General features: G+C 30.5%; 164 protein-coding genes, 3 tRNA genes and 2 riboswitches (2 of these 169 cut by a window edge). Of the genes, 65 read left to right on the top strand and 102 right to left on the bottom strand.

The genetic code is table 11. The features are described from left to right. The 5 genes in view from ilvC to ilvE are tightly spaced (at most 33 nt apart) and all read right to left on the bottom strand, a layout consistent with a single transcriptional unit that may run on beyond the window. Positions 1 to 1127: the 5' portion of a ketol-acid reductoisomerase gene (gene ilvC / locus AC2GW8_RS13140; RefSeq protein WP_440880331.1), read on the bottom strand. The gene continues 370 nt to the left of window position 1, outside the view; only the first 1127 of its 1497 coding nucleotides appear in the window; the start codon lies at positions 1125 to 1127; its stop codon lies beyond the left edge, outside the window. Positions 1128 to 1153: 26 nt separating this feature from the next. Next, positions 1154 to 1678 (bottom strand): acetolactate synthase small subunit, encoded by a 525-nt coding sequence (gene ilvN / locus AC2GW8_RS13135; RefSeq protein ID WP_440880330.1) that lies wholly within the window; start codon positions 1676 to 1678, stop codon positions 1154 to 1156. A gap of 2 nt (positions 1679 to 1680) precedes the next feature. Further along, positions 1681 to 3414, bottom strand: coding sequence for a biosynthetic-type acetolactate synthase large subunit (gene ilvB / locus AC2GW8_RS13130; RefSeq protein ID WP_440880329.1), 1734 nt, complete (start codon positions 3412 to 3414; stop codon positions 1681 to 1683). A 33-nt stretch (positions 3415 to 3447) separates the two neighbouring features. After that, on the bottom strand, positions 3448 to 5124 hold the full coding sequence (gene ilvD, locus AC2GW8_RS13125) for a dihydroxy-acid dehydratase (protein ID WP_440880328.1): 1677 nt from the start codon (positions 5122 to 5124) through the stop codon (positions 3448 to 3450). Positions 5125 to 5127: 3 nt separating this feature from the next. After that, complete coding sequence (gene ilvE / locus AC2GW8_RS13120; protein ID WP_440880327.1) at positions 5128 to 6015, bottom strand: branched-chain-amino-acid transaminase; 888 nt, start codon at positions 6013 to 6015, stop codon at positions 5128 to 5130. Between the two features lie 891 nt (positions 6016 to 6906). On the opposite strand from ilvE, the gene AC2GW8_RS13115 reads away from it, so the two are divergent. The 9 genes from AC2GW8_RS13115 (at position 6907) to argH (ending at position 15850) form a co-directional block, all read left to right on the top strand. Continuing rightward, positions 6907 to 7473: a GNAT family N-acetyltransferase gene (locus AC2GW8_RS13115; protein ID WP_440880326.1), complete on the top strand. Its 567-nt coding sequence runs from the start codon at positions 6907 to 6909 to the stop codon at positions 7471 to 7473. Positions 7474 to 7497: 24 nt separating this feature from the next. Then, positions 7498 to 8682 carry an argininosuccinate synthase gene (locus AC2GW8_RS13110; protein WP_440880325.1) on the top strand — a complete coding sequence of 395 codons (1185 nt, stop codon included), beginning with the start codon at positions 7498 to 7500 and terminating at the stop codon, positions 8680 to 8682. 23 nt (positions 8683 to 8705) lie between these two features. Then, complete coding sequence (gene argC, locus AC2GW8_RS13105) at positions 8706 to 9683, top strand: N-acetyl-gamma-glutamyl-phosphate reductase (RefSeq protein WP_440880324.1); 978 nt, start codon at positions 8706 to 8708, stop codon at positions 9681 to 9683. A gap of 41 nt (positions 9684 to 9724) precedes the next feature. Beyond that, positions 9725 to 10525, top strand: a complete 801-nt coding sequence (proC, locus tag AC2GW8_RS13100) for a pyrroline-5-carboxylate reductase (protein WP_440880323.1) — start codon at positions 9725 to 9727, stop codon at positions 10523 to 10525. Then, positions 10522 to 11667, top strand: a complete 1146-nt coding sequence (locus tag AC2GW8_RS13095; protein WP_440880322.1) for an aspartate aminotransferase family protein — start codon at positions 10522 to 10524, stop codon at positions 11665 to 11667. Before proC ends, AC2GW8_RS13095 begins: the two co-directional genes overlap by 4 nt. Before the next feature lie 2 nt (positions 11668 to 11669). Beyond that, positions 11670 to 12617 (top strand): Rossmann-fold NAD(P)-binding domain-containing protein, encoded by a 948-nt coding sequence (locus AC2GW8_RS13090; RefSeq protein ID WP_440880321.1) that lies wholly within the window; start codon positions 11670 to 11672, stop codon positions 12615 to 12617. Then, entirely contained in the window at positions 12614 to 13393 is a 780-nt protein-coding gene (gene argB, locus AC2GW8_RS13085) for an acetylglutamate kinase (protein WP_440880320.1), read from the top strand. Before AC2GW8_RS13090 ends, argB begins: the two co-directional genes overlap by 4 nt. Next, positions 13390 to 14454, top strand: coding sequence for a M20/M25/M40 family metallo-hydrolase (locus tag AC2GW8_RS13080; protein ID WP_440880319.1), 1065 nt, complete (start codon positions 13390 to 13392; stop codon positions 14452 to 14454). The genes argB and AC2GW8_RS13080 overlap by 4 nt, the downstream gene beginning before the upstream one ends. Before the next feature lie 118 nt (positions 14455 to 14572). Then, positions 14573 to 15850 (top strand): argininosuccinate lyase, encoded by a 1278-nt coding sequence (gene argH / locus AC2GW8_RS13075; protein ID WP_440880318.1) that lies wholly within the window; start codon positions 14573 to 14575, stop codon positions 15848 to 15850. 252 nt (positions 15851 to 16102) lie between these two features. Here argH and AC2GW8_RS13070 read toward each other — a convergent pair whose 3' ends face one another. The 5 genes from AC2GW8_RS13070 to AC2GW8_RS13050 all read right to left on the bottom strand — a co-directional run bounded on the left by AC2GW8_RS13070 (position 16103) and on the right by AC2GW8_RS13050 (position 21557). After that, on the bottom strand, positions 16103 to 16969 hold the full coding sequence (locus AC2GW8_RS13070) for a M57 family metalloprotease (protein WP_440880317.1): 867 nt from the start codon (positions 16967 to 16969) through the stop codon (positions 16103 to 16105). Between the two features lie 292 nt (positions 16970 to 17261). Next, positions 17262 to 18377: a 3-isopropylmalate dehydrogenase gene (gene leuB / locus AC2GW8_RS13065; protein WP_440880316.1), complete on the bottom strand. Its 1116-nt coding sequence runs from the start codon at positions 18375 to 18377 to the stop codon at positions 17262 to 17264. 21 nt (positions 18378 to 18398) lie between these two features. Continuing rightward, entirely contained in the window at positions 18399 to 18998 is a 600-nt protein-coding gene (gene leuD, locus AC2GW8_RS13060) for a 3-isopropylmalate dehydratase small subunit (RefSeq protein ID WP_440880315.1), read from the bottom strand. Further along, on the bottom strand, positions 18999 to 20381 hold the full coding sequence (gene leuC / locus AC2GW8_RS13055) for a 3-isopropylmalate dehydratase large subunit (protein ID WP_440880314.1): 1383 nt from the start codon (positions 20379 to 20381) through the stop codon (positions 18999 to 19001). Next, positions 20382 to 21557, bottom strand: a complete 1176-nt coding sequence (locus tag AC2GW8_RS13050; RefSeq protein ID WP_440880313.1) for a 2-isopropylmalate synthase — start codon at positions 21555 to 21557, stop codon at positions 20382 to 20384. Between the two features lie 132 nt (positions 21558 to 21689). On the opposite strand from AC2GW8_RS13050, the gene AC2GW8_RS13045 reads away from it, so the two are divergent. The 4 genes from AC2GW8_RS13045 to thrC all read left to right on the top strand — a co-directional run bounded on the left by AC2GW8_RS13045 (position 21690) and on the right by thrC (position 28218). Continuing rightward, positions 21690 to 23252, top strand: a complete 1563-nt coding sequence (locus tag AC2GW8_RS13045; RefSeq protein ID WP_440880312.1) for a hypothetical protein — start codon at positions 21690 to 21692, stop codon at positions 23250 to 23252. Between the two features lie 234 nt (positions 23253 to 23486). Continuing rightward, the gene (gene thrA, locus AC2GW8_RS13040; protein ID WP_440880311.1) at positions 23487 to 25928 is read left to right on the top strand and encodes a bifunctional aspartate kinase/homoserine dehydrogenase I; all 2442 of its coding nucleotides are present in this window, start codon (positions 23487 to 23489) and stop codon (positions 25926 to 25928) included. A gap of 27 nt (positions 25929 to 25955) precedes the next feature. Then, complete coding sequence (locus AC2GW8_RS13035; RefSeq protein WP_440880310.1) at positions 25956 to 26888, top strand: homoserine kinase; 933 nt, start codon at positions 25956 to 25958, stop codon at positions 26886 to 26888. 28 nt (positions 26889 to 26916) lie between these two features. Next, on the top strand, positions 26917 to 28218 hold the full coding sequence (gene thrC / locus AC2GW8_RS13030; protein WP_440880309.1) for a threonine synthase: 1302 nt from the start codon (positions 26917 to 26919) through the stop codon (positions 28216 to 28218). Between the two features lie 120 nt (positions 28219 to 28338). Here thrC and AC2GW8_RS13025 read toward each other — a convergent pair whose 3' ends face one another. The 10 genes from AC2GW8_RS13025 to AC2GW8_RS12980 all read right to left on the bottom strand — a co-directional run bounded on the left by AC2GW8_RS13025 (position 28339) and on the right by AC2GW8_RS12980 (position 48789). Continuing rightward, positions 28339 to 28770 carry a hypothetical protein gene (locus tag AC2GW8_RS13025; protein WP_440880308.1) on the bottom strand — a complete coding sequence of 144 codons (432 nt, stop codon included), beginning with the start codon at positions 28768 to 28770 and terminating at the stop codon, positions 28339 to 28341. Between the two features lie 470 nt (positions 28771 to 29240). Further along, on the bottom strand, positions 29241 to 29543 hold the full coding sequence (locus AC2GW8_RS13020) for a hypothetical protein (RefSeq protein WP_440880307.1): 303 nt from the start codon (positions 29541 to 29543) through the stop codon (positions 29241 to 29243). A gap of 794 nt (positions 29544 to 30337) precedes the next feature. Continuing rightward, positions 30338 to 32734, bottom strand: coding sequence for an AAA family ATPase (locus tag AC2GW8_RS13015; RefSeq protein ID WP_440880306.1), 2397 nt, complete (start codon positions 32732 to 32734; stop codon positions 30338 to 30340). A 340-nt stretch (positions 32735 to 33074) separates the two neighbouring features. Then, complete coding sequence (locus tag AC2GW8_RS13010; protein WP_440880305.1) at positions 33075 to 33431, bottom strand: hypothetical protein; 357 nt, start codon at positions 33429 to 33431, stop codon at positions 33075 to 33077. Positions 33432 to 33846: 415 nt separating this feature from the next. Continuing rightward, positions 33847 to 34317, bottom strand: a complete 471-nt coding sequence (locus tag AC2GW8_RS13005) for a hypothetical protein (protein ID WP_440880304.1) — start codon at positions 34315 to 34317, stop codon at positions 33847 to 33849. Then, positions 34317 to 38648, bottom strand: coding sequence for a DUF6443 domain-containing protein (locus AC2GW8_RS13000; protein ID WP_440880303.1), 4332 nt, complete (start codon positions 38646 to 38648; stop codon positions 34317 to 34319). The genes AC2GW8_RS13005 and AC2GW8_RS13000 overlap by 1 nt, the downstream gene beginning before the upstream one ends. Positions 38649 to 38653: 5 nt before the next feature. Beyond that, the gene (locus tag AC2GW8_RS12995) at positions 38654 to 42721 is read right to left on the bottom strand and encodes a hypothetical protein (RefSeq protein WP_440880302.1); all 4068 of its coding nucleotides are present in this window, start codon (positions 42719 to 42721) and stop codon (positions 38654 to 38656) included. A 100-nt stretch (positions 42722 to 42821) separates the two neighbouring features. Continuing rightward, complete coding sequence (locus AC2GW8_RS12990) at positions 42822 to 43982, bottom strand: hypothetical protein (protein ID WP_440880301.1); 1161 nt, start codon at positions 43980 to 43982, stop codon at positions 42822 to 42824. A gap of 650 nt (positions 43983 to 44632) precedes the next feature. Then, the gene (locus tag AC2GW8_RS12985) at positions 44633 to 45814 is read right to left on the bottom strand and encodes an AIR synthase related protein (protein ID WP_440880300.1); all 1182 of its coding nucleotides are present in this window, start codon (positions 45812 to 45814) and stop codon (positions 44633 to 44635) included. 791 nt (positions 45815 to 46605) lie between these two features. After that, a complete protein-coding gene (locus AC2GW8_RS12980; protein WP_440880299.1) occupies positions 46606 to 48789 on the bottom strand; it encodes a glutamine synthetase III family protein in 2184 nt (727 codons plus the stop codon). A 191-nt stretch (positions 48790 to 48980) separates the two neighbouring features. Here AC2GW8_RS12980 and AC2GW8_RS12975 point away from each other — a divergent pair, with 191 nt between their 5' ends. Continuing rightward, positions 48981 to 50003 (top strand): glutamine synthetase beta-grasp domain-containing protein, encoded by a 1023-nt coding sequence (locus AC2GW8_RS12975; protein ID WP_440880298.1) that lies wholly within the window; start codon positions 48981 to 48983, stop codon positions 50001 to 50003. Between the two features lie 77 nt (positions 50004 to 50080). Here the strand turns inward: AC2GW8_RS12975 and AC2GW8_RS12970 are convergent, their stop codons facing one another. Further along, positions 50081 to 51022, bottom strand: a complete 942-nt coding sequence (locus tag AC2GW8_RS12970) for a calcium/sodium antiporter (protein WP_440880297.1) — start codon at positions 51020 to 51022, stop codon at positions 50081 to 50083. Between the two features lie 788 nt (positions 51023 to 51810). On the opposite strand from AC2GW8_RS12970, the gene AC2GW8_RS12965 reads away from it, so the two are divergent. From AC2GW8_RS12965 to AC2GW8_RS12955, 3 genes are all read left to right on the top strand, one after another. Further along, a complete protein-coding gene (locus AC2GW8_RS12965) occupies positions 51811 to 51963 on the top strand; it encodes an SsrA-binding protein (RefSeq protein WP_440880296.1) in 153 nt (50 codons plus the stop codon). Positions 51964 to 51973: 10 nt separating this feature from the next. After that, complete coding sequence (locus AC2GW8_RS12960) at positions 51974 to 52201, top strand: putative signal transducing protein (protein WP_440880295.1); 228 nt, start codon at positions 51974 to 51976, stop codon at positions 52199 to 52201. 44 nt (positions 52202 to 52245) lie between these two features. Then, a tRNA-Arg gene (locus tag AC2GW8_RS12955) sits at positions 52246 to 52319 on the top strand. 849 nt (positions 52320 to 53168) lie between these two features. Here AC2GW8_RS12955 and AC2GW8_RS12950 read toward each other — a convergent pair. The 18 genes from AC2GW8_RS12950 to AC2GW8_RS12865 form a co-directional block, all read right to left on the bottom strand. Continuing rightward, the gene (locus tag AC2GW8_RS12950; RefSeq protein WP_440880294.1) at positions 53169 to 53828 is read right to left on the bottom strand and encodes a DinB family protein; all 660 of its coding nucleotides are present in this window, start codon (positions 53826 to 53828) and stop codon (positions 53169 to 53171) included. A gap of 585 nt (positions 53829 to 54413) precedes the next feature. Then, positions 54414 to 55331 carry an alpha/beta hydrolase gene (locus AC2GW8_RS12945; protein WP_440880293.1) on the bottom strand — a complete coding sequence of 306 codons (918 nt, stop codon included), beginning with the start codon at positions 55329 to 55331 and terminating at the stop codon, positions 54414 to 54416. A gap of 415 nt (positions 55332 to 55746) precedes the next feature. Continuing rightward, positions 55747 to 57678 carry a DUF3732 domain-containing protein gene (locus AC2GW8_RS12940; RefSeq protein WP_440880292.1) on the bottom strand — a complete coding sequence of 644 codons (1932 nt, stop codon included), beginning with the start codon at positions 57676 to 57678 and terminating at the stop codon, positions 55747 to 55749. Further along, positions 57675 to 58151, bottom strand: coding sequence for a three component ABC system middle component (locus AC2GW8_RS12935; protein ID WP_440880291.1), 477 nt, complete (start codon positions 58149 to 58151; stop codon positions 57675 to 57677). The genes AC2GW8_RS12940 and AC2GW8_RS12935 overlap by 4 nt, the downstream gene beginning before the upstream one ends. Continuing rightward, positions 58138 to 59250, bottom strand: coding sequence for a hypothetical protein (locus tag AC2GW8_RS12930; RefSeq protein ID WP_440880290.1), 1113 nt, complete (start codon positions 59248 to 59250; stop codon positions 58138 to 58140). The genes AC2GW8_RS12935 and AC2GW8_RS12930 overlap by 14 nt, the downstream gene beginning before the upstream one ends. A gap of 287 nt (positions 59251 to 59537) precedes the next feature. Then, complete coding sequence (locus AC2GW8_RS12925) at positions 59538 to 60257, bottom strand: thioesterase II family protein (protein WP_440880289.1); 720 nt, start codon at positions 60255 to 60257, stop codon at positions 59538 to 59540. An 8-nt stretch (positions 60258 to 60265) separates the two neighbouring features. Further along, complete coding sequence (locus tag AC2GW8_RS12920; RefSeq protein ID WP_440880288.1) at positions 60266 to 61009, bottom strand: outer membrane lipoprotein-sorting protein; 744 nt, start codon at positions 61007 to 61009, stop codon at positions 60266 to 60268. Positions 61010 to 61101: 92 nt separating this feature from the next. Then, positions 61102 to 62376 carry an ABC transporter permease gene (locus AC2GW8_RS12915; RefSeq protein ID WP_440880287.1) on the bottom strand — a complete coding sequence of 425 codons (1275 nt, stop codon included), beginning with the start codon at positions 62374 to 62376 and terminating at the stop codon, positions 61102 to 61104. After that, positions 62373 to 63536, bottom strand: a complete 1164-nt coding sequence (locus AC2GW8_RS12910) for an ABC transporter permease (RefSeq protein WP_440880286.1) — start codon at positions 63534 to 63536, stop codon at positions 62373 to 62375. Before AC2GW8_RS12910 ends, AC2GW8_RS12915 begins: the two co-directional genes overlap by 4 nt. Next, positions 63508 to 64212, bottom strand: a complete 705-nt coding sequence (locus AC2GW8_RS12905; protein ID WP_440880285.1) for an ABC transporter ATP-binding protein — start codon at positions 64210 to 64212, stop codon at positions 63508 to 63510. Before AC2GW8_RS12905 ends, AC2GW8_RS12910 begins: the two co-directional genes overlap by 29 nt. A gap of 69 nt (positions 64213 to 64281) precedes the next feature. Then, positions 64282 to 65427, bottom strand: coding sequence for a hypothetical protein (locus tag AC2GW8_RS12900; protein ID WP_440880284.1), 1146 nt, complete (start codon positions 65425 to 65427; stop codon positions 64282 to 64284). 64 nt (positions 65428 to 65491) lie between these two features. After that, positions 65492 to 73633 (bottom strand): non-ribosomal peptide synthetase, encoded by an 8142-nt coding sequence (locus AC2GW8_RS12895; RefSeq protein WP_440880283.1) that lies wholly within the window; start codon positions 73631 to 73633, stop codon positions 65492 to 65494. A 108-nt stretch (positions 73634 to 73741) separates the two neighbouring features. Next, complete coding sequence (locus AC2GW8_RS12890; protein WP_440880282.1) at positions 73742 to 83665, bottom strand: non-ribosomal peptide synthetase; 9924 nt, start codon at positions 83663 to 83665, stop codon at positions 73742 to 73744. A 1630-nt stretch (positions 83666 to 85295) separates the two neighbouring features. Continuing rightward, entirely contained in the window at positions 85296 to 85658 is a 363-nt protein-coding gene (locus AC2GW8_RS12885) for a hypothetical protein (RefSeq protein ID WP_440880281.1), read from the bottom strand. A 685-nt stretch (positions 85659 to 86343) separates the two neighbouring features. Then, positions 86344 to 87114 (bottom strand): hypothetical protein, encoded by a 771-nt coding sequence (locus tag AC2GW8_RS12880; RefSeq protein WP_440880280.1) that lies wholly within the window; start codon positions 87112 to 87114, stop codon positions 86344 to 86346. Positions 87115 to 87492: 378 nt separating this feature from the next. Further along, positions 87493 to 88650: a hypothetical protein gene (locus AC2GW8_RS12875; RefSeq protein ID WP_440880279.1), complete on the bottom strand. Its 1158-nt coding sequence runs from the start codon at positions 88648 to 88650 to the stop codon at positions 87493 to 87495. Between the two features lie 389 nt (positions 88651 to 89039). Beyond that, a complete protein-coding gene (locus AC2GW8_RS12870; protein WP_440880278.1) occupies positions 89040 to 89648 on the bottom strand; it encodes a hypothetical protein in 609 nt (202 codons plus the stop codon). Positions 89649 to 90980: 1332 nt separating this feature from the next. After that, on the bottom strand, positions 90981 to 91322 hold the full coding sequence (locus AC2GW8_RS12865) for a cupin domain-containing protein (RefSeq protein WP_440880277.1): 342 nt from the start codon (positions 91320 to 91322) through the stop codon (positions 90981 to 90983). A gap of 465 nt (positions 91323 to 91787) precedes the next feature. Between AC2GW8_RS12865 and AC2GW8_RS12860 the strand changes: the two genes are divergently transcribed. Further along, positions 91788 to 94073 carry a S9 family peptidase gene (locus tag AC2GW8_RS12860; protein WP_440880276.1) on the top strand — a complete coding sequence of 762 codons (2286 nt, stop codon included), beginning with the start codon at positions 91788 to 91790 and terminating at the stop codon, positions 94071 to 94073. Between the two features lie 112 nt (positions 94074 to 94185). Here the strand turns inward: AC2GW8_RS12860 and AC2GW8_RS12855 are convergent, their stop codons facing one another. The 14 genes from AC2GW8_RS12855 to AC2GW8_RS12790 all read right to left on the bottom strand — a co-directional run bounded on the left by AC2GW8_RS12855 (position 94186) and on the right by AC2GW8_RS12790 (position 121825). After that, positions 94186 to 95268 carry a carbon-nitrogen hydrolase family protein gene (locus tag AC2GW8_RS12855; protein ID WP_440880275.1) on the bottom strand — a complete coding sequence of 361 codons (1083 nt, stop codon included), beginning with the start codon at positions 95266 to 95268 and terminating at the stop codon, positions 94186 to 94188. A gap of 1905 nt (positions 95269 to 97173) precedes the next feature. Then, a complete protein-coding gene (locus AC2GW8_RS12850) occupies positions 97174 to 97665 on the bottom strand; it encodes a hypothetical protein (protein WP_440880274.1) in 492 nt (163 codons plus the stop codon). A gap of 615 nt (positions 97666 to 98280) precedes the next feature. Continuing rightward, entirely contained in the window at positions 98281 to 100476 is a 2196-nt protein-coding gene (locus tag AC2GW8_RS12845) for a TonB-dependent receptor (RefSeq protein WP_440880273.1), read from the bottom strand. Positions 100477 to 100970: 494 nt separating this feature from the next. After that, positions 100971 to 102104, bottom strand: coding sequence for a diaminopropionate ammonia-lyase (locus AC2GW8_RS12840; RefSeq protein WP_440880272.1), 1134 nt, complete (start codon positions 102102 to 102104; stop codon positions 100971 to 100973). Between the two features lie 238 nt (positions 102105 to 102342). Then, entirely contained in the window at positions 102343 to 103872 is a 1530-nt protein-coding gene (locus AC2GW8_RS12835) for a gluzincin family metallopeptidase (protein WP_440880271.1), read from the bottom strand. An 894-nt stretch (positions 103873 to 104766) separates the two neighbouring features. Next, positions 104767 to 105927, bottom strand: a complete 1161-nt coding sequence (locus tag AC2GW8_RS12830; protein WP_440880270.1) for an iron-containing alcohol dehydrogenase — start codon at positions 105925 to 105927, stop codon at positions 104767 to 104769. A 1304-nt stretch (positions 105928 to 107231) separates the two neighbouring features. After that, the gene (locus tag AC2GW8_RS12825) at positions 107232 to 107387 is read right to left on the bottom strand and encodes a hypothetical protein (RefSeq protein WP_440880269.1); all 156 of its coding nucleotides are present in this window, start codon (positions 107385 to 107387) and stop codon (positions 107232 to 107234) included. A 130-nt stretch (positions 107388 to 107517) separates the two neighbouring features. Further along, positions 107518 to 107805, bottom strand: a complete 288-nt coding sequence (locus AC2GW8_RS12820) for a hypothetical protein (RefSeq protein ID WP_440880268.1) — start codon at positions 107803 to 107805, stop codon at positions 107518 to 107520. A 20-nt stretch (positions 107806 to 107825) separates the two neighbouring features. Then, positions 107826 to 109913 (bottom strand): hypothetical protein, encoded by a 2088-nt coding sequence (locus AC2GW8_RS12815; RefSeq protein WP_440880267.1) that lies wholly within the window; start codon positions 109911 to 109913, stop codon positions 107826 to 107828. 1227 nt (positions 109914 to 111140) lie between these two features. Then, on the bottom strand, positions 111141 to 113870 hold the full coding sequence (locus AC2GW8_RS12810; RefSeq protein WP_440880266.1) for a zinc-dependent metalloprotease: 2730 nt from the start codon (positions 113868 to 113870) through the stop codon (positions 111141 to 111143). 423 nt (positions 113871 to 114293) lie between these two features. Next, on the bottom strand, positions 114294 to 117020 hold the full coding sequence (locus tag AC2GW8_RS12805) for a reprolysin-like metallopeptidase (protein WP_440880265.1): 2727 nt from the start codon (positions 117018 to 117020) through the stop codon (positions 114294 to 114296). A gap of 1621 nt (positions 117021 to 118641) precedes the next feature. Beyond that, entirely contained in the window at positions 118642 to 119139 is a 498-nt protein-coding gene (locus AC2GW8_RS12800; protein WP_440880264.1) for a hypothetical protein, read from the bottom strand. A 458-nt stretch (positions 119140 to 119597) separates the two neighbouring features. Beyond that, entirely contained in the window at positions 119598 to 120419 is an 822-nt protein-coding gene (locus AC2GW8_RS12795) for an oxidoreductase (protein ID WP_440880263.1), read from the bottom strand. Between the two features lie 116 nt (positions 120420 to 120535). After that, on the bottom strand, positions 120536 to 121825 hold the full coding sequence (locus AC2GW8_RS12790) for a sulfatase-like hydrolase/transferase (protein WP_440880262.1): 1290 nt from the start codon (positions 121823 to 121825) through the stop codon (positions 120536 to 120538). Between the two features lie 539 nt (positions 121826 to 122364). Between AC2GW8_RS12790 and AC2GW8_RS12785 the strand changes: the two genes are divergently transcribed. The 3 genes from AC2GW8_RS12785 to AC2GW8_RS12775 all read left to right on the top strand — a co-directional run bounded on the left by AC2GW8_RS12785 (position 122365) and on the right by AC2GW8_RS12775 (position 124971). Continuing rightward, complete coding sequence (locus AC2GW8_RS12785; RefSeq protein ID WP_440880261.1) at positions 122365 to 123201, top strand: helix-turn-helix domain-containing protein; 837 nt, start codon at positions 122365 to 122367, stop codon at positions 123199 to 123201. A 77-nt stretch (positions 123202 to 123278) separates the two neighbouring features. Continuing rightward, positions 123279 to 124466 carry a formaldehyde dehydrogenase, glutathione-independent gene (fdhA, locus tag AC2GW8_RS12780; RefSeq protein ID WP_440880260.1) on the top strand — a complete coding sequence of 396 codons (1188 nt, stop codon included), beginning with the start codon at positions 123279 to 123281 and terminating at the stop codon, positions 124464 to 124466. A 106-nt stretch (positions 124467 to 124572) separates the two neighbouring features. Further along, positions 124573 to 124971, top strand: coding sequence for a GlcG/HbpS family heme-binding protein (locus AC2GW8_RS12775; RefSeq protein ID WP_440880259.1), 399 nt, complete (start codon positions 124573 to 124575; stop codon positions 124969 to 124971). Between the two features lie 322 nt (positions 124972 to 125293). Here the strand turns inward: AC2GW8_RS12775 and AC2GW8_RS12770 are convergent, their stop codons facing one another. Together AC2GW8_RS12770 and AC2GW8_RS12765 are read right to left on the bottom strand one after the other, a co-directional pair. After that, a complete protein-coding gene (locus tag AC2GW8_RS12770; RefSeq protein WP_440880258.1) occupies positions 125294 to 125566 on the bottom strand; it encodes an HU family DNA-binding protein in 273 nt (90 codons plus the stop codon). Between the two features lie 60 nt (positions 125567 to 125626). After that, positions 125627 to 126241 carry a class I SAM-dependent methyltransferase gene (locus AC2GW8_RS12765; protein WP_440880257.1) on the bottom strand — a complete coding sequence of 205 codons (615 nt, stop codon included), beginning with the start codon at positions 126239 to 126241 and terminating at the stop codon, positions 125627 to 125629. 463 nt (positions 126242 to 126704) lie between these two features. Between AC2GW8_RS12765 and AC2GW8_RS12760 the strand changes: the two genes are divergently transcribed. Continuing rightward, positions 126705 to 127064 carry a winged helix-turn-helix transcriptional regulator gene (locus AC2GW8_RS12760; RefSeq protein WP_440880256.1) on the top strand — a complete coding sequence of 120 codons (360 nt, stop codon included), beginning with the start codon at positions 126705 to 126707 and terminating at the stop codon, positions 127062 to 127064. Positions 127065 to 127185: 121 nt separating this feature from the next. Here AC2GW8_RS12760 and AC2GW8_RS12755 read toward each other — a convergent pair whose 3' ends face one another. Beyond that, a complete protein-coding gene (locus AC2GW8_RS12755) occupies positions 127186 to 127890 on the bottom strand; it encodes a hypothetical protein (RefSeq protein ID WP_440880255.1) in 705 nt (234 codons plus the stop codon). A gap of 946 nt (positions 127891 to 128836) precedes the next feature. After that, a complete protein-coding gene (locus AC2GW8_RS12750; protein ID WP_440880254.1) occupies positions 128837 to 129868 on the bottom strand; it encodes a S66 family peptidase in 1032 nt (343 codons plus the stop codon). A gap of 537 nt (positions 129869 to 130405) precedes the next feature. Between AC2GW8_RS12750 and AC2GW8_RS12745 the strand changes: the two genes are divergently transcribed. The 4 genes from AC2GW8_RS12745 to AC2GW8_RS12730 all read left to right on the top strand — a co-directional run bounded on the left by AC2GW8_RS12745 (position 130406) and on the right by AC2GW8_RS12730 (position 135157). Then, complete coding sequence (locus tag AC2GW8_RS12745; RefSeq protein WP_440880253.1) at positions 130406 to 131455, top strand: zinc metalloprotease; 1050 nt, start codon at positions 130406 to 130408, stop codon at positions 131453 to 131455. 539 nt (positions 131456 to 131994) lie between these two features. Further along, on the top strand, positions 131995 to 133041 hold the full coding sequence (locus AC2GW8_RS12740) for a M43 family zinc metalloprotease (protein ID WP_440880252.1): 1047 nt from the start codon (positions 131995 to 131997) through the stop codon (positions 133039 to 133041). 93 nt (positions 133042 to 133134) lie between these two features. Then, positions 133135 to 133755: a hypothetical protein gene (locus AC2GW8_RS12735; protein WP_440880251.1), complete on the top strand. Its 621-nt coding sequence runs from the start codon at positions 133135 to 133137 to the stop codon at positions 133753 to 133755. Positions 133756 to 134926: 1171 nt separating this feature from the next. Continuing rightward, positions 134927 to 135157, top strand: a complete 231-nt coding sequence (locus tag AC2GW8_RS12730; RefSeq protein WP_440880250.1) for a hypothetical protein — start codon at positions 134927 to 134929, stop codon at positions 135155 to 135157. 396 nt (positions 135158 to 135553) lie between these two features. On the opposite strand, the gene AC2GW8_RS12725 is transcribed toward AC2GW8_RS12730, so the two are convergent. From AC2GW8_RS12725 to AC2GW8_RS12580, 30 genes are all read right to left on the bottom strand, one after another. After that, positions 135554 to 136045, bottom strand: a complete 492-nt coding sequence (locus tag AC2GW8_RS12725) for a hypothetical protein (protein WP_440880249.1) — start codon at positions 136043 to 136045, stop codon at positions 135554 to 135556. Positions 136046 to 136863: 818 nt separating this feature from the next. Beyond that, on the bottom strand, positions 136864 to 137820 hold the full coding sequence (metF, locus tag AC2GW8_RS12720; RefSeq protein WP_440880248.1) for a methylenetetrahydrofolate reductase [NAD(P)H]: 957 nt from the start codon (positions 137818 to 137820) through the stop codon (positions 136864 to 136866). Between the two features lie 128 nt (positions 137821 to 137948). Further along, on the bottom strand, positions 137949 to 140627 hold the full coding sequence (gene metH / locus AC2GW8_RS12715) for a methionine synthase (RefSeq protein ID WP_440880247.1): 2679 nt from the start codon (positions 140625 to 140627) through the stop codon (positions 137949 to 137951). A 142-nt stretch (positions 140628 to 140769) separates the two neighbouring features. Next, positions 140770 to 141768, bottom strand: a complete 999-nt coding sequence (locus AC2GW8_RS12710) for a homocysteine S-methyltransferase family protein (RefSeq protein ID WP_440880246.1) — start codon at positions 141766 to 141768, stop codon at positions 140770 to 140772. 51 nt (positions 141769 to 141819) lie between these two features. After that, positions 141820 to 141923, bottom strand: a riboswitch (SAM riboswitch). Positions 141924 to 142122: 199 nt separating this feature from the next. Beyond that, positions 142123 to 143019, bottom strand: coding sequence for a cysteine synthase CysM (gene cysM, locus AC2GW8_RS12705; RefSeq protein WP_440880245.1), 897 nt, complete (start codon positions 143017 to 143019; stop codon positions 142123 to 142125). A gap of 24 nt (positions 143020 to 143043) precedes the next feature. Beyond that, the gene (gene epsC / locus AC2GW8_RS12700; RefSeq protein ID WP_440880244.1) at positions 143044 to 143787 is read right to left on the bottom strand and encodes a serine O-acetyltransferase EpsC; all 744 of its coding nucleotides are present in this window, start codon (positions 143785 to 143787) and stop codon (positions 143044 to 143046) included. A 31-nt stretch (positions 143788 to 143818) separates the two neighbouring features. Next, positions 143819 to 144151, bottom strand: a complete 333-nt coding sequence (locus tag AC2GW8_RS12695; RefSeq protein ID WP_440880243.1) for a 2Fe-2S iron-sulfur cluster-binding family protein — start codon at positions 144149 to 144151, stop codon at positions 143819 to 143821. Next, entirely contained in the window at positions 144151 to 145206 is a 1056-nt protein-coding gene (locus tag AC2GW8_RS12690) for an NAD(P)/FAD-dependent oxidoreductase (protein WP_440880242.1), read from the bottom strand. The genes AC2GW8_RS12695 and AC2GW8_RS12690 overlap by 1 nt, the downstream gene beginning before the upstream one ends. Before the next feature lie 40 nt (positions 145207 to 145246). Continuing rightward, positions 145247 to 145861: a precorrin-2 dehydrogenase/sirohydrochlorin ferrochelatase family protein gene (locus AC2GW8_RS12685; RefSeq protein ID WP_440880241.1), complete on the bottom strand. Its 615-nt coding sequence runs from the start codon at positions 145859 to 145861 to the stop codon at positions 145247 to 145249. After that, positions 145861 to 146628: a uroporphyrinogen-III C-methyltransferase gene (gene cobA, locus AC2GW8_RS12680; RefSeq protein ID WP_440880240.1), complete on the bottom strand. Its 768-nt coding sequence runs from the start codon at positions 146626 to 146628 to the stop codon at positions 145861 to 145863. Before cobA ends, AC2GW8_RS12685 begins: the two co-directional genes overlap by 1 nt. Positions 146629 to 146708: 80 nt before the next feature. Continuing rightward, positions 146709 to 148817: a ferredoxin-like domain-containing protein gene (locus tag AC2GW8_RS12675; RefSeq protein WP_440880239.1), complete on the bottom strand. Its 2109-nt coding sequence runs from the start codon at positions 148815 to 148817 to the stop codon at positions 146709 to 146711. A 126-nt stretch (positions 148818 to 148943) separates the two neighbouring features. Next, positions 148944 to 149291 (bottom strand): 4Fe-4S binding protein, encoded by a 348-nt coding sequence (locus AC2GW8_RS12670; protein ID WP_440880238.1) that lies wholly within the window; start codon positions 149289 to 149291, stop codon positions 148944 to 148946. Between the two features lie 11 nt (positions 149292 to 149302). Continuing rightward, positions 149303 to 150550 carry a sulfate adenylyltransferase subunit CysN gene (cysN, locus tag AC2GW8_RS12665; protein ID WP_440880237.1) on the bottom strand — a complete coding sequence of 416 codons (1248 nt, stop codon included), beginning with the start codon at positions 150548 to 150550 and terminating at the stop codon, positions 149303 to 149305. A gap of 36 nt (positions 150551 to 150586) precedes the next feature. Continuing rightward, the gene (cysD, locus tag AC2GW8_RS12660; protein ID WP_440880236.1) at positions 150587 to 151492 is read right to left on the bottom strand and encodes a sulfate adenylyltransferase subunit CysD; all 906 of its coding nucleotides are present in this window, start codon (positions 151490 to 151492) and stop codon (positions 150587 to 150589) included. Positions 151493 to 151508: 16 nt separating this feature from the next. Further along, a complete protein-coding gene (locus AC2GW8_RS12655) occupies positions 151509 to 152132 on the bottom strand; it encodes a phosphoadenosine phosphosulfate reductase domain-containing protein (protein WP_440880235.1) in 624 nt (207 codons plus the stop codon). After that, positions 152129 to 152383, bottom strand: coding sequence for a DUF2061 domain-containing protein (locus tag AC2GW8_RS12650; protein ID WP_440880234.1), 255 nt, complete (start codon positions 152381 to 152383; stop codon positions 152129 to 152131). The genes AC2GW8_RS12655 and AC2GW8_RS12650 overlap by 4 nt, the downstream gene beginning before the upstream one ends. Before the next feature lie 119 nt (positions 152384 to 152502). Beyond that, positions 152503 to 152910: an RrF2 family transcriptional regulator gene (locus AC2GW8_RS12645; protein ID WP_440880233.1), complete on the bottom strand. Its 408-nt coding sequence runs from the start codon at positions 152908 to 152910 to the stop codon at positions 152503 to 152505. A gap of 492 nt (positions 152911 to 153402) precedes the next feature. Beyond that, positions 153403 to 153597: a hypothetical protein gene (locus tag AC2GW8_RS12640; RefSeq protein ID WP_440880232.1), complete on the bottom strand. Its 195-nt coding sequence runs from the start codon at positions 153595 to 153597 to the stop codon at positions 153403 to 153405. Between the two features lie 9 nt (positions 153598 to 153606). Continuing rightward, a complete protein-coding gene (locus AC2GW8_RS12635; RefSeq protein WP_440880231.1) occupies positions 153607 to 153978 on the bottom strand; it encodes a hypothetical protein in 372 nt (123 codons plus the stop codon). A 34-nt stretch (positions 153979 to 154012) separates the two neighbouring features. Then, the gene (locus tag AC2GW8_RS12630) at positions 154013 to 154351 is read right to left on the bottom strand and encodes a hypothetical protein (protein ID WP_440880230.1); all 339 of its coding nucleotides are present in this window, start codon (positions 154349 to 154351) and stop codon (positions 154013 to 154015) included. Between the two features lie 759 nt (positions 154352 to 155110). Further along, on the bottom strand, positions 155111 to 156277 hold the full coding sequence (locus AC2GW8_RS12625; RefSeq protein ID WP_440880229.1) for a trans-sulfuration enzyme family protein: 1167 nt from the start codon (positions 156275 to 156277) through the stop codon (positions 155111 to 155113). A gap of 131 nt (positions 156278 to 156408) precedes the next feature. Continuing rightward, positions 156409 to 159813 (bottom strand): bifunctional aspartate kinase/homoserine dehydrogenase I, encoded by a 3405-nt coding sequence (gene thrA / locus AC2GW8_RS12620; protein WP_440880228.1) that lies wholly within the window; start codon positions 159811 to 159813, stop codon positions 156409 to 156411. 24 nt (positions 159814 to 159837) lie between these two features. Further along, complete coding sequence (locus tag AC2GW8_RS12615) at positions 159838 to 161130, bottom strand: O-acetylhomoserine aminocarboxypropyltransferase/cysteine synthase family protein (RefSeq protein WP_440880227.1); 1293 nt, start codon at positions 161128 to 161130, stop codon at positions 159838 to 159840. A 130-nt stretch (positions 161131 to 161260) separates the two neighbouring features. Continuing rightward, a riboswitch (SAM riboswitch) is annotated at positions 161261 to 161374 on the bottom strand. A 96-nt stretch (positions 161375 to 161470) separates the two neighbouring features. Then, entirely contained in the window at positions 161471 to 162457 is a 987-nt protein-coding gene (locus AC2GW8_RS12610; protein WP_440880226.1) for an endonuclease/exonuclease/phosphatase family protein, read from the bottom strand. Between the two features lie 588 nt (positions 162458 to 163045). Then, positions 163046 to 164311, bottom strand: coding sequence for a hypothetical protein (locus tag AC2GW8_RS12605; protein WP_440880225.1), 1266 nt, complete (start codon positions 164309 to 164311; stop codon positions 163046 to 163048). Beyond that, on the bottom strand, positions 164312 to 165709 hold the full coding sequence (locus AC2GW8_RS12600; protein WP_440880224.1) for a glutamate-cysteine ligase family protein: 1398 nt from the start codon (positions 165707 to 165709) through the stop codon (positions 164312 to 164314). Positions 165710 to 165732: 23 nt separating this feature from the next. After that, positions 165733 to 166248 carry a gamma carbonic anhydrase family protein gene (locus AC2GW8_RS12595; protein WP_440880223.1) on the bottom strand — a complete coding sequence of 172 codons (516 nt, stop codon included), beginning with the start codon at positions 166246 to 166248 and terminating at the stop codon, positions 165733 to 165735. A 1291-nt stretch (positions 166249 to 167539) separates the two neighbouring features. Further along, on the bottom strand, positions 167540 to 168319 hold the full coding sequence (locus AC2GW8_RS12590; RefSeq protein WP_440880222.1) for a glucosaminidase domain-containing protein: 780 nt from the start codon (positions 168317 to 168319) through the stop codon (positions 167540 to 167542). A gap of 57 nt (positions 168320 to 168376) precedes the next feature. Continuing rightward, entirely contained in the window at positions 168377 to 169309 is a 933-nt protein-coding gene (locus AC2GW8_RS12585) for a 1-aminocyclopropane-1-carboxylate deaminase/D-cysteine desulfhydrase (protein WP_440880221.1), read from the bottom strand. A gap of 3 nt (positions 169310 to 169312) precedes the next feature. Next, positions 169313 to 171232 carry an ABC-F family ATP-binding cassette domain-containing protein gene (locus AC2GW8_RS12580; protein WP_440880220.1) on the bottom strand — a complete coding sequence of 640 codons (1920 nt, stop codon included), beginning with the start codon at positions 171230 to 171232 and terminating at the stop codon, positions 169313 to 169315. 121 nt (positions 171233 to 171353) lie between these two features. Here AC2GW8_RS12580 and AC2GW8_RS12575 point away from each other — a divergent pair, with 121 nt between their 5' ends. Next, positions 171354 to 171758, top strand: coding sequence for a DUF983 domain-containing protein (locus AC2GW8_RS12575; RefSeq protein ID WP_440880219.1), 405 nt, complete (start codon positions 171354 to 171356; stop codon positions 171756 to 171758). On the opposite strand, the gene AC2GW8_RS12570 is transcribed toward AC2GW8_RS12575, so the two are convergent. The 7 genes from AC2GW8_RS12570 to topA all read right to left on the bottom strand — a co-directional run bounded on the left by AC2GW8_RS12570 (position 171755) and on the right by topA (position 181171). Continuing rightward, positions 171755 to 172798: an NAD(P)/FAD-dependent oxidoreductase gene (locus tag AC2GW8_RS12570; protein ID WP_440880218.1), complete on the bottom strand. Its 1044-nt coding sequence runs from the start codon at positions 172796 to 172798 to the stop codon at positions 171755 to 171757. The genes AC2GW8_RS12575 and AC2GW8_RS12570 overlap by 4 nt on opposite strands. Before the next feature lie 74 nt (positions 172799 to 172872). After that, positions 172873 to 173736: a type IX secretion system ring subunit PorN/GldN gene (gene porN / locus AC2GW8_RS12565; RefSeq protein WP_440882219.1), complete on the bottom strand. Its 864-nt coding sequence runs from the start codon at positions 173734 to 173736 to the stop codon at positions 172873 to 172875. Positions 173737 to 173753: 17 nt separating this feature from the next. Beyond that, positions 173754 to 175298 carry a type IX secretion system motor protein PorM/GldM gene (porM, locus tag AC2GW8_RS12560; protein WP_440880217.1) on the bottom strand — a complete coding sequence of 515 codons (1545 nt, stop codon included), beginning with the start codon at positions 175296 to 175298 and terminating at the stop codon, positions 173754 to 173756. A 44-nt stretch (positions 175299 to 175342) separates the two neighbouring features. Continuing rightward, on the bottom strand, positions 175343 to 175987 hold the full coding sequence (gene porL / locus AC2GW8_RS12555; protein ID WP_440880216.1) for a type IX secretion system motor protein PorL/GldL: 645 nt from the start codon (positions 175985 to 175987) through the stop codon (positions 175343 to 175345). A gap of 49 nt (positions 175988 to 176036) precedes the next feature. Next, complete coding sequence (porK, locus tag AC2GW8_RS12550) at positions 176037 to 177401, bottom strand: T9SS ring complex lipoprotein PorK/GldK (RefSeq protein ID WP_440880215.1); 1365 nt, start codon at positions 177399 to 177401, stop codon at positions 176037 to 176039. Between the two features lie 83 nt (positions 177402 to 177484). Then, positions 177485 to 178639: a formimidoylglutamase gene (locus AC2GW8_RS12545; RefSeq protein WP_440882218.1), complete on the bottom strand. Its 1155-nt coding sequence runs from the start codon at positions 178637 to 178639 to the stop codon at positions 177485 to 177487. A gap of 57 nt (positions 178640 to 178696) precedes the next feature. Continuing rightward, positions 178697 to 181171 carry a type I DNA topoisomerase gene (gene topA, locus AC2GW8_RS12540; RefSeq protein WP_440880214.1) on the bottom strand — a complete coding sequence of 825 codons (2475 nt, stop codon included), beginning with the start codon at positions 181169 to 181171 and terminating at the stop codon, positions 178697 to 178699. Between the two features lie 208 nt (positions 181172 to 181379). On the opposite strand from topA, the gene miaB reads away from it, so the two are divergent. From miaB to groL, 8 genes are all read left to right on the top strand, one after another. Next, on the top strand, positions 181380 to 182834 hold the full coding sequence (gene miaB / locus AC2GW8_RS12535; protein WP_440880213.1) for a tRNA (N6-isopentenyl adenosine(37)-C2)-methylthiotransferase MiaB: 1455 nt from the start codon (positions 181380 to 181382) through the stop codon (positions 182832 to 182834). Positions 182835 to 182858: 24 nt separating this feature from the next. After that, a complete protein-coding gene (locus AC2GW8_RS12530; protein WP_440880212.1) occupies positions 182859 to 183713 on the top strand; it encodes a hypothetical protein in 855 nt (284 codons plus the stop codon). A 77-nt stretch (positions 183714 to 183790) separates the two neighbouring features. Then, the gene (locus AC2GW8_RS12525; protein ID WP_440880211.1) at positions 183791 to 185017 is read left to right on the top strand and encodes a sigma-54 interaction domain-containing protein; all 1227 of its coding nucleotides are present in this window, start codon (positions 183791 to 183793) and stop codon (positions 185015 to 185017) included. Between the two features lie 25 nt (positions 185018 to 185042). Then, on the top strand, positions 185043 to 185549 hold the full coding sequence (lptE, locus tag AC2GW8_RS12520) for an LptE family protein (RefSeq protein WP_440880210.1): 507 nt from the start codon (positions 185043 to 185045) through the stop codon (positions 185547 to 185549). A 12-nt stretch (positions 185550 to 185561) separates the two neighbouring features. Further along, positions 185562 to 186302, top strand: coding sequence for a tetratricopeptide repeat protein (locus AC2GW8_RS12515; RefSeq protein WP_440880209.1), 741 nt, complete (start codon positions 185562 to 185564; stop codon positions 186300 to 186302). Next, entirely contained in the window at positions 186302 to 186652 is a 351-nt protein-coding gene (secG, locus tag AC2GW8_RS12510; protein ID WP_440880208.1) for a preprotein translocase subunit SecG, read from the top strand. Before AC2GW8_RS12515 ends, secG begins: the two co-directional genes overlap by 1 nt. A 162-nt stretch (positions 186653 to 186814) precedes the next feature. Then, on the top strand, positions 186815 to 187090 hold the full coding sequence (locus AC2GW8_RS12505; protein WP_440880207.1) for a co-chaperone GroES: 276 nt from the start codon (positions 186815 to 186817) through the stop codon (positions 187088 to 187090). Positions 187091 to 187172: 82 nt separating this feature from the next. Then, positions 187173 to 188807, top strand: a complete 1635-nt coding sequence (groL, locus tag AC2GW8_RS12500; protein WP_440880206.1) for a chaperonin GroEL — start codon at positions 187173 to 187175, stop codon at positions 188805 to 188807. A gap of 1103 nt (positions 188808 to 189910) precedes the next feature. Here groL and sppA read toward each other — a convergent pair. After that, the gene (sppA, locus tag AC2GW8_RS12495) at positions 189911 to 191656 is read right to left on the bottom strand and encodes a signal peptide peptidase SppA (RefSeq protein WP_440880205.1); all 1746 of its coding nucleotides are present in this window, start codon (positions 191654 to 191656) and stop codon (positions 189911 to 189913) included. A 47-nt stretch (positions 191657 to 191703) separates the two neighbouring features. Further along, positions 191704 to 192108 carry a DUF6146 family protein gene (locus AC2GW8_RS12490; protein WP_440880204.1) on the bottom strand — a complete coding sequence of 135 codons (405 nt, stop codon included), beginning with the start codon at positions 192106 to 192108 and terminating at the stop codon, positions 191704 to 191706. A 75-nt stretch (positions 192109 to 192183) separates the two neighbouring features. Between AC2GW8_RS12490 and AC2GW8_RS12485 the strand changes: the two genes are divergently transcribed. The 5 genes from AC2GW8_RS12485 (at position 192184) to AC2GW8_RS12465 (ending at position 197234) form a co-directional block, all read left to right on the top strand. After that, positions 192184 to 192753 carry a DNA-3-methyladenine glycosylase I gene (locus AC2GW8_RS12485; RefSeq protein WP_440880203.1) on the top strand — a complete coding sequence of 190 codons (570 nt, stop codon included), beginning with the start codon at positions 192184 to 192186 and terminating at the stop codon, positions 192751 to 192753. A 40-nt stretch (positions 192754 to 192793) separates the two neighbouring features. After that, positions 192794 to 194824: a dipeptidyl-peptidase 3 family protein gene (locus AC2GW8_RS12480; protein WP_440880202.1), complete on the top strand. Its 2031-nt coding sequence runs from the start codon at positions 192794 to 192796 to the stop codon at positions 194822 to 194824. A 71-nt stretch (positions 194825 to 194895) separates the two neighbouring features. Beyond that, positions 194896 to 195816, top strand: coding sequence for an ion channel (locus AC2GW8_RS12475; protein WP_440880201.1), 921 nt, complete (start codon positions 194896 to 194898; stop codon positions 195814 to 195816). 332 nt (positions 195817 to 196148) lie between these two features. Continuing rightward, a complete protein-coding gene (locus tag AC2GW8_RS12470; protein WP_440880200.1) occupies positions 196149 to 196829 on the top strand; it encodes an HAD family hydrolase in 681 nt (226 codons plus the stop codon). A gap of 18 nt (positions 196830 to 196847) precedes the next feature. Beyond that, entirely contained in the window at positions 196848 to 197234 is a 387-nt protein-coding gene (locus tag AC2GW8_RS12465) for a pyrophosphohydrolase domain-containing protein (RefSeq protein ID WP_440880199.1), read from the top strand. Positions 197235 to 197238: 4 nt separating this feature from the next. Here AC2GW8_RS12465 and AC2GW8_RS12460 read toward each other — a convergent pair whose 3' ends face one another. Together AC2GW8_RS12460 and AC2GW8_RS12455 are read right to left on the bottom strand one after the other, a co-directional pair. Next, a complete protein-coding gene (locus AC2GW8_RS12460) occupies positions 197239 to 198072 on the bottom strand; it encodes a TlpA family protein disulfide reductase (RefSeq protein ID WP_440880198.1) in 834 nt (277 codons plus the stop codon). Between the two features lie 61 nt (positions 198073 to 198133). Continuing rightward, positions 198134 to 199183 (bottom strand): branched-chain amino acid aminotransferase, encoded by a 1050-nt coding sequence (locus AC2GW8_RS12455; RefSeq protein ID WP_440880197.1) that lies wholly within the window; start codon positions 199181 to 199183, stop codon positions 198134 to 198136. A 120-nt stretch (positions 199184 to 199303) separates the two neighbouring features. On the opposite strand from AC2GW8_RS12455, the gene AC2GW8_RS12450 reads away from it, so the two are divergent. The 3 genes from AC2GW8_RS12450 (at position 199304) to AC2GW8_RS12440 (ending at position 201586) form a co-directional block, all read left to right on the top strand. Further along, a complete protein-coding gene (locus AC2GW8_RS12450; RefSeq protein WP_440880196.1) occupies positions 199304 to 199813 on the top strand; it encodes a DUF4920 domain-containing protein in 510 nt (169 codons plus the stop codon). 93 nt (positions 199814 to 199906) lie between these two features. Beyond that, positions 199907 to 200569 carry a tRNA (5-methylaminomethyl-2-thiouridine)(34)-methyltransferase MnmC2 gene (gene mnmC2 / locus AC2GW8_RS12445; protein ID WP_440880195.1) on the top strand — a complete coding sequence of 221 codons (663 nt, stop codon included), beginning with the start codon at positions 199907 to 199909 and terminating at the stop codon, positions 200567 to 200569. Between the two features lie 297 nt (positions 200570 to 200866). Continuing rightward, entirely contained in the window at positions 200867 to 201586 is a 720-nt protein-coding gene (locus tag AC2GW8_RS12440) for a tRNA1(Val) (adenine(37)-N6)-methyltransferase (protein WP_440880194.1), read from the top strand. 21 nt (positions 201587 to 201607) lie between these two features. On the opposite strand, the gene AC2GW8_RS12435 is transcribed toward AC2GW8_RS12440, so the two are convergent. Then, positions 201608 to 202978 (bottom strand): saccharopine dehydrogenase family protein, encoded by a 1371-nt coding sequence (locus tag AC2GW8_RS12435; RefSeq protein WP_440880193.1) that lies wholly within the window; start codon positions 202976 to 202978, stop codon positions 201608 to 201610. Between the two features lie 78 nt (positions 202979 to 203056). On the opposite strand from AC2GW8_RS12435, the gene AC2GW8_RS12430 reads away from it, so the two are divergent. Then, the gene (locus AC2GW8_RS12430) at positions 203057 to 203434 is read left to right on the top strand and encodes a DUF423 domain-containing protein (protein WP_440880192.1); all 378 of its coding nucleotides are present in this window, start codon (positions 203057 to 203059) and stop codon (positions 203432 to 203434) included. Between the two features lie 304 nt (positions 203435 to 203738). Here the strand turns inward: AC2GW8_RS12430 and AC2GW8_RS12425 are convergent, their stop codons facing one another. Continuing rightward, on the bottom strand, positions 203739 to 204752 hold the full coding sequence (locus AC2GW8_RS12425; protein ID WP_440880191.1) for a M12 family metallopeptidase: 1014 nt from the start codon (positions 204750 to 204752) through the stop codon (positions 203739 to 203741). A gap of 614 nt (positions 204753 to 205366) precedes the next feature. Here AC2GW8_RS12425 and pckA point away from each other — a divergent pair. The 15 genes from pckA (at position 205367) to AC2GW8_RS12350 (ending at position 220056) form a co-directional block, all read left to right on the top strand. Continuing rightward, the gene (gene pckA, locus AC2GW8_RS12420) at positions 205367 to 206980 is read left to right on the top strand and encodes a phosphoenolpyruvate carboxykinase (ATP) (protein WP_440880190.1); all 1614 of its coding nucleotides are present in this window, start codon (positions 205367 to 205369) and stop codon (positions 206978 to 206980) included. Between the two features lie 140 nt (positions 206981 to 207120). Continuing rightward, entirely contained in the window at positions 207121 to 208743 is a 1623-nt protein-coding gene (gene ade, locus AC2GW8_RS12415) for an adenine deaminase (RefSeq protein ID WP_440880189.1), read from the top strand. A 129-nt stretch (positions 208744 to 208872) separates the two neighbouring features. Continuing rightward, positions 208873 to 209424 (top strand): crossover junction endodeoxyribonuclease RuvC, encoded by a 552-nt coding sequence (ruvC, locus tag AC2GW8_RS12410; protein ID WP_440880188.1) that lies wholly within the window; start codon positions 208873 to 208875, stop codon positions 209422 to 209424. 70 nt (positions 209425 to 209494) lie between these two features. After that, positions 209495 to 210658 (top strand): radical SAM family heme chaperone HemW, encoded by a 1164-nt coding sequence (gene hemW / locus AC2GW8_RS12405; protein ID WP_440880187.1) that lies wholly within the window; start codon positions 209495 to 209497, stop codon positions 210656 to 210658. A 16-nt stretch (positions 210659 to 210674) separates the two neighbouring features. Continuing rightward, positions 210675 to 211433, top strand: coding sequence for a cyclase family protein (locus tag AC2GW8_RS12400; protein ID WP_440880186.1), 759 nt, complete (start codon positions 210675 to 210677; stop codon positions 211431 to 211433). A 961-nt stretch (positions 211434 to 212394) separates the two neighbouring features. Beyond that, the gene (locus AC2GW8_RS12395; protein ID WP_440880185.1) at positions 212395 to 212670 is read left to right on the top strand and encodes an MFS transporter; all 276 of its coding nucleotides are present in this window, start codon (positions 212395 to 212397) and stop codon (positions 212668 to 212670) included. Continuing rightward, on the top strand, positions 212667 to 212978 hold the full coding sequence (locus AC2GW8_RS12390; protein ID WP_440880184.1) for an MFS transporter: 312 nt from the start codon (positions 212667 to 212669) through the stop codon (positions 212976 to 212978). Before AC2GW8_RS12395 ends, AC2GW8_RS12390 begins: the two co-directional genes overlap by 4 nt. A 291-nt stretch (positions 212979 to 213269) precedes the next feature. Then, the gene (locus tag AC2GW8_RS12385) at positions 213270 to 213488 is read left to right on the top strand and encodes a hypothetical protein (protein WP_440880183.1); all 219 of its coding nucleotides are present in this window, start codon (positions 213270 to 213272) and stop codon (positions 213486 to 213488) included. A gap of 194 nt (positions 213489 to 213682) precedes the next feature. Then, on the top strand, positions 213683 to 214009 hold the full coding sequence (locus AC2GW8_RS12380; RefSeq protein WP_440880182.1) for a nucleotide pyrophosphohydrolase: 327 nt from the start codon (positions 213683 to 213685) through the stop codon (positions 214007 to 214009). Beyond that, positions 214010 to 214258: a hypothetical protein gene (locus AC2GW8_RS12375; protein WP_440880181.1), complete on the top strand. Its 249-nt coding sequence runs from the start codon at positions 214010 to 214012 to the stop codon at positions 214256 to 214258. 5 nt (positions 214259 to 214263) lie between these two features. Beyond that, positions 214264 to 215490 carry a 3-phosphoshikimate 1-carboxyvinyltransferase gene (locus AC2GW8_RS12370; protein ID WP_440880180.1) on the top strand — a complete coding sequence of 409 codons (1227 nt, stop codon included), beginning with the start codon at positions 214264 to 214266 and terminating at the stop codon, positions 215488 to 215490. Positions 215491 to 215605: 115 nt separating this feature from the next. Continuing rightward, positions 215606 to 216655 (top strand): tRNA preQ1(34) S-adenosylmethionine ribosyltransferase-isomerase QueA, encoded by a 1050-nt coding sequence (queA, locus tag AC2GW8_RS12365; RefSeq protein WP_440880179.1) that lies wholly within the window; start codon positions 215606 to 215608, stop codon positions 216653 to 216655. Positions 216656 to 216754: 99 nt separating this feature from the next. After that, positions 216755 to 217792, top strand: a complete 1038-nt coding sequence (gene rlmN, locus AC2GW8_RS12360; RefSeq protein ID WP_440880178.1) for a dual-specificity RNA methyltransferase RlmN — start codon at positions 216755 to 216757, stop codon at positions 217790 to 217792. Positions 217793 to 218013: 221 nt separating this feature from the next. Beyond that, on the top strand, positions 218014 to 218991 hold the full coding sequence (locus tag AC2GW8_RS12355) for a polyprenyl synthetase family protein (RefSeq protein WP_440880177.1): 978 nt from the start codon (positions 218014 to 218016) through the stop codon (positions 218989 to 218991). Between the two features lie 891 nt (positions 218992 to 219882). After that, positions 219883 to 220056: a hypothetical protein gene (locus AC2GW8_RS12350; protein WP_440880176.1), complete on the top strand. Its 174-nt coding sequence runs from the start codon at positions 219883 to 219885 to the stop codon at positions 220054 to 220056. A 549-nt stretch (positions 220057 to 220605) separates the two neighbouring features. Here the strand turns inward: AC2GW8_RS12350 and metK are convergent. Beyond that, positions 220606 to 221859: a methionine adenosyltransferase gene (metK, locus tag AC2GW8_RS12345; RefSeq protein ID WP_440880175.1), complete on the bottom strand. Its 1254-nt coding sequence runs from the start codon at positions 221857 to 221859 to the stop codon at positions 220606 to 220608. 285 nt (positions 221860 to 222144) lie between these two features. On the opposite strand from metK, the gene trxA reads away from it, so the two are divergent. Both trxA and AC2GW8_RS12335 read left to right on the top strand, forming a co-directional pair. Then, entirely contained in the window at positions 222145 to 222462 is a 318-nt protein-coding gene (gene trxA / locus AC2GW8_RS12340; protein WP_440880174.1) for a thioredoxin, read from the top strand. Between the two features lie 92 nt (positions 222463 to 222554). Beyond that, positions 222555 to 225095, top strand: a complete 2541-nt coding sequence (locus AC2GW8_RS12335) for a M1 family aminopeptidase (RefSeq protein ID WP_440880173.1) — start codon at positions 222555 to 222557, stop codon at positions 225093 to 225095. A 307-nt stretch (positions 225096 to 225402) separates the two neighbouring features. On the opposite strand, the gene AC2GW8_RS12330 is transcribed toward AC2GW8_RS12335, so the two are convergent. Then, complete coding sequence (locus AC2GW8_RS12330) at positions 225403 to 226710, bottom strand: T9SS type A sorting domain-containing protein (protein ID WP_440880172.1); 1308 nt, start codon at positions 226708 to 226710, stop codon at positions 225403 to 225405. Between the two features lie 199 nt (positions 226711 to 226909). Between AC2GW8_RS12330 and AC2GW8_RS12325 the strand changes: the two genes are divergently transcribed. The 4 genes from AC2GW8_RS12325 to AC2GW8_RS12310 all read left to right on the top strand — a co-directional run. Next, a complete protein-coding gene (locus AC2GW8_RS12325; RefSeq protein ID WP_440880171.1) occupies positions 226910 to 227833 on the top strand; it encodes a DUF58 domain-containing protein in 924 nt (307 codons plus the stop codon). A 54-nt stretch (positions 227834 to 227887) separates the two neighbouring features. Further along, positions 227888 to 227961, top strand: a tRNA-Asp gene (locus AC2GW8_RS12320). An 89-nt stretch (positions 227962 to 228050) separates the two neighbouring features. Next, positions 228051 to 228124, top strand: a tRNA-Asp gene (locus tag AC2GW8_RS12315). Positions 228125 to 229568: 1444 nt separating this feature from the next. Next, on the top strand, positions 229569 to 230686 hold the 5' end (the start) of the coding sequence (locus tag AC2GW8_RS12310) for a GEVED domain-containing protein (RefSeq protein ID WP_440880170.1). The gene runs 1597 nt beyond the window's last position; only the first 1118 of its 2715 coding nucleotides appear in the window; its start codon is at positions 229569 to 229571; its stop codon lies off the right edge, out of view.

Genomic DNA, 230686 nt, shown 5'->3' with positions numbered 1-230686 from the left:
ATCGTTTCAAAAGCTAATTCAACACCCGCTCTAACGAAAGCTACCAATAACACACCATGGTCAAAATATTCTTGCTCAGAAATTTCTTTACTTATTGGAGCCGTTTTTTCAAAAGCTGTTTCACCCGTTTCTGCCCTCCAATTCAACAAATTTTTATCTTCATTTGCCCAATCCTCCATCATTGTTTTAGAAAAATGACCAGACATAATATCATCCATATGTTTTTGAAACAATGGACGCATAATAACTTTTAATTCTTCTGACAAATCAAACGCTTTAATTTTTGCAGGATTTGATAACCTATCCATCATATTGGTAATACCACCATGTTTTAAAGCTTCTGTTATAGTTTCCCACCCATACTGTATCAATTTTGATGCATATGAAGGCTCTATTCCTTCTTCTACCATTTTATTGAAAGATAATATAGAACCTGTTTGCAAAACACCACAAAGAATTGTTTGTTCTCCCATTAAATCTGATTTTACCTCAGCAACAAAAGAAGACTCTAAAACCCCAGCTCTATGCCCTCCAGTTGCATAGGCATAAGCCTTGGCCTCTTCTAAACCTTTACTCTTCGGATCATTTTCTGGGTGTACAGCTATTAGTGTAGGCACACCAAAACCTCTCTTATATTCTTCTCTAACTTCTGAGCCTGGGCATTTAGGAGCCACCATTATTACCGTTATATCTTTTCTTACCTGCATCCCTTCCTCAACCACATTAAAGCCATGAGAATAAGCTAGTGTTGAACCTTCTTTCATTAAAGGCATCACTTCATTTACAACTTTTGTATGTTGTTTATCTGGGGTTAAATTACACACCAAATCTGCTGTTGGAATTAGCTCATCATAAGTTCCGACTTCAAACCCATTATCAATTGCATTTTTATAAGATTGACGTTTTTCTTTAATAGCCGATTCACGCAACGAGTAAGAAACATTAAGACCAGAATCCCTCATGTTTAGCCCTTGATTCAGACCTTGCGCCCCACATCCAACAATCACCACTTTTGCCCCTTTCAAAGCATTTATTCCACCTTCAAATTCAGAAGACTTCATGAATCTGCACTTTCCTAGTTGAGCCAGTTGCTCTCTTAATGACAATTGATTAAAATAATTTTTCATTTTTTATATATAGTTAATGTTGGTTATTATTGCCATGTTTTTAACATTTTAGAAACTGGCATTGCTGTTTTTGTTATTGCTATTCTTCCCGATCTAACAAATTGCATTATTCCATGCTTATCTAATATATGATAGAGTTCTTCTACCTCCTCTTTAGATCCTGATTTTTCGAGAACAAAAAACTCTTTATTTATATTAATTACTTTTGATTTGCTTCCGTTAATAACTTTTTGAATTTCATCGTTACTTGTTAACAAATCTGTACGTAATTTAAAAAGGCAAGATTCTTGATAAATGGTTTCATCATCATTATGATAATAAGCCTTTATGACCTCTACTTGCTTTTCAATTTGACCGATTATCTTCTTTACTTGATCTTCAGTTAGCTTTACCAGTAAAGTAAACCTTGAAACACTTTTAATCTCTGACTTAGAAACATTTACACTCTCAATGTTAATATGTCTTCTTTGAAATATTGAAGAAATTCTATTTAACAACCCTACATTATTTTCTGTATAGATTGATATAGTATACGTTTGCTTATTTTCCATAATTATTCTAATCTTATTTCTGAAACAGATGAACCTGTTGGTATCATTGGAAATACATTATCTTCTTTTTCGACACAGACCTCTAAAAAGTATGCTTCTTTTGATTGCATCATCTCCTTAACTGCTGCTTTCAAATTTTCTCTTTTAGTAACCTTGGTAGCCTCTATTTGATATCCTTTCGCTATAGTTATAAAATCAGGATTAACCATTTCTGTTGACGCATACCGTTTATCAAAAAATAATTGTTGCCATTGACGTACCATTCCTAAAAACTCATTATTTAGCACTACAATTTTCACTGCCGCTCTTGTCTGTAAGATAGTACCTAACTCTTGTATCGTCATTTGATACCCTCCATCACCTATAACAGCAACAACTTCTCTTTCTGGCGCTCCCATTTTTGCTCCTATTGCTGCCGGTAAAGCAAACCCCATCGTTCCTAAACCTCCTGATGTAATATTACTCTTAGATTGATTAAACTCAGCATATCTACAAGCAAACATTTGATGTTGCCCGACATCAGATACGATAATCGCATTGCCCCCAGAAGCGTTATTTATCTCTTTCATAACCTCTCCCATGGTTAAACCGTCTTTTTCTGGGTATAAAACATCTTTGATAACCTTGTCAAACTCGACCTTATCATGATTCCTAAACTCTTTCAACCATTCCTCATGAGAATTTGAATTAATAAATGGCATAATTTGCAACAAACTTTCCTTTGCATCTCCTAGAACAGCAACGTCAGTTTTCACATTTTTATCAATTTCAGCAGGATCTATCTCAAAATGAATTATTTTAGCTTGTTTAGCGTATCTACTTAAATCCCCCGTTACACGATCATCAAAACGCATTCCTACAGCTATTAAGACATCGCATTCATTCGTTAATACATTTGGTCCATAATTACCATGCATTCCAACCATACCCACATTTAATTTATGAGAGGTAGGTAAAGCAGACAACCCTAAAATTGTCCAAGCAGATGGCAAACCTGCCTTTTCAATGAAATCTTTAAACTCTTCCTCAGCTTCACCTAAAATAACCCCTTGCCCAAATACAACCATTGGTTTTTTTGCTGTATTAATTAAAGATGCCGCTTCCTTTAGTGACTCTTCTACAACAACTGTCTTAGGCACATAACTTCTAACAGAAGTACATAATTTGTAATCGAATTCAAATTCTTCAAATTGCGCATTTTTTGTAATATCAACTAATACAGGACCTGGTCTCCCAGATTTGGCAATATAAAATGCTTTTGCCATTATTTCCGGAATTTCAGAAGCTTTTGTTATTTGATAATTCCATTTTGTTACTGGCGTAGAAATACCAACGATATCAGTTTCCTGAAAAGCATCAGTTCCCAATAAATGTTCAGCCACTTGACCAGTTATGCAAACCATTGGTGTTGAATCAATTTGAGCATCTGCTATTCCCGTAATCAAATTTGTTGCTCCTGGTCCTGATGTAGCAATAGCTACTCCGACCTTACCTGAAGCTCGTGCATAACCTTGAGCAGCATGTGTAGCGCCTTGCTCATGACGAGTTAAGACGTGATGTATTTTATCTTGATACTTATAAAACTCATCATAAACAGGCATAATTGCTCCACCCGGATAACCATAAAGAACTTCCACTCCTTCTGCCAACAAAGATTTTATAACTGCCTCAGCTCCGGTAATAGTCTCTTTTACCTTTGTAGTGTCTTGCATCTTTTCTTGTGTTTTTGTTGCCATCTTAATTTATTTTTTCACTAACATTCTCCTTATCTAAAATTCATCCGTTACACATCCTTTTGATGCAGATGAAACTGTTTTTGCATATTTATACAAGACTCCTCGATTCACTTTCAAAGGAGGAACTTCCCATCTACTTTTTCTCTCCTTTAACTCCTCTTCTGAAACCTCTAAATTAATCGTATTATCCTCTGCATTAAGAGAGATAATATCACCATCTTTAACCAAAGCAATAACACCGCCTTCTTGAGCCTCTGGTGTAATATGTCCAACAACAAAACCATGAGTTCCTCCCGAAAAACGACCATCAGTAATCAATGCAACGTCCTTTCCTAAGCCTGCTCCCATAATAGCTGCCGTGGGCTTTAACATTTCTGGCATACCTGGTCCTCCCTTTGGTCCCTCATAACGGATTACCACAACATCACCTTTCTCAACCAAACCATCTCTAATACCATCATTAGCATCATACTCCCCCTCAAACACCTTAGCTTTTCCTCTAAAAAACAATCCTTCTTTCCCTGTAATCTTTGCTACAGACCCTTCTTTGGCTAAATTCCCATATAACATTCTTAAATGCCCAGTCTTTTTTATTGGAGACTCGACAGCTTTTATAACTTCTTGTCCTTTTAATAAACTTGGAACACTCTTTAAATTCTCTGCCAATGTTTTTCCTGTAACAGTCAAACAATCACCATGAAGTAAATCTTTCTCTAATAAGTACTTAAGTACAGCAGGAATTCCTCCAACACGATGAACATCTTCCATTAAGAACTTACCGCTAGGCTTTAAATCTGCTAAAAAAGGGGTTGTATCTGAAATTCTTTGAAAATCCTCTAGTGTAAATTTCACATTTGCTGCTTTTGCTATCGCTAAAAAATGTAATACCGCATTAGTAGAACCTCCCATTACAGTAACCAATCGTACTGCATTTTCAAGAGATTTTTTAGTAACAATGTCAGATGGTTTAATATCTTTTTCTAATAAAATCCGTAGCGCTTCACCTGCCCTTACACTTTCTGATTTCTTATCCTCGCTTATTGCCGGATTTGAGGAATTATAAGGTAAACTCATCCCTAATGCTTCAATTGCTGACGCCATGGTATTTGCTGTATACATACCTCCGCATGCTCCTGCTCCTGGACAAGCTTTTTCAATAACATTTTGATATTGTTTATTATCAATTTTACCTGCAACTTTTTCTCCCCATGCCTCAAATGCAGAAACTACATCTAGCTTTTTACCGTCATGACACCCCGATTCGATAGTTCCTCCATACACTAAAACAGAAGGCCTATTTAAACGCAGCATAGCCATCAATGCACCTGGCATATTTTTATCACAGCCTACCACTGTTACTAAGCCATCATAAGACATCGCCTGAACAACAGTTTCCATTGAATCTGCAATTACATCTCTTGATGGTAAAGAAAAACGCATTCCTGGTGTCCCCATTGATATTCCATCTGAAACTCCAATTGTATTGAATATTAACCCTACTAAATCTTCGTTATTCGTTCCCTTCTTTACTAATTTTGCCAAATCATTTAAATGCATATTACAAGGGTTTCCTTCATACCCTGTACTTGCGATTCCAATGAATGGCTTTTTTAAATCTTCATTATTTAACCCAATTGCGTGTAACATTGCCTGTGCTGCTGGTTGGGTATCATCTTGAGTTACTCTTTTGCTAAATTTATTTAACTCCATTTGTTAGTTTGTTAAGCATTTTTCACGAAGTCCTAACACTTCTTGTTTATATAGTTTCATTAATTTATATCCATAAGACTCTTCCCATTTAACAGGAAATTCATATTCATCTATTGATTTCAGACCTACAACTTCAGCAGCTGTCCCTGTAAAAAAAGCATTATCCGCCTGCTTTAACTCATCAAGAGTAAAGTGCCTTTCGTGCACAGGAATCCCTTCCTCCTTGCATATATCAATAATAGTAGATCTTGTTATTCCTGCCATTATATGCCCTTTGGGCGGTGTATAAATCACTCCAGTTCTTTCCATAAAGATATTAGCACCCGAGCACTCAGCTACATTATTATTCATATCTAAGAGTAAAGCCTCGTCAAAACCTGCTTTTTTTACTTCATTACTTGCTAAAATAGAATTGATATAGTGACCTGTAACTTTAGCCTCTACAAAGCATGATTTTGGATTTGGTCTCTGAAACCTTGAGGTTTTAACCCTTAAAAGACTGTCTCCCATTAACTTTTCCCACTCCCAACATTGAATAATCAAATCAGATCCTTTTGCTGAAAAAACTCCCATATTTTCACCTGCTAATACAATAGGCCTTATATAGGCATCCGACAGATTATTTAATTTTAATAATTTATAGGTAATATCCGTAAGTTCTTGAATAGAATAATCAAAATCAATATCCATGACCTTAACACCAAATTTTAATCTTTCGTAATGTTGATCTGATTTATAAATTTTTGTTCCCATTGAGGTACTGTAAGATCGAATACCCTCAAAAACACCATTACCATAATGTAATGTTTGACCATAGGTACTAGTAGAAACCTCTTTCGCCTTAACGAACTTTCCATTGTAAAAGATTATAGATTCATCTGTGTAATACATACCTTGCTTTTTGAATTTTTCGAAATTATTTTAATATTCCATTACTTTAATTCTTTCATATATAATTTAAATGATTTTCAGCCATACAGAAAAACACCTAAAAGACTAAAAAACAACAATTTAACTCAAAAACATAAATGATGGTCATATATCAAAAAAAAGCCTGAATCATTTTAATTGACACAGGCTTTTGAAATATCATAAGTTATCTGTATCAACCCATCTGCAAGTTAATATTGACGATAATTATGATATTTATAATGTTAAAATATTGACTCATTTTAGCTTTAATTAAAAAAGGCCTCCAAAATTTGGAAGCCTTTCAATATATTTTTTATAAACAAACGCCTCCTTATCAACAAAGTGAAATAATCACAATGATAATGACAATTGAAACTATATTTATTATATTTTTACTCATTATGTTGCAAATATCTCTTTTTTTTTCAAACAACACAAATTATTTTTAACTTAATAAAAATTTTTTATTTTATTTCTTAAAAATTACAATTGAATCTTATTTTTCACTTCCTTATTTTAATTATTAAAATATTTTTTCTAAATTTGCAATCTTATGCAAGAAAACAAATTATATAATATCATACCCAGTTTGTTAGTGCGGTGTTTTTCACTACGCTAACCACTTCTTTTTATCACTGAGTATTTATATAATTTAATTTTCAAATTTTGAAATCAACTTTTTATCTTTTTATCATAGTCAATCAAGTTGTCATACTAGATAACTTCATTACTTATTCTTCTTTATCAATGCGACCTCGCCCGTAAGGGTGATACTCAATTTATTGAGCTAAGGTGTGTCCGGCTCTTCTCTCAACAAAATCAATTTAATAAACAAGTAAGAATCAATAATTTTCAATTATAAATACACCAATGAAAATTGTTATTGCAAATTCATCGCATAGCCCATATGCTTCGATTATTTGTAGCACTATTGAAAAGGCTGCTCAAAAAAGAGGGACAGGAATTGCTAAGCGCGATCATAATTACATAATTTCTAAAATAAAACAAAGTAATGCTGTAATTGCTTTAGACAACGAAAAGTTTGCAGGCTTTTGTTACATAGAATCTTGGGAACATGGAAAATTTGTGGCAAACTCAGGACTTATTGTACATCCTTCCTACAGAGGCATTGGATTGGCTAAGCAAATTAAAAAACAAATTTTTGAACTATCAAGAACCAAGTTTCCAAAAGCAAAAATTTTCAGTATTACTACCGGTTTACCAGTTATCAAAATGAATAGCGAACTAGGCTATCAACCTGTTACATTTAGTGAGCTAACCGATGATAATTCTTTCTGGAAAGGCTGTAAAACCTGTGTAAATTATGATATCTTACAAAGAACCAATAGAACAATGTGCTTATGTACAGGAATGCTCTACGATCCTAAAACTACACAGTTGAAAAATAAGGAAGAAAAAGAAATGGAAATAACCTAATAAAATTAGAAAAAACAGTTACAAATGGAAAAATTAGTTATTGCATATAGTGGAGGGTTAGACACCTCATACTGTGCTGTTAGCCTTGCAAAACAAGGATATGAAATTCACGCTGTAAGCGTAAATACTGGCGGATTTTCTCAAGAAGAAATTAAGAAAATTGAGAAAAACGCCTACACTATGGGTGTTTCCACTTACAAAAACATTAATGCTATTAATAATTTCTACGAAAAAGTAGTTAAGTATTTGGTCTTTGGAAATGTATTAAAAAATAACACCTATCCTCTTTCTGTAAGTGCCGAAAGAATTATTCAAGCCATTGAAATTATTACCTATGCAAAAAAGATCGGCGCCAAATATATCGCTCATGGTAGCACAGGTGCAGGTAATGATCAGGTACGATTTGATATGATTTTTCAAACCATTGCTCCTGAAATTAACATTATTACTCCAATTAGAGATTTAAAACTTTCTAGACAAGAAGAAATTGATTATTTAAGAACTAATGGTATTAATCTATCTTGGGAAAAGGCAAAATATTCAGTAAATAAAGGCCTTTGGGGAACTAGTATAGGTGGTGATGAAACTTTAACATCAAAAAAGCCTTTACCCGAACATGCCTATCCTTCTCAAATTACGAAAACTGAACATCAAAATATAAAAATAAGCTTTGCAAAGGGTGAAGTAACCGCAATTAATGGTATTAAAAATCAACCTATCATCAACATCGAAAAACTTAATTCAATTGCCTCCAAATATGGTATTGGAAGAGATATTCATGTAGGAGATACTATTATTGGAATGAAAGGAAGAGTTGGATTTGAAGCTGCTGCTGCAATAATAATAATAAAAGCACACCACCTACTTGAAAAACACACGCTTACAAAGTGGCAGTTGCAACACAAAGAATATCTAGCTAATTTTTACGGAATGCATCTGCATGAGGGACTATATTTAGATCCAGTAATGAGAGATATTGAATCCTTTTTCGAGAGCAGTCAGTCTAAAGTAACGGGAGATGTTTATATTTCTCTAATGCCCTACCATTTCTCTTTAAATGGTATTGAATCTCCTCATGACCTGATGGACGTAAGATTTGGAAGTTACGGAGAGGTAAATAAGGATTGGACAGCTGAAGAAGCTAAAGGTTTTATTAAACTTTTTGGAAATCAAAATAAAATATACCAACAAGTAAATCAACTGTCATAAAACCTTTAAAAAATATTAAAAACATGATACAGGTAGGAATCATAGGGGGGGCTGGATATACAGCTGGAGAGTTAATTAGATTGTTATTACAACATCCTGAAGCAGTTATTAATTTCGTTTACAGTACATCAAACGCAGGAAACAAAATATCACATATCCATCAAGATCTAGAAGGAAGTACTGAAATTCGATTCACGAAAGAGATCAATCAAAACGTTGATCTATTGTTTTTGTGTTTAGGTCATGGAAACTCAAACAAGTTTTTAACTAAAACTTGTTTTTCCTCAAATACTAAAATCATTGATTTAAGCAATGATTTTAGATTGGAAAAAGATCATATATACAAAGACAAAACATTTGTTTATGGATTACCTGAATTTCAAAAAGAAGTTATTAAAAACAGTAAGTATATAGCAAACCCTGGTTGCTTTGCTACAGCTATTCAGTTAGCATTATTACCTATAGCAAATGCAAAAAAAATAAAAAATGATATTCATATTAACGCAGTTACCGGTGCTACAGGAGCAGGGACCTCATTGTCATCAACTACCCATTTTACTTGGAGAGATAATAATTTTTCTTATTACAAGCCTTTCACACATCAGCATATAGGAGAAATAAGGCAAACCATAGAAAACTTACAATCTAACATTAAAGCTGATATTCTGTTTTTACCTAACAGAGGGAATTTTTCAAGAGGAATTTTCGTTTCATTATACACTGATTTTGACGGGAGTTTCGAGGAAGCTAAAAAACTTTATACTTCGTTTTATAAAAATACTCCTTTTACACACGTATCTGAAACGCCAGTTCATTTAAAACAAGTTATAAACACAAATAAATGTCTGATACATATTCACAAACACGATAACAAGATTTTAATAACAAGTGTGATTGATAATCTTTTAAAAGGAGCTTCCGGTCAAGCCATCCAAAATATGAATCTACTTTTTAATCTACCAGAAGAAACTGGACTAAAGTTAAAAGCAAGTTATTTCTAAACAAAAAAACAATAAACCAAAATCAAACTAAACATATACCAATGAAAATAGCCATTATAGGAACAGGAAACTTAGGCAAGTCAATAGCTAAAGGATTAATACAAAATAACGCATTCACAAGTCTTTATTTAACGAAAAGAAATTTAGACGAATTAGATATATTTAATAAGAATAAAAATGTTTTTTTAAGTACTAGCAATGCAGAAGCCGTAAAACAATCAGAAGTACTCATCTTTGCTGTTCAACCAAGGCATCTAGAAAAAATACTTCTAGATATCAAACCAATACTCACTGATAAACATATTATAATTTCAACCATTACTGGCTTTTCAATAGCGAAAATTGAAGCTACCATTGGTAAAAACAATAATATTCTTCGAGCTATGCCCAATACAGCTATTGCTGTAGGAAAATCCATGACCTCCATTTGCAGCAATGCTTATGCCAACGGACATGTAAAAATAGCTACTTCAATTTTCAATGTATTAGGAAACACTTTAGTGATCCCTGAAAATCAAATGCAAGCAGCAACCGTAGTATGCGCTAGTGGAATTGCTTTTTGGATGCGTTTAATACGAGCCACAACACAAGCAGCTATACAACTTGGTTTTGATGCTAAAGAAGCCCAAGAATTAGCCATGTTTACCTGCGAAGGAGCCGCCAATCTTTTAATAACAACTAAAAATCATCCAGAAGAAGAAATAGATAAAGTTACCACTCCAAAGGGCTGTACTATTGAGGGACTAAATGAAATGGAACATAAAGGCTTAAGCGCAGCTTTAATTCAAGGAATGGTAGCCTCATTCAATAAAATTAATACGATAAAAAAAGAACAAATATGAGTTTGTTTAATGTATACCCCCTGTTTAATGTGACTCCTGTTAAAGGGAAAGACGTTTTTATTTACGATATTAATGATACAAAATATTTAGATTTGTATGGAGGGCATGCTGTAATTTCAATTGGTCATGCACATCCAACCTATACAAGGGCAATTTCCAATCAAGTAAATACTATTGGTTTTTACAGCAACTCTATTCAAAATCCTTTACAATCAAAACTTGCTAAGGAAATCACAACAATTTCTAACTGTAAAGACTATCAACTATTTTTATGCAATTCAGGAGCAGAAGCTAATGAAAATGCCTTGAAATTAGCTTCTTTTTATACTGGAAAAAAGAAAGTTATTGCTTTTAAAAACTCCTTTCACGGAAGAACTTCAGCAGCGGTAGTTGCAACAGACAATCCAAAGATAATTGCCCCTATAAATAGGCAACAAGAAGTTATCTTTTTAGAATTTGAGGACTTAGATGGTGTAGAAAAAGCCTTACAGAATAATGACGTATGCGCTATCATCATTGAAACCATTCAAGGTGTTGGTGGTTTAAATGAAGCTTCAACTTCATTTTATAAGGGCTTGGAGAAATTAAGTAAAAAATACAATACTTTACTAATTATGGATGAAATTCAATCAGGGTTTGGAAGAACAGGAGATTTTTTTGCCTATCAAAAGCATAATGTTTCGCCTGATATTATTTCTATGGCGAAAGGAATGGGAAACGGGTTTCCTATCGGTGGTATTTTAATTCATCCAAAAATCGAAGCCTCTTTTGGCCTTCTTGGAACTACTTTTGGAGGCAATCACCTCGCCTGCGCAGCATCACTAGCTGTTATTAATGTTTTACAAAAAGAAGATTTAATGACTAATGTTAAAACAGCATCAAAATACTTTATCAAAAAATTGAATGAAATTCCTGAGGTAAATTCCATAAAAGGTAGAGGTCTCATGCTAGGAATAGAGTTTTCATTCCCTGTAAATTCTATCAGAAAATCTTTGATATTGAACGAACATATTTTCACTGGAAATTCAAAAAACCCAAACCTTTTAAGATTACTTCCTTCACTAACAATACAAAAAAAACATATTGATGTTTTTATTAATGCTCTAAAAAGAACCATAAGTACAAAACAAAAAATTAATTAACGATGCAACATTACACTAACTTAAATGACATTCAAAATCTTGATGTTATAATTAATAAGGCTATCCAGCTTAAAAGAAATCCTTTTCAATACAAAGAATTAGGAAAAAACAAAACCTTAATCATGTTGTTTTTTAATGCCAGTTTACGTACACGATTAAGTACTGAAAAAGCTGCAAAGAACTTAGGCATGGAAGTTAGTATTTTAAATATAGCAAACACCTGGAATATCGAGTTTGAAGACGGTACTAAAATGAATCTGAATACTTCTGAACACATCAAAGAAGCTGCTAGAGTTATATCTCAATACGCAGATATTATTGCTGTCAGGGCTTTTCCTACCTTAACTGATAAAACTAAAGACCTTTCAGAAATCATTATTAATAGCTTTAAAAAATATGCTACAGTACCAATTATAAATATGGAAAGCGCTACAGATCACCCTTTACAGGCATTAGCTGATGGCATTACATTAGAAGAGCAAAAAACTAAAAAAAGACCGAAAGTAGTGTTGTCATGGGCTCCACACCCAAAAGCGCTACCACATTCTGTCGCAAATAGCTTTATTCATTTAGCAAAAAAAATAAATATTGATTTTATGATCACGCACCCTCCTGGATATGAACTAGACCCTAATATAACAGGGGATATACCTATCTTATACAACCAAAAAAAAGCTCTTAAAGATGCTGACTTTGTATACGCAAAAAATTGGAGTTCTTTTTCAAATTACGGTAGAGTTCTGCATAGCAATAGTAGCTGGATGATAACTAATAAAACTTTAGGTAACGCCAAATTCATGCACTGTCTACCTATTCGCAGAAATATTGTAGCAGAAGACGCTGTACTTGATGGAATGAACTCTCTAGTAACAGAACAAGCAAATAATAGAGTTTATGCTGCACAAGTAGTTTTAAAAAAACTTTTAACACAAAAAAATGAAATAAAGTGAAAACTATAAAAATCATAAAAATAGGCGGTAACATTGTAAATAATAAAAAAACTCTCGATATCTTTTTAAAAAACTTTTCAGAAATAAAGACCCCTAAAATTTTAGTTCATGGTGGAGGAAAACTAGCATCTGAACTATCTAAAAAAATCGGAATTCCTGTGAAAATGATTGATGGTAGAAGAGTAACTGATGCCAACACACTTGATGTCGCAACGATGGTTTATGCCGGCAAAATCAATAAAAATATTGTAGCTCAACTTCAATCAAACAAGTTAAACGCCATAGGTTTAAGTGGAACTGATGCTAATACCATTACCTCAATTCAAAGACCTTCAACACCTATTGATTTTGGCTTTGTTGGTGACGTTATTAAAGTAAATACATCAATAATAGAATTATTATTAAAAAACAACATTACACCTGTATTCTGTGCAATTACACATGATAATAATGGCAATTTATTAAATACTAATGCTGACACAATTGCTTCTGAAGTAGCTATTGCTTTAGCACAGAACTATGTTACGGAGCTATATTACTGTTTCGAAAAAAATGGAGTTCTAAGAAACGTTGATCAATCTGATTCTATAATTGAAAAAATTAACTTAAAAACTTATCTAAAACTCAAAAAAGAACAAATTATATCTGACGGTATGATTCCTAAACTGGACAACTGTTTTCACGCACTTAAAAATAAAGTACTTAAAGTAAATATTGGAACTATCGATATGATTACAAATAGCCAAAAAAAGCATACATCATTGCATTTATCATGATACAAGAACTTACCCAAAAAGCTATAGACTTATTAAAAAGCCTAATAGAAGTCTCTTCTTTTTCATCAGAGGAAGAAAAAAGCGCCTTGCTACTAGAAGTTTGGTTTAAATACCATAACATTCCATGTACAAGAACAAAAAATAATGTATGGTCTATTCATAAAGACTTCGATTCATCAAAACCAACATTATTACTAAATTCTCATCACGATACAGTTAAACCAAATAACGGATACACTAAAGACCCCTTTACACCTATTATAGAAGAGGGCAAATTATATGGTTTGGGTAGCAATGATGCAGGAGGCTGTTTAGTATCATTATTAGCTACATACACCTATTTTTATCAACAACATAATCTATCTTATAATCTTATATTCGCTGGAACTGCCGAAGAAGAAAACAGCGGTCCAAATGGATTGAATAGCTTGCTAAAAACACTACCTCATATCGATGTAGCAATAGTAGGAGAACCTACACAAATGCAACTAGCTATTGCTGAAAAAGGATTAGTCGTTTTTGACGCTGAAATTACTGGAACACCTAGTCATGCAGCACATCCCAACAATAACAATGCTATTTATAATACTATCAATACTCTAAAATGGTTTCAAAACATAAGTTTTGAAAAAACTTCCAAAACCTTAGGTGATGTTAAATTGACAGTAACACAAATTAATGCTGGAAAACAACATAATGCCATTCCTGCAAATGTTTCATTAGTAATCGATGTCCGAGTTAATGACAAATATACCAACCAAGAAATCAGTGATTTTTTGCAAAAAAATGCGCCATGTGATAAAATCACTCCTAGGAGTTTGAATTTAAATTCTTCTTCAATACAAAAAGACCATCCGTTGGTTCAGGCTGGCATTAATTTAGGAAGAAAAACATATGGTTCTCCCACATTATCTGATCAATCAGTATTGAATTGCCCTTCTTTAAAACTTGGACCTGGAGATAGCAAACGTTCTCACAGCGCTAACGAATATATTTTCTTGGATGAAATCAAAGAGGGAATTGAATTGTATATAAAATTACTTGAAAAAGTACTAATATAGATTGATTACAAAAAGTAAAAACAAATCAATAATAAGGTTATCATTGAGTAATCGCTTAAATTATTTCTATTCAACATTTACTAAAATAACATAATATTAACCACAAACAATTAAACAAATGAAACTTTGGGATAAAGGCATAAAAATGGATAAAAAAATAGAAAATTTCACTATTGGAAATGATAGAGAAATAGATATGTTTATCGCACCATATGACATACAAGCATCTATAGCTCACGCTAAAATGCTAGCAAAAACTGATATTATCTCAGAGCGAGAGCAATTTAAGCTCTTAGAAGGATTAAAAAACTTATCTGATCAAATTGAAAACGGAACCTTTTGTATTGATAATACATTTGAAGATATACATTCAAAGATAGAACATGAACTTATTAAATATTGTGGTGAAATTGGCAAGAAAATCCACACAGCTCGATCAAGAAACGATCAAGTATTAGTTGCCCTACACCTATATTACAAAGATAATTTTAAGATTATAATACAAAAAACAAAAATACTTTTCGAAACCTTATTAACGCTTTCAAAAGATCATGAAAATCAACTATTACCAGGCTATACTCATTTACAAATTGCCATGCCTTCTTCTTTTGGGCTCTGGTTTTCTGCCTATGCAGAATTATTGGTTGATGATTTACATCTTATTAAGGCTGCTTTGAAAATAGTAGACCAAAATCCTTTAGGTTCTGCTGCTGGTTATGGTAGTTCATTTCCGATTGATAGAGAATTTACCACAAAAGAACTTAACTTCCATACGTTAAAATACAATGTTGTTGCCGCACAATTGAGCAGAGGAAAAAGTGAACGTACAGCTGCAATGGCATTGGGAAGCCTAGCAAATACATTAGCTCGTTTTTCGATGGATATATGTCTTTATATTAGTCAAAACTTTAACTTTATTTCTTTTCCAGATGAGCTTACCACTGGCAGCAGTATAATGCCTCATAAAAAAAATCCTGATGTTTTCGAATTGATAAGAGCAAAGTGCAATAAAATTCAGGCGCTTTACAGTGAAACACTCCTATTAACTAATAATTTACCGAGTGGTTACCACAGAGACTATCAATTACTAAAAGAAAATATGATACGTACTTTTGAGGATTTTAAAGACATTCTAGATATTTTTAATTTTAGTATTAAGAAAATCATTGTTAAAGACATTGATCTAAATGATGAAAAATACAAGTATCTATTTACTGTTGACAACATAAACAATTTAGTAGAACAAGGGATGAGCTTCAGAGAAGCCTACAGAAAAATAGGTAATGAAATATCTGAAGGATCTTATATTCCCGATACATCAAAAAAACACATTCATACAGGAAGCATACATAATCTTAGCCTAGATCAAATACATAGAAAGCTAAATGATGTTTAATCTTTTTATGGTTAGGTAATAGAATGAATTTTAATTTCGAAACAAAAATCAACAAAAAAAAACACCCATTATTAATTAATTCATATTTTTTTTACTTTTTTTCTAAATATTTATGTGACTTATTTTTTTTTATGTGTCAAAAAGGTAATTTAAGTAATAAAGCTGGGGGGCTTTTATATTTAAGGTTAAATAAAAAGGAGCTCTTTTTAAGAGCTCCTTTTTTTAAAATTTTTATAACAATCTATTTAAAAACTAGTATAATCTTTCTAGTGCATTTACATCATTACTATTAAATTCACCATCTGCACTTGTACTAAAACATGCAACCATTATAGAAGTTGCGTCATAACCTGTTGGAGTACCTGCGATATGATTTGCCCCTACACCAGCAGATCCTTCATTTGAATTTTGACCACAACTTTGACGGCTAAACCAATCCGTATGTCTAAATCCAATTGCATGACCAATTTCATGAGTAATTACATGCTCATTAACATTGGTTGAATAATTCTGTAAACCATAAATTTGAATCCACTTATAAGGACGGCCTCCGCTAGGAAAACCAGCTTGACCTCCAGAACCTCCATTATTCGGGTTGTGATAAACTACCATATCTTTTGAATTATAATTTGTGCCAAAAGTTAATGTAAATCTTATTGAAAGCCCTAACCTATTATAGTTGTTAACAGCCCACTGTAGACCTTCTCTTTCTTTTGAAGAAAGACCATACCCACCACCACCGGTGTAACCTATAATCGAAATATTTCTTCCTTGAGAGACTAAATTATTGGTCGAATATTGACGTGTTTTGTCTTCTTTTTTGGATGCTGCAAGTGTTAAAATTTCTTGCTCCGTCATAGCAATGTCTTCCTCAACATACAATCGATCTTCAGAAGTCCCATCAGGGAAATAGAAAGTGTCATATCGTAAATGGTTGACGTTTAATTCTAGTTTTGCCGCCGCATCAACAACTTTTTGTGGTACGGTCTTGGTCCAAGGGTGTTCGACTGCCTGATTATCAGTATTAGAATCATTTACTTGTTCATTTTCACTAGAACACGACGCAAGGATTCCCCCTGCCATCAGCCCCAAGTATAGGGCCATTTTAGCTTTGCTCATAATATTAGCGTTTAAATTGTTTAGAATGGGTTTTAAATCGAAACCAAACTACACAATTCTTAACTAAAAAATAAACCTTAACATAACTTTAACTTAAAAAAACACAAAAATTAAACATAAAAGTAACTTAAATGTAAAAAAAACAACGTTATGTTAATATATTAACAAACAAAACAATAAAAAAATATAAATTAAACACATTTACTTCATAAAAGTAATTAAAAAAAGAAAACTTACTCATTGAAAATAATTTTAATGAATAAGCTTTTGTGTTAAATATCTTTAAAAGAATCTAAATTATAGTACTCTGTCCCATATGGATATTTTGAAAATTAATATCCGTATCTTCTTGATTATTAACATAATCAGCAATAAAATCTCCAACTTTACTTGTTGAAAACGGTTTTTCAAAATTTATATCCTCAGTAGTTATCCCTAATTCTAGTGATTTTTGAACTGCTTTATCAATAGCTCCTGCCTCTTCGTGTAATCCGAGATGCTCCAATAACATTGCTGCTGATAATATGGATGCTAAGGGATTTGCAATATCTTTTCCTTTAGCTTGGGGAAATGATCCATGGATTGGCTCAAATAAAGCATTATTCTTACCAATAGATGCTGATGCTAATAAACCAATCGACCCACCAATAACACTAGCCTCATCAGAGAGTATATCTCCAAATAAATTTTCAGTTAAAATGACATCAAATTGTTTTGGATTTAATATTAACTGCATAGCTGCATTATCAACAAATAAATAATCTAGTCGAACATCAGGATACTGGACTGCTAATGAAGTAACTGTTTTTCTCCACAATCTTGATGTTTCTAGTACATTTGCTTTATCAACTAAAGTTAATTTTTTTTGCCTTGATTGGGCTGCTTGAAATGCCAAATGTGCAATTCTCTCAATCTCTTCAACAGAATATGTACAACCATCCTTTGCGATGGTTCCATCTTTACTTAATTCTTTTGTACCAAAGTAAATTCCACCAGTCAGCTCTCTGTATATACTAATATCCGTTCCTTTAATACGTTCTTCTTTTAATGGCGAATTATGAATTAAAGTCTCGTATGCTTTCACAGGTCTTATATTACAAAAAAGTCCCAATTCTTTTCTTAATTTTAGCAACCCTTGTTCAGGACGAACCTTTAATGTTGGATCTTCATCATATTTAGGATCACCTATTGCCCCAAAAAGCACTGCATCTGATTCTTTGCATAAATTCAATGTTTTATCTGGCAAGGGAGTCCCTGTTTCATCAATAGCGCAAGCCCCCATTAACCCTTCTTTAAACAAAAATGTGTGATCAAAAACATTAGCTATAGCATTTAAAGCTTTTTTAGCTTGCTCAGTTACTTCTGGTCCTATTCCATCACCCGGAATTATGGCTATATTTACTTTCATTTATTTTTTAATTTTTATCAATCAACTTAAAACTGTTTGTTTTAAGTTTTCCTCTTCAAACTTCTTTATAATATCTTTTTTACTTATTAGAAAATCAATATCATCATATCCATTGAGTAAACAAACTTTCTTATAAGAATCGATTTCAAATTTAGTTTTTCCGATTGGTGTTTTTAATGTTTGCTCTTCAAGATCTACTATAATTCTCGCTGTGGGATCAATTGTAACTATATCCATAAGCCTAGACAAAAAATCTTTCGATACTTGAATAGGTAAAATCCCATTATTTAAAGCATTTCCTTTAAAGATATCGGCAAAAAAACTACTTACAACAACTTTAAAACCATATCCACTTAATGCCCAAGCAGCATGCTCTCTGCTAGATCCACAACCAAAATTATCTCCTGCTATTAGAATACTTCCTCTATACATTGGATTGTTTAAAATAAAATCAGTATTCAAATCTCCATCCTTGCGATAACGCCAATCTCTAAAAACATTATCTCCAAACCCATTTTTGTCGGTAGCTTTTAAAAAACGTGCAGGAATGATTTGATCCGTATCTATATTTTCAATGGACAAAGGTACTCCTGTATCAACTAACTTAACAAACTTATCCATTTAATTTAATTTTTTGGTGAAATTTATAATTTTACCCTCTACTGCAGTTGCTGCTGCCATAAGAGGACTTGCTAAAATAGTTCGTGCTCCTTGGCCTTGACGACCTTCAAAATTTCTATTTGATGTTGATACACAATACTCTCCTTCAGGAATTTTATCATTATTCATCGCTAAACAAGCTGAACATCCAGGCTGACGCAATCTAAAACCAGCTTCTTCAAATATTTCTTGAAGCCCTTCCTCTTTAATTTGTTTTGCTACCTGTTGCGAGCCTGGAACAAGCCAAGCATTTACATTGGAAGCTCTTTGCTTTCCTTTTACATAACTCGCAGCAACTCTAAAATCTTCTATTCTTGAATTTGTACAACTTCCAATAAAAACATAGTTCACAGGAGTATTAATCAAGCTTTTTCCCTTCTTAAAATTCATATACATCAATGCCTTTTCAAAGGAAGCATCATTTTCTTCTGGAATTACCTCCGAAATTTTAAGTCCCATACCAGGATTTGTTCCATAGGTAAGCATTGGCTCAATATCTTCTGCCTTAAAGAAATATTCCTGATCAAAACAAGCATCTTCATCTGTTTTAAGTGTTTTCCAATAAGCTAATTTAGCTTCATATTCATCATCTTTAGGAGCAAATTCTCTTCCTCTTACATACTCAAATGTGGTTTCATCAGGAGCAATCATACCTCCTCTTGCACCCATTTCAATACTCATGTTACATACTGTCATTCTCCCCTCCATAGACATTTCTTCAAAAACATTACCAGCATATTCACAAAAATATCCTGTCCCTGAGTTGGTTCCTAATTTTGCAATGATATATAAAATAACATCTTTTGGAAGTACCCCTTTTTTTAATTTACCATTTACGTTAACACGCAAACTTTTAGGTTTTTCTAATATTAAGCATTGGCTTGCAAAAACTTGTGCTACCTGACTTGTTCCTATTCCAAAAGCAATGGTTCCAAACGCCCCATGAGTCGAAGTATGGCTATCACCACAAACCATGGTCATACCTGGCTGGGTAATTCCTAATTCTGGCGCCATAACATGTACAATTCCATTGTATTTGTGCCCAAGTCCGAAAAGTTTAATATTATTTTTTTTACAATTGTTTGTAAGCTGCTCTAACTGATTTCTAGAAAGTGCATCTTTTACAGGCAAATGCTGATCTACCGTAGGAGTGTTATGGTCTGCTGTGGCAACAATCTTATCTGGACGCGCTATTGAAATACCTCTATCTTCCAACTCTTTGAATGCCTGAGGACTTGTTACCTCATGGATTAAATGCTTATCTATATATAAAACTTGAGGTCCATTTGGTATTGTTTCAACTACATGTTCATCCCACACCTTATCAAATAATGTCTTTCCCATTTAAGCTATTGCTATTTTTGAAATTTTATTAACCTGTTGCATAATTAAATGAATATCTTCATCAATTACTTCTTTTTGTTTATCAGCAAAATTTAAAAAAGTTTCATAAGCACTATCTAGTTGTACTTTTGTTAATTCATAACCTATTTTCTTTGCTCTGTATGCTAAGGCTGCCCTTCCACTTCTTGCAGTTAAAACAATAGCACTTTCAGTAACACCAACATCCGCGGGATTAATAATTTCATACGTTTCTCTATTTTTTATAACCCCGTCTTGATGAATCCCTGAACTATGCGCAAAAGCGTTTGCGCCTACTATTGCTTTGTTGGGTTGCACAACCATGCCCATTTTTTCACGAACCATCAAACTGGTATCATATAACAGCTTAGAATTAATATTAGTGTCTAAATTTAGAAACGGATGCTGTCTAAGAATCATCACAACTTCTTCCAAAGCTGTATTTCCTGCACGTTCTCCTATTCCATTAATAGTACACTCTATTTGTCGAGCCCCATTCATAACACCTGCTATAGAATTGGCTGTAGCCAAACCTAAATCGTTATGACAATGGCATGAAATTGTTACATTTTCTATTCCCTTAACATGATCTTTTAAATATTTTATTTTTGCTCCATATTCATCAGGCAAACAATACCCTGTAGTATCAGGAATATTTAACACTGTTGCCCCTGCCTTAATTACTTCTTCACATATTTTAGCCAAAAATGAATTTTCTGTTCTTCCTGCATCTTCGGCAAAAAATTCAACATCATCAACAAAATTCTTAGCATAAGCTACTGCTTCTTTTGCTCTAAAAATAGCCTCTTCCTTCGTAATGTTAAATTTATATTTAATGTGCGACTCACTAGTTCCTATTCCTGTATGTATGCGCGGTTTTTGAGCTATTTTTAAGGCTTGTCCAGCCACTTCAATATCTTTTTTAACAGCTCTTGTTAACCCACAAACAGATGCGTTTTTAACAATTTTTGCTATTTCCCTTACTGAAATAAAATCACCTGGGCTAGATATTGGAAAACCTGCCTCTATAACATCTACCCCTAAACTATCGAGTCTTTCTGCTATGACAAGTTTTTGTTTTGTATCTAACTTACAACCTGGCACTTGTTCTCCATCTCTTAAAGTGGTATCAAAAATTTGTACTTTATCCTTTGACATATTGTAAATCTTTTGATCTGTTTCTAAAATCAAATGTATATATTGGATTTTGTAACAGCACCCTAAATAAAGGGATAGTTACGAAACTTAATTAATTAAAAAAAAACTTAAATAACTGTAATACAGTTTATTATGAATAAAACAATTACATCAACCAACCAGCAAACGGATTCTCTTTTTGTACTAATAAAGTCTTTATCTAAATCAGAAAAAAGACAATTCAATCTATATATAGGAAGACTTGGTGGAAATATTGATGCTAAATTTTTTGCTTTATTCAAAGTTTTAGAAAAGCAAAAAACATACGACGAAAAAACGATCATTAAAACTGGCATTGTAAGCAAGCAACAATTATCAAATCTGAAAGCACATTTATACAAACAAATATTAACAAGTTTACGGCTTAATCCTGTTCATAAAAATATTAGAATTCAAATTAGAGAGCAATTAGACTTTGCTACTGTTTTGTACTTAAAAGGACTTTATAAACAAAGCTTAAAGTTACTTGATAAAGCAAAAAATATGGCTTTAGATAGTGAAGAAAAAAACATGGCTTATGAAATTATTGAATTCGAAAAACTTATTGAAAGCCAATACATTACAAGAAGCATCAATACTAGAGCCGATGAATTAACCATACAAGCTAAGGGAATCAGTCAACAAAATGTTATAACAAGTAAACTTTCTAACTTATCATTACAGTTATATGGAATCCTATTAAAAAAAGGGTATGTAAGAAATGATGATGAACTAAAAAAGGTAAATGAATATTTTAATGCACGATTGCCTAAATACGCCTTTGACAAACTTGGTTTTAGGGAAAAACTTTGGCTCTACAAAGCTAATTTATGGCATAGCTTTTTAATTCAAGACTTTTTACAAAGCTATAAATATGCTAATAAATGGATTAACTTATTTAAAGAGGCTCCCAAAAACATAACCTTACATCCAGTATTCTATCTTAAAGGTGTTAATTATTTATTAGAAAGTTTATTTTTTATAAAACACTATAAGAAACTGAAAGAAGAATTTTCGTTCCTAGAAAAAGGAATCGAAAATAATGTAATCCCTAAGAATAGTAATACTGAAATTTTAATGTTTCAGTACTATTATACAAATAAACTTCATCTGCATTTTTTTGAGGGTAGTTTTATTGAAGGAGAATATTTAGTAGCTATTATAAATGAAAAGATAGAACTCTATAGAAATTTACTAGACAACCACCATATTGTTGTTTTTTATTATAAGATTGCTTGTCTGTATTTTGGAATGGGAAAAAATACAGAGTGCATTTTTTACTTGAATAAAATTATAAACTCTAAAAATTTACATGTAGCAGAAGACCTACAATGTTTTGCCAGAGTCTTAAGCCTAATTGCTCATTATGAATCAGGATTAGATTATCATTTAGAAATGCAATTTAAAGACACTTACCGCTTTCTTATAAAAATGGAAAATTTACAAGAAGTGCAAAAAGAGTTTATTTCTTCCATAAAAGCTTTAGGAGATGTTTACCCACATCAAATCAAAAATGAATTTAAAAAAATATATGACCGGTTAAAAGTTTTTGAAAATCACCCATATGAAAAACGAGCCTTCTTGTACCTTGACATACTTTCATGGCTTGAAAGTAAAATACAAAACAAGACCGTATCACAAATAATTCAAGAAAAATTTAAAGAATATGCTAAATAATTAAAAAAGCATTTGTATTTTTGCAGTCATGATAATTAACAAAAGACATATTCAAGCTGTTGTAAGCGCTTCTATGCGAGTGTCTTTTGTTGGCACAATTATTATTTCTACTGGGATTACCCTTTAGGGGGTTGCATTAATACATATCATTTTACGTACTATTTATTTTTTTAACAAAAAATAAAAAAAAAACAAGCATTCTTTAATAATAAATCAATTTTATCACTTTTTAAAATGAAAATTTTAAAATTCGGAGGCTCATCAGTAGCAAATAGTCAAAATATAAGCAAAGTAGTTCAAATCATACATAACGCTGCATCAGAAACAAAGGTTGCTGTAGTCGTTTCAGCTTTTGGAAAAACTACGAATAAACTAATTAGTTCAGCCAATAATGCAGCAAATAATAAACCTAATTACCTAGAACTTTATGAGGAAGTTAAGCAACATCATTTTCAAGTTATTCAAGAGTTAGTTCCTGAAAATAAACAAACTAGCGTCAGAAATACCGTTGAAAATATGTTTAGCCAGCTAAAAACCTTATTAGAAGGGTGTTATTTATTAAAAGATATCACACCTAAAACAATGGCTACGGTAAGTGGCTTTGGAGAACTTCTTTCCTCATATATTATTTCTGAAGTTGTTAAACAAAACGTAAACACCGCCTATAAGGATAGTCGAGAAATTATTACCACCTCTAACTTATTTGATAAAGCTCAAGTTAATTTTGAAATAACAAATAAAAATTGTCGCGATTTTTTTGAGAACAATACACACCAAGTTACGCTATTACCTGGTTTTATTGCAAGATCAGAAAGTGGGCTTTCAACAACGTTAGGAAGAGGGGGGTCTGATTATACAGCGGCTATTTATGCGGCTGCTTTAAATGCAGATGAGCTTCAAATTTGGACTGATGTGAGTGGTATGTTTACTGCCAATCCGAGTATTGTAAAACAGGCTTTTTCCATACCTCAAATTTCATATCAGGAAGCGATGGAATTATCGCATTTTGGCGCCAAGGTAATTTATCCACCAACAATTCAACCAGTTTTAGAGAAAAACATTCCTATTGTAATCAAAAATACATTTGATCCTCAAAACGTAGGTACCCTAATCACTAAAAACTCTGTTAATGCAAAGCCAGTTAAAGGAATCACGCATATTGAAAATATCACTTTACTAACAGTTGAAGGCAGTGGCATGGTTGGCGTATCAGGCACTTCAAAAAGACTTTTTGAAACCTTATCAAATCACCAAATTAATGTGGTGCTTATTACGCAAGCATCATCCGAACATTCTATTTGTGTTGGTATTTATGACGAAGATGCAACAAAAGCCATTCATGCTGTTAATAAAGCATTTGAAATTGAAATTGAAAGACATAAAATTAACCCTGCAACCATAGAGCAAGGTTTGGCAATTATAGCATTGGTTGGTGATAATATGAAAAACCACCAAGGACTAAGTGGTCAAATGTTTAGTACTTTGGGTAAAAATAATGTTAATATTAGAGCTATCGCACAGGGAGCTTCTCAAAAAAATATTTCTGCTGTTATTGACAGTCATGATGCTAAAAAGGCTTTAAATACGCTTCATGAACAATTTTTTGAAGATAAAATAAAACAGCTCAACTTATTTGTTACTGGTGTTGGTAATGTAGGTGAACGATTTTTAGCACAAATACATCAACAAAATGATTATTTGAAAGCGCAGTTAAAAATGAATATTAGAGTCGTTGGTTTATCTAATTCGAAAAAAATGGTATTTGATCCAAATGGTATTGACCTGAACAATTGGAACGATACATTGGAAAATGGAGAATCTGCTTCGTTGGAACAATTTTTTGAACGAACCAAAGCATTGAACTTAAGAAATGCTGTTTTTGTTGATAATACTGCCAATAAGGCGGTATCGGAAGTATATGAAAACTATTTACGAAATAATATTGCTGTAGTTACTTGTAATAAAATCGCCTGTGCTTCAAAACTTGAAAACTACCAAAGCTTAAAGAGAATATCAAGAAAGTATAACGCCCCTTTTCTATTTGAAACAAATGTTGGAGCTGGACTTCCTATAATTGATACTTTAAAGAATTTAATAGCTTCTGGAGATCGAGTTTCAAAGATACAAGCCGTTCTATCTGGTAGCTTAAATTTTGTATTTAATAATTTTAATCCAACTACAAGTTTTCACGATGTTGTTAAAGATGCTCAAAAGCAAGGGTATACTGAACCCGATCCTACAATTGATTTAAGCGGTATTGATGTTGCCAGAAAAATATTGATTTTAGCGCGTGAAAGCGGGTACGAATTAGAGTTAACTGATATTGAGAATAAAGCTTTTTTACCTCAAGAATCACTTGAAACTACTAATAATGACGATTTTTATAAAAGTCTACTAAAGTATGAAGCACATTTTCAAAAGCTTTATCAAGAGGCTTCCGATAATAACAGTCGTTTAAAGTATGTCGCTGAATTCGCAAATGGTAAAGCAAGTGTTGGATTACAAGAAATACCAAGTGACCATCCTTTTTACAATTTAGAGGGTAGTGACAATATTGTTCTTTTTTATACAGATCGTTACCCTGTTCAACCTTTACAAATTAAAGGGGCAGGTGCTGGAGCCGATGTAACTGCTTCAGGAATTTTTGCAGATGTTATTAGAACAGGTAGAAACTAGGGTATGTCCTTTTGAAATTTTAAAGAAATGAATTTTATTAAAATATTTGCTCCGGCTACTGTTGCCAATGTTTCTTGCGGTTTTGACTCTATGGGGTTTGCTGTAGAGAATGTTGGTGACGAAATGACTTTTCGAAAAACCTCGCAGAAAGGCATCGAAATTACCGAAATTTCAGGAACAAAAGGCCTTAGCTTAGATCCAACTCAAAATGTAGCTGGTGTGGTAGCACTTGCAATGCTAGAGAAACATCCTGCTGATTTTGGTATTGAAATCACAATGCATAAAGGGTTTTCTCCTGGAAGTGGTTTAGGAAGTAGCGCTGCCAGTGCAAGTGGGGCTGCTTATGGTGTTAATCAATTATTAGGAGCTCCTTTTTCTAATTTAGAATTAACAAAGTTTGCCATGTTAGGCGAAAAAGCAGCTTGTGGTACTGCTATTGCTGACAATGTTGCTGCTGCCGTATTTGGTGGCTTTGTGCTGATACGAAGTTATCAGCCTTTGGATATTGTAAAACTTCCAGTTCCTGATCAATTACGATTGGTAGCAATACACCCTCAAATTGAGGTAAAAACGAAAGACGCAAGAGATGTTTTACCTACTGAAGTGTCTTTAAAAAAAGCCGTAACGCAATGGGCTAATGTTGGAGGGCTGGTCAGCGGACTGTATTCTAACAATTACGATTTAATTAGCAATTCGCTTACAGATGTAATTGTTGAGCCTGCTAGAAAGCATTTAATTCCTCATTTTGATCTTGTAAAATCAGCAGCGATTAAAGCGGGAGCGTTGGGAGCTGGCATCTCAGGATCTGGTCCTACTATTTTTGCAATCTGTAAAGGTGATGTTGTTGCTCAAAAAGTGGCCAACGCAATTGACGCAACTTACAGCAATACAAATATCGATTTTAACGTATTTACGTCTAAAATAAATACAGAAGGTGTCAAAACACTCATCGCTAGTTAAACTAACTTTATTACATAAACAAAGCAAAATGAATTATTATAGTTTACATAAAAAATCACCTAATGTTAGCTTTCAAGAAGCAGTAGTTAACGGTTTAGCTCCCGATAGAGGCTTGTATTTTCCTGAAAAAATTACACCTTTAGCAAAAGAGTTCATCGCTAATCTGGATAAATACTCTAATGAAGAAATTGCTTTTAAAGCGATTCAACAATTTGTAGGAGATGCTATTCCTAAAGAAACGCTTCAAGAAATTGTTAAGGATACACTATCTTTTGATTTTCCTGTTGTTCCAATTGATGAAAATACAGCTACGTTAGAATTATTTCATGGCCCTACTATGGCGTTTAAAGATGTAGGAGCACGCTTTATGGCGCGGTGCTTGGGGTATTTCAATAAAAATAATAATGCTAAAGTAACGGTTCTTGTAGCAACTTCTGGAGATACTGGTGGTGCTGTAGCCCATGGCTTTTTGGGGGTGAAGGGTGTAGAAGTTGTTATTTTATACCCCAGTGGTAAAGTCAGTGATATTCAAGAAAAACAATTGACAACACTTGGGCAAAATATTACTGCTCTTGAGGTAGAAGGTGTTTTTGATGACTGTCAGGAAATGGTTAAAACAGCCTTTTTAGATACTGAAATTAACCGGGTGTTGACATCGGCAAATTCTATTAATATAGCACGCTGGTTACCCCAAATGTTTTACTTTTTCTTTGCCTACAAACAGGTTTATAAGCAACATAAAGAGGTTGTTTTCTCTGTACCAAGTGGTAACTTTGGGAATATTTGTGCAGGGATTATGGCGCAAAAATTAGGACTTCCTATCAAACATTTTGTTGCTTCAACTAATATCAACGATACCGTTCCTAATTACTTAGTCAAAGGAGTTTATGAACCAAAACCTTCTAAAATGACCATTTCAAATGCCATGGATGTAGGAAACCCAAGTAACTTTATTCGTATCCAAGAGTTGTACGGTAATGATATTTCTTCGTTAAGAAAAACCTTTTCTTCTTATGCTTTTAATGATCATGAAACTCGTGAAGCAATGAAAAAAATACATCAAAAAGAGGGGTATATACCTGATCCTCATGGAGCTGTTGGTTATTTAGGAGCTAAAGAATATCAGAAAAATGATGCCGATAGTTTATGTATTTTTTTAGAAACCGCTCATCCTGTAAAATTTTTGGATGTTGTAGAACCAACCCTTTCTGTTAATATAGAGATTCCGAAACAAATTGAAGAAATTCTACATAAAGAAAAAGAGGCTAAATTCATCAATACTTATAGTGATTTAAAAGCTTTTTTAAACTCAGAAAAAATACGTGCTTAAACAGTATTTCATTATCATAAAAAATGCCGGTATAAATTTTATACGGCATTTTTTATTTTTATCAATACTTCGATAAAGTATTCTTACTCAAGATATCATTTTTTAAAATAATATTTCTTTTTAGCTTTTTATCGCTACGGTCTTTTCTGTTCTTTTAATAAATGCATATTTATTTTTACGTAAAAACTGTAAAAATAATACAGCAAAAATAAGATCTACTACCCCTGTAAACATCAATAGTAAGTTTCCTTGTTGGATAAACAAGGCTATAAGGCAATTACAAAAAAAGAGGACTTTCCCAATCATACCTGTAAATATAATTGCGTGGTTTTGGGTTACATTTTCACTAACCATGAGGTAGCCTATTCCAAAAACAATGATCAAACTAAACATTGCATTAAACGGGAAGAGAGATGTGGCTATCGGCATTCCAAAATACGGAAATAAAATATCTGGTATCAATAGCATTCCGATCCAACTAGGTATGGCTGCTCCGAAATTCCATAAACTGGCTATTATAAAAAGATTTTTATCGTAGTTGGTTGTTTTCATTTTGGTAAGTTATGGTTTGATTACTTTGTTTACTTTACCATCAGCTAGTATTTCTATCTCTTTTGATGGAATACCATAAAATAAAGGATTTATTTACTTTCTAAACTATGGAAAAGCATAAAAACAACGTTTTTCTACACACATATTCTTAAGTATATTTCTGAAAAATCTTCTAAAAAAATAAAGATAGCACTTGCAAAACTAATGCTCTCTTATTCTAAAGTAAGATGACTAATTCAAAGGCTCTTCAAAAAAAAGTCATCATAAACCAAAACCATAGGATTTTGAACTTGACAAAAAATTACTCATTTGCTTTGTTAAATATCTTTTTTACGCGATGTTAAAACCAGAAAAATCTACTCCTAAAAACCAACAAAACCACAACATTACTGTTGTGGTTTTGTTGGTTTTTATTACTCTTAAATTAATCGCTAATTATTAACTCATTACTATTAAAAGCGGATTTCAAATTACGAAAACAACTCCATATTAGCCTTTAATAATTCAATTTGAGTTTCAATTACTTTCTTAAATATTTTTTTTCTTTCCTCAGTTTCTTTGTTTTTACGCATCTTCAATAATGTACTCTGAACAAGCTGATTAGTCACTTGAAAAGATCTACACATAGCACTTGAAACACCGTCGCCACCTTCAAAACTTATCAGTTTATCAATAGTCTCTTCGGCAAACTTATTTAATTTAATAACTTCTGATGGAGATACTTTTGCATCAGCATATATCTCGTTAATCATTTGTTCTAAAAATTTATCCATTTTTGTATTATTTTATATTTAAGACAAATCTATATTGTTCTATTTTGATCAAAAACCCAAGTTTATTCAATCATCGTATACTTCTATTAAAACGTGCATATTTTCTTTTTAATTGATTTTTACGAATTACTGCTGTAACTCTATTCTTATAATTTTAAAACGATACTATTCCTAATTATAAATGGCTTTTATAGTACCGTTATCTATTTAAATTTCCTGTAACTAAATTGCCATTACGCTATTGCTAAATGTCAATCAACAGGGTTAAAACCCAAAAAGCCTACTCCTAAAAAACAATAAAACCACAACATCCCTGCTCTGGCTTTATCTTTAGTATTTTTAATTTTAATTTCTGTATTGCTTACTCATAACATCCACACGAAAGGATTTTCCGTATAACGGAACTGGCAGTGCGGGAGCGGGAGTAAATACAGTGATATAGTTTTAATTTAGTTCCGTTCTTTTAAATAGTTTTGTCCATTTAATTCCAAATTTAAATAGTAAGAAAATAATAAAAAGATATACTCCGTAAAACACCAATGTAACTATCGTAAATGTTTCAAAATTATCACTAAAAAGTTTTTTACTACCTAACCATAAATGAGTAGGTTTGATTAGTATTTTTAAGAGGGCGTATATTGTAAGATAAGATGCTATTAATAAAGAGACAATTCCTGCATTTTTTTAATCATCTATTTTTGATTCTAAGTGTGTTCCTATATGAATGGCAACGGCTTGTGTATGGTGCGTATCCCGCGAGGTATGCACTATAAATTTTGTTGTGGGTAGTTTTTTTATACTGCGTTTTCCATTTCAATTCCAACACTTAGTAATAAAGCGTCATATTGTTCTTCATCCTTTTCTTTGATTTTATCTAAAATGAATTTTGCTGTTTTTTTCATTTCAGGAATATCTATAGGTGTCATACTTCTTTCAAACAGCCCTTCCAAATGCGAGAATTCATTATTGATTCTATCTGTCATCGTTGATGCTTGTCTATTGTTTCCAAAAAACTTTGTGAGTTTTTCGATATCGCTATTAGTATTTGGATATTTGTAATATAGAAAAGCTTCTAAAAATTTTCGTGTGTTATTTCCGAAGTTATAATATAAATTGTGTTGATTTTCATCTTCAGCATCTACAATCGAACATCTGTAAATTTGATGGAAAAGAAAGTTAAACTCTGTTACATAATCTTTTAAGTATCTCGGCATTATATTGATCTTGCTAATTTCATTTGCCCTCGAGATTAAAAAATAGCTACACTGATTTTTATTTAAGGCACTTGGTAGTCTTTTCAAGTATTTTAGAAAATCAAGACTGTGCGTAGAAATAAATATTTGTTCAAATTCTTGTTTTGAAATGATCTCAGCGTTAATTAAACTATAAACGAAAAATATATGATTACTATCCAAACTTGAAATTGGGTCATCAATCCAAATAATTGGTTTACTGCCTTTCGTCTCGACATCTTCAAGCTTTGCCATAAAATAACAAAAAGCGATTAGACTGCTTTCACCCTCACTCAAATGATGAGCTTTGATTCCATTTCGAACAATTTCAAATTTTATTTTTTTACCCCCAAAATCATCAGTTTCCTCTAAAGCTTTTAATGATAGAAAGTCATGACCGAAAAAATTATTGAGATACTCATTTACTTTTAGTGCTCCTTTTTCTTCATCCTGTATCAAACGTTCTTTATCTTCAATTTGAGCAATTTGCTGTTTGATTTTTTCTTCTACAGCTTGTTTATTTTGTGTTTCACTATGAAAAGTTTCTTTCAAAGATTGAATGTCTGCTATTGTATTATCATAATGAATGTTTGTTTTAAAGTCACTGACTTCTCTTAATCGTAATAATCTTTTCGCCTCTACCTTTTCTGTACCTATAGAATTACTGTATTCGTTTGCTTCCGTTCTGAGAGTTTCAAACATTGTCCAACAATCTTCTAATTGTTTACTGTAATCTGTGATATCATTATATATTTTCGGATTAAGTAAATCATCTTTACGTTCTTGAAGTTTTTCTTTTACAATTTTTAATTCATTTTTTATGTAATTAATAGTTTGTTGCCTATTTATAATCAGAGTGTCCAAATCTGAATGAAACTTTGAATAAAACACATTTTTGTTTATTTGAAGCTCTGAGTCAATATTTTGAATTGAATGTTCCGTCTTAGTAATTAATGAGTCAATTTCCTTTTCTAATTTTTCAGATTCTTCATCAAAATGACTGTCTAGCTCTTTCCAACGTTCCTGAGATATATCGTTACCGCAAAATGAACATTGTTCAAGTTTTTCTTTGTGCAGTTGACGTCCTTCTTTAACCCAACGATTGAGAATAGCATCTTTTAGAAGCTGATCTATTTTATTAGAACTACTTATTGACTTTGTTACAAGTTCTTTTGCCTTTAAATTTAGTGTAGATAATTCTAAATTTGGTTTTGAAATTTCTGGAACATCTCGATTTGTTCTCTCCCGAAGCAAATTAAGTTTTTGGGCTACTTCATCATCAGTTAAAGGCTGAAAAGAGGCTTTTACAACAGTTTCAATATCTTTTTTTAATTTGTTAATATTATAGTTTTGGTCACCATACTTATCAGACTTATACTTTATTCCATTAGGATTGTTAGTTGCTTTATAACTTAATTGGTCGTTTAAAGATTTACTTGCTTTTTCCAATGCTAGCTGCGCATTTCTAGCCGTTGCAGAAACATTTTTTAATTCAAGGTAAAATCCTGTTGCTTCGATTTCTTCCTCAATGTTTTCATTTTTACCTAGTTTGCTTTTTAGTTCCTTAATTTCAGATTCTATTGTAGCATTACCACCAATTATAGCAAATGGAGCAATGCTTTCATCTGGGTTTACTATAAAACGAAGATTAGCTTTTACAAAATCGTCGTTAAAAACTCTGATTTTTTTTCCGTGTCCAGTTAAATTGTTAGGTGTGCTATCTGCAACATCTGTGATACTAACTTCAAATTGAGGGTTCTCATACTTTTCGGATAAATTTCCAGTTTCTAATGCTCTAACAATACGAGAAAGGGTAGTTTTCCCCGAATAATTTCGACCATAAATAATGTTGATTGGTTTAAAGAGAACAATGTTGTTGCCTTTATCTCGAATGGTTGAATTCCAATCAAAATCTTGAAATACGGCAAGATTATTTATCGTTTTAAACTTTGTAATCATTTACTTCTTATTACTCTTGTTACATTACCCACAACTAGTGGATATACACAATTGTGTATATTTCTTCTTTATCGTGAAATTATTAATAAACCTTGAAAAAACCAACAATTTAAACAGTTTAAAGACTTCTTTTATCCGAATACAAACGTTTACAACCATTTACAAAAGACTATAAACGTTTATTATATTTACTACCATGATCTCAAATAACTTTATCATTTTTTTAAGTATAGAATCTACTTTTTATTTATGATTCGGTTGCTAAATCTTGAACATAAAAAAACACCTTAATTAAAGTGTTTTTGAGTGTGTTTTTGATGTCTTTTTCAATTTAACTTCATCACTTTAAACCTTCAATCATTTTCGAATCATCCGAACTTACAAACGATCCTATTAATAAGTGTAATGATAAAATAAGAGCATCTTGTTCGGCTTCCAAATTACTATAACTACCTTTACCAATATCTGCAATATCATAGTTTATTATTTCAATACAACTTTCTTTTCCTTTGTAATTTATCATTTCTCTTCCATCAAAATGAACAAAAGTTTTTGGAATAACTACTTTTGATAGATCAATTGCCTTTTGCCCTAAGCTAATAATTTCTTCTCTTGAGTCTGATTTCCAAATCTCTTTTTTTATCTTAATCAAATCTTTTACTAATTGAACCTGATGTTCTGTAGGCTGTATTTGCATCTAATTCTTTTTTCTTAAAAATAGATCAAAAATATAATATGTTCATGTTACTTACCGCAATTATATAATAAGGTTTTCTTCATTTTTAAAGTATGGAACCAACTTTTTATTTATAATTCGGTTGCTAAGTCTTGGATATTAAAAAACATCTTTACTAAGATTCTTTAAGCGTTGGTGTCGCAATAATTAATGTTGTAAAAAATATATTGAAGAGCAAAAAACCACGCTATAATCTCTTATAACGTGGCTTTATCTTTATTATTTTAATATAGTACTTGCCATTGCACCCGAACAAAGTGAATTGATGAACTCCGATTTTAAAAATAGAATTCTCGTGAATAAATGGCTTTTATACTACCGTTTTCTATTTAAACTTCCTTTAACTAATTGCCATTACGCTTTCGCTAAATGTCAATCAGCGGGGTATATAATACTTGATGGTCAAATAAAAACCTCCTTCTTCGTTACTAACGGTACAAACAAAAAGTTTATTAGTCTTAAAATTTATAGCAAGTACCTGATAAGCCTCATCATTAAAATACCCAGATGGCCCTAGTAAATGAACATCATATTTAAGTAGAAAATTTCCAATATCTATTCGGTCATTAGAGTTAAGTTTTACTTTCCATATTTTGGAATTTAAACATTTAAGGTCAAAATTTACTTCAAGTTTAATGATAGTATCTTTATTTTTCTTGCTAAGAATAGAGATGTTACCCTTCTCAGGAATAAAACCTTGATTATCTAAATCGTAAACAGAATTTATCTTTATTTTAAGGTTGTCCGTATTAAACAAATCACTTGATATATTTTTATTCTCTTTACAAGAATAACTCACTACTAAAAAAAATAAACAAATAGTAAATCTAAACATCCTGTTCTCCATTATCTTCTATTTTTTAATTCTTCTAATTTTTTTCTATCACGTTTTATCCCATAATTACTTTTTACTCTAACTCCGTGATGTTCTTTTCCTTTTTTTAGATTAAAATATTTTCTCATACTATTTACAGAATTATCGATATCTCCTTCTGGGTGTATATGTCTTAACAATTCATGTAATGCTACACCTCCTACTGAATGACTAGAGTTACCTGAATAAATTTTTAAAAGATCAGATAAAATAACTAATTGATGTGATTCTGTATGACCTCCATAATAATCAACCATTAACCCATGTCCTGTAGCTCCATCATAATCTGATTTATCAGGAACAATATCAACTACTATATCTGAATGAGCATCAATGATATCCTTCAACATTCTTACGTAATAATGCTGATCCCAATCAAACCCCATACTTCCAACAATTTTATAAGTTTCTACTTTTATATATTCTGGATCTCCTCCTAAGAAATAATGTGAAAAAGTCCATTTATATTCTAGTCTTGTAGATTTTTCAATAGAGAAAGGTGTTTGTCCAAACTTATCCTTAAATATTCTATTAAGATCATTTGCTATTGCTTGGGCTTCTTCTTTATTATCATTAGCAATACTATCAGGTTTATTATTATTACTCCCATCAGCATTTCCTCCATTTTTAGCGTAGGCAAGAGCTTCATCAAATGTAACAACTTTCCCATTTATTACATATTGTCCTGTATCAGAATTATAAATAGAATCTGCCCCACTTGGGTCAGCAAAATAAACAGGATTATTATCAAAAGCAACACTTGTTCCTTGTGAATGATGTGTAACAGGATCAATACCGTTAAAACGTCCAATAGCAGGATCATAGCTTCTTAAATCCATTTCATACAAATTCAGCCCTAACGATTCTTCTAACTCAATACCATTGTATTTGAACTTCTGCGCAGTACTATTCCCAAGGGATGAGACGTTGTTATTGTATCCTTTGTGTTTAAGTCCAAAAGGATAGTAATTACTTTCCTCAACGATTTCCGTATTAGCTGAAATTACGCCGTCTCCGTTATTATCAGTATAAGACAATCGAACGTTTCCTAAATGGTCTTTGTATTGATACACATACTTAAAGCCTGTATTGTCTTTGGTTACATAACCTTCAGGATGGTTAAAGAACTCTAAAGTATTGTTTTTATACACATAATTACCAGCGTAATCTGTGGTGGTATTTTCTACTTTTTTTCTAAGCTTAACACCACTGGCATCATACACATAATCAATGTGCTTGCCGTTAATGGTAACCCTTGTTGGTAAGTTTAAGTGATTGTAAGTAATATTGGATATCCCTTTGTTTAAATCTTTAATCATGTTACCATTGTCATCATAAACAAAATCATTTCCTGAATTACTACCTTCTTTGAAACCAAAAGTTTTATTTCCACCAGAAAGTTCTTCTACTTTAATAAGTTTATTTCCTGTATTATTTTCATTGTAGGTATATTTTAATCGGTCCATATTAGCAAAACTTTCTTTATTTTGCCAACCATTTCTATTAAGTGTTAAAATATTTCCGTTTTTATCATACGTAATCCCTGAAACATTGTAATTTGAGGTGTTGCTTCCTAAAGCTGTGGTAATTCTGTTTAAAGCATCATAGCTATAGGTATAAGAATTGCTAACGGGGCTCTGCGTGTCATTTACACTTGCAGTAGCCCAGTTTGTTTGTGCAATATTTCCGTTATATAAACGCTTGTTCACCTGATCAATATCATTATACTTAATGGTAAAGTTAAATAAATCATTGTCATTATGAGTATCTGCATTGATCTTTTTTAGCCATCCTCTAACATTATAAGCATAGTCTACTTTTTGCAATCCACCCCCAACTTCTTTCGTTTTTAACTGCCCTAATTCATCGTAAGTATTATTAATAATGCTATTAGCACTCCCTTTGGCTATTACAAAACTAACCGATTTACCTATAGCTGCTTTTACACTAAATCCTTGTTTCAATGTTATGGAGTTTTTATCTGATATAACTCGGTGATTCGTTAGTACCATAGGTGCTTGGAAAACACTATTTGATGCCTTCGCATCAGCAGTACAATCGGTTAAACTAGCATTCCCTAAACACTGGCTTTGAGACAACAACCTACCTACATGATCATAAGTAAATTTATCAATAGTTACTAGCGCCTCTTTTCCTTTTTTGATATGCGTTGTTCTGGTTTTTACTATTTTACCTACAAAATCCAATTGGCTTTCAACAATATCAGTAGTTTCAAGATAATCATTATAACTGTAAACATATATAGGCCTTGCTTTTTCATCGTAATAAGAAACAGTGGTAATCCATTTATCAGTACCTAATACCTTTACTTTTGAACCAGTAGCTAAACTTCTAACATTTTGTGTATTGGCTATTCCGAAAGCAGTAATACTTGATAGTGCCTCTACTTTATCAAAAGAATAGTTATCATAATAATTTACCGTTAGCACTTCAATATTTACATTTGGAAAGTTTGTATTTGTATAGTGTAAAGCTTCAGTCGAACTTTCTTTTTCATACATTTTACTATCATCAGCGGTGCTATTTTGTAAATTTTCTTCGTTAAAATAATGCTGCATTTTTTGTTGACTCAATACACTTGCATGGGTATAAATTCCAGTATAAATAGCTCTTCCCAACACATCATATTTGGTAAACATCCATTGCCTTAACGATCGTTGCATAGCATCCTGAGTTAACACAGGTCTGTCTAAGGCATCATAAACGATATATTCCTTCCCTTTACCAGGAATTTTCTTTTCTATCAAGCGATTTCTATGGTCGTAAATATATTGATAACATAACTCAGACAGTTGATCCATTGAAATAGTACTAGAGGTATTTACTTTAGGAGGTAAAACGTATGTTAGGTTACCATAATCATCATAAACATAGTACGTATCGTGAGCCACTTCGGCTCCATCTATTTTTGCATAGGTGCGCTTTAAAACTACCTGACCTTGTTTATTCTTAAACTCTTCAGTGGTATGTAACTTATTAGCTGTTCCATTGTGATTTTCATCTTTGGTGATCACTTTATACAATTGGCCTTCAGTGAACTTTATAATTTCTTGATTTAAAACAGGTTTACCATTACTATTTATACTTACTGAAAACTCCCTAACCTGATCTTCTTCCTTGTTAGGTTGGTACTCGAAATCAATTTCATGACCTCCCCCCATACGCCAATCATAACCAGGAGCAGCTTGCTGCAACACTCTATTTAAAGGCGATTTTTCATACCTTTTTTCTGAGAATGGATTTGGGTTACTTTTTTTAATATCTTCCGAAAATTTAGCTGTATACGTTTCAATAATCGATTTTTCTGGATCGTTATTATAAGCTCCATTATCTTGAGTAGATGTATAAGGTAAGTATTCCTTTACCTGCCTTCCCATTGCATCATATGTTATATGCGAAACTATATCTTTACCCTTTGGACTTTGTCCTACACCTACAATCTGTTTAGCCCTACCCAATGCATCAAAGTAAGTAATACTTTCTACCTTTTCATTAGTTGAATTAGTCAGCTCTTCTTCTTGATACCCTCTCTGATAATCTATCTTATGAATATAATTTTCATCATCAGAAGTATATTTTTCGCAACCAGTTAATAAAATATCAACAGAACTTGATTCTTCACTAAATACGCCATTACTTCTCATCGCTCTTAAATAATAAGTTCCTGAAACTTTTGCTTCAAAAGTTGTGCTCGAATTAGAGGTATCAGTACCCAAAGGATTCATTCCCTGCCAATACCATTTTATATCATTGGGTTCTGCTAGCTTTTGAATAATGGCTTTATCACAAGATTGAGCTTTAATAAAAGGTTTTTTAGGCTTTTCAACAGGTACATAATCTTCATCAAATTTTACACGAAGATGCTTATATGGAAAAGGCATTTGGAGACTATTAGGGGTGGGTGAAGATACCTTAATTGAACATTCCACATAGGCTAAATTTGAAGTACCAAATACCGAGGGATTCCCTGTTACTGGATCAATAATATACTCAATGCCTGTCCATTTAACTGTTATCTCATCCTTTGTTTCTTTAATAATGTCTCCTCCAAAAACAGCCCATTCAACCGAATCAACATTTTTAATACTCGTTACTAGTTTATAAGTAGCAATTTTAGATGCATATACCGTAATTGGTCCTTCTATATCAAACCTGTAAGCAACATCTAAACCTACTGATTCTAAAGGCTTAACAGGTATCGCTTGAGGTAAACTATTAAATTGTGCTAAAATTGAAAAACTATTAATCAATGCAATAGCTATTAATAAAATTACTTTTTTCATAGTTTTTAGTTATTTTTTTGAAGTTCTTCTATTGGTATGTTAAAACGACACCAATTGTTATTATCATTCTTTCTAAAACCTGATTTAAATAATATTTCATGTGATACAATAGTCTGATATGGACTTGATGTGCTTATATCATCTCTATAAATTTCACAGACAACTTTTCCTAATTTATTATCCAAACATGCTGGCACAAAAAACACTGTTTTAATAACCAGGGTTTTTGCCAAAGAATAACGTTTTCCTTCTGAAATAATGTACCAATTGTATTTCAAATTTTCTTCAGAATTATTTTGATTGGGCAAAGAGTTACATTTTCTTATTTTTTCATTTACGTAATAACAATCAGGTATATTTTTTAAATTTTCTATATTGTTCAAGGCAAAAGAATAACCTTTTCTTAGAATTTGAAAATAACCTTTTTGAAAATAATCATTTAATGTATAAAAATTTCGATTGAGATCATCTATAGAACCGGGTATGATATCACCTTCATGACGTGATATCATTGTTGGTGTGTAAAATAGATTATTATAGCTTATTAATTGATCTTTTACAATATCAAAAGCTAATACGCTCGACATATCTTCAGGTTTCCAAAAGTATTTTGGCGCATATCTGTTTGCAGGGTAAGGAATCATGTATTCTTTAAGGTTTCCTATACTTACAGACACCTCATCTGTTGTATTCTTAGGATCGCTATTCACTTCATTTCCTGAACTATTATTTTCCTTATTACATTCCTTTTTCTCTCCTTTGTAATTGTAACAATATTGTGTTAATACCTCTCCTTCTTGATTTTTAACATATTGTAATCGATTAAATGTATCATAATCATAATAAGTAGTACGTTTTCTAGTATCTGTAGTACTTGTTATACCAATTAACGGGTCATAAGTGTAAACTGTTATTACTGCTTTTGCCAAAGAGCTTAAGCTATACAATTTATTCAATGCTTTTCTTAATTGTCCTTCATAGCCTACGTAAGAGGTTACAACTCCTTGCTTATTTTTCGTATCCAACGTTCTATCGTAATCTCTATTAGATGCATTTTTTATTTCAGTTATATACGTTTCTGGAATATCTTCCAATCTAGCCCCTTCTACCTTAGCTACAGGAAAACTGTTATTATAACCATAAATATAGCATACGGGAACTCCTTTGTTTTTTGCAATTTCAACCAAGTTTCCATTGGTATCAAATGTTTGCTTTACGCCTGTCTCTAAAGCATTATTTTCCTTAGATATCTTTACATTTCTTGGCGCTATAATTCCACTACCCCAGTTTTTGAAATTTATCCGTTGAGTGCTTAGTAAATGATCGTCTCTATAGCTTTCCGTTTGTACAGCGGTACCTAAACGTCTTTTTTGTTTTAAAAGATTTATAGCATTCAATGCTTCATTACTAAGTAATTCATGTCCAATTGAACCACTATTTATTACATCATTTGGATAGTAATTTTTAACAACCAACGTTTCTTCTTTCGCTATTTGTGTTTTACGCTTCTTTACAAAAGGATACAAAGGATCATAAACCATCTCTGTTTTACTATCTATTACTCCATCTGTATAATGCGTTTTACTTTCACTTACCGTTTTTAAGTTTCTATGGGAAAATATTTTCGGAAAAAATTTCAATTTAAAATCACGAGGGCCCGACACAGGAACAATTTGCGACTTGGACATTTCTACTGTTTGGTTCATCGCATCAAACAATTGATAGGTATAATTATGTGTTTCTTTTTTAACTATTTTACCCTCAGCATCTCTTATTGTTTTTTTGGTTAATTTTCCTAATTTCACATCATTATTATTTAAAAAAGAAAAATGAGCTCCATTTTCAAAAGAACGTTTTATTTCTTTATCAAATATCTCTCCTCCAAAATAATCCTGTAATTCGGGCTCTTCAACAGGAAACTCATTAGCCGTTGAAAACTCTTTTTCAGTGACTCCATTATTGATGCCATTTTTCACTATTACTCTTGAATAAATTATATTATTTCCATCAGCTAATTTTACTTGATTTTTAGAAGAAGAGTAAACCCGAATATCTAACTTACCCTGTTTAATACCATTTTGTACATCAAATCTGGAATTATTTGCAAAATCATGGGTCACCCTTATGTCTCCAAAAAGCGGTAAATTATTGATAACACCTGAAGAGTACCCTTTTTCATCTTCGTAAAAATACTCTTCCAATAGTTTAACATGCTTTTTTTCGTCTTCAATACGTTGTTTTTTCAAACGCAAACCAGCAGCTGAAATATTTTTAACTGTAGGTGTTGAAAAAGTATTTAATTCATACGTAAAATATTGATTTGCTCCTGTAGGTTTTTTAATTCTCACTAAAGTACCTGCTTTTGTATATTTTAGGTTGGAAGAAATATCTCTTCCTTTGGTTTTATATGAATCATCAAATATTTTAAAAGGAGAAAAACTAAATCTTTTTTTATTGTAACTAAAGTATAAAGTGGGTGGCTCCATATAAACTGAAGGGTGTTTGTCATTTTCATAAGAATCTTTAATGCCATTTGCATACCCTAAATAATCTACTGTAGTCGCCCCAAATTCAGGCAGTCTTGTTTCATCGTAAAAGAATTGATAAGGAGGTAACGTTTCTCCAAAAATATTTTCCTCTTGTACAGTTTTAAGTTTTAATCGTAAACATTCTGGTTTATTACAATTATTTGTATTTGCAACAAAATAGTCATAATTCAATGTATACTTTTTAATTAATCTTCTTGAGTTATTTTTAACAATAACATTTGTTAATGCTCTATCTCCAATTACATCTTTTCGTTTGTGTGAGTATATAAAATCAACCACCCCATTTTTAAATTTAATTTTAGTTAAACGATGTAACTGCGGATAAAACACCTCTGTTATATTAGGTAAACCTAACGGATAAAATTTTTCATTCGTTGTAATCTCATAATTTTGAGACTTACTATACATTCTTGGCGCCGTTTGATATGCTTGGTATTTAAATTCTATTTTATCGCCATTGTTATCTTTTATATAACTTAAATGATATGTTGTAATTTCTTGAGAACTTACATGAGCGTCACCATCAGATAATTCTTGTCGTGAAGCTCCTCTTGTAACATATTGATTAGCATCTAACACACTAAAACCATATTTAATTCCGTTATTGCTGGTAATCTCGATATTATTAATACATGTAATAGCTCTGGGCTTACTTCCATGAAATTTTTGAATTATAGCAGGCATATTCGTATTTTCAAAAACATCTAAAAAAGGAATTACATTACTTTTTCCTATAGAAGTAACTATTTGATTTCCCTGATAATCTATTTCAAATGGTGTTTTATCTTTTTTATGTGTAAACTTTGTGTTTAGACCAGGTGCATTGACAAGAAACAAATCTGGATATGGGTCTTGTTTTGTAACCAAACGTTTAAATAAATCTTTTGTAACAATGGTATCTTTACTATTCTTTTCATAACCAAAAAAATCTTGTATTGACTGATCCTTCCCCCCTACTAACCAACCTATTGACTTTATAGTTGAGCCACGCAAAGTTTCTTTTGCTCTATCAAAATCGTCATATTTTAATTTTCTTTCAAACTGACATAATTGCGTATCGCCACATTCATTTGTAATTGCTGGTTCATCTGGAAACTTATCTCGAAAAGCATCTGCAAAAACCATAGAAAAATCTTCAAATCCTTTTATTACCTTTGTAATTGAACCGCCTGCATCCAATGACCAATTTAAACCTACATTTGAAGCCAAAGAATTGACCTTAACTCCTGAACTAATATAATTTAACTGAATTGGAATTGTTACCCCTCCTTGATTAATTTGATATAAAGGTACATTAATACTAGCTCTACCGCTAGCGCCATTTAAAGAACTTATTTTTGATTCATGAAATGCACTTGCATCTGGTGAAGTTATTTTTTGTACCGCATTATCGTAAAAATGATCAGAAGAAAATTTTGATAATTTACTTTGCGAAAAAGCATTCTTAAAAAAGAAAATCATCCAAATAAATTGAATTATACACTTTATTTTAAACACCTTAATATTGCACTTTGATTTTTTCATATAGTTTGAATATGTTTATTTAGCAATTAATTTTCATTTATCTATTATTTTACACAAACTCTTTTTTAATAAAGGTTGTACTTTGTTTAAGCTTAAACGCTTAGTTTTTCTCTTTTAATAATTTCTGAACTAACGCTTTTAATTCATCAATCTCTTTTTTCTGAGCATTGATCTCTTTTTGTTGTTTATCAATCTTTGAATTTCCTTTTTTTAACTCTTTAATTTCTCTCTCTTGCGCAATGGTATATAATGTCAACTCCTCAATTTTTTGCAACAATTGAATTTGAAAGTCCCCAACATTAACGCCTGTTTTCTCCATTTCCTTTGCGGATGCAATATCTGGTAAATGCTTTTTTTCTTTTATATGCTTTTCGATTGATTTTAAAGTTGGTAATTTATAGTCCTCTTCAAAAACGAAATCGGCAGTTGGCGAAGTTGTTACCTTTATTTCTTTTGCCTCAAACTTACCGTTTAAAGCAGCGTTACCATTACTTTTGACCGTTAATAATCTTGATCCATTGTACTCGCCTTTAGATATAATCCATTGTTCTGAATGTAAATTACCAAAATAAAAGTTTGGAGTTCCATCTTTAAACTGAGTTTGTATTCCTTGAATAAATCCGCCAGTATCTGTATTTCTTCTAAGTTTCAATAAAGGCGAGTAATTTTGGAAAATTCCATTACCATCGACATGTAATTGTTCATGAGGTTCTACTATGCCAACACCTACTTTTCCTAAAACACTCATTTGATTTTTTAAAGTTATATAATCTCTTTTTTCAGAATTATTTATTGTAGTAGGGTCTGTAATTTTGACCTGTTCTGTATTAAAACTTGAAGTAGAAACACCTTTAATATTAATGGTTATTTTATTACCAGTACTTACCAAATGGTAAATAGGTATTACCAAGTGATTATGATCATTTAATACAGCTTCTCCTAATTTCCATTGACTGGAAACTAGGCCAAAAGAGGTGGGAACCTCGCTTGTAGCTCGATATAGTCTACCGACATTCTTACCAATTTCATATCTCTTAGTGTATTTACCAATAGTATTTTGATGATTCCATGAGCCTGTAAGAGTTACTTCCATATATCCCCAAAATTGAACGTCTCCAAAATCTATATATGCCACTTGATTTGGTGAATCATTCTGAAAGTATGACGATCTTTTTGTTATTTCGAAATGATGACTTTGAGCATTTAAATTTAAAAATATTCCCATCATAGCAATGGCAGCAATTTTCATTGTTGTTTTCATCTATTTTATTTTTGATATTTTTACCCCCTAGTAAAACCATTTTAGGGAAACAGTGTTCATAACGATTTTAACTATGGTATGGTGATTTATATTTTTATGGCAAACATCCATCTATATCCGAGCGCAAATATAAAAATATTTTTAACACACTAAATACCAATTATTTGTTTAAAACAACTAAACTGTTTTTTTGAGAGCTTTGTAATTACCCTATATATATTAACACAAACTAAGCAAACAACTCTACAAAAAATTCACCTATAAAAATTCTTAAACCATGATTTATTTTTCATCTTTTAGAAACGATAAATCAGCACAATGTTTTTTATATAGTTAACACAGAAAAACATATAAAAATAAGAGAACTTCTGTTTTTATTTAAGTGCAAAAAAATTGCTTTTTTTATTATTTATTTTGGTGTTGAAATAGTAAAAAAAGAACAATCTGTTTCGATAATTTCAAATTGCAAATGGTATTCTTAGTACTCACTAACATTTTTTCTTTTCCACAACACCCACCCCTTCACTTTTTCATTCTTTTCAACAATCCTTTTTCAAATTTCATTCAGTTACTTCATTCAGTTATTTCATATATAAAAGAAGAGATCCTTTCTAAAGGATCTCTTCTTTTATATATGAAATTCATTTCTTTTACGAATACTCGAAAGTACCGTAATTGCTTTTGATAGTTAACTTTTTGGTGTCAGATGCTTCCACTCTTCCTATAATTTGAGCTTCTACGTTAAAAGATTTAGAAATAGCCACAATATCTTCCGCTATTTCAGGCGATACGTACAACTCCATTCTATGCCCACAGTTAAAAACTTGATACATTTCTTTCCAATCTGTTTTTGATTGTTCTTGGATCAATTTAAAAAGTGGCGGAACATCAAACATATTGTCTTTAATCACATGGTTCTTTTCTGTAAAATGTAAAACTTTTGTTTGTGCTCCTCCCGAACAGTGAATCATTCCATGAATCTTATCCGATGTGTAACTTGCTAAAATCTTTTTAATAATTGGCGCATACGTTCTTGTCGGAGATAACACCAATTTTCCTGCATCAATGGGTGCATTTGCAACCGCATCTGTAAGTTTTATATTTCCTGCGTATACTAAATCCGAAGGCACCGATGCATCATAACTTTCTGGGTATTTTTCTGCTAAGTATTTATGAAAAACATCATGACGTGCAGAAGTTAAACCATTACTTCCCATACCCCCATTATATGTTTTTTCATAAGCTGCCTGTCCAAAAGAAGCCAATCCTACAATAACATCTCCTGGCTGTATATTCGCATTATCAATCACCTTTTCCCTCTTCATTCGAGCAGTAACCGTTGAATCTACAATGATTGTTCTTACCAAATCACCCACATCTGCCGTTTCACCTCCAGTTGAATGAATAGTTACTCCGAACTCCTTTAGCTCTTCTATCAACTCTTCTGTGCCATTAATAATAGCAGCAATCACCTCTCCAGGTATTAAGTTTTTATTTCTACCAATGGTAGAAGATAGCATAATGTTATCAGTGGCTCCTACACACAATAGATCATCTATATTCATTATCAATGCATCCTGAGCAATACCTTTCCATACTGAAATATCTCCAGTCTCCTTCCAATACATGTACGCCAATGAACTTTTGGTACCCGCACCATCAGCATGCATAATTAAACAGTACTCTTCATCATTGGAAAGATAATCAGGAACAATTTTACAGAATGCTTTTGGGAATAATCCTTTATCGATATTCTGAATTGCTTTATGCACATCTTCTTTTGACGCAGAAACGCCACGTTGTGCATATCTTTTCGATACTTCTTGACTCATGTGTTGTTGTTTTGTTTGCGCGAAATTAATTTAAAACATGAAACTTTCAAAGAGAATACTCTTTATTATTTAAGAGAAAAATCGCACCCACCATAAAAAAACCACTGACTTTAAATAACTTAACAAAAGACACCCCTCAATTACCCTAACCTAAACCAGCTTTACACTGAGCATCAATTAGTAATTCTACCTATTGTTTGACTTCTTCTTCTTCTTGATATTTGCACTCGTCTTAAGAGACGTCTTAAGACTTTCTTTTTCATAGCAATTTTCCCACTCATTTTTTTGAGTGGGTTTCATTTTTTTAACTAAGTGTTTACCCTTGCTAAAACCTAGCAAAAACACCTAGTTACTTTTACCTGTTTTTACTAGTTTCTTTTGTGTATTTTTTGATTTAAATTTAAGTAATATTTGTTACGGGAATCTCAAATATTTATACATTCCAAAAATGTATATAACACGCTATTTTAAAATAGAAATAAACTCCTTCATCGGAGTTTTTTTTAACTCAACTAATCAATTATTCTTGTCTTATTTTTTTAAATAATTTAACCGTTTAAAAAAAGCAACTACTTGTCGTTTTTAAGAAACTCTTTAATAAAAACTGAAACAAATTGACGAAAATCAAAACAACGCTTCCATTCATGCAACCTACATTTGAAATAATAAAAGCAAATGGATTACATTTGGCTGGTTTTCACTCAAACTTATCAAGAATTAAAACTTGATAAGTTTTTTTTATGTTTTTTACCTTGTAAACTACGTAAACATAAAAACTTGCCCTAAATTAACTAGCGCATAAATAAAAGCTCACGGTATTTGGTTAAAGGCCATAGATTATCATCAACCAACAACTCTAATTTATCAGCATGGTATCTTATTATCTCAAAGTAAGGTTTTACCTTCTGCGTATAGGTATCTGCACTTTTTTGACCTTTTAACTTATTTGCTTTTTTTCTTTCTTCTGTCATCAATTCAATGGTAGAATTAATTTCAGCAATGTGATTGGATATTTTTTTTATTAATGTAATTTGCTCTTTAGCAAACGACTCGTACTCGTTTTCAAAAATTTCCTTTAGCCCTCTAACATTTTTAATTAGCGTATTTTGGTACTGAATTGCTGTTGGAATTACATGATTACGAGCTACATCTGCTAACACACGACTCTCAATTTGAATTCGTTTTACATACTCTTCCAACTCAATTTCGTGTCTTGCCTGTACTTCTACCTTATTCATAACTTTCATTTCTTCAAACAATGAAATCGCTTTTTTAGAAACCTGAGCCTTTAAAGCATCTGGAGTTGTTTTATTATTGCTTAACCCCCGCTTGTTGGCTTCCTTCTCCCATGCTTCCCCATAACCATCTCCTTCAAATCTAATTTTTTTAGAAGCCTTGATATACTCTCTTAAAACATTAAATATTGCCTCGTCCTTTTTTAACTTCTTACCATCAACCAATTCATCAACCTCATTTTTAAAGTCTTTAAGTTGTTTCGCAATTATAGTATTTAACACGGTCATAGGCCCCGCACAATTAGATCGTGATCCAACCGCTCTCAATTCAAATTTATTTCCCGTAAAAGCAAAAGCAGAAGTTCTATTTCTGTCCGTATTATCTAGTAGAATTTCAGGAATTTTACCAACGATATTAAGCTTTAGGTCCGTTTTTTCCTGAGGAGACAACTTTCCTTTCGTTACATTTTCCAGCTCATCTAATACACTGGATAATTGAGACCCAATAAATACGGATACAATTGCTGGAGGCGCTTCATTTGCACCAAGCCTATGATCATTACTTGCACTGGCCACAGAAGCTCTTATTAATTCCTCGTATTCGCAAACCGCTTTAATTGTATTTACAAAAAAGGTTAAAAATTGTAAATTTTTCATAGGGGTTTTTCCTGGACTTAATAAATTAACTCCTGTATTGGTTGACAAACTCCAATTATTATGCTTCCCTGAGCCATTTATTCCTGCAAACGGCTTCTCATGAAACAACACTTTAAAATTATGGCGTTGTGAAACCTTTTCCATTACATCCATTAATAACGAATTATGGTCTACCGCTAAATTTGCTTCTTCATGAATAGGAGCCAATTCAAACTGATTCGGAGCTACTTCATTATGACGTGTTTTTACCGGTATTCCAAGTAACATACACTCTTGCTCTAAGTCACGCATAAAGTTCATGATCCTTGAAGGAATGGTTCCAAAATAATGATCATCTAACTGTTGTCCCTTCGCAGAAGCATGCCCCAAAAGCGTTCTACCAGTCATCATAATATCAGGTCTTGTAGCCGCCAACGCTTTATCAATCAAAAAATACTCTTGCTCCCATCCCAGGGTGGCATTTACCTTGGTAACATTCTTATCAAAGTACTTACAAACAGCCGTTGCCGCCTCATCAACTGCCTGAAGAGCCCTTAGCAAAGGCGCTTTATTATCTAATGCTTCACCTGTATACGCTACAAAAACAGTAGGTATGCATAATGTGGTACCGTATATAAATGCAGGAGAGGTAGGATCCCAGGCCGTATACCCTCTCGCTTCAAAAGTATTTCGTATTCCTCCATGAGGAAATGAAGAAGCATCGGGCTCTTGTTGCACCAATTGACTTCCATCAAAACGCTCCATTGCTCCTCCCCCTTCAATAGTTTCAAAAAACGCGTCGTGCTTTTCGGCTGTAGCCCCTGTTAAAGGCTGAAACCAATGTGTATAGTGGGTTGCTCCTTTTGCAAGCGCCCATTCTTTCATACTAACGGCAATTTGATCTGCTATCTTTCTATCGATTTTAATACCATATTCAATAGCATCCATTACACTTTGATAAGCTTCTTTTGTCATGTGTTGACGCATGGCCCTTTCATTAAAAACATTCTCACCAAACAACTCTGATCTTCTCTTTTTATCTTCAACCGGGATAACTTTTCTATTTAAAACCTCTTTCAGAGCACTAAAACGACTTACCGACATAACAAAATCTTAATATTAAGACATCAAAAATAACAAATATTAAATTACACCCCCAAAAAAACAAGGGTCAATTAAAAAATTTACTTATTTTTAAAAATCAACCCCTAAAAATTTGGGGGTATTACAAAAAATACTGATTTTTGCACTTAACAACACAACAACAATATTTTATAGTACAAAAAGTAAAATCAATGAGTAGATCAAAATTAGAGTACATTTGGCTAGACGGTTACTATCCAACTCAAAACATGAGAAGTAAAACTAAAGTTGTCGCAGATTTTAGTGGGAAATTAGAAGACTGCCCTGTTTGGTCTTTTGACGGCTCTTCAACAAAACAAGCAGAAGGTGGTGACTCAGACTGTTTATTGAAGCCAGTTGCTATTTATCCTGACCCAGCTCGTGAAAATGGTTTTTTGGTAATGACCGAAGTTTTGAAGGCTGACGGAACTCCGCATCCAACAAATGCCCGTGCAAAGATTGATGACAATGATAACGATTTCTGGTTCGGTTTTGAACAAGAGTACTTTATCATGGATACTCACACACAACTTCCGCTAGGTTTCCCTATTGGTGGTTATCCTGGTCCGCAAGGAATGTATTATTGCTCTGTGGGTGGTAAAAACACACACGGAAGAGATTTTGTAGAAGAACATGCTAACTTGTGTATTGCTGCAGGATTAAACTTCGAGGGAATTAATCAAGAAGTTGCTTCTGGTCAGTGGGAATTTCAATTGTTTGCTAAAGGTGCCAAAAAAGCAGGTGATGAAATATGGGTAGCTCGTTATTTACTTGATCGATTAACTGAAAAGTACGGATATTATATTGAGTACCATCCAAAACCAGTTAAAGGAGACTGGAACGGTTCTGGTATGCATGCAAACTTCTCTAACACTTTACTAAGAACCTGCGGTAGCCAAGAAGTGTATGAAAAGGTTTGCGAAGCTTTTCGTCCGGTAACAAAAGAACATATTGCTGTTTATGGTGAATATAACGATCAACGTTTAACAGGACTTCACGAAACAGCCTCTATTAATGATTTTAGCTACGGTATTTCTGACCGTGGAGCTTCTATCCGTATTCCAATTATTACTGTTGAAAAAGGTTGGAAAGGTTGGTTAGAAGACCGAAGACCTGCATCTAATGCAGACCCTTATAAAGTAGCTGGAAGAATTGTTGACACTGTGAAAAGTGCTAACATTGAAGTTAAAGCATAACACTATTTATACAAACAAAAAAACCGCTGAAATCAGCGGTTTTTTTATAACTATATTTTAACGATACTTTTTGACTCCTAAACAATGGTTAAATAAATAAAAGTAGCGTAGGCTCCTAACAACAACAAACCATCCCTCCAACTAAGTTTTTTACTTTTAGGAATAAAAACTAGTGGAAGTATGACGAATGAGATAGCTAACATCCAAAAAATATCGTGGTTGATTAAACTAACTGCTTCTTTTTTCACATAAACAGGTGTAATAATAGAAGTAATTCCCAATACTGCTAAAATGTTAAATACGTTAGAACCGATCAAATTACCTAACGATATCGCTTTTTCTTTTTTAAGCACAGCAACAATAGAAGCAGCCAACTCCGGAATACTTGTTCCCACAGAAACTATGGTTACGCCAATGACAGCATCACTTACTGCCAAACTTTTTGCTAAAGTAACGGATCCATTGATGAGAAGTTCTGAGCCTCCCCATAAGCCGAATCCACCAATAATTAAAAAGAAAATAATCTTGGGCACTGGTAACGCCTCATCATCCTCAGGCATTTCGTCTACTACTGCTTGTTTCTGAAAACGTAATAAATAAATAAGAAAAAGTAGTAATGTTATAAATAAAATTACACCTTCGTAGGTTTGAATTGTATGATCGTAAGCTATAAAAAAATACAGCATTGCTGAAGCAATCATCATTATAGGCCAATCTGTTGTATAAAAACTCTTTTCCACTTGAATGGGCGATAGAATAACTGTTATCGCCAATACCAATGCCAAATTTGCTATATTAGAACCAATTACATTTCCAACAGCCAATCCGGTAGCTCCTTCTAAGGCTGACTTAATACTTACTATTAATTCAGGTGCTGAAGTAGCAAAAGAAACAACAGTCATTCCAATTACAATTTTCGGTATGTTCAATTTTAATGAAAGACCTACGGCAGCTTTTAAAAGCCAATTTCCTCCAAAAACTAACAGCGTTAAACCTATGACAATATATACAATGCTCATTGAATATTTTTTTGCGAAGATAGGGTTTTTGAAACGTATAAGATTTTCTTAATTGTGTAAAATCCTACTCCAATTAGCTAACTATTTTTAGTACTTACTTAGCTAAAAAATACCATAGGATGGAATTTCGAAAAATAATGTTTTTCTTATTTGGTTAAACAATTAAAAAAAGTACTGATCAAATAACACAATCCATCTCAAAAAACACATAATAAACTTAATAAAGCGGTCATCATCAATTTAACTGCACTTATGGATGTCATTTAAAAAATACTTTCAATTTCATTTGTACAGACTGTCGGCTTTACCTTATCTTTACAAGAATTAACACAATGATTAAGAACAACTTACTTTAAAACCAACCAATCCTATGATTCACATTACCTTAAGATTAATTATAGCTATTATCAATTTAATAAGCTATCTTTTTTAGAATTAAAAATCGATTTGTAGTCTAGCTTGTCTTTTTATAAAGAGTCCATATTTAAATGATTTGTTTAACAGTATTTTTTGTTAGAGAACATATTATTGAAAATATCAAAATAAATATAATACTCTGCAAAAACAGTATGTTTTAAACGATTCTTTTGGGTACCTTTATCTAGAAATACATCCATATAACAAAACATAAAACACTGTTTTTAAAACAGTAACAACTCTGAAGAATATTTTATTCATTTTAGAAAAGCTTCAATTTAGGAAGGGCTGTTAATCTATACATAAGAGATGATAAACCCGCCTATTCTAAAGTTATTTTGACTATTTTTGAACTATATCAAATTCACCAAATGAAAACAACCACATTTAAATTACTAGCCAAATTAAATAAAATTCTACTGCCTTCCTTTACAAAAAAACAGTTGGACATTTCTTCAGCTTCAAAACTTCAACTAGCTATTATTGGATGGAGGGCTTTTGTCACTATAAATTCATTAAAATAAAATCATTATTATGGAAGAATATATTAGAGTATACACTGGTTCGGGCATTTTAGTAAATCGCCTAGCCACACTTTTAGAAAAAAACAAAAGTAGGTTCATTGTTAAAGATGAAAAAGAATCGGCAAGGCTTGCTGGTTTTGGTACTACTGGTGATTCTGTTGAGTTGCACATATTAAATACTGATTTAGAGAATGCTAAAAAAATTATTGAAAATTTTAAAAAAGAAATTGAAAATTAGTCTTCAATAATTGAAATATATTTATATATTTGCACCCGCAAAATGGCCTCGTAGCATAACTGAATAGTGCACTTGATTACGGCTCAAGAGGTTGCAGGTTTGAATCCTGCCGAGGTCACAAAAGCTTCTCAATAAATTTATTGAGAAGCTTTTATTATTTTATAAAATAGGTATGTGAGAAATATTGACATTCCCTTCAATCCAGCGCTTTACTGCTAATTTTTCATTTAGTTTTTTTATTAAATAGCGAATATATCTAAACAAGCTAATTCCGACTACCTCTACATTTTAATTATCATCATTTTTATGTGCATTTTTCAGAGTATTAACCTAAAAAAACAGAAAGAAAAAACTCATATTTAGAATCTATTCAGCAAAGGGATTTGCTAAATAAAAAACTAAGGCAACAAATTTTAAATTATTTTAATTAACCTGAATCTAAAAAACTAAATTCCGACACCTTTTATTTTAAATGCGTTTGTTAACGCATACACTATTTAAAATGATATTAAGACAGTAAAGTAATTACTTATAATAAATTAAACCTCTTGTTATAACCATTAATCGTTATTATGCTACTTATTTAAAGCAATACCTCTCTCTTTTTCAATCAATAACCTTATAAATGATATAATTTTATAGTAATTTTTACCTTAAAAGCTAAAAAAAAGCTCCTTTAGGAAATTAGTTGCATTTTGTTAGCAAAAAATACAGTAACTTTACAAAACTCAAGAGACGTCTTGAGTTCTTTTTCATAGCAATTTTCCCGCTCAGTTTTTTGAGCGGGTTTTTTTTATTAAAAATAGCAGGTTATTTTAAGACTTTTTATCTAGTTTCTCAAGTCTAAGATTTCAACTTTTGTATTGTTTTATTTTACCATAGAAACACCAGGAGACTCTTTATTTAAAATGATCAATTACTTTAATTACGGTACTCCTATTCAGTACGATTTTTAAAAAAACAGATTTTATTCCTCCTTACTTGATGGCAATCTACTCTTTATAAACTTAAATTGTCCATTGTGATTTGATTCATGTTCGCAAACGTGAAACCATTTACAATAATTATTCGTTGGTCCCCAAAACCAATCTTCATCAACTTTCATTAACCAATTATCATCGCGTTTTGCAAATTCTTGAAGTGTATTTTTTCTTGTATTCTCTAATTTTTCGAGATAAAAATCCAAACTATTCCCTTTTATTTTTTGTCGAGCTTTATCTCCTAGGCCAGATGCAATTTCCCATTCTTTCTTATCTTTCAAACTCCAATCCCCCCATTTTTTCCCCTCGAATGTGTGAATTTGGTAAAACCTTTCTGTTGCTGCTAAATGCCAAAGCATTGCTCCAATAGAATTTGCTTTATCATCTATTAAGAAATCTAAATCTTCAACAGACATTCCCTTTACAGGCATTAAAATTGTATTTCGCATCCAGTTCATCATAGAAACTAATGTCCCTATTTGTGAACTATACCCTTCTTTGGGCCCTATCACATTAATTTTCTCTGAATCTGATTTGTGATTTCCAAAAGTAGGTGTTGGAAAAGCAATTGTACTTCCTGCTCCCACAGCAAATAATGTACTTTTCTTTATAAAATTTCTTCGACTGGTTGTTGTATTATTTTTCATAATAATTAAATTTCAAAATTTTAGCTAATCATTTTTGCTTTATTAGCTATGGTATGATTTTCTCGCTCCTTTTATGCTTTCCATTTTTATGTACTATTTTACATTCTCTACTAACAATCAGGAAAAAAATTCATATATCTATCTAAACTACAATGTTTAAGCTTAATATCATTTAGTAAGGCATCTAACTTTTACATAGCTTTCTTCTTAACAAATGTAGCCAAATAACAAGAATCTAATTATAGGAAATACTTTATAAACGCAATTCAATTTTGTTACTAACATTGAATACTTGTAAACAAACACATACCAATGCGTCAAGTAATCAATTCAGATTGTATTTCAACTGTTTCTGAGTGTAATTTTATTCATTTTTTTTAAGCACTTTTTCACTCATATTTTTTGTATTTCAGAAAACACTTTTACAAGGATACTATGGTGCAAAAAACAGGAAGCTTTATAGGGCTTCCTGCTTATTTTTTTTAATTGTATTTTTAAATTACAAAACGTTTTCTAATTGTATTCTTTCAAAAGAGTGGTACGCATTACGTTCCGACCATGAGTGTGATCTAAGTTTTGACGCTATTATTGCCTACTTTTCTCCATGTGCTGAAATAGGTAATTGAAAAGTTCGTCCTGATCATTTTCTAGGTCTTCTATGATACTCAGGTGATCTTTATTATGAGCCACGTGTAAATGACAGATCTGTTCTTCTTGCAATAGTTTTTGTTGATATTCTTTTGTTTGCCTAAAAAACTCGGCAGTATCAAATTCTGGCAAGACTAAATGAATTGGACACAATGAGTTTATATTCCTCTCTCGTAATTGGGGACTCATTTTCTCAGCCGATTGAATAGACATTTTAATTACATCATTGACGTAACTGTTAAGCAAAAAACGAAGATCAAACACTCCTGCTAAAGAAAAAACAGCTTTTATTTTATTCTGTGCCTCTTTGGGTACATTGTAGGTACTCCAATCAGTTTGGTGCAGCATCGATACTAAATGCCCTCCTGCTGAGTGCCCTATAAGGTATACTGCTGGCGAATTCTTATCACAGGCCTCTTGCAGTATGGCTGCTACTGCAGCTTCCATTTGAGCAACGATAGACTCTATGGGCCCATCATTTTCCCAATCTTGTGCCAAACGATACCCTGGCATATATACCGCCATTCCTTTTTTATTGAAAGGTGCTGCTAAAAAGGAAAATTGTTCCTTTGAAAACCATTGCCACCATCCGCCATGGATGTAGATAACAATTGGGGCGTTTTCAGGAAGATTATTTGGACGAAAAACATCCATCTGACCAGCATATTCACCTTTCCCGAAAGGCACTGTTTGAAGCTGATTACCCATGGCTTCCCTATATTGATTACTGCTATTTGTTGTACTATCAATATGCGTAGGAAGTAATTCCTCCTTTGGTAAACGTTTTGTCCAAAGTGTTGGGCTGTACTGATAGTCTGTTTCCTCTCTTGAAAAAAAGTTCCAAAGTTCTTTCATGCTATTTATTTTTTAAATTTTAGCTAAAGAAACGCTATTTCTATGTTGGTAATTGTAACTTTTGTTACAGACTTATCTTTTTTATGATTTTATTATGATAGTATGCTATATTCTTAAGGTTTTAACTTAGCCTAATCTATATCCTACTCAAAGTTTTCTGTTGGTGACGGAATTATAAAGAATACTTTGGTATAAGTTATTTTTATTGAAAAACCACTAAATTAATCAATTATAGTATTTGGTATCAAAGCGTATAATTTTCGAATTTTAGGCTATTGCTAAAAATCTCGCGTGTGAACAGCAATTAATTTTTACACATAAACTTCTTCTTTTTTTAAAAAGCCTTGGTTTTACATTTATATTTTGGTACTAAAACCGCTATTTATTGTAAACAATGTTATATTATATGACGTTTTCATATTAATCCTTTACCTTCACTTTTCACCCAATCTCTAATTATGTATTTCTCAAACTCCTTCTCATTAGCATGTTCTAATACAATTATTTGAGGCTTTACATTTGTATTCTTAAATATCAATTCAATTTCTTCATTTAATACTTTAAATATTTTAATTACTTGTTCAATGTTTTCATCATATTTTTTAGCGTCTTCAGAGTCTAATTCACTTTTTTTAGCTGTTCTTGGAAAATATACTTGACTTGGTTGATCGATTATTAAAAATGACGGAATTATAGATTCAGAATTGCTACAAGATAAATGCAATAAAGATAAAAACAAAGAAAGATGACAAGCCAACCAATTTGCTCCACTTCCCATTTCATATAATCTTATCTTATCTGATTTGTGTTTATGATAAAAACTAAAATCATCAATATTAAAATAAAAATCAATGGGTTTAAGTTCCTTTTCAAAATCTAGTTTACTCGCAATTCTATCCATTTGTTCTTTTATGAATAATTCTGTTTTAACCTTGAATTGCTTGATATCATTATATTTTAAAATTCTTTTATTGTACTCTTTTAATTGTTCTTTTAAAGTAGTTAAATCAGTATTAAACTTGGCTAAATCATTAGATTCTAAAAGATGTTTGATTGTCGTTTCTAATACACCCTTTTGGTGTATTATTGATTCTCGTTTTCCTTTTATTTTTTCTAAATCAATATTTTCTTTAGTAAGTATTTCAATATTTTTGGAAATTAATTTTATTTTGGTTGTAATAACTTTTTTATCTTTTCTAAATTTCTCAATTATCTGGGTACTGTCCTTTGAAAAGGTATTTACTTTAGTTAATTCTTCAATTAATTTGTTTTTAGATTCATTTAATTTATTAATATTTTCACTTATATGTGAAACTGAATTGTCACAAAGCGGACAAGCTAATTCATCAATTGAAGTATTATAATTTTGTTTAGCCTTTGTTTGTCGTAAATGTTTTGCATAAGCTAAACTATCTTCTGAATTTGATAGAAGACTGGAAATAGCTTTTTCAATTTCATTTTTCTCAACATAGAGCACTTCTCTTTCGTTTTCTAAATGAGCTAGTTTAGTAAATGATTTTGTTTGGTCTGTGAGTATCTTTGGTGGAATAGGGAGATTAAGACCTATCTTTTTTAATTCACGTAATGAAAGTCCTTCTTCTAGAGTAAGGTCTAACATTGTATAGTAAATTTGTATTTGGTCTCTAATATTATCTATTTGGTTCGTTTTATTTTCCTGAATACGAGCTAAAACTTTTTCTTCAGCTTTTATTTTTCTTTCAGTTTCTTTAATTAGTTTTACCAATTGATAATATTCACTATCTACTATACCTAATAATACGGGTAAGGCTTGAATAACTCTTTTACGCTTGGCTATCTCATCAAATCTATAGAATAGTGAATGTTTATTTGCAATTAAGTTTTGATGCTGGAAAAGAAAAGAAACAGTATCTCTAATCGATAATTTACCGAAATTCTCGTAATCTGATTCCAAATTTTTTAACGACAAACCTAGTATTTCTTCAAATTCAGTTTGAATATCATTTTTAATTGGTTTTAATGATATCTCATTAAAATAATCATAATTAATATCTTCAATTGTTTTATAATCAGTTTCAATATTTAGATAAGCACTTCTCATATTCCCTGTATTTGGTGCAGGACGACCAATAACAATGTAAAACTCGTTTACTTTATAAACAACTACAAATAACTTTGCAAAATCAGTTATCTTACCAACAGGAACACTTGACCTTGATGAAAACAAACAATAATCAATTATTTCGATAAGTGCACTTTTACCAGTTTTAGAATCGCCAGTTATGATGTTTAAACCATCATTGAAAGGAATGTAACGCTTATTCCCAGTATCATTAAAAATGGCTATTTGTTTTATAGTTGTACTCATATCTCTGTAATTCTAAGCTTTTTAAATACCGATAAATATTGTTCTTTTCCTAATATAACACCTAAATTATAAGCTGATTTATAAATAGGTTTTAAGTATATATCTTTTTCTTCTCTGTAATGAATTTCAATATTTGAAATCAAAAATTCATTTATATCTAAGTCAATTTCATTTGCAAGAATAATAATAGCAGTATTTGTTGTTTTACGATAATCATTTATTCTTTGATTTAGAGAACTAATGAAAATATCAAAATCTGTGTTGACAATAAAAGCATTGAATTTAGAATTTGTTTTTAAATTTTTTAGTTTACTTTGAATTTGATTATTATAGATAAAAGGTAATAAAAGATATACTAATTCCGTTTTTATACATTTTGAATTAACAGATTTGGCACCACTTAAAAAGTAATGTAAAATTTTACTTGTATGAAACGGTGAAAAAACCAATCTTTCTAAATCAGTTGCTTTCATTTTTCGTATCTAAATTAATATTTATGTTTTTGACTTCTATGTTATGTAATAATCGACCTTTAGGATAATATGCTCTTGTATTTGTAATCCCTTCTATTTTTGTCTTAGAAGAGACTTGTTCAATACCATCATCAAAAAAACGTCTTGACTTCTCATTTATATCAGATTTGGAAGTAAGTTGATCAATATGGCTAATTTTAAGCTCTAAAACTATGTCCTTAATATCTTCATCGTAATTTTCGAGATTTTCACTCAAACTATTTCTTGCTTTAATTATTTTGAACTGACTATCTGATGCTTTTAAATAATTATTCATTGACAAACCTATTTTTAATTCATATCCTATATCTTCCAATGCTTTCACGAAATGAAAATTACCTTTGGAGGTTTTATCTGCTGTTACACTTGAAATTGGGAATTTTAGATCTTGAATTTCATATTGTTTGGCAAATGATCGAAAGTTTTCTCTAAAAGACTCAATATCAATCTCCCATTTATATCCTTCAGATTCTATCAACGAGACTGAAATATAACCAAGTAAAGAACATAAAAAAGGCTTTCTGTATGGTTCTTGTATTATGCTTATGATTGCTATATGATTAACAAGAACATCTATATAATATTCTTTTGCTGATTTTTGATTGTCCTTTATTTTAAATTTATCAAGAATGTCCTCTAATCCATTTGAATCAAATTTTTTTACTTTATTAGAATATTTTTTTATTGTTTTATTTGATGCAATAGAAATTACTTTCTTTTTTTTAGCATATTTATCTAAAGTTTCCCAGTGCTCAAATATTGATCCTTTTTTTATTTCTGCTGTTGTATGAAGAATGAATTTATCATAAAATCGAAAAGTATCATATTCTTCAATTATATTGTAAAGAGTTTTCCAAAAGTCAATATGGGTATCGATTAATTTTTTATCATCTTGGATAGAGTGTTTAACCTCTGTTGATATTTTTCCGTCCGAAACATCTCCCAGGCATTCTAAATAAATTTTTGTCCCATCTTTTGCTTCAAAACATTCCTTTAAAGCAACCATTTCTTGGTATTTAAAGCCTAAAATTTTAGTAGAAGCATCCGATTTCGAACTCATATTTTATTCTATTTATAAGAATTAACTAGCAGATATGCAGAATTACATATATTTTTCTTGTAAATATAGCCTATTTCATATTTTTTTTAAGCACTTTTTGTCTAAAAAAATCGCCTAAACCTGCCTAAAACACTAAGCTTTTAAAAACCAAAACCATATCAACAAACATTTGTACTCATGTACCAATAAGTACAAACGTTTTTTTATTTTTGTCACCAGAACTACCAGCGCTAAAATAGTTTTTGATACTACTTTTAGAGTTAAGGCAACCCGTAATTGTTAGTCAATCATACCTTCAATTCGTTACCAACTTCTAGAACAGATTTAAAATGATTTACCAAAACAGGTACGTGATCATAAATAAAAAAATGTCCACCAGTAAGTTCGTATGTTTTCATCTTTTCAACAGTTTCTTGTCCCCAGGGCGTCATTTGTTCCAAAGGAAAAATATCATCGCTCCCATAAAAAACATCGATCGGATATTTTAGTTTTCTTTCTTGCTTGTATTCAAAATCCTCTACGGCCTTGTAATCTGACTTTATAATGGGTTCGTAAAACTTTTTTAACATGTCATTCTGCAATAATTCTTCAGGAGTTCCTCCAATTGCCTGCATGGTTCTCCAAAAATCTTCACTTGTCATTTTACTAATTCCTCTATTGTATTTAATAGCAGGAGCACTTTTTCCTGATACTATTAAACGTTTTGGTGCAGGTAATTTCGTTTTCATTAATTCGAGTGCAATTAAATACGCGGTGAGCCCTCCCATACTATGACCATACAATACGTAGGGTTCGTGATCACCAATATTCATTACCTTTTGAAGTACTTGAGCCATTATTTTTTTCTTAATATCTTCAATATCGCCTACTAACGCTTCCGATACTCTATTGCCTCTTCCTGGGTACTCAATGGTTTCCATAGCGATGTTATGCTTTAGTAGCTCTGTCTCTAAAAATTTAAAAGAATAACTGTTGCCTCCGGCAAAAGGAAATGCTATTATTTTCATACGTCCGTTTATTTTTTTAATGATGATTTATTAAAAATATCTTCTGATATTGTTGCTTCTAACTCCATAGATTCAATGATAAAATCTGTACCCTTTCCTTCTTTTAGTACATCTTTATAATTGGTTACTTTAGGATACCACTTACTTTGTATTTTCATTACATCCAACACCTTTACTTCTTTAAGCTTTTGTCCGCTTTTAGCATACATTTCTTCTTTTAAAGGAATGAATCTTTCTTGGTCTACCCATATTTTTCTTTTTTGATAGTTCACTTCATCATTTTTAGCGACCAAATCAATAACCCAGGCTTTTCTTTCGTTAAAAGTAGCTTCCCCTATTAATTTTGAATGGTACAAGGCACTATATTTTTCATTACTTGACACATCTTCATAAGATAAATCTGATCCCATGACCGATTGTCGTAGTAAATGACCTGACAATTGTATAGTTCTGTCTGACGAAGGAGAGTATATCCATAAACGATTTTTTAACTTTAACATCTTAGTACCTCTTTCTCTTTTTGGCTGTAAGTATTCGATAAACGATTTTTCATTCCCTTTAGAATAGCCTTTGGAGACAATGGTTCTATTTCTTCTTTTCCCATAAATAACCATTTGCGATTGTATTATACGTTCTTTAGACACTATGTTTCCATCTACTTTTGCTAGTATTTGATCAGCTGTTACTGCTTTTTTTTGCCCTAATATGTGTAGTGTTACTATTAGCATAAATAGGCTTATTATTTTTTTCATGATTTTGTTGTTTTTTCCTCACCAGGTGAGGTATTTATTGAATGTTCTTTCGATATGTGTTGCAACTATTTTCTGTTTATATTAACTTTGTTTTATACTTCGAGTTCTTTGAATAATTCAGCTGTTTTTCTTTTATAAATTACCATGCCCGATAAAATATTGCCTAGCATGATGGCTAATACTCCTGGTATAAATCCTATATAAAGTAAATCTATAGTAAATTTTGCTCTTACGATTGATGGCACCATCATGGATGTTTTTTTCAAATAAGGCGAAATGTCTATTCCATACACTTGCAAATAAACAGTCATTCCTACTCCGATTACTGTTCCTATTACCGACCCTATAATACCTATTAAAAAAGCTTCTATTAGCAACGATTTATATAAGTGATTTTTACTTTCACCCAGAGCCAATCGCACACCAAATTCTTGAAATCGTCTTAACCCTCCTAGAAGTCCTGTATTCCATAATACAACCGACATCGCGATTACAAATAACATAATAAACAAACCTGCATATAGGTCGGTATAATCTATATAAGCAGCTAGATTATTTTGATTTTTTAAGGTTTCCATGATAGGAGCAAAAGCATCTTTTGATTCCGAAAATGCTGCATTAAAGTTAGCGGCAATATTGGTAGCTTTTAGATCATTATAAGCCCCCCTCTTGAAATATCCTAAAAGTTCACTTGCAGCATCTTCCATATCTAACATTACTTGAGCTCCTTTAATATCAATCAGAATACTACTATTATCCATGACCGTATTACCAAAATGAAGTGTTCCTGCAACTCTGAAATTATAGGAAGTCATACTTCCGTTCATAGTCGTTCCTATATAGGTTACTTTGTCACCTATTTTTAATGATAACCTTTCAAATAAGGCATCTCCCAAAAGAATTTCTTCTTTAGTATTGGGCAATTTCCCTTTTACAATAGCTTCTTTGATATGCAGTCTATTTATTTCTGAGGATTGCTCTGTATTCAAATTAATAGCCAAACCAGATACCGGTCCTTGTTTTAAGGTTTCTCCATTTTCATCAGGTACATCTAACAAGCCACCAAACTTTATTCTCTCTACCCAAGTTATATTTGTGTATTTATTTTGCAACGTGCCTTTTAAAGAATCCAATGCTAGGATAGCAAGATCATTAGGTAATTGCTCTCTTTCTTTTGCATAGGCGTTGGTCATTACTTTTAAGTGTCCTGTATCAAAATTTGCATTCTGTTCTACCATATCTCCCATAACGCCACGTATGTAACCACTTAATAGGAGAGTTAGTGCTACTCCTGAAGCTATAATCGTAAGCGGAAGTAAACTTCTTCCTTTGTCTCTTATAATTCCTTTTAGAAAAAATTGTATCATAATAATTTTCCTTTTAGTGCATTGACTGGATTTAACTTTGCTATTTTTCGCGCTGGTAAATAGCTAACGATGGTTGCAGAAATTACGATTAAAAGAATAGTTTGTATGATTAAATCTACCGTATAATAAGGGTAAATACGATCTGCTATCGCCATTCCTAAATCATCTGAGTTTGGTATGTACAAACCTTTTTTTTGTAAATACCATAACAAAGGGATCCCATAGGCAGCTCCTAAGAGAATTGCCAAAAAACTATACATCACACCTTCTAATGTAAATATGAGCATTACTTTGGTTTTGGTTAAACCCAATGCTAAATAAGTACCGATTTCTTTTTGTCTCCTGAAAATGGACAGTACTTGGGTATCAAAAATGGCTAATAAAGCAATCGATAATAGCATCAAATAAAAAATAGCATTGCTAGATTTTTTAATTTCAACCATTTCTTCAATATCTTTTAATAATTCTTTCAACCCAACAAACTTCCATGCCTTTAATCCAGCGACTCGGTATTTCGCTTGTTTGTTATTTGCTATCCAAATAGTGGCTTTATTCTCTAATCTGGTCATTTTTTGTAATGTTTTTAATGACATCCAAAGCTGACCATTGTCAATAGCTCCCACATTTGTATCAAATATTCCTACCACTGTAAGCTGTTTCGCATCATAAACCCCATGCGTATCTCTCCATCTAAGAAGTACTTGATCGTTTACTTTTAGTTGTGTTATTTTTGCCATTCTTTTTCCTATTAATACAGGAATTTCTGCCTTACTTTGAGCCAATATCTCTGTTGGAATTTTTAAAATATGTTGCTCTAAGTCGATTCCTTTTAATTGAACAGGAATGAATCTTTGTTGAGGGTAAATACTACCTTGCTGAATTAGTATTGGAGTTCCTACACCTTTTAATTCTTCTGGCATTTCTGTAACTGAGTTTTTCAATGAAAAAGGGTCCAAAGGATCGTACTTTTTACTCCAAATTTGACCTTCTCCATATTCCCATGCAATCGTTTCTTTTTTAGTTTCTTCATTCCATCCGTCCATTAATCCATTGAAGAAAAGAATTAAAATAAAAGCAAAGGAGAGAATTCCTGCATTTAACCAAGTTCTGACACCACTTTTAATGCAATTTTTAAAGGCTAATTTGAGTGCTAATTTCATGGTTTGATATTTTTATTTTTTGAACACTATTATTCGCAACAACCCCATCTATCAAGACTATTTTTCTTTTTAGATATTGCATTACCTTTTCATCATGTGTTGAAAAAATAAAAGTGGTATCATAATTTTCATTTAACTCTTGTAGCGTTTGCATTATTCTGTGAGCATTTTCTGCATCTAAATTTGCCGTTGGTTCATCGGCTAATAAAATCTTAGGTTTTTTAACCATGGCTCTAGCGATTGCTACTCTTTGACATTCGCCTCCGGAAAGCTTATCGGGTCTTTTATTTGCCAAGTCTTGTAAACCAACTTGCTCTAATACTTCCCAAACTTGTTTTTTTCTGTAGGTAGCACTTTTATTTTGTAGAATTAAAGCAAATTCTACGTTTTCATATACCGTGTAAATAGGCAATAAGTTGTAACTTTGGAATACAAATCCAATCGTTTGATTACGCAATTTTGCAGCTGCCTTGTGTGATAAAGTGGCTATGTTTTTATCTAAAACAATTGCTTCTCCCGCTGTTGGTTTATCTAAGCTCCCTATAATATTGAGTAATGTTGTTTTTCCAGAACCGCTTGGCCCTACTAATCCTGTAAACTCTCCTAATTGAAAACTGAGATTTATGTTTTTTAATGCTAAAAAGTCCTTGCCTCCTACTTGAAAGCTTTTAGACATATTGTTTAATTTTATTACTATGTTTTGGTCTTGCATTGGTATATATTTATTGTGTTATATCATCTCTTTTTAATGGTTAAAAACCGCCATTAATCGTATTCCAAAGCCTGAAAAGGCATTTATAAATTGATTGTCGGGTAGGTTTATAGCGTTGGTTGGGTTGTAATACCCCATTAAATATCCTGTTACTGCTTCAAACTGGTGTTGATAGTTTAACATAACTACGGTAGAATTATCCTTCCAAGTAAAATAGCTAACAAGATTTAGGCTATCAAAAAAACCAAAGGGGTATTGCAGTGTAATGGCTGTAAAATGGTTATTGTTTTGAAAAGTAAAACTTTCATCTTCTATGGTATTGATCATATGCTCAACATTTGTATTCAATCCATTTCCTAAACCAAACGTGTAACTAGCTCCTACATTAATTAAAGATTGATTGGTTAAAATTCCGATATTTTTTTGCAGCTTTATATGGGAAGCTTCTATCCATACACCTACAATGAAATCCCATTTAACATCAACTCCAAACCTATATTCTTGACTATTATCTATTGGTAGGTTATAGTTTAAAGAAACACCTCTACTATGATATGATAAGGCTATTTCTCCTTTTGTTATTGGTAATTGCGCTCTAAAGCCATATTCTGGCTGGTATTTTTCACTGATAAAAAGATCAAAACCTCTGCGTTTATCGTTTCCGTATAATACCCAAGCCCAAATATTAGTATTGTTCTTAAAATAGTATTTGAATAAAGCTCCGTAAACACCATTCGTTAACTGTAAAGGGTCTCTTGCGTCTATTTGGTTGAACCATTGTAAAGGTCTAATAATAGAAGCTGATCCAAAATCAATTTTTTGAAGTCCGAATCGAGCCTCAAATTTTCTTCTTGAATACCGAATCCACAACCTATATGGATTAATTTCGTTCGTTGTTACCGACTTATAAAAAGGTTTAAATAATAAATTACTAGATACATTTAACGAAGCTTCAATATTTAAATCGCTAATGGTATCTAATTTTTTATTGAATTGTAGTTCTGGAATATACCTTGTCCCCAGAAACATATTCATCTCATTATTGGGAGAATAATTTACCAGTCCTGATAATTGTCCTGAAAACTCCACCTTTTTTTGCCCATATAGATTATTACAGAACACTATTAAAATACCACACATTATATAGGTGTGATAGTTTACTTTATTTATAATTTTCATCTATTATATTAAAGTAAACTACAGTAGTTTCTGTAGTTTACTTTATGTTTTAGTATTCAATAATTTATATTTCGTTTAAAATTTCCATGGTCAAATCTTGAAGAAGTGCATCGATCTGATTTCCTAACTTAACCACATGAGGTCGTCTTATCATGGTTACGTGATTTCCTTCTGCAGGAATTATATGCACTGGATTGATCGCTAATTCATTCCATTCATCAAATCGGTTTTCAAAATCTTCATTGTGAAATGCCGTTTTAAATACAGTTACTTTTGTATGAACTGGCGTAGTATCTAATTCCATCATTTGAGATAAAAGCATATGATTCATTTGTATTTGTAAATATTTATCTAAATACTCATTATTCATAAACTCTTTTACTGTTGCATCTTCTCTTGCTTTGTCTATAATGATTTTTTTTGCCGACTCATAATCCATATTTTTAAAATCGTCTGGTTGCATTCCAACCATATTTCCCATTCCTAAAACTAGTGCTAGCATTTTTAACTCTTCTTGAGACATTTCTACTTTTTCTTCTGCCTCAACATACATGTTTGGAACTGTATCTAAAATGAGTAGCCCTTTTGCTGGAATTCCCCTTTTCTCCATTCGCTGTGTAAGTCCAAAGGCTAAGTGTCCGCCTAAAGAATGCCCAGCAAAATAATCTACACCCGGTCTAAAGTGATCTTTTACTGCTTTTTCAAATATATCTAGCATTTGCTCATAACTTAAAAACTGTGGTACTTCATCTTCAAATAAACCAGGTCCTTGAAGCCCATAAACATCTCCAACATTTTCTAAATTTCTACTTAACTCTATATATCCCATCAAGGTTCCTCCCGCTGGTGGTAAAAAGTAAACTCTTGGCTTATCCTGACTTCCAGAAGATAATTTCATTAGATAATCCTTTTCTGTTCTAGTTCGCTTTATTTTATTTTTACCCTGCTCAATAGCTTCTGAGAGTTCTTGAATAGTAGGATACATAAAAATCATTTTAGGGTCTAATGGAATTCCTTCTCGTTGAAGTTTACCGATTAAGCTAACTGCTAAAATAGAGTCTCCACCTAAATCAAAGAAAGAGTCTTCAATACCAAATGTACTACTACCCAAAACATCACTCCAAACTGTAAATAATTGTTCCTGCAAGTTTGTTTTTGGGGCAACCATCTCCCCCAAAGATTTTGCTACTTCAATTTTAGGTAATCTTTTTCTATCTAATTTAGAGTTTGCATTTTTCGGCAGTTCGTCCAAATACATAAAAGCTGAAGGAATCATATACGAGGGTAACTTCTCTTTTAAACTTTTAATTATCGTTTCAATTGAAATTTTACTATCGGTATAGTATGCTACTAATCTTTTATGTCCTTTTTTATCTACTTGAGGAACCACCGCTGCATCTTTCCCTTTACAAATAGCACTTATTACTTGCTCCACTTCTCCACACTCTATTCGATATCCTCGTATTTTAACTTGATTATCAATTCTTCCCCAATACTCAAGAAAGCCATCTTTTGTCCACCTTCCTAAATCTCCAGATTTATACATTTTTGTTGCTGGAACAAAAGGGTTATCTATAAATTTTTCTGCCGTTAAAGTAGGTCTATTTAAGTATGCCGTCGCTAACCCATCTCCAGCTAAATAAATTTCACCTATTACACCAATTGGTAAAGGTTGTAAAAAGTCATCCAAGACATAACATTTACTGTTAGCTATTGGTTTTCCAAGTGGAATTGAATTTTGTTTATGACTTACTTCTGTTATTGGAAATATATTTGAAAAAGCCGTATTTTCTGTAGGCCCATAACCGTTATATAGCCCTTTTGGCAAGTACTCAAGTGCCTTTTTCATATGATAAACTGACAACTCTTCTCCTCCTACTAAAACACATTTCATATGACTAATACAGGTAGGATATTGTTCTATTAATTGATTAAAAAGTGTTACCGTAAAAAAGGTTACTGTTATTTTTTTATCAATGAGAAAATTAGACAGGTTTTTAAGATTCAATCTTTCTTCTTTTTCTAGTATATGATATGACGCTCCATTAAGAATAGCAGCCCAAAACTCAAAAGTAAATGTATCAAAAGCAAAATTTACTACTGTCATAAACCTATCTTCTGGTTTTACGTTGTAATAATTTGTATTCTTAACTAGTCGTAAAACAGCTTTTTGTGGCACTACTACTCCTTTTGGAACTCCTGTTGAGCCTGAGGTATAACAGATATAAGAATTGCTTTCACTGGTAACTTTAACATGTGTTAAATCTGCTTTTAATATACCTTTTTTATTGGGTTCTTCAGTTAATGCAATCATTGGAACCTTATTCCAAGGTATACTATTCATTAATGTAGGTTGAATTACCAAGAATTTAGCGTTAGAATCTTCTAAAATAAACTGTCTTCTCTCTAAAGGCAATTCATAATCTAATGCTACATAAGTTACTCCTATTTGTTGCGTGGCTAATAAAATAATTATTTGTTCTAAAGAACTTTTAGCACATATTGCTAATACCTGTCCGCATTCAACACCTTGCGACTGTAAACTTCTGGACCATTTATTTACTTTTTCATCTAGCTCTTTATAAGTTACCGATCTATTCTCTAATTGCACAGCTATAGCCTGTGGATTTTTATTTACCTGTAATAAGAATTGTTCATAAATTGTACTTTCCTTAGGATACGGTGTTTCTGTTTGATTGAATGTCTCTGTTAATTGTATGCTGGCTTTGTTAGAAAGCATTGTGTATTTAAATACAGGTAATGAAGAAGATTCTGTAATTTCTTTCAATAGTTGAACAAATAGCTTTTGCCAGTTATCAATGGTGTCAGGCTTAAATAAACTTGTATTATATTCAAAGCTAACAGCTATTTGATCTACTTGATCAAGTACTTGAACTGATAATTCAAATTTTGATATTTTGTGTTTAACATGTAAAGGTGTCGCTTTACAGCCTGCAAAATCAATAGATAAATCTGCACTTAAAAAACCAAATAATGTTTGGATTAGTGGAGGTCGACTTAAATCTCTAACGATACTCAAATCTGATAATAGTTGGTCAAAAGGATAATTATCATGGGTTAAGTCTTGCTGAAGTATACCTGTATTTATTTTTAAGTTTTCTTCAAAGCTCAATTGATTATCTATTTGAACTCTTATCGGTAATGTATTTACAAACATGCCAACAACAGTATTCAAATCTTTGTGGTTTCTTCCTGCAACTGGAGTACCTATTAACAAATCATTCGCATTAGTAATTTTACTGATAAAGATGGCATAAGCCGTAAACAATACATTATACAAAGAAGTTTGTTTTTCTTTTGCCAATAACCTTAAATCCTTTTGTAATTGTTGAGGCAAATTAATTATCTGAGTATCTCCTTTGTATTCATACAAAGCTGGTCTAGTAGTATCAACTGGCAATTCCAATACATTAGAGTAATCTTTTAGCCTATTACTCCAATAATTTTGTGCATCACTAGTATTTTGCTCCTTTTCCCAATATACATAGTCTGTATAGTCAATACTATTTTCTGTAACCTCTGTTGCTGTATTATTATATAAACTATTTATTTCTTCAATCAATTGATTTAATGACCAGCCGTCTGAAATAATATGATGTTGACCTATTAATAATATTTGCTCTTCTTCTTTTATTTTCACTAACTTAACACGTGTTAAATCTCCTTTTTCTAAGTCGTATTCAACACCACTCTCTTGGCTTATTAAATCATCTAAAGTTTGTGTTATTAGTTGAGCTGGTACTGTAGAGAAATCAATAAACTCCAAAGGTATTTTTGCATTTTTCTTTTCAAACATTACTGGTTCGCCATTTACCTGTCTAAATCCTAGCTGTAAACTTTGATGTCTACTTAGCACAATACCTAAAATGACTTCTAATTTTTCTACATTAATACTGCCGCTAATTTGCCAAACACCTAAAATATTATATAATTTACTTTGTCCTTCTAGTTCAATGAGTGTCCAAATTCTTTTTTGTGCATGACTCAATGGATAGTTATCTGCTTTACCGTACTGAGCTATTTTTTTATAACTCGCTTTCTTTTGTCCTGATATAAAATCAACGAATTTATGAAGGACAGCATTTTCAAATAGCTGTGCCATATTTATATTGATTTTATAAGCACTGTTAATTTTTGATATTAACTGAATTGCCTTTATTGAATGCCCTCCTAAATCAAAAAAATTAGCTTTTGCATCGGTAACTTGTACTTCTAAAACCTCTGACCAAAGTTTAGCCATTGCTATTTGTAATTCTCCTTCTAAAGTTTGTACTTCTCTAACTTTTTGTTTAGTATCAAGACGTAATAATTCTTTTGAATTAATGGTGTCATCAGCTAATTTGGGCATTTTAGATAGCTGTAATATTTGAACATTTTGAAACCATGATACTATGTTTTGGTCAGCTATATTTTGTAACAATAGTTCTTGAACATTCGGTTTTGTAGTATATAATACCGGAACTATTTCTGTTTCATTGTTGATTATTTCTTGTTTAATATATTTATTATTCAAATCTAATCCAACCATAATTCTTGATTCTTCAAGTTGCATTGCTACATCAAAACTTATCAAACCACTGGAAGTATCTATGCTTAAGAATCCTCTTTGTTTAGCTAAAAGTGAAGTTTCACTAGCTTTATTCATTCCTATTTTTGCCCAAGCACTCCAATCTATTGATTTAATTGATACTTTTTCAAATGGTGATTGATTAGAAAGCCCCGATTGATAAGATGTAACCGCCGAATATGCACTAAAACCATTTCCTCCAAAAAAGGCATTAACAGACGAAAATTGCACGAATAGACTTTTATTTTTTTGTTTTCCTAATGCTTTTATAATTTTATCCGTAATACTGACTTTTACATTTATTTGTCTTTCTATATAGCTCCATGGTTGTTTCAGCACTGAATAGTTTTGAGGTTCTTCAAAGCTTTCAATTAATGAGGCTCCTGCTAAATGAAAGAAGCCCTTTATTTCTTTTTTTGAGTTAACTATTACATTTTCTATTCCTTTTTCACTTCCAAAATCTATTTTTTCATAAGAAACATCTCCTAACTTTTTCCATTTTTGTAATAAATCGCCTCTTTCTCTTGATAATGCTTTTCTACCCAAAACAACTAGCTTAAGCTTATATTTTTTAAGTAGATGAGGCACTAAAATTTCGCCAATGCCACCAAAGCCTCCTGTTATATACCATTGTTGATTGTAAAACTGTGTTGTATCAGCAAATGATAATTTTGTTTTTATTTCTTTTTCTCTTAAGGCTTCAATTTTTAAAACAAATCGATTGTAATCTCTCCATGATATAATTTCATCTATAATAGGCTGTTGAATTTCATCTTGGATATCTTCACAAGCTTGCCTATCTAGTTTATCTAAACTAATTAATTGCGCTTTTACGGTTTCTTGCTCAACGTTTAGTGTTTTTATATACCCTAATAAGGCTTCATTTTCTCCTAAATATTGCTTTACTTCCCCTCTATCTTCCACAATAATTAACAACCTTACATGCTCTGTAAAACAAGGTATTAAACTTTGTAGCATATGATGAAGATTCCCAAGCACTTTATTAACAGGAACCGCTTCTTTTTGGTATGACCACAAGTAGATTATTTCATTTATTTTTTCATCTTTCAACAAATTATTTATCAATTTATAACCTTCTTTTGATGATGGATTGATAATATAAGTTTGTCCTTGTAAAGTATCTTTAATACCATTGTCTTCGCCTTTTTGAATTACAATCGTATTCTCAGTTATAAAATCTTCAGAATGAACATTTTGATTTACAAACAACAATCGTTTTCCTTCTTGCGATTTTGTTTTAAAGTTCGTTAACTTTTTAAGCTGCCATGATGGTTTTGCAAACCATTGTGGTATTGTCCTTTTATTTTTTTCTAATACATCAATTGCTTTAATCGTTTTGTCGTATTCGTTTGTAGTAAAACGGTTTTTAATTTTAGCTCTTTGTATTTTTCCACTTATTGTTTTAGGAAAATCTTCCTCTGCTAAAGGGATGATATAACTCGCTTCTAATCCAAAACTTCTTAAAATACTCTTCTTTACAGCTTCAATTGTTATAAGCTCTTCATTCAATGTTTTTTCTCCTTCTGGAACGTATACCACTACTAATTTTTCTGTTTCCTCTAAAGGATCAAAAATGCCTGTAGCTGCCGAAAATGTATTTTTAACACCAGGAACTTCATCAATTACCGCTTCTATTTCAAAAGATAAAAAGTTAGCACCATTGATAATAATTAAATCCTTTTCTCTCCCCGTTATGTATACATTCTCATTTAAGATAAAACCTAAATCACCTGTATTCATCCAGCCATTACCTATAAAAGCTTCTTTATTTGCTTTCGGGTTATCTACATAACCATCCATTATGGTAGCTCCTTTAATCTGTAAACGACCAATTACTCCCTCTGGAATTACATTGTTTTTTTTGTCAGTAATTCTTGCTTCAGAACCAGGCGCTATCTTACCACAATGAGGCAAAGAAGCATAAATATTTTCATCAATTCCTTTTTCTATATCATCTGGAGTTGCCACTTTTAGTAAACCATTCATAGAACTTTTTTCTACGATTGCTACGCCTGTCGACTTCATTCCTGCCCTCATTTCATGACTTACTAATATACATGAGCTTGTTTCAGACATACCAAAACTCGGTTGCATAGCGCTCTTTGGGAGCCCAAAAGGTGTTAATAACTCTAAAAACTTTTGGCATACGTTTGTAGTCACTGCCTCAGCAGCATTCATAATGTGATGCAAGCTTGATAAGTTCCAGCTTCCTTTTTGAATTTCATTTTCATGTTCATTAACAAGTGCAAAAACGAAATTAGCTCCCCAAGTCATCGTTACTTTAAACTCATCTACCCAATCTAACAATCTTGTGGGATTTTCTAAGAATCGATTTACTTTTACATTTATTTGATGATATCCAAAATAAATATCTCTGGCAGAAAACATTAGTGATCCACCTACATGATCCATTGGAAGGAAGCTTAATGAAATTTCATCTTCTTTTCCAAAATCTTGTGTTTTACTACTCCACATTCTATTCACCAATGTTTTGTTTCTATGTAAAATACACTTAGGAACACCCGTACTACCTGAAGTTAACAATTGAATAGCGGGTGATTCAGGTTGTGCCTCAAACACATCTTCATCAGCTTCTGCCTTCATAAAATCTTCAGCTTCTATTCCTTCTAGCGGTTCTTCTCCCCATATTTCTTTTATAGAATTTAGTTTTTCTAAATCGCCTTTATTAACTACTACCAAAGGTTTATCTAGTAACCTCCATACATTTGCCAATCTTTGGACTATGGCATTTTCTTTTTTAAATTCACTGATGGCGCCCACTGGAGTGGGTAAAAAACCTCCTAGAATACATCCCCAATATGCCTCTATAAAGAATCGATTATCTACCAGGTTAAGAATGACAGTATCTCCTGGCTTAACTGCTTTACTTCTAAATACAGCTAATGCTTTTTGGGCTTTTACTAATAAACTTTCATAGCTAATAAAATCTCTACTTCCATCATCCAAAATAAATTGAATACCTCTCTGTGGATATTTTTTAGCGGTACCAATTAATGCATCTTTTAGAGTTTTAGGAGCGCCTTCTGGTAATTTAAGTTCTGGACCTATGGTGTGTGCTAAAGGAATGCTTTCAGCTTTATCTCCGTTATATAAATAATCTTCTTTATGCGTGTATGTAACTTCTTTAAATGGATTTAAGGAAATATCCCATTGATGCAATGGTTGGGTATAGTTTGCAACTTCTTTTAGTAATAAACAACTATCATTCAATAACAAATTATGGGAACTTGTAGCTATAAGGTTATTTATATGTTGTTCTAGATCCTGTTTTAATAATAACGTATCTATTTTACCACTTGATGTTAGTGGTAATGTATCTTTATGAATAATATGTAATTTATCTTTTAACTTATAAAAGTCATCAATCTTTGTAAGGTCTGATATACTTAGTAATCTTTCAGAAACAATACAAGCTACTAAAGCTATGATTTCCTTGTCTTTTTTAATAGGAAGAAGATAGGCATTTTTTATCTGAGTCGTTGCGATTAACTTGTAAGTCATTTTCAAAAGATCAAACCTTTTTCCATGAATCCTTATAAGACTAGTGTCTTTTTTAGCTTTTGTTGTTAACATCATATAGTAGTAATTTTTTAAGATTGTGTTTGGTTAAAATTGAATCAGGTCTCTTCAGCTCACCTACTAAATAGGTGAAAAAAGAGACATGATTTCAATATATTTTTGAATCTAGTACTCATCTAGTTCTAGAATTTGTATTGTTGAATCTTTATTCCACTTGCCTGTATCTCCTGTTGGATACAAATATGAACCTTTAAATGTTGGATTTTCTATCTTATTTTCTTCCATCCATTCTCCCCAATCTCCACAACTTTCAATGGGATTATTTATTAATAAATAAATTTCTCCTATTTGTTCTGTATTTTTGATTTCTTCTAATGATTCATTCAATATAAAAACCTGAGCTCCTTCTTCTTTGTCTAGAATACTATAGATTTCCTCTTGATCTTCGTATAAAGTGTGTATTCTTATGTTTTGTGCATCAACTATAAAAGTATCCTCATTTTGAGTTAAATTAAGTGCTCGTAATACCGAGTCATTCATATTTTCTGCTATTTGATACAACATCACTTTCAATTGATTTAGTAACCTAACTACAGTATGTTCTGAATAAATATGACTTTGATATGATAACCTGATCAATATATCTTCTTCTGGTATAATGACAAGACTTAAGGGGAAATTAGTATGTTCATAAGCCGTTGTCTCTCCTATTTTAATCAAATTATGGTCAGTGTTTGACTCATTAACATAATTTTCAAAGACTAAAATTGAATCAAAATATTGTCTTGATACATCTAGCTTAGCCGCGCTGTAGGCATCATTCAATTCAACCAACTGATAATCATTTAACTCAAACACAATTCCCTGAATTCTTTTACATAATTCTAAAATAGTTTCATATTGATTATGTAAATTTACTCTTAAAGGTAAGCTGTTAATTAACATCCCAGAAACCTCATCTATTCCTTCAAAATCTGGTAGCCTTCCTGAAAAAGTTGTGGCATATAATATATCTTTAACACCTTTAAACTGAGCTAATGTTAATGCCCAAGCTGTTTGAAGCATTGTGTTTAAAGTTACACCTTGTAATTGAGCTATTTTTTTTAATTGCACTGTTTCATGAGGGGGAATAGTAATTGATTCCTGTCGAATTTTATTCATCAATCCTTTTTCTCTATCTTCTGAAGATAACTCAGGTATTGGCTCTACCCCTCTTAAATATCTTTGCCAAAACGCTTCATTGATGGTGGTTTTACCGTATTTTAATATGTAGTTCTTAAAGTTAAATTTAGCATTAATTGTCAGTACATAATTACTGTTATTACACAAGTTATGATAGGTATCTATGATTGCATTTAAAACTAAAAATAAACTCCAACCATCCAAGATGATATGATGGAAGCTTACAACTAATAATGACTGCTCTTCTTCTAATTCTAAAAGGTTAAATCTTGGAGTAGTTAAATTGGCTAGATTAAATGAATTATTCAAATCATTATCTAGAAATTCTTGCAAATATTTTTGTTGATTTTTTTTATTTCTAAAATTTGTATATTTAATATCTGCTTTGACATTATTATGTATTAATTGAACTGGAATTCTGAAATTTTCCCAAATAAACTGAGTTTTAAGATTGTCGTAACTTTGTACAACCTGTTCAATTGCTTTTTGAAAAATTTCTTTATTTACTTTACCTATTAACTCTTGCTTTACTTGAGTCAAATATACTTTTGCCTTTGGGTAATTAATATGTTGATACAACATACCTTCTTGGTTTTTTGTTAAAGGATACACATCCTTAATACCTGAAGGCAGTAAGTTTAGTTCTTTCTCGGAAAGTTCCACACCACTAAAATCAGTTGCCTGATAGCTAAATTCTGTTGTTGTTATGCAATGATTAATTATTAACCTTAGATGTTTTATAAATAATTCGCCTAATGTTTTATACTTCGTTGTATAACCTGGAGTTGTAACTTTTACTGTAAAAATTGCATCATTTATCCAACAATTTAATTCTATTGGATAAGGCCTAACTGCTGTCGGAGCGTGAAATTTCCCTGTTGCGTTAGGTGCTAATTCAAAAGATCGTTCAGACTGATCTAACCTGCCTAAATAGTTAAAACAAATTTGGGTTTTAATGTTCTCTTTTTTCTCTAATAAACCGTAACCTAATCCTTTTTCTGGTATGCTTCCAAGAATATTTTTAACACCTAGAATTTGTTCTTTTAAACTAGCTTCATGTTTATTTGCAATAATTACTGGATAAGCAGTTGTAAACCATCCAACTGTTCTACTAACATCAACAGTATCTTTTATATATTCTCTACCATGCCCTTCTAAAGTTACAATAAAATCATTGATAGAAGTTAACTCATGGATAGCCTTAGATAAAGCCATTAGTAAAATGTCATTATAATTTGTTTTATAAACTTGATGAACTTTATTAATTAATTGACTCGTTTCTTTGCGGGTTAAGTGTATGGTTTCTTCAAAAGCATCTCCTTCTATATCTTTATTTGAAAAGTTAATTTCTGTTAAAAGTTGTTGATTTTCTATTTGCTCTTGTACCTTTTCCCAATATCTTTTTTGTGTTTTAAACTGTTTACTTTTATAATTATTTAGTGCTTCTTGCCACGACTTAAAAGAAGATGTTTTAGGAGGTAATTTTGCTTCCGGATTCTCTAATAATAAAAATAAGTCTTCTATTAAAATCCGCCACGAGATTCCGTCTACCACCAAATGATGCAAACATAAAAACAGTTTAAAATCATTTTCATCCACCTCATATACAACTGCTTTGCATAACACTCCTTCTTTTATATTTAGTGATTCTTGAACTTTTTCTGCATGCTTTAATAGCTTCTTTTCTTGATTTTTGATATTAGTTAAAGTAACAAATTCAATGACAGTTGGAGTTATATTTTCTGATACGAACTGCTCCCAATTTTCTTTTCCATTTTTTTTATATTTAGCTCTTAACATGTCATGGTGTATTGCCAATCTATTTAAAGCTGTTTTTAGACGCTCTTCTGATGGCTTAGTTTTTAAAGAGACTAAAACAGGTAAGTTCCAATGACTAACATCCTCTTTATTAAAACCAAAGAACCATTCTTGAATTGGACCTAAAGGAACTTTTCCTTTTAATTGTCCTTGATCTTTTAAATATCTGTTGCTTACAGGTAACATTACTTCTGCAAGCTTTTCAATAGTTTTTAATTGAAAAACTTGCTTTGGTTTTATTTGATACCCCTTTATCATTAATTTAGATATCATCTGCACCACTACAATAGAGTCACCACCTAATGAGAAAAATTCAGATTTTATACTAACTTCATTTAGTCCTAAAACTTTCTTCCATACCTCAGATAATATTTGTTGTTCTTTTGTTACTGCCATAACTAATACTTGATCATTTATGGTACCTAATTCTGGGTTAGGCAATTGTTTCTTATCTACTTTTCCATTATTATTTAACGGTATTGTATCAATAGTTGTATAATAACTTGGTACCATATAACCCGGAAGTTCTTCTAATAAATAAGATTGAATTTCATTTATTTTATCTTCCTTATTAAATACAATCCATGCTGCTAATTTTTTATTTCCTGCTGGATCAACAAAAACTTCAACTACTGAATCTTTTACATCTATATGATCATTAATTTTAGTCTCGATTTCACCACATTCAATTCTGTGTCCTCTAATCTTTACTTGCTTATCTAACCTACCCAAGTATTCAATGCTACCATCTGGAAGCCATCTTCCTAGATCTCCTGTATGGTACATTAATCCTTGCTTTACAAAAGGGTCCTCAATAAATTTTTCTTGAGTAGCTTCTGGGTTATTTAAGTAAGATAGAGCTATACCTTTACCTGCTGCATAGATAATTCCTGGAACACCTGGTGGTACTAATTCTTTATTTTTATTTAGAATATAAACCCTAGAATTCCTTAAAGGATATCCAATAGGAATAGAAACCTGTCTATCTACAACTTTATCAATCGGGTATGTGGTTGTAAAAACAGTATTCTCTGTTGGACCATATCCATTCATTAATCCTTTTGGTAAGTATTCTAGAGCCTTTCTTACATGACTAACAGATATCGCCTCTCCTCCAATCAATAATTTCTCGTAGGTTTTGATAACTTTAGGATTAAAATCAATTAAAGAATTAAATAAAGTGACAGTCATAAAGCCAGCTGTAATTTTTTCACTCTCTATAATTTCTGATAGCTTTTGTATGTTTAATATGTCATCTTTTGAAATAACTACAAGTTTTCCTCCGTTTAACCATGCACCCCATATTTCTAATGTAAAGGCATCGAAAGTTGTGTTTCCTAATTGAAGAAAAACATCGTTTTCATGAAAATCAGTATACTCGCTATTTACTACTGTTCTTAAAATACCTCTTTGAGGTACTACCACCCCTTTCGGTTTTCCTGTTGATCCTGAAGTATAATTTATATATATAGGATCTTCTGTTGTGGCAACTATATCGTTTACGTTAAGTGATTCTTTATCATAAATAAGATCAGCATCAACTACAAAAATTTCAGAGCTATGTTCTTTAGCTACATCTACTAAACGATAACTACATAAAATCATTGAAACTTTGGTATCCTCAATCATCCACTTTATCCTTTCCTCTGGATAGCTTGGATCTATAGGTATATAAACTGCTCCTAATTTCACAGTAGCTAATATAGAGAGGTACAATTCGTCTTCTCTATCGAATAATAATCCTATTGGTGTTTTGCTTTCAATTCCTTTGTTTTGTATTATGCTAGCAATTGTGTTGGTAAACGTATTTACCCATTGATAACTATATTCTCTCTTTAAGCCTTTTAATGCTATAGCATCACCTCTTTTTTCTACCTGTTCATACCAAAGTTCTTGAACAGTTGCTTCTTTAGTATTAAAGTTTATTTCTTTGTTCCATTTTTTTAAAATAATATGTTCTTGCGTTTTTGGTAAAACGCTTTGTTCATTTATTGACAGCGCTGGTGAAGTTATAACAGCATTTAGAACTGTTTCATATTGCTCTAAAAATTGATGTATAGTAGCTGAATTAAACAAGTTTGTATTATATATAATTTTTACATCTACATGCGCTTCTCTATCAAAAACATGACACTCTAAATCAAATCTCGTTGCCTCTTGATCATGAATTATAAATTCGGCATTAAGCCCTCCTAAATCAACTTTTTGCTCGTGTGCATTTTGTTGAACAAATAAAAATTGAAACAATGGATGCATTGAGGCTTCTCTCTCTACATCTAATTCATCAATTAATCTATCAAATGGTAAATCTTGATGCTTCCATGCATTTAAAATTACTTTTTTTGTTTGCTGTAAAAATTCCTCAAAACTCAAGTTTTCAGACATGTCAAAGTTAATAGCCAATGTATTTACAAAAAAACCAATAAGCTTCTCAATAGTTGCATCTTGACGATTAGCAATTAATGACCCTAAAACTATTTCCTCTTGCCTACTATACTTTTTGATTAAAATTGCAAAAGCAGAAATCATGGTCATATATAAAGTGCATCCTTTCTCTTCTGAAAACGCCTTTAACCTTTTGCTTAAATCTATGTCTAATGATAAAATTTGGGCACTTCCATTATATGTTTGGCTTGCAGGGCGTATGTAATCAAAAGGAAAATCTAATACTTTAGGTGTATTTAACAATTGATTTTTCCAATAGGATATGGATTCATCATAAATTCCCATATTACAATTATTTTCTTGCCATATTCCAAAATCTGCTGGCTGAAATGCTAATTCAGGTAGCTCTAATTTTAAATTGTTAGCTTTTGCTACATATAAAGCCTGTAAATCTCGAACAAAAACACCTGCAGACCATCCGTCAGAGACAATGTGGTGTATTGAAAATAGCAACTCATTCTTTTCTTCTGAAATTCTTATGAGCTTACATCGTAACATTTTGTCTTCTTCTAAAAGAAAAACCTTATTACTCTCCTCTTCTCTTAATTTATTGATCTCCTTTTCTTGTTCTTGAATAGATAAAGGGCTTAAATCAATAATAGATAAATTAATAAGATAAGGCTCTTTAATAATTTGCCATAAATTACTTTCTGAGTCAATGTTAAAATTAGTTCTTAACCCTTCATGCCTTTTTACAATAATATTTAATGTAGACTTCAGTATTTCAACATTTAACTTACCGTTAAATAGTAATGAAAATGCATTTACATAAAGTGGACTTTCTGGTGCATACATATATGTAAACCATTGTCTCTTTTGTGCCAATGACATTGGTAGTTTATAAGGAAAACTTGTTCTTCTTTTTACTTCAATCTTTAGTTGATTACTTTCTTCTGAGTTCGTCTCTATTAATTTTGCTAATGATTGCAACTCTGCCAGTTCAAATAATTGCTCAATTTTAACAATTGTATTGAATTCTTCTTTTATTTTGGTTATTAAACTTGTTGCTTTTAAAGAATCTCCTCCCAATGAGAAAAAATTATCCGTCTTACTTACTGAGTCTATATTTAAAATTAATTTCCATACTTCAGCTAATTTTTGCTCTGTTATAGATTCGGGTGCTTGAAACTGTTTTTGTTTCGCCGTTAATAAACTATTAATTCTTTCCGAATCAACTTCCCCATTCTCCTTATAAGGTATTTGCGTAACTCTTAAAACATGAAATGATTTTGCTCTTTTTTTATCTTTCCTAAACTCTTTTAAAACCTCAGTAATTTCTATGGAATCGTCATCCGTAGTAAAAAGTAATGTTTTAATTTCATTTCTTTCAGTTGTTTCATTTAATAAGCTAGCTATTTCATGCGCATTGCTATCAAGACCTATATAGGTTACTGGTTGATGTAACCTTAATCCTATTAGCATTGATGCAAAAGCTTTTTCAACGGGCATAGGCAAATACCCTCTAGAAGCTAAAACTTGTTTAATCGCTAAGTCTTTTCCCATACCGACACCATCCCATAAACTCCAACTAAAGCAATAGGCTTTTTTGCCTTCCAGATGCAGTTTCGTAGTATAATTCTCTACAAAATCACTTGCAGCAGCGTAGGTTCCTACTGTCATTCCTGATTTGATCGCTCTAGCTGATGAGGTAGTGATTAATAAACATTCTTTTCTACAATCTAGCAGTTTACTCAAGTTTTTTGTTCCTTCCACTTTAGCTAAATACATTTCTTCTAACTGACTTTTTGTTAAATCTTTCAACAGAATTTCTTGTATTATTCCTGCAAAATGAAATATTCCATCTAAAGTTTGGTTATAGTTAGCCTCTAGGTTTTTTATTTCTTTTTCAAGATCCTCATAAGAAGATAGGTTAACATTTGTATAATAGACTTCACTTGTTATTTCTTGTAAATCAACCCATTTACTTAAACTTTCTCCTTTTAATTCTTCTTTTGCTTTTCTACCAGAAATTAAAATTTTGGCATTGTATTCTTTAATTAAAAAGTGCGCTAAACGGAATCCAACTCCACCTAACCCTCCAGTAATTAAATAAAATCCATTTCGCTCAAGTGGTAATTTTTTATCTATAAAACTTCCATCTTCAATAGCTCTTGATTTTTTTAATCCAAACTCATAACGCTGTTTATTCCGGATTAAGACCAAACAGTTTTCTTCTTCATTCTCTACTTCTTTTATGATTGTTTTTATAGTGTCTTTATTAAAAATATCAACATCTAATTGAGTGGTTAATCTAATATGTTCAAACTCATGTGGTAATGTTTTAATTAATCCCGAAACTCCAGATATTCCAGAAGTACTATCTTTTTGTAAATGTGGTATTAAATTCTTAGTTATTACCAATATTTTATCAATGCTGCTCTGCACCTTATCAAATACTTTTAACATTGCTAAAAATTGGAATTCTAAATTCTCTTTTCTATCTGTAAAATCAATTACGATATTTTTACTTTCCTCATTTTTATTTAATTCATTTACTAAACCTTGCCAATTTTCAAATACTTTTCCTTTTTTTATGTCTTTCCAATCCGAGTTTTTAGAACAAATTAGTAGTTTCGATTTAGTTGTATTTCTAATAAGCTTTTTTTCTTGCCAATCTATATGCGAAAACCAGTTTGGAATAGTATTCTTTGAATTATTATTAGTTTGATAAAAAGATTCTCCTTCAATAAAATTATTATCTAAATAACTTCTTATAACAGCTGCTCTTTGCTTTTTGCCAATATTTGTTTTCGGAATATCTTTCTTTTCAATAGGAATTATTAACTCTGGTGTAATACCTAATTGAGCTGTTATTTTCTCTTTAATTTGAGTAATTACACCAGTCATAAAAGTAGGTTCTGTACCACTACAAACAAAAAATATTGCTAGAACATCCGACCCATCCTCTTCATTTGGAATACTGCAGGCTACGGACCAATTTTCCTCTACTCCAAAAACACTTTCACATATTTCTTCAATATCATAGCAGGCATAATTAATCCCATTTATTATAATCATATCTTTTTCCCTTCCTGAAATAGTTAGCCTATCATTTATCATAAAAGCAACATCGCCAGTATCCATCCAGCCATCACCTACAAAACTTTCTTTATTTGCTTTTTCATTATTACGATAACCTCTCATTAGAGTTGGAGAAGCAACCTGTAACCGTCCTTTAACCCCTTGAGGTACAATCTGTAAATTATCATTAACTATCCTTATACTAATTCCCGGTAAAGGCTCTCCTATTTCAACTAGTAATTGTTTGTTTATAGAGTCTTCTTCTGATGGTATTACTACTCCTTCTTCTGTAAAACCGACAATCCCTTGTATTCCTGATTTTGTTTTAAAAGCTGTTATTTTATCATTTATTGTCATGACAGAAGAGGTTTCTGACATTCCCCAACCTGCTTGCATAACTGAATCTTTTAAACCAAATTTAGCTAATGCCTTTAAAAAATCATGACAAACGGCGCTAGTTACTTGCTCTCCTGCATTTAAAATGCTTTTCAAAGAACTTAAATTCCATTTTCTTTCTTTCTGACTATTTATGTGCTGAGTTATGATATTAAAAGAAAAATTAGGAGACCATGTATGTGTTATTTTATATTTTTCTATCCAATCTAACCATCTTGATGGTTGTGCCCCAAAGAGATTTACATTAATTTGTACTTGAATACATTGCTTATACAAAGCTTGTAAATGAGACATAACAATACCTCCAACATGGTCTAGGGGCATCCAATTAAGATGAACACTGTTACTTTCTAATTCAAAACCCTGTGAATTAATAACTACATGGGTACATAATGTTCTATGACTATGCTGCACACACTTTGGTTTACCAGTAGTTCCAGATGTAAGTAAATGTAAGGTTATTGAATCGCTATCAATTCTATAATTAGGCTCTAAAATCCCTTCTTTTTTTAATGAATCAGTATTAATAACAACTGGGTTTTTAGAATCCTTCTCAAAAAGCTCATCCCAAACTTGTAATACATTCTTTAATTTTTCTTCTTGAAGTTCATCGCACAATATTTTAGGAAAATCTAATAGTTCTGAAACATTTTTTAATCTCTTTACATCACTACTTTCTATTCTTAAGTCTTTTAAAACCCCCATAGGAGTAGGGATGGCACCTATAAAAATAAGAGCCCAAAATGTGATTAAAAACTCATCATTTTCATGATATTGCATTATAACCACATCCTCACTTTGAATACCTTTTTTTTGGAGCCCATAAGCCCTTTGCTGAGCTTCCAAATAAAGACTATTATAACTAATAAACCGTTCCTTATTTTCACTATTTATAAAGTGGATCCCTTTTGTTAAGGGCTGGTTGGCAGCTTTATTCAATAAGTCCTCTAATTTATATTTATGATCTGATGGTATCATTAAATTCTTTCCTTGCACAAAAGACGGAAGGGCATTAGTTGGCCAACTAATTTTTTCTCTTTTACCAGAATTAATACTGTCATCAGACTCATTCTTTATGTTTCTTAGTGAGTCTATTTTAATGGTTTTTTTTTGATAGTTCGTTTTTTGTCTAAAAACCAATGTGTCATTAATAGAAAATTTTGTGAGGCTTTTATTTTTTTTTAATGCCTTTTTTTTATTATCGTTTGTATTACTAAGTTTGGTCATATGGCTCGTTAATGTTTTATAGTTTGTGAAAGTAAAAATGACTTTCGACACGTATATTATTTATCTTTACAGCTGTTTTAATAGTTTGTATTTAGAATTATAATCAGTTTTATATAGCTTTTTAATACCGCTAAAATGAAAAACAGTTAATTTATTAGTGTTCTTTTTCAATTTTAAGCTTTTAACCCCTTGGTATAATAAGGTGTAACCACCTGTAGATTTTCTTATATTTCACTTAAAATATTATCAATTATCAACACAACTGTTCATCCCTCAACTCGCAAAAATTATTTTTTTAAACTTGAGAAGCTTCATTAAATATGACTTTTACTTTGATTTTAGTATAGTAGAAATATCATCTACATGATAAAAAACCATATATAAGAAATTGATGTACATACAAGCATCATTTTTCTATATAAAACTACAATATGATTATATTAACATGACATACTTTTGATGATGTGATACTTAAAAGCGACTTAACAGAGATGGATTGCCATTCTCATTGGTTATCAGGCAAACTTAAAAAATTGAAAATTTTATATTTATTTTATTGATATTCAAATTATTTATCACCTCTTTTTTCGATTATGTTACCCGTATACAAAATATTAAGTCTTTATTTTATAATTGTTGAAGATCTTAATTCAGCTATGTTTTTAGAACAACTTATACGTACCAACTTATATCATCATTTTAAACTATTTAAAGACACAACATTTCTATTCAATAAACTATGAGATAAGATTAATGTACCTCCTCTCTTATTTTTAAATTATAAAATCTTTTATAATTTATATAGAAATAATTTTAAAAAGTTAATTTTATATTAAGTATTTTATTAAAATTTAGTATTTATTTTATATGCCATTAATTTAAAAAAATCATGTTTTTTATTGCATTATTCCAAACCTACAAAAGGTTAATGAAAAAAAAAATAGTGATATCACTATTTTTATACCTCGGGTTTTACGTCATTAAGCCTAGGGTTATTAGCTGTTTTTAATTTAAAAAAGATGACAAGAAAAACTTATTTATAGTCTATATGTTTATATGGTTCATCTATAAAACTTGTAAACTTTGTAATTAAAAATCATTTTATCATCAACTTTTTTTCAAAAACATTGTCTTTGAATTTTCTCCAAAATATTCCACCTAACTATTTAAGTTAAATAAAGTACAACTAATAAATAGGTTTTGATACTTCTATTTTTAACTCTAAAATTTTACAGCCTTCTACCATTAGAAGTTTTACTTTTAGAAAAATTGGGCTCTGTAAGTTAAATTTGTTTATTACTACCTGAGTTCAATACAAAATTTTGATTTTTAAACTCTTATTAATATACTAAAAGCAATCATTATCATTAAAGCAAATTCATAATATTCATCTAAATAAGATTTACCTATGGAAAAATCTTTAAAACTTAATTTTTGATCAAACAAAAATACCTTTAATTCTTTCTCTAAGTAACTCTTGTAGGCTAATCAATTTAGTTGCTCCTAACAAATGGACTATGATTAGTTAGAATTTTATCAATTTTTCGAATTATAATTTGCAGATAATTCTTTAGAGAAAACTAAAAATTTATACTTATTGCTTCACTTTTTATTTTATCTGGTAATTGTTCTATTTAGTAATCCTCCAACTTTCTGGTAAATATTTATATATCTCATTATCATAAGCATTCCAATATAGTAAATCGCCTAAATACAAAAAAACAAATATCTTTTCTCCTATTTTAAATGGCTTTTTAAAATTATTTGCAAATTGTAATTTGACAATGCCATACTCATCTTTTTCTGTTTTAATTCTCACATAGGGATAGCTTAAACTTTTTCGTTCATTTTTCATTCCTCCATTTTCTTTTCTATATTCTACAACCTCTACTTCGATTTTTTTGGAATGATTTCTTAATTTACAATACTCTATTTTTGATTTTGTTAAAAAAAACAAGAATACAATCAATAACATTAAAATACTCCAAATCATGATAAATAATATATATATGTTTTAAAAGACTTGATTTTACTTTAAAATCTGTATAACAGTATTTCTGTTTTTTTGTTGTGATAGATACTATTATTATAACCATACTTTAATAAAACATAACTTTTCATGCTTTCAATATGAGCTTATACTTTTACTAATAAGTATTCATTTTATCAAAACCAGTTAAAATTCTAATGTTTATTTAACATCATTTTTTTTAAAGAATTAATAATAAAAAATGAAGAAACAGATGCTTGTCATTCGTAATTTGGACTCGTTTATTTTAATTTATTGCCTGTTAAAAACATAGTAATTAGGTGATTTAAAATTGGGCTTAATTTAATTTTTGAGCCTCTTGAAAATTATAGCCAAATTTATTGGTTTTATCCAAAGAATAATAATACATTTGAGACTGTCCTTAGAGACGTCTTTGGACTTTTCTTTTTCATAGCAATTTTCCCGCTCAATTTTGAGCGGGTTTTATTTGTATTATACAACTAACCTAAAACGTCCCATTAATTTAAATCAATAACTGCTTTTACTTTTTTTAAATTATGAGAAAATCTAATTTAATTATTAATTATTCAAAAGCATCATCACATAAAAAAAGCGCCTTTTTAAGGCGCTTTTTTTATGTGATGATGCTTTTAATCGGGATATAAAATTTAGCTATTATCTATTATGATTAAAAACTACCAAAATATTTTGAAGCTGTTGCAGCAAACGGTCTTATTACAGGTAAATTTATTCCAGGGCCAAGAAGAATAGAACTAGTAAAAACTTTCCATTTATCTTTGTGCTTTACAATCATAAACTGATGAGTAAAATATATTCCTGATCCTGGGTTCTGTTCCATTAATTTAACGCCTGTGTCCAGGGGATCATAATCTTTTGGTTCTAGCCTAAAGACTTCTTGTCCTTGTGCTTCCTTAATTACGCCTAAACTGTTAGAATCGGCATCATGATAAAATATAAAATGATTACCCACTTCTGTTACTACTAGTGCACAACCATTCATTCCCCCAGTAGTAACGATTGTTCCATTCGGAGCGTCTTTAGGAACTTTTACTTCACCTACTCCTCTATTTACCCATGGAAAATAATAATCATTCCCACCATTTTTTACATGGACTCTAAATACGTCCTTATTTTCTGAATCTTCAGCAGTCAAAGTACAAGGACCACCATATTCAGTTCTTTTATCTATCAAAGGAGTATTTTTAAAACTCTTCCTTGCTTCTACTATAAAGTCAACTTCTTTGATGTATGATTCTGGATCATTTCTAAAATTAAACAGAACCTTGTCCTTGTTTTCCTTTCCTCTTTGATTACTTAGATTTTTTTTTGTCTTTGTAGAATCTGTTATGTTTTCTGTTAAATTATCGCTACAAGAAGTAACTGCAATCACTGTACCCATCAACAATACTGTCGATAGCATTTTAAGTTTACCAATCATTTTTTATTTTATTTTATTTGCGGACAAAAATAGTGTTTTAAAAATCATTTTTTGTTTGAAAAGGTTTTTTAGTATAAAATTATAATTTCATTAACTTTTAGCACTTTTAAAAAATAGATATTATGAAATATTTTAAACTCAAAAATCACAGCATCTAACTAGCCCTGTTATAGCAGTTGATTTTATTTTAATTGCCTAATGATAAAATTTATTAATTTTTAATATATAAGGTAGTTTTTTGATGAAATAATGTAAGCTGTAGATGTACTTTTAAATATAAAAAACACCTCTTAAAAGATGTTTTTTATATTTTTCTTATTCTAAGAAAACTTATCATATAATAACCAAGTGAATCAGATCTGGTGTATAACTTTTATTTTACAATCCATAAGGTTGTCTATCAACTGAACTTGGCGTTCGAATTTCAAATGCAAATGCTACTTCACCTTTAATCGTAAATTCAGGAACTTTATGACCTGCAATCATGTTACCTTTAAGAAGTTCTGTATTAATTTCCTTCCAAGCTGTTTTATTAATACCTGGAGGGATGTTTCTTAATTCAGTCTTTATATTTGATATATCTTGCTCATCCTTTAATCCCTCTAACCATTTACCAGGAGGTGTCTTTGGTAATAACCCCCAAGCATTTTTTTCCTTAGCATCAACTATATTTGGGCGTCTCACTAACTCGTCATTATCCACCCCTTTACCTCCAATACCAGGAGACCCCATAGTATCATAATCAAGCTTATTTTGTATTGCTATTTTCTTATTCGAATTATCAATTCTTATCATATAATAATGTAATAGTGAAGCCAACATTCCATAAACCTCAACAGCGCCTCTACCACTTTTAGGATATTTATTCTTAAAAGATTCACTGTAGGTTTTATACTGATCCATCCACCTCCCTCTGGCATCTTTAAGAACACCTACAAGGCGTGGAGCGTCATTAATCATTTCAGACCAAGAAGCCCCAAGTGTAACTTGCACACCAGGCCTTCCAGTATTACGATCTTCTTTAATACTATGCTTTGCTTTGATAACTTTTAATTTCAATCCATTTTTACTGACTGGCCGAATAGCTTGACTATGTATTTCATTTACAGCATCTTCTATAGCTTCCTTAGCAAGTTTAAGTGCTTCTTTACGTAAATTAAGACCTTTAACATCTGTTACAACTACGGGAGTAGTTCTATTTTCAATAGTATAGACATTTTGTTTTCCTATATCCGTCGAAATATCAGCAATAATTTCGCCTGTAGACTCTACCATAATCTCTGCTATTACTCCTTGATCCAAGGATCTTTCTAACCAAATTTTATATTTAGCAGGATTTTCGATCTCAACACCCGAAGTTGGTCCATCATAATTTTTATTATATTTTGCATTTAATGCACCATAATTTGAATGTTGCTCAAAAGAATTTTCATTTTCGATAATACTGTCTGGCAAGTCTTTACTGCAAGAAATAGCAATAAGACATAAAATCATCAACAAAGTTGTTGATGATAGTTTTTTAAATTTACTAATCATTTTTTATTTTATTTAAGCCTCTAAAGTACTACTTATTTACATTTTTATCACGTCATTTTGTTGCTCTATTCTCAAATATTTTTTCTTGTAGCTTACCGAAATTAAACATAAAAAAGAATTTCATTATTCCTCAAAATTAAATTGTTATAATATTTTGAAATGATTTTATAATAAATTTAAACACCTATTTCTTATAAAAACTTTAACACTCAGGACTCTGATGACCTTATGCAAAGTTTTTATAAGAAATAGGTGTTCAACTTATAATTTTTAGGACGCTAAGTTTGATATTCTATGTTTAGGTAATCCACTTTAATACAAAAAACTCAAAATGTATGTCACATAATAGATTTTTTAATTAAGTGTATTCTAAATAATGAATTAAGCAATCACCCGCAACGTTTATACACCCCATAATCATCTACTTGCGAATAATACTGCAACAACATTGTTAATTTTCTTTGTTTCATAATTAAATCTTTCCATTTATCAACACACTGAAAACGTACCCAGTTATTTCCCCAATGGAATGATTCTAACTTCAACTCATTAGTGAATTCAAAATCCAAGACTTCTCCATTGTAATTTCTATCATTAATTACCTGAATTACTGGGGTAATTTCTATAACTGCATCAAGTTTAGAATTTAGCTCTCCATCACTCTTTCTTATAAACCTTTTAGAAACATGAATATTTTTGATTGATGGTTTTAAATGACCTTGACTGACTAATTTACCTTTAACAGTATACCTAATTAATGATTTACTATTTTTTAAATTAAGTTTACTTTCAACGAATTCAACCGTAAAAGAATCGATTGTAAGAGACTCCTGATAAGGCCACCATCCAATTTCACTTGTCTCCGATATCTCTAATTTTGGGTTACGTGGTTCTGCTGATGAAATATTCCCAACTATCTGAGGAATAATCAAATAATAAGCTCTTGCTAAAAGAAGAAGCATTCCTACCCAAACTAACATTTTAATTACTTGTTTCATACTATCTATTTTTTATAAATTATACATAAGCTTTTGCTCATACCCTGCTGACAAGATCAACTTATTTTTAAAATCAAACATGCGGTTTACTTCGTTATAAATTGCAGAAAACCACATTTTTTAATTTTTAAGGGAATTTTCTATACTATTTCTATAAAAAAATCAGTAAAAACATCATTTACCACAAATTACAATGATTTAGGTATTTGATTCAAATACAGCACTATTTACATGATATAAAAACTATTAAAATATTTAAGATTAGTAAAGCTAACAGAAAAATTGAAGTATTTAATTGCTGAAAAAATTTTATGAATACTTATTTTTTTAGGTTTAAATATGGGATTAAATAACATCATCATACACTTTTTATAGTTTCCTATATTGATATGAATAATAATTACTTTCCTTAATTTATATTTTAGTGTTTTTTTTTGGACAAAGCAAGCTATTTTTCAAAAGAAAGCCTATGATAATTTTAGTTGTTTTTCACTTGCTATAAATAATTAATTAGAGCAATGATTTTAGAATCCTGTTCGAATCATTTGCATTAAAATATTAGCTACATCTCGTTATTTTTTCAGCTATTAAACTTATCACATTTAAATAAAATTGATATTTTCTAAAAACTTTTGCATTGCTAAAATCCATTTTATTTATGTTTGTTTTATGTGCAATACTGTAAATAATTTTTAATACCTGCCCCCCCCTCATCACTAATGGTTCATATAAATTCAAGTAAACGTATCGAGCATATTTCTATTTGTATAACCTTGAAGCCTTTTTCTTCTAATAAAAATATCTATTCAATAATAATTAATGGTCTTTAATTTACTTTTATTACCCTAGCTAATTCTTTTTGTATTTATTTTTTTTACCTATATAGCTGTGTTGGACTCAACAATAATTCATACATACCACATATAGTTCTTTAATTATCAAAATTCTATGAGTTTACCTTATAATTTCAATTTTCTTTAGATCAGCTTTTACCATAAAAATTGCCTCTACAAATACTATACTCCAACTTAGATGTAATTTCGTTAGCTTGAATGATTTTCCGCTCTTTACCTATAAAAAATTTATCAAGAATACAAACTACTTCCTCATTGATTTCAAGACCTCTTTAAGCTTCAGAGTTATATAATAAGACTGTAGAAGCCGTTTTACCTAATTCTGTTACAAACTCGAAAACATCGTCCTTTAAATTAATTTGTAAATTTCATATTCGCTTTTCATAAACTCTTTACCTCCAGGACACAAAATATTTTGTCTTACCTTAACAAGTATCCAATGTCCTTAATTAATGTTTTCTATTTTTTTTCTCATATTTTATTTACGAGTTATCTTTTCTACTCTTGTTGCAGTATCTTTTTTTGTCAAAGTCAAGCGAATAATGGTATTCTTATTGGCTTTTAAACCATGCACTACATTACCGTCTAAAGCAATTAAAGCTCCTTTTACTAATTGTTTTGTTTCGTCTTTTAATTCAAAATTAATATCTCCTTCCAAAATTTCTATTACAATAGGGTATGAGGTTTTGTGCTCTTTCATAATAGTTCCTCTTTGCATAACAATTCTTAGTTCTTTAGTAAAATCGGTTTCCAATAAAACTTTAATGATAGGTCTTTTCGCGTTAAATAAGATATCTTGATAGGTATTGGCTGTTTTCATAAAATATTATTTTGTAATCATTTAAAATTATACATTAAAATATATTTTAAATATGATTTGAATCATAGCCATACTCTATCGATTTATTTTTTATGTTAATTGTTGGATTTTTATTAATTTTTTGTGGTGAAATTATTTTTTAGAGATCAGAGATTATGCTAAGATATAAATGCAAATAATAGAGCATGTATTAGCTTACTTATTAATTTTTATTTACACCACTACCAAATTAAAAACTAACCAATTTTAAAGAAGACTTTTTCTAATCAAAAGATTAAAAAGTTTATTTTTTTTCTAAATTAAGAAACCTTCTTGAATTCTTAATTTTTTGTTAATTAATACAGTTTATGTAACAAAAAAAAATAAAAACCTTCTTATCTAATAGAATAATAGACTGAATTACAGTTTACTAAAAAAAACAGTAAATTATTTAAACAATTAGTAAAATTTTTAATTCACTAAACAATGAAAACTTTAATTATGAAATGTCTAATGACATTACTCCTTTTTTCTAGTATATTCTCTCCAATAAATGCTCAAGATATCTCTGGCTCATGGGAAGGAAAACTTACCATTAAAGAGAATAGTAGCCCCATACTTTTTAACGTAAAGTTTGAAGCCGGTGCATATTCATCAACAATGGATAGCCCCTCTCTTGGAGTTACTGGCATTCCAATGGATAAAACAATTTTTGAAAACAACATACTTACTATCAAATTCAATAAAGCTAGCTTAAAATATGTTGGGAAACTGAAAGAAAACAAATTTGAAGGAACCCTTTTTCAAGGGCCTAGCGAAATTCAATTAATATTAAATAAAACTGTTAAAACACTTCCAGGTAACACAGATTTACCAACAGCGGAAAACGAGTTAAAAAAATTAATGAATATTGATACGGGTAATTACAAATATACTGTAGAAGATTACTTTGCAAGACCAAAGGCAAGAAGCTTTAGTTTTTCGCCTAACGGTATTTATATGTCATATCGAGAAAAAGATACTAATAAAAAAAATCATATATATGTAAAAAATACTGAAACGAGCACTGTAAAAAGAGTTATTGAAGAGAGAGAGGAATTAATTAGAGGTTTTGCCTGGGCAAATGATCAAAGATTAATATATGTCATGGATAAAGGGGGGAACGAAGATTACCATTTATTTGCCGTAGATATAGATGGTAAAAATCAAAAAGAATTAACACCTTTTGATGGTGTTAAGGTTAGAATATTAAACATCTTAAAAGAAGATAAGGATCATATGATTGTTTCAATGAACAAAAATAATCCCAGCATTTTTGAACCTTACAAAATAAATATTAATAACGGTGAATTAAAACAACTATACAAAAATAAAGATTTAGCTAATCCAATTGATGGATATGATTTTGATAAAGATGGTAACTTGAGAGGCTTTTCAAAACTTAGAGACGGTGTATTTGTAGATATGTATTATACTCTCGATGGTAAAAATTATGAAATTATAAAAAAACTTAGTTGGAAAGATAAATTTTCAATCATTAATTTCAACTATGCTTCTGATAATAAACATGAAGCCTACGTTTATTCAAATTTAGATAGTGATAAAACACAATTATACTTATACAACTTAAAAGAAAATAAAATTGTAAAAAAATTATATTCTAATAAAAACTATGATGTTTCTGGTTTGTCTCTATCAAGAAAAAGAAATTATGAATTGGACTATTTTTACTACGAAGGGGAGAAAGACCATATTATTCCAGTAAGCACCTATTACAAGAAATTACACAAGCGAATTACTTCTCAGTTTCCTAAGTATAGTTATTCTATAGCAGATGTTACCGACGATGAAAGTAAGTATTTAATTTTCCTTCAAAGTGATAAACTATATGGAACTTACTATTCATATGATGCTAATAAGGATTCGTTCAAGCTACTTTATAATTTAATGCCTAATCTCAACGAAAAAGATATGGCAGAAATGCGACCTATTACTTTTAAAAGTAGGGATGGGCTTACAATTCATGGGTATATCACATTGCCAAAAGAAGCACAAAAAGGGGAAAGAGTCCCCGTTATTGTTAATCCACATGGAGGTCCACAAGGTATTAGAGATTCATGGGGATTCAATCCAGAAGCACAATTATTTGCTAGTAGAGGTTATGCTACACTTCAAGTAAATTTTAGAATTTCTGGTGGCTATGGAAGAAAATTTTTAGAATCCGGTTTTAAACAAATTGGAAGAAAAGCGATGGATGATGTAGAAGATGGACTTCAATATGTTATTGATCAGGGATGGGTTGACAAAAATAAAGTAGCTATTTATGGAGCTAGTCATGGTGGATATGCCGTTTTAAGAGGTTTAACAAAAACACCTGATTTATATACCTGTGGTGTAGACTATGTAGGTGTTTCTAATTTATTCACCTTTATGAAAAGTATACCTGCGTATTGGAAACCTTATATAAAAATTATAAAAGAAATATGGTATGATTCAGATGTAGCTACTGAAAAGGTTATTATGAATGAGGTATCACCTGTATACCAAATTAATAAAATAAAAAAACCTCTTTTTGTTGTGCAAGGGGCCAATGATCCAAGAGTTAATATTGATGAATCTGATCAAATTGTAAGTGCCTTAAGAAATAAAGGTTTCGATGTGCCCTACATGGTCAGATACGACGAAGGACATGGATTTAGTAAAGAAGAAAATACCATAGCATTGTATAAATCAATGATGGGATTCTACCATAAACACCTAAAAAACAAGTAAATATAAAAAAAGCCGTTTCAAATAAGACGGCTTTTTTTTGTAATTATCTTCAATGATTTGATTGTTTTAATACCTTTTACTTTTAATTCGTATCACTCTTGAAAATAAATGATTAATATTCTGTACTTTTCAAATCGATTAGTTCTATGTTTCTTACAAGAGGGTATCCTTGATCAGGTGCTTGCGTTTTTTCGGGTACTCTTATAACCCTTAAATTCAGATCATAAATTAAAATAGCTTCCTTTCCTGGTTCTATATTATAAATCAAATTTTGATAACTTGGTAATAGTTCTTTGTTTTCAAAATGTTTAAAACAATTCGAAATAAAAGGCAACAACTTTTTCCTTTGATCTTTTCTAATAGATCCAAATAATGAAGTATTTCCATAATCTCCGTATCCTGAAAAACTACATCCAGAGGAAAATGTTTTCGTTTTCCTACTCTTTAACTTAGTTATATCAACTACATTATTTGTAATACTTGCAAAAAGAGGATGTCTATTTACCATTGCCGAAACCTCTCTCATGAACTCCCATGTTGCGGGATTCCAGTTTATATTAACTAAGACCTCAATAATCTGATTGTTACTAAGGTAACGAGAAATGTACTGAATATCATCAGAAATTAGATCAACACAAGTAATAGGCAATATATTTCCATATTTTGTTTGAAATACAAGCAATGAATCACCTAAATCCATTCCTTTTCCTTTTAATGGAGATGCTTCAAATCTTGAAGACTTTATTTTATAGCTTCTGTAAATACCTCTTGAAGTAATTATTAAAACTCGGCTCTTATTAGTAACATCATAATAACTCCCCAATACAACAAATAAATCGTGTTTTTTTGCTAATTCTAATATGATTTCCTCTAACTCATTCCTTTCGCTTTTTGGCAAACTGCTTGTCAATTCTGGGAATATGAGAACATTCACATTCATTTCAATACTCTTTTTAACTAAGGATACTATTTTATTCGTGTGTTGTTTTGGATTTTGAACAGTAAAAAGCCCCGTTTGACTATCTTTCTTTAGAGGTACTTCAATTTGAAATTGGGCATACTTAACAAAATTTGGTTGATTATCTTCATCTATTTCAATGATTTCTATTTTTGGAAATGTTTTTGTTAATGCCAATTCCTGACTCCAAGAATTACACATCATAAAATAAAAAATTAGTGTCCCTATTTTACTCATTTGGTTTTAATAAAATTACTTTTTTATGTTTGTTTGACCATCAAAGGTTTATGCTCTTATTTTCTTTTATTATTTACAATAAAAGATAGGTTTAAATTTTAAAAATATCCTTTCATAAAATTCATACTTTTAATGATAAATAATACTAATCTGTACTTTATCAATTCAAATATAGTTCATTTTCAATATTAGTATTTCTCTTTACTTTTCGGAGTAAATTATTTGATTACATAAATGAAGCTTTCTTAAGATTTGTATCCCTTTTTTTATTGACTTTAAAAGTATCATTATCAGTTCTTTTATTATAAAAAAACTACAAATACAGAAGTAAAACCATCTACCTAAAATTATCTAAACATCCTTTATTAAAAGGGGAAATAAGTAGAATACTTTCAGTAGTACTACTATTTATTTATTTAATCTTTTTGTATAATTTAGCGTTATATTTTTTTGAATACTGCGTATTAACCAAACTTTCAAACTACCTATTATATCCAACACTTCATGTGATCGTTAATACGCAGTTCTTAATTTATTGAACTATTTTAATAACAAGGATTTGTAACATTTTTTCAAAAATAAGTATTTTCATTACCGTTCCTCCTTGGTAAAATTTTTATTTTTTCGAAGATAGCTTTCAAGTGACCATTTAATTGGTTACTTAATATCTTTTTCGATTCCATTTATACCCCCTATACATTTAACTCTTTGTTATTAATTTACAACAACATAAACATTCTCTTTGTATTTGATTTTTAAATATCTTTTGTTCTTATAACAAATGTAAAAAATACTCTTATGGATTTTTTAAATAAGAACGACTTAGCGTAGTTATTTTTTTCTACATGATTTTCTTCTTACTCTTTTTATAATAAGTCAATCGAAAAACACTTTTTCCATTATTGAGTACCTGTAAACAGCCTTGATAAACATCAATGCTTTATAATTTTATAATTAAACATCTATATAATCATCATTTCTATATTCTATCGTAGTAAACGAAATAGCCTAATTAATAATTATTAAAATTAATTACCCCATTTCGTTTTCTCAATAATTTATTGAACTACCTAAAATGATTAAGCACATCATTTTTCTTTTTTTAAAAAAAAATATAAAATTTTATATTTTAAACTCTATTGAGATGAAATTCAACCTAAGTATAAATTTATTAAACCAACACTTCCACAACTCTAAATATCTTAAAAAATAAAACACTCTCAAGAATTATATTCTGAGAGTGTTTTATTTAAAATTAGTTTGATTCGATACGTTTTTTAATGTCTTAAAGCGTAGCTCGCTCCTTTGCCAAATTCACCTAAAATCAATAATAAGCGACCTAAAAATAATTTCATTTTTTTTATCAATAATTTCCCCATAATAATAAAATTTAAATTCTCTTTATTTTCTGTGCTTGAAAAAACAACAATATAAAGGTACCTCTTAAAAAGATTATTAAGAATGGGATAACCGACAGCTATTTAGTGTTTTTCCGCTTTTTTATAAAATAGGGAACCATAAATTCGATAATTAAACACAAATCTTAGGTCAAAAAAACTGTTAGAATCTTATATTTTTAAATAGAAGATAACTTATACTCTACACTTTTCTTTTAGAGTAAAAAACAATAATAACTGGTATAAAAAAGTATCTAGTATTATAAATAGATGTTTTTTTATAAAATATATCTTTTGACATCTAAATAATTTTATAACCATATCCAACCGACATCAATTTAAACTCGTTTTCAACACATTAAGCATTCGCTTAGGTATAAAAATCAGTCAGTTGGATGGAATATATTTACAATAACGATAAACAATTACTTTTATATATTATTGTACTAATTATTTTAGCACGGCTAAAAATATAATAGATTTGCTAAAAAATAGTTTGAATAATATGTTATAATCGCACCCCAATTCCTAATCCAACATTCCAAGTATTATAACCATCAAATCTTTGATCAAGGAATATATTTGGTAAGACATAAAAAGATTTATTAATATCTTTTTCATACTCAATACCTATTCTTCCTAAATAATAAGACTCTTCCTTTTCTATCTCAACTCCAGGTCCCAAAGTAAGAACAAATCCATTTCCAAAATGATACAACATGTCTAAGGTGAAAACAAGTGGATTTACTCTTTCAACCACTTCATTTTTTGAATTTTTAATAATAAAAGTTTCTATTTCAATATCATTATGAAATCCTATCCCCCATTGCTCATTAAACCAATACTCCACATCCAAACCCCAGGAGGGTACCATGACATTATTCAAACCTTTATTATTAACAAGAGTATGTCCAATAATCCCAATTATCCTAAAACCGTTTTCTTCTTCTTGTTCATTCGTAAATTGTTTTTGTGCATTTACTTGATATATTGATGTCAATATTAAAAGCAATACAACCATATTATTTTTCATATTAAATAAATTTAAAAATTACTATTTTGTTTAGGCTTTAAACACATTTTTAAAACTTTTATTGAACTCTTTTATAAAGAGCACTCTTTACCAATTCTTTTACGTTGTCAATACACTCCTTTTCAGAGCTTATAGTCGATCTAGTTCTTTATAAAATTTTCATAAATAATTCTAAACATATGTTTTCAACCCTATAATTAAATTACTTTATAAAAGTTTTTAACTTTCTTCTCTTTTTATAGTATATGATATATCTCGCTAATGTGTTAAAAACACATTGTCTTCAACGATCCTTATTTATTATAAGAATTGTGATAAAAGTCACATAATTTAGTCTAGAAAAACCTGTTTCTTTGCACTTGTATGTCATCTTGACATTCTTATTATTAAGGGGATAAAGACAAAATAAGTTTGGGGAAACTTGTTGTTAATTTTAGTTCGAGGCAGTAAATATGAAATAAGTCTTAAACGAACTGAAAAAAATCGGCTGAATATTTTTGTTTTTTTCAAAAAACTCTTGAAGCATAGTTCTTCAGGAGTTTTTGTTTTTCTATTACTATCCCAATATATCATCTAATATTTCTAAAAAGCTATCGTAAAAGACCCCCTTAAAGAAAATGGTGTTCCTGGTGTAAAATGGATTTCTTCTTTAGAAACGATTTCATTTTGTAAACGAGATTCTGTCGCAAATTGAGTCTCATTCCAAACTACATCAAACATATTTTGAATTTGAAGACCAAATGTTAAATTTTTAAATTTATATCCTAAATTGAAATCTGTTATTGTATACCCTTTGGCTATAATAGAATTATCCTCATTCGCAGGTCTATCACCGATATGCCTTACTTGTAAACCTCCGTTAAAACCTGATTTTATCTTATAATTTAAACCTCCTGTTAACGTAAAGTCTGGCGCTAAAGGAATAAAGTTCTCTCCTTTTATTTTCTCCAAGGCTCTTGAATATGCGTAATTGGTATCAACGTTAAAAAACAACTGATTTATAAGCTCATAACGAAAACTAAAATCAATACCTTGACGATTTGTTTTTCCGCTGGGCTCTACAATACCTGCATCACCAACATATACGAACTCCTGTTCTAAAAATAAATACCAATATGCTGTATTAACTACTAATCTTGAAGTTGGTTTCCAAAGAAATCCTAAATCAAAACCATAAGAAGCAGGTAAAATATCTCTTCCTTTTTTTAACACAACTACACGTGTATCATTTGAATGAAAACCTTTACCCGTTTTTAAATATAATTGCAAGTCTTGATTGTAATTATAAAAAACATTTAATTTTGGACTTACGATGTTAGCTGTTTCAGAAAATGTTTGGTAATTGGTTTGCAAGGCATCTTTATATTGAAAATTAAAATAATCAAATCGTAAAGAGGGATTGATATTAACCTTGTTAAAGTTAAAAGTCGTACTTACATAAGTGCTATAATTTATTTCATTAATATCTCCAAATTGAATACTATTCAAAACAGTTTTCCTATTTAAAGTTTTTGATAATTCATTACCAAAACTCTGATCATTTCTAACACTAATTCCTATTGAAATATCTCCATCTAAATTGGTGAAGTTTTTTTTGTAATCGCTACTAATTCCAAAAATATTACGTTTTTCTTTTTGCTTAATTTGATCTCCATTTATAGGATCCTCTAGAAAAAATGTAAAATTTGAAAATAATTCAAAATCGTAAGTATTATAAAAAATACTATTCTTAATTGATGTATTATCCGAAATTACTTTATCGTATGTAAATAAAACATTCGTGCGACTTGTTTTTCCCCCTTCTGTATCATCTATTGCTCCAAACCTTGTTATTAAATCATTATCTACAGCACGTACAGGGATTTGTCCAGAAGCATTCCAGTTACTCATAAAATGAGATGCAGTAATTCCTACTTTATCTGTATCTGTAAGCTCAACTGTGTACTTTCCAAATAAATTAAGGCGATTAAAATTCTGTGGGCTTTTAAAATAACCATCTGTCGACATATACTCTGAGGCAATATAAGCACTTTTCTTACTTGAATTTAACACGTTAAGCATAGTTAAAAACCGTTGTGTGTTAAACTGCCCAGCTTCTAACTTAATAAGATTATCCTTTAATCTAGATTTAGTTTGAAAATTTACATAACCTGCTGTATTGAAATTTCCTTTATTTCCATAATATGCACCTTTGCCAAAATCTATTCGTTCAACTGTTTCTGGAATTACAAAATGTAAATCTGCATAGCCTTGGCCGTGTGCGTGCGATACCATATTTGCTGGTAATCCGTCTACGGTAATATTTATATCGGTCCCATGATCTATATCAAAGCCACGAAGAAATATTTGCTCAGCTTTCCCTCCTCCTGCGTGCTGACCAATAAATAAACCAGGTACTCTTTGTAAAATTTGTTGAGACGAATTTACTGGTATCGTTTGACTATCTATTGTTGTAATTATGTTTAGCGCATTTATTTTTTTACCAATGGTGACTTCTTTCAAAGACATTATATCATCTCTCATGGAAATAAAAATTGACTTTAAATTATCTACTATTTTTTGTTTATTAATATAATTAATATGACTAAAAATAAGTGTATCTCCTATTTTGACATTAGACAGCACAAAATTACCTTTTATGTTACTATGTGTATGATGATTACTATTTTTATTTAAGATATAGGCTCCTTCAATAGGTATACTATCAGCAGAAATTACTTTTCCTTTTATATTTTGTGAAAAAATTTGTTGTATAAATAGTATAAAAAATACTATCATCCGGCTCTTAATTTCTAACCTCTTTCTATTCATTATGAAATTTGATTATTCCATCTCCTACATTTTTTAGATCAAGAGTTTATGAAAAAAGTTTTCACGAATACTTTTTTTACACTAAACAGTATGTATTTTTCAAAACCTATACGTGTATCTAAACTCCCTAATCTTTTTGTAGAAAATCATTATTAATTTTAAATTCAGGCCAAAATTAATGCTAAAAGAAAAATGAAGTATGTGATAAAAGTTACATCTTCACTTCCTTTATTGCTAAATTTAAGTTAAACACTAGTTTTTTTACATTATCTTATGATAAAAGAGATTCGGAGACTAGAAACTAATTAAACTTCATAAATACTTCAAGGATGAGTGTATTTTATAATCCAACATGTTTATTCAAAACAACTAATACTTTATGCATTTCTGAATATTAAACTTTTATATACTTTCAACATACATCTTCAAAAGTATAGATGATTTATTTGTGATTATAAAAACTATGTAATTTTAGTGAAATTTGGACTAATTATTTGTTCAAAAACATCTTCATCTGTATTACCTTCAGTGTTAAAAAAAAGGATATTACTATGGTTATTTATTTGCAAAGATTCTTTAACTGATAAAAAGTCTTTTTCATTTACAATGGTTAAAAAACCAGCAAAACCGCTGGCCCCCGATTCACCAGAGATTATTTTTTCATCAGAGCCTTCTGGAAAGTAAAGTTCTCGCATAGCTTGTTTTGTATACGCATCATCAATTTTAACAGAATAGTCCGTACCACTTTTCAGTAAATTCCATGCAATTACAGAGGGAGTTTCACAATTTAAACCTGCCATAATCGTATTACTATTTCCTTTTGATGTTGATATTTTATTATTTCTAAATGACTCCAAAATACCATCAGCTTCTTTTGGTTCTACCACAACTATTTTAGGTTTATTCTTTTCATATTTATTAAGAAAATAATAAATACCAGAAGCGGCCATACTTCCTACACCAGCTTGTAAAAAAATAACATCAAATTGTTTTACTTTTTCAGTTTTTAGATTTTCTTCTAGTTCTTTAAACATTGTTAAATAGCCAGCCATTATTAAACTGGGGATTTCTTTATAATCTTCCCATGCAGTGTCTTGTATGAGTGTATAACCATAAATTTCACTCATCTGCTTAGCTTGTTTACAAGCATCGTCATAGTTTCCTTTCACCTGAATTACTTTAGCTCCTTCTTTTTCGATAGCTTGAATACGCTTAATTGTTGTATCTTGAGGCACGAAAACAATAACCTTTTTACATAAAGTCTTCGCCGACCAGGCTACAGCACGCCCATGATTTCCATCTGTTGCTGTACAAAATGTTTCTATAGAAGGATCTTTTGCTAAAAGACGATTTATTGCGTAAGAGGCTCCTAAAACTTTGAAAGCCTTTAAACCAAATCTATGAGATTCATCTTTTACGAAAATATTTCCAACATTATATTTTTTTGATAGCTCAGATAACTTAATTAATGGGGTTGATTGATATACATTCAAAGATTTATGAAAATCAAAAGCATCATTCATTCTTAATTTATCTATTACTTCATCATTAATAATACTTTTACTCGGAGTATTTTTATAAAATTTATCAGTCATATCTAATAATTTATTACACAAACTTACAATACTGAAAAATAACAACTTAAAAAGTTAAATCATGTAATAAAAGTCTTAGTGTTTTTGATTTTTCGCAAAAAAAATAAAAAAATTTCATTTTTTGCAACTACACCTTTAAAATAGCTCAATTCCTAGTTCACTTACTTCATAAAAGTAAATCAGTTTAGAAAAAGTACTATGTTTAAGTTATTACACAAAATATTTAGTTAAAAAATTTTTAAAACTTAAACATTTCATTGATTTCATTTTTTGAAGTAAATTTAAATAACGGAATTGTATCTGTTTCCCCATTCTTATGATTAACTATAGGTTTCGTTTTTAAAGTTATGCCATTTATCAATTTTTCCTTACTAAAATCTATATATTCTCCATTGATCATATATTTTTTAATATCAGCTTGCACTTGTTTTAAGGGTAAATAGTTTGCGACTATTTTTTCAAAAGCTACCAAACTAATGTTTTGTCCCAGTGGAAGTTTTGTGTTTTTTCTAACTACTGCATAATCAATCATTAAATCTTGAAATGTTTTTGATCCATTACTGATTAATCTTATTTTATTATCCAAATAAAAAGCAAAAATAAACCCCTTAACATAGTTAGCTCCCATTAAACTGCGATTTTTTTCTACATTTTTTCTAACATAATCATTATTTCTTTTTTCTGGAAAATTCTTTAATGTTGAATAATAATACCTCATATTACTATTAATATTTTCTTCAAATTTTTCTCCACTTATATAATCTAATCCTACTGCCATGCAAAAAGTTACATACTCATTGAACCCTTCATTAAACCAGAGGTGTTCAAATGTTTTCCCAAGAGATTTAAACCATCTGTGAAGTGATTCATGAAGGATTATTAAAGATTCATGCTCTCCTATTTCACCTATGACACCAGCAGTAAAACTATTCCCATTTGCCATTGCAGACATGGCTCCTTTTCTTTTACCTAAGATGTCTTTTGTTAATTTAGCTACAGGTGGTTGTCTAATATAGGCTATATAATATGGGAAATCATAATCATCAAAAAAACGCAATGTATTTGGAACTAATACCTTTACTGCTTCTTTAACCTTTTTTTGGTTATATGGTGTTAATTTATCTATATCAATTAGATAATGGGAAATATTATTTTTATCAAATTTTTCAACTTTTAAATCTCTACTATAAATAAAAATGGAATTATTTATTTCTTCTGTTTTTACTGATTTATTACCAATAATGTCAAACTTATTTAAATAATCTGGCACATTTTCCCATGAAACAGTATGTAAAAGGGAAGCTATTTCATCATCTTTAGGGTTCAATAAAAAATGATTTCCTGATAGGGATAAATATTCTTCTTTTATATTAGGAAGAAAATACATTCTAAAAACATCATTACTCTTCAATGTTTGTTTTTCTTCATATCTGTTTTTACCATTTATCCGATAGCTAATTTCTATGGTTTTTTTTTGATCCTTATTCTTTATTGTATACTTATTATGTTCTTTAATGAATGGAATATTCTCTTTTATGGTAAACTCTGAAATACATTCAAATTCGGTATCAAAAGGGTCAGGAGTATGAACTAGTATAATTTCTTTTTTCCCCTTTGTAGGAATTTTTAAATGTACTTTTAATTCAGAAGATTTACCGTCCCATGATAAAGTATAGGCTATTTTATTATGATCCTGTTTATATTTTAAACAACTAAAAATGGATAATACTCCAAGAGAAAAGAAAAAAATACTGTATTTCGCTAACATAATTATTAAAATTAATTTGGCTATTGTTATTATAAATACAATAAAAAATCAAAAAGGTTACATTGTCAATTGATCTATTTAAACAAAATAATTATTAAAAACTTATCTTAACCTTAAATACTAGTCGGTAATTACAAGGCAATTAAAATAGTTTTTTAATCTATTTTATTTTTAAGACGTATTTTTTTATTAACGTTGAGAATAATTTACTTAGATACATCTCACTTATACTATTTGATAAATAATCGATTAACCTTTTAAAAAGATTATTAATTTCAAAATTATGGAACTTGATATCATCAATACTAGTAGAGCTAAAAATACACATGCTTTCCTTAAACTATAAACTTTACGTAATTCCATTTCTATTTCTAATTTAGAACACAAAATTTTAACTTAAATAGAGTATATAAAAACCTCAGAACTCTCTATTACAATAACTTAATATGACATGCAAGCAAGTCTCCCGCTTTGAAGTTTGGTAAACCCTTATTTAAGGGTTTAACCAAATTTTCAGTATTTTATTTTAGTCTTTATTTTAAAGTCCAATAGTTTCTTTTCTTAATTTGAATGCTAAACTATTCCTATATTACTAAGCCCTATTTTATTTAAAAAAGTTTTGCCCTTGATTATAGCTAGTTCTAATAATTAGAATGCTGTAGCAGATAGTTTATGTTTACTATTTCTTTTTTTACTTTATAAATATGTACTTCACTAGTACTACATTAAATTTATTCTAGTAATGAAATTATACATTTGTAATATAACGTTGTCATAGCTATCAGAACAAATCAATATCAGTTTCTTAGTTCTGATGGCTTTTTATCTTTTTTGATTATTCTATCAATTTCAGAGTTTATTTAATACTCCAAAACCATTTTTAAAACTAAATTATCAATAAGCCATTTCAATAATTTTTTCAATATCTTTAGGCGATATCTTTTTATGTTCACCCATTCCTACCCATCCTCTTTCTTCAAAAGTGTTAGCTATAGTTTGTGCTGCTCCTTTATAATTATTTGTATAATCAGATAACTTTGTAGAAATCCCTATATCTTTAAAGAAACGTTCTGTTTTTTCAATTCCCTTTATCGCTTTCTCTTCTATACTTCCAAAAGTCACTCCCCATACACGTTCTGCATACTGTGCTAACTTTTCTTTCTTAGTTTCTAAGTTGTAATAGTAATGACTTGGAGTGAGAATTGCCAATGTGCAAGCATGATCAATTCCAAAAAGAGCTGTTAATTCATGTCCCATGCCGTGAATTGCCCAATCTGTGGGGACACCTTTCTGAATTAACCCATTTAATGCCATAGTGCAAGACCACATAAAATTAGATGCAGCCTTATAATCAGTTTTGTCTTCTAGTATTCTTGGTGCTGTTTCTATAATTGTTTGTAAAATACTTTCTGAAAAACGATCTTGTAAAACTGCACCAATTGGATATGTAATATATTGTTCCAAAACATGTGTAAAGGAATCTGCCAAACCATTTGATATTTGATGATATGGAATTGAATAAACGACTTCAGGATCTAAAATAGAAAACTCAGGAAATAAACCAGAACCACCCATTGATAACTTTTGCTTAGTTTCAGCTCTTGAAATAACAGCTCCCGAATTCATTTCAGAACCAGTTGCTGGTAATGTTAGTACAGTTCCAAAAGGAATCCCTTTTATAGTTCTTATTTTTTTTTCTAATATATCCCAAGGAGTTTTACCTTCATATAATGCCGCGGCAGATAAAAACTTAGTTCCATCAATTACTGATCCTCCTCCAACACCCAATAGATAAGTTATTTTCTCTTCCTTAATAATTTTTAAAGCATTTAATAGAACTTGATATTCTGGATTAGGCGGTATTCCTTCGAATTCTAGCACATCAAATTCTGATAAAGCTAGCTTAACTTTATCATATATTCCATTTCTTTTGATACTTCCTCCTCCATACAACAATAGTACTTTTGCATTTCTAGGTAATTCATTAGCTATTTTAGCTATTTGATTTTTACCAAAAATTATTTTTGTCGGATTTTTAAACTCAAAATTATTCATATTTGTTTTTCTTCTTTATTACTTCAAATTTAAATAAGCAGAAGCGAAATAAGGTTGATCTATGTTAATAAAAATTTTAACCTTAATAACCTTACTATTAGCCAACAACAAGAATTTTAATAATGTTTACTTATAGCCCTCCTTACGGCAAATAAACAACCTTAATTAAAAGTGAAATAAGCTCATGAATTTTATATTTCTCAGTATCAAATAATATCCTATCATACAATATTCTCTTTCTAGACATCTCTTTTATTTTTTAAGTAAAATTCCTATTCATTAACACAACAATTAGTATTATCAATTAATGTAGTAATAAATTTATGATATTATTAATTTCCTTGATGTTAGTTCATTTAGAGAAATAATGGTTTTTGTCTTAAGCTATCAGAATAAAAACGAATTAAATAAATTCATCTTAGAGGGTTCTGGTAGCTTCTTATATTATTATAAAAACTATTATTTTGATAAGTAATAATAAATTCCATCAAACAGACTTTATGATTAATAGAGGACTGTCTCTTTTTAGACATTTCTTTTCTTTTTTTTGCATTAATTATTATAAATCAAGATTGAATTAGATTATTTTTTCTTCTCTTTATTTAATAATTATTTTTTTTAATATAATACAACAAGAAGGCAATCCTCTTTACAAAACCTATTCTTAATTTCTAAAACAAAATTTATGTTTATTAAATCTCTTGCTTAATAAAATAGTTAATTCATTTACAATTTTATAAATCTTCAGCCGTTTCCTTTAAGTGTTAATTATTCCTTGGAGTAATTTATGTTTTTGTCTTAAGCTATCAGAATAAAAATTATACAAAATGTGATTACATCCCTTCTAATGTTCTGATAGCTTTTTCTATTTTTCAAGCAGGTCATAATTTTGTTTTTCTTCATCAAAGAAAAATGTATTAGCTTATTTTAAATATAATTCTTCATGTTTGTAAAGTCTATTTTAAACAAACCAATAAAAATACTTGAAAATGAAAATATAAATAACACTTAATTTGTTAGTTATTTTTCTCTTTTTGGACATCTCTTTTCTATTTTAAGTAAATTACATCTTCACAAACACTACATTGATTATTCCTTCTCTATTCATTTATATATTTGCCGTGTAATTAATCAACCCCCTAATATTAATTATCCCTTAATAGTTAATTTTTTGTAGCTATCAGAATAAAACACCCCAACACAATATTTTTCCCCTTTAATTGTTCTGATAGCTTTTTTCATTTTATAAAATGTTTCCAATGTAAAAATCAGCTAATCATCGAAAACTCTTATGGTCAAAAACTCTAAGCTAATTTTGAATAACTGGAAATATCAATTTGATGTTCGATAGCCGTTTTAACATTTACCGTTTCTACATTATCAAGATCTTTTAACCGAATTACTTCTAATTCATATTGTTTTATAAAAATACTATTGACTCTATTAATAGCAGCATGCATAAAAACAATATTTAATTTTTCTCCCGATCCTCCAAATTTAAAAGTAATGGAATGTCTATATCATAAAGTTATCCACCACTTTAAAGCCTAGAAGAAAAATAGTAAAACGAATATGAATAAATTACCAAAACTAGACAAACCTATTAGCAGGAGGCTCTTCATCAGGGGCAATAATATCCCAAATTAAATATTTTACAGTTAACCAAACATTTTCCTCTGAATCATCTGAACCTATAAAATTGGTATCATATCCTATTTTTACCCAACTCCATTCAGGATCTTGTAAGGCTTGAATAAGTTCTTCCTTTATTTCATCTGCTAAACCTTGATTTATTTCTAAAAGAGTTTTAAAATTATTCTCATACTCTTCATTTGTTAATTCCCAATCTGCCGAAAACTCCTTGATTGAATATTTCAATTTTTTATATTTGACCATAATTATTCTATTGGAAACATTGTATTTATTTCATATTTACCTAAAGTACGATTTAACTTATAACGAACTTCTATTTTGGTTAAATCATTAACCTTTATTGGCGTTCCTGATAACTTTTGACCTGTTAAAATATAATTCGGTGCTCCCACAGGTTTTTTATAACCTAAGCCGATAGTTTCTCCTAGATCAACTTGGAATTTAAACTGAGTCACAGTTTCTCCGTTCCCAAGTTCGGTCTCACTTATTCTTAAAGCTTCTTTAAAAACCTCCGTGGATTCATCTACTGCTTTTAATGCCTTTTTTATACTACCGGCATCTATAAATTTAGATGACATTGGAGGTATTATATTTCCTATTCGTCTCCCTCCTTGTAATTTAGCAATGGATGAACCATCTGGCGCAACACCTTCGGTAGCTCTTCTTTTTAATGCTTCCTCAGTAATATGAAAACCATGCCTTTCAATGGTATGAGCCGCTGAGTTTGCTTTTAATTTAGCAAAATCTCCAACTGTTGGTACCATTCCAGGAAAAACGTGAGACTTTGTTGGTCCTGCCAAATACCCATATCGTCCATCTTTCAAACGAATAGGGTTGCGAATCCATGACCTATGTATTGATTCACTAATATTTCTTGTATGGTTTCTTGTTATTTGAACAGTTCTTTTTCCAACTGAAAAAAAATTATTAACAGAAACCATATCATCTGTAATCTCTCCTGTTATAAATGCAATATTAAGTAATAATTCCTTAACGTTTCCTTCAACACAATTCCAAATAAAATCTATTGGCTGACCAATTACGGGAATATATGAAACAATTTCTTTAACAATAGTTTTTGCAGCACTTCCAATATCTGTTATTTCATTTAAATTTGTATTAATAAAGGAATTATATTCTTTACTGACTAAATCTTTTATTGGGTAATCTTTATTTATAGGTACCAAACTTATTCCTTGCTCCCATCTAGCCTGATCCCATATATATACACTATTATCCTCTAATGCATATTCTTTAAAGTTGTTATAAATATATCTATAGGTATCTCCCTCTTCAACTTTTGTCCACAGAGGAGCATAGAAATAGCGATTATTATATAAGGCTAACTTAAAATCATTTAAACTTTGAAACACAGAAATATCATACTGTATACCATTGATTTGCAAAAGATAAATTTTTCTTTGAGAATCAATAATGCTTGTATCTTGATAAACCAAAGCCTTATCAGAATCTCCATAATAAGCCGCTCTTAAATAGTGCGCTGTCTCTGGCTTTTCTGTTATCATCATAGCTACTTCATCACTTACTCCGTCGTCACTCAGTATTCTTGCATAAATATAGTTCATTTCAAAGTTTTTGTCTATGTCAAAAGACTGAGAGTTAGCGAACTTATTAGTAACATCTTTATAATGTTTTGAAGCAAGTTCCATAGAATAATATATCTCTTTGAACTTACCGATATTGCGGCTATTAATAGAGTCCTGAGGGTAATCAGGTACAATTACAGGATTATATTTTCCTGTGGCTGCAGTTGATCTTAAGTAATACTTCCATAATGGATACGCTTTTTTATCACCCAATAAATAAAAATTGTAGATAGAAACATACAATAAGTCTGGGTCTAAACCAACTTTAGTAAGAGCCTCTTTAGCAACATCTTCTGCTGTAGGATAAGACTTTACATTGGCCATTAATTGCATTGCCTTTATAAAATGATACTGAGCTTTAAGGTGACGACTGTAGTATTTTATTGCTTTATCAACCTCCTCCAAGGTTAATTTATTCTCATGATAGTTAGGTATCTTATCATTAGCGTATGAAAAAAATAAAGCTGTTTCAATAAATAGCTTTTCGTTATTAGAAAAAGAAGTTCTAATCATGTTCGAAGCTAACAACTCATTATTGTCTTCAGCTGTCGCTTTGACTAATGCTTCATTCATTGTTTCGTGACATTGATCAATATATAATTGACTCGCAGGAAAATGGGTATTTAAAACATACCATTGAGCATAAGAAAGTGTTCTAAAATCATTTATACCTCGATCAAATTGTTCTATTTCCTGTGCTTTTAATTTTATTAAAAATTGACTCATAAAAAACAGTACAAAGAATACTAAGCGTATGTAAAATTGACTAAATATTTGTTTTCGCATTATTGTTTATTAAGGATTGTGAATTACATTAATTTTTCAAAACACTGTTTTAAAAAGCTGCAATAGTACTAAAGATTGAGTTTAATTAAGTGTTAAACTTTTCTTTAAAAAAAACGATAGAATGATATTAAACTTAAAGAAAACTATATCAAACAACAAAATATCGAAACCCCAATATTATACTATAAAAATTGTACGAACTCAAATATTCATACTAGCATACGAATGGATTTATTAACATAATATTGTAATCTAAAAAGGGAGGTTAAATTTTAAAATAATTAAAAACTTATATACCTAATATGTTCCTTACAATAATCTACAAAGACATTAACACATAGCTTTTAAAAATTTTTGCTAAGATGGTCAGTCACAAGAAGGGGTTTCTCCATTTGCGATAATTTAATTATGATTTAGAAAAAATAAATTAAGTGTATAACCTTTTATAAAACTGCGTACTAACATCTTAAAAGAAAAACAGTAGTATGAAAAGTTTGGTTAATACGCAGTAAAACAAATATAAAAAGTAAATATAATAATTCTAATGGAAGATAAGAAGTAAAAAATCGTAAAAACAAAGATTATATCTTTTTGAGGAAGCGAAATAAAAAATAAACTGCGTATTAATTAAATCATTGTTTATAAATTTTATGCTTAGTTAATACGCAGTACCCTTCTATCGTTTTCAAATATAATTTAAAGTTTCTTGCGTAAAAATAGGTAAAAACACTAATAAAACACCTGTAAAAACCATTAACAGAAATATGTAGATAATGAAAATTATCTACTACAAATAGCTACTTATCCAATAAATAATTCAAAAAAATTCATGTTTACAATATCAAAATAATAAAGAGAAGAGGCTATTTTATATAAAAGACTCTTCTCTCCAAACTAATACAAACTAACTAAAATTGAAATATCAAACTATTTTACCCAAATATAGCGTACAGCCAAATTGATTTGATAAAATATTAGATGAGTTAATAAAATCTGTCGATGAGACAAGTTTAAAATACGTTCAAAAGAAAAATTAACACCCCAGTAAAATAACTGATTATCATTTATTTAAAATTCAACATTTACTTGAATAAATCAAAAAGATTAGAATCCATTGACTCTAATCCTTTCCTTAAATTTATTTTACTGTTATTGACTTCTATCAATTTATTCTACTATAAAACGTTTCACTACATTTAGATTACCATTTTCTAATCGAATAATGTAAACTCCCGAGTTTAGTTTTTCAATATTAACCTCTGCTTTATCTTTTTCCAAATTAGTAACTCTGCCCTTATCTAATATTCCTTCTATTAATATTCTACCGAGCATATCATTTACGATAAAAGAAAAGTTTGACAAATCCTTATTCGTGGTTGACAAAATTTTTAAAGAACTACCTTTTTTTATCGGGTTTGGTGCTATATTTAAAAATGTTAGTCCCTCTTCATACTCATCTCCCAAAATATCAATTCTGCTTCCAAAAATTATATTTCCTTTAAACTTACTTTCTAAACAAGATTTTTCGTAAATCTTTATATTTGAAAATGTAGAGTTATTTCCTGAACCTTCATCATTGTCATTTATAAAAACAATTTTATCTACTTTCCCTGTATAAGAATCTCCCACTGGAATAGCATAGGTTTTTGTACCTTGAGCAAAATTATTAAAATTAGTTACTCCGAAATTTTGGCGCCCAAAAATCTTGAAGTATTTATTTGGGGTTAAACCATTATCATTTTCAAAACCAATTCCGTGAATTTCTCCTTCTGAAGTACTATCAAATTCGAACTCAATTACAGTATTCGGTGTTATCGTATAGGGATAATTAATATACTTCCATGTGTTGTCCTTTAAAGTAATAGCATTTCCTTCAGGAGTAAGAGAAAAGTTTCCTATTTTGTCTTGATTTGAGAAAGAATTAATTTCATGTTCATTAAAATCTAATGATATACAATTACCTTTTGGTTTTGCTGTACTTTCAATAATACTAAAATTTCTATTTGAGATATCGAAAAAAACATGATCACTTCCTTTTACCATAACCCTATTTTTAGCTCCTAATAAATTTGGAATCAACACCTTACAAGATCCATCATTTAAAACTCCATTTGCTAATACAATTGGATATGTTTCTCCTCCATCAGTAGATAGTAAAATATCAACTGACTTAGCGTTAATTCCATTACTAGTTGTACCAGCAACACTCCATCTAATTACTTGTTCACTTCCTGCTGGATAACTAAGTTCAGTATTCGGCGAAGTTACTTTAAAAGGCCCTGCATCGGCATTCACAGTTATCTTCATATCATCACTATTGTTAGCTCCACCACCAATTCTATTATCCCTTACTGTTAATCTAAAGTTTAATTCTCTATTTACATTCGGTATCACCTCCCAAGTCGATTGTGTTTCTCCTTTTTTAATAATATCCATATGAGGAAAATATCTATAAGGTTTTCTTGTTGGAGCGTAAGATCTAAATGCAACACCTGAAGTCTTACTTGCATCTGGAAATGTATGTGCTGCGCCATTTTCATCAATCTGTTCCCAGCAATATGATAAAACATCTGAAGCATTAGCATCTGAAGCCATTCCTGTTAAAACAAACGGAGTCCCTTTTGGTATAATATAGTTTACTCCTGCACTAACTTCTGGAGCACTATTTCCTGTATTTATGTCTGTCTGGCAAGAAGTTGATTTTATATAATTTGTTATTTGTTCTATACTTGCCGCATGAAAATAAGAATCACTATGCGACTGTATATCAGTATCTAATGTAATCCCAGCATAACCCATTATCGTTGACCCACTCCCTGGTTCCATTTGTACATTACTTGGGTATTCTTCGTCAAAAGTAAAAGTATGAGTTCCTCCAAATTGGTGTCCAATTTCGTGCGCTACGTAATCTACATCAAAAACATCTCCTTCTGGAATTTGATGACAACTATAGGAACCTCCTTTCTTTCCGTCAACACAAACGCTAGCTACGTATGCCTGTCCATTTTGATATGCCATATGAAATAAATGTCCTATATCGTAGTTTGATTCACCAATTACCCCTGTTAATGTTATTTGAGTTTCGGTATTTAAATCTGCTGAATAAGGATCGTTATTCATATCTGTATAAATAACTGCATCTGTATTTGCTATGATCTCCATCGTAACATTAAATTCTGTTTCAAAAATTCCATTTACTCTTGTCATGGTAGCGTTGATAGCAGCCAAAGCCCCTTCCTTAGTACCCCCATGATATTTAGTATATTCTCCCGTAGTCGAAATAGCAATCCGATAAACTCTTAAAATACCATCATTCGCATTTCTTTTGAGATCTACTGTTTTTGTTGATTTTTTATTAATCTTTGGTTCAGTTGTACAGTTAAAACCTGTAAAGCTTTTTGGCTTATCTGATTTGGTAAAAACACTATAAATATGCTCTTTTTGAGAATAGCGCTCTATAAAAACGGTTGCTTTATCAACTCCCAAACGCATACTTTGAAGCCCTTTTGGAGAAATGCTAAAACGAATTCTGTCTCCTGAATCTTCTACATTTATTCCTGCATAAGACTTTATATTAGGATATTTAGCTGCTAGTTCTGGATGTAGCACAGAAGCTTCAAAAATTCTGTAATTTTCAAAGACACCCTTTGCATCAGGAAATGAAATTATTAAATCAGAAGATTTTGATGTAATTCTCCTCAAAGGTGCTTTTGTAAGGGCTTTTCTTAAGCTCTCAATGTCTAAACTAAAAATATTATTTATTGGTAATTTCTTATCAATAATATTTCTGCTTTTTATTTTTTTTGATGGAACAACTTTGTTCCAAAAATTGTTATTTTGAGATACCGAAGAAAGACTTGCCATCAGCAGCATGACAATAACTAAATTATTTTTCATTTTATAAAGGGTTGTCTTTTTAACTCAAAAAGCTTATTTTTTGCTATGATAATTGAAAATCATAACACTCTTAATACTTTTATAAAGTCTTCTTATTTTTTATTTCTATTCTATTTATTTTGAACTCACTTCTTTAGATCAACAAAATTCGTAATAAGTGAAATAATTTAAAACAATTAAACTGTTAATAAAGAGTTAAACATAAAAAAATATAGAGGAATCCAAAATTATCTGATTTAAAAAAACTTTTATTCTTTTAACTCAAAAATATTTTTTTGTATAAACCCTTGTTTTTAAAATTTTAATAAAGAGTATGAATTAGAAATTTTCAAACTTCTCATGTATTTAAAAAGGTCAGAATTGTACAATTCTGACCTTTCTAGGTTTAATAAAAATATAAAATTCAATTAATCGATAAGAAGATTAATTATTTATTATAAAACGCTTCGATGTATCTATAAAATCATTTTTCAACTTAATGATATACACACCTGGTTCTATGTTTTTTAGATACACTATAACATTATTTGATACTTTTTTATTCAATATTCCTTTCGTGATGAATTTACCATTTAGATCAAATATTTCATAAGGAGTATTGGACAAATCTTGATTAGTCCTTGATAAAACAGTTATGTACCCTCCTTTTTTAACAGGTGAAGGAGCTATTTCTATTAAAGATATCGACTCTTCGTTCTCGTCTCCAAGGATATCGACTCTATTTCCAAAAGTTATGGTTGCTTTTAGCTTACTTTCCTGACAAGACTTCTCATAAATTTTAACATTTGAAAATGTAGAATTATTCCCTAATCCCTTATCATTATCGTTTATAAAAACGATTTTATTCATTTTTCCAGTATATGAATCTCCTACCGGGATTAAAAAAGTTTTAGTTCCACGTACATAATTATTAAAATTAGCTACTCCATAATTCTGATTTCCAAAAACCTTAAAATATTTATTTGGTGTTAATCTATCATCATCTTCAAAACCTATTCCATGAACTTCTCCTTCTGATGTACTACTAAATTCAAATTCAATAACGGTATTTGCAGTAATAGTGTAAGGGTAATTAATGTACTTCCATGTATTATTTCTTAAGCTAATAGAGCTTCCATTAGATTGCAGAGAAAAATCTCCATCCTTATCTTGATTGGAAAAAGAATTAATTTTGTATTCATTAAAATCTAAAGATTCGCAACTTCCTTTAGGTTTTTCTGTTTCATCCCCCTCGACAACATTAAAACTTTCATCTGATACGTCAAAAAAGATATGGTTACTCCCTTTTACCATAATTTTATTTAATCTACCAATTGCTCTTGCAGGAATTACAACGCTATGAGAACCATTATTTGGAACATTTTTAGCCAAAGTATGTTCATATGTTCTACCATTATCATTTGATAACAAAATATCAACTGACTTGGCATTTATTCCATTATTTGTTGTTCCTGCAACATTCCAAGTTACTATTTGCTCGCTCCCTGAAGTATAAGTAACCTTTATGTTTTGTGAAGTTATTTTAAAAGGGCCTGCGTTTGCATTTACAGTTACTCTCATATCATCACTATTATTAGCTCCTCCGCCTTCTCTATTATCTCTTACTGTAAGTCTAAATTTATACTCTCTACTAACATCAGATAAACTTTCCCATGGACCAGCAGTAGCTCCACGATTAACCTGCTCCAAATCTGGAAAGTACCTAAATGTTTTTCTTGTTGGCGGAAATGATCTAAAAGCAACACCCATACGAGAATTTTTATTCGGGCTTATTGTTGCTGCGTTATCTTCATCAAACTGCTCCCAGCAATATGATAAGACATCTCTAGAATTGGCATCTGAAGCACTTCCTGTTAAAACAAACGGAGTCCCTTTTGGAATGGTATAATTTGGACCTGCTTCTACTCTAGGAACACTATTACCAGTATTTTTTTCTGTTTGACAAGAGGTTGACTTTACGTAATTTGTTATCTGTTCTATAGTTGCAGCATGGAAATATGGATCACTATTTTTTTGTATATCAGTATCTCCTGTAATTCCGGCATACCCCATTATCGTAGAACCACTCCCCGGCTCCATTTGTACATTTGTTCTTTCATTTCCGCCGAAGGTCCATGTATGGTTACCTCCAAATTGATGCCCTATTTCATGAGCTACAAAATCAACATCGAATTCTTCTCCTTCAGGCTTCTGATGGCTACTAAAAGCACTACCCTTTTGCCCATCAACGCAAACGCAACCTATACACCCAGCATTTCCATTTTTTCTTGCTTTATGAAATAAATGTCCTATATCATAATTAGATTCGCCAATAATACTTGTAAGCGTTGCTTGCAATTGTCCATTGAGTCTACCAGTACTATATGGATCATCAGATGCATCCGTGTAAATTACTCTTTCTGTGCCTGGCACTACAATCATAGTAACATTAAAATCAGTTTCATAAATGGCATTAACTCTTGTCATTGTATTATTGATAGACCATAGAGCCTCTCTTTTACTTCCATGGTAGTTGGTATATTCACCAGTAGCTGAAATAGCGATACGATAAGTTCTTAAAACACTATCATTCGCATTTTTATTTACATTTCCTGTTTTTTTGTTTTTCGTTTGAGTACTTGGATCGGTTGTACAATTCAACCCTCCAATACTTCTTGGTCTATCTGCTCTATCAAAAACTGCATAGGTTTGTTCTTGCTTTGAGTATGGTTCAATAAAAACGGTTGTTTTATCAACTCCTAAACGCATACTTTGCATTCCCGCAGGAGAAACGCTAAATCTAATTCTATCTCCTGAATCTGCTATATTTACTCCTGCGTACGACTTAGCTTCAGGATATTTAGCAGCTAATTCGGGATGTAATACAGAAGCTTCAAAAATTCTGTAATCTTCAAGTTTTCCTTTTTCATCTGGGAACGAGAGTACAAGATGAGAAGACCTTCCATTTACACCTCTGCTAGGAGCCTTCTTTAAAGTTTCCCTCAAGGCATTAATATCCAGACTAAAAATATTGTTTGTAGGTAGACTTTTGTTATTTACTGATTTTTTTATTGCTTTTTTTGATAGTGTAATTTTTTTCCAAAAATTTTTGTTCTGAGAGAACAAAGAAATACTTACCATAACCATGGCGATAAATAAATTATTTTTCATTTTCTAAAGGGTATTTTTTATTAAAAAATTAATAGTTTATAAAGTTTAAGTGTAGTCGTTATTTTCAGAAAATCTGTTATTTATAAAATTATCATTTTATAGTACAGAAAGTCTAAGTCATTAACATGACGGAATATAAAAGGGTTTTCATTCTAAAGGGGATTAAAATTTAAACTGAATCGTTTTTTACTATTTACTATAATGTATTCATTAAAAAATCTGTTTCTGTTTTTTTAATTATTATCATTTAGTAAATAGATGCTAAGTCATTAATAATGGAATATAAAAGAGTTTTCATTCTAAAGGGGATTAAAATTTAAACTGTGTCGTTTTTTATTATTTACTATAATGTATTCATTAAAAAATCTGTTTCTGTTTTTTTAATTACCATAATTTAGTAAATAGATACTAAGTCATTAATATAACGGAATATAAAAGGGTTTTCATTCTAAAGGGGATTAAAATTTAAACTGTGTCGTTTTTATTATTTATTATAATTTACTCATTAAAAAATCTGTTCCTGTTTTTTTAATTATCATAATTTAGTAAACAAACGCTAAGTCATTAATATAAAGAAATATAAAAGGGTTTTCATTCTAAAGGGGATTAAAATTTAAACTGTGTCGTTTTTATTATTTATTATAATTTACTCATTAAAAAATCTGTTCCTGTTTTTTTAATTATCATAATTTAGTAAACAAACGCTAAGTCATTAATATAAAGAAATATAAAAGGGTTTTCATTCTAAAGGGGATTAAAATTTAAACTGTGTCGTTTTTATTATTTACTATAATGTATTCATTAAAAAATCTGTTTCTGTTTTTTAATTATCATAATTTAGTAAATAGATACTAAGTCATTAATATAACGGAATATAAAAGGGTTTTCATTCTAAAGGGGATTAAAATTTAAACTAAATAATTATTATTATTTCTACTTATTAATTTTAACTTTTAAAACAGTCGTCCTTGTTTCTAAATAATCAATTGTAAACTATGGTGAATTCGAATCGCATTAATGTGATTTTAAACAGGAAAACAGTTTTTAAATATTTATTATATAAACAAAGCTCTCACTCTTAAAAGCCAACAATCAGGCCTTCTTTATAGAAAAAATTTCAGATGTGATAAGTACGATTTTATGCTTAGTAGAAGAAAGTAATTTTCTTTTTTTCATTTTCTGAGGGGTTTAAAGTTGATCAAATTTATATATATTTTTTTCTAATAATTGTTAACAAAAGGTTAATCATAAATGTAAAATATTCACTATTGTTAACCACACCTAGTATACAGCACCTTACATAAAAAAAAATTTTTTTGAAATTTTAGTATATCAAAAAAAGCCCTTGATCTCTGAAAAAAGTTTTTAAAAAATAGATAATAAACAGCGTAAAGTATTAGTATTTATTGGTATTGTAAGGTCTTTTTTTCTATTTAAAAGTTGATAAATGTTATTCTCATAGTTCTGGAAACAATTGTTTTTACAGTTTAAAATACCATTTTCTTTTCTACTTCTTTATAAAACAGATTAAACAAAATAGTCTAAATAAATTCGTATTTCAACGCAAATAGGTACATTGTACTTTATAGTAGCTTGAATTCTATCGTTTTTAATTTTTAAGTTAAAAGTTATTTAAAAAAGTTAAAAATTCATCTGAACGAGAAACAAAACCATAATCAGCTATGTAAGTAGATAAAAACAGTAAGATAAAACCTAAACTCATACCCTGATAGTATCTATTATCAATAAACACTAATAGTATTGCAAACAATATCATAAATACTGGATAAACAAATTTCATTAGAAACTTCCCTGCTTTATTATCATTTATATGTTTTATTCTTTCTTTTTCAATGGCTTCTGTTTTTTGTTTCTGATAAAGTAAAATACTTTGTTCAGCATGGTTAGGTCGACTGTATAATATATAACTTCCATAACCAATTAGAAGTAAAATCAGTAAACCTAACGGTATTAATGTTCCTTTTAATAATTCATTCTGACTCTGCAATATTCCGAAAAAGGCAAATAATAATAAAATTCCTATACCTATCATTATTCTACCTTGAATTACCTCACTCTTTACCCAATTATTTATATATTCTATAAAATCTAAATCCATCTATTTAAAATTAATTATAAAAATTTATCTTATGCATACTGATATTCTGCTTTTAAAAAGCGATTATTGTTTATGTGATTTCTCGAGTTGTTCTTCTCGTAAAATCCTTTAACATTATTTTTTCCAAAATTTCTTTTTTCAAGTTAAAAAACTAACAAATACTAATCAATCCTATAAACCTATATTTTTCTCTAAAAAAAATCTATTCTTAATATCTATTAACAGACTTTATAATACAGCAAAAATTTATATAAAGTAACTAAAATTTAATAATCTGACTACTTATGAATATTAACTCCATACCTACTTGAGATCAATTTAGAACTATTGTATTTTCAATAATTGTATGTAATTACATATTATAATAAAGAATCAATTACGAGAAAAAAGTAACTCATAAACAAACTAGCACTTAATAATTAGCACCGCATACATTATACTTTTTATGTAGAAATAAATTATTTAACCGTATTCATAATAAGTTTATCAAATACATTATCTCCAAAATATTTTCTAATAAACATCATTTGTTTTGCAAACTTTCCTGCAACATATCTATTTTTTGGTTTTGATGTATTAACAGCTTTACTAACCAAATCAGCAATTACTGAAGGAGGCGAAAGTTCTCCTGGTTTGTCATACATTCTTTTTGTAGCATTTGCCACGGTATTTGTCATCTCCTCATATGCAGTACCTTTTGCTCTTTTTACCAGAGGACCGGTCAATACATCTCCAAATTCTGTATGAATACCTCCAGGCTGAATAACAACAACATTGATATTGAATTGTTTTAATTCCAGTCTAAGACAATCAGACAAGCCTTCAAGAGCATGTTTCGTTGCATGGTACCATGATCCGAGCGGCGTATATATTCTTCCTCCCATTGATGACGTATTTATAATAGTACCACTGTTTTGCTTTCTCATATGAGGTAAAACAGCCTTTGTGATTTCCGATAAACCAAAAATATTTACTTCAAATTGTCTTTTAGCATCTTCAAGATCTACATTTTCAAGAGCACCGTAAACAGCATATCCTGCATTGTTAAATAATACATCAATTTTACCTTGTTCCTCAATCACCTGACTAACTACTGACTGAATTTGTTTTGGGTCTGTAATATCTAACTGTAAAGACTTTCCTCCTGCATGAAGTAAATCATTCATATTATCTAAACGTCTCGCAGCCCCGTATACTATATGTCCTTCTTTAATTAATTGTAATGCTGTTACCTTACCTATTCCTGAAGATGCTCCTGTTATTAGAATTACTTTTTTCATATTGTTTCGATTATTACTTTATATTGAACTATAAAGCAAAGTTATAATCATTTGCTTTTGACTTTGTGTTATTTTTATTGTTTCTATAATACTTTTTACTGATATTTTTTATTCTTTTAATTTCGTATTTTTAACAATTCGTTTTCCAATTCTTGTTTCGCATCAATTTCATTACTATTTAATGTTTTACCTATTAAATTATGTTCTTCATAAGGGTCAATCAATAAATCAAATAATTCTATATTCCCTTTTTTATTTTCAATCAATTTATAGGTTCCGTTACTAATAGTCCAAATTTCATCAATTTCGTTACTCATTTCAGAGTATTGAAATTTTCTAATATCAATATTATCTTTTAACAAGGATGTAAAACTCTTACTATCATAAATCACATCAACATTTATCCCTGATAATGATGCAATGGTTGCAAACAAGTCTGTCCCATTAATTAGATTATTGTCGACACCTTGACGATTAACTCCTGCGCCAGAAATGAACATTGGTGTATTAATTCCCCCTTGATATAAGCTTCCTTTTGCTTTATCATTTGTATAAGGAATTTGAGCTACTTGATTTGGTGTGCCATTATCTCCAATAAAAATAATAATTGTATTTTCTTTTACATCTTTTGAAATATTTTCTAATAATCTTCCTATCTGAAAATCCATTGCTTCAATTGCAGCCATATAGTATGGAATTGGGTCAATTCCTTGAATATATTCTGGTAAGTTTCCTTGTGAGTGCATTTCATTGGGAGGTATATGAAAAGGAGTATGTGGAGCTGTATATGCTAACCATAAAAACCATGGTTTTGTTTGATTATTTATCCAATCTTTAGCCAAAGTAGTAAGTTTTTTAGTTATATACTCATTTTCAACAGAAACAACTCCATCCTCTGAATAATTCCATGCAGAATAATCTCCTGTACCAGATAATAACCCAGCATAATAATCCATTCCTAGAACTTCTGGATTGAATGTTGTATTAACATTTCCTGCCAAATGCCATTTTCCTATTAAAGCTGTCTGATATTGATTATTGGTTTGCTCCTTAATGTAATGATGTAAAATTTCTTCCGTATTATTTAAGATATCTCCTGCCCATTTTACGCCTGTTCTGTAGCCATACTTACCTGTAATAATTGAAGATCTTGTTGGAGTACATGTAGGATAAACCCAAAAATTAGTAAAAGTTAATCCCGATTTTCTTATCGCATCAATATTAGGTGTAGCTGGCTTGATACTTCCCTCTGCATATCCATTTATTGCATCTTTGCCTAAATCATCAGCAATAATCAAAAGGATATTTGGAGGGTTTATTCCTGAATCAACAATATTTGTGTCTTCTTTAGAACAAGAAAATAGTAATATAAGAATCACAAATGTTACGCTTAATTTCTCTATCATTTTTTATTTCACTTTTTAACTTTATACTTTGACCTTTTTTTGTGAAAAAAGTTTAATTTGATTTTTTTTAAGTAAAAATAATATTCTTTTATATTAGAACAATAAATATTTTGAAGTTACTTAATGGTTTATACTTAATAAAAACTAGTAGTATTATCTATCATATTTTTCTTTATAAATACGTAAATTTGAATTTTATTAAGGATTCTGCGTATTAACCGAACTTTCTACTATCTATACCCATAACTTCATGAGAGAAGTTAATGCGCAGTTTTATCAATTTTTATAAAAATTTTCAAAACTTTTAAAATTCCATTTCCTACAAATTTATCTTCACAAAGAATTAACAAAAAATTAATTTTAAGATGTTTTTTTGAATAAGCCAAAAAAAAACACCTTAAAAATATCTCATACTGTAATAATTTCATCTTTTCTGTTAAATCATTACGTAAAGTTACATAATGATGAATTTTGTAGATGGAAAATGGACTGTTTTTTTATTTTTACAGAGAATTTATTTAACCCCTAAAATAATTTAAATGCCAATAGAAAATATTCCTGAAATATATATTGAAAAAGCCACCGATTTAAAAGACTTATTCGTATATGATTTAAAAATGCAACATAATATCGTTAAAACAAAAGTAACTCTAACGAGACATATGTTTAGTTTTTTGCAGACAGGTGAGAAACAAGTAAATCTAGCGGAAGATTCCATAAAAATTAATAATAGTCAATCATTACTTATAAAAAAAGGAAATTGTATTTGGAGTGAACTCATAGATAAGGAAAAAGAAAATTATTACTGTAAGTTATTATTTTTCTCTGAAAAAAGATTACAAGACTTTTTAAATAAACATGTGAATTCAACTTCAGAAAAAGAAATTACACCTTCACACTTTGTTATAAGAAATGACTCTTATATAGACACCTATCTGAATTCACTATCAACAATTATGACTGCTCCTCCGTTATTTATAGGAAATTTACTATCTGTTAAATTTGAAGAGTTACTACTATACCTGTTAAATAAATATAAAAAGCCATTTGAAGCTTACTTACATTCGCTTGTAAACGAAGATATATCTCCTTTTAAAAAAGTAATCAATCAAAATATACACTCCAATTTGGCTTTAGAAGAGATTGCTTTTTTATGTAATATGAGCTTGTCGACTTTTAAAAGACGGTTTGTTAAAGAATATGGGTGCTCTCCAGGAAGGTGGTTTAAAGAAAAACGTTTATTAAAAGTAAAAGAGCTATTATCTGACGAAAACACAACTCCATCAGACATTTATCTTGATTTTGGTTATAATAACTTATCAAACTTTAGTATTGCTTTTAAAAAACGTTTTGGGATAAATCCTTCAGAGATCTAATTTGACCTTTATTCATAAGCATTTTTAGCGATGAAAGAATATTTTTGGAGCTATAACAATCTTAAAAAATATTTACTATGTGCAAAAATCACGGCGTAACTTATGTAGGCCAAGGACAAGTAGAAGTGAAAGAAATAAACTACCCTAAATTAGCTTTGGGTGACAGAAAATGCGAACATGGAGTTATATTAAAAGTAGTTTCAACAAACATATGTGGTTCAGATCAACATATGGTAAGAGGTAGAACAACTGCTTCACCTGGTCTAATTTTAGGACACGAAATAACTGGTGAAGTTATCGAATGCGGAAATGATGTTGAATTCATTAGAAAAGGAGATTTAGTTTCTGTACCTTTTAATATTGCTTGCGGACGATGTAGAAACTGTAAACAAGGATTAACGGGCATCTGTTTAAACGTAAATTCTGAAAGACCCGGAGCAGCATACGGCTACGTAGATATGGGCGGATGGCTAGGAGGTCAATCAGAATATGTTATGGTTCCGTATGCAGATTTTAATCTATTAAAGTTTCCTAATAAGGATCATGCTATGGAAAAAATAAAAGACCTGACAATGCTCTCAGATATTCTGCCAACAGGATTTCATGGAGCAGTTACAGCAGGGGTTCAAGCAGGTTCAATTGTATACATTGCTGGTGCTGGTCCAGTTGGCTTAGCAGCAGCTGCTAGTTGTCAATTGTTAGGTGCAGCAGTTGTTATTATTGGAGATTTAAATGAAGAACGATTAGCGCATGCAAGAACTTTTGGATGTGAAACTATTAATCTTGCAAATGGCATTCCAATAGAAGAGCAAATAGCTATGATCGTAGGTATTCCTGAAGTAGACTGTTTCATAGACTGTGTTGGTTTCGAAGCTGTTAGTCATAGTGGAAAATCTTTTGAAGAAAAACCTGCTGTTGTTCTTAATCAGGCTATGGCAATAACAAGGGCTGGCGGTCAAATAGGAATTCCAGGACTATATGTTACTGAAGATCCTGGAGCTAAAGCTAATGAAGCAAAACAAGGAAGTCTAAAAATCCGATTTGGTTTAGGTTGGGCTAAATCGCATTCTTTTCATACAGGGCAATGTCCGGTAATGAAATATCATAGACAATTGATGAACGCTATTTTATATGATAGAATTGATATTGCTAAGGCGGTTAATGTAGAGGTGATAAGTTTAAAGGATGCTCCAAAAGGATATGCTGAATTTGATAAAGGAGTGGCCAAAAAATTTGTAATTGATCCTCATGGGTTAATAGCTTAACAAAAATGAGCTTTTTTCATAACCAAATGAACTTTTAAACAAAATACGAACTTAAATATATTTGTAAATTTGCATCAGAAGTTAAAAATAATTAAAATAAATAAAAATGAGTATTACATTAAAACAAGCTGAAGAAATGATTTCAGCAGCTAAAAATAAATCTGTAGAATTAGATACAAAAATGAATATTGCAATTGTTGATGCAGGCGCAAATTTGGTAGCTTTTGCTCGTATGGATGGAGCTTGGTTAGGTTCATTAGATATTTCTATTAAAAAAGCTAAAACAGCACGTTTCTTTGATATGAATACTGGAGTTATTGGTGAATTATCACAACCAGGTGGTTCTTTATACAATATCGAGCATTCAAATAACGGATTAATTACATTTCCCGGAGGAGTACCTGTAAAAGATGCCAACGGTAATGTTATTGGTGCAATCGGAGTTAGTGGAAGCACAGTAGAAAATGATCATACGGTAGCAGAAGCAGGTGCTTTAGCAATTTAAGAAAAATACAAGTAGCATTAAGAACACAAGTTTAGAGGTATTATATGATACTTCTAAACTTGTTTCTTTTTAACCTTAAAAAAAGAAATCTTCAAAGATCAGCTCTCTTTCAGAAAATTAAAAAAGTTTTTCTTCATTGAAAAATAGAATTCTATAATTAACAATTATCTGACAGTAAAACTTTTACTGTTTTAAAAAAACTCAGTAGTTGTAAATTCATAACTGTAACTTAGTTAACTAAAATACTTTAAGTTTTTTGAAATACTTTTTAAATAGACAGAAACATTGCAACAATATTTATAATTCTCGCTGAAATTAAAACTTAATTGACGCACTCTCTTAACTCTTTTGAAGCTTTAAATTTCACTACCTTGTGTGCTGGTATTGAAATTTTTTCTCCTGTTCTCGGGTTTCTTCCTTCTGTTGCTTTTCTGTCTGCAACACACCAAGTTCCAAGCCCTCCTATCCTAACCTCTGCCCCCTTGTTTAAATTTTCTTTTAATCCATCGATAAAAGAATCTAAAGCCAACGAGGCTGTTTGTTTTGAAATATCGGCTTTAGACGCTATTTGATCTATTAATTCTGATTTGTTCATAAGTTTGGTTTATTTAAAATTATATTACAAATTAAAAAAATAAACATAAAAAACAAATCATCATTCAATTTTCTTAAAACTACAAAACAAAAAGTTTTGCTTGGTTTCAAAGGGTGTTATATGGTCTTCAGTAAAGCAATTTAACCTCTCAAAATCATCTTCTATTTCTATTAATAAGTTTTGTTCACTGTATTGTACAATATCTAATCCACTACATTTTAATGGACCTTTTTCTGAAAATACTCCTATCACAATATGCCCCTTAACATATTTTTTTAATAGCTCTAAATAATTATTTATTTCTGGTTGTTCTCTCAAAAAATGAAATGTTGCTCTATCATGCCAAATGTCATAACTGGTTTCTGGCTCAAAACTTACGATATCACTAACGATCCAATTTACTTCTTTTGCTTTTACACCAAGACGATTTTTGGCTTTTTCAATTGCCTTTGATGAAATATCAAGTACAGTAATATTTGTATAACCATCTTCTAGTAAAAAATCAACAAGAAGGCTATCCCCTCCCCCAATATCAATTATTTTAATATTTTTATTGTATCCAAATGATTTTATAAAGTTTAGTGATGTTGTAGGTATAGGCTGAGTCCAACTTACTTGATCTGATGTTTTGGTCTTATAAACCTTATCCCAATGTGTTTTTTTATCAAATTTCATTTTTTAAATATTTGTCATGCAAAAAACTAATAATTAGTAAAGCTTTGCAATACTATAGAAGTATTTTATATCAAAAAAATTATCTATTAGATTTAATTCTAATTAAATTATCAATTTCGTTTTTATTACCTTGACAAAGCCCCTAATTAGTTCAACCTTTATACTTTTTATTATAGCTGTAAGTTTTAATAATGCTCGCTTTACTTTATTTTATTCCGACCTCATTGAGGCAATCCAACACGATGCAGTATTTTAAACTTTATATTTATTATGTTTTTTTGATGTTATTTGTTAAAAATCAATAAACTAAGTAAATAAATTCAGAAATTAATAACCTTAATAAGAACTATCTTTAAATAAAGAATTTACAATTCAACAACACTATACTTTTTATAGTGCTAAACTGAATTCTTGTTTTATATTTGTAATGACAATAAAAAATAATAGCTTAAATTATATTAAAATGCTAAAGTTTAAAGGAAACGAATATCCATGTTGCGCAAGTTTAACGATGGGAATTATAGGAGGTAAGTGGAAAACAGTTATTTTATTTCATTTAATGAATAACAAATTAAGATATAATGAAATAAGAAAGCTTATGCCTACAGTGACTGAAAGAACGCTAAGTTTACAGCTAAAGTCTCTTGAAAAAGATAATTTAATAAACAGAACAGTTCATACAACTAAACCGCCCTTAAAAGTTACCTATTCATTAACCAACTTTGGAAAAACTCTGATCCCTATAATAAAATCTATTGCTGATTGGGGAGATTTTGTTGCAGAAAAATATGGTGATCAACTTCCTGCTAAACAACATAATTAAATATTACCAAACCAATAATAAATACTTATGAAGAATTATTTAAACTTATTTTTAATAAATAAGAAAAACTGTCTTGAAAAATAATTTCATTGACAGATAGTTTTTCTTATTTATTAAAATTTTACTTTAGTTGTTCTAAAATTCTTTGAGGTAATTCTTCATTACATATTTCTCCCCCATCAACTATTGAGGCAATGTCTCCTACTGAATCAATAACTCTCAATTGAATTAATGCCATATACTCTCCTGGTTTTATTTCACTTAAATTTTGTATAAAATCTAAAAGCTTATTAAATAACTCCATCCATTTAATCAATGCATTACCATCGTTATGAAGCATATCTTCTTTTAAGTCTATCATTTGTTGACAAAAGCTCGTTAATTTAGTTTTATTCGCTTTTGAAATACTTTGATTTCCTTTGATTCCTTTCTTTGCCATAGTTGCTCTATTTGGTAAAGCGTTAATTTTAGCTGAAAGTCCATTGACTTTAAGTTCTTTACTCTTATCCTCGTTTTTAGACTTTTTATTTACCTCTTCTACCTCTCCGGATTCTACTTTTTTATAAGCAATTTTACATTCCTCTAAAGTATCTTCAAGTGTTTCAATTAAATCAGGAATTTCAACATCAGGTAATTTTTCAACCATTTTTATATTTGCTATTAAAGCTTGAAATTTTTCACTTACATTATACCATGTATTTGATAATTCTGGTGATTCTTCAAGGTTTTCATAGCCTTTATTATCAGAAGCTTCTATCATAGAGTTAGCATATAATAAAAGTTCATTTAGATACTCTCTAGGTTCTTTATCAATATTAGTTATCATAATTTTTATTCTTTTTATTTCTCATTGTTCTCATTTTTTTTAACCTAAGTAGATTTCGTTTAAAAAAGGAGGCAAAAGTAAGTCTATTTTTTATTTTATACTGAGAGAACCTAAGTTCTATCTTATAATTTAACACTACCTTTAGAAAAATAAATTACAGAGTCTATTTTCTTAAACTCAATAAATACAATATTGAATGCATAATTAAAAATCAAAACAATGCAAATCACTAGAAACTAATTTTACAAAAAACATCAGGATATAAATAAATAGTCTAAGAAGTTTTATAAATAAAAAACTAATAATTTTATTTACTATTAATTCCTTTTAACTATAAACCCCTATACCACCTCTATACTTTTGTAACCTCTTATTTTTTCTTATCAAAAGAGAATAAAATAAGTATTAATTCTAGCCAAATATAGAATATTAATCATATAAAAAATATCCAAGAATATCCTACAAAGATTTATAGAACTCATAAATAAATTATAGAGAACGCTAATTGATAAATAAACAATATCAATCTATTTAAAAAGTAGATCATTAGTTATTTTGTGAAATTGTAAACCGCCTAATTCTGTTTATCATAAATACACCTATCTTTTTCTCTTTTACTTTTTATTAAACAACTAGTAAAACAACTATTTTTTAATAAGTTGATTACTATCTTATTTGACTAATTAAAAAATGACTAACAACACATTAAGATTCTAAAAATCAATTAATAAGTAAATAATAATTAAGTACTTTCTATTTATTCTTCTTTTTTACCTATATTTGTTTTGATTACTAGTTACCCACTTTTGGGATGATTAGAGTTTATATTGATCTTAAATACGCTGCGTGTTAACCAAACTTTACTACGAAAGAAATGAATTGATGCGCAGTTTTTATTTTTTCAAAAAATCATGTTTTTAACTTCAATTCAGAAAATACATACCCACTAAACTACTCCACTTTCTAAAATTGAAAATACTTGTTTATCTGAATCAATTTCCGCTTTTACCCCTATTGGTATTGTAAATGTTGGACACGTATGCCCAAAGTCCATTCCTGTAATTATTGGCAAGTCAATTAGCCCCTCTTCATCATGTATTACTTGTAATAAAATTGCATCATAGTCTTTCCAATATAAATCATCATAAGGTCTTGCCATGATTAATCCTTTGATATTTTTTAAAATTCCTGAAGCTGCATAATTTCGCATTATCCACTTAAAATTAACAGGAGTCATTTTTGCTTCGGATGTTTCTATAAACATTATTTTTTCTTTCCAATCAGCAGGTTTTACCCAAAAATCTGTATCTTTCATAAACTCCATAACTTCTAAGCACCCTCCTAATAAAACTCCTTTTACCTTACCAGTTCCTTGAAGAAAACGCCATCCTTTTGATTTTTCTAACTTTCTTTTTATAAATTGATTTTTATCATCCTTCCATTCAAGTCTTTCTGAAGTCCAACCATTTAAATTAGGTTTTATTTCATAAATCTTTTTGCTTGAAAAAAGAGTTCGTTTTATATCGCTCACTTGATATTGATGCATCCCTCCGTTTTCAGCAAAACCAACTAAAGTTGATGTTCCATAAAAAGATGTAACTCCTGCTTTATAAAAACAAAAGTGAGTTACTGTTGAATCTGAAAAACCTAGAAATATTTTTGGATTGCTTCTTATTAATTCCAAATCAATAAATGGTAATGTTCGAATACTATCTTCCCCCCCAATATTTGAAATTATTGCTTTGATACTTTTATCTTCAAGAGCTTCCATTAAATCAAGTGCTCTAGCTTGAGGGTTTTCATAAATCCATTCTGATGGTTTTAATGCATTTGTTGTTTCAACTACTTTCAAACCAAAAATATTTTCTAATTGCTTCTTCCCTTCAGCATATCTTTTTGGAATATCTCCCGCCCCTCCCCAAGAAAGTGAAATTGTAGCAACCTTATCTCCTCTTTTTAATTTCTTTGGCTTTATCATTTTTTTATTCTTTTCAAATAGGCTAAAATTATAACTTAGTATCATTTTTTAACAAAAATAAAAATTTTATAACACTAAACTTATAGCATAAAAAGTCATCAATCAAATATGTTTTTCATTTAAACAAAAATCTTTTTCAATGATACTTTTAATAATTCATAGTTTGAATATTTGAATTATATCCAAAAGAGATTTTACACAGTGGGGTTCCCCTGATTAAATTAGTATTAATACAGTGTGTGTTTTTCAGCATTAACACTTGTTTTATTTAAAATTATTATTGTTTAATTTTAGTTATTCAAGAATAATAATCCTGCGTATTAATCAAACTTTCTAACTACCTATACCCAACCACTTCATGAAAATAAATTAATGCGCAGTTTTTCTATGATCCTTTTTTGTAGGTAAATAAATCTGCTACACTTTATATTCTCAAATACATATTTTCATTGGCTATTAAAAAAATTCAGTTACATAGGTAAAATGTATAAAAGATAAAGTAGTGTTTAAATTAGTTTTGCTGCCAAAATAAAAATAATGATAAAAAAATTAAATTACTTTCTATTACTCTTTTCTGTGTTAACTTCATGTGAAAAAACCAATGAAAATTTGAAAAATATCGATGAAACTACATACTTGAATAGTTATAAAAGATGTGGACATCAAGAAAACATAGATAAAAATATAGAAAATACAACTGAATATAACAACCACCTAAATAAAATAAAAGCTCTGGAAAAACAAACCAAAAATTTAACTAGTAATTTTGAAAAAAAAAATAAAACCAATTTACCAATTATAAAGGTTCCTATCATTTTTCATATTGTAAGAAGCGGAAAAATGCCTTTAATTTCAAAAGCATTAATCCGATCACAAATAGATGCTTTAAACGCTGCTTACAATCCCGAAAAACTTAATAAATCAAATATTCCATTATTTTTCAAAGATTTAATGGCGAATCCAAGAATTGAATTTTTCACTGATAGAGTTATATACAAAGAATCTGACGTTACTGAGTGGTATAAAATAGATGAGTTTATAAAAAATTCTAAAAAAGGAGGTTCTGATATTATTGATCCAAAAAAATACTTAAATGTATATGTATGTAATACAATATATGGATCAAATACTAATAACCCTATTTTAGGATATGCATGGAGCCCATATAAAACCAGAAGTTCTAATGATGGGGTTGTTGTTTCATACAGAGCTTTTGGTCGCCACAATCTAAATAACGAATATAATCAAGGTAAAACTTTAGTCCATGAAATAGGTCATTATTTAAATTTATCTCATATCTGGGGACCTACCAATAAAAAAGGTGCAACTTATTGTCGTCTTGGAGACCGCGTAAAAGATACTCCCAATGCTGCAAGCCCTAACTTTGGTTGTCCTACATACCCTGTTGTAAAAGATATTATTTGCAGAACTGGAAATATTGAAGAAAAGTCTAAAACTAATGAAATGTTTATGAATTACATGGACTATGTTGACGATTCTTGCATGCACATGTTTACTTTTGGTCAAGTAGCTAGAATGAGAGCTACTTTTATGCCTGGAGGAGGAAGAGATCGTCTAATAAAATAAAAAAATAAGCCCTAAATATTTTGTACCTATATTGCTTCATTGACCTTTAATGAAGCAATATTAATTTTATTACATAACTTAATCAATTACATAACTAACTTTAGGTATAATAATCTTATAAAAAATACCGCTACGGTTTAAAAAATTAGTCATCATATAGAATTATTTTACATTCATATATACAAATTGGAAGAACCTCCGTCTCTTAATAAATTTCGAATACAGAATATCTACGATCTTTTTTATTTTGAATGCACAAAAAAACAAAAAGGATAAATACCGTTATTTTTTAAAACGTTTGTTAGTTAATAATAAATATTTTACCCCTTAGCTTTTAAAAAAAAATTAAAATAGTTGCTATTTTTTGTCAGTGTAATAAGTGTTTCTGTGGGCAATTACTTATCAAAATACTATAAAATTACTTTTACTACATGTTATGAATACGATTCAAAATAAAATCATTTTTTAAATAAAATTGAGCTTTAATAATAAATATTGATCACAAGAAACAAAATAGCTTTGCCCTCAAAATACAAATAATGACAAAAAAAAATCTATTTCACATTCTATTACTTTTAACTTCATTAGTATCATGCGAAAAAACAAGCAATCAATTTGAGAATACAAATGAAGACCCTTATGCATATATCCAAAGAAGTTGCGGATATGAAGAAATCACAGATCAAGACTTAATAGTCAAAAACAAAGGGCAAGCAGAAAAAATAAAGCATCTTGAAAAACAAACGGAAATTTTAACAGGGCAATTTAATAAGTCAAATAATAAAGACCTACCCGTTATAAAAGTCCCAATTATATTTCATATTGTGAGAAGTGGAGATATGCCTAAAATTTCTAAAGAAATAATACAATCCCAAATTAACGCCTTAAACGATGCCTATAACCCCAAAAAGCTAGATAAATCAAATATTCCAGATGAATTTAAAGATTTAATGGCAAATCCTAAAATTGAATTTTTTACTCATAAGATTATAAATAAAGAGTCTAATATTATTAATTGGCACAAAACAGAAGAGCTTATAAAAAATCCAAAAGAAGGATCTAAAATTATTGAACCCAAAAAGTACTTAAATGTATATGTATGCAATACTATTTATGGAACAAATAGTGACAATCCTATTTTAGGATATGCCTGGAACCCATACAAAACAAGAGATTCTAATGACGGTGTTGTCGTTACATATAAAGCATTTGGACGTCATAATTTTAAAAACGACTATACTCAAGGTAAAACATTAGTACATGAAATTGGTCATTATTTAAACTTATCTCATATCTGGGGACCTAACGATAAAAAAAGCGGAGCAACATACTGTCAATTGGGTGATGGCGTAGATGATACTCCAAATGCCTCTAACCCCAATTATGATTGTCCATCATATCCCTTGATAAAAGATATCGTTTGTAAAATTAGCGGTAAAGAGGAAGTATACCAAACAAGTTTAATGTTCATGAATTACATGGATTATGTAAATGATGAATGCATGCATATGTTTACTTTTGGGCAAGTAGAAAGAATGAGAGCTACCTTCAAGCCTGGAGGAGGTAGGGATCGTTTAATAAAATAAAAAATAACAATAATTTTTCGAATTAATACATTTTTTTGATTCAAAAAATGATTAAGATTAAATTAATATTATTTTCAAAAAATAAATACATAAATGATTAACGAAAGAATTCCTACCGGAACAAAAGTAAACTTTATTGCGGCTAGCTACAAAGAAACTAACTTTAAATTAACGGTTGCAAATGTTAGACAAAAGAACAATGAGGATATTGGCGGAATTTTACCAGAGGATGGTCAGATTAGTGAAAGTGTCGAAAATAAAGGAAATCTAAAAGGTAAAACGAAACATAGCTCTTGGAATAAAAAGGCGACAATGATAGATAGTCACGCTATACCAAGAAGCCTTGTTTGTGGAGGCGCTTCAGGGAGTCGTTTTTTTATCTCTGAAGAAACTATCGCTAGCCAATTATTTATCTACAAGGATAAAGAAGTTAGTGAAACAGTAATTCCAAACTCAGGTTTTACGATTAGATACACTAATAAAGTATTCAAATCAGATGGAACTCTTGTTAAAGCGCTTGGAAAAATACCAGTAGAAATTGGAATGTACTGTATTTTGGAAATTCAGAAAAGTCCAAGTAAAGTAAAAGTGAATAAACAAGAGTCAGAAGCAGGGACAGGTGGTACTGAAGTTATACGTTGGAAAATTGAGCAACCCGATACTGGTACTTTAGCATGGAAAGTGACTGAAATTAAACCAGTTGAAACTACGTAAAATCAAAAAACAAGGAGTTTTATTTTTTCCTCTTAGAATAGAATAAAACTTGTTTGATAAACAAAATCAGAAGAATTCTTAACTGAGCTCTTCTGATTTTAAGGACATAGTCTTATTGACTATTTTTGATATCATAGCTACTGTAAATAAAAATTTAATGATCGTTTTATAAGGTATAGTTCTAGACTAAAATAGTTTAGGAAATTTTTAATTTTAAAACGATAGTATAAAAGATAAATAAATTTTTAAATTTCTGTAAAAGTGTGTTGCCAGCCATCTATTTTTAAAACAAACAATCTCTTTCAATAAAAATTAGCTATTCATTCTTGTTTTAAAGTTAAAGCTTATGTATTTACTTAAAATTAACATCTAAAAGCAATTATGCTAAAATGGTAGTCAAGTTATAATGAAAATAAATATAGGAACTATTAAATAAAAATATATAGACAAATAAATACGATAAAGCCTCTTTGGAAAACTGCGCATTAACTCACTTCATGGAGTTGTCGGATATAGATAGTAGAAAGTTTGGTTAACACGCAGTAACTATTAAACACCAGCAAATTTATTTAATTTTTTTCTATAAAATAATAAAAATATCATAAAAAATGAATGAATTAAAAATCACACGATAATCATTCCCCGCTAATCAAATATTATATTAGTTCATAAAAAAAATATCTTTTTGAATAATATCGAACTAACGAACAATTCTTTTAAATTCATCGTATCAAATAAAAATATTCGTTGTTTTTCTCGATTCAAAAATCTAGTATTTTATCCAATTATTCCTTATTTATTATTTTTATTTCTACTATCATTTTATTATTCGTATATTTAAGTATCTTAATTATTTGGTTCATTTAGTTTGCTACTGCGTATTAACCAAACTTCTAACTACACTTTGAAATAGTTTAATGCGCAGTTTTATGCATACAAGAGTCAAACAATTTTATTTTGATCACCCTATAAATTGTAAATCAGTTTTCTGTCATTTTTAATAATTTTGTTAATAATGGTGTGTTTTACTTTCAGTATTTATTATTTAAAAAGTAACAAAAAACTTAGTTTATTATACGTACTTCAGCTTATTTAATCAAATAAAAACACTTTATCTATTATTCTTTATATTTATTTTTGTAGACTTTTAATAATTAAAACAACTAGAAAGATGGAGTTTGAGTTCCCAAAAACAATCATAGAAATTTTATCGGCTATATTAATTTTAGTTGCCTTTGAGTTAATTAATCAAAAAAGTATAAAAGGTTATTCAGTCATGGCTTTAGGGCAAATTTTGGCTACTATTGTATGCATAATGGCTTCATTATGGTTTTTATCAGTTATGCATTTCATTAACTTCTTGTTAATGGTAAGAGGATATATGAAATGGAAAAAGAGGTAATTTTTTTAAATATAACCGATTTTCATTCTTGTCTAAATTTATATTCAGAGCATTAGAATATATTTAAAAAACAAAAAACCCTTAATGGTTAACACTAGTAAAAAACAGTAAAAACCCTAATTGCGTCATATAACTTAATTCACTATCTTTGAGTATCTTATACATCTTAAATCTGCGTATTAACCAAACTTCAATCTGTACTATGAACTAAATTAATGCGCAGTTCTTATTTATAATAAACTAACCTTTTTATTTATTTTAAAATCATTTTGACCATGGTATGTATTCTTTTATTTTCTAAAAATAAAAAACACCTAAAATAGGTGTTTTATCATATTTGAACTACTCTCTATTAACTATCTTATAAAAATTTTAATAGAAAATCTATTTTATGAATTAATTAGTTTCTTGATTTTGATGTTCCTTCATGATTTTTTCATGTTCAGTTTCCATAGTTTTATGTTCCTGCTCCATATTCCTATGCTCCGCAAGCATGCTAGCATGCTCGGTCTTTAGCACTTCGTGTTCTGCTTTTACTTCTTCATCAGTCATTGTACCCTTTTCATGCTTACTCTCAATATCAGCATGCTTCTTCATCAAAACACTATGACTTTCTATAATTTTTTCATGTTTTTCAATTAAGGTTTTATGCTTTTCTTCAATTTGAATGTGAAGTGAATCCGTTTCTGGAAGAGATGTATGTTTATTCTGCCATACTTTATGTTTTTCTTTCAGAACATTATGAGATTCTTTAAATTTTGCGTGTTCTTTTTCTAAGTCAGCATGAACTGTCATTAATTCTTTATGTAATTCTACGTTGAATTTTGGTTTGCAAGAAACAACGAACACTAATAAAATAAATAACGAACTAATAGTTTTTGAAATCATAGTAATGGGTTTAGTTATGTAATCAAAAATATTGATTTAAAATTAATTTTACTAATTCATTCATCACTTATTTTACAATAAACACTAAACAATTGATTTACTTAAACAAAGCTTTTTTTTAAAATAAATAGTTATTTAACTTTTGTAAGTTATCCCTTTTAATTCAACATTAGACATACAATTCTTTTTGAAGTCATTTATTAAACTAATTCCTAGTCTCAATGATTGAAAATCACAAATAGTAGTTTTACTATTTAAAAAACAAAAATCTACTGATACACTTTCAGTAATATCACCTATTTATTATTTCGTTTTATTTATTCAAATTTGTATGAGCATTTTAAAATTTCTGCGTATTAACCAAACAGTATAATTAAGAAATTACTCTAATTAAAAGTTAATGCGCAGTTTCTTTTCTTGAACTTTTCAAACTTTGTATTTGTACGATTTAAATTGAAAATAATTCGTCTTTAATAATAAAAAAATTGAACAAACCCAAGCAACAATCTTTTTATCAATTACTTAATATTATTAAAGTTTTCCTATAAATAATAAAAGCTCCCTTAATATTAAACATAAACGATATTCCTAACCATTAATAAAAATATTTTATGTATTTTTAAAGTTCAGCTTTTACTTGTTTAAGGGGCAAGTTAAGGTTGTTAATAAATATTCTGCGTATTAACCAAACTTCTAACTATATACTATGAACTAGATTAATGCGCAGTTCCTATTTTAAAGCAAAAACAACACAAAAATAATAATCATTCGATCGATCAATAAAATCTTTTTATTATTCGCAATTGTATTTTGATTTCTTAAAAAACTTCCTTGGCTATTGCTTTTATATTACTTGACTTTCCCATTGAATAATAATGAAGTACTGGTACCCCTCCTTTAATAAGTTCTTTACTTTGTTGAATTGCCCACTCTATCCCTACTTGTCTTACTTCTTTATTACTTTGGCATGAATCAACTGCATCTACAAGCTCCTCTGGCAAATCCAACCTAAAAATCTGCGGTAAAACTTGTAAATGTTTTTTTATGGCTAAGGGCTTTATACCTGGAATAATAGGAACATTTATTCCTATTTCTCTTGCCTTTTTAACAAAATCAAAATACTTTTTATTATCGAAAAACATTTGAGTTACAACATAATCGGCTCCAGCATCTACTTTTTGTTTTAATCTTTTTAAATCTGTTGTTAAACTAGGTGACTCAAAATGCTTTTCAGGATATCCAGCGACACCAATACAGAAATCAGCCTTATAAGGTGTTTCAATAATTTCATGTAAATATTTGCCTTTATTTAAATCATTTATTTGCTCCACTAAATCACAAGCATAATTATTTCCTCCTTCTGAGGGCTTAAAATATTGTTCATCTTTCCTAGCATCACCACGAAGTGCCATAATATTATCTAACCCCAAATAATGACAATCAACTAATACATACTCTGTTTCTTCTTTTGTAAACCCTCCACATAACACATGAGGTATTGCGTCAACATTGTATTTATACTTTAGCGAAGCACAAATTCCGACGGTACCTGGACGCATTCTTGTTATTTTTTTTTCTAATAAGCCATCCTGTTTTGGTATATATATATGCTCCTCTCTTGAGGTTGTTACATCAATAAAAGGTGGCTTAAACTCCATCAATGGGTCAATATTATTATATAATTCGTCAATATTTTGGCCTTTCTGAGGAGGTACAATTTCAAAAGAAAATAAGGTTTCTCCTTTAGCATTATCTATGTGTTCTGTTACTTTCATATATGTCTCTTTATAAAGAGCTATTTTATTGGTTATGTCTATTTAAAATTCTAACTTACAAGCACTTTACCTTTAAGGAATACAAGCTTTATTTGTTAACTATTTTATTGCGCTTTATTTTATTAAAATTAATTATCTGCAATTGCAGGGTGTAACCATTTTCTTGCTTTTTCTAACGTAATATTTTTTCTAAAAGCAAAATCTCTTACCTGATCATCAACTATTTTTCCCAGGCCAAAATATGATGCTTGCTCATTTGCAAAATAATATCCCGAAACTGCAGCTGCTGGCCACATAGCTAAACTCTCTGTCAATGTTACTCCTATATTTTTTTCTACTTGCAGTAAATTCCAAATTGTCTCTTTTTCCAGATGATCTGGACAGGCTGGGTAGCCAGGGGCTGGTCGAATTCCCTTGTAAGCTTCTTTTATTAATTCTTCATTTGATAAATCTTCCTTTACCGCATATCCCCAATGTTTTGTTCTTACTCTATGATGCAAATATTCTGCAAAAGCCTCGGCAAAACGATCGGCTAAAGCTTGTGCCATTATAGCATTGTAATCATCATGGTTATTTTTATAGAATTGAGCTAACTCATCCGCTCCGAAAATAGCTGTACAAAAAGCGCCAATATAATCTTGCTTACCAGAATCTTTCGGTGCAATAAAATCAGCCAATGCGTAACTTGGTTTTCCTTCTCTTTTTTTCAACTGTTGCCTTAAACTTCTAAATACAGCTATTTGTTTTCCTTTTTTCTCGACAAGAATATCATCATCATTAATACTATTCGCTTCAAAAATCCCAAAAATTGCCTTGGGCTTCAATAATTGTTTGTCGATAATATGAGTTAACATTTCTTGAGCATCTTTAAATAAATTACTCGCATGCTCACCAACCAATTCGTCTTCTAATATATTGGGAAATTTACCATGTAAATCCCACGAACGAAAGAAAGGACTCCAATCAAAAAACATTACTAATTCCCTCAGACTTACTTGCTCTAACTTTTGAACACCTAATTCATTTGGTTTTGAAATATTAACTGAGCTCCAATCAATCTTAAATTTACGTTTTCGGGCCTCTTTTATTGATATATAATGCTTTTCTTTACCTCTTTTCAAAAATTTATTTCGAAACTCTTCATAGTCGTTTTTAAGTTTTGCTACGTAATCATTTTTGGTGTTTTTATTTAATAGATCTCCTACGACTGTTACCGCTCTTGAAGCATCATTTACATGAACCACCGCATTCTTATACTGTATATCTATTTTTACTGCTGTATGCGCCTTTGATGTTGTTGCACCTCCAATTAGCAATGGAATTTCAAAATTCTGTCGTTCCATTTCTTTCGCTAAATACACCATTTCATCTAGTGAGGGAGTAATTAAACCGCTCAAACCAATTGCATCAACATTTTCCCTTTTTGCTGTTTCTATTATTTTTTCAGGTGGTACCATTACTCCTAGATCAACAATTTCATAATTATTACATCCTAAAACAACACTTACTATATTTTTACCAATATCATGAACATCTCCCTTTACTGTAGCCATTAAAATTTTCCCTAAAGCTTTTTGTTCTTCACTTTTCTCAGCTTCTATAAAAGGGTTTAAGTAAGCAACAGCTTTCTTCATTACACGGGCAGATTTTACCACCTGTGGTAAAAACATTTTCCCTTCTCCAAATAAATCTCCAACTACATTCATGCCTGTCATAAGATGCCCTTCAATAACTAATAATGGCTTATCGACACTTTTTCGAGCTTCCTCAGCATCCTCGACAATAAAAGTATCAATTCCTTTTACTAAAGCATGAGTAATTCTATCTTGTAATGGTAATTTCCTCCACTCTAAAGCTGTGTGATCTTCTTCTTTTTTCCTTCCTTTTACTGATTCAGCAAAATCAAGTAATCTTTCTGTAGCGTCATCTCTTCTGTCTAGAATTACATCTTCTATATGCTCTAATAAATCCTTTGGAATATCATCATAGACTTCTAACATTGCAGGGTTAACAATTCCCATATTCATCCCTGCCTTTATTGAGTAATACAAAAATACAGAGTGCATAGCTTCTCTTACCGTATTATTTCCTCTAAATGAAAAGGAAACATTACTTACCCCACCACTAACACTTGCATGAGGTAAATTTTGACGAACCCAACGGGTCGCTTCAATAAAATCAATTGCATTTCTCCGATGCTCCTCCATCCCGGTGGCTACAGGAAAAATATTCAAATCGAAAATAATATCTTCAGGTGGAAAATTTACTTGATCAATTAAAACTCTATATGACCTCTCTGCAATTTCAATACGACGCTCAAAAGTATCTGCTTGTCCCACTTCATCGAATGCCATAACGATTACTGCAGCTCCATATCTTTTTATTTGTGTTGCCTCCCAAATAAACTTATCTTCTCCTTCTTTTAATGAAATTGAATTAACTACTGATTTTCCTTGAACGACTTGAAGCCCCGCTTCTATAATCTCCCATTTCGAGCTATCTATCATAATTGGCACACGAGCTATGTCTGGTTCAGAAGCAATCAAATTTAAAAAACGGATCATTGCATGCTTACCATCAATCAAACCATCATCCATGTTAATATCTATAATTTGAGCTCCACCGTCAACTTGGTGTCTCGCAATTACCAATGCTTCATCAAACTTCTCCTCCTTAATTAGTCTTAAAAATTTTCTGGATCCAGCTACATTAGTTCTTTCCCCTACATTTATAAAATTACTTTCAGGGGTTATAATTAGTGGCTCTAGCCCAGATAATTTCATATACTTACTTTCAACTTTACTCATTACACAATAATCTATTTTTTAATAAAGTACTTTTTTATTCAAAAAAGTGATCATACTACCTATTACAATCACCAAACACTTACTTCATATTATATAATCATCAATAAGCATTTTAAACATATTTTTAAGCTTTTTTCATTGATCAAGCATATTTAAATTCTCTTGGCTTGTATCTAGCAGCGACTTTGGCTATTTCCCTGATATGATCAGGAGTAGTTCCACAGCACCCTCCTATAATATTAATTAAACTTTTCTTTAAGTATTCTTCTATCTGATCAGCTGTTTCCTCTGGTGTTTCATCATATTCACCAAAGGCATTTGGTAACCCAGCATTGGGATGTGCTGAAACTGCAAACCTAGTTTTAGGAGCAATAGACTCTAAATGAGGCTGTAATAGATTTGCTCCCAAAGCACAATTAAAACCTACTGATAAAAGAGGAATATGTGAGATAGAAATAAGGAAAGCTTCTGCAGTTTGTCCAGATAGAGTTCTTCCCGAGGCATCCGTAATAGTTCCTGAAACCATAATAGGTATTTCTATTTTTCTTTGAGCTTTAATTTCTTCAATAGCAAATAGTGCCGCTTTAGCATTTAAAGTATCAAAAACTGTTTCAACCAAAAGGATGTCAGAACCGCCTTCGATAAGAGCTTCAGCCTGTTGTTTATAGGCAATACGTAATTCATCAAAAGTTACAGCTCTATAGCCAGGATCGTTAACATCGGGTGACATACTTGCTGTTCGATTGGTTGGGCCAATAGAGCCTGCTACAAACCTTGGTTTCTGAGGTTCTTTTACTGAAAATTCATCAGCTACTTCCTTGGCCAGTTTTGCCGACTGAAAATTTAGTTCGTATACTAAATCCTCCATTTGATAATCTGCCATAGCAATGGTTGTTCCTGAAAAGGTATTGGTTTCAATAATATCGGCTCCTGCAGCAAAATATTTTCTATGTACCTCTTTTACAGCCTCTGGTTGCGTAATTGACAGTAAATCATTATTACCCTTTAAAGGTATTGGATAATCCTTAAAACGTTCGCCACGAAAATCATCTTCTGTGAACTGATAGCGTTGAAGCATAGTACCCATTGCTCCATCGAGCACTAAAATTCTGTTACGTATTTCTTTAAAAATATTTGACATTCCTGACATTTTATGTTGTGTGTCATCAGGAAAAGAGAAAAGTATTTCTTTTCGTTATCTCTCTGTTTTAACAGTAGAATTTAGCACCTTCTTTGATATTCAAAGGGTTGCTAAGGTTTCAACGGGTCTAATCCCTCCACCTTTCTTGATAACACTTATTGAGTTAAATGAACTTAATTAGAGCAAATTTAATGAATTATTCTTTATAATGAAAGCTTATTGTTTAAAACAATTACAAATCAGTTAGTTTCTTAAAAGGGTAAAATCATAATTTTTTCGAATAATAAAAGATAGCACTAATATATTTTCAAATAAACATTAAAAATTCAGTATCCACCTTATTACTATTTTTTATTAAATAGTGTAATCATATAAACCTGAAGATAAATACCTATCTCCTCTGTCGCAAACAATTGCTACAATTATTCCTTTATCAATCTGGTTTGAAATTTCTAAAGCTATTTTAAGGGCTCCACCACTACTCATACCAGCCATTATACCTTCATTACGAGCCAATTTACGAGTCATTTCTATAGCTTCATCTGAACTAACTTCTGCTATTTGATCAACTTTATTTTTATCGAAAATTGTAGGCAAATATTCTGGAGACCATCTTCGAATACCAGGGATCCTTGACCCTTCTTTTGGCTGTGCTCCTATAATTTGAATATCTGGATTCTGTTCTTTTAAAAATGAAGAAACGCCCATAATCGTCCCTGTTGTTCCCATTGCAGATATAAAATGAGTTACTTCCCCTTCTGTATCTCTCCATATTTCTGGACCTGTTGTTTTATAATGCGCCTTCCAATTATCGTTATTTTCAAACTGGTTCAGCATAAAGTATCCCTTTTTATAACGAAGCTCTAAAGCTTTGTCTCTAGAACCTTCAATACCCCCTGCTGCTGAGGTTAAAATGACCTGAGCTCCATAAGATTTCATTGTTTTAATCCTTTCCTCAGTTGCATTCTCTGGCATTACTAAAACCATATTAACACCCAAAACTCTAGCCATTAATGCCAGCGCTATTCCTGTATTTCCACTAGTAGCCTCAACTAAATAATCTCCTTTTTTTATATTTTTTCTATGAATCGCTTCGGCAATCATATTATAGGCAGCTCTATCTTTGACACTCCCCCCTGGATTATTTCCCTCCAGTTTCAATAATATTTTAACATTTTTATTATTATGCAATGAGTTAATCTCTACTAGCGGTGTATTTCCAATACTATCGGTAATTGTTTTAGTTTTCATATTTTCGTATTTACCACACAAAAATCATTTGGCATATGACTTTCTAGTAGTGATTTTATATTCTGACTTATAGGTAACTATCGATCCTTGAGGAACTGATTCTGTTACACATACATTTGCTCCAATTATACTATCTGCTCCAATAGAAACATTTCCTCCTAAAATAGTTGCATTTGCATAAATAGTAACATTATTCTCGATAGTAGGGTGTCTTTTAACAGATGCTAATTCTTTTTTAACTTGTAAACCTCCCAATGTAACTCCTTGATAGATTTTAACATTATTTTTAATTATCGTTGTTTCGCCAATAACAATTCCTGTTGCGTGATCGATAAAAAATGATTCTCCTATAGTAGCTCCAGGATGAATATCTGTACCTGTTAAACTGTGCGCATATTCACTCATTATTCTTGGTAAAATAGGAATTTGCATTTTATATAGCTTATGGCTCAATCTATAGATTGCAATAGCATGAAACCCTGGATAAGCCAAATACACTTCTAATAAGCTTTTACAAGCTGGATCTGTTTTTTCAAAAATTTGAGCATCTAAATCTAATTGCTCTCTTATGTTACAAAAAGATTCTTGATAGTCTTTCCAGATATTTTCTGCATTATCGATTTGAAGCACTTCTAAAATATTTATAAAACTATCTTTTAAATGTGCTCCTTTTTTATGACAAACATCATCGAATAGAGAATAAAATAGCTGTTTTGCAAAATTTTTTATTTCGTCTTTTATTGATAAGTTATAATGTTTAAACTTCATTTTATATTTTTAGTTATACAAGAAAACCGAATTAACTTTCTGGTGCTAATTCTATTTCTAAACCTTCCAACTCATGTGTTATCTGGATTTGACATCCTAGTCTGCTATTGGACTTAACATCAAATGCTTCGGCCAACATTGCATCCTCATCATCTGTAATTTCTGGTAAATTGTGTGCTGTTTTAACATAACATTGACAAGAAGCACACATAGCCATTCCTCCACAAACACCTATTGTTCCTTCTGGAGCCAACTCATAAGAACGTACCAACTCCATTAGATTCATTGCCATATCTGTCGGCGCTAATACCTCATGCATTACACCTTCACGATCAATTATTTTTATGTTAATATCTTGTTCCATTACTCAATTGCTTTAACTACTGCTTTTGGTGCTTCTTTCTTTGTACCATCAAAACCTTGAACCCCTCCAACTGTTGTATATTTCATCACGTATTTTTTATTTGGATGTATTCTTTGATATGCGCTTTGGCACATCAAAGTAGCCTCATGAAAACCACATAAAATTAATTTCAATTTTCCTGGATATGTATTAACATCTCCAATAGCATAAATTCCAGGAATATTTGTTTGGTAATCTAATGCATTGTTTACTTTGATAGCATTTTTTTCAATCTCTAATCCCCAATTAGCTATAGGGCCTAATTTAGGTGCCAATCCGAATAATGGGATAAAATGATCCGTATCAATGATATATGGCTCTCTATCTTTTTGCTCAACAGCAACCCCAGTTACTTTATCATCTCCTAAGATTCCTTTCACCTCTGCTGGCGTAATTAAGTTTATCTTCCCTAAGTTTTTTAACTCTTGTACTTTTTCTACTGAATCGAGAGCTCCTCTAAACTCATTTCTTCTATGAATTAACGTTACTGATTTTGCTACATCTGTTAAGAAAATTGACCAATCTAATGCTGAATCACCACCGCCTGCAATCACTACATCTTTATCTCTATATAATTCAGGCTCTTTAATCATGTACTCAACTCCATTATCTTCAAACTTCTCAATATTCTCAAGTTTTGGTTTACGAGGCTCAAAACTACCTAATCCTCCAGCGATTGCTACTACTGGTGCTTGGTGCTTTGTCCCTTTATTCGTTGTTACGATAAACGTACCATCTTCTTGTTTTTCAATAGTATCAGCGCGCTCTCCTAACGTAAATCCTGGCTCAAATTGTTTAATTTGCTCCATCAAGTTCTTAGTTAAATCTCCTGCCAAGATTTCTGGGTATGCTGGAATATCGTAGATCGGTTTCTTTGGATAAATCTCAGAACACTGTCCTCCTGGTTGTGGTAATGCATCAATTAAATGACAACGTAATTTTAATAATCCTGCTTCAAAAACTGTAAATAGGCCAGTTGGACCTGCTCCGATGATTAATATATCTGTCTTTATCATTTTTCTTTATTTAACTTACTAAATGAAAATTAGTAATATTCTAATTGATTTTATCTTGATTTAAATAATTTGTTCGATTCGCTACTAAATTTTCCGTTAACTTATTTAGTTCATCTACCTTTTGTTCAAAATCTCCTTTAATCGTTTTTCTGTAATTATGTAAGTTTTTCACAAATTGATTGATATCGTCTGGAATTACTTCTTCAAAAAACTGTCTTAAACGTTTTGCTGTTGTCGGCGATTTACCGTTTGTTGAAATCGCAACTTTTACATTCTTCTTCGTTACAATTCCTCCCATATAGAAATCGCAATACGGCGGATTATCAGCTACGTTTACTAAAATAGATCGTTTTCTACAGTGCTCATATACCTTAATATTAATCTCGGGTACATCAGTAGTAGCAACTACCATATGTTTACCCTTTAAATATTTCTGATTGTATACATCATTAATTATGGCTACATTTCCTTTTTTAGCTTCTTCTAAAGTTGTTTCTCTAAAAAAAGGAGCAACCATAGTTACTTTTGCATTCGGGCTTGATTTTAACAAAAAAGAAAGTTTTTCTTCTGCTACAAATCCCCCACCAACTACTAATATTTCCAATTGTTCTACTTTTAAGAAAATTGGATACAGATTATTTCTATCTTGTTCCATTAAACTACAGCTTTTAAGGCCACCTCTTCTTGCAAATTCAATAATTGCTCTCTATGCTTTACCACGCTTCCTAAAACAATAATCGCAGGGTTACTCAATTGACTTTCGGCAACAACTTCCTCTATAGTTTCAACGGTTCCAATTCCTATTTTCTCTTGTGGAGTGGTTCCATTTTGAATAATAGCTACAGGTAATTCGTTTTTTTCTTCTTGTTTGAACAAAGCAACAATCTCAGATAGTTTTCCCATTCCCATTAACACGACTACAGTTGCATTCGATTTGGCTGCTAAAGCCACATCAGTTGATAATTTGTGTTGTTTTGTTGTTCCAGTAATTACCCAAAAACTTTCAGAATCCCCTCTTTTTGTTAAAGGAATATTTTGATAAGCTGGCACCGCCAATGACGACGATATTCCTGGAACCATTTCAACTAAAAGCCCATGTTCTGCAGCATATTCCATTTCTTCGGCACCACGACCAAAAATAAAAGGATCGCCGCCTTTCAAGCGCACTACGTGTCCGTGAGAATGACCTCTAGCAACAATTAACTCATTAATCTGTTCTTGTTGATATCGGTAACAACCTCTACGTTTTCCTACAAAAATCATTTCTGCCATTGGATTCACATGCTCTAAAAGTTCTGGATTCACCAAAGCGTCATATAAAACAACATCAGCTTGTTTCAATGTTTTTATAGCTTTCAACGTGATTAACTCAACATCTCCTGGTCCTGCTCCTACTACTGTTAATTTAGGTTGCTTACTCATTTTTACTCAATTTAAATGCAAGAAAACAATGTTAAAACAACTAAAAATCAATTGTTTAACACAATAACATCCTACTATGTTTATTTTTCTAATTCAACCTTCGCTTTTCTAAAAACATCGATTGTTGTATAGAAAGCTTTAGCTTCTTCTAAATATTTTTTTGCAAAAGCCTCAGTAGGCTCATTTTTATTTATTTGATATACCAACTCCTCAAATGCAGTTGATAATTCTACCTTATTGGTTTCAACAAATACCTTATCAAAATTGGTTATAATTCCAGCTTGAGTATTTGTTTTAGCTCCTTCAGAAGTTAACAATGCCTTTGCAGTATTAATGATCGCTGCATAAGAATGATAAATACTATCTGCCCATTGTTGTTCTTTTAAAGCTTCAATAGCATTTTCAATTTTTTCTTCACTTTCAAATAATAAAGTTGCTACTAAATCAATTACAACACCGGCACATTCTCCAACCCCTATAGCTTTTATATACTTTTCATTATGTCCCCAATCGATAAAGTCTTCATCAATTAGGTTTGAAGTATTCGATAATTCTTTTAATAAATTATAGAAATATGTTTTCCCATTTCTATCATAGTAACTTAAGAACTCTTCGTCTTCTTCTTTATTAGCTTCGAAATCATTTAATAAAATTCGTAAAGCTTCTGGACCTCTTTTACTTGGTATTTTTACAAGTTTATCAGCAAAACGACCTTGTCCGTCTCCAACAATACCACCACCGATTAACACTTGTAAAGCTGGTGCTAATAAAGCTCCTACTTTTACCGACATTCCTTGAAATCCAATATGAGCCATATTATGTTGACCACAAGCATTCATGCACCCACTAATTTTAATTGTGATATCTGTATTGTTTACGTATTGTGGATATTCTGTTTTTAAAACTCGTTCTAATTCGGCCGCAATTCCTGTGCTACTCGCAATTCCTAAATTACAGGTATCGGTACCTGGACACGCCGTGATATCAAAAAGGGTATTGTACCCAACATCTGTAAAACCAAGCTTCTTTAATTCTGCATAAAAAACGGGTAAAAACTCTTCTCTTACATGACGAATTAAAATATTTTGACGTAAAGTAAAACGTAATTCATTCGCCGCATATTTCTTGATTAAATCAGCTAATAAACGAGCTTTATCTGTGTAGAAGTCTCCTAAGTGAACTTTGATTCCTATAGCGTATAAACCTTCTTGTTTTTGTTTTAAAATATTGGTCTTTTTCCACTCGTTATATTCTTCTATATTTTCAATAACCACTGACGGAATTTCATCCGTTCCAAAAATTAATTCTTGTTCAAATTTTGAGGTATCAACTGGATATGTTTGATATGCTAAAGCTCTTTTTTCTGCTTCAACTAATGCTAAGAAACCGTCTAAACCTAAACTTTTTACTAGGAATTTTAATCTTGCTTTCGCTCGTTTTGCTCTTTCACCATGACGGTCAAAAACTCTTAATACTGCTTCAATAGTAGGAATTAATAAATCCGTTTCTAAAAACTCATACATTACATCAGCTTGACGAGGTTGAGACCCCAAACCACCAGCTAGTAAAACTTTGAATCCTTTGATTTCTTTGTCTCCTACTTTTTTAGTTTTGGCAATAAAGCCTAAATCATGCATAAAACTTAAAGCAGTATCTTCTTCTGTAGACGAGAATGACATTTTAAATTTTCTTCCCATTTCTTGACAAATTGGGTTTCTTAAGAAAAATTCAAAAGTTGCGTGTGCATATGGAGTAACATCAAAAGGTTCCTTAGGATCGATTCCTGCAGTTTCCGATGCTGTTACATTACGTACTGCGTTTCCACAGGCTTCTCTTAATGTAATATCGTCTTTTTCTAGTTGTGCCCACAATTCTGGCGTTCTATCTAAACTCACATAATGAATTTGAATATCCTGACGTGTTGTAATATGTAAGCGACCTCGAGAATACTCGTCAGAAACGTCAGCAATTCTATGAAGTTGCTCACTTGTTACTTTACCATACGGTAATTTAATACGTATCATTTGAACGCCTAATTGACGCTGTCCGTATACTCCACGAGCTAGCCGTAAACTTCTAAATCGCTCTTCATCAATTTGACCTTCTTTAAATAAACGAATCTTGCGTTCTAATTCTAGAATGTCTTTTTCTACAACTGGGTTTTCTATTTCTGATCTAAAACTCTGCATGATTTTTATTAGTTTTCTTTGAAAAATTATTAGTTCTCAAAGTATTTTAATTACAAGTTAATAGCTAATTATATTCTGTAATTTGAAATTAAATTTTATTATTCTTTATGGTTTCTAGGACAAAGGCTATTGATGTAGAAAGCTTTGTTTTACTAATAAATCTTCTTCCGTCTCTACATTATTTTCATCTGGCACACAGCAATCAACTGGACAAACTGCCGCACATTGTGGTTCTTCATGAAATCCTTTACACTCTGTACATTTATCAGCAACGATAAAATAATACTCATCTGAAATTGGCATCTGAGCCTCATTTGCATCAACTTCCTTACCTCCAGGGAACTCCACATTTCCACTTAAGGAAGTCCCTTCACTATAGTTCCAATCTACGGCTCCTTCGTAAATTGCTGTGTTTGGGCATTCGGGTTCGCACGCCCCACAGTTTATACATTCATCGGTTATTATAATTGCCATAGATCACTCGTTTAATTAATAAAACCAACCCCTGCTGTGTTATTAGTTTTTGGGTTTACTAAAATAAATGCTCCGTTAGCTTTATTACTTTTATAACTATCGATAAATAGTTGTTTGCTTACTTTTAGCGAAACTTCTCCAATTTCATTTAAGGTTAATTGATCAGAAGACCCTTTCTTTCCTGAAAAATCAGTTTCAATAGTTGATGAAATATTTATAATTTTTACTTGAGCATCGTTAACTCCATGTTTGATGTAATACTTCTCTGACACTTGTAAAGGTGTTTTATCCATCCAACAAATTGTTGCATCCAATTGCTTCACTACCTTTGGCTCTTCACCTGCCTTTACAATCATATCACCTCTACTAATATTTACATCATCTTCTAAAGTTATACTTACTGAACTTCCTCTTTTTGCTACTTCATATTCTTTATCAAAGAAATGAATACTTTTAACTTTAGAATTTATTGCTGATGGTAAGATGGTTACCTCATCACCTATCGCTAAATCACCTCCGTATAATTTACCTGCATATCCTCTAAAATCATGATACTCCTCTGTTTTAGGCCTGATCACATTTTGTACCGGAAAACGCACTTGAGAAGCTTCTTGAACATCTTCTGGATTTAAATTTTCAAGATGATCTAATAAACTTGGCCCATTATACCAATCAATTCTATCGGATCTATCCACGACATTATCTCCATGTAATGCTGAAATTGGTATGAATGTTATATTTTGATTTTGGTACTCACTTTTGCTTGCTAAATACTCAATTTCTCCTTTTATTTGATCAAATTTCTCTTTCGAAAAATCTACTAAGTCCATTTTATTTACCGCTACAACTACATCTTTCACTCTTAAAAGATTATTAATAGAGAAGTGTCTGTAAGTTTGTTCTACAACTCCGTTTCTAGCATCTACTAAAATAATTGAAGCTTGTGAATTTGAAGCCCCTGTAACCATATTTCTAGTGTATTCAATATGCCCAGGAGTATCAGCAATAATAAAACTAGTTTTTGGAGTAGAAAAGTAGATATGAGCCACATCAATCGTAATTCCTTGTTCTCTCTCAGCTACCAATCCATCTGTTGCCAGTGAAAAATCTAAATAATCGAACCCTTTTTGTCTACTTTTTTCTTCAATTGCTTCTAATTTATCATCTGTTAAAGATTTCGTATCATAGAGAATTCGTCCTATCAACGTACTTTTTCCGTCATCTACGCTTCCAGCCGTTGCTATTTTCAATACATTCATTGCCTTTGTTTCTGTTTTTAGTTACGTTTTATTTTTTTAGAAATATCCTTGTTGCTTTCTCTTCTCCATTGCTGCTTCAGACCTTTTATCGTCGATTCTTGCACCTCTTTCGGATATTGTTGATACTCTTATTTCATCAACTATTGTATCAATATCAGTTGCTACCGATAATACTGCTGCTGTACAACTCATATCGCCAACCGTTCTAAAACGCACCATACGTTCTTCTACTTTTTCATCGTCTTCTCTATAGACTACTTCGTCGTTAGCAGACCAAATAAGTCCGTCTCTAACAAAAGTTTCTCTATTGTGAGCAAAATAGATTGAAGGTATTTCAATTCTTTCTTGCTGTATATACGACCAAACGTCTAATTCTGTCCAATTAGAAATTGGAAAAACTCTAACGTTTTGTCCCAAATCAATACGTCCATTTAACATATCAAATAATTCAGGGCGTTGATTTTTTTCATCCCATTGACCGAAATCATCTCTAACTGAGAAAATACGTTCTTTCGCTCTTGCTTTTTCTTCGTCCCTTCTTGCTCCTCCAATACAAGCATCAAAACCAAATTCATCAATAGCATCTAAAAGAGTTTCTGTTTGTAACATATTTCTACTAGCGTACTTTCCTGTTTCCTCTTTTACCTTTCCTGCATCAATGTTATCTTGAACATTTCTTACGATTAACTCTACTCCAAGCTCATCAACTAAACGATCTCTGAACTCGATCGTTTCAGGGAAATTGTGTCCTGTATCGATGTGCATTAATGGGAAAGGAATTTTACCGGGATAAAACGCTTTTTGAGCAAGTCTCACCAGTGTTATACTATCCTTCCCTCCTGAAAACAATAATACTGGTTTTTCAAATTGAGCGACTACTTCCCTTAATATATATATAGCTTCACTTTCTAAGGCTCCTACTCTAATTTCTTTCGTATTCATCTTCCTAATCTATTTTTTAAACATGCAAACCGCACTCTCTATTATTCTCTACTTTTGTTGGATCGAAATATTTGAACTCGTTTGGAATGTCAAATTTTTCTAAATACTCATCTAATTCTTCATCTGAAAAATTATAAAAAGGACTTACTTTAATTACGCCATCCTTACTTTGTGAAACAACATCAATACTATCTCTAAAAACTGTTTGCCCTTTTCTTAAATTAGTGAACCAAATTTTTGGTTTATGCTCTTGCATCGCTCTTTTAAAAGGCTCTAGTTTCACTTGCTCCGTAAATAAAGCATGGTTAGGATCATCAACAGTTGGTAATCCTAAGATTACATTTCTATGCGCTACCGTTTGCTTTGGAACATATAACTGTACGTTTAATTGTAACTTGTGTATTAGCTCCTCAGCGTGTTTGTATGTTTGAGGAGTATTGTAACCCGTATCACACCAGATAACCTCAATATCATTATTTAATGAAGTAACTAAATGTAGAATAGCACCTTCATAAGGTCTAAAGTTTGTAGTAATCACAGGTTTTAGCCCCATATCCAAAGCCCACTTCACAACCTCTTTAGGTGTTTTGTTTTTTAATTGTTCGTTTACTGCTTTTAAATCGATCGTTTCTAAATTCATTTTTTACCCCATTTTATACTATTCCAAACTCTCTCATGAAAAAAATATAAGAGCATTTTTGTTACTAATTCTATTCCTCCAATAGATAAAGCTGTTTTTACTTGTCCTGTAATTATCCAAGAAATCAAAATCGTATCGAGGGTTCCTACAGTTCTCCAACTAATTGATTTTACAACACTTCTAATTGGTTTTTCGGACTTCTTATCCGTCTTATAATTTGTTTTATCTTCTATTGTTTGTTCTAAAATCATTTAATTTTACCTTTTACCCTATCGGAATAGTAGGTTTTAAGTTGACAAATATAAAAACTCTTCTTTAATTTGAAAGAAAAAAATAAAAAATTAACAATTAGATAAGATTAGAATAAAATTTAGACTAGATCAGCCAACGTAGTATTTCGAAGAACATTCAGCGTATTATCACGTACTTGAATCATTAACTTGTGTACAGAGCAAGTTTCCTCATCTGGACAATCATCGCATTTTTCATAGAAATTTAAACTTACACATGGAACCATGGCAATTGGACCTTCTAGAGTCCGAATAACATCTGTCATTTTAACGTCTCCAGAATTCTTTAACAAATAATAGCCACCTCCTTTTCCTTTTTTAGCCCCTAAAATTCCAGACTTTCTAAGGGTCAGTAGTATACTTTCTAAAAACTTATGTGATATATTTTCTTGTTGAGATATCGTCGCTATTTGAACTTTTACTCCTTTTTCTTGCCTTGCAATAAAAGTAAGTGCCTTAATCCCATATTTAGTTTTCTTTGAAAGCATGCTACAAATATAAAATTTTTAAGCTTTCAAATAATTTAGATTATTTCAAATTATAAATAAATTGTTCGTCTCTCAATTGTCATTAATAATCAATTTTCAACTAAAATTAATAGAGTTTATTAGCGATACTATTCTGAAATATATACTTAAGAAGTATTCTATTTGTAGCATGCTTTCAAACACATATTAATTCTAAAACACTAAATCTTTAAAGTAAATCATTTTTAGAATTAAATTAAAAAATAGAAACATATTTTTTTAGAAAGTTTAAACTAAAAAAGAATATTTTAATTAGAAATTAAAACCATAAGCCTTATTGTTCTTTGCAAAAGGCTTATGAATTATAAGATATATTTCATAAAGCTAACTTTGATCCAAATATGATTACTTATTTAATAAGTATCAAATTTTATTATTTATTCGTTATCTCTTCAAGAAATATTTTTTTAATTACACACCTATCACCTTTTTTGGTTTAGAGATCTATTTTCTTTAAAACAATGACTTCATCATTTCTCCCAAACTATCATATTCTTTAAATAATACATCAAGAAAAACCTTCTTATTCTTTTCTTTATTCATCAAAGTAGCTCTATCTGATATTCTATAATTCCTGAATGTTTTAAGATAGTTATTCAAATGTTTTTTTAAAGATTTGTCTATCGATAAATGATTTGTGTTTTTCATTTTTTAACTCTATAGAGTCTCATTTAATTTAACTTTATGCCTATTTAATAAAGCCTTAGCAATTCCTACATTAGCTTTCTTTGAATCAATTGCTAGATAAATAAAATAACTTCCGCTCGGTGCGATATTGATAATATGTACCTGAGATGACAATGTAATCGTAATGTCTTCTATGTTTTCATTTAAACCTAAAGCTTCAATCGCCTTTAACTTTGCCTTTACTACCTCTAAATTGTAAGCAGAAGCTAAATCTGGGTCAAATTCTTTATTAGCTGTGTAAGAATCGTAAGCTTCACCTGAAGATACATCTGTAATTGATACTGCGATAAACCCATCTATTACTTTTAAATTTGTAATTAGGTCATTTAAAATTTCTTTCATATTTAAAAGATTGAATTAATAAAATTTTTTATTGTTATGCTGAAACTATTTTTCGTAATGTTAGTTTCATAAAATTAGCATTTGAAAGATCTTTAGTTATCAAACAAATAAATTGATCTTTACTTATTTTTTCAATAATTATAAATCCACTTTTCGAAGCTAAAGAAATAGCGTTAGTATCATCTCCTATCTTTGTTTCCATTGTATCTTGAAGAAGTTCATTTGACATCGTTACAATTACCCCTATCATTGCTGAAACATTATTTTCATTTGATACTTTATATGAATCTAACATATGACCTTCAGAATCGAAAATAAGCCCTGATTCTGCTTGTGACTTCTCTACTATAGAAGTAAGATCTAATTTTCCCATTATAATATTATAGAATGTTATTTGTTAAAAAATAAAAATTAGCTACCTATACCTTTTATAAGTTGAAATTATCGTTATAAGATATTTCTTTTACCTTCTATTTAAGAATAAAAAGAGAATAATAGCTATGATAATTCTTAAATTATCCCTCTTTACATAAAGAAAAAAATCATACTTTTTTTAGATATTTCAACTATAATAAAGCGTTAATTATAGCATCAAAAATTTATTATCCCTTTATCAAGAGAATTATATTTATTGTTTTGACAAAAGTACTTTTAGTCCGTTGTTAAAAACAATATGAAGTATTTACAATGTAATGTTTGGAAAAAAAAAGAAACGATGTGTCTAAAAAAAGAATAAATAATTAAAAATAAGTTCAAGGTTGCATCAAAAAACTGTTTAGAAGATTTATAGCCTAATAATAGTTAAAAATGAATTATTAGTACTATATAAGAGGTAAATAATATTAATTTTACATGCATTATATTTTTAACTGAACTATTTGAAAATCTATAAAATCACAAAAAACGAAAGGAGATTAATAAAACATTTCGGAATGAATTTTATGAAGCTTATAAAATAGAAATGAAAACAGTCATACTTTATTCAGAAAATCATATTACATTCATTGTAATTAAAATTATCTACTATGTATACCAAGTAGATTTTAAAAATACATTAACTATTTTTATTGAGAATTTAATAAAAATATATTCATAAAGTAAGCTTATAGGCCTACCTTATGAAATATAAATATTAAAAACTTAAAGCTTGGTTTAAATCTTCAATGATATCTTCTACATTCTCTAAACCAATAGAACAGCGTACTAATCCGTCTGTAATTCCAACTTCTAATCTATCGGCTTCGCTTAATTTACTATGAGTAGTAGATGCTGGGTGCGTCGCGATGGTTCTGGTATCTCCAAGGTTTGCTGATAATGAACACATTTTGACTCTATTTAAAAATGTTCTACCTGCTTCAATTCCTCCTTTGACTTCAAAGGCTACAATATTTCCTCCTAAACGCATTTGTTTCTTCGCTACTTCATACTGTGGATGTGATTTTAAGAAAGGATACTTCACAAAATTAACTTGATCATGTCCTTCTAAAAATGTTGCCACTTTTAATGCATTTCCACAATGTTTTTCTACTCGTATGGAAAGCGTTTCTAAACTCTTAGATAATACCCAAGCATTAAAAGGTGACATTGCTGGCCCCGTATTTCTTGAGAACAAGTAAATTTCTCTAATAAGATCAGACCTACCTACAGTTACTCCACCAAGCACTCTTCCCTGTCCATCAATTAACTTAGTTGCAGAATGGATAACCAGATCCGCTCCATACTTAATTGGATTTTGCAAATAAGGAGTAGCGAAGCAATTGTCAATTACTAATAATAAATTATGCTTTTTTGCTATTCCATCTAATATCTCTAAATCTATAATATCAACAGCAGGATTCGTCGGAGTTTCTGCATACAATATCTTTGTATTAGGTTGAATAAGACTTTCTATTGTTTCAGGCTCATTTATTTTAAAATAACTTGTTTCAATATTCCATTTTGGAAAATATTTTGTGAACAAACTATGCGTTGATCCAAAAACCGAACGAGATGAGACAATATGATCTCCTGAATTTAAAAGCGCTGCAAAAGTTGAAAAAACGGCTGCCATTCCTGTAGCAAAAGCATAACCTGCTTCAGCACCTTCCATATCCACTATTTTATTTACAAACTCTGTTGTATTCGGATTGGAAAATCTACTGTATAAATTTTTCTCTTTTTCTTCGGCAAAAGAAGCTCTCATGTCTTCAGCGTCATCAAACGTAAAACTTGAAGTTAAGTATAAAGGAACAGAATGCTCAGAGAACTGAGTTCTTTCAGTCTGAGTTCGTATTGCTCTTGTTTCAAAATTTTTGCTCATCTTATTTTTCGTGTTTCGTATCTTATTAATCTTTAAAAACCTACAATAAATATGATAAAACTTTCACTCAATTAAGTAAAAGTTTTATCATCATTTTATTTATAATTTCAATTATTATTTATCGTTAAGTCTTAATTACCACTCTTTGCTAGTCTTAGAATATCTCCAAAAACTCCTCTCGCTGTAACCTGGGCTCCCGCTCCTGCGCCTTGAATAACAATTGGTTGTTCTCCATAGGATTCTGTGTAGATTTCAAAAATCGCATCAGAACCTTTTAAACTTCCTAGTGGGGAGTTCTGAGGAACAGAAACCAGTTTCACATCTAACTGCCCTTTTGTTTGTTGCAAATCTCCATGTAAATCTCCAATATATCTTAAAACATGACTTTCTTCTTGCTTCTCTTTTATTTCTTGGAAGAATGGATTCAACTTAGTCAAGTCTGATAAAAATTCATCCGCAGTAATATCTCTATATGCTTCTGGAATAAGGTTTTCAATCGTGATATCTTCAAATTCATTTTCTAAATCTAACTCACGAGCTAAAATCAATAATTTTCGAGCAACATCATTTCCGCACAGATCTTCACGGGGGTCTGGCTCCGTAAATCCTTTATCAATTGCTTCTTGAAGTACTGTTGAAAACGGAACCTCATCTGCAGAAAATCTATTGAATATATAACTTAATGATCCAGAGAACACACCTCTAATTCTAGTAATATTTTCACCTGAATCGTGTAATAATTTTATGGTATCTATTAATGGTAATCCAGCTCCAACATTCGTTTCGTATAAATAGCTCTTGCTATTTGAATCTAATGTTTTACGTAGCTCTTTATAAAAATCATAAGAAACTGTATTCGCTATCTTATTAGAAGAAACCAAGTCAAAACCTGCTTCTACTAAAGGAATATAATTCGCTGTAAAATCTAAACTAGCTGTATTATCAACTGCGATTAAGTTTTCTAGATGATGCTCTTTCGCATAATCAATTACACTTTGAACAATGGTATCGCTCTTTTCACTGGTATCTAGCGCTGCTCTCCATTCTCCATTTACTCCATTTGTAGACAATAATACTTGCTTTGAATTTGTAATAGCAAATACATTCAGTTGAATTTTCTTTCTTTCTAAAATGCTCTTAGTACTGTCTAAAATCTGATTAATAAGCGTTCCTCCTACTAACCCTTTTCCAAATACCGCAATATTTATTTTTTTTGCAACTCCAAAAACCTGTCCATGAATAACGTTTAAAGCTTTATGAAGCTGACTCTTTTTTACAATTAAACTTACATTTTTACCCGTAATCGTATTGTTGAAAAGTAACGGTACAATTTGGTTTTTAATTAAAGCATTATACGGGTGATGGAACTCACTTAAATCTTGACCTACAATTGAAATTACAGAAACGTCTTCAAGAATAGAAATTTTGTTTACGTCTTTTGTATAAAAGTCATTTTCAAACTCTACCTCTAAAGCTTTTACAGCATTTTCGGCATTTGCTTTATCTACCACTAATCCAATTCCTCTTTCAGACGAACCTTGTGAAATAATACTTACACTAATATCTTGATTACTTAACGCTCTAAAGATTCGAGCATCTACTCCAACCTTCCCTAATAATCCTCTCCCTTCGAAGTTTAATAAAGCCACATTATCTAAGATTGATAATGACTTAATTCCTTTTTGACTAGATTTAGAGGTTATTAATGTTCCTTTATCATTCGGTTTAAATGTATTAAGAATTCTTAAGTTGATATTTTTTTCTAATAAAGGAATGATAGTTTTTGCGTGTAAGATATTCGCTCCAAAATTGGCTAACTCATTCGCTTCTGAAAATGATAATTCTTCAATTTTCTTAGCATCTGCTACTAAATCAGGATTCGCTGTAAATATTCCATCAACATGTGTATAATTCTGTAATTCTCCTGCATTTAAGTAATTCGCTAATAAAGAGGCTGTATAATTACTTCCGTTTCTTCCCAAAGTTGTGGTTTCATCGTTTAATGTTGATGCTATAAAACCAGTGACAACATTTACTGTATTTCCATTATTAGTTTCAAAATATTTTGTCACTTTTTCCTTTGAAACCTCATTAATTGGCTGGGCATTCCCAAAGTTCTCGTCGGTCTTTAGTAACACTCTAGCATCCGTTGGATTTGCATTGATCCCTTTTTGCTCCAATAACTCAGAAACGGTTTTAATAGACAACAACTCTCCTTGTGCTAAAACCTCATCTTTAATTTTTGAGCTATAATCACCCAATAAACTTACTCCTTCGAATAACCTTTCCAAACGATCAAACTCTTGTGAAAAATCAATAAGCGGGGTTACTAACGTTTGCTCTCTCTTGAAGGCTTCAAGCTGTTCAGTATACACTTCATTTTTAGCAGCTTTTTCTAAAATGCTTTCTAAAGTATCGGTTGCATTACCTCTTGCAGAAACAACCACTGCTATTTTTTCTCCTTCGTTAATTTTTTGTTCTATAATAGATACTACATCATGGATTCCGTCATTCGATAATGACTTTCCGCCAAACTTTAAAACCTTCATTTTTTTATTTGTACTATTTTTATTGAATATAGGTTCAACAATCTTTTTTAGTTGCTCGTATTCAATTAGAAATGCATCATGTCCATGATCTGAATTAATTTCATCATAAGTTACATTTGGATGCACTGCTGCTAATTCTTTTTGTGTTTCTCTGTTTTCTTCGGCAGTAAAAAATAAATCAGAATCTACTCCAACGATATGAATATCGGCTTCTATTGTTTCTAATACATTCAGTCCTTCTCTACCTTTTGTTACATCAATAGTTTTTAACAATTGATTCATGAGCTTATAGGAAGCCAACTGATAGCGTTCCTGTAACTTTTTTCCATGATGCAATAACCAGCTTTCAACATTAAAAATTTGTAATTCTTCATTTTTAGTTCGTTGAAAACGCTTCTTAAAAGACTCTGGCGTTCTGTAGCACAACATGGCATGAATTCGTGCATCATGCACTGGATTGTTCGAATTGGTTAAAAACAATTCTTGAATTTGGCAATTGGCTATTAACCAATCTGTCGATTTCCAATCCGTAGCAACAGGAATTAAGTGTTCAGTTATTTTTGGTTGTATAACTACCATTTCCCAAGCAATTCCTCCTCCTAATGATCCTCCTATAAGAGCAAACAACTTTTCTATTTTAAGTTTTTCCAACCCTAATAAGAAAATCTTAGCAATATCCCTTGCTACGAAACTTTTATAATCATCAATTAAAAAATCATCATAACCATTTCCAGGAATATTAAAACAAAGTATCGTATACTCATTGGTATCAATTACTTTATTCTCTCCTATTAAATCTTTCCACCAGCCATCTTCTCCGGCAACATCACTGTTCCCAGTTAATGCATGATTTATTAAAATTACAGGTGCAGTACCCAGTGCTTCACCAAACAACTGATAACTTAACGGTAAATTATTGAACTGAGCACCACTTTCTGTAACGTAACTTTCAACTGTTACGTGATTTAAATTTTTATTTAAACTCATTGATTGTATTTAGAAAACAATTCGTTATGCTTCTATTTCTTTAGATATTTTAGCAAATGCCTCTTTAAGATCATTTTTCAAATCTTCAACATTTTCAATTCCAACAGACAAACGTATTAAGTCTTTTGTAACTCCAGTACTTTCCTGTTCATCATCAGCTAATTGTTGATGTGTTGTACTTGCTGGGTGAATGATTAAAGATTTTGTATCGCCAATATTGGCTAATAAAGAAAATAGTTGTGTAGAATCCGCAATAGTTTTTGCCGCTTCATAACCTCCTTTTGCTCCGAAGGTAACAATACCACTTTGACCTTTTGGTAAATACTCATCAGCTAAAGATTTATACTTACTACTTTCCAATCCTGGGTAATTTACCCAAGCTACCTCTTCCTGCTCTTCTAACCACTTAGCTATGGCTAAAGCGTTTTCACTATGTTTTTTTATTCTTACTTCTAAAGTTTCTAATCCTTGGATTATTTGGAAAGCGTTTGTCGGACTTAAGGCTCCTCCGAAATCACGTAACCCTTCTAAAATTAGTTTAAATGTATACGATGCCGCTCCCAATGCTTCATGATATACTAATCCGTGATATCCAGCAGAAGGCTCCGTAAACTCAGGGAATTTACCATTTGACCAATCAAAAGTTCCTGCATCAACAATTACACCTCCCAGAGAATTCCCTTGACCTCCAATATATTTTGTTAAAGAATGGATCACAATATTTGCTCCGTGCTCAATAGGGTTTAATAATGCTGGTGTCGCCACTGTATTATCAACAATAAATGGCACTTGTACTTTCTCAGCGTGAGCTGAAATACCTTTTAAATCAAGTACATCTAATTTTGGATTCCCTAAAGATTCAACAAAAAATGCTCTGGTATTCTCTTGCACTGCATTTCCAAAGTTTTCAGGATTAGAAGCATCTACAAAAGTTGTTGTAATTCCTAATCTTGGTAATGTTACTTTTAATAGGTTATAAGTACCTCCATACAAACTACTTGAAGCAACGATATGGTCTCCTGCCTTTAATAAAGTTAATAAACCTGTTGAAATAGCGGCCGTACCCGAAGCAAAAACAACCGCTCCAATACCTCCTTCTAATGCTGCTAAGCGCTCCTGCAATATTTGATTAGTTGGATTATTTAATCTTGTGTAAATGAATCCTAATTCTTTTAACGAAAATAAATTCGCAGCATGATTCGAATCATTAAATACATAAGAAGTAGTTTGATAAATAGGCACTGCTCTAGTTCCTCCATTTTGTTTTACATCATGTCCTGCATGCAACGCGTTTGTTGCGAATTTTTGTGTACTCATTTTTCCTGTTTTTGAGTTAATAAATAATTAAAACAAAAGTCAAAACACACCTTTTATGAGATGTTGCTTACTAGAAAAATGTTATTAAGAAAATAAAAGATTCTTTTTTAAGTAATTTGAATCTTTTTTCGGGTTATCTATCCTAAAACTATTATTTCGGGTAGAATTTAGCACCTTCTTTGCTTTAAGCTAAGGGTTGCTAAGGCTTCATAGGGTCTAATCCCTCCACCTTTCTTGATAACATCGTTAGATAAGTCATTGAACTTTTACAAGTACAAATATTTTAAAAATAATTTTAAATTTCCAAATATTTTTTATTTTTTTTAATTAATCCCCCTTTTTAATCTTTATTTTTTAAACTAAACTTCATTTCTAATGGTAAATGATCAGAAGCACTTCCAAAAGCCTTTAAGACTTTTCCATCTATATATTCAATTGATTTCTTTGTGTAAAAAATATAATCTAATCTTTCAAATGGGTTTTCTGAATCGAAAGTTAATTCATAATTATTTTTACTATATGCAGCATTTCCTATATTTGGAATGCTAAATACTTTTTTAATTACAGCATCTTCATAATTCGGATCACTATTAAAATCACCAAGCAATATTGTAGGATTTGTCTTTGCATATTGCTTGAATAAGTCAATTACTTTATTTAGTTGTTTCTCTCTAGTTCCTTTATCAAAAGCTTCTAAATGAACATTCATAATGATAACCTCTTGATCTTCTAGAACTACTTTTACAACTTGTAAAAGTCTATCTAGATAAAAAACTTTTCTATAAAAGGGACTGTCTGAAACTCTTTCTAAAATAATTCTTTCATAATCTTTTAATGGATATTTACTGACTATTGACTGGCCAGAAACTACTTTTCCAAAATGTACGCTTGGAGGCCAATAAGGAAAAGGAAGATATCGCTCATCCCAATTAACTCCTTTTGCAGAGTAAGGATAACCTAAATTCAAAATTTCTTGTTCTTGATTAACATTATAGGAACGTGATGCATCATAATCAATTTCTTGAAAGGCAATAATATCTGGATTTACTTTTTTAAATTCAGTAAGAACTTTTTCTAAGTTATTCTCAAACATTTTTTTTGGTTTTATAACGGCCTTATTGTTAGTCATACCACTCAAATAACCAATATTGTAGGTTACAATACTATAAATTGAATCATTATCGATTGAAATTGGACATGTTTTTTTTGAAAGTTGTGCATAACTAGATTCATCAAGAGTTGGTGAAGATGCCCAAAAGAAAAAAACTAATAGAATTGCAAATAAGACTACAAACGACTTGATCAGTACTTTAAAAAATTGTTTCATTATGAATTAAACTAAATTAAAATTCCCACAAAATACCATAGAACAAAATAAAGATTATAATTATTAGGATACGGAACTATTGTTTTGAATTAATACTTTGTATAAAGTTAATATAGCTTTCAAATTTAAACCTTTTTAATTAAGCTTTGCCAAAGTAATGTAATTAAATTTTATGCCCTGATATTTAATTCACGATAGAAGTTTTAAAATCAATCTAAGAAATGGGTATTTAACGTTAATTCAACAAGAGATAACTTCCAAAAAGCAAAGAATAAAATCATTTGTAGTATTTTCATGGTATTAAACACAATATTGAACGAAATAACAGTAGACATAAGTTAAAAATTTGACGACATTAGGGCGACGGAACGAATTAACTTAAAAAAGACTGAGTTTAATATTAGATCCCATCCATATTTAAAAAAACAAAACCATACCTTTACTAGTGAATAAAATTTCAAAAAGAAAGTGACTACTGGTTTAAAAAATAAATAAAATAAAGAGTCGATAAAAAAGTGATCCGGCGAAAACAAAATCTTAATAAGAATAATTTTCTTAAGTTTATAAAAATAACACTCAAGAAAATTATTAATTATCAAAAATAATCACAGGACTAAACCCAAAGCCCATTTTATTATTATCAGAAAAATGTATTTTATAATTTAATGAGCCTCCCTTGCCTTTTTCAACATGACCAACTCGTGCCATTGGAACAATATTTAATTTACCTTTAAAAACACCTGTCATAAATCTTAGTTCAACAATTTTTTCAAAATGATCATCTGTCTTGAAAAGTTTATATTTTATCTTGTTTTGAGCAATATAATTCTCTGTTTTATCCTCAATTTTTTTCAATTCTTTTTCGTTTGGTTCAAAAATGAGATCACTTCCTGCCGCACCCCATTTATGCTTCCAAATAAATTTTTTATAATCTAATTCTCCTTGTTTAAAAAGATGCTTAATATCAGAAAGCTCGTAACATTCTGGATTATAATTATGCTTAATGTAAGGACATAATCTTTTTGAAATCTGAAACTGTTTTAATGGGTGATTTATATATTTTAAATCATTATATTTTTTATCAAATCTGAATTTCCAATAGTTCGTATTGTATGGGTAATTGTCTTTGTATAATGCCTCAGTTATTAAAATTCTATTATAAAAAGTGGTTATTTTATTATTTTTTTCACCCTCTTTGAAATATAAACAGTTATTCTTTTCAAAAATATCTTTAACATCGATAATTTTTAAGGGAATGTCTAATTCTTTAGAAGTTGCAAAAAACTCAAATTTAGTTTTTTGTTGGTTAATTCGTCTATCTACCAAGACGACATGATTGCTTTCACTACTAAATATGTTAGTGTAATGCTGAATAAAATCATTCCATCTCATATTTACATCGTCAGGGAAGGCAAAAGCATTTGTTTCTGCTATTGAATCCAGTAAAATAGTATTCATTTTAGCTGCGCTAATTGGATAAGTTGCAACCGCCTGAAATTCTATATTCTGCAGCCCTTTTTCAGTGACAGCCATATCGAAACTACCAAAGGTAAAGTTCCCTTTTCTTTCATCATCACTTAATGTTTCGTTTGATGGCTTGAAACCTTCAGGAAAAACACCTTCTGAAAAATTGCTTTCTAAAATCTGTTTTATAAATGCTACGAAGCTATCTGATATTTTTTTATCTAGACATAGGTAATAGTTCCCCAATCGCATTTCTTTGCCATTTTTAAATTGGTAATTCAATTCAAAATAATCAGAAATTCTTCTGTAAACTTGATCAGGGATTCTCTTTAACTTAAATGCTCCGTCAAGCCCTCCTATTACGGGAGATGACTTAATTTTAATATTCATCTAAAAAGAAAGTTCTTTAACAAGGTTCTTTATTCCTTTGTCCTTAAAAAACTCAATTGCTGCATCAGCAGGAGATTTTTTCTCTTCTAGTCTAGTATACAACGGTTCAAGAAAATGTTCTTCCCCTTTCCCTCTTTTTATAAGCCCTTCTTTTGCTATATCAAGTAGTTCTTTTATTAACGAAATAATACTTATATTATCAATGAATACATTTAATGAATCTTTAATTGCGTTTAATCTCAGTTCTTTCCAGAACTCAAATGAATATTGACTTTCAAAAGCTTGTGTTTTTTTAAGATTCTCTATTAAACCTAGAGTTAATGCTGTAGAACATAAGGTCTCATGGGGTGGTTGTTGACAGCACATTCTACTCTCAATTGTACCATGCTTTGGAACCAATCGTGTATTAAACCAACTATATGAAAATAACTGATTAATATCTTCAATTTTTGGTGTCACCTTTATAACCTCTCCGTTAAAAGCTTCTGCAAAACAAGGTTCCTCATTCTCAAAATACTCTTGATAAGTAGATTTATTTAAAATTTTATAAAATCGTCCTTCTCTTTCAATCAAGAAGGGATTAAAGTCAAGTAAATATTGAATATAATCAGATTCTTGATTAAATCTAGGTGGTATTCCTATTTGTTCTTTTCTATTTGGAAAACAATGTTTCCATAGGTTTTCTCTATTAGCTTTAATTCCTTTTTCAACTTTACCTAGCCATATTGGTGAATTTGCACATAACGCTATTTGCAAGGCAGATAACGCGTTCAGTGTATTTACAGCTGGTATTGATTTTTCTAATTCAATTTCAATATGACATTGATTAGATGCTGTAATTGTTAAAAGACAGGCATCTGATCCACTCTTTTGGGAAATGAATTCATTCGAAGAAAATTTATTGTAAAAAAAATACCTTTCTTTGGGCATCATTATTTTTTCAGAAGGTTCTCCTAATGGTTGAATTCCATATCCTAACATAAAGCAATCTTGCGTTTTAAAAAATTTTTTAAGTAGGTTTAATAATTTAGATAAATGATCCTGAAGAATAAATAAATTCTTTTGAGGTGCTAAAATTAACTCTATTATACTATAACCAACATCTGTTGTTATAGTATCAAAAAAACTATCAAACTTTTCTATACTATCTGCATTTATTCTTCTAGCTGACTCTATTTCTCTACTTTGTTTATCTCTTACCAACTCAAAACCTTCCTTATGCAAATAGTTGAACATTCGTTTAATCACTATAAAAGGAGCTATATTTCCATCGGAAGTCACAATTGGAATTTCACATTCTATGCCAATTCCTCTTGGTTTTAATTTACTGTCATACTTAAAAGCGTTTTTAAATTGTGTGGTTAACTCATCTTTAATTTTGGTTCTTTTTTCTTTCATCTTTGGGGGATTAATTAAATTATTTAGTCTTTAAACCAACTAGCATACTTGATGTAATTATTGGCTATTCTATTAATTTCGCCTGAAATATGTTCAGGAGAAATATTTTTAACTTTTTTTGCAGGAACCCCTGCATATATGGTTCCACTCGCAACATGCGTATTTTGGGTAACAACAGCCCCAGCTGCAATGATAGAGTTTGATTCTATTATACAGTCATCCATAATAACACTTCCCATACCTATTAAAACATTATCATGTATTGTACAACCATGAACGATTGCATTATGACCTATAGAAACATTGTTTCCTATATTTGTTGGCGATTTCTGATAGGTAGCATGTATAACAGCTCCATCTTGAACGTTTACCTTATTTCCTATATGAATATAATGGACATCTCCCCGAATTACAGCATTAAACCAAATACTACATTCTTCTCCTATTTTAACATCTCCTACAATTGTGGCATTTTCAGCTATATAACAATCATTTGAAATTTGAGGAGCTTTTCCTTTCACGGATTTTATTATTTTCATGTGTTTTTTTTGTTAGTAAAGTACGTTTTGCTACCAAATATCGACAATTGTCTACATAATAACTATCATTTTTCAAAATAAAATTACTTAAAAAAAAAACGCAAATTTGATTTTCTACATGAAGAAATTGATAATTCTTTTCCATTTCTCAAAATAACACTTATTCCTTTTCTTTTATTATATTTTGTACTAGGATTTATGTTAACTAAATATGATTTATGAAGTATTACAATAAGAATATTCTTTTATTTTTTTTAAAAACTTCAATATTTTTCTTTCTTTTTTTTAGATTTTTTCTTCAATAGTTTTATTTATTCTTAAACATTATCTCCAAATAAAACATTTAAACCCTAACAGCCTATTTACTCTTTGTTAATCTTTAAATATCCTATTCCTTTTTATAAGGTACCTCTTTTCAAACAACATTTTCGATAAAAGGTTTCAAAAATATAAGAAGTATAGAATAATAATCTCAATGAACTCTTTGATCAATATAAATCTCTTAATCAATTTTATCTTAATAATCTATCACACTCTAATTTTACAGATATAGAAATGTGATTTTGGCAACAGTAAAATAGTTGAAACGTTTTGTTTATGGTTTGAAGAAATTATATCGCGTTAAAAAACTGAATAATACTACCTATAATAAAAGTAAATATTTTTCATTATAATCAAGCTTCTGCTTTCCTTCAATTTGGTAATTCTTCTTTAAATTCCTTCTCGAAAAGAGATAATCCATTATCTCTTCATGCAAATATGTTTAAGAAGCTTTGTATTTTAAAAGTGCCTTTATTGGGAAAGCAACTTCATTTATTAATGATTTAGATAACATTTTTAAGTACCTACATTGCCACCTTCAAAACAGACAGAGATAGTGAATATTATGGTGAATTATTTTTAACTTTATAAAGAATCTAACTTGGAATAAAAATAAAATTATTAAAAATTAATTTTTATTACTAGAGGTTAACATAAAGCATAATAACAACATACTTCATCTAATAACATTATATAACAATGAAATTATAATTATTAATAAAAACATAGTTGCGTTTTAACAATGCTAGTAAAACAAAACATTACAATCAGGAGTAATAAGATAACATGAAAGTAAATTGAATGAAAAAAATTATTATGAAAAGGGTAAAGTTCTCTTTTTTAAAAAGCAAAAAACAATTACAATTGGCAACACAATCACATGATATTAACCCACTTAAACCTGTAAAACAATATTACTATTTTATTTTCAGAGGCTTAAAAACTGATACTAAGTTATCAAAAGAGCTAGTTAATTGATTAATAACTGCTGTCCAATACTAATTTGATTATCATTTAAACCGTTAATTTGCTTTAATTTTTGCACAGAGATATTATGCTTTCGTGCAATTGAATATAAAGTATCTCCTTTTTTTACATGATAAGAACCTTCTTTTTTAGTTAATTTACTTTTGGTAGGTCTTTTTCTATCATATTTCATTAAATTATACTTATGAATAAGGCTAATTAACTTATGTGGGTATCTTTTATCTGTTGCGTAACCTGCTCTTTTTAATCCGTAAGCCCATCCTTTGTAATCTGTATGTTTCAATCTAAATAAACTAGCATATCGTTTTCTTGTCAATAAAAACTGCGAATGATCTTCATATGATGATTCAGGGTATTTATATTTTCTAAAACACTCTCCTTTTTCATCATCATCATGAGTAACGCTTTTACCTTTCCATCCTTTATGGCATTTTATTCCAAAATGATTGTTGGATCTTATAGCTAAGGGACTTCTTCCACTTCCTGATTCTAAAATACCTTGAGCCAAGGTTATACTTGCTGGAATATTATGTTCGTACATTTTATCTATTGCAATGGAAGCAAATTTTAAAATATACTCATCTGTATTTCTTGGAGTTGTAGTGGAAACCTTTTTTACTTGCTCCAATTGAGGTATTTCAGGCTGTTTCTCTCTATGCTCAATAACAATTTTTCTGCCTGAAGTTACTGTTCTTCTTTTTGTCCCACAACTTGATAATAATAAGGAAACTATCAAAATTGTGATACTTATTTTTAATTTCATCGTATACATTCAATAACCTTTATGTTTTCTCAAATAAAAACTTATTCATAAAAGCTTCTATTCTATTAATTCTCTTCCTTTATTCTTTAACTTTTCATTAGCACCTTCAATTCCCTGCAAACCTCCTGTGTGGATTGCTAAAATTGTTGTCCCTTTTATAAACTCTCCTTTAGCTACCATATCAATGATTCCATAAAGCATTTTTCCAGTGTAAATAGGGTCTAATGGAATCAACGTCTTTTTTTTAAAGTCATTAATAAAGTCAATTAAATTTTTATTAAACTTTCCATAGCCTCCAAAATGATATTCTTTTTTTAGATACCAGCTAGTGTTATTTTTTGAATACTTTTTAATTTCGTCTTCTAAAAAGTTTTCTTTCAAAGCTGGAAAGCCAATTACTCTTTGATGTTTATCAGCTGTATTAATTAAACCAGCAATTGTACCGCCTGTTCCAACTGATGAACAAATATAATCGAATTTTTTATCTTCATTTAATAAAATCTCTTCACAACCTTTTACAGCCAAGCTATTAGTTCCTCCTTCAGGAATTAGGTAGAAATCACGAAACTCATTCCTTAATTTTTCTAAAAAAAAACTATTTGTTTTGGTTTTATAATCTTCTCTTGAAATAAATTTAAATTTCATTCCTTGCTCATACGCAAACTTTAACGACTTATTATTTTTTAAAACATGTTCAATCTTATTTCCTAGCTCCTCACCTCTGATAATTCCAATTGCATTAAGATTGTATTTTTTGGCTGCTGTTGCAGTTGCCACAATATGATTTGAGTAAGCTCCTCCAAAAGTCAAAACTGTCTGAGCTTTTAACTTTTTAGCTTCTAGTATATTATATTTAAGTTTTCTATATTTATTCCCAGAAACGTTATTATGGAGTTGGTCTTCTCTTTTTATAAAAAGCCTTACTTGATTTTGCTTTAATACAGGTAAATCTATTTCTTGATTTATGATCTTATCATGAAATTCAAACATCTATTAAGAATAATTATTAACCTCTTCCTCTATTTTCTCCCATTTCTCCATTAATTCATCTAATTTTGCTTTTTTTGCCTTGTACTCATCAAAAAAACCAGGTTTGGAGGAAACTTTATCATAATTTTCCGCCAATGCTAAGTCTGTTTTTTTTATATCTTTTTCAAGCTCTTGAATCGAATTTTCTATCTTATTCAATCTGTTTTTGAGTTTTTTGAGCTCTTTTTCTTGTTCTTTTGATAGTTTAAAAGCTATTTTATTAAATGAATTTTTATCTTCTTTAATAACTGTCTTTTTTTCTGCCTCTCTTAGACTTTCTATCTGATGTTGTTCTAAAAAGTAATCAATATCTCCTAAATACTCTTTTATCTCTCTATCTTTAAATCCATAAATTGTGCTTGTTAGACCTTGTAAGAAGTCCCTATCATGCGAGACAATAATTAAAGTACCATTAAAATTTATGAGAGCTTTTTTTAAAACATTTTTCGATGCAATATCAAGATGATTTGTAGGCTCATCCATTATTAAGACATTAAATGGTGACAATAATAGCTTACATAATGCCAAACGATTTCGCTCTCCTCCTGATAGTACTTTTGCTTTTTTATCGACTGCTTCACCGCTAAATAAAAAGGCTCCAAGCATATCCCTTACTCTTATCCTATTAGTATCATTAGCGGCATCTTCCATTATTTCCAGTACCGTTTTTTCTTGTGGTAAATATTCCGATTGATTTTGTGCAAAATATCCTACTTCTACATTATGTCCAAGCTTTAGGTGTCCTTCAAACGGAATTTCTCCAACCATCATTTTAGCTAAAGTAGATTTTCCTTGTCCATTTTGACCAACAAACGCTATTTTACTATTTCGCTCAATTAATAAATCAATATTCTCTAAAACTTTTTTCTCTCCATAATTTTTACACAAACCTTCAGCTTCTACAACAATTTTGCCTGGTTCTTTTGAAATTTCAAACTTAACATTCATTACAGCACTATCGTCTTGATCTACCTCTATTCGATCAACTTTATCTAATTTTTTGATAAGTGATTGCGCCATTGAAGCTTTGTTTGCCTTGGCTCTAAATTTCTCAATTAGCTTCTGTGTGTGCTCAATTTCTTTTTCCTGATTTTTTTGTGCTTGTAACTGCTTTTCTTTTATCTCTGATCTAAGTTTTAAAAACTCTGAATATGGCTTTTTATAATCGTAAATCTGTCCTAAAGAAATTTCAATTGTTCTATTGGTTACGTTGTCTAGAAACATTTTATCGTGAGAAACTAGAACTATTGCTCCTTGGTAACCTTTTAAAAAATTTTCTAACCAAATAATTGATTCGATATCTAGGTGATTCGTCGGTTCATCTAATAATAAAATATCATTATTCTGCAGTAATAATTTTGCCAGCTCAATACGCATTCTCCATCCTCCAGAAAAAGTATCAGTTAATTTTTCAAAATCTTCTCTTTTAAAACCTAAGCCTTGTAATATTTTCTCTGTATCTCCTTGATAATTGTACCCACCAATTAACTCATAGCGTTCCGTTTTCTCGTTCAAATCAACAATCAATTGACTATAGGATTCACTTTCATAGTCTGTTCTTTCTACTAATTGCTTATTGATAAACTCTATATCTTTTTCAATATCTTTTATTTCTATAAAAGCTTGATAAGCTTCTTCCAAGATAGTCCTGCCATGAACAAAATCTATATCTTGTCTTAAAAAACCAATTTTTACTTCTTTATCAAATGCTATTGTTCCTCCACTATTTTCTATATCCTTTGAAAGTACTTTAAGTAAGGTTGATTTTCCAGCACCATTCTTACCTATTAAGCCAACTCTGTCTCCTTTGTTTAATTTAAAGGTTACTCCAGAAAACAAATCGGTTCCCATAAAAGAAACCGTTAAATTATGTACGTTTAACATTTTTTTGAACTAAATTAATGTAATTTTGTAGAACGTATTACAAGCGATTCTATACTTATACTTTAAATGCGTACAAACTTACAAAAACCAAATAGTTTATTTAACTCAAATACCTATTATTATGATCGGAAAAGGAAGCAAACTATACAGTATTTTCAGAAATAAATGTCCAAGATGTCATGAAGGCGATTTTTTCAAATATAAAATTTCCTTTAATCCCAAAAAAATAAGTACACTCCATGACAACTGTTCTGAATGTAACTTGAAATATATGATGGAGCCTTCATTCTTTTTTGGTGCTATGTATGTTAATTATGCCATAGCAGTCGCTCTTTTCGTTGCAATATTTATTATAGCAAAAGTATTCATTGGGCTTTCTATTTTGCATAGCTTTATATCCATTGTTATTGTTTCTCTCTTGCTGACTCCTGTGAGTCTAAGACTTTCAAGAATTATATGGATTAATCTATTTGTTTCATACAAACAACAAAATAACAGTAAAATTCTTAAGAAAAACTATAATTAAGTAAATCTTTCGATAGATATTTCTTTTTCAAGAGGGATTCCTTTTTCTATATAATTAAACAAGCTGTTAGCTATGGTTGGAGAAATCATGACTCCTCTTGTCCCCAATCCATTTAATACGGCAAGTTGTTTATGTAATGGGTGTGTTCCTACCAAAGGTCTACGATCAATTACAGTTGGTCTTATACCAGCTGAATGGTCTATGATCTTATAAGGTACATTAATTACTTTATTCAATTTGCTTATCAATTCATTTTCACCTTCTTGTGTAGGCACCGTAGTTTTATCTTTCCAATTAAAAGTCGCTCCTATTTTATAAGTATGACTTCCCAAAGGCATAATAAATATGGAAGACTTTAAAACAAAATCAATAGCTAATTTTGGAGCAAAAATATCGATCGTTTCTCCTTTAGTACCGTTGAGTGGTAAATAGTTAAAAAAAGGGTTCTTTTTTAAACCAAAGCCTTCGCAAAAAACAATTTTTTCTGCAATTAAATCCTGGTACTTTAGACTTTCATTAATCTCAAGTTTTTCATAAATAAAATCATCCTCGACTAATTTATTTTCAATTTTCAAATAATTTTTATACGAATGAATAAATGCTCTCATCTGGATTCTACCTGTACCAATTAGTGTTCCAAAGCCATTCTTACAGATAATTCCTTTTATTTCATTTTTTTCGATTTCTGAAATCATATACAACCCTGTATTTGGCTTATCTAGAGCTAGGTACCAATTATTTTGATCCTGAATAGTATTAAAAGCTTTTTTAGTTTTGACTTTAACATCAATTTTAATATTCAGTTTATTTTCTATTTGTTGATATTTAGGAATGGCATATTGTAACTGCTCGTGTCCATTCCAGGCAGGTGTAAATCTTTTTAAAATAATAGGATTGTACATTCCTCCGGCAACCAACGAAGATGTTTGAGAACTATTTTCAAAAACAATAAATGATTTATTATTTTCTAAAAGCTTTTCACAAAATGAAATTCCTGCTAAACCAAGACCAACAACAATATAATCGACTTTATTACTCATCTGACAAAAATAACCAATAAAAAAAAGAGTATTCACAATGTAAATACTCTTTTTTTTATTTGTTAAATATGAAATTAGTAATTCCACATATCCATTTCTCTATCTCTTATACCTTCTTTAATTCTATTAGCTTCAAGCAATTGAAATAAAGAATTTCCTCTTACATAGTCCTTAATCTGTCTATCTCCGTACATATTTTCTTCTTTCTGAACTACAGCATCGAATCTACGCGCATTTAAAAGATTATCATAAGATATAGGTCTTGCTGAATTTAAAGGATTGAAAACTTTTGATTTATGAAGAGTTTCCCTTGCGTCAGGATAAAAAACCCAGAACAAAGCATAGGTATTATCTCCATCATCAATTTCATCTCTTCCGACAACTTGTACATCTGGCCCCATAGGAGCAACGCCTAAAAGACGATACTTAAGCTCTCCTTGCCTTTTATCAAAATACCAAATTCCTTTCAACATATATCCTTTTACTTGTTCAGACTTAATCTCGTACAAATCAATATTACCGTAACCATCGTCTCTTGAATCACTTGTTTTCTCAATGATTTCATCAATACCTATCTTAGATGTGAAATAAGAATCATCATAAACTTCAGTAATTTCTCCAGTACGTATACCTTTTAATAAAGAATCGTATAAAGACCTTCTATTATTTCCAGTACTTGCCGTATCAATTGGATAATAATAAGGTAAATTTATCTTTTGATTTAGATCAACGTATTCCCAAACTACCTTAGACCACAATACATCTCTATCACTGATATTTCCATACGGTAATGGTTTGTCATCTTCGGAGGCAATTTGTGCATCCGATTTAAATCCTATTTCGCTTACCTTTTTAGCATTTAAAAGGTTTGCTTGGGCACTTGCGTAACTTGTTGAAACAAGTGTTAATGCAACCAAATAAAAACGCTTCCAATTCATACTCATCTGTTTATCTTTTAATTTGTAATCTCAATATTCACAGGTAAAACCTTCTTTAATTTATAGTTAGACCCTGAAACAGTAGCTTTAATATCAAATATAGATATTAAATCATTTCTTCTTGCTTTCTTTAGAGCACTTTTTGCTCTAGAATTTAAACGTGTTCCTGTAACTGGTATTGTAATTTGACCTGGAATTTTTATTTTAAAGCTTGTAACATTTAATTTTAAATCGAATAAAAAATCTGGTAGTCCAGCTCCTACGACAATTTTAGCTACACTAGCCTTTGGCATTTTCACTGTTCCAAACTGATTTCTTACCATACCATTTGCCGGTGGAATATCTTTTATTCTAAATTTCTTTGATGAACTTACAGGTTTACCATCTGGTAATTTACCACTTACCTTTATAACAACCTGATTACCTGAACGTGGTCTCATTGCATAACTGTTACCTTTAACTCTACTTAAACCAGGAGCACTTGCTGTAACCTTATTACCAGGAATACCTGGTATCGATATTGTTAATGGATTAGTTAAACCTCTATAAACTACATTCATCTTATCAGCTGAAATAACAGCATTATTTGGTTTTGGTATTACCGAATAAGTACTTTCAAAAGGAACAGGAACCTCTTCACCATTTTCTGTAAAGAAAATTGTACCTTTTATTTTCTTATCTCCTACACTCCCTGCTGCCATATCTACAACAACATGACCATCTTTAAAATTTTTGTAATCTTTATCTCCATTAAACTCAACTCTTGTCGGCTTTAACGTAGGATCGTATCTTCCTAATACAACTGAACCTGTTACTTTTTCACCTTCGTAAAATGCATTTTTGTCAAGTGCAACTATCCCATTATAGTTACTCATAGAAACTTCTGTTTCTAATTGTCCACCAACTAATGAAGAGTATATTTCACCTTCTGTAGTTCGGATATCACTTTGAATCTGACTTACATTTGCTATAGAAGTAATTAAAGGCATACCTTCATATCTTCCTTTTAACCACGAAATCTCTTGACCTTCTGCTGATTTATCTGGATCAGTATTAAATCGTTTGTCTAAGTTTTTTAATATTTGAGGAGAAGCATTTTCTCCTAAAACTGCCTTGATTTCAGTGTTATAGTTATTGATTTCAGAAATAAATTTATTTCCTTCTTCAGTGAACTTATCTCCAGAGAATAATAAAGCATCTACTTTATCTGGACTTTTCTGAGATTCATAGTTGGTTTTGTCTTCTTCACTGATATCTTCGGACATTTTTTCTTTCAAAGACTTCAAGTAATCAAAGAAGCCATTTGACAACTCACTTATTTTCTGAGCTTTTTCGTTTAACTCTCCAAATTTCTCTGGTTGTTCTGTTGCTTTTGTAGCCAACCCCTTAAGTGAACTTTCATTTGTTGTAGCTGCAAATGCATTTGAGTCCTCTATTTTTTCTTTCATGAAGCCAAAAGACGATAACACTTTCTTATCCATCTGCATTGCAAGCATCGCAAGAAATACAAGATACATAAGGTTAATCATCTTCTGCCTTGGTGATAATTTTCCTCCTGCCATAATTATAAAATACTTTTTAGTTTAATAATTAGAATATTTTCTAATTATTTATTAGACATTGCAGATAACATTCCACCATATACACCATTAAGAGAAGAAAGGTTTGTCGCCAAAGAGTCCATTTGCTCTTGTAACCTTCTTGTATTCTCTACCATCGCTGAATTAATTTCAGCTTGTCTAGAGGCATTATCAACTTGTGTTGTGTATAAACTGTTCAATGATTCCATTTTTGAAGCAGCCATCGCCATTTGCTCATTATATTGATTTGTTGACGCTACTGTTTCGGAAGTAGCCGTCAATCCTTCTGCAGCTCCTTGGAAATTTTTAATACTATCACCTAAACTGGAGATTAAACCTGCATCAAGTTTTGCTTCTCTTAAAATATCATCTAACTTTTGAGACAACATACTTTGAGCCTCTTCTGGTGCAGCTTCTTTTCCACCTAAAACACCACCCATAGACAATTCAGGATATACTTTAGTCCAATCTAGTTCTTCTTCTACTGGTTCAAAAGCGGAAAGGGCAAAAACCGCAGCTTCAACAGCCATACCAATCGTTAACATAAGCCCACCTGTAATAGGTCCGAATTTAAAGTGCATGATCTTAAATAATGCTCCAACGATAACGACTGCCGCACCTAAACCATAGGCCATGTTAAATAATTTCTTAGTTGTTTTTGATTGTGCCATAATTTTTAATTTAAAGGGAATTTAATTAATATTTAAGTTGTATTTTTTATTATTGACTTTTGTTTGTTCCTAAATAATCTTGTACCGTTCTAAATCCGATATAACTTCTCGCTGTATCCGCATGTTCCCAATCTCTTGAACTTACTTCTAAAAAGTAAGCTACATCTTTCCATGATCCACCTCGAATAATTTTTCTAGTATTCTCTCTGTTCTCTACATTTGGATTCATAGTTGATCCATAATAATAAGACATTTGATTGTACGCTGTATTTGTCCATTCAGCTACATTTCCAGCCATATTATACAAGCCATATTCATTTGCATTGTAAGAAACAGCCTCAACAGTATATAAAGCCCCATCTGCAGCATAATCTCCTCTTACAGGTTTAAAGTTTGCTAAAAAACATCCTCTATCACTTGTAGTATTAGGACCACCCCAAGGATACTTTGCATAATTAAGACCACCTCTCGCAGCATACTCCCATTCCGCCTCTGTTGGAAGCCTAAATGCAGGCACTAAACCTAGCTTTTTCTTTGAACGTTGATAACTGTTTTTGTTTTGTGTTCTCCAGTGACAGAAAGCTTTTGCTTGAGGCCAGTTTACGCCGACTACAGGATAATTTTCATAAGCTTTGTGAGCAAAATACTCCTGATGCATTGGATCATTGTATGAGTAATTAAAATCTTTAATCCAAACAGTCGTATCTGGGTACACATTGATTACCTCATCCTTCAAAAACTCTTTTCTGTTTTTACCGAATCTGGCAGCATTTTCATTATCAAACCAATAATATCTATAGTTTAATGTCTTTGTATCAAATGTTCTAATACCATTCAAAGATTCATCTTTCTTAATAAATAACGAGTCCATTACTTCTACATAATCTGCATCAGGGAATTCTTGATTCGACCAAATTATTTCCTCTTCCCAGTTTAATGGTTTAAGTGAGTCTAGACCTTCTCCTAACTCATAATAATTTTCTCGCATGTACTTTTCGTAAGCAGTCTCATTGACAGTATCTTTTGAAGCATATGCATATCTTTGAATACCTTCTGCTTTATCTTCTCCTTCTCCAGAGGAAGCGAACTCTGCCTGCATAGCCAATTTTGTTCTAGTGATTGAATCTCTCACCCAAAAAACAAACTGTTTATATTCGCTATTTGTTATTTCAGTTTCATCCATATAAAATGGCTGAACTGTTACAGTCTTTGTAGGAGCATTCAATGCTCCTAAGGGGTCTTCATCTTGTTTACCCATAGTAAAAGAGCCTCCAGGTATTTTAGCCATTCCAAATGGTTTTTCGGCAAACCACTTTCTTTTTGACTTTACACCAATCAATTCTCCTCTATCGCCACTAGAACCACAGGCGTATACGATAGATACTAATAATGCACATACTGCTAATTTCTTCATACTTTATTCTTTTCTTATAAAAAGAGGCGTAAACCTATTATTTTTTTAAAATTAAAAAACAATTTCGAGTTATAAATAACATCTTAAGTAAGCTTTTGTAAAGCTTTGTACCATCTTTTAGGTATTTTTAACCTCAGAGCTTCTTTATAATCACGATAGCTACATGGTATTAACGCATGTCTTTTATGTTTATTATTCGATATTAAATTTATTTCCATCCACCAGCGTCCACTTTTATCACTTTTGTAAAAATTAAGTGGATCATCATCGTCAAGAATTACTGTATATTTCTCGTAACTTTCTTTAGTAGTAAAAGGATAATCATTGGCACGTTTATTGACACCTTCAACAAAATACCATATAATTTGCGCTATTAATTTTGCTGTTTGTTTATTTACATCAATAGCAGCATTATACTCATATACACCAAACGAAGTTACCTTATCACTTATTCCAGCATATCTGGCTACAGCACATGCATCTTCTCCATACATTCCATTTGGTGAAGCATATAAGTTGCCGGGAGCATCACTTTGACGAATACTTCCAATATCAAAGCTAACAATATCAGCATCTCTTAATACTGGCTCTACCAAAGTTATATCTTTTATTTCTCCTAATCGATAGGCATCAAAAAAGAGCTTATCAATCAACTGTATTTCTTCTTGAGAATTAAAATATGTTTGATATCCTATACTACTGTAGTTGAAAAGATTGTTAGGCTCTTCCATAATTATTCTACTTAAAAAGGACCTGGAAAGGATATTTTCTTCTGATGAGCCAATATCAAAACGACTATCTACACTAACTAGATTAACTGTCTGTTCAAGGTCGTCATACCCTCTATAATTTGCATAAGTTATATCTTGGCTACCTCCTATAATCAATGGAATTATATCTTGTCTCACCAAAAAAGAAACTATTTTTGAAACAGCAAAATAAGTATCTTGAACCGTATTACCTTGTTCAATATTACCTAAATCAGCAATAGAAAGCGTCCACTCTCCAGAAAAAAGCTCATATAGTTCTTTTCTTATGAAGTAAAGACCTTCTTTTGAATCACATTGCTGCCCTCCTCTACTTTCAACAACACCGAAAATTGCTATTTTTATGTTCGTCACATCAGGAAAATTGTTTTCAGTATGAAACTTAACCGAATTTCCTAATGAGGTAACATGGTTAGATAAAATAGTAGTAACATCCGAATTTTCAAGTGGTGAAAAGAACTCGACCATTATTTAAGGGGATTAAAAGTATCGCAATATAATAAAAAAACTATTTCAACATAGAAATGTTTATTTCTTTTTTTTGGTCGTTTTTTTCTTAGGTGCTTTTGCTTCTATCATTTTTACTGCTTCCTCTTGAGTTAGCTTTTCTATTTCCGTTGTTTTAGGAAGCTCTACCTTCAATTTACCTTTAATTACATTGAATCGTCCCCATCTAGCTTTTTCAACCCTAATGCCAACTTCTTCAAAATTATGTATTAATTTTTCTCTCTCTTTACGTTTTTTATCCTCAATTAATTCTTCCAGATCTGATTGAGTTAGATTATCGAAATCATACTTCTTGTTTACGTTTATGAAAATTGAATTCCATTTTATAAATGGACCAAAACGTCCAACACCTTTTTGTATTGGCATTTTTTCATAATGTCCTATAGGAGCATCTGCCTTTCTTTTATCTTCAATTAATTCGATTGCTCTCTCTAAATCAACAGACATTGGATTTTCTCCTTTATCAAGAGAAACATACTTCCCATCAAATTTAATGTAAGGACCAAAACGGCCATTTGCTACAACAACTTCTTTAGTTTCATAATCTCCCAATATTTTTGGCAATTTAAATAAATCCATAGCTTCTTCGTAAGTTATAGAACTCATTGTTTGCTCTCCTTGCAAACTAGCAAATTTAGGCTTTTCCTCATCTGTTGCTTCACCAATTTGCACCATTGCTCCAAACCGTCCTAAACGCACGTAAACATTCTTACCACTATCAGGATCAACCCCCAATAATCGCTGTCCACTTGCTCTATCTGCGTTTGCTGCAACATCTTCTACATGCAGATGAAAGCCTTTATAAAAATCTTTTATCATAGCGGTCCAATCTTCTTTCCCTGATGCTATTTCATCAAATTCATCTTCTACTTTAGCCGTAAATCCATAATCCAGTACTGATTTGAAATTTTCTACAAGGAAATCATTAACAATATTTCCAATATCTGTAGGAACTAATTTACCTTTATCAGATCCTACTTTTTCTGTTAATTTTTTTTCAGAAATTTCATTTAAACTCAATTTTAACTGATTATAGCCTCTTTCCTTCCCCTCAACAGTACCTTTCTCTATATACTGCCTTCTTTGTATTGTCGAAATAGTTGGTGCATATGTAGAGGGACGACCTATCCCCAATTCTTCTAATCTTTTAACAAGTGCTGCCTCTGTATATCTTGCGGGTGGTCTTGTATACCTTTCAGTAGCTAAAATAAAATTATTTGCTAAGATTTCGCCAATAACCATTTTAGGGAGCATCCCATCTTGCTCTTCTTCTTCATTATCTGTTCCCTCTAAATAAACTTTGAGAAAACCTTCAAACTTAATAACTTCCCCATTGGCTAAAAATATTTTATCATTTTTATCATTCTTTATCCTAAGTGAAGTTCTTTCTAACTGAGCATCACTCATTTGAGAAGCAATAGTTCTCTTCCAGATTAAACTATACAACCTGTCTTGATCGTAATCAACAGCCACCTCATGGCGTGACATATCGGTAGGGCGAATAGCCTCATGCGCTTCTTGCGCACCTTTAGATTTTGTAGAATAGTTTCTGGGCTTGCTAAATTCAGAACCATAATAACTTGTTATTTCACTTTCTGCGGCTTTTTTAGCATCGTTAGATAAATTAACACTATCTGTTCTCATATATGTTATGAGACCCGCTTCGTACAATCTTTGAGCCATCATCATCGTTTTGGCTACAGGAAAACCTAATTTTCTAGAAGCTTCTTGTTGTAATGTTGAAGTCGTAAAAGGTGCTGCTGGAGATTTTTTCGCAGGTTTCTTTTGCAAATCATCCACATCAAATACAGCACTCAAACAAGAATTCAAGAATTCTTCTGCTTCCTTTTTTGATGCAAAATTTTTACCGAGTTTAGCTTTAAACTTTTTTCCTTCCTGACTCATAAATTCTGCATCTACCCTATACGAAGCCTGAGCTTTAAAGGCTTCAATCTCTCTTTCTCTTTCAACTATTAATCTTACTGCTACAGACTGAACCCTACCTGCTGATAGCCCCCCTTTCACTTTTCTCCAAAGCACTGGAGACAACTCATAACCAACTAATCTATCTAGGATTCTTCTGGCCTGTTGAGCATTAACAAGATTGTAATTTATCCCTCTTGGATTGTCTACAGCCTTTAATATTGCATTTTTTGTAATCTCATGAAAAACAATTCTTTTCGTACTAGCATCTTTTAACTTCAATTGCTCATATAAGTGCCAAGCAATTGCTTCTCCTTCCCGATCTTCATCGGAAGCCAACCAAACAGTTTCTGCTTTTTTTGCTAAATCCTTTAGTTTTTTTACAATCGCCTTTTTATCTGTAGAGACAATATATTTTGGCTTAAAATCACCTTCAACATCAATTCCTAATTCCTTTGACGGTAAGTCTGCGATGTGTCCGAAACTAGATTCCACCCTAAAATCTTTTCCCAAAAACTTTTCTATTGTTTTTGCTTTTGCTGGTGACTCTACTATAACTAAATTCTTTGCCATATTTCTTTACTATTAAAATTGCCAGGTTAGATAATTGCGGTTCTTATGAGTTCGCAAAAGTAGACACTTTTTTTGATTTTGACCTTTTTTAAAATAATTTTACTTTTTAAAAGGATAATATTATCAAATTAATTTCTGTCATCTTGTCATATTATTTCTATTTTGGTTGTATCTTTGTGGCTTATTTTTACTACGATTTTTAAGATTTATGGAACACGTTGAGAAAGTAATTGATGAAAAAAAACAAGGTAAACCTTTATTAACTGATCAAAGAAAAGGTAATGATAAAAAGCTTTTTATTGAAAGTTATGGATGTCAAATGAACATGAACGACAGTGAAATTGTTGCCTCTATACTTGCTGAACAAGGCTTCAATACCACTGGTAACATAGAAGAAGCAGACCTTGTATTAATGAATACTTGTTCTATTCGAGAAAAAGCAGAACAAACTGTTAGAAATAGACTGGAAAAGTACAACCATGCAAAAAAACGCAACCCAAAAATGAAAGTTGGTGTTTTAGGATGTATGGCAGAAAGATTAAAAACTAAATTTCTAGAAGAAGAAAAGATTGTTGATCTTGTTGTTGGACCAGATGCGTATCGAGACCTACCTAACTTAGTAGAAGAAGTAGAGGCAGGAAGAGATGCTATCAATGTAATTCTATCTAAAGAAGAAACCTATGCAGACGTTTCCCCTGTAAGATTAAATTCAAACGGAGTGTCAGCCTTTGTTTCAATAACACGTGGATGTGATAACATGTGTACTTTCTGCGTTGTTCCTTTCACTCGGGGTCGTGAACGTAGTCGTGATCCTCAAAGTATCATTAGTGAAATTCGATCAATGCAAGAAAAAAATTATAAAGAAATTACCTTGTTAGGTCAAAATGTTGACTCATATCTTTGGTACGGGGGCGGACTAAAAAAGGATTTTACAAAAGCCTCGGAAATGGCAAAAGCTACAGCCGTTGATTTTGCAAGTTTATTAGACATGTGCGCCAATGAGTTTCCTAAGATGCGTTTTCGTTTTTCTACATCAAACCCTCAAGACATGACATTAGATGTAATTCATGTGATGGCAAAACATAAAAATATTTGTAAATATATACACCTTCCTATTCAAAGTGGTAGTAATGCTATGCTTAAAGCTATGAATCGTCAACATACCCGTGAAGAGTATTTAGAATTGGTGAAAAATATCTACAAAATTATACCCGAAATGCACTTGAGTCAAGATATGATTGCTGGTTTCTGCGGTGAAACTGAACAAGATCATAAGGATACGCTTGATTTAATGGAACAAGTAAAATATAGTTTCGGTTTCATGTTTGCTTATTCTGAGAGACCTGGGACCTTAGCGGCAAAGAAAATGGAAGATGATATTCCATTAAAAGTAAAGAAACGTCGATTACAAGAAATCATCAATTTACAACAAGACCACAGTTTATTTAGAGCAAAAGAACATGTTGGAAAAGTGCAAGAAGTACTTATTGAAGGAACTTCTAAAAAAAATGCTAACGAATGGAAAGGACGTAATACCCAAAACACAGTAGTAGTTTTCCCAAAAGAACATTATAAAATGGGAGAATTTGTAAATGTAAAAATTGAAGATTGTACATCTACAACTTTAAAAGGCGCTGCTGTTGGATATTCAGATAACAATTAGAATTTTAATAAAAATTTATACATTATGAAAAAGTTATACATTATGATTATCGTCATTGTACTAGTTTCTTGCTCTAGTAACGAAAGCAATAAAATAGTGAATGAAGGAACATCTTTAAAAAATTACAAAATAATATATCCAGGTGATCAAGGCTTCATTCATTATTTTAACGAATCTCAAGCTATTGAAAGTATAAGAACTGGTCCTGGTTTTAATGATTTTGTTTTCTACAATTTTGAATACCAAAATAATTTAATGTCGAAATTCGAATATCTCAATGGGTTGGGAAACCTTTTACAATCTTACAATTTCAATTATGACTCAAATGGGAAACTAACTTCTTTAGTTTACAAAAAAGATACATTTGAATATACGAGGACCTTCACTTACACTAACAATTCTATTTCATCAGTGATACCTGATGATAATTCTGATGATACTTATAAGATTACGTTCTTACTAAATGAGAAAGGTTTAGTTAATGAATTAACAAAAATCAATCTAAGTAATAATGAAAATGAAGCTTTAGTGAAATTTACGTATGACAATAATGATAACTGTACATTTATTTATTCCAAGATTGATTATGGATTTGGAGCTATTGAGAAAAACTTAAATATACAGTATAGCGATAAAAATAATCCGTTAAAGAGTCATTATACATCAAGCTACATAGCTTATTTCGCCATCTATGGTGACTTTAATATTTTACAAGAAGATATTATTTCATTAATTGTAAATTTTGGTAATAACACCGTTACAAAGAGCCCTGAATTTAACTTTGAATATATTTATAATTCAAATGGATATCCAGTAAGTGCAGAAGTGTTTGACACTGCTACAGGAAATAAATCTCGTTCAATAGAATACAATTATTAATATACATAGATAGTAAAATACTCGCATTAAGAAACGTAAGCTAAAATAGATTTAGAATAAACTAAAGACTAAAAATTTTGGAAAATTTACAAGCAATAAAACAACGATTTGGAATTATTGGTAACGATCTTCAATTAAACAGAGCTATAGAAAAAGCTTTGCGAGTTGCACCTACTGACATCTCTGTTTTAGTAGTTGGAGAAAGTGGTGTTGGTAAAGAAAGTGTTCCAAAGATAATTCACCAGTTGTCACATAGAAAGCATGCCAAATATATAGCTGTAAATTGCGGAGCTATTCCTGAAGGAACTATTGATAGTGAACTGTTTGGACATGAAAAAGGATCTTTTACGGGTGCAACTCAAACGCGAAAAGGATATTTTGAAGTAGCTGATGGTGGAACTATATTTTTAGATGAAGTTGGAGAACTCCCCCTTACTACTCAGGTACGTCTTTTACGTGTTTTAGAAAATGGGGAATTTATCAAAGTAGGCTCTTCTCAAGTTCAAAAAACGAATGTAAGAATTGTAGCCGCGACAAATGTCAATATGCATGAAGCGATTTCAAAAGGAAAATTTAGAGAAGACCTTTATTACAGGCTTAGTACTATTGAGATTTCCCTCCCCCCACTTAGACATCGCGGTGAAGACATTCATCTTCTTTTCAGAAAATTTGCAGCAGACTTTGCTCAAAAATACCGAATGCCCGCTATTCGATTAGAAAATAACGCTGTCAAAACTTTGGTAAGTTATAGCTTTCCTGGTAATATTCGTCAGTTAAAAAATATTGCAGAGCAAATATCTGTAGTCGAGGAAGATAGAAACATTACTTCAGAGAAAATAATCCAATATCTTCCAGATTTAAAAGGTAACTTACCTGCTGTTATTAAAAATAATGATTCAAAAAATGATTTTGCCAATGAAAGAGACATTATGTACAAAATCTTGTTTGATATGCGTAACGACATTAATGATCTAAAAAAATTAACTTTAGACTTATTAAAAGATGGGAACTCTAAACAAGTTAGAGAAGAAAATCATCGCTTAATCCAAAAAATTTATAAAGAGCAAGAGACTGAAGTTGTTCCAAAAGTTGAAGTTGTTCAAATACCGCAACAATCGAATCAAAATAATTATGATTTCATTGAAACAATCGAAGAAGATGAAAATTTTTCTTTACAGGAGAAGGAAGTAGAAATGATCAAAAAATCTCTCGAAAAAAATAATGGAAAAAGAAAATTAGCAGCAAAAGAACTAGGGATTTCCGAAAGAACACTTTATAGAAAAATTAAACAGTACGACCTCTAACTTCACAAAAACTAGATAGATTATTATGAGAAAAATATTTCAATTTCTATTTTCGATACTCATCATAACAACCTTTATTTCTTGTGGTATTTATTCATTTACCGGAGGAGATGTTGGTGATGCAAAAACTATTCAAATAGACTTTTTTCGTAACGAGGCACCAATCATTGAACCTGGTTTAGGACAAAAATTTACTCAAGATCTTCAGGATCTATTCACCAGGCAAACTAATTTAACTTTAGTTTCTAAAAATGGCCAACTACATTTTGATGGAGAAATTGTTGATTATAGAATAACTCCTATGACCGCTCAGGCAAACCAAACAGCTGCACAAAATAGACTAACTATAGTTGTAAATACACGATATACAAATAACTTAGATGAGAAGAAAAATTTTGAAAAACAATTTTCCTTTTACTACGATTACGCGGCTGCTGTGCAGCTTACAGGCAGCCAACTAGATGCCGCTTTTGACGAAATTATAGAAAGAATTACTCAAGATATATTTAATGCTTCTGTTGGTAAATGGTAAAATTTAATTAATGTGAAAAACACAACAAGGTACATACAAAAAATTATAGCTAATAATGCAATTAGTGAGAATGATCATAATAATCTAAAGGAAATCATATTAAAACATCCTTATTTTCAATCAGCAAGAGTCTTATACCTAAAAAGTCTTAAAAACAAGGAAAGCTATAAATATAATCATGAACTTAAAATTGTGGCTGCACATACTACCGACAGAAAAATTTTATTTGATTTAATTACGTCAAAAAAATTTCAAAAAGAGCATTTCGAAAAAGATAAAAAAAACAATCAAAAAAAACCTATTTCTTTAAAAGGCTTTGCTACTCAAAAAAAAGAAAATATAGAAAAATCAATTCAGGAACTCTCTATAGGAAAACCTATTAATTTTACTAAAAATGAAACTTTTTCCTTTAATCAATGGCTAGAACTTTCTTCAAAAAAAACAATTGTTAGAGATTCAAATATTCAACAGATTATCGAAGGGGGGCAACAGAATTCAATTATAGATAAATTCATTGAAAATAACCCAAAAATATCTAGACCTTCAAAAATAAATAATCCTAATTTAAAGACTGTAGAAGTTCAAGAAGATAATCAATTAATGACCGAAACACTGGCAAAGGTTTACCTTGAACAAAAAAAATATGAAAGTGCCATCAAAGCATATAAGATATTAATTTTGAAATATCCAGAAAAAAGTGGTTTCTTTGCAGACCAGATAAAAAAAATAAAAATATTACAAAATCATAAATAATGACAACATATACTTTACTTTTAATTTTAATATTGATTGTGGCGGTTGCTCTCATATTAATTGTGATGGTACAAAACCCTAAAGGTGGTGGATTGTCTTCTTCTTTTGGAGGAGGTGCTCAAAATATTGGTGGTGTTCAAAACACCAACACCTTTCTCGATAAAACAACATGGACTTTAGCTATAGCTATGTTTGCACTGATTTTATTAGCCAATTTTGCTATTCCAAGAGGAAATGGAGAGAATGCTCCTCAATTAGAGGAAACGCTAAGTAATGTTGAAACTACAACAGAAAGTTCAAACACATCAGATGCAACAGACACAAAAACTACTAAAGATAGTGTTCAATAAAAAATAAACTTTGTTTGAATAAAAAAATGTCAACGTGTCATAATCGTTGACATTTTTTTTATTTTAAAAATAGAATACTTGAAATTCTGTCAGTATGGTTTTAATGGCATAGTTTCTGTCAATATAAAATCTGAATCAAAAAATATAACTAAAAAATATAAAATGGGATTAAACATTAAACCTTTAGCAGATAGAGTTCTTGTTGAGCCAGCTGCAGCAGAGACCACTACTGCTTCAGGAATCATTATTCCTGACAATGCTAAAGAAAAACCGCAAAAAGGGACAATTGTTGCGGTTGGAAATGGAACCAAAGACGAGCCCTTAACCGTTAAGGTTGGTGATACCGTATTATATGGTAAATATGCTGGTACTGAGTTAAAGCATGAAGGTAAAGATTACCTTATTATGAGAGAAAGTGATGTATTCGCTATAATCTAAAATGACTCATAAAAAACAAAGACTAAATTAACCAAAACCTTGTGTTTCTTACCCACAAGGTTCAAAAATTGAAAAAACAACAATGGCAAAAGATATAAAATTTGATGTTGACGCTCGCGAAGGTTTAAAACGTGGTGTTGATGCATTAGCAAATGCAGTAAAAGTAACATTAGGTCCTAAAGGGCGTAATGTAATTATTTCAAAATCATTTGGAGCTCCGCATGTAACTAAAGATGGTGTTTCTGTTGCAAAAGAAGTTGAATTAGAAGATGCTCTTGAAAATATGGGGGCACAAATGGTAAAAGAAGTAGCTTCTAAAACAAATGATTTGGCTGGAGATGGTACTACAACTGCTACCGTTCTTGCTCAATCAATTGTTAAAGAAGGTTTAAAAAATGTTGCTGCTGGTGCTAATCCGATGGATTTAAAACGTGGGATAGAAAAAGCTGTCAATGCCATAACTGAGGATCTTTCTAAACAATCAAAAGAAGTTGGTGATTCATCTGAGAAGATTCAACAAGTTGCCTCTATTTCTGCTAACAATGATGCCTTTATAGGTAATTTAATTTCAGAAGCTTTTGGGAAGGTAGGTAAAGAGGGTGTTATTACTGTAGAAGAAGCTAAAGGAACTGACACATATGTGGATGTTGTAGAAGGAATGCAATTCGACAGAGGATACCTATCTCCATATTTTGTTACCGATGCTGACAAGATGATTGCTGATCTTGAAAGTCCTTATATATTATTATTTGACAAGAAAATATCTAACTTACAAGAAATTCTTCCAATCTTAGAACCTGTAGCGCAGTCTGGGAAACCTTTATTAATCATTGCTGAAGATGTAGACGGGCAAGCTCTTGCTACCCTTGTCGTTAATAAATTACGTGGAGGATTAAAAATAGCAGCTGTAAAAGCTCCTGGCTTTGGAGATAGAAGAAAAGCAATGCTAGAAGATATTGCTATTTTAACTGGTGGAACTGTTATTTCAGAAGAGAGAGGTTTTTCTCTTGAAAACGCAACTTTAGATCTTTTAGGCACTGCAGAAACAGTTACCATTGATAAAGACAATACTACAATCGTAAATGGAGCAGGTGATGAAGCTCAAATAAAAGCTAGAGTTAATCAGATAAAAGCTCAAATAGAAACGACCACTTCTGATTATGATCGTGAAAAATTACAGGAACGCTTAGCTAAACTAGCTGGTGGTGTAGCTGTTTTATATGTAGGTGCTGCCTCAGAGGTTGAAATGAAAGAAAAGAAAGATCGAGTTGACGATGCTTTGCATGCTACAAGAGCAGCTGTAGAAGAAGGTATTGTTGCCGGTGGTGGTGTTGCCTTGGTAAGAGCTAAAAAAGTACTTGAATCTTTGGCTACTGATAATTTAGACGAAACTACAGGTATACAAATTGTAAATAAAGCTATTGAATCTCCATTAAGAACCATTGTAGAGAATGCAGGTGGTGAAGGATCTGTAGTTATTAATAAAGTATTAGAAGGTACTACTGATTTTGGGTACGATGCAAAATCTGAAGCCTATGTAAATATGTTAGAAGCGGGAATTATTGATCCTAAAAAAGTAACTCGTGTTGCTTTGGAAAATGCTGCTTCAGTATCTGGTATGATTTTAACAACTGAATGTGCTTTAGTTGATATTAAGGAAGATACGCCAGCTGCGGCAATGCCTCCAATGGGTGGTGGAATGCCAGGAATGATGTAAGAAAAGTCCGATTAATCTAACTTTTGTCTGGATACTTTTTTCATAAGGCAAAATTAAAAATAAAAAACCTGTCAGTAATAAACTGCAGGTTTTTTATTTCACACCAAACTTTTTAATAACTTAAAGTTGCTGAGATGCTATTTTTTCATTTCTTTCATTCGAATCTTTTATGTTTAGATTATTATATTTTGTAGTAATAGAAAGTGCGGTTCACGCCTCTAGCATAATTAATAAAAGTGTGTCAAATATATCTATCAATAATATATTGTCTGAAGAATATAAAATTTTCAATTAATATTGGATTATGATTGTCTATAGTTAATTTCTTGGGCAAACAGAGAACTTCGAATAACAAAATAAAAATACAACTAAAAAAAGACTCAAATCAGTTACTTTCAGTAAGTCTTGATCATAATACTAAATCAGCAAGTATTAATTTTATATATAATACAAACCATAAATTGGAAAAGATTATCGCTTCAAATTCGGATAAGTCTAAATCTTTAATTTATAGTGATATTGTGCTAAATTTGACGGAAATAATAACACCTTTGAAAACTTAAATATTTCAGGATTGTATCCAAATCTCATATAATCAACATAAAGAGGATACCATTGCGGAATATGACTACAATTGAAATCCAAATAAAATAATTATTCATAACGTTGTGAATATGAAATATATTCAAATGGAAGTTGGAGCATTATCACAGATGATGTCACGGTCAAAACTACTTACGACAATTATCCTAACCTTTTTTCACACCTTAAAATCAGCTGGAGGTATTGGCATATTAAATTATATAGATTTAAATATTGGAATAAATATACAGTCTACAGAAATAGTTTAAAAAATGGGGAAAAATAATAAAACCACATTACTTCTTGGATACGACAGCGATAATCATCCTATTAAAGCAAACACAACATAAGGTACTAATATACAGATAATAGTAGAGGTTATTTATTCTTATTACTAAACCGAATTATACTTTATTATTGATATAGACTTCGTAAATTTAATTACAAAGTATTGTTATTTAAAATAGTTTTAAAAACACCATTATAGCTGGCTATAATGGTGTTTTATTGCAATCATACTTTTATTTTATGTCGTATAAAAAAGGCATTCTTGCTTGAATTCCTTTTAAACTCTTAAATTCTCTAATATTCTTGTAAGCCTCAATTTCTTGTTCTTCTAACAATTCTTTTAAAATTTCTTCTTTTGCTAATCTGGCAAAAGGGAATGCTTTAAGAGATTCTTTTATGTCTTTTTTATAATTAGGATAATTTCTTATTCTATAATCTTCTACCCCTGCTATTTCCGCTGCTATTTTTACAGCTTTATCTAAACCTCCTAACTCATCAACCAATCCATTTTCTTTTGCTTCTTTCCCTGTCCAAACACGACCTTGGGCTAATTTATCAACCTGCTCAATTGGCATCCCTCTACCTGTTGAAACTCTATCTACAAAAAGATCATATGTCTTTTCTACACCATCCTTTGTTACCTCATAAAATTTTTTACTCATCGGCTCAAACAAACTATAATTTGGGCTATTATTTGTAGAAATTTGCTCCGCATTTATCCCCAGTTTACTAGCGAGTTTAGTAGCATTTGGTAATAATCCAAAGACACCAATTGAGCCTGTAATTGTTGTTGGTTCCGCAATAATTTTAGTAGCATTACAAGCAATATAGTAACCCCCTGATGCTGCAACATTACCCATAGATACAACCAATGGTTTTTCTTTCTTTGCTAAATGTAATTCTCTCCAAATTAATTCAGAAGCTAAAGCACTACCCCCAGGCGAATTTACCCTTAACACTATTGCTTTTACATTTGAATCCTTTCTTGCTTTCCTTATCGCTTTGTTAATCAAATCTTGACCAATAACATCTTCATTACCCTCTCCATATAAAATTTGTCCCTGCGCATAAATAACAGCTATTTTGTTTTTTGCAGAAGATCTAATTCTTCCTTTTCCTGATTTGATATAGTCTTCTATTGTAATATGTGCTGGTTTTTCCCCTATCATAGAGGCTAACTTCGACTCGTATTGATCTTTATAAATTACTTGATCTATCAAATTATTTCCAAGTGATAATTTAGCATCTCTACCTTCCACCTTATCTGCGATAACATTTAACTGATCTTCAGATATACTTCTGTTTTCTGAAATTCCTTCAATCACTTCAGACCAAATAGACTTTAAAAATGAAATTGTCTGTTCTTTATTAGCTTCACTCATTTCATTACTCAGATAAGGCTCAACGGCACTTTTATATTTTCCATGCCTTATTACCTCTAATTTTACACCAAATTTATCTTGAAAATCTTTGTAATATAATATTTCCGTAGAGAGCCCTTTAAAGTCGATGAAACCTACAGGGTTTAAAAAGACACTATCAGCAACAGAGCTTAAATAATAATTTTTTTGATCATAAAACTCATTATAGGCATAAATAAACTTTCCGCTTTCTTTAAAATCTTTTAATTTATTACGAATAGCTTGCACCTGAGCAATACCTGCGTTTACTGTTGATGTATTTATGCTAATACCTTTTATCCTTGAATCGCTTTTAGCGTTTTCTATAGCTGCTATAATGGTATTTAAACCTAAATAACTCGGTTCTATTTCCAAAGCCTCAATTAGCGGATTATCTTCTTTCGGAGCATAATCTTTAACTTTTAAAGATAAATCTAAATTTAAAATAGAGTTTGGTTCTACAATAACTTCTTTAGATGATCCTGCAATAGTAGCGATAAATACAAAAAGCATCAGTATCAGAAAAAGCGCCACAAAAAAACCTAATATTGACGCTAATAAGTTTCTTAAAAACTTCATTTAAAATAATTTTATTCACAAATATACTATTTTAGTACGAGTAAAAATTACCTTAACATAATTCGATACTTATACTGGATAAATTGAAAATACTGAAATAAAAGGTAATTAACCTCATACCCATACTCTGTGTAAAAATCATATTCTATTCTATTTTCGTAAACAACTGGGTTAAATTGACTTGGGTTAGCTACTCTTTGGTTCCAAATTGGAACCAAAAACCTATTTTTAATCTCCAAATATTTTAATGAATGAAACCCTCTAGGCCTTGCAATTGTATTCAAATAAGAATTAAATCCCACATCTACTATAATAATTTCATACTCTAGGCTGTCATTAACTATAGCAACTGGTCTTTCATTATTCTTTATACTAGAATTCATAAAAGCAGAACCACATCTAGTTAGCATTACAACTAAAATAATAACTAAAAATAAATTTAGAGTTTTCACCAAAAACCTTTTACTTTAACAAAAATAAAAAATACTACTTTTTAAGATGATTTCATTGTCTAAAAAAACAATATTATGAAAAATAGGTGTTCATGGGTGCTTGACGATAAAACGTATAATAAGTATCATGATGAAGAATGGGGTGTTCCTGTCTATGATGATGATACTTTATTTGCTTTTTTAATTTTAGAAACCTTCCAAGCAGGATTGAGCTGGATTACCATTTTAAAAAAGAGAGAGCACTTTAATAAAGCATTTGATAACTTCAACTATAAAAAAATTTCAAGTTATTCACAGGAAAAATATGAAGAATTACTAAATGATTCTAATATCATTAGAAATAAATTAAAAATTAAAGCAACAATAACAAATGCCAAAGCGTTCATTGAAATCCAAAAAAAGTATGGATCTTTTTCTAACTATTATTGGAAATTTGTTGATCAAAAATCAATTCAAAATAATTTTAAAACTCAAAATGAGGTTCCTACAACTTCAGAGTTAGCAAACAAAATATCAAAAGATCTTAAAAAGAAAGGATTTAAATTTGTCGGTCCAATAATTATTTATGCATTTATGCAGGCTACAGGAATGGTTAATGATCATACAACAGATTGTTTTCGTTATAAGGAAGTTCAAAATTTGTAACTTTAGCATCAATTATAGAAAACAATTAATTTATTTAATAATGAAACTCAAACAAACGCTTTTTTGTATTGCAACTACTAGTCTTTTGATATCTTGTGGTGTCGATACAAAAAAAGAAATCAAGAAAACAACAGAAACCAAAAAAGAATTTAATTATGTAGTTGAGCAATTTGCCGATATTAAAGTTTTAAGATACCAAATCCCAGGTTTTGAAGCGTTAACTTTGAAAGAGAAAAAGCTGGTGTATTATCTAACACAAGCAGGTTTATCTGGTAGAGATATTATGTGGGATCAAAACTATCGACATAACCTTGAGATTAGAGATGCACTTGAAACAATTAATACGGTTTTTACTGGAGATAGAGAAACAACTAATTATAAAGCTTTTAAAACCTATTTAAAACGAGTATGGTTTTCGAATGGAATTCACCATCACTATTCAAACGACAAAATTAAACCTGAATTCTCAGCTGATTTCTTAAAAGAATTACTGAATCAAACGAAAACTTCTCTTTCTTCGGAAGCATTTGAAGTTATTTTCAATGAAAAAGATAATAAAAAAGTAAATAAAAAGGCTGGGGTTGATAATGTATTAGCATCAGCAGTAAACTTTTATGGTCCAGACATAACTAGTAAAGATGTAGAAGATTTTTATAGTAAAGCATACAAAGGTCCAAAAGGAACTCCCATAGAAGCCGGATTAAACTCAACTTTAGTTCGTGAGAATGGTAAACTTGTTGAGAAAGTATGGAAATCTGGAGGTCTCTATGGTGAAGCTATTGATAAAGTCATTTACTGGTTGGAAAAAGCTAGTACTGTTGCAGAAAATGACAAACAAGCTAAAACACTGAATTTATTAATTGAATATTATCGTACGGGAAATTTAGACACTTGGGATAAGTATGCCATTTCATGGGTTAATGCTACAGAAGGAAATATTGACTGGATAAATGGTTTTATTGAAGTTTACAATGATCCAAAAGGATATAGAGGATCTTACGAATCAATAATTCAAATTAAAGATTTCGATATGTCAAAAAAAATGAAAGTTTTATCTGACAATGCTCAATGGTTTGAAAACGAATCACCTCTAAACCCAAAACATAAAAAAGAGAATGTTGTTGGTGTTTCATATAAGACAGTTAATGTCGCTGGAGAGGCTGGTGATGCATCTCCAAGTACTCCAATCGGCGTAAACTTACCCAATAATAATTGGATTCGTCAAGAACATGGATCTAAATCTGTTTCACTTGGAAATATAATTGGCTCATATAATAATGCTGGAGGAACAGGAAGGTTAAAAGAATTCGCTTTTGATCAGGAAGAAATTGATTTAGAAATTAAATATGGTAAACTCGCTGATAAGCTCCATACGGCACTACATGAGGTAATTGGTCATGCTTCTGGAAAAATAAATGATGGTATTGGCCAACCAAAAGAGACGTTAAAAAATTATGCTTCTACCATGGAAGAAGGAAGAGCTGATTTAGTAGGTCTCTACTATTTAATGGATCCAAAGTTACAAGAGTTAGGACTAGTTGATAACTGGGAAAAAGTTGGTAAAGCTGCTTATGATGGTTATATAAGAAACGGCTTAATGACACAGTTAATTAGAATAAATCTAGGAGATGATATTGAGGAAGACCATATGGTAAATCGTCAGTGGGTATCTGCTTGGTCATTTGAGCAAGGAAAAAAGGAAAATGTTATTGAAAAGATATCGAAAAATGGAAAAACATTTTACAATATCAACGATTACAAAAAGCTTCGTGAAATATTTGGAAGACTCTTAAAAGAAGCACAAAGAATAAAATCAGAAGGTGATTTTAATGCTGCAAAAGCTCTTGTTGAAGGGTATGGTGTGAAAGTAGATCAAAATATTCACAAGGAAGTTCTTAACAGGAATGCCAAATTTACCTCTGCTCCTTACAGCGGTTTTATAAACCCTATTTTGAAAGCACAAAAAGACGATAAAGGAAATATAATAGACATAAAATTAACACAACAAGAAACATTTGAAGATCAAATGTACTTCTACTCTAAAAACTATAGTTTTTTGCCTATTAAATAAAAGGTATTCTTTAAAATAAATTTACGACCGATTCATTTTACGAATCGGTTGTAAATTTTAATATTAATAACATGGTTCATCAATCAAAAGATCCTGGATTTGGATATAACTCTCAAAAAAATATTCGTGGAATCATCAATAAAGATGGTAGTTTAAATGTAATTCATGTCAATAAAAAATTTAATACCAACGACTTATTTACATACTTTATTGATATGCCTTGGTATAAACTTTTGCTTTTCGTTTTTCTTGGATATATTTCTTTAAATATTTTATTTGGTTTTATTTACGTAGCTATCGGTATTGATCAAATAACCCCTTCTAAAGGAAACATATTTGACGATTTTTTAAATGGATTTTTCTTTAGTGCTCAAACCTTAACAACTGTCGGTTATGGTGGAATTGCACCAAAAAGTGTTACTGCAAATATTATAGCTGCCTTTGAAGCTATGGTTGGCTTATTTAGCTTTTCTTTTTTCACAGGGCTTCTATATGGTCGATTCTCGAGAGCAAAAGCTTCTATTTTATTTAGTAAAAACTTTATTTATCGTGATTTTAAAAAAGGAAAAGCGATTATGTTTAGGTTAATGAATAGTAGGAAAACAGTAATGCTTGAACCAGAAATAACAGTTACTCTCTCTGTTAATGAAAAAAAAGAAGATGGTAGTTATAGTAGAAACTATTATGAGTTGTCTCTTGAAAGAGATAAAATAATGTATTTACCAACTGTATGGACAATCGTTCATGAAATTGACGAAGACAGTCCACTTTTCAAATATTCAAAAATAGAAATTAAAAATTTAGATGCTAAAATATACGCACTTTTAAAGTATCATGAAGAATCTTTTGGACAAGTAGTATATCAAGCTACCTCATATGACTTTTCAGATCTAGTAAGTGATGTAAAATACAAACGATCTTCAGGATTTAATGAAGATGGTTATACGGTTTTAGACCATCAAAAACTCAGTGATGTCGAGGAAATAAGTTAGTTTTTACTTATGTATTTAAACAAAAATAAAAATAGAAGTGTCACCAAAATTCCCATTGCGGTATACAAGGCCCCATTTTGATAATGTTTTTTATTTCTTTTTGCATCTTTTCTATAACTTAAAACCATGGCTGTTATAAACACTATAAGAAATAAACTTGCAAAAATTATTCGTCCTGGAGTAAACATAAAATTGTATTTTTAGCAAAGTTAAAGAATGATTTGATCTTGATATATTGTTTATATTATAAATTTTAAAATAAAACATCTTTATTATTCAAGACGACTCCAATTCTGAAAATAGAGTCACTCAAAAAATTAAAAACTTACTAAATGAACAAAGAAAATCTAATTGTATTAGATATTGATGATACGTTAACCATAAGTAATGAAAAACATACAGACGCATTGTTATATGCTATGAACCATTTTGGAATCTCGAAAGTGAATACAGACTGGAGAACCTATAAAAATGCTTCGGATAGCTACATCTTTTCAGTTAATTATGAAAAAACTTACAATAAAAAATTTAATTTCGACCTTATTCCTGAATTTGAAGAGGTGATGACTGAACATTTTTTATCATTTCCTGAAACTCCCGAAATTCCAGGAGCACAAAAAATTATTGATTTTTTTATTAATGAGACAAACTACGCTATTTGCTTCGCTACAGGTTCAATATTAAAACCTGCCCTACTTAAATTACAACAAGCTAAAATAAAAACCATAACAGAAGTCTTAGAATCCTCTAACAACATATTCACAAGAGAAGACATTGTAACCTCTGCAATAAACAAAGCAAAAAAGCACTTCGGAGTTGGCTATTTTAAACATATTATTTCCTTTGGAGATGGTTTATGGGATGCTACAACTGCAAAAAACTTAAATATTGAATTTGTAGGAGTAAATAAAAAAAATCTTGAAGACTTTAATAAAATAGGAATAAAACATCATATTGATAACTGGTTGGAGTTTGATTTAAATGAGACAGAAAAAAAATTAGGCATCAAATAAATAACACACTTAACAAAAATGAAAGATAAAATTAATTCGGTTCATAAATTTCATAAGGCTTTTGGCTTAGGAATTAAAAATGAACCCATAGCAAATATAGGCGAAGACAGAAAACTACTACGTTTTAATTTGATGAAAGAAGAAAATGAAGAATACCTAGATGCAGCTAAAAACAATGATTTGGTAGAGGTTGCTGATGCTCTTGGAGATATGCTTTATATATTATGTGGTACTATCATAGAGCACGGAATGCAAAATAAAATTGAAGAGGTTTTTAATGAAATTCAACGAAGCAACATGAGTAAACTTAATGAAGATGGCAAACCTATTTATAGAGAAGATGGTAAAGTACTAAAGGGACCTAATTATTTCAAACCTAATATTAAAAAAATTTTAGAGCTTTAAAACATTAAAACTCACTATCAAGTCTTTTTAACTCCATTGCGAGAGTTTTTACGTTACTTACCATTTTAACGATTACCCCCTCTCCATTTACAATTATGTGTGTTGGATACTGTTTCAATTTCAACTTTTTCATGTAGTTTCTTTGAGAGGGAATAGTTGCATATTTAAACTCCTTCGTCTTTAAAAATTTCTGCAACTTATCTTTTTCGTCAAATGCCAAACTTACAAAAACAACATTCCTTTCTTTATACTTATCAACTAACTCATTAAGTTCAGGAAACTCCTCTACACAAACTCTACAAGTAATAAACCAACACTTTATAACCATTAACTTACCCTTCGTTTGCTCTTCGTTAAAGCTTTTTCCCTCTAAACTTATGAAATCATGCTCAGGCAATCTACTTCCTTCCATTTTAAAGTAATGCATTGCTTTTTTCGCTAAACTTTTTATGCTTCTCTGTATTTTTTCTTCTGCTTTTGAATGTAAAGAGGTAAGTTGGTAAATTGGTATTATATCATTTGTGTCAATACTCTCAGGTAAATACAGCCCGTTTTCTAAAGTTGCTAAAAAATTTTCTTTTTCAATCACTTTTCCTTTTTCATCCTGTGGTTGAAAACTAGACATTAAATCAATATTATTTTTAATGTATTGATTCCATATCTTAAAACTACTTTGAGATGGAGGTAGCTCCTCCTCCTCTATCATTTTATTTAATTTTTTATCATTTTTGTTATTTACCTGATGATTGTTTTCATTATCAAAATAACGCACTGCTATAATTGTAGCTGTAAAAAACACAAATAAAACAGAAAGGACTATTAATATATTTTTTTTCATACCCGAGAAGAGTGCTAAGTTTAATAAAACTGAGCTAAATTTAGAGAAAATAATTTAAAAATTAAATTTTTACCCTCCAACCATATGTATCTTCAGAATTGTTATATTGAATATTTATTAATTTTTCTTTAAAAAATGATGCGTAAGTAGAAGCTATTTCAGGAATTTCATATTCAAAATCTTTGTGTTTAAATCCTTTTATTGGGTTTACAACTGCAGCAGTACCCGACCCGAAAATTTCTTTTAATTCCCCTTGTTTTGCTGCCTCTTTCAACTCAGAAACCTTTATTCCTCTTACCTCAACCTCTATACCGCTATCCTTTGCTAACTGAATAATGGATTTTCTTGTTATACCATCTAATATTCGATCGCTAATTGGTGCTGTAATTAACTTATCTCCAATTCTAAAAAAGATATTCATTGTACCTGCCTCTTCCATATACTCATGAGTATTTGCATCTGTCCAGATAATTTGTTGATATCCCTCATTTTGAACTAAATTTGTTGGGTAAAACTGAGAAGCATAATTACCTGCAGCTTTTGCATAACCAACTCCTCCACTAGCAGCTCTGCTAAACTTATCTGCAACAACCACTCTAACTTCACCTGCATAGTATGATTGGGCCGGAGAACAAATAACAATAAATTTATAATCATTTGATGGAGATGCTGAAATTGCTGGTTCAGTCGCAATCACAAAAGGACGTATGTACAAAGAATTACCTTCACCTTTTTTAATCCATGCTGTATCTATCTTTAATAATTTCTTTAATCCCTCATTAAATATTTCTTCGGGTAATGCTGGAATCGCCATTCTTTCTGATGAAATATTTAATCTTTTTATACTTTCATCTGGTCTGAACAAGAAAATATCTCCTTGATCATCTTTGTAAGCTTTCATCCCTTCAAATACAGCTTGCCCGTAATGAAAAACTCTTGCTGATGGCTCAAAAGTCATTGGCCCATAAGGAATAATTTCTGGACTTTCCCATTCACCATTAGAATAACTACAAACAAGCATGTGGTCAGTAAACACTTTACCGAAAGACAGGTTATTAAAATCTATGCTATCTATTTTTGAAGTTTCTACCTGCTGAATTTTGATTTCCATAAAAATTAAATTTTTAGTTTTTCACAAATTTACAAAAACAACTAGTACAAAAACCATTTACTTTAAGATTCAAGTAAATATATATATCTTTGCTTTAAACCTTACTATAAACACCTAGTTATGAAAACATTGAAACTATTATTAATTATTACTTTTATTTCTATTACATCTTGTAAAACAACAAGTAAACAAGATTATTTATCAAAAATAATGAAAGACAAAAGCGTTACCTTTTTAGGAGAAAAATTCTCTCATGAAGCAGTTTTAAGTAAAGATGAGCTACTTGACAAATATGAGGGATTAGCTATGAAAGACACTATTAAAGTAAAATTCATGTCTACAATCAATTCTGTTTGTAAGAAAAAAGGATGTTGGATGCGATTAGATCTAGGAAGAAATAAAGAGTCTTTGGTTCGTTTCAAAAACTATTCTTTTTTTGTACCTCTTAATTCTGAAAATAAAAAGGTAATTATAAATGGAAAAGCTTTTGTAAATGAAACATCTATTGAAGAATTAAAGCATTATGCTGAGGATGCTGGAAAAACGGAAGAAGAAATATCAAAAATCACAAAACCAGAATTTACTTATGCCTTTGAGGCAAGTGGCGTATTAATGGCATTAGAAAATTAACAGGACTTATTACTTTCAATAAAAATAAAAACTCATCAATGATGCATTCCATTATTGTAAATTCACATTTTAATCAATATAACAAATTAAGAGTTGAAAAGAGAAATAATTATAACTTCGGATGGGTCTACCACCATTCACTTACCTGAATGGAATGAACAATATCATTCCAAACATGGTGCTATACAGGAAGCATACCATGTCTTTATTAGAAATGGATTAAATATTATTGATAAAAAAGAAATTTCAATACTTGAAATAGGTTTTGGAACTGGTTTAAATTGTTTTATTACATTTTTAGAATCAAATAAAAACATAAACTATACTGGTATTGAAGCTTATCCGGTGAAAAGTAATGAAATTGATAAATTAAACTATGTTACTGAATTAAAGGCGGAAAAAAGTAATACTGTTTTTCAGAAAATACATAACACTTCCTGGGAGAAGAAACACCAAATCTCAAAAAAATTCACTTTAAAAAAAGAGCAAAAGTTCTTTGAAGACATAAACGAATCTGATGTTTTTGACCTTATTTATTTTGATGCTTTTGGAGCCCGTGTACAGCCCGAACTTTGGACTGAAAGTATATTTAAAAAAATGTTTGAAGCTTTAAAAAATAAAGGGATTTTAGTAACTTATTCTGCAAAAGGAAGTACAAGACGTGCGATGATAACCGCTGGTTTTAAAGTGGAAAGACTACCAGGACCTCCCGGTAAGAGGGAAATGCTTAGGGCAATTAAAAATACTGATCTTTAAACACTTTCTGAAATCAGTTCAAGTAACTATATTTGTAAAAATAAATAAAAACACAATTAAAAAACCTACCTTAAATACCAATTTTCACTTGTATATAGTTTAAGTTAAGCATTATCAAGCGAATAAAACCATTTAAAATGAAATTTAAAAGACGATTTGGAAATAGAAAAAAAACAACTCCAAAAAAAGGTTTGTTATTGGTAATGTTACTTGCTTTGATCCTTTTATTATGGTTTAATACTGAAAAATTTCTAGGGTACTTTTTATAGAAAACTAAAAAGAACAAATACGCTATTTATGAAACCTTTTATTTTTAAACAATTTACTGTACTTCAAGATAAATGTGCCATGAAAATAGGAACAGATGCTGTACTTCTTGGGGCATGGTGTTCTTTAAAACACTCTCCAGATACTATCCTAGACATTGGCTCAGGAACAGGAATTATCTCTCTAATGTTAGCACAGAGATCCAATGCTTCAACCATTGAAGCTATTGAAATAGATGAATTTGCCTACGAACAATCTGTCGAAAATTTTGAGCGTTCCGACTGGGGAGATCGTTTATTCTGTTATCATGGAGATTTCAGTAATCTTGTTGAAGAAATAATAGAAGAGGAAGAAACTTATGACCTAATAGTTTCCAATCCTCCATTTTACACAGAGAATTATAAAACAAAAGATCAATTACGAAACAAAGCTCGTTTCTCTGAATCTTTACCTTTTCATGATTTAATAAAAGGAAGTAGTAAGTTATTAAGTAAACATGGAATTCTAGCGGTAATAATTCCATTTAAAGAAGAAAATGCATTTATAAAATTAGCGGCTGATTATAACCTAAACTTAAAACGTGTGTGCCGTGTAAAAGGAAATATTAATTCAGATGTTAAAAGAAGTTTACTTGAATTCTCCTCTGATAAATTAACCTACACTGAAGAGGAATTAACTATTGAAAAAAAAAGGCATCAATATACAGATGCCTACACCAAACTAACAAAAGACTTTTATTTGAAAATGTAATATTTTCAATTCATTTAATAACTATCCTTTGATACTATTTGGGTTGTAACCTAAATATGGAACTTCTTTTTCAACAAAGGTTATTCCATATTCTTCTAATTCTTTCAAAATAGGTTGGTACACTTCTTTGCGAATAGGTAATTGTACACCTGGAGACGTAATTTCTTTATTTAAAATTTTAAGTGTAGCCATAGCTACTGGTAAACCAACAGTTTTAGACATAGCTGTGAATACCTGATCATCTCCTTTAATTACCATGCTACTCTCTATCTGTTTTTTCTTTCCATCCATTAGATATCCAAAAATATGATGCATTACAATCATATCTTTATCATTTTCCATCAACATCCATGAGTCCATCAATATTTTTTGTAATATTTTTGCTGGACTAGCATTTTTTAAGCCAACCTTTTTGTTATCATTAAATAAATCTAACTCCAAAAATTTATCCCACATCAAATCGTCTTGATCAATTTTTAAATAAGATCTAAATTTTAGTTCAACTGAATCGCTTGGTGAATACCCTAGAAATAAGTTTGTAAAATCACGATAACTCATACCTTCTGAATCTTCTATGGTATAACTATCATCAGTCATTCCTAGCTGAACAAATACATTCCATGCTCTGGAAAAACCAACCTTTCTTATAGTTCCTCTGTACATCGTTTTGATATCTTCTAAACCATAAATACTTCTATATTTCAATGAATCCCTATTGGCATAGGCTTCAAACTTTCCATTTCCATTTAAATTTAAAAACTCAGTTCTCCTAAATAATTTATGATATGGAATATACTTATAAGTCCCCTCTTGAATAAACATGGAAGCTCCTCCTTGTCCAGCTAAAACTACATTTCTCGGATTCCAAGTAAACTTATAATTCCACAAGTTAGTATCGCTTTCAGGAGCTACGAGTCCTCCACAAAATGATTCAAATAATAACATTTTACCTCCATTATCTTTTATTTTATCGATTACCTGCATCGCACTCATATGGTCAATACCTGGATCAAGTCCAATTTCATTCATAAAAACTAAACCTTTAGCTTCGACCTCAGCATTCAGTGACTTCATTTCTTCTGAAATATAAGATGCTGTTACCATATTCTTCTCAAATTTAACACAATCTTTTGCTACTTCAATATGAAAACGAGCTGGAAGCATAGAAACAACTATATCAGCATTTTTAATAGCCTCTTCTCTATCTTCTTTTTTAAACACATCAAGTTTGATAGCTGAAACATTATCTTTTCCTTTTGTTATAGCTAATGCACTCTCAAGTGATACATCTCCGACCGTAATGCGCAAAGATTCTTCAACTGATTTATTAGTCAAATACTTGATAAGTGATGAACTCGACCTGCCTGCTCCAATAATCAATATATTTCTCATTTTAAGTGTACTTTTGTTTTATTATTTTGGATTGACAATATCGTTAAAAAAGTTTAATTTCAAACAAAAAACAATTAAATGTATAAAAATATAACAACAAGTGCTATACTCGGTGGAATAGCGGTTATTTTAGGAGCTTTTGGTAGTCACATTTTAAAGGATAAATTATCTCCTGCGGCTTTAAATAGTTTTGAAACAGCTGTAAGATATCAAATCTACCATGTGCTATTAGTAATTTTTATAAATACAAATGAATACTTAAAAGTAACTGAAAAAAATAAAATATCAAAAATAGTATTCATTGGAATCTTTCTCTTTTCAGGATCTATTTACGCTATTCAATTATTAAAAATACCTGCAAAACTAATTTGGTTTACTACTCCTTTAGGGGGGCTATTTCTTATCATTGGATGGTTTTTAACTGCATTTTACTTTTTCAAGAAAACTATAAAGTAACATTCTATATCATATCAATAGAATTATTTGTTAGGGATCTAAAGCTTATAAATGTAACTAGAAAATTTAGGCAACTATTTAGAGTATATTTTAATATTATTAATACTATATAGAGAAAATCAATATAAACTTTAATTAAGACCTTTAGATTAATGAAATACTATTATTACCTGACAAGTTTCATCTAATTCAACTTTAAAAATAGTTATCAAACAACTCACTAGTAATTAACAACTACAAAAAAAAGACTGCTCTTTAGAGCAATCTTTTAATAAAAAATATTAATAATGATTAGAGATCCAATTTAAGAACCACATTTTCCTAAAGGATTCCATCCACCAGATACTCTTTCAAATAAATAATTTTTGTAGATCACTTTTGAACCAATACTATAATCACCTCTCTTCCATAAACTTACCCCTACACACCTATCTTTTCCTCCTGCTGCCGGGTACATTTGGTTAATCCCTTGAATATCTCCTGCCGAAAGCCCATCTCTTTGAACTGTATAACTTGATCCATCTTTTTTTTCTATGGTTGGTAAACCATTTTTCGAAAAAAATCTAGGTCCATACATCATTATTGACCCAAAATCTAACTCTGAAGTATATTCATCACCATCACCTCCTTGTTCTACATAAGTTTGAAAATTATTCTTACGACCATCTATAATATTGTTCGTATTTATGGTAACATATTGATCTCTGTCTTTTCTGCTCTGCTCATGGTATAAACCTACTGCATGACCAATTTCATGAATGGTATTTCCTAATGAACAGCTGGGCGCTAAGTTTATAGGCTGACGACCTCCTAATCTTCCAATAAAAGATGAACACCCACCACCTGTTTTAAAATATATATAATCTGATTGATTTGTTCTTCTCACAAACCTTAAAGCTGTATTTTCCTCCCAATGTTCAATTGCACGGGTAACACGTCCTTGATTAACCAAACTAGGCTCTATATCATAATAAACTGTGTTATTTAACCATCTTCCTCCTGTTCTTCCTACAGATCTTACTGAAGATTCTTCTAGACTAGGTTCTCCAACCTCATCTGGAGCTTGAGTTAATTGATTCGAATTAAAAAGGATATCGCCATCTAATACATAGACATCATTTATCTTCTCTAAGTTTAACTTGCTAGTACCATAATACATTGTTTGTGCTTTACCTATTGATGCTGGGAAAGCCTTTTCAGGATTAATTATTTTCTCAGAAAGGTTTGATTCTTTCAAGTCATTGGTATCTTCTGTTTGACATGAAGTAATAATCATAGCTGTAGCAATAGCTACTAACGCGGGTTTAAATTTTTTCATAATGAAGGGTTTAATTAATATTATATTGAATTATTCTCTAATTTATCGTTAAAAAACAATCCTTAATTGCAACGCTGTAGATTCTTCATTATTATTACTCTAAAAAGGAGAGTTATACTCAAACAAAGGTCTCCCAAAAACCTTAAACACTATGCAACAAAGAATTAAATTCAAATCTCCTTCAAAAAAAGGACTAGCTAAAAAAATGTTAAAGTCAAAAAGTTTATGATTTTAAGTTGTGGGATAATGTAAATTTCATCACAAAACTAATTTATGTTACTACTAAAAATTAGATAAAATAAAAGAGAGTCTTTTTCTTTGTTTAGATTATGAAAACATAAGTATAGTTGTAATTAAGATTTCTATTTGTATCAAAATGAAGAAAAAAAAGGAACGTTTTATTCAACTAATATCTAGTCATAAATAGTGCTTCCTATTTTACTTGAGATGTTATTGTTTGGCGAATTTCTTTTCTAATAAATATACAAATAATCTATTTTTTTTGTTTCAAAAACTTTGATAAAGAATAAATAATAAAAAACAGTATTGTTTTAGTTCGTTTAACAAAAAGAACTATTTTTGCTTTAAATAAAACACAACTAAAATATTTAGAGATGACAAATCTTGATGCGAAAACGATTTCGATAGACAATCTTGGTATAAAGAATGCCATTGTCCGTTATCAATTGACTTCAGACGAGTTACATGATATTACCATCGAAAAAGAACAAGGAGAAAACACAAGCTTTGGAGCTCTGGCTGTAAGAACAGGTGAATTTACAGGTCGCTCTCCAATGGATCGCTTTATCGTTAAAGATGACATAACTAAAGATGAAGTCTGGTGGGGTGATATTAATATTCCTTTTGAATCTGAAAAGTTCAATAAATTATATGATAAGGTAACCAGCTATCTTTCTGGTAAAGAAGTTTTCGTAAGAGATAGCCTCGCTTGTGCAGACAAAAACTATCAGCTTAACATAAGAGTCGTAAACGAATACCCGTGGAGTAATATGTTTGCGTATAATATGTTTTTGCGTCCTACAATTGAAGAATTAAAGAATTTTTCTCCAGAATGGACAGTTATTAATGCTCCTGGATTTATAGCCAATCCTGATGAAGATGGAACTCGTCAACATAATTTTGCTATTTTAAATTTTACCAGAAAAATTGCTTTAATAGGTGGTACAGGGTACACTGGAGAGATAAAAAAAGGAATTTTTTCAGCCTTAAATTTTATTTTACCTGTTTTTAAAAATACATTACCTATGCATTGCTCTGCAAATGTAGGTAAAGAAGGTGACACCTCCATTTTCTTTGGGTTATCTGGAACAGGAAAAACAACATTATCAACAGATCCTAATCGTAGCTTGATTGGAGATGACGAGCATGGATGGACTTCTGAAAACAGTGTATTTAATTTTGAAGGAGGTTGTTATGCTAAGGTAATTGATTTATCAGAAGAAAAAGAGCCAGAAATATACGGAGCTATAAAAAGAGGAGCTATATTAGAAAACATAGTTACTAATGAAAAGGGAATCGTTGATTTTTCAAATACGTCAATAACTCAAAACACTCGTGTAAGTTACCCAATACATCATATAGAAAATATAAAAACCCCTTCAATAGGAACTAATCCAAAAAATATTTTCTTTTTAACTGCTGACGCGTTTGGTGTATTGCCTCCGATATCCAAATTAACACCTGGTCAAGCAGCCTATCATTTTATTTCAGGATATACAGCCAAAGTAGCGGGTACGGAAGCCGGTGTTACTGAACCACAACCAAGTTTTTCTGCTTGTTTTGGAGCCCCTTTTATGCCATTACATCCAACTAGATATGCTGAAATGTTAAGTAAGAAAATGAAAGAAACAGGTGTAAATGTTTGGCTAGTAAATACAGGGTGGTTTGCAGGACCTTATGGAGTTGGAAATCGAATGAAACTAAAATATACTCGTGCCATGATTAACGCTGCTCTAAACGGTGGTTTACCCTCAGAAATCACATACGAAGATTACCACATTCATTCTATTTTTGGATTGGCGCAGCCTAGAAAATGTCCAGGAGTACCATCAGAACTATTAAGTCAACGACAAGCTTGGAATGACGATAATAAGTATTACAAAACAGCACATAAGCTAGCTGACTCATTTAGAAAAAACTTCAAACAGTTTGAGGAGTTTGCCAATGAAGAAATTTTAGCAGGTGGACCTCCAATAATAAAAAAATAATAACAAAGAAGCATCCTTAAAAGGATGCTTCTTTTATTTACATTCTATTTTTTATCTTTTGTTAAAAGATTATTTTTTAGTTTCGCTTCTGGATTAAGATTAAATTTCAAAAAGATCTAAAGTTTAACTAAAAGACGTACATGACTATACAGGGAAATATCGTAGATATACAAAATAGAAGGATATTTAAAGGAGAGCTAGAAATTAAAAATGGCATCATTAACTCAATCAAAGAGAAACAACATGCTAACGAAACTTATATAATTCCGGGGTTTGTCGATGCACACATTCACATTGAAAGCTCAATGCTAGTTCCTTCAGAGTTTTCAAAAATCGCTTTAACACACGGAACTGTCGCTACTGTTTCTGATCCTCATGAAATAGCCAACGTTCTTGGTATTAAAGGTGTTGAATTCATGATTGAGAATGGGAAAAAAGTACCTCTAAAATTTAATTTTGGAGCCCCTTCTTGCGTCCCTGCAACATCTTTTGAAAGTGCTGGGGCAGTCATTAACTCAGATGATATCAAAAATATGATGGCTAATCCAGATATTAGGTACCTAGCAGAAATGATGAATTATCCAGGAGTTATTCATAAAGACGAAGAGGTATTAAAAAAAATTCATTGGGCTAAATATTATAACAAAACTGTTGATGGGCATGCACCTGGTTTAAGAGGTGAAGAACTTGACAAATATATTCAAGCTGGTATTTATACCGATCATGAATGTTTTTCTTATGAAGAAGCTCTTGAGAAGCTTCAAAAAGGAATGAAAGTCATTATAAGAGAAGGGAGTGCTGCAAAGAACTTTAACGCTTTAATTGACTTATTACCGGAACATTACAAAAACATGATGTTTTGTTCTGATGACAAACACCCTGATGACTTACTTTTAGGTCATATCAATCAACTATGTGAAAGAGCTGTTCAAAAAAATATTGATATTTTTAAAATATTGCAAGTAGCCTGTATTAATCCAGTAAAACATTATGGACTTGATGTTGGGCTTTTACAGAATGGAGATAAGGCTGACTTTATTATTGTTGAAAATCTTAAAAATTTTAACGTATTAAAAACCTATATTAATGGCGATCTTGTAAGTGAAAACGGAAAATCATTTATTAAAGATATTCCTTTTGAAATTCTGAATAATTTTACTGTTGAAAAGAAAAATCAAGAGGAGTTTGAGTTTCATTCATCAGCGGATAAAATTAGAGTTATTGAAGCCCTAGACGGGGAACTAGTAACTAATGAAGTCGAGTTAGACTCCTTAACCGAAAATGGAAACTTAGTTTCTAATATAGAAAAAGATATCCTAAAGATAACCGTAGTAAATCGTTATGAAAACACACAACCCTCAATCGGTTTTATAAAAAACTTTGAATTAAAAGAAGGAGCTATCGCTAGCTCTGTAGGGCATGATTCTCATAATATTATTGCAGTAGGTGTGTCTGATGAAATGATTTGTAAAGCGGTCAATTTATTAATAGATAATAAAGGTGGTATATGTGCTGTTACTAAAAATATATCTGAAGTTGTTCCGTTGCCAGTTGCCGGTATTATGAGTGATAAACCTGCGGAAGTAATAGGTGAAGCATATGCAAAACTGGATGTTATCGCTAAAAAAATGGGTTGTACACTTAAAGCACCTTATATGACTTTATCATTTATGGCTCTTTTAGTAATTCCTTCCTTAAAATTATCTGATAAAGGACTTTTCAACGGAAATACATTTCAATTTACATCCATAGAAATTAAATAACCTCTTCTAGAAGGTCTATTTATGAACACTAGTTTGAAAATGTATGTAATATATTTAGAAAAGTTATTGATTCAAATATAATTACTAAAAATATATTTAATTAGCTTTGTTAACACGAAATCAGATCATTTGACTACAGAAAAAATTATACTAGGGATTGACCCAGGAACCACTATTATGGGATTTGGAATTATAAAAATAATTGGAAAAAAAATGGAGTTCATTCAAATGAATGAACTTATTTTAAAAAAATATGAGGATCCTTATTTAAAATTAAAACTAATCTTTGAGCGAACAATCGAACTAATTGACTCTTATAAACCTGATGAAATTGCCTTAGAAGCTCCCTTTTTCGGGAAAAATGTTCAGTCAATGTTAAAGCTCGGTAGAGCTCAAGGAGTTGCAATGGCAGCTGGACTTTCAAGACAAATACCCGTTACGGAATATTTGCCTAAAAAAATAAAAATGGCAATTACTGGTAATGGAAATGCAAGTAAAGAACAAGTAGCCCTAATGTTAAAATCTTTATTAAACCTAAAGTCATTACCTAAAAATCTCGATGCTACGGATGGTTTAGCTGCAGCTGTGTGTCATCACTATAACTCGGGAAGTAAAATTGGTGGTAAAAATTATACAGGGTGGGCCGCATTTATCAAACAAAATCCTAAAAAAATAAACTAAGCAAAAAATCTATTCGAAAGAGTCGCTATAAAAATATTTAATACGCTGAAAACCTAAATATATCATTATTTTGTCTGGAATATATATACACATCCCTTTCTGTAAACAAGCTTGTTATTATTGTGATTTTCACTTTTCAACTTCTTTAAGAAAAAAAGATGATCTTATTTCTTGTTTAATAAAAGAGTTGGTTTTACGAAAAAATGAATTAGTAAATGAAACTATAGAAACTATATATTTTGGTGGAGGTACGCCCAGCTTGCTATCACCTAAAGAGATTCAACTAATAATTAATACAATACAACAAAATTATTCACTAAAAAATAATCTCGAAATAACGCTCGAAGCTAACCCTGATGATTTAACAAGTAAATTCGTTGATAAAAAAGCACAAGATATCTTCAAAGAATATATGTCTGTCGGAATTAATAGATTGAGTATTGGTATTCAATCTTTTTTTGAACAAGACTTACAAATGATGAATCGAGCTCACAACGCTATCGAAGCTAAAAACTGCCTAACCTTAGCTACTAAATATTTTGAAAACATAACAATAGACTTAATTTATGGAATTCCTAAAATGAGCAATCAAAGATGGAAAGAAAATTTAAGTATCGCTTTTGATTTCGGTATTAAACATATTTCTTCTTACGCTTTAACAGTAGAACCTAAAACTATTTTAGACAAATTTATTCGTAATGGAAAATATCCCTCACCTAAAGAAGAAGTAGCTAAAGATCATTTTGATATTCTAATAAATGAAACTCAAAAAAAAGGGTTTATCCATTATGAAATATCTAATTTTGGTATTCCCAGATATTTTTCAAAACATAACACTAGCTATTGGCTTGGTAAAAAATACTTAGGTATCGGACCATCTGCACATTCATTCAATAAAATACAAAGAAGCTGGAACGTATCAAACAATATAAAGTATATAAAAGATATACAAGCAAATAAACTTCCTTCTGAAATAGAAAAGTTAAGTGTAAAAGATCAATTTAATGAATATATAATGACTGGGCTCAGAACTATTTGGGGAGTATCTTTAATAAAAATAAGAGAAGAGTTTGGCGAAATGAACTATACTCAGCTTATCAATAATGCTCAAAAATTCATCAATGAAGGCTTACTTAACATTGAAATTAACGAGGCTGGTAAAAAAATTCTTAAAACTACAGAAAAAGGCAAATTCCTTTCAGATGGTTTAGCTAGTGATTTGTTTATAATTTAATTATTTTTAAGCACTTATGATCGCTATAATAAAATACAAAAATAAAACATTCAAGATTGATTTATCAAAACCACTAGATATTTCAATTCCTATTGATATGTCTAAACCAAATATTAACGCTTGGTACTTGGAAGATCCTCAAATAAAACCTGTAAAGTCCGGTAACTGGACTGGAAATGTTGCACAAGGTGGTCCAGTTAATTTTAATAATATAGTATTTAACCCGCATGCACACATAACACATACCGAATGTGTTGGCCATATCACAGAAAAAATACATTCTATCAATAAAAACCTATCATGTTATTTTTTCATTACCGAATTGATAACTGTCGAGCCTCAACAACAAAAAAATGGAGATTTTGTGATTACAAAAAAACTCATAATAGAAAGTATCAAAAATACAAATATTGAGGCATTAGTCATTCGAACCATACCCAATTCAGATAAAAAAACTTTTGCCAGATACTCTAATACAAATCCACCTTATTTATCCTTAGAAGCTGCCGAATATATCAAAAATATATCCATAAAACACTTACTTATTGATTTACCTTCTATAGATAAAGAAAGAGATAACGGTGAATTATTAGCACATAATGCCTTTTGGAATACCAAAAAAAACATCAGGTTTGATGCAACTATTACAGAGTTTATTTATGTCTCTAATACTATTAAGGATGGAGCCTATGTTTTAAACTTAATGGTTGCTCCTTTTGAAAATGATGCTACACCCAGTAAACCTATATTGTACAAAGTACAACAAGAAAATTAATTCATCTCTGAAAAACAACAGAGAGAAAAAAATTATCGTATTTACCGCTCTCTTAAGACTTAATCACCTGATAATATTTATATCTAGTATAATATTTCTTAAAAGCTTATTCGGATCTCATTTTTATAATTCAGCTCCTTTCTTTCGATTAAATATGTATAATTGTAAATGTTTCTTTTTAGGGATCTCAGGAGTTATTAGTCGAGATTTACTTTATGTTTCATCTACCCTCTAAATCTAAAAAAAACATACTTTTCAACTTTTAAAAAAAGTCCATTTTCACTTATCATATGTTAAATTGAATTTATTTTTAGGTGAATAGCACCTATATTTTATTCTATGAATGGTGATAAATAAACGATGGATCGATCATTTTAAACTTTAAAATACTAATATTTATGTCATAGAGTACTATTTCAGCATAATAAGTTATCGATAAGTCATAAGACAAATCGATAAAACGCACCAAATTACTATAACAACTAAAGCTTCATTAATATAGAGAGTTCACTTATTGGACTGAATAATAATGAAATTCATGTTAAAACCTTGTAATCAGAAAGTTTTCTTTCTCTAGTATCATTCTGACCAAGTGATTATTCTATTTTTTTAAAGTTTTAGATAAATTCAACTTTTAGGGAGCCATTATTAATTAGTATTTTAATATTCCTCTCTTTATAAATAACTTATATATATTATACATTTAAAATTTAAGCCAAATGAATATTCTCAATATTTATAAACAATTCTGCTCATTTATTTATCGTAAGTATCTGCGGGCTTATTACGTATTATAAATATTTCAACATAAATTATAACAATACTAAAAAGTCCGACGCCAGCGTAGAGCTTTTTTACTTTCAGACAATTACTTAAAATTAATTTAAAAACTATGAAAAAGCTCTACTCTAGTTATATTGGTACATTTAAAGGACTTTCAAGAGAGGTTTGATGGCTAGCTTTGATTATTCTTATCAATAGAGCAGGCACGATGGTTATTCCTTTTCTATCACTTTATTTAACCAAAAAATTAAACTTTTCTCTTTGGAATGTTGGTTGGGTAATGACATTTTTTGAAGTCGGCTCTGTCTTCGGTTCATGGATAGGTGGACAAATGACGGATAAAATAGACGCTTTTAAAATAATGAAATTTAGTTTATTTTTAACAGGGATATTATTTTTTGCGCTTCAATTCGTAACTTCATTTATTAGATTTCGCTTTGGTATTTTTTTGTGATACTAATTGCAGATAGTTTTAGACCAGCGATGTTTGTTCCATTAAATAGCTATAGTAAACCTAAAAACAAAACACGTTCATTAACATTAATTAGATTAGCTATAAATCTTGGATTTTCTGCTGGTCCAGCTATTGGAGGATTGATCATAACATCGTTTGGATATATAAGTTTATTTTGGATTGACGGCATTACTTGTTTACTTGGCTCAACCTTATTAGTTAAAGTTTTAAGTCCTAAAAAATCAAAAATTACAGATAAAACAACCACTAAAAACCCGCAATCTGTGTTTTCGGATAAAATCTTTTGATTTTTCTTTATTTCAATGTTTTTGTTTAGTTTTATATTTTTACAATATTTTTCTACTGTACCTCTATATTACAAAAATAGGCATCATTTATCGGAATCAGAAATTGGTATTTTAATGGAGCTGAATGGTTTTTTAATTTTTATCCTTGAAATGCCTCTAGTTAAATGGCTAGAGGACACAAAGTATAGTAAAGTGTTTTTAATGTTCATTAGAGTATTTTTAACAGGAATCAGTTTTACTCTTTTAAATATTACAAACTGAACAGGTATTTTAATTATTGGAATGCTTATAATGACCTTAGGAGAAATGATTACTTTTCCTTTTTCAAATGCATTCGCTTTGGAAAGAGCTAAAAAAGGAAAGCAAGGAGAATATATGGCATATTACAGTATTGCTTTTTCTGCTTCACGTATATTTTCCCACAATTCAGAAATGCAACTTATTCATAAAATGAGCTATAACAGTACATGGAATATTATGATATTACTATCATTGCTAGGTATGTCTTAATTGATAATCTTAACACATCTCACAAAAAGAGAACATTATAAGTTAAGACCTAACAATAGTTCAAGTAAATAAAGGCTAATGTTATCAAGATGATTGAATCTTATGTAAAATAGAAAAAATACACATTGTAGAATTAATTAGCCACGAGAAAGTTTATATTTGAAAAAGAAAACTAGAAAAATAATACTATTAAAATGGATATAACAGGCGCTCAAAAACAAGTAGACAACTGGATTAAAAATCATGGAGTTCGTTACTTCAATGAACTTACAAATATGGCACAACTAACTGAAGAAGTTGGTGAGGTTGCTCGAATTATAGCGCGTCGTTACGGTGAACAAAGTGAAAAAGAAAGTGATAAGCAAAAGGACTTAGGAGAAGAATTAGCTGATGTTATTTTCGTTGTTCTTTGTTTGGCTAATCAGACAGGAATTAATCTTCAAGATGCTTTTGATAAAAAACTTAACATCAAAGCTAAACGAGACCATGATCGCCATCATAATAACGAAAAACTAAGATAAATGAGCATATTAAAAAAAATGCAACAACCTTTATTTTGGAGAAATGTAATTAGAGTAACGATTCCTTTTTTTATTTTTGTCACTCTCTTTTCTTTAGTTTTTACAAACTCTAAAGATATTTTCTCCGGAAATTTTAATAATGTATATGAAATCAATTTTTCTAATGGAAAATGGATTCGTTTTTGGGGCTTCAAAATAATTTTTAGCTTTATTTATGGAATTTGGATTACTAATAAGAAAATGACCTAATTATCATGAACTTACAACTACAAACACAAAACTCTACGATTCAAGCCAAAATCTCAGTATCAGGATCAAAAAGTGAGTCGAACAGACTTTTAATTTTACAACAGTTATACCCTAACTTAGAAATTGATAACCTCTCTGACTCTGATGACACAAAACACATACAAGAAGCGTTTCTCTCAACTAACGAAATAATCAATATTGGTCATGCAGGAACTGCAATGAGATTTTTAACAGCTTTTTTTGCTTCTAAAGAAGGCGTTATAAAAATATTAAAAGGGTCTGAACGAATGCACAACCGCCCTATAAAAGTTTTAGTAGAGGCTTTAAGATCTTTAGGTGCTAATATTTCTTACCTTGAAAAAGAAGGATATCCTCCCTTAAAAATTATTGGACAGAAACTAAAAAAAAATCAAGTCGCTATAAATAGTAATGTAAGCAGTCAATATATATCTGCTCTAATGCTTATTGCCCCTAGTTTACCAAATGGTCTAAATATTAAGTTAACAGATAAAGTAACATCTGTTACCTACATAAAAATGACATTGAATTTAATTAATCAACTTGGGGTTGAAACCAGTTTCAAAGACAATTTAATTACTATAAATCCAAAATCGAATATAGTAAATCAAGTAGTAACAGTAGAATCAGATTGGAGTTCAGCATCTTATTTTTACTCGTTAATAGCTTTAAGTAAACTCAATTCAAGTATTACGTTAACAGCATATAAAGCAGATAGCTTGCAAGGTGATGCTGTTTTAGGTGAAATATATGAACATTTCGGTGTAAAAACGTTTTTTAAAAAAAATAGTATTACACTGATAAAATCCTCTATCCATTCAAATAATACATTAAGTATAAATTTAAATAACGCTCCTGATATTGCACAAACAATTGCAGTTACGTGTTTTGGTTTAGGTATTTCATGTTCTTTAACAGGATTGCATACATTAAAAATCAAAGAAACGGATAGATTAGAAGCTCTTAGAGAAGAATTAACTAAACTTGGAGCTATCATTAAAGTAACTGATAATAGCTTAGAATTAAAAGCAAGTAATAAGATTAACAAAAATATAGATATTAAAACCTATAATGATCATAGAATGGCTATGGCTTTTGCTCCTCTAGCTTTTAAAACGACATTAAAAATAAATGATGCTGAAGTCGTAAGTAAATCTTTTAGAAATTTTTGGATTGATATGAGTAAAATTGGATTAAAAGTTGAAAAGATATAGTTATTAATCAAAGATACGTTTTTAACAAAATGGTTTCATCAAAATAAATATAGAATAGCTTGACATCCCCCCTATCGATATTGTATATTTGCCCCTCGTTTAGAAATTTTTACAAATGAAATTATCGAATTTTGATTTTGACTTGCCAAAGGAATTATTGGCAGAATACCCTTCAGAGCATAGAGACGAGGCACGTTTAATGGTGTTAAACCGAGAAAAACAAACAATTGAACATAAATTATTTAAAGATTTAATCAATTATTTTGACGAAGGTGACGTAATGATGCTTAACAACACCAAAGTTTTCCCTGCTCGTATGTTTGGGAATAAGGAAAAAACAGGTGCACGAATTGAAGTATTCCTTCTACGAGAATTAAATGCTGAAAATAGATTATGGGATGTTTTAGTAGATCCTGCTCGTAAAATCAGAATTGGAAATAAATTATTTTTTGGTAATGATGATAGTTTAGTAGCTGAAGTAATTGATAATACGACATCACGTGGAAGAACTTTACGTTTTTTATTTGATGGATCATATGAAGAATTTCGTCACAAATTAATTGAGTTGGGTGAAACTCCTTTGCCTAAGTATATCAAAAGAGATGTTGAGCCAGAGGATGAAGAGCGCTACCAAACAATATTTGCAAAACACGAGGGAGCTGTTGCGGCACCAACCGCAGGATTACATTTTTCTAAACACTTAATGAAACGTCTAGAAATCAAAGGTGTTGATTTTGCTGAAATGACATTACATGTTGGTTTAGGTACTTTTAATCCTGTAGAAGTAGAAGACTTGTCCAAACATAAAATGGACTCAGAACAAATCATTATACCTGACGAAAGTGCCAACATTATAAACAGTGCTTTAGATAGAAAACGAAGAGTTTGTGCGGTCGGAACGACAGTTATGAGAACTGTAGAATCTTCTGTATCTGCAAGTAAACGGTTAAACCCTTACAATGGGTGGACAAATAAGTTTATTTTCCCTCCTTATGACTTTAGTATAGCAAATTGTATGGTTACTAATTTCCATACACCAAAATCAACCCTATTAATGATGATTTCAGCATTTGCAGGTCATGACTTCGTGATGGATGCCTATAATGAAGCAATTAAAGAAAAATATAAATTTTATTCTTACGGAGATGCTATGCTAATAATATAAAGCAGCCAAATATTTAAAAATATGATCAACTGGTAATCCTCTAAGATTACCAGTTTTTTATTTTACCTTTGCCATAACTTTCAACTTTAAGATAATAAATTGAATAAAAAAAAAGACATTCGTTCACTAAGCAAAGAACAGCTAAGGGAGTTTTTCGTTTCAAACAATGATAAGGCTTTTAGAGGAAACCAAGTTTATGAATGGCTATGGAGTAAAGCTGCACATAGCTTCGATGACATGACAAACCTTTCTAAAATTACAAGAAAGATGTTAGACGAAAATTTCGTTATTAATCATATTGAAGTTGATTCCATGCAACGTAGTAATGATGGAACCATCAAAAATGCAATAAAACTGCATGATGGATTAATTGTTGAATCTGTCTTAATTCCCACAGAAACAAGAACAACTGCTTGTGTATCTAGTCAAGTCGGATGTAGTTTAGATTGCAAATTTTGTGCAACAGCTCAATTGAAACGAATGCGTAATTTAAATGCAGATGAAATATATGATCAAGTTGTAGCAATTGACAAACAAAGTAAAATTTATCATAATCATAAATTATCAAATATTGTTTTCATGGGGATGGGAGAACCCTTGATGAATTACAATAATGTACTCAAGGCTATTGATAAAATTACATCTCCTGAAGGACTAGGAATGGCAGCAAGAAGAATAACCGTTTCTACTTCAGGGGTTCCCAAAATGATAAAGAAAATGGCTGACGATGAGGTTCGTTTTAATTTAGCGGTGTCACTTCACTCTGCCATTGATAGTGTTAGATCCTCTATCATGCCATTTAATACTCGATTTCCCTTAAATGATCTGAAAGACTCATTAGAATACTGGTATGCTAAAACAAAAAGAAAAATCACATATGAATATGTAGTTTGGAATGGAATCAATGATAGAAAAGAGGATATTGATGCGTTAGTTTCTTTTTGTAAATATGTGCCCTGTAAAGTGAATTTGATTGAATACAATCCTATTGATGATGGTCAGTTTCAACAAGCTTCTGAACGGACTTTGAATAATTATATTTCAAACCTTGAAATGAATGATATTATTGTAAATGTAAGAAGATCAAGAGGTAAAGATATTGATGCTGCTTGTGGTCAGCTAGCTAATAAGTCATAGTCAAATAAATTTGGAATAATAATTCTCATTAAAATTCTTTTACACAATCATGTAAAAGAAACATCTCTATGAACGAAATATTTCAACTTCATTTTTGAATAAACTTAATTATCAAAAAATCTTCATCCCCTTTTAAATATTTTAAAATATAGAAAGAGGTTAACTTATAAAACACATAAATACAATCAAGTGTAAATTTATTCTTATTTTTGTTCGTCGATATGAAGCCCGTAGAGCAAATTAAAATACCCATAGCTAAAGAGATGGAACTCTTTGAAACAAAATTCAAAGACGCCATGATATCTCGAGTTCCATTACTAAACAGAATTACCTACTACATTGTAAGACGAAAAGGCAAACAAATGCGCCCAATGTTTGTTTTTTTAGTAGCTAAAATGGTTTCCGATGGAGGTTTTGATGAGAGAACTTATAGGGGAGCATCTGTTGTAGAATTAATTCATACAGCAACTTTAGTGCATGATGATGTTGTTGATGATAGTAATCAACGAAGAGGTTTTTTTTCAATTAATGCACTTTGGAAAAATAAAATTGCTGTTTTAGTTGGAGACTTTTTACTTTCAAAAGGACTTCTTTTATCTATTGATAACGAAGATTTTGATATATTAAAACTCATTTCAATTGCTGTACGTGAAATGAGTGAGGGAGAACTGCTACAAATTGAAAAAGCCAGAAAGCTAGATATTACAGAAGAAGTATATTTTGAAATTATAAGACAAAAGACTGCTACTTTAATCGCTGCTTGTTGTGGTATTGGCGCAGCATCAGTTGGCGCTAATAACAAGACTGTACAACAGATGCGAAAGTTCGGCGAATACATTGGAATTGCTTTTCAAATAAAAGATGATTTATTCGACTATACAGAAGATAAAATAGGTAAACCAACAGGCATTGACATAAAGGAACAAAAAATGACTTTACCTCTAATTTATACACTGAACAACGTTTCTAAAAAAGATAGGAACTGGTTAATCAACTCTATAAAAAAACATAATCACGATAAAAAAAGAGTCAAGGAGGTTATTTCTTTTGTAAAAAAGAATGGAGGTATAGAATATACTATGAATAAGATGCATAGTTACAAAAGCAAAGCTATAGCAATCTTAAATAATTTTCCTAACTCCGAATATAAAAATTCTTTAGTAAAAATGATTGGTTATGTAGTCGAGCGTAAAATATAAAGCATATCAAATTTTGTTACCATAAAATAATATTCATTTTTCACCAAACTATGCTGTCACACCTCCCACATTCTTTTGCATAGTAAAAAATGTGTTTTTTAATTATATAATGTTCTTCAGCAGATATGTTTTTACTTATATGAATTTGTAGAAAATAATTTAAATATTAATTCTTTTACATCTTCATAAGTTATATCTGCATTATTTTCGTTGAAAACAACTTGTTCAATAAAAAATATTTAAAACAAAAAAAAAGTATTCCACTCTATATCTATGACTAAAGTAAAAACCTACTTATGAAAGTAAATTTTTACTTTAATTCCTCTTCCTTCTTATATCAATCATCTCACTATTTAGCTACATATATCGTTCGTTAATCTAAAGAATATGTTTTTTCGTATTAAGAGAAATATATTTAATATATAGTTAATTTTTTGTATTTCAATTACTGAAAAGAAGTAAAAAACAGGGGACCGTTTTTACTTCTTTTCTTTTTTCTGGATTTTATAACTATTGAAATAATAAAATAGAGGTGTAAAAGATATCGTGCATGGATCAATACAAATGTACTATTCGTAAATCTAATTTTGTTAAAGATTGTAATTTATGTCATCACATAGAGAGTCCTATCATACCTCAATACTTTATTTCACAAGATAAAGTTTGGACTCCGCAAGGAATTTACTATTATTTTTGAGATAAGCACTTTTACTAAAAGCACTTCTGCTCTTCAGATGGCAAGACGTTTAAATATTAATTAGACATACCTCTTCGTTATTTATGTGTAAAATTGATTAGCTATTTCTAACAGTGAGAAGCATCCTATTGTAGGAGATATTTTGGTTGATAAATTTGTATAGGTAAAAAAGATTTGAAACAAAGGAAAAAGCAATGATGATAGGAAGAAAAAAAGTTGTTTTAGCAATAAAAAAAGGAGATACGAGAGGAGTCAAATACACCTATTTTAAAACCATAGACAATTATTTATCAGATGAATTACACAAAATATTTGTGAGTCACATGGACACAAAAGCCAATGTAACTAAAAATAGATGGACTGGATAAAAGCCATTAAAAAAGGAGTATAATATTACTCAACTAAAAAGTAATTGCTTTATTTTTTTTAAGATTAACACCATCATTTATCAAGTAAAAGCAGTTTTAAAAAGTTTTTATTCTTAGATTAATGACAGGCATTTTCAAAAATACTTGAATGGATATAGTTATTGTTTAAATAGTTCAATACACAAGCAAACTGTTTTTGATAACCTAGTTAACAGAACTATTAAACATGAGGATATTGGTTGTCAAAAAAATAAATTAAGAACTCAAATTAACAATTCAATAATAATAAAATATTCATCTATAGTTAAACGGTTCCCTCAATAAATAAGAACTAATTAACCATCAAAACAAGTTACTAGACTAATTTTAAAATAAAAAAACGAAGTACCGTAGTATCTTTATTGCATAGAGTATAGAAAGTATAAATATAGTTTGGTTAATTTAAAAGAAGCATTTTTTCTTGAAAAATGCTTCTTTTTTCTTTCTAATAACGCTTTTAAGTTAAGATTTATTTTTTTGCGATATACTATCTATTTTTACGTTATAGACCTATAATCTAAATACCTTTTTTACCTTTTCTACGTAATCTAATTTTTCCCAAGTAAATAATTCAACACTCAGTGTTTTTTTATCCCCATTAGGCTGAACAAAAGTCTTTTCTACTAATTCATTTTTACGCCCCATATGCCCATAAGCTGCAGTTTCGCTATATATAGGTGCTCTTAACTTTAATCGGTTTTCAATTGCATATGGTCTCATATCAAAAAGCTCTGAAACTTTTTTAGCTATTTCTCCATCTGTTAAATTAACTTTCGAGGTCCCGTAAGTATCTACGAAAATACCCATCGGCTCAACAACTCCGATAGCATAAGAAACCTGAACTAAAACCTCATCTGCAACTCCAGCCGCTACTAAATTTTTGGCTATATGACGAGTCGCATAAGCAGCAGATCGATCTACTTTACTTGGATCTTTTCCTGAAAAAGCACCTCCTCCATGTGCCCCTTTTCCTCCATATGTGTCTACAATTATCTTTCGACCTGTAAGTCCTGTATCCCCATGAGGACCTCCTATAACAAATTTACCTGTTGGGTTAATGTGATACTTGATTTTTTCATTAAAAAGAGCTTTTATCTCATTAGGTAAATGTTTTTGAACCCTTGGAATTAATATTTCAATGATATCTTTTCTAATCTTTTTTAACATTATCTCTTCTTCATCAAAATCATCATGTTGTGTTGATACTACAATAGCTTCAATTCTTTGAGGGACATTATCATCTGAATACTCAATGGTAACTTGGCTTTTTGCATCTGGACGTAGGTATGTTAGATCTTTATTCTCTCTTCTTAAAGTAGCTAATTCTTTTAATATTAAATGAGATAAATCAAGTGCCAACGGCATGTAATTCTCAGTTTCATTTGATGCATAACCAAACATCATTCCCTGATCCCCAGCTCCTTGTTCTTCTTTTTCTTGCCTATCAACTCCTCTATTTATATCATCTGATTGTTCATGAATCGCTGATACAACTCCACATGAATTTCCATCAAACATATACTCCCCCTTTGTGTAGCCAATCTTATTTATTACATCTCTTGCTATTTTTTGAACATCTAAATATGTATTTGATTTAACTTCTCCTGCCAATACTACTTGTCCTGTTGTCACTAAAGTCTCACAAGCAACTTTGGAATTGGAATCAAAGGCTAAAAAATTATCAATTAATGCATCAGATATCTGATCAGCAACTTTATCAGGATGTCCCTCAGAAACGCTTTCTGAAGTAAAAAAATATGACATATTTTACTTTTTTAAATTTCTAAAATAGAAAAATTTATGATTGCTGCAAAAAGAAGTATGTTACTGCTTTAGCATTTTTTTATGAGGTTGCAATCAGACAAATTTTTCCTCTGTTTTTACAAAAACAAAAATAAATATTATTTAGAGAATTAAAAATAAAGTTATCATAAAAACAATTGATAAGTTAATAATAAAAAGTAATTTTTCAACAATTGCATAGGAAAAATAAATGCTTACTTTTGTATCTTAATCAAGATAATAACCATAAATAAAATATTAGATACGATGGCATTAGAAATTACAGACGCTTCCTTTGATGAAGTTGTGTTAAACTCAGATATACCTGTATTAGTTGACTTTTGGGCTGCTTGGTGTGGACCTTGTAAAATGATAGGCCCAATCATCGATGAAATAAGCTCAGAATACGAAGGAAAAGCTATTATTGGCAAGGTAGATGTTGATGAAAATCCTGATATTGCTAGACAACTTAATGTTAGAAACATTCCTACAGTTTTAATATTTAAAAATGGATTACAAGTAGATAAGCATGTAGGTGTTGCTTCTAAAGATGTTTACAAAAAAAAGATAGATGCTCAATTGTAAGAATTACAATAATAAGAAATTAAATAACAGAGGTTTGGTGTTTACCAAACCTTTATTATTTTTATCCTTTAATGAACTACTTGCAAAAAATTATGCGTTATCTATTATTTATCTTATCATTTATCCTGATTATTAACTGCAAAAATGCTCAAGAAAGTAAAGAGGTTTCAAAAGGTATCTCTCTAACACTTGCTAAAAGCCGCAAAAAACAACTAAGCGATGTTGTTTATAATTTAAACTTTTCTATCCCAAAAGAGAAGGAGAAAAATATTCATGCTAACCTTGAAATAAATTTTACACTCAAAGACACAGTAAATGATATCATAATAGATTTTAATGAGAAAACCAATCATCTTCAAGAAATTAATGTAAACCAAAAAAGAAGTGAAATAAATCACAAAAAAGAACATCTAATTATTGATAAGAAAGTCTTGAAATTTGGAAGAAACAAAATAAACATCAGTTTTTTAGCTGGCGAATTATCCCTTAACAGAAATGATGAATATCTATACACTTTACTTGTTCCAGACAGAGCAAGTACCCTATTTCCTTGTTTTGACCAACCTGATTTAAAAGCGCACTACAACTTGACTATAACAGCACCCAAAAACTGGAAAGTTTTAACTGGAGCTCATGAAAAATCAAGAATTACAAAAAATGAATTTACTGAATATAAATATGAAAAAACAGATAAAATGAGTACTTATCTATTTTCATTTATTGCAGGAGAATTTATTGAAAAAACTGATCAAAACGGTCCTTTCCCAATGCGGTTTCTATACAGAGAAACGAATCAAGAAAAGATTAATGAAAGCATACCAACTATTTTTAAAACTCACCAAAACTCAATTTCATTTTTAGAGGATTATACAAATCATAAATTTCCGTTTCAAAAAATGGACTTTGCTACCTTACCTCCTTTTCAGTATGGAGGTATGGAACACACTGGGGCCATTCAATATAGACAAAGCCTTTTATTTCTAGATAAAAGTGCCACTATAACTTCGAAATTACGCAGAGCTAAGCTAATTGCACACGAAACCTCGCATATGTGGTTTGGAAACTTAGTAACAATGAAATGGTTTGATGATGTTTGGTTAAAAGAAGTTTTTGCTAATTTTATGGCAGATAAGATTATGAATCCAGTATTTCCAAAAATCAATCATGATCTAAACTTTTTAATGTCTCATTACCCAAGTGCTTATTCAGAAGATAGAACGAAGGGAACAAATCCAATAAAACAGCATCTCGATAATCTAAAGAATGCAGGAGGTCTTTATGGTCGAATAATATACAATAAAGCTCCGATTATGATGCGTCAGCTGGAGTTGGTCATGGGAACTTCTCAATTTCAAAAAGGAATTCAAAAATACATAGCAAACTTCGCCAATAGCAATGCTGATTGGAGTGATTTGGTTAATATATTTGATGATTTATCCGAAAAGAATATAAAAGAATGGAGTAATACCTGGGTAAAGTCATCAGGAAGACCAATAATATCAGACTCTATTATTTATGAAAATGGTAAAATAAAAGATTTTTTCGTGAAGCAAAAAGCCGAGGATAAAAGCAGTAAAGTATGGAATCAATTTTTCAGTATTGGACTAAAATATGATGATGAAATCAAAATTTTGGATGTAAACTTAAATAAAGAACTAGTTCAAATTAACAATGCAAAAGGTCTACCCAAACCAAGGGAGATTATCTATAATTATAATGGGATCGGATATGGTGTGTTTCCCTTTGGTCTTTTAGATATTAATTCAATAAAAAATGATGTTGCAAGAGGACATAGTTTCATTAACCTATATGAAAATATGCTATTAGGAAAAATACCTGTTACAAACGCCTTAGAAACCTATATTTATGCATTAAAACATGAAAAAAATGAACTTATATTGAATTATATTTGTGGAAGAGTAAACACCATATACTGGACTTTCTTAACTAATCAAACAAGAGAAAAATACTCGAAAATTTCGGAGGTACTTTATAGCAGACTAGTTAATGGTGGCCCTGATAATATTCAAAAAACTCTTTTTTCAATATTAAAAAATATATCAAATCATAAATCTGGTAAAGAGATATTATATCTTATTTGGGAACGTAAGATTGAAATTAAAAATCTTAATTTAAACGAAAATGATTTTACTAATTTAGCCATTAAATTAGCTATCTACAAGCATCCTGAAGCTTCAAGCATACTTGACAAACAATTAAAAAAAATATCTAATAAAGATAAAAAAGAACGATTTTTATGGTTATTACCTTCATTATCTTCTGATGAAAATGTAAGAGATAATTTTATGATTTCTTTAAACAAGGCAGAGAATAGAGAAAAAGAATCATGGGTAGGTGATGCTTTAACCAATATAAATCATCCTTTGCGTCATGGAGTTTCAACAAAATATTTACCTCAGATTTTAGATCTTTTAGAAGAAGTTCAACTAACGGGAGATATTTTTTTCCCAAAGAGATGGCTATCAAATTCTATCGGACATTACTCTTCTTCAGATGCTCTTGAGCGAGTTGATAAATTTATTAGTTTAAATAAAAACTATAACCCAATTCTTTTAAAGAAACTACTAATTGTAACGGATAATTTAAAAAGAGCACAAACAATAAAAGAATAAAGATTTAAAATTAAAAAAGAAAACAGTGTTTTTTAGATAAAAATGCAGAAAAAATTTCTTAAAATTAAATAAGAAAAATCAATAAGCTACCCTTGTTTTTTAATTACAACGTACCTAAAAATCATTTAAACAGTTTATTTTTTTAATAAGCATGATAAAAAATATAGTATAGTTTAAACTTCATATGTTTCGCAAAACCTTTCTATTCTTTTTAACAAAAAAACAACGTAAATAATAGATTTGATTCTAATCAGTTTAGACAAATAAGAGAAAAAAAACCTTCAGATTTCTGAAGGTTTTTTTTCTCTTATTTTTTGTAAATCAATTTGGTAGTAGATTTATTATTACTACCCTCAATATGAACACGATACAGACCTTTACATAAATTAAAATTAGTTAAGTCTATCTTTCTATCTTTTGTGCATAATATCTCTTCTTTTGAAGAAAAAGGGTATATTCTCACATTCTTTATATAAGCTCCCTTATCAAAAATATTCAAAACATTTACTACTGGGTTCGGACCTATTGTAATTTCATTAAAAAATACTGCATCATCATCACAGCAATTCTCTCTATAATATGCTGTGCAATCAATATACCAGCAACCTTCGGATTCAGCATATGCTTGATCATCAACTTGAATACAGGTTAAATCTGTATTTCCTGTGGCACTAAATGAAGTTAAATTTGTATTTGCTCCATTTTTCATATTTAAAATATTTAATTCATTGTTGTAGCAAAATAAATCTGTTAATTCTTTGTTATTTGAAACATCTAACGTTTTAATATTATTGTTATAACAATAAAGTAATTCAAGTGAAGTTGCTCCAGAAACATTAAGTTTTTGAATGCTATTATTATAGCAGTAAAGATGTTCCAATAAACAATTAGAAGAAGCATCTAATTGTCTTAAAACATTGTTATAGCAGTATAATAATCTAAGAGAATCTGCACCGTCAATATTAAGGTTTACCAAATTATTCTCATAACAATATAAATCTGTTAAATTTTTGTTCTTTGATACATCAAGATGACTTAATTGGTTGTTATAACAGTAAAGACGCTCAAGCTGTTTTGCCTTTGATACATTTAAAAACAACAATTCGTTATTGTAGCAATAAAGGTCAGTTAAATTTTTATTAAATGAAAGCCCTCCTAACCAACGAAGTTGATTATCATAACAATGCAACATTGTCAATGATGGAGTACCCCATAAATGCAACTGTCTTAATTGGTTATTGTAGCAATATAGGTACTTTAAAGCATTGTTTCGACCAATATGTAACTGTCTCAATTTATTATTATAACAATAAATCGATATTAACGCCTTGTTTCTTGATAAATCAAGACTGGTTATTTCGTTATCATTACACCACAATCCTGTTAAGTTTTCAAAAGCTTCAATCCCTTTCAAGTTTTTAATCCCTCTACCCTGAATGTAGAGCGCTCCTGAAAAGCATTTTGCTTCTGATAATTGAATTTTACCATCGTGGTTAATATCAACTCCAGACTCGTGAATGAGATAGCTTTTAAAAGCAGAGTCGGCGACCCTAAGTTCTGTTGCGTAAATTACTCCAACGCAAAGGAGCAAAATAAAAGTAAAAAATTTGTTCATAATCATTCTTTGTAATTGTTCTTAAGTGAACAAATATGAAATACTTTTTTTTAAAAAAAAATAAGGGAAAACCCTACAAATCAAATACCTAATAACCATTAAAAACAAGTTGTTTTAACCTTAAAAATCAAATTTTGAAATATAAACAGACTAAAGAAGTATTTGACTATCTCCTATTCTTTCATTATTTTCGAAGATTATGATTGATTTAAACAACTCTAACTTTCCTGAAATTAAAAATCTAGACCTTTTAGCAAAACATGTCGTAGAAGGATTTATAACGGGCATACATAAAAGTCCTTTTCATGGATTTTCCGTTGAGTTTTTAGAGCATAAGCTCTACAACAAAGGCGAGAGTACAAGGCACATAGATTGGAAGTTATTCGCAAAAACAGAAAAATTATACACCAAGAAATATGAAGAAGAAACAAATTTACGTTGTCACATAGTCATTGATAATTCCGCCTCAATGCATTTTCCTTTCAGTAGTAATACAACTCATGATAATTTGAATAAAGTAGGATTCTCATGCGTGGCTGCTGCTGCTTTATCTGAAATACTTAAGAGACAACGTGATGCCATTGGATTAAGTATTTATTCAGACCACTATGAATTTTACACTCCTGAAAAAGGAAGTGAACGTCATCGTAAAATGATCGTAAATCAACTGGAAAAGCTTATGCTGGCTAAGTCTTCTTTCTCAACTGACACTTATGAATACCTCCATCAAATCGCTCAAAAAATTCATAGAAGATCATTAATATTTCTGTTTACTGATATGTTTCAAACTACTAAAAATGAAGATGAATTATTTGACGCACTTCGTCATCTTAAGTACAACAAGCATGAAGTCGTCTTATTTCATACCTATGATATGGAACTTGAATTCAATTTTAACTTTGAGAATACGCCAAAAAAATATCAGGATGTTGAAACGGGTGAAGAAATTAATATATACCCAGAAAACATAAAAACTCATTATAAAAATCTTGTCAACGTATTTTTCGAAAATCTAAAGAACAAATGCTTACAATACAAAATAGACTATGTCCCTGTGAACATTCACGAGGGTTATGATAAAATACTTTTGACCTATTTAATCAGCAGAAGAAATTTTTTATAAAACTTCCTTTCATAATTAAAAAATTATAATATATTTGCAACCGCTTAAAGCAACGGTCTGGTAGTTCAGCTGGTTAGAATACATGCCTGTCACGCATGGGGTCGCGGGTTCGAGTCCCGTCCAGACCGCAAAAGTTCTTAAAAAAAGAAATTATATTTTTAAAATATTTATTGCAAATAAAAAAAACAATTTTATATTTGCAACCGCTTAAAGCAACGGTCTGGTAGTTCAGCTGGTTAGAATACATGCCTGTCACGCATGGGGTCGCGGGTTCGAGTCCCGTCCAGACCGCAAAAAACTTCTCTATTTATTAAGAGAAGTTTTTACTATTTAAACACAGTTAATAATTGTGCCTCTTATAAAAATTCAATAATATACCAGTCATCTCATTCCTACTTTTTAATAAATTATCATAAATATCTGTTCGACTACATTGCCAAGAACAAGTAGTTTCTTATTTAATTAAATTTTTTTCTCCCTTTACAATTTTTTACTTTTATTTAAACTCTATACTAGAAATACTCATAGTTTATTTTATCCTTCTATCTGCTCTATTAACCAACAAAAAAACAATTAATCGTAACTAATTAAATAATTGAAATAAAAAAAACTTAATTATTAACCCAAATTTAATGGCGAAAAATTAAAGTAAGAGTTCAGTTTTTTGAGATCATATTGATGAATGAATATCATTCTTACAATATTCCTTTCTGTTAAAAAAAATATAAATAAAAAAAAAACAGACAAACAACAATACTTTTTTTGTAGTTTTAGAATCAAAATTATGTACGATTAGCTGTATATTCAACCTAAACGATGACGAGCTAATTAACAAAGTTACCTTCTAAAATGAAAAATAAAATGAAAAATAAATACTCAAATAGGTTCATAAATCTTTCTCTATTTAAAAGTCTATTCAATCAAATAGAATTACTGAACAGAATTAAGTTGGTAAAAAGATTCATATCAAAAATAAGTCACTCAAGACTTATTATTCAAAAAACTTATTCAAACTAGCAATTTAAGAAACCATCTAATAGATATAAGTAAAAGAGGAATTTCAAAATTTCCGGTGTATAGTTATATTATTAAAGTCTTAAAAAGGTAATAAGAATAATACCCATTTACTGTTCAATTTAAAAATAAATACAACAAAATGTATAGTAATAATTATACGAAAAATAGCTCGTATATAATATTGAGCCTTAAAAAGTCAATACGAAAACATGTATAATATCTGTTTATGAATTAAAATGTAAAAAAATAACTCCAAAAAACCTTCTAAAATGAAAAATAAAATGAAAAATAAAATGAAAAATAAATACTCAAATAGGTTCATAAACCTTTCTCTATTTAAAAGTCTATTCAATCAAATAGAATTACTAAATAGAATCAAGTTGGTAAAAAGATTCATATCAAAAACAAGTCACTCAAGACTTATTATTCAAAAAAACTTATTCAAACTAGCAATTTAAGAAACCATCTAATAGATATAAGTAAAAGAGGAATTTCAAAATTTCCGGTGTATAATTCTATTATTAAAGTCTTAAAAAGGTAATAAGAATAATACCCATTTACTGTTCAATTTAAAAATAAATACAACAAAATGTATAGTAATAATTATACGAATAATAGTTCGTATCTATTATTAGGCCTTGTAAAACATACGGAAATATATATAAATATCTGTTTATAAATTATAAATGTAAAAAATAACCCAAAAAAACCTTCTAAAATGAAAAATAAATACTTAGGTAAAATTGCACTCGTAGCTGTACTTATAGGTTTATCTTATCAAACACAAGCACAAAGCAAAATTGAAGCAAGAAGAATTCGCAGTAAATACAATTTAAATAAACTTCGAACCTTAAAACAAAACCTTTCTAAACAAAATTCAGAAGAAAAACAAAAAGCACTGAAAATAGCTAAGGAGCGACACTGGAAAGTTAAGTACTCCGCAAAGGATGGTCGCATGTTTGAACTTCAAAAAGTAGTTAACGAAAAACCAATTTATTACACTACTTTTAATGTAAATGCCTCAAAATCTACAAGAACTAATCATTTAAATAATGGAGGCTCATTAGGTCTAAATTTAATGGGACAAGATATGACTGCACATGTATGGGATGGAGGAGTCGCGAATCAAGCTCATCAAGAATATGATGGAGCAGGAGGTAATAATAGATTTTCTATTGGAGACGGAACATCAACCCTTCATTTTCACGCAGAACATGTGACTGGTACTATTATGGCATCTGGCTTTGTTGCAAATGCGAAAGGAATGGCACCACACTCGAAAGTAATTGGTCGTGATTGGAATAATGATCAACCAGAAGCAACAGCTGCTGCTGCTAACGGAATGTTAATTTCCAATCATTCTTATGGAATTGCCCCCCGAGACCCAATAACAAACCAACCAGTATTGGCCGATTACTATTTTGGAGGATATATAGCAGAATCTAGAGCTTGGGATGAAATACTCTTCAATGCTCCAAACTATTTAATGGTTGTAGCTGCAGGTAATTCAGGAAATGATGATGTTTTAAATAGCAATCCAAGAGGAGGATTTGGCTGGGATAAACTAACAGGTCATGCAACATCAAAAAACAATCTAGTAGTAGCAAATGCCCAAGACGCTAATATTGATTCTAGTGGAAACCTAATTTCTGTATCAATAAACAGCACTAGTAGCGAGGGACCAACTGATGATATGCGTATAAAACCAGATATCACTGGTAATGGGACGACAGTCTATTCTAGCTTTCATTTCCCTAGCTGGGATGCTTTTAGGGGAGATAATCGTTCTGACGGAAATATAAATGATGACTACTTTAGTATCGATGGTACATCAAT

The sequence above is a fragment of the Tenacibaculum profundi genome, from assembly GCF_057162725.1.
Note: the sequence above shows the minus strand (reverse complement) of the source record. Positions and strands in the feature narration are given on the sequence as shown.

Excerpts from the sequence above, each read along its gene's own strand:
- ilvN (WP_440880330.1), bottom strand. The coding sequence starts at position 1,678 with ATGGAAAATAAGCAAACGTATACTATATCAATCTATACAGAAAATAAT.
- ilvB (WP_440880329.1), bottom strand. The coding sequence starts at position 3,414 with ATGGCAACAAAAACACAAGAAAAGATGCAAGACACTACAAAGGTAAAA.
- ilvD (WP_440880328.1), bottom strand. The coding sequence starts at position 5,124 with ATGGAGTTAAATAAATTTAGCAAAAGAGTAACTCAAGATGATACCCAA.
- ilvE (WP_440880327.1), bottom strand. The coding sequence starts at position 6,015 with ATGTATTACACAGATGAATCTATAATCTTTTACAATGGAAAGTTCGTT.
- AC2GW8_RS13115 (WP_440880326.1), top strand. The coding sequence starts at position 6,907 with ATGAAAATTGTTATTGCAAATTCATCGCATAGCCCATATGCTTCGATT.
- AC2GW8_RS13110 (WP_440880325.1), top strand. The coding sequence starts at position 7,498 with ATGGAAAAATTAGTTATTGCATATAGTGGAGGGTTAGACACCTCATAC.
- argC (WP_440880324.1), top strand. The coding sequence starts at position 8,706 with ATGATACAGGTAGGAATCATAGGGGGGGCTGGATATACAGCTGGAGAG.
- proC (WP_440880323.1), top strand. The coding sequence starts at position 9,725 with ATGAAAATAGCCATTATAGGAACAGGAAACTTAGGCAAGTCAATAGCT.
- AC2GW8_RS13095 (WP_440880322.1), top strand. The coding sequence starts at position 10,522 with ATGAGTTTGTTTAATGTATACCCCCTGTTTAATGTGACTCCTGTTAAA.
- AC2GW8_RS13090 (WP_440880321.1), top strand. The coding sequence starts at position 11,670 with ATGCAACATTACACTAACTTAAATGACATTCAAAATCTTGATGTTATA.
- AC2GW8_RS13080 (WP_440880319.1), top strand. The coding sequence starts at position 13,390 with ATGATACAAGAACTTACCCAAAAAGCTATAGACTTATTAAAAAGCCTA.
- argH (WP_440880318.1), top strand. The coding sequence starts at position 14,573 with ATGAAACTTTGGGATAAAGGCATAAAAATGGATAAAAAAATAGAAAAT.
- AC2GW8_RS13070 (WP_440880317.1), bottom strand. The coding sequence starts at position 16,969 with ATGAGCAAAGCTAAAATGGCCCTATACTTGGGGCTGATGGCAGGGGGA.
- leuB (WP_440880316.1), bottom strand. The coding sequence starts at position 18,377 with ATGAAAGTAAATATAGCCATAATTCCGGGTGATGGAATAGGACCAGAA.
- leuD (WP_440880315.1), bottom strand. The coding sequence starts at position 18,998 with ATGGATAAGTTTGTTAAGTTAGTTGATACAGGAGTACCTTTGTCCATT.
- leuC (WP_440880314.1), bottom strand. The coding sequence starts at position 20,381 with ATGGGAAAGACATTATTTGATAAGGTGTGGGATGAACATGTAGTTGAA.
- AC2GW8_RS13050 (WP_440880313.1), bottom strand. The coding sequence starts at position 21,557 with ATGTCAAAGGATAAAGTACAAATTTTTGATACCACTTTAAGAGATGGA.
- AC2GW8_RS13045 (WP_440880312.1), top strand. The coding sequence starts at position 21,690 with ATGAATAAAACAATTACATCAACCAACCAGCAAACGGATTCTCTTTTT.
- thrA (WP_440880311.1), top strand. The coding sequence starts at position 23,487 with ATGAAAATTTTAAAATTCGGAGGCTCATCAGTAGCAAATAGTCAAAAT.
- AC2GW8_RS13035 (WP_440880310.1), top strand. The coding sequence starts at position 25,956 with ATGAATTTTATTAAAATATTTGCTCCGGCTACTGTTGCCAATGTTTCT.
- thrC (WP_440880309.1), top strand. The coding sequence starts at position 26,917 with ATGAATTATTATAGTTTACATAAAAAATCACCTAATGTTAGCTTTCAA.
- AC2GW8_RS13025 (WP_440880308.1), bottom strand. The coding sequence starts at position 28,770 with ATGAAAACAACCAACTACGATAAAAATCTTTTTATAATAGCCAGTTTA.
- AC2GW8_RS13020 (WP_440880307.1), bottom strand. The coding sequence starts at position 29,543 with ATGGATAAATTTTTAGAACAAATGATTAACGAGATATATGCTGATGCA.
- AC2GW8_RS13015 (WP_440880306.1), bottom strand. The coding sequence starts at position 32,734 with ATGATTACAAAGTTTAAAACGATAAATAATCTTGCCGTATTTCAAGAT.
- AC2GW8_RS13010 (WP_440880305.1), bottom strand. The coding sequence starts at position 33,431 with ATGCAAATACAGCCTACAGAACATCAGGTTCAATTAGTAAAAGATTTG.
- AC2GW8_RS13005 (WP_440880304.1), bottom strand. The coding sequence starts at position 34,317 with ATGGAGAACAGGATGTTTAGATTTACTATTTGTTTATTTTTTTTAGTA.
- AC2GW8_RS13000 (WP_440880303.1), bottom strand. The coding sequence starts at position 38,648 with ATGAAAAAAGTAATTTTATTAATAGCTATTGCATTGATTAATAGTTTT.
- AC2GW8_RS12995 (WP_440880302.1), bottom strand. The coding sequence starts at position 42,721 with ATGAAAAAATCAAAGTGCAATATTAAGGTGTTTAAAATAAAGTGTATA.
- AC2GW8_RS12990 (WP_440880301.1), bottom strand. The coding sequence starts at position 43,982 with ATGAAAACAACAATGAAAATTGCTGCCATTGCTATGATGGGAATATTT.
- AC2GW8_RS12985 (WP_440880300.1), bottom strand. The coding sequence starts at position 45,814 with ATGAGTCAAGAAGTATCGAAAAGATATGCACAACGTGGCGTTTCTGCG.
- AC2GW8_RS12980 (WP_440880299.1), bottom strand. The coding sequence starts at position 48,789 with ATGTCGGTAAGTCGTTTTAGTGCTCTGAAAGAGGTTTTAAATAGAAAA.
- AC2GW8_RS12975 (WP_440880298.1), top strand. The coding sequence starts at position 48,981 with ATGAGTAGATCAAAATTAGAGTACATTTGGCTAGACGGTTACTATCCA.
- AC2GW8_RS12970 (WP_440880297.1), bottom strand. The coding sequence starts at position 51,022 with ATGAGCATTGTATATATTGTCATAGGTTTAACGCTGTTAGTTTTTGGA.
- AC2GW8_RS12965 (WP_440880296.1), top strand. The coding sequence starts at position 51,811 with ATGAAAACAACCACATTTAAATTACTAGCCAAATTAAATAAAATTCTA.
- AC2GW8_RS12960 (WP_440880295.1), top strand. The coding sequence starts at position 51,974 with ATGGAAGAATATATTAGAGTATACACTGGTTCGGGCATTTTAGTAAAT.
- AC2GW8_RS12950 (WP_440880294.1), bottom strand. The coding sequence starts at position 53,828 with ATGAAAAATAATACAACAACCAGTCGAAGAAATTTTATAAAGAAAAGT.
- AC2GW8_RS12945 (WP_440880293.1), bottom strand. The coding sequence starts at position 55,331 with ATGAAAGAACTTTGGAACTTTTTTTCAAGAGAGGAAACAGACTATCAG.
- AC2GW8_RS12940 (WP_440880292.1), bottom strand. The coding sequence starts at position 57,678 with ATGAGTACAACTATAAAACAAATAGCCATTTTTAATGATACTGGGAAT.
- AC2GW8_RS12935 (WP_440880291.1), bottom strand. The coding sequence starts at position 58,151 with ATGAAAGCAACTGATTTAGAAAGATTGGTTTTTTCACCGTTTCATACA.
- AC2GW8_RS12930 (WP_440880290.1), bottom strand. The coding sequence starts at position 59,250 with ATGAGTTCGAAATCGGATGCTTCTACTAAAATTTTAGGCTTTAAATAC.
- AC2GW8_RS12925 (WP_440880289.1), bottom strand. The coding sequence starts at position 60,257 with ATGAAAATAATAGCATTTCCTTTTGCCGGAGGCAACAGTTATTCTTTT.
- AC2GW8_RS12920 (WP_440880288.1), bottom strand. The coding sequence starts at position 61,009 with ATGAAAAAAATAATAAGCCTATTTATGCTAATAGTAACACTACACATA.
- AC2GW8_RS12915 (WP_440880287.1), bottom strand. The coding sequence starts at position 62,376 with ATGATACAATTTTTTCTAAAAGGAATTATAAGAGACAAAGGAAGAAGT.
- AC2GW8_RS12910 (WP_440880286.1), bottom strand. The coding sequence starts at position 63,536 with ATGAAATTAGCACTCAAATTAGCCTTTAAAAATTGCATTAAAAGTGGT.
- AC2GW8_RS12905 (WP_440880285.1), bottom strand. The coding sequence starts at position 64,212 with ATGTCTAAAAGCTTTCAAGTAGGAGGCAAGGACTTTTTAGCATTAAAA.
- AC2GW8_RS12900 (WP_440880284.1), bottom strand. The coding sequence starts at position 65,427 with ATGAAAATTATAAATAAAGTAAACTATCACACCTATATAATGTGTGGT.
- AC2GW8_RS12895 (WP_440880283.1), bottom strand. The coding sequence starts at position 73,633 with ATGATGTTAACAACAAAAGCTAAAAAAGACACTAGTCTTATAAGGATT.
- AC2GW8_RS12890 (WP_440880282.1), bottom strand. The coding sequence starts at position 83,665 with ATGACCAAACTTAGTAATACAAACGATAATAAAAAAAAGGCATTAAAA.
- AC2GW8_RS12885 (WP_440880281.1), bottom strand. The coding sequence starts at position 85,658 with ATGATTTGGAGTATTTTAATGTTATTGATTGTATTCTTGTTTTTTTTA.
- AC2GW8_RS12880 (WP_440880280.1), bottom strand. The coding sequence starts at position 87,114 with ATGATTGGTAAACTTAAAATGCTATCGACAGTATTGTTGATGGGTACA.
- AC2GW8_RS12875 (WP_440880279.1), bottom strand. The coding sequence starts at position 88,650 with ATGATTAGTAAATTTAAAAAACTATCATCAACAACTTTGTTGATGATT.
- AC2GW8_RS12870 (WP_440880278.1), bottom strand. The coding sequence starts at position 89,648 with ATGAAACAAGTAATTAAAATGTTAGTTTGGGTAGGAATGCTTCTTCTT.
- AC2GW8_RS12865 (WP_440880277.1), bottom strand. The coding sequence starts at position 91,322 with ATGAAAACAGCCAATACCTATCAAGATATCTTATTTAACGCGAAAAGA.
- AC2GW8_RS12860 (WP_440880276.1), top strand. The coding sequence starts at position 91,788 with ATGAAAACTTTAATTATGAAATGTCTAATGACATTACTCCTTTTTTCT.
- AC2GW8_RS12855 (WP_440880275.1), bottom strand. The coding sequence starts at position 95,268 with ATGAGTAAAATAGGGACACTAATTTTTTATTTTATGATGTGTAATTCT.
- AC2GW8_RS12845 (WP_440880273.1), bottom strand. The coding sequence starts at position 100,476 with ATGATAGTATTTTTTATACTATTTATACAACAAATTTTTTCACAAAAT.
- AC2GW8_RS12840 (WP_440880272.1), bottom strand. The coding sequence starts at position 102,104 with ATGACTGATAAATTTTATAAAAATACTCCGAGTAAAAGTATTATTAAT.
- AC2GW8_RS12835 (WP_440880271.1), bottom strand. The coding sequence starts at position 103,872 with ATGTTAGCGAAATACAGTATTTTTTTCTTTTCTCTTGGAGTATTATCC.
- AC2GW8_RS12830 (WP_440880270.1), bottom strand. The coding sequence starts at position 105,927 with ATGAATAATTTTGAGTTTAAAAATCCGACAAAAATAATTTTTGGTAAA.
- AC2GW8_RS12825 (WP_440880269.1), bottom strand. The coding sequence starts at position 107,387 with ATGCATGCTGCTATTAATAGAGTCAATAGTATTTTTATAAAACAATAT.
- AC2GW8_RS12815 (WP_440880267.1), bottom strand. The coding sequence starts at position 109,913 with ATGAGTCAATTTTTAATAAAATTAAAAGCACAGGAAATAGAACAATTT.
- AC2GW8_RS12810 (WP_440880266.1), bottom strand. The coding sequence starts at position 113,870 with ATGAAAAATAATTTAGTTATTGTCATGCTGCTGATGGCAAGTCTTTCT.
- AC2GW8_RS12805 (WP_440880265.1), bottom strand. The coding sequence starts at position 117,020 with ATGAAAAATAATTTATTTATCGCCATGGTTATGGTAAGTATTTCTTTG.
- AC2GW8_RS12800 (WP_440880264.1), bottom strand. The coding sequence starts at position 119,139 with ATGGATTTAGATTTTATAGAATATATAAATAATTGGGTAAAGAGTGAG.
- AC2GW8_RS12795 (WP_440880263.1), bottom strand. The coding sequence starts at position 120,419 with ATGAAAAAAGTAATTCTAATAACAGGAGCATCTTCAGGAATAGGTAAG.
- AC2GW8_RS12790 (WP_440880262.1), bottom strand. The coding sequence starts at position 121,825 with ATGATAGAGAAATTAAGCGTAACATTTGTGATTCTTATATTACTATTT.
- AC2GW8_RS12785 (WP_440880261.1), top strand. The coding sequence starts at position 122,365 with ATGCCAATAGAAAATATTCCTGAAATATATATTGAAAAAGCCACCGAT.
- fdhA (WP_440880260.1), top strand. The coding sequence starts at position 123,279 with ATGTGCAAAAATCACGGCGTAACTTATGTAGGCCAAGGACAAGTAGAA.
- AC2GW8_RS12775 (WP_440880259.1), top strand. The coding sequence starts at position 124,573 with ATGAGTATTACATTAAAACAAGCTGAAGAAATGATTTCAGCAGCTAAA.
- AC2GW8_RS12770 (WP_440880258.1), bottom strand. The coding sequence starts at position 125,566 with ATGAACAAATCAGAATTAATAGATCAAATAGCGTCTAAAGCCGATATT.
- AC2GW8_RS12765 (WP_440880257.1), bottom strand. The coding sequence starts at position 126,241 with ATGAAATTTGATAAAAAAACACATTGGGATAAGGTTTATAAGACCAAA.
- AC2GW8_RS12760 (WP_440880256.1), top strand. The coding sequence starts at position 126,705 with ATGCTAAAGTTTAAAGGAAACGAATATCCATGTTGCGCAAGTTTAACG.
- AC2GW8_RS12755 (WP_440880255.1), bottom strand. The coding sequence starts at position 127,890 with ATGATAACTAATATTGATAAAGAACCTAGAGAGTATCTAAATGAACTT.
- AC2GW8_RS12750 (WP_440880254.1), bottom strand. The coding sequence starts at position 129,868 with ATGATAAAGCCAAAGAAATTAAAAAGAGGAGATAAGGTTGCTACAATT.
- AC2GW8_RS12745 (WP_440880253.1), top strand. The coding sequence starts at position 130,406 with ATGATAAAAAAATTAAATTACTTTCTATTACTCTTTTCTGTGTTAACT.
- AC2GW8_RS12740 (WP_440880252.1), top strand. The coding sequence starts at position 131,995 with ATGACAAAAAAAAATCTATTTCACATTCTATTACTTTTAACTTCATTA.
- AC2GW8_RS12735 (WP_440880251.1), top strand. The coding sequence starts at position 133,135 with ATGATTAACGAAAGAATTCCTACCGGAACAAAAGTAAACTTTATTGCG.
- AC2GW8_RS12730 (WP_440880250.1), top strand. The coding sequence starts at position 134,927 with ATGGAGTTTGAGTTCCCAAAAACAATCATAGAAATTTTATCGGCTATA.
- AC2GW8_RS12725 (WP_440880249.1), bottom strand. The coding sequence starts at position 136,045 with ATGATTTCAAAAACTATTAGTTCGTTATTTATTTTATTAGTGTTCGTT.
- metF (WP_440880248.1), bottom strand. The coding sequence starts at position 137,820 with ATGAAAGTAACAGAACACATAGATAATGCTAAAGGAGAAACCTTATTT.
- metH (WP_440880247.1), bottom strand. The coding sequence starts at position 140,627 with ATGAGTAAAGTTGAAAGTAAGTATATGAAATTATCTGGGCTAGAGCCA.
- AC2GW8_RS12710 (WP_440880246.1), bottom strand. The coding sequence starts at position 141,768 with ATGTCAAATATTTTTAAAGAAATACGTAACAGAATTTTAGTGCTCGAT.
- cysM (WP_440880245.1), bottom strand. The coding sequence starts at position 143,019 with ATGAAAACTAAAACAATTACCGATAGTATTGGAAATACACCGCTAGTA.
- epsC (WP_440880244.1), bottom strand. The coding sequence starts at position 143,787 with ATGAAGTTTAAACATTATAACTTATCAATAAAAGACGAAATAAAAAAT.
- AC2GW8_RS12695 (WP_440880243.1), bottom strand. The coding sequence starts at position 144,151 with ATGGAACAAGATATTAACATAAAAATAATTGATCGTGAAGGTGTAATG.
- AC2GW8_RS12690 (WP_440880242.1), bottom strand. The coding sequence starts at position 145,206 with ATGATAAAGACAGATATATTAATCATCGGAGCAGGTCCAACTGGCCTA.
- AC2GW8_RS12685 (WP_440880241.1), bottom strand. The coding sequence starts at position 145,861 with ATGGAACAAGATAGAAATAATCTGTATCCAATTTTCTTAAAAGTAGAA.
- cobA (WP_440880240.1), bottom strand. The coding sequence starts at position 146,628 with ATGAGTAAGCAACCTAAATTAACAGTAGTAGGAGCAGGACCAGGAGAT.
- AC2GW8_RS12675 (WP_440880239.1), bottom strand. The coding sequence starts at position 148,817 with ATGCAGAGTTTTAGATCAGAAATAGAAAACCCAGTTGTAGAAAAAGAC.
- AC2GW8_RS12670 (WP_440880238.1), bottom strand. The coding sequence starts at position 149,291 with ATGGCAATTATAATAACCGATGAATGTATAAACTGTGGGGCGTGCGAA.
- cysN (WP_440880237.1), bottom strand. The coding sequence starts at position 150,550 with ATGAATGTATTGAAAATAGCAACGGCTGGAAGCGTAGATGACGGAAAA.
- cysD (WP_440880236.1), bottom strand. The coding sequence starts at position 151,492 with ATGAATACGAAAGAAATTAGAGTAGGAGCCTTAGAAAGTGAAGCTATA.
- AC2GW8_RS12655 (WP_440880235.1), bottom strand. The coding sequence starts at position 152,132 with ATGAATTTAGAAACGATCGATTTAAAAGCAGTAAACGAACAATTAAAA.
- AC2GW8_RS12650 (WP_440880234.1), bottom strand. The coding sequence starts at position 152,383 with ATGATTTTAGAACAAACAATAGAAGATAAAACAAATTATAAGACGGAT.
- AC2GW8_RS12645 (WP_440880233.1), bottom strand. The coding sequence starts at position 152,910 with ATGCTTTCAAAGAAAACTAAATATGGGATTAAGGCACTTACTTTTATT.
- AC2GW8_RS12640 (WP_440880232.1), bottom strand. The coding sequence starts at position 153,597 with ATGAAAAACACAAATCATTTATCGATAGACAAATCTTTAAAAAAACAT.
- AC2GW8_RS12635 (WP_440880231.1), bottom strand. The coding sequence starts at position 153,978 with ATGAAAGAAATTTTAAATGACCTAATTACAAATTTAAAAGTAATAGAT.
- AC2GW8_RS12630 (WP_440880230.1), bottom strand. The coding sequence starts at position 154,351 with ATGGGAAAATTAGATCTTACTTCTATAGTAGAGAAGTCACAAGCAGAA.
- AC2GW8_RS12625 (WP_440880229.1), bottom strand. The coding sequence starts at position 156,277 with ATGAGCAAAAATTTTGAAACAAGAGCAATACGAACTCAGACTGAAAGA.
- thrA (WP_440880228.1), bottom strand. The coding sequence starts at position 159,813 with ATGAGTTTAAATAAAAATTTAAATCACGTAACAGTTGAAAGTTACGTT.
- AC2GW8_RS12615 (WP_440880227.1), bottom strand. The coding sequence starts at position 161,130 with ATGAGTACACAAAAATTCGCAACAAACGCGTTGCATGCAGGACATGAT.
- AC2GW8_RS12610 (WP_440880226.1), bottom strand. The coding sequence starts at position 162,457 with ATGAAACAATTTTTTAAAGTACTGATCAAGTCGTTTGTAGTCTTATTT.
- AC2GW8_RS12605 (WP_440880225.1), bottom strand. The coding sequence starts at position 164,311 with ATGAATATTAAAATTAAGTCATCTCCCGTAATAGGAGGGCTTGACGGA.
- AC2GW8_RS12600 (WP_440880224.1), bottom strand. The coding sequence starts at position 165,709 with ATGAAAGAAAAAAGAACCAAAATTAAAGATGAGTTAACCACACAATTT.
- AC2GW8_RS12595 (WP_440880223.1), bottom strand. The coding sequence starts at position 166,248 with ATGAAAATAATAAAATCCGTGAAAGGAAAAGCTCCTCAAATTTCAAAT.
- AC2GW8_RS12590 (WP_440880222.1), bottom strand. The coding sequence starts at position 168,319 with ATGAAATTAAAAATAAGTATCACAATTTTGATAGTTTCCTTATTATTA.
- AC2GW8_RS12585 (WP_440880221.1), bottom strand. The coding sequence starts at position 169,309 with ATGTTTGAATTTCATGATAAGATCATAAATCAAGAAATAGATTTACCT.
- AC2GW8_RS12580 (WP_440880220.1), bottom strand. The coding sequence starts at position 171,232 with ATGTTAAACGTACATAATTTAACGGTTTCTTTTATGGGAACCGATTTG.
- AC2GW8_RS12575 (WP_440880219.1), top strand. The coding sequence starts at position 171,354 with ATGATCGGAAAAGGAAGCAAACTATACAGTATTTTCAGAAATAAATGT.
- AC2GW8_RS12570 (WP_440880218.1), bottom strand. The coding sequence starts at position 172,798 with ATGAGTAATAAAGTCGATTATATTGTTGTTGGTCTTGGTTTAGCAGGA.
- porN (WP_440882219.1), bottom strand. The coding sequence starts at position 173,736 with ATGAATTGGAAGCGTTTTTATTTGGTTGCATTAACACTTGTTTCAACA.
- porM (WP_440880217.1), bottom strand. The coding sequence starts at position 175,298 with ATGGCAGGAGGAAAATTATCACCAAGGCAGAAGATGATTAACCTTATG.
- porL (WP_440880216.1), bottom strand. The coding sequence starts at position 175,987 with ATGGCACAATCAAAAACAACTAAGAAATTATTTAACATGGCCTATGGT.
- porK (WP_440880215.1), bottom strand. The coding sequence starts at position 177,401 with ATGAAGAAATTAGCAGTATGTGCATTATTAGTATCTATCGTATACGCC.
- topA (WP_440880214.1), bottom strand. The coding sequence starts at position 181,171 with ATGGCAAAGAATTTAGTTATAGTAGAGTCACCAGCAAAAGCAAAAACA.
- miaB (WP_440880213.1), top strand. The coding sequence starts at position 181,380 with ATGGAACACGTTGAGAAAGTAATTGATGAAAAAAAACAAGGTAAACCT.
- AC2GW8_RS12530 (WP_440880212.1), top strand. The coding sequence starts at position 182,859 with ATGAAAAAGTTATACATTATGATTATCGTCATTGTACTAGTTTCTTGC.
- lptE (WP_440880210.1), top strand. The coding sequence starts at position 185,043 with ATGAGAAAAATATTTCAATTTCTATTTTCGATACTCATCATAACAACC.
- secG (WP_440880208.1), top strand. The coding sequence starts at position 186,302 with ATGACAACATATACTTTACTTTTAATTTTAATATTGATTGTGGCGGTT.
- AC2GW8_RS12505 (WP_440880207.1), top strand. The coding sequence starts at position 186,815 with ATGGGATTAAACATTAAACCTTTAGCAGATAGAGTTCTTGTTGAGCCA.
- groL (WP_440880206.1), top strand. The coding sequence starts at position 187,173 with ATGGCAAAAGATATAAAATTTGATGTTGACGCTCGCGAAGGTTTAAAA.
- sppA (WP_440880205.1), bottom strand. The coding sequence starts at position 191,656 with ATGAAGTTTTTAAGAAACTTATTAGCGTCAATATTAGGTTTTTTTGTG.
- AC2GW8_RS12485 (WP_440880203.1), top strand. The coding sequence starts at position 192,184 with ATGAAAAATAGGTGTTCATGGGTGCTTGACGATAAAACGTATAATAAG.
- AC2GW8_RS12480 (WP_440880202.1), top strand. The coding sequence starts at position 192,794 with ATGAAACTCAAACAAACGCTTTTTTGTATTGCAACTACTAGTCTTTTG.
- AC2GW8_RS12475 (WP_440880201.1), top strand. The coding sequence starts at position 194,896 with ATGGTTCATCAATCAAAAGATCCTGGATTTGGATATAACTCTCAAAAA.
- AC2GW8_RS12470 (WP_440880200.1), top strand. The coding sequence starts at position 196,149 with ATGAACAAAGAAAATCTAATTGTATTAGATATTGATGATACGTTAACC.
- AC2GW8_RS12465 (WP_440880199.1), top strand. The coding sequence starts at position 196,848 with ATGAAAGATAAAATTAATTCGGTTCATAAATTTCATAAGGCTTTTGGC.
- AC2GW8_RS12460 (WP_440880198.1), bottom strand. The coding sequence starts at position 198,072 with ATGAAAAAAAATATATTAATAGTCCTTTCTGTTTTATTTGTGTTTTTT.
- AC2GW8_RS12455 (WP_440880197.1), bottom strand. The coding sequence starts at position 199,183 with ATGGAAATCAAAATTCAGCAGGTAGAAACTTCAAAAATAGATAGCATA.
- AC2GW8_RS12450 (WP_440880196.1), top strand. The coding sequence starts at position 199,304 with ATGAAAACATTGAAACTATTATTAATTATTACTTTTATTTCTATTACA.
- AC2GW8_RS12440 (WP_440880194.1), top strand. The coding sequence starts at position 200,867 with ATGAAACCTTTTATTTTTAAACAATTTACTGTACTTCAAGATAAATGT.
- AC2GW8_RS12435 (WP_440880193.1), bottom strand. The coding sequence starts at position 202,978 with ATGAGAAATATATTGATTATTGGAGCAGGCAGGTCGAGTTCATCACTT.
- AC2GW8_RS12430 (WP_440880192.1), top strand. The coding sequence starts at position 203,057 with ATGTATAAAAATATAACAACAAGTGCTATACTCGGTGGAATAGCGGTT.
- AC2GW8_RS12425 (WP_440880191.1), bottom strand. The coding sequence starts at position 204,752 with ATGAAAAAATTTAAACCCGCGTTAGTAGCTATTGCTACAGCTATGATT.
- pckA (WP_440880190.1), top strand. The coding sequence starts at position 205,367 with ATGACAAATCTTGATGCGAAAACGATTTCGATAGACAATCTTGGTATA.
- ade (WP_440880189.1), top strand. The coding sequence starts at position 207,121 with ATGACTATACAGGGAAATATCGTAGATATACAAAATAGAAGGATATTT.
- AC2GW8_RS12400 (WP_440880186.1), top strand. The coding sequence starts at position 210,675 with ATGATCGCTATAATAAAATACAAAAATAAAACATTCAAGATTGATTTA.
- AC2GW8_RS12385 (WP_440880183.1), top strand. The coding sequence starts at position 213,270 with ATGACCTTAGGAGAAATGATTACTTTTCCTTTTTCAAATGCATTCGCT.
- AC2GW8_RS12380 (WP_440880182.1), top strand. The coding sequence starts at position 213,683 with ATGGATATAACAGGCGCTCAAAAACAAGTAGACAACTGGATTAAAAAT.
- AC2GW8_RS12375 (WP_440880181.1), top strand. The coding sequence starts at position 214,010 with ATGAGCATATTAAAAAAAATGCAACAACCTTTATTTTGGAGAAATGTA.
- AC2GW8_RS12370 (WP_440880180.1), top strand. The coding sequence starts at position 214,264 with ATGAACTTACAACTACAAACACAAAACTCTACGATTCAAGCCAAAATC.
- queA (WP_440880179.1), top strand. The coding sequence starts at position 215,606 with ATGAAATTATCGAATTTTGATTTTGACTTGCCAAAGGAATTATTGGCA.
- AC2GW8_RS12355 (WP_440880177.1), top strand. The coding sequence starts at position 218,014 with ATGAAGCCCGTAGAGCAAATTAAAATACCCATAGCTAAAGAGATGGAA.
- AC2GW8_RS12350 (WP_440880176.1), top strand. The coding sequence starts at position 219,883 with ATGATGATAGGAAGAAAAAAAGTTGTTTTAGCAATAAAAAAAGGAGAT.
- metK (WP_440880175.1), bottom strand. The coding sequence starts at position 221,859 with ATGTCATATTTTTTTACTTCAGAAAGCGTTTCTGAGGGACATCCTGAT.
- trxA (WP_440880174.1), top strand. The coding sequence starts at position 222,145 with ATGGCATTAGAAATTACAGACGCTTCCTTTGATGAAGTTGTGTTAAAC.
- AC2GW8_RS12335 (WP_440880173.1), top strand. The coding sequence starts at position 222,555 with ATGCGTTATCTATTATTTATCTTATCATTTATCCTGATTATTAACTGC.
- AC2GW8_RS12330 (WP_440880172.1), bottom strand. The coding sequence starts at position 226,710 with ATGAACAAATTTTTTACTTTTATTTTGCTCCTTTGCGTTGGAGTAATT.
- AC2GW8_RS12325 (WP_440880171.1), top strand. The coding sequence starts at position 226,910 with ATGATTGATTTAAACAACTCTAACTTTCCTGAAATTAAAAATCTAGAC.